This is a genomic window from Pseudomonas sp. BLCC-B112 (assembly GCF_028550695.1).
GTDB classification, from domain to species: domain Bacteria; phylum Pseudomonadota; class Gammaproteobacteria; order Pseudomonadales; family Pseudomonadaceae; genus Aquipseudomonas; species Aquipseudomonas danubii.
Window position 1 is genome coordinate 492,929 of sequence record NZ_JAQQGK010000002.1, and the last position, 230,686, is coordinate 723,614.

207 protein-coding genes, 1 tRNA gene and 3 pseudogenes (2 of these 211 cut by a window edge) are annotated in these 230,686 nt (G+C 61.8%); 107 read left to right on the forward strand and 104 right to left on the reverse strand.

Features of this window, described 5'->3' with window-relative positions:
- Positions 1-205 carry the 3' portion of a MaoC family dehydratase gene (locus PQT43_RS07900; RefSeq protein ID WP_011062855.1) on the forward strand. The gene continues 266 nt to the left of window position 1, outside the view, so the window shows 205 of its 471 coding nt (coding positions 267-471); the start codon falls outside the window, past its left edge; its stop codon occupies positions 203-205.
- Positions 206-286: 81 nt separating this feature from the next.
- Here the strand turns inward: PQT43_RS07900 and PQT43_RS07905 are convergent, their stop codons facing one another.
- The 4 genes from PQT43_RS07905 to PQT43_RS07920 all read right to left on the reverse strand — a co-directional run bounded on the left by PQT43_RS07905 (position 287) and on the right by PQT43_RS07920 (position 3,969).
- Positions 287-1,153 (reverse strand): efflux RND transporter periplasmic adaptor subunit, encoded by an 867-nt coding sequence (locus PQT43_RS07905; protein WP_102880649.1) that lies wholly within the window; start codon positions 1,151-1,153, stop codon positions 287-289.
- Positions 1,154-1,163: 10 nt separating this feature from the next.
- Entirely contained in the window at positions 1,164-1,370 is a 207-nt protein-coding gene (locus tag PQT43_RS07910; RefSeq protein ID WP_102860611.1) for a DUF1656 domain-containing protein, read from the reverse strand.
- A complete protein-coding gene (locus PQT43_RS07915) occupies positions 1,357-3,345 on the reverse strand; it encodes an FUSC family protein (RefSeq protein ID WP_272753673.1) in 1,989 nt (662 codons plus the stop codon). The genes PQT43_RS07910 and PQT43_RS07915 overlap by 14 nt, the downstream gene beginning before the upstream one ends.
- Before the next feature lie 156 nt (positions 3,346-3,501).
- A complete protein-coding gene (locus PQT43_RS07920) occupies positions 3,502-3,969 on the reverse strand; it encodes a ferritin-like domain-containing protein (RefSeq protein ID WP_102860610.1) in 468 nt (155 codons plus the stop codon).
- Between the two features lie 229 nt (positions 3,970-4,198).
- Here PQT43_RS07920 and PQT43_RS07925 point away from each other — a divergent pair, with 229 nt between their 5' ends.
- Both PQT43_RS07925 and PQT43_RS07930 read left to right on the forward strand, forming a co-directional pair.
- Entirely contained in the window at positions 4,199-4,435 is a 237-nt protein-coding gene (locus tag PQT43_RS07925) for a DUF3820 family protein (protein ID WP_025126856.1), read from the forward strand.
- Between the two features lie 13 nt (positions 4,436-4,448).
- The gene (locus tag PQT43_RS07930) at positions 4,449-5,639 is read left to right on the forward strand and encodes an aminotransferase class V-fold PLP-dependent enzyme (RefSeq protein ID WP_267268779.1); all 1,191 of its coding nucleotides are present in this window, start codon (positions 4,449-4,451) and stop codon (positions 5,637-5,639) included.
- Between the two features lie 115 nt (positions 5,640-5,754).
- On the opposite strand, the gene PQT43_RS07935 is transcribed toward PQT43_RS07930, so the two are convergent.
- Genes PQT43_RS07935 through zwf form a run of 3 tightly spaced genes read right to left on the reverse strand, consistent with a single transcriptional unit; the run spans position 5,755 to position 8,607 of the window.
- The gene (locus PQT43_RS07935; protein WP_267268780.1) at positions 5,755-6,420 is read right to left on the reverse strand and encodes a bifunctional 4-hydroxy-2-oxoglutarate aldolase/2-dehydro-3-deoxy-phosphogluconate aldolase; all 666 of its coding nucleotides are present in this window, start codon (positions 6,418-6,420) and stop codon (positions 5,755-5,757) included.
- A gap of 17 nt (positions 6,421-6,437) precedes the next feature.
- The gene (gene pgl, locus PQT43_RS07940) at positions 6,438-7,151 is read right to left on the reverse strand and encodes a 6-phosphogluconolactonase (protein WP_267268781.1); all 714 of its coding nucleotides are present in this window, start codon (positions 7,149-7,151) and stop codon (positions 6,438-6,440) included.
- Positions 7,138-8,607, reverse strand: a complete 1,470-nt coding sequence (gene zwf / locus PQT43_RS07945; protein ID WP_102880653.1) for a glucose-6-phosphate dehydrogenase — start codon at positions 8,605-8,607, stop codon at positions 7,138-7,140. Before zwf ends, pgl begins: the two co-directional genes overlap by 14 nt.
- Before the next feature lie 225 nt (positions 8,608-8,832).
- Between zwf and PQT43_RS07950 the strand changes: the two genes are divergently transcribed.
- On the forward strand, positions 8,833-9,693 hold the full coding sequence (locus tag PQT43_RS07950; protein ID WP_170001736.1) for a MurR/RpiR family transcriptional regulator: 861 nt from the start codon (positions 8,833-8,835) through the stop codon (positions 9,691-9,693).
- A gap of 29 nt (positions 9,694-9,722) precedes the next feature.
- Here the strand turns inward: PQT43_RS07950 and PQT43_RS07955 are convergent, their stop codons facing one another.
- From PQT43_RS07955 to edd, 11 genes are all read right to left on the reverse strand, one after another.
- The gene (locus PQT43_RS07955; protein WP_102880654.1) at positions 9,723-10,577 is read right to left on the reverse strand and encodes a D-hexose-6-phosphate mutarotase; all 855 of its coding nucleotides are present in this window, start codon (positions 10,575-10,577) and stop codon (positions 9,723-9,725) included.
- A gap of 130 nt (positions 10,578-10,707) precedes the next feature.
- Positions 10,708-12,057, reverse strand: a complete 1,350-nt coding sequence (locus PQT43_RS07960; RefSeq protein WP_110594835.1) for a carbohydrate porin — start codon at positions 12,055-12,057, stop codon at positions 10,708-10,710.
- 88 nt (positions 12,058-12,145) lie between these two features.
- Positions 12,146-13,306, reverse strand: coding sequence for an ABC transporter ATP-binding protein (locus PQT43_RS07965; RefSeq protein ID WP_102880656.1), 1,161 nt, complete (start codon positions 13,304-13,306; stop codon positions 12,146-12,148).
- A 3-nt stretch (positions 13,307-13,309) separates the two neighbouring features.
- Positions 13,310-14,155: a carbohydrate ABC transporter permease gene (locus PQT43_RS07970; RefSeq protein WP_102880657.1), complete on the reverse strand. Its 846-nt coding sequence runs from the start codon at positions 14,153-14,155 to the stop codon at positions 13,310-13,312.
- The gene (locus PQT43_RS07975; protein WP_102860601.1) at positions 14,148-15,056 is read right to left on the reverse strand and encodes a carbohydrate ABC transporter permease; all 909 of its coding nucleotides are present in this window, start codon (positions 15,054-15,056) and stop codon (positions 14,148-14,150) included. The genes PQT43_RS07970 and PQT43_RS07975 overlap by 8 nt, the downstream gene beginning before the upstream one ends.
- Before the next feature lie 122 nt (positions 15,057-15,178).
- On the reverse strand, positions 15,179-16,471 hold the full coding sequence (locus PQT43_RS07980) for an ABC transporter substrate-binding protein (protein ID WP_267268783.1): 1,293 nt from the start codon (positions 16,469-16,471) through the stop codon (positions 15,179-15,181).
- Between the two features lie 116 nt (positions 16,472-16,587).
- Positions 16,588-17,847, reverse strand: coding sequence for a D-mannose isomerase (locus PQT43_RS07985; RefSeq protein WP_267268784.1), 1,260 nt, complete (start codon positions 17,845-17,847; stop codon positions 16,588-16,590).
- A 226-nt stretch (positions 17,848-18,073) separates the two neighbouring features.
- Positions 18,074-19,543 (reverse strand): ATP-binding protein, encoded by a 1,470-nt coding sequence (locus PQT43_RS07990; RefSeq protein ID WP_110651422.1) that lies wholly within the window; start codon positions 19,541-19,543, stop codon positions 18,074-18,076.
- A complete protein-coding gene (locus tag PQT43_RS07995; RefSeq protein ID WP_102860596.1) occupies positions 19,533-20,264 on the reverse strand; it encodes a response regulator in 732 nt (243 codons plus the stop codon). The genes PQT43_RS07990 and PQT43_RS07995 overlap by 11 nt, the downstream gene beginning before the upstream one ends.
- 107 nt (positions 20,265-20,371) lie before the next feature.
- A complete protein-coding gene (locus tag PQT43_RS08000) occupies positions 20,372-21,328 on the reverse strand; it encodes a glucokinase (RefSeq protein ID WP_102880663.1) in 957 nt (318 codons plus the stop codon).
- Entirely contained in the window at positions 21,325-23,151 is a 1,827-nt protein-coding gene (edd, locus tag PQT43_RS08005) for a phosphogluconate dehydratase (protein WP_102860594.1), read from the reverse strand. Before edd ends, PQT43_RS08000 begins: the two co-directional genes overlap by 4 nt.
- Before the next feature lie 223 nt (positions 23,152-23,374).
- Here edd and gap point away from each other — a divergent pair, with 223 nt between their 5' ends.
- From gap to PQT43_RS08050, 9 genes and pseudogenes are all read left to right on the forward strand, one after another.
- On the forward strand, positions 23,375-24,379 hold the full coding sequence (gene gap, locus PQT43_RS08010; RefSeq protein WP_102880664.1) for a type I glyceraldehyde-3-phosphate dehydrogenase: 1,005 nt from the start codon (positions 23,375-23,377) through the stop codon (positions 24,377-24,379).
- A 15-nt stretch (positions 24,380-24,394) separates the two neighbouring features.
- Positions 24,395-24,859 (forward strand): methylglyoxal synthase, encoded by a 465-nt coding sequence (locus PQT43_RS08015; RefSeq protein ID WP_102880665.1) that lies wholly within the window; start codon positions 24,395-24,397, stop codon positions 24,857-24,859.
- A gap of 73 nt (positions 24,860-24,932) precedes the next feature.
- A complete protein-coding gene (locus PQT43_RS08020) occupies positions 24,933-25,451 on the forward strand; it encodes an RNA polymerase sigma factor (protein ID WP_102860591.1) in 519 nt (172 codons plus the stop codon).
- Positions 25,452-25,564: 113 nt separating this feature from the next.
- Positions 25,565-26,536: a FecR family protein gene (locus PQT43_RS08025; protein ID WP_110594843.1), complete on the forward strand. Its 972-nt coding sequence runs from the start codon at positions 25,565-25,567 to the stop codon at positions 26,534-26,536.
- Between the two features lie 119 nt (positions 26,537-26,655).
- On the forward strand, positions 26,656-29,253 hold the full coding sequence (locus PQT43_RS08030; RefSeq protein ID WP_272753674.1) for a TonB-dependent receptor: 2,598 nt from the start codon (positions 26,656-26,658) through the stop codon (positions 29,251-29,253).
- A gap of 112 nt (positions 29,254-29,365) precedes the next feature.
- Complete coding sequence (locus PQT43_RS08035) at positions 29,366-29,974, forward strand: biliverdin-producing heme oxygenase (protein ID WP_110651420.1); 609 nt, start codon at positions 29,366-29,368, stop codon at positions 29,972-29,974.
- A 117-nt stretch (positions 29,975-30,091) separates the two neighbouring features.
- The gene (locus PQT43_RS08040) at positions 30,092-30,505 is read left to right on the forward strand and encodes a YbaN family protein (RefSeq protein ID WP_272753740.1); all 414 of its coding nucleotides are present in this window, start codon (positions 30,092-30,094) and stop codon (positions 30,503-30,505) included.
- A gap of 226 nt (positions 30,506-30,731) precedes the next feature.
- Entirely contained in the window at positions 30,732-32,876 is a 2,145-nt protein-coding gene (locus tag PQT43_RS08045) for a methyl-accepting chemotaxis protein (protein ID WP_272753675.1), read from the forward strand.
- Positions 32,877-32,984: 108 nt separating this feature from the next.
- Positions 32,985-34,294 (forward strand): annotated as a pseudogene (locus PQT43_RS08050) (CoA transferase).
- An 11-nt stretch (positions 34,295-34,305) separates the two neighbouring features.
- On the opposite strand, the gene arcD (PQT43_RS08055) reads toward PQT43_RS08050, so the two are convergent.
- Positions 34,306-35,733 (reverse strand): arginine-ornithine antiporter, encoded by a 1,428-nt coding sequence (arcD, locus tag PQT43_RS08055; protein WP_267268786.1) that lies wholly within the window; start codon positions 35,731-35,733, stop codon positions 34,306-34,308.
- Between the two features lie 451 nt (positions 35,734-36,184).
- Here arcD (PQT43_RS08055) and arcD (PQT43_RS08060) point away from each other — a divergent pair, with 451 nt between their 5' ends.
- The 12 genes from arcD (PQT43_RS08060) to PQT43_RS08115 all read left to right on the forward strand — a co-directional run bounded on the left by arcD (PQT43_RS08060) (position 36,185) and on the right by PQT43_RS08115 (position 50,685).
- Positions 36,185-37,612 carry an arginine-ornithine antiporter gene (gene arcD, locus PQT43_RS08060; RefSeq protein WP_102880672.1) on the forward strand — a complete coding sequence of 476 codons (1,428 nt, stop codon included), beginning with the start codon at positions 36,185-36,187 and terminating at the stop codon, positions 37,610-37,612.
- 52 nt (positions 37,613-37,664) lie between these two features.
- Complete coding sequence (arcA, locus tag PQT43_RS08065) at positions 37,665-38,921, forward strand: arginine deiminase (RefSeq protein ID WP_102860582.1); 1,257 nt, start codon at positions 37,665-37,667, stop codon at positions 38,919-38,921.
- Between the two features lie 77 nt (positions 38,922-38,998).
- Complete coding sequence (locus PQT43_RS08070) at positions 38,999-40,009, forward strand: ornithine carbamoyltransferase (RefSeq protein ID WP_015636749.1); 1,011 nt, start codon at positions 38,999-39,001, stop codon at positions 40,007-40,009.
- Between the two features lie 59 nt (positions 40,010-40,068).
- Positions 40,069-40,998, forward strand: coding sequence for a carbamate kinase (arcC, locus tag PQT43_RS08075; protein ID WP_102860581.1), 930 nt, complete (start codon positions 40,069-40,071; stop codon positions 40,996-40,998).
- Positions 40,999-41,069: 71 nt separating this feature from the next.
- Positions 41,070-41,429 (forward strand): DUF5064 family protein, encoded by a 360-nt coding sequence (locus PQT43_RS08080; protein ID WP_102860580.1) that lies wholly within the window; start codon positions 41,070-41,072, stop codon positions 41,427-41,429.
- A gap of 170 nt (positions 41,430-41,599) precedes the next feature.
- Positions 41,600-43,108, forward strand: a complete 1,509-nt coding sequence (locus PQT43_RS08085) for a sigma-54-dependent transcriptional regulator (RefSeq protein WP_102880674.1) — start codon at positions 41,600-41,602, stop codon at positions 43,106-43,108.
- Between the two features lie 415 nt (positions 43,109-43,523).
- Positions 43,524-43,907, forward strand: coding sequence for a glycine cleavage system protein GcvH (gcvH, locus tag PQT43_RS08090; RefSeq protein WP_102860578.1), 384 nt, complete (start codon positions 43,524-43,526; stop codon positions 43,905-43,907).
- Between the two features lie 10 nt (positions 43,908-43,917).
- Positions 43,918-46,773, forward strand: coding sequence for an aminomethyl-transferring glycine dehydrogenase (gcvP, locus tag PQT43_RS08095; RefSeq protein WP_272753679.1), 2,856 nt, complete (start codon positions 43,918-43,920; stop codon positions 46,771-46,773).
- A gap of 180 nt (positions 46,774-46,953) precedes the next feature.
- Positions 46,954-48,330: an L-serine ammonia-lyase gene (locus tag PQT43_RS08100; protein ID WP_102880676.1), complete on the forward strand. Its 1,377-nt coding sequence runs from the start codon at positions 46,954-46,956 to the stop codon at positions 48,328-48,330.
- A gap of 40 nt (positions 48,331-48,370) precedes the next feature.
- Positions 48,371-49,495 (forward strand): glycine cleavage system aminomethyltransferase GcvT, encoded by a 1,125-nt coding sequence (gcvT, locus tag PQT43_RS08105; RefSeq protein WP_272753680.1) that lies wholly within the window; start codon positions 48,371-48,373, stop codon positions 49,493-49,495.
- Positions 49,496-49,887: 392 nt separating this feature from the next.
- Entirely contained in the window at positions 49,888-50,100 is a 213-nt protein-coding gene (locus PQT43_RS08110; protein WP_007977299.1) for a cold-shock protein, read from the forward strand.
- Between the two features lie 96 nt (positions 50,101-50,196).
- Complete coding sequence (locus tag PQT43_RS08115; protein ID WP_102880677.1) at positions 50,197-50,685, forward strand: RDD family protein; 489 nt, start codon at positions 50,197-50,199, stop codon at positions 50,683-50,685.
- A 63-nt stretch (positions 50,686-50,748) separates the two neighbouring features.
- Here the strand turns inward: PQT43_RS08115 and nadA are convergent, their stop codons facing one another.
- The 27 genes from nadA to PQT43_RS08250 form a co-directional block, all read right to left on the reverse strand.
- The gene (gene nadA / locus PQT43_RS08120) at positions 50,749-51,807 is read right to left on the reverse strand and encodes a quinolinate synthase NadA (RefSeq protein WP_102860573.1); all 1,059 of its coding nucleotides are present in this window, start codon (positions 51,805-51,807) and stop codon (positions 50,749-50,751) included.
- 331 nt (positions 51,808-52,138) lie between these two features.
- Entirely contained in the window at positions 52,139-52,780 is a 642-nt protein-coding gene (locus PQT43_RS08125; protein WP_272753682.1) for a thioesterase domain-containing protein, read from the reverse strand.
- Entirely contained in the window at positions 52,777-55,845 is a 3,069-nt protein-coding gene (locus PQT43_RS08130) for an AMP-binding protein (protein WP_272753683.1), read from the reverse strand. Before PQT43_RS08130 ends, PQT43_RS08125 begins: the two co-directional genes overlap by 4 nt.
- 4 nt (positions 55,846-55,849) lie before the next feature.
- The gene (locus tag PQT43_RS08135) at positions 55,850-56,860 is read right to left on the reverse strand and encodes a zinc-dependent alcohol dehydrogenase (RefSeq protein ID WP_253084636.1); all 1,011 of its coding nucleotides are present in this window, start codon (positions 56,858-56,860) and stop codon (positions 55,850-55,852) included.
- Positions 56,860-58,203, reverse strand: coding sequence for a 3-phosphoshikimate 1-carboxyvinyltransferase (locus tag PQT43_RS08140; protein WP_272753684.1), 1,344 nt, complete (start codon positions 58,201-58,203; stop codon positions 56,860-56,862). The genes PQT43_RS08135 and PQT43_RS08140 overlap by 1 nt, the downstream gene beginning before the upstream one ends.
- Complete coding sequence (locus PQT43_RS08145) at positions 58,200-59,408, reverse strand: Coenzyme F420 hydrogenase/dehydrogenase, beta subunit C-terminal domain (protein WP_272753685.1); 1,209 nt, start codon at positions 59,406-59,408, stop codon at positions 58,200-58,202. Before PQT43_RS08145 ends, PQT43_RS08140 begins: the two co-directional genes overlap by 4 nt.
- 113 nt (positions 59,409-59,521) lie before the next feature.
- On the reverse strand, positions 59,522-59,989 hold the full coding sequence (locus tag PQT43_RS08150; RefSeq protein ID WP_102860567.1) for a GNAT family N-acetyltransferase: 468 nt from the start codon (positions 59,987-59,989) through the stop codon (positions 59,522-59,524).
- Positions 59,990-60,925 carry a DMT family transporter gene (locus PQT43_RS08155; protein ID WP_272753686.1) on the reverse strand — a complete coding sequence of 312 codons (936 nt, stop codon included), beginning with the start codon at positions 60,923-60,925 and terminating at the stop codon, positions 59,990-59,992.
- On the reverse strand, positions 60,906-63,806 hold the full coding sequence (locus tag PQT43_RS08160) for an AMP-binding protein (protein ID WP_272753687.1): 2,901 nt from the start codon (positions 63,804-63,806) through the stop codon (positions 60,906-60,908). Before PQT43_RS08160 ends, PQT43_RS08155 begins: the two co-directional genes overlap by 20 nt.
- 21 nt (positions 63,807-63,827) lie before the next feature.
- Positions 63,828-65,066: an aspartate aminotransferase family protein gene (locus PQT43_RS08165; protein WP_272753688.1), complete on the reverse strand. Its 1,239-nt coding sequence runs from the start codon at positions 65,064-65,066 to the stop codon at positions 63,828-63,830.
- A gap of 450 nt (positions 65,067-65,516) precedes the next feature.
- Positions 65,517-65,592: transfer RNA gene (locus tag PQT43_RS08170), tRNA-Lys, on the reverse strand.
- A gap of 63 nt (positions 65,593-65,655) precedes the next feature.
- Positions 65,656-66,357, reverse strand: a complete 702-nt coding sequence (gene queC / locus PQT43_RS08175) for a 7-cyano-7-deazaguanine synthase QueC (protein ID WP_102880687.1) — start codon at positions 66,355-66,357, stop codon at positions 65,656-65,658.
- 1 nt (position 66,358) lies between these two features.
- Positions 66,359-67,006: a 7-carboxy-7-deazaguanine synthase QueE gene (gene queE, locus PQT43_RS08180; RefSeq protein WP_102860562.1), complete on the reverse strand. Its 648-nt coding sequence runs from the start codon at positions 67,004-67,006 to the stop codon at positions 66,359-66,361.
- A gap of 167 nt (positions 67,007-67,173) precedes the next feature.
- Complete coding sequence (ybgF, locus tag PQT43_RS08185; protein ID WP_272753689.1) at positions 67,174-67,995, reverse strand: tol-pal system protein YbgF; 822 nt, start codon at positions 67,993-67,995, stop codon at positions 67,174-67,176.
- Positions 67,996-68,001: 6 nt separating this feature from the next.
- Positions 68,002-68,499 (reverse strand): peptidoglycan-associated lipoprotein Pal, encoded by a 498-nt coding sequence (pal, locus tag PQT43_RS08190; RefSeq protein ID WP_003227510.1) that lies wholly within the window; start codon positions 68,497-68,499, stop codon positions 68,002-68,004.
- Between the two features lie 53 nt (positions 68,500-68,552).
- On the reverse strand, positions 68,553-69,833 hold the full coding sequence (gene tolB / locus PQT43_RS08195) for a Tol-Pal system beta propeller repeat protein TolB (protein ID WP_170001676.1): 1,281 nt from the start codon (positions 69,831-69,833) through the stop codon (positions 68,553-68,555).
- A 17-nt stretch (positions 69,834-69,850) separates the two neighbouring features.
- Positions 69,851-70,912 (reverse strand): cell envelope integrity protein TolA, encoded by a 1,062-nt coding sequence (gene tolA, locus PQT43_RS08200; RefSeq protein WP_272753690.1) that lies wholly within the window; start codon positions 70,910-70,912, stop codon positions 69,851-69,853.
- The gene (gene tolR, locus PQT43_RS08205; RefSeq protein WP_011063015.1) at positions 70,912-71,364 is read right to left on the reverse strand and encodes a protein TolR; all 453 of its coding nucleotides are present in this window, start codon (positions 71,362-71,364) and stop codon (positions 70,912-70,914) included. The genes tolA and tolR overlap by 1 nt, the downstream gene beginning before the upstream one ends.
- Positions 71,365-71,377: 13 nt before the next feature.
- Positions 71,378-72,073 (reverse strand): protein TolQ, encoded by a 696-nt coding sequence (gene tolQ, locus PQT43_RS08210; RefSeq protein WP_011063016.1) that lies wholly within the window; start codon positions 72,071-72,073, stop codon positions 71,378-71,380.
- Positions 72,063-72,530 carry a tol-pal system-associated acyl-CoA thioesterase gene (gene ybgC, locus PQT43_RS08215; RefSeq protein ID WP_102860558.1) on the reverse strand — a complete coding sequence of 156 codons (468 nt, stop codon included), beginning with the start codon at positions 72,528-72,530 and terminating at the stop codon, positions 72,063-72,065. The genes tolQ and ybgC overlap by 11 nt, the downstream gene beginning before the upstream one ends.
- Positions 72,531-72,668: 138 nt before the next feature.
- The gene (ruvB, locus tag PQT43_RS08220) at positions 72,669-73,727 is read right to left on the reverse strand and encodes a Holliday junction branch migration DNA helicase RuvB (RefSeq protein WP_011063018.1); all 1,059 of its coding nucleotides are present in this window, start codon (positions 73,725-73,727) and stop codon (positions 72,669-72,671) included.
- Positions 73,728-74,336, reverse strand: a complete 609-nt coding sequence (gene ruvA, locus PQT43_RS08225) for a Holliday junction branch migration protein RuvA (protein ID WP_102880689.1) — start codon at positions 74,334-74,336, stop codon at positions 73,728-73,730. It abuts the gene before it with no gap.
- A gap of 114 nt (positions 74,337-74,450) precedes the next feature.
- Positions 74,451-74,975, reverse strand: coding sequence for a crossover junction endodeoxyribonuclease RuvC (gene ruvC, locus PQT43_RS08230; RefSeq protein ID WP_016963215.1), 525 nt, complete (start codon positions 74,973-74,975; stop codon positions 74,451-74,453).
- A gap of 129 nt (positions 74,976-75,104) precedes the next feature.
- On the reverse strand, positions 75,105-75,851 hold the full coding sequence (locus tag PQT43_RS08235; RefSeq protein WP_102860556.1) for a YebC/PmpR family DNA-binding transcriptional regulator: 747 nt from the start codon (positions 75,849-75,851) through the stop codon (positions 75,105-75,107).
- A 112-nt stretch (positions 75,852-75,963) separates the two neighbouring features.
- The gene (gene aspS, locus PQT43_RS08240; protein WP_011063022.1) at positions 75,964-77,739 is read right to left on the reverse strand and encodes an aspartate--tRNA ligase; all 1,776 of its coding nucleotides are present in this window, start codon (positions 77,737-77,739) and stop codon (positions 75,964-75,966) included.
- 95 nt (positions 77,740-77,834) lie between these two features.
- Positions 77,835-78,056, reverse strand: a complete 222-nt coding sequence (locus PQT43_RS08245) for an FmdB family zinc ribbon protein (RefSeq protein WP_010457489.1) — start codon at positions 78,054-78,056, stop codon at positions 77,835-77,837.
- A 188-nt stretch (positions 78,057-78,244) separates the two neighbouring features.
- Entirely contained in the window at positions 78,245-78,718 is a 474-nt protein-coding gene (locus tag PQT43_RS08250; protein ID WP_011063023.1) for a Dps family protein, read from the reverse strand.
- Positions 78,719-79,182: 464 nt separating this feature from the next.
- Here PQT43_RS08250 and PQT43_RS31375 point away from each other — a divergent pair, with 464 nt between their 5' ends.
- Positions 79,183-79,788 (forward strand): cold shock domain-containing protein membrane protein, encoded by a 606-nt coding sequence (locus tag PQT43_RS31375; protein WP_416375929.1) that lies wholly within the window; start codon positions 79,183-79,185, stop codon positions 79,786-79,788.
- A 65-nt stretch (positions 79,789-79,853) separates the two neighbouring features.
- Here PQT43_RS31375 and PQT43_RS08260 read toward each other — a convergent pair whose 3' ends face one another.
- On the reverse strand, positions 79,854-80,060 hold the full coding sequence (locus tag PQT43_RS08260; protein ID WP_102860554.1) for a SlyX family protein: 207 nt from the start codon (positions 80,058-80,060) through the stop codon (positions 79,854-79,856).
- A gap of 3 nt (positions 80,061-80,063) precedes the next feature.
- On the reverse strand, positions 80,064-80,489 hold the full coding sequence (locus PQT43_RS08265) for an HIT family protein (RefSeq protein ID WP_267268794.1): 426 nt from the start codon (positions 80,487-80,489) through the stop codon (positions 80,064-80,066).
- A gap of 930 nt (positions 80,490-81,419) precedes the next feature.
- Here PQT43_RS08265 and PQT43_RS08270 point away from each other — a divergent pair.
- Positions 81,420-82,736: an OprD family porin gene (locus PQT43_RS08270; protein ID WP_115580763.1), complete on the forward strand. Its 1,317-nt coding sequence runs from the start codon at positions 81,420-81,422 to the stop codon at positions 82,734-82,736.
- Between the two features lie 283 nt (positions 82,737-83,019).
- Here PQT43_RS08270 and PQT43_RS08275 read toward each other — a convergent pair whose 3' ends face one another.
- Positions 83,020-83,859 carry a mechanosensitive ion channel family protein gene (locus PQT43_RS08275; RefSeq protein ID WP_102860551.1) on the reverse strand — a complete coding sequence of 280 codons (840 nt, stop codon included), beginning with the start codon at positions 83,857-83,859 and terminating at the stop codon, positions 83,020-83,022.
- A 136-nt stretch (positions 83,860-83,995) separates the two neighbouring features.
- Entirely contained in the window at positions 83,996-84,481 is a 486-nt protein-coding gene (locus tag PQT43_RS08280) for a YajQ family cyclic di-GMP-binding protein (protein WP_102860550.1), read from the reverse strand.
- A gap of 143 nt (positions 84,482-84,624) precedes the next feature.
- Here PQT43_RS08280 and PQT43_RS08285 point away from each other — a divergent pair, with 143 nt between their 5' ends.
- The 3 genes from PQT43_RS08285 to PQT43_RS08295 are packed head-to-tail and all read left to right on the forward strand — an operon-like array spanning position 84,625 to position 88,208.
- A complete protein-coding gene (locus tag PQT43_RS08285; RefSeq protein WP_102860549.1) occupies positions 84,625-85,542 on the forward strand; it encodes a putative 2-dehydropantoate 2-reductase in 918 nt (305 codons plus the stop codon).
- 45 nt (positions 85,543-85,587) lie between these two features.
- A complete protein-coding gene (locus PQT43_RS08290) occupies positions 85,588-87,624 on the forward strand; it encodes a sensor histidine kinase (protein WP_102860548.1) in 2,037 nt (678 codons plus the stop codon).
- A 2-nt stretch (positions 87,625-87,626) separates the two neighbouring features.
- The gene (locus PQT43_RS08295) at positions 87,627-88,208 is read left to right on the forward strand and encodes a cob(I)yrinic acid a,c-diamide adenosyltransferase (RefSeq protein ID WP_272753691.1); all 582 of its coding nucleotides are present in this window, start codon (positions 87,627-87,629) and stop codon (positions 88,206-88,208) included.
- A gap of 110 nt (positions 88,209-88,318) precedes the next feature.
- Here PQT43_RS08295 and PQT43_RS08300 read toward each other — a convergent pair whose 3' ends face one another.
- The 3 genes from PQT43_RS08300 to secA all read right to left on the reverse strand — a co-directional run bounded on the left by PQT43_RS08300 (position 88,319) and on the right by secA (position 93,461).
- The gene (locus PQT43_RS08300) at positions 88,319-89,263 is read right to left on the reverse strand and encodes a Nudix family hydrolase (protein WP_110594881.1); all 945 of its coding nucleotides are present in this window, start codon (positions 89,261-89,263) and stop codon (positions 88,319-88,321) included.
- A gap of 118 nt (positions 89,264-89,381) precedes the next feature.
- A complete protein-coding gene (gene argJ / locus PQT43_RS08305) occupies positions 89,382-90,599 on the reverse strand; it encodes a bifunctional glutamate N-acetyltransferase/amino-acid acetyltransferase ArgJ (protein WP_272753693.1) in 1,218 nt (405 codons plus the stop codon).
- A 120-nt stretch (positions 90,600-90,719) separates the two neighbouring features.
- Positions 90,720-93,461: a preprotein translocase subunit SecA gene (gene secA, locus PQT43_RS08310; RefSeq protein ID WP_102860544.1), complete on the reverse strand. Its 2,742-nt coding sequence runs from the start codon at positions 93,459-93,461 to the stop codon at positions 90,720-90,722.
- Positions 93,462-93,783: 322 nt separating this feature from the next.
- Between secA and PQT43_RS08315 the strand changes: the two genes are divergently transcribed.
- Positions 93,784-94,239, forward strand: coding sequence for a DUF721 domain-containing protein (locus PQT43_RS08315; RefSeq protein ID WP_253084629.1), 456 nt, complete (start codon positions 93,784-93,786; stop codon positions 94,237-94,239).
- Positions 94,240-94,254: 15 nt separating this feature from the next.
- Here PQT43_RS08315 and PQT43_RS08320 read toward each other — a convergent pair whose 3' ends face one another.
- The gene (locus PQT43_RS08320; RefSeq protein WP_272753694.1) at positions 94,255-95,742 is read right to left on the reverse strand and encodes a helicase HerA-like domain-containing protein; all 1,488 of its coding nucleotides are present in this window, start codon (positions 95,740-95,742) and stop codon (positions 94,255-94,257) included.
- Between the two features lie 194 nt (positions 95,743-95,936).
- On the opposite strand from PQT43_RS08320, the pseudogene PQT43_RS31380 reads away from it, so the two are divergent.
- A pseudogene (locus PQT43_RS31380) lies at positions 95,937-96,968 on the forward strand (HAMP domain-containing protein); the annotation flags it as partial.
- 93 nt (positions 96,969-97,061) lie between these two features.
- Complete coding sequence (locus PQT43_RS31385; RefSeq protein ID WP_371826169.1) at positions 97,062-97,826, forward strand: methyl-accepting chemotaxis protein; 765 nt, start codon at positions 97,062-97,064, stop codon at positions 97,824-97,826.
- An 80-nt stretch (positions 97,827-97,906) separates the two neighbouring features.
- On the opposite strand, the gene PQT43_RS08330 is transcribed toward PQT43_RS31385, so the two are convergent.
- The gene (locus PQT43_RS08330; RefSeq protein WP_170001668.1) at positions 97,907-98,077 is read right to left on the reverse strand and encodes a hypothetical protein; all 171 of its coding nucleotides are present in this window, start codon (positions 98,075-98,077) and stop codon (positions 97,907-97,909) included.
- Between the two features lie 68 nt (positions 98,078-98,145).
- Positions 98,146-98,994, reverse strand: a complete 849-nt coding sequence (gene purU / locus PQT43_RS08335) for a formyltetrahydrofolate deformylase (RefSeq protein ID WP_102880993.1) — start codon at positions 98,992-98,994, stop codon at positions 98,146-98,148.
- 346 nt (positions 98,995-99,340) lie between these two features.
- Between purU and mvaT the strand changes: the two genes are divergently transcribed.
- Positions 99,341-99,715 (forward strand): histone-like nucleoid-structuring protein MvaT, encoded by a 375-nt coding sequence (gene mvaT / locus PQT43_RS08340; protein ID WP_102860539.1) that lies wholly within the window; start codon positions 99,341-99,343, stop codon positions 99,713-99,715.
- A 104-nt stretch (positions 99,716-99,819) separates the two neighbouring features.
- Here the strand turns inward: mvaT and sbcB are convergent, their stop codons facing one another.
- On the reverse strand, positions 99,820-101,247 hold the full coding sequence (gene sbcB, locus PQT43_RS08345) for an exodeoxyribonuclease I (protein WP_110651400.1): 1,428 nt from the start codon (positions 101,245-101,247) through the stop codon (positions 99,820-99,822).
- 185 nt (positions 101,248-101,432) lie between these two features.
- Here sbcB and PQT43_RS08350 point away from each other — a divergent pair, with 185 nt between their 5' ends.
- The 6 genes from PQT43_RS08350 to PQT43_RS08375 are packed head-to-tail and all read left to right on the forward strand — an operon-like array spanning position 101,433 to position 108,199.
- Positions 101,433-102,158 carry an RDD family protein gene (locus PQT43_RS08350; RefSeq protein ID WP_102880700.1) on the forward strand — a complete coding sequence of 242 codons (726 nt, stop codon included), beginning with the start codon at positions 101,433-101,435 and terminating at the stop codon, positions 102,156-102,158.
- The gene (locus PQT43_RS08355) at positions 102,155-103,135 is read left to right on the forward strand and encodes a stage II sporulation protein M (protein ID WP_102880701.1); all 981 of its coding nucleotides are present in this window, start codon (positions 102,155-102,157) and stop codon (positions 103,133-103,135) included. Before PQT43_RS08350 ends, PQT43_RS08355 begins: the two co-directional genes overlap by 4 nt.
- A complete protein-coding gene (locus PQT43_RS08360; protein ID WP_272753695.1) occupies positions 103,122-104,672 on the forward strand; it encodes a DUF4129 domain-containing protein in 1,551 nt (516 codons plus the stop codon). Before PQT43_RS08355 ends, PQT43_RS08360 begins: the two co-directional genes overlap by 14 nt.
- Positions 104,669-105,832 (forward strand): DUF4350 domain-containing protein, encoded by a 1,164-nt coding sequence (locus PQT43_RS08365; protein ID WP_213665864.1) that lies wholly within the window; start codon positions 104,669-104,671, stop codon positions 105,830-105,832. Before PQT43_RS08360 ends, PQT43_RS08365 begins: the two co-directional genes overlap by 4 nt.
- Positions 105,829-106,854, forward strand: coding sequence for an AAA family ATPase (locus tag PQT43_RS08370; RefSeq protein WP_272753696.1), 1,026 nt, complete (start codon positions 105,829-105,831; stop codon positions 106,852-106,854). The genes PQT43_RS08365 and PQT43_RS08370 overlap by 4 nt, the downstream gene beginning before the upstream one ends.
- Positions 106,855-106,867: 13 nt before the next feature.
- Positions 106,868-108,199: a DUF58 domain-containing protein gene (locus tag PQT43_RS08375; protein WP_272753697.1), complete on the forward strand. Its 1,332-nt coding sequence runs from the start codon at positions 106,868-106,870 to the stop codon at positions 108,197-108,199.
- A 15-nt stretch (positions 108,200-108,214) separates the two neighbouring features.
- On the opposite strand, the gene PQT43_RS08380 is transcribed toward PQT43_RS08375, so the two are convergent.
- Entirely contained in the window at positions 108,215-108,574 is a 360-nt protein-coding gene (locus PQT43_RS08380) for a PilZ domain-containing protein (protein WP_102860531.1), read from the reverse strand.
- A gap of 219 nt (positions 108,575-108,793) precedes the next feature.
- A complete protein-coding gene (locus PQT43_RS08385; RefSeq protein ID WP_102860530.1) occupies positions 108,794-109,168 on the reverse strand; it encodes a hypothetical protein in 375 nt (124 codons plus the stop codon).
- A gap of 157 nt (positions 109,169-109,325) precedes the next feature.
- On the opposite strand from PQT43_RS08385, the gene pyk reads away from it, so the two are divergent.
- Positions 109,326-110,777 carry a pyruvate kinase gene (gene pyk / locus PQT43_RS08390; protein WP_016963242.1) on the forward strand — a complete coding sequence of 484 codons (1,452 nt, stop codon included), beginning with the start codon at positions 109,326-109,328 and terminating at the stop codon, positions 110,775-110,777.
- A gap of 83 nt (positions 110,778-110,860) precedes the next feature.
- On the opposite strand, the gene PQT43_RS08395 is transcribed toward pyk, so the two are convergent.
- From PQT43_RS08395 to PQT43_RS08405, 3 genes are read right to left on the reverse strand one after another with little or no spacing between them, the layout of a single operon-like run.
- Positions 110,861-111,610, reverse strand: coding sequence for an enoyl-CoA hydratase-related protein (locus tag PQT43_RS08395; RefSeq protein ID WP_272753698.1), 750 nt, complete (start codon positions 111,608-111,610; stop codon positions 110,861-110,863).
- A gap of 28 nt (positions 111,611-111,638) precedes the next feature.
- Entirely contained in the window at positions 111,639-112,577 is a 939-nt protein-coding gene (locus PQT43_RS08400) for an iron-sulfur-binding ferredoxin reductase (RefSeq protein WP_102880706.1), read from the reverse strand.
- Positions 112,570-113,676, reverse strand: coding sequence for a GGDEF domain-containing protein (locus PQT43_RS08405; protein ID WP_102880707.1), 1,107 nt, complete (start codon positions 113,674-113,676; stop codon positions 112,570-112,572). Before PQT43_RS08405 ends, PQT43_RS08400 begins: the two co-directional genes overlap by 8 nt.
- A 337-nt stretch (positions 113,677-114,013) precedes the next feature.
- Between PQT43_RS08405 and PQT43_RS08410 the strand changes: the two genes are divergently transcribed.
- The 4 genes from PQT43_RS08410 (at position 114,014) to PQT43_RS08425 (ending at position 120,398) form a co-directional block, all read left to right on the forward strand.
- Positions 114,014-115,537, forward strand: a complete 1,524-nt coding sequence (locus PQT43_RS08410) for a fumarate hydratase (protein ID WP_102860526.1) — start codon at positions 114,014-114,016, stop codon at positions 115,535-115,537.
- 153 nt (positions 115,538-115,690) lie between these two features.
- Positions 115,691-117,457 (forward strand): ATP-binding protein, encoded by a 1,767-nt coding sequence (locus tag PQT43_RS08415; protein WP_272753699.1) that lies wholly within the window; start codon positions 115,691-115,693, stop codon positions 117,455-117,457.
- Complete coding sequence (locus PQT43_RS08420) at positions 117,451-118,785, forward strand: sigma-54-dependent transcriptional regulator (RefSeq protein WP_110651394.1); 1,335 nt, start codon at positions 117,451-117,453, stop codon at positions 118,783-118,785. The genes PQT43_RS08415 and PQT43_RS08420 overlap by 7 nt, the downstream gene beginning before the upstream one ends.
- Positions 118,786-119,075: 290 nt before the next feature.
- Positions 119,076-120,398, forward strand: a complete 1,323-nt coding sequence (locus tag PQT43_RS08425) for an MFS transporter (protein ID WP_047305837.1) — start codon at positions 119,076-119,078, stop codon at positions 120,396-120,398.
- Between the two features lie 97 nt (positions 120,399-120,495).
- On the opposite strand, the pseudogene PQT43_RS08430 reads toward PQT43_RS08425, so the two are convergent.
- Positions 120,496-120,681: pseudogene (locus PQT43_RS08430) on the reverse strand (hypothetical protein); the annotation flags it as partial.
- Positions 120,682-121,102: 421 nt separating this feature from the next.
- Between PQT43_RS08430 and PQT43_RS08435 the strand changes: the two are divergent.
- A complete protein-coding gene (locus PQT43_RS08435) occupies positions 121,103-121,399 on the forward strand; it encodes a hypothetical protein (RefSeq protein WP_272753701.1) in 297 nt (98 codons plus the stop codon).
- A gap of 164 nt (positions 121,400-121,563) precedes the next feature.
- Complete coding sequence (locus tag PQT43_RS08440) at positions 121,564-122,193, forward strand: flavin reductase family protein (RefSeq protein WP_123394079.1); 630 nt, start codon at positions 121,564-121,566, stop codon at positions 122,191-122,193.
- A gap of 9 nt (positions 122,194-122,202) precedes the next feature.
- Here PQT43_RS08440 and PQT43_RS08445 read toward each other — a convergent pair whose 3' ends face one another.
- Together PQT43_RS08445 and PQT43_RS08450 are read right to left on the reverse strand one after the other, a co-directional pair.
- Positions 122,203-122,475 carry a hypothetical protein gene (locus tag PQT43_RS08445; protein WP_272753702.1) on the reverse strand — a complete coding sequence of 91 codons (273 nt, stop codon included), beginning with the start codon at positions 122,473-122,475 and terminating at the stop codon, positions 122,203-122,205.
- A 9-nt stretch (positions 122,476-122,484) separates the two neighbouring features.
- Positions 122,485-122,850, reverse strand: coding sequence for a putative quinol monooxygenase (locus PQT43_RS08450; protein WP_102880714.1), 366 nt, complete (start codon positions 122,848-122,850; stop codon positions 122,485-122,487).
- Positions 122,851-123,178: 328 nt separating this feature from the next.
- On the opposite strand from PQT43_RS08450, the gene PQT43_RS08455 reads away from it, so the two are divergent.
- Complete coding sequence (locus PQT43_RS08455) at positions 123,179-124,108, forward strand: AraC family transcriptional regulator (protein WP_267268804.1); 930 nt, start codon at positions 123,179-123,181, stop codon at positions 124,106-124,108.
- Positions 124,109-124,133: 25 nt separating this feature from the next.
- Here PQT43_RS08455 and PQT43_RS08460 read toward each other — a convergent pair whose 3' ends face one another.
- Positions 124,134-125,582, reverse strand: a complete 1,449-nt coding sequence (locus tag PQT43_RS08460) for an aldehyde dehydrogenase family protein (protein WP_267268805.1) — start codon at positions 125,580-125,582, stop codon at positions 124,134-124,136.
- Positions 125,579-127,216 (reverse strand): 5-guanidino-2-oxopentanoate decarboxylase, encoded by a 1,638-nt coding sequence (locus tag PQT43_RS08465; RefSeq protein WP_267268806.1) that lies wholly within the window; start codon positions 127,214-127,216, stop codon positions 125,579-125,581. Before PQT43_RS08465 ends, PQT43_RS08460 begins: the two co-directional genes overlap by 4 nt.
- A gap of 153 nt (positions 127,217-127,369) precedes the next feature.
- Between PQT43_RS08465 and PQT43_RS08470 the strand changes: the two genes are divergently transcribed.
- Positions 127,370-128,251 (forward strand): LysR substrate-binding domain-containing protein, encoded by an 882-nt coding sequence (locus tag PQT43_RS08470; protein ID WP_102860996.1) that lies wholly within the window; start codon positions 127,370-127,372, stop codon positions 128,249-128,251.
- Positions 128,252-128,367: 116 nt separating this feature from the next.
- Here PQT43_RS08470 and PQT43_RS08475 read toward each other — a convergent pair whose 3' ends face one another.
- Together PQT43_RS08475 and PQT43_RS08480 are read right to left on the reverse strand one after the other, a co-directional pair.
- Positions 128,368-128,982, reverse strand: a complete 615-nt coding sequence (locus PQT43_RS08475) for an NAD(P)-dependent oxidoreductase (protein ID WP_110651388.1) — start codon at positions 128,980-128,982, stop codon at positions 128,368-128,370.
- Between the two features lie 76 nt (positions 128,983-129,058).
- Positions 129,059-129,943, reverse strand: a complete 885-nt coding sequence (locus PQT43_RS08480) for an MBL fold metallo-hydrolase (RefSeq protein WP_272753704.1) — start codon at positions 129,941-129,943, stop codon at positions 129,059-129,061.
- 114 nt (positions 129,944-130,057) lie between these two features.
- Here PQT43_RS08480 and PQT43_RS08485 point away from each other — a divergent pair, with 114 nt between their 5' ends.
- Both PQT43_RS08485 and PQT43_RS08490 read left to right on the forward strand, forming a co-directional pair.
- Complete coding sequence (locus PQT43_RS08485) at positions 130,058-130,963, forward strand: LysR family transcriptional regulator (RefSeq protein ID WP_272753705.1); 906 nt, start codon at positions 130,058-130,060, stop codon at positions 130,961-130,963.
- Between the two features lie 124 nt (positions 130,964-131,087).
- Complete coding sequence (locus PQT43_RS08490) at positions 131,088-131,264, forward strand: hypothetical protein (protein WP_162884084.1); 177 nt, start codon at positions 131,088-131,090, stop codon at positions 131,262-131,264.
- Here PQT43_RS08490 and PQT43_RS08495 read toward each other — a convergent pair.
- Positions 131,257-132,171: a helix-turn-helix domain-containing protein gene (locus PQT43_RS08495; protein WP_272753706.1), complete on the reverse strand. Its 915-nt coding sequence runs from the start codon at positions 132,169-132,171 to the stop codon at positions 131,257-131,259. The genes PQT43_RS08490 and PQT43_RS08495 overlap by 8 nt on opposite strands.
- Before the next feature lie 403 nt (positions 132,172-132,574).
- On the opposite strand from PQT43_RS08495, the gene PQT43_RS08500 reads away from it, so the two are divergent.
- Entirely contained in the window at positions 132,575-134,092 is a 1,518-nt protein-coding gene (locus PQT43_RS08500) for an MDR family MFS transporter (protein WP_102880722.1), read from the forward strand.
- Positions 134,093-134,124: 32 nt separating this feature from the next.
- On the opposite strand, the gene PQT43_RS08505 is transcribed toward PQT43_RS08500, so the two are convergent.
- From PQT43_RS08505 to PQT43_RS08520, 4 genes are all read right to left on the reverse strand, one after another.
- On the reverse strand, positions 134,125-134,973 hold the full coding sequence (locus PQT43_RS08505) for a cache domain-containing protein (RefSeq protein ID WP_272753707.1): 849 nt from the start codon (positions 134,971-134,973) through the stop codon (positions 134,125-134,127).
- Between the two features lie 120 nt (positions 134,974-135,093).
- Positions 135,094-135,930, reverse strand: coding sequence for an ATPase (locus tag PQT43_RS08510; RefSeq protein ID WP_272753708.1), 837 nt, complete (start codon positions 135,928-135,930; stop codon positions 135,094-135,096).
- Between the two features lie 106 nt (positions 135,931-136,036).
- Positions 136,037-137,029 (reverse strand): NAD-dependent epimerase/dehydratase family protein, encoded by a 993-nt coding sequence (locus PQT43_RS08515; protein ID WP_268562019.1) that lies wholly within the window; start codon positions 137,027-137,029, stop codon positions 136,037-136,039.
- 97 nt (positions 137,030-137,126) lie between these two features.
- A complete protein-coding gene (locus tag PQT43_RS08520) occupies positions 137,127-138,026 on the reverse strand; it encodes a LysR family transcriptional regulator ArgP (protein ID WP_110594895.1) in 900 nt (299 codons plus the stop codon).
- A gap of 110 nt (positions 138,027-138,136) precedes the next feature.
- Between PQT43_RS08520 and PQT43_RS08525 the strand changes: the two genes are divergently transcribed.
- The 10 genes from PQT43_RS08525 to PQT43_RS08570 all read left to right on the forward strand — a co-directional run bounded on the left by PQT43_RS08525 (position 138,137) and on the right by PQT43_RS08570 (position 151,916).
- On the forward strand, positions 138,137-138,541 hold the full coding sequence (locus PQT43_RS08525; protein ID WP_272753709.1) for an ACT domain-containing protein: 405 nt from the start codon (positions 138,137-138,139) through the stop codon (positions 138,539-138,541).
- A 2-nt stretch (positions 138,542-138,543) separates the two neighbouring features.
- Entirely contained in the window at positions 138,544-139,146 is a 603-nt protein-coding gene (locus PQT43_RS08530; RefSeq protein ID WP_102880727.1) for a LysE/ArgO family amino acid transporter, read from the forward strand.
- 176 nt (positions 139,147-139,322) lie between these two features.
- Complete coding sequence (locus PQT43_RS08535) at positions 139,323-139,919, forward strand: superoxide dismutase (RefSeq protein ID WP_272753710.1); 597 nt, start codon at positions 139,323-139,325, stop codon at positions 139,917-139,919.
- 303 nt (positions 139,920-140,222) lie between these two features.
- The gene (locus PQT43_RS08540) at positions 140,223-142,274 is read left to right on the forward strand and encodes a putative bifunctional diguanylate cyclase/phosphodiesterase (protein ID WP_102880728.1); all 2,052 of its coding nucleotides are present in this window, start codon (positions 140,223-140,225) and stop codon (positions 142,272-142,274) included.
- Between the two features lie 165 nt (positions 142,275-142,439).
- On the forward strand, positions 142,440-143,780 hold the full coding sequence (locus PQT43_RS08545; protein WP_102880729.1) for an imelysin family protein: 1,341 nt from the start codon (positions 142,440-142,442) through the stop codon (positions 143,778-143,780).
- Between the two features lie 189 nt (positions 143,781-143,969).
- Positions 143,970-145,394 carry a di-heme oxidoreductase family protein gene (locus tag PQT43_RS08550; protein ID WP_272753711.1) on the forward strand — a complete coding sequence of 475 codons (1,425 nt, stop codon included), beginning with the start codon at positions 143,970-143,972 and terminating at the stop codon, positions 145,392-145,394.
- Positions 145,395-145,438: 44 nt separating this feature from the next.
- Complete coding sequence (locus PQT43_RS08555; RefSeq protein ID WP_102860502.1) at positions 145,439-146,503, forward strand: imelysin family protein; 1,065 nt, start codon at positions 145,439-145,441, stop codon at positions 146,501-146,503.
- A 2-nt stretch (positions 146,504-146,505) separates the two neighbouring features.
- Positions 146,506-147,603, forward strand: a complete 1,098-nt coding sequence (locus PQT43_RS08560; protein ID WP_102860995.1) for a DUF1513 domain-containing protein — start codon at positions 146,506-146,508, stop codon at positions 147,601-147,603.
- 124 nt (positions 147,604-147,727) lie between these two features.
- Positions 147,728-148,879 carry an efflux RND transporter periplasmic adaptor subunit gene (locus tag PQT43_RS08565; protein WP_102880732.1) on the forward strand — a complete coding sequence of 384 codons (1,152 nt, stop codon included), beginning with the start codon at positions 147,728-147,730 and terminating at the stop codon, positions 148,877-148,879.
- 13 nt (positions 148,880-148,892) lie between these two features.
- Positions 148,893-151,916 (forward strand): multidrug efflux RND transporter permease subunit, encoded by a 3,024-nt coding sequence (locus PQT43_RS08570; RefSeq protein WP_110594900.1) that lies wholly within the window; start codon positions 148,893-148,895, stop codon positions 151,914-151,916.
- Between the two features lie 58 nt (positions 151,917-151,974).
- Here the strand turns inward: PQT43_RS08570 and PQT43_RS08575 are convergent, their stop codons facing one another.
- The 9 genes from PQT43_RS08575 to PQT43_RS08615 form a co-directional block, all read right to left on the reverse strand.
- A complete protein-coding gene (locus tag PQT43_RS08575; RefSeq protein WP_102880734.1) occupies positions 151,975-152,199 on the reverse strand; it encodes a hypothetical protein in 225 nt (74 codons plus the stop codon).
- A 2-nt stretch (positions 152,200-152,201) separates the two neighbouring features.
- Positions 152,202-152,912, reverse strand: coding sequence for a lipopolysaccharide kinase InaA family protein (locus tag PQT43_RS08580; protein ID WP_102880735.1), 711 nt, complete (start codon positions 152,910-152,912; stop codon positions 152,202-152,204).
- Positions 152,913-152,916: 4 nt separating this feature from the next.
- Positions 152,917-153,597, reverse strand: a complete 681-nt coding sequence (locus PQT43_RS08585; RefSeq protein ID WP_267270068.1) for a class I SAM-dependent methyltransferase — start codon at positions 153,595-153,597, stop codon at positions 152,917-152,919.
- A 198-nt stretch (positions 153,598-153,795) separates the two neighbouring features.
- Positions 153,796-155,076 (reverse strand): sensor histidine kinase, encoded by a 1,281-nt coding sequence (locus PQT43_RS08590; RefSeq protein WP_272753712.1) that lies wholly within the window; start codon positions 155,074-155,076, stop codon positions 153,796-153,798.
- On the reverse strand, positions 155,066-155,749 hold the full coding sequence (gene colR, locus PQT43_RS08595; protein WP_047305857.1) for a two-component system response regulator ColR: 684 nt from the start codon (positions 155,747-155,749) through the stop codon (positions 155,066-155,068). The genes PQT43_RS08590 and colR overlap by 11 nt, the downstream gene beginning before the upstream one ends.
- 529 nt (positions 155,750-156,278) lie before the next feature.
- Positions 156,279-157,922: a chaperonin GroEL gene (gene groL, locus PQT43_RS08600; RefSeq protein ID WP_047288866.1), complete on the reverse strand. Its 1,644-nt coding sequence runs from the start codon at positions 157,920-157,922 to the stop codon at positions 156,279-156,281.
- Between the two features lie 49 nt (positions 157,923-157,971).
- A complete protein-coding gene (locus PQT43_RS08605) occupies positions 157,972-158,265 on the reverse strand; it encodes a co-chaperone GroES (RefSeq protein WP_011063093.1) in 294 nt (97 codons plus the stop codon).
- Positions 158,266-158,516: 251 nt separating this feature from the next.
- Positions 158,517-158,993, reverse strand: a complete 477-nt coding sequence (locus PQT43_RS08610; protein WP_011063094.1) for an FxsA family protein — start codon at positions 158,991-158,993, stop codon at positions 158,517-158,519.
- 66 nt (positions 158,994-159,059) lie between these two features.
- Positions 159,060-159,791, reverse strand: coding sequence for a HugZ family pyridoxamine 5'-phosphate oxidase (locus PQT43_RS08615; protein WP_102860495.1), 732 nt, complete (start codon positions 159,789-159,791; stop codon positions 159,060-159,062).
- 165 nt (positions 159,792-159,956) lie between these two features.
- Between PQT43_RS08615 and PQT43_RS08620 the strand changes: the two genes are divergently transcribed.
- Positions 159,957-160,715, forward strand: coding sequence for an SDR family oxidoreductase (locus tag PQT43_RS08620; protein WP_102860494.1), 759 nt, complete (start codon positions 159,957-159,959; stop codon positions 160,713-160,715).
- A 102-nt stretch (positions 160,716-160,817) separates the two neighbouring features.
- On the opposite strand, the gene apbC is transcribed toward PQT43_RS08620, so the two are convergent.
- Complete coding sequence (gene apbC / locus PQT43_RS08625; RefSeq protein ID WP_110594902.1) at positions 160,818-161,912, reverse strand: iron-sulfur cluster carrier protein ApbC; 1,095 nt, start codon at positions 161,910-161,912, stop codon at positions 160,818-160,820.
- A 162-nt stretch (positions 161,913-162,074) separates the two neighbouring features.
- On the opposite strand from apbC, the gene metG reads away from it, so the two are divergent.
- From metG to PQT43_RS08665, 8 genes are all read left to right on the forward strand, one after another.
- Complete coding sequence (gene metG, locus PQT43_RS08630) at positions 162,075-164,126, forward strand: methionine--tRNA ligase (protein WP_110594903.1); 2,052 nt, start codon at positions 162,075-162,077, stop codon at positions 164,124-164,126.
- A 128-nt stretch (positions 164,127-164,254) separates the two neighbouring features.
- Entirely contained in the window at positions 164,255-164,836 is a 582-nt protein-coding gene (locus PQT43_RS08635; protein WP_102880740.1) for an Rnf-Nqr domain containing protein, read from the forward strand.
- Positions 164,833-166,038, forward strand: a complete 1,206-nt coding sequence (gene rsxB, locus PQT43_RS08640) for an electron transport complex subunit RsxB (protein WP_253084609.1) — start codon at positions 164,833-164,835, stop codon at positions 166,036-166,038. The genes PQT43_RS08635 and rsxB overlap by 4 nt, the downstream gene beginning before the upstream one ends.
- The gene (locus tag PQT43_RS08645; RefSeq protein WP_272753716.1) at positions 166,025-167,011 is read left to right on the forward strand and encodes an RnfABCDGE type electron transport complex subunit D; all 987 of its coding nucleotides are present in this window, start codon (positions 166,025-166,027) and stop codon (positions 167,009-167,011) included. The genes rsxB and PQT43_RS08645 overlap by 14 nt, the downstream gene beginning before the upstream one ends.
- Before the next feature lie 2 nt (positions 167,012-167,013).
- Positions 167,014-167,625 carry an RnfABCDGE type electron transport complex subunit G gene (locus PQT43_RS08650; RefSeq protein ID WP_272753717.1) on the forward strand — a complete coding sequence of 204 codons (612 nt, stop codon included), beginning with the start codon at positions 167,014-167,016 and terminating at the stop codon, positions 167,623-167,625.
- Positions 167,618-168,214: an Rnf-Nqr domain containing protein gene (locus PQT43_RS08655; protein WP_213665877.1), complete on the forward strand. Its 597-nt coding sequence runs from the start codon at positions 167,618-167,620 to the stop codon at positions 168,212-168,214. Before PQT43_RS08650 ends, PQT43_RS08655 begins: the two co-directional genes overlap by 8 nt.
- Positions 168,215-168,221: 7 nt before the next feature.
- A complete protein-coding gene (gene nth / locus PQT43_RS08660) occupies positions 168,222-168,860 on the forward strand; it encodes an endonuclease III (RefSeq protein ID WP_060840796.1) in 639 nt (212 codons plus the stop codon).
- Positions 168,861-168,967: 107 nt separating this feature from the next.
- Positions 168,968-169,147 (forward strand): PA3496 family putative envelope integrity protein, encoded by a 180-nt coding sequence (locus tag PQT43_RS08665; RefSeq protein ID WP_102860487.1) that lies wholly within the window; start codon positions 168,968-168,970, stop codon positions 169,145-169,147.
- Between the two features lie 137 nt (positions 169,148-169,284).
- On the opposite strand, the gene PQT43_RS08670 is transcribed toward PQT43_RS08665, so the two are convergent.
- The 3 genes from PQT43_RS08670 to PQT43_RS08680 all read right to left on the reverse strand — a co-directional run bounded on the left by PQT43_RS08670 (position 169,285) and on the right by PQT43_RS08680 (position 172,551).
- Complete coding sequence (locus PQT43_RS08670) at positions 169,285-169,911, reverse strand: response regulator transcription factor (RefSeq protein ID WP_102860486.1); 627 nt, start codon at positions 169,909-169,911, stop codon at positions 169,285-169,287.
- 378 nt (positions 169,912-170,289) lie between these two features.
- Positions 170,290-171,507: an argininosuccinate synthase gene (locus PQT43_RS08675; RefSeq protein ID WP_102880745.1), complete on the reverse strand. Its 1,218-nt coding sequence runs from the start codon at positions 171,505-171,507 to the stop codon at positions 170,290-170,292.
- 129 nt (positions 171,508-171,636) lie between these two features.
- Positions 171,637-172,551 carry a flagellar protein MotY gene (locus PQT43_RS08680; protein WP_102860484.1) on the reverse strand — a complete coding sequence of 305 codons (915 nt, stop codon included), beginning with the start codon at positions 172,549-172,551 and terminating at the stop codon, positions 171,637-171,639.
- A 157-nt stretch (positions 172,552-172,708) separates the two neighbouring features.
- Between PQT43_RS08680 and pyrC the strand changes: the two genes are divergently transcribed.
- Positions 172,709-173,755, forward strand: coding sequence for a dihydroorotase (pyrC, locus tag PQT43_RS08685; protein WP_123726050.1), 1,047 nt, complete (start codon positions 172,709-172,711; stop codon positions 173,753-173,755).
- On the forward strand, positions 173,752-174,423 hold the full coding sequence (rnt, locus tag PQT43_RS08690; RefSeq protein WP_102860482.1) for a ribonuclease T: 672 nt from the start codon (positions 173,752-173,754) through the stop codon (positions 174,421-174,423). Before pyrC ends, rnt begins: the two co-directional genes overlap by 4 nt.
- A gap of 77 nt (positions 174,424-174,500) precedes the next feature.
- Here rnt and PQT43_RS08695 read toward each other — a convergent pair whose 3' ends face one another.
- Positions 174,501-175,103 (reverse strand): peroxiredoxin, encoded by a 603-nt coding sequence (locus tag PQT43_RS08695; protein ID WP_007922432.1) that lies wholly within the window; start codon positions 175,101-175,103, stop codon positions 174,501-174,503.
- A gap of 322 nt (positions 175,104-175,425) precedes the next feature.
- Here PQT43_RS08695 and PQT43_RS08700 point away from each other — a divergent pair, with 322 nt between their 5' ends.
- The gene (locus PQT43_RS08700; protein WP_102860481.1) at positions 175,426-175,644 is read left to right on the forward strand and encodes a bacterioferritin-associated ferredoxin; all 219 of its coding nucleotides are present in this window, start codon (positions 175,426-175,428) and stop codon (positions 175,642-175,644) included.
- Between the two features lie 212 nt (positions 175,645-175,856).
- Complete coding sequence (gene bfr, locus PQT43_RS08705; RefSeq protein ID WP_025129649.1) at positions 175,857-176,330, forward strand: bacterioferritin; 474 nt, start codon at positions 175,857-175,859, stop codon at positions 176,328-176,330.
- Positions 176,331-176,411: 81 nt separating this feature from the next.
- Here bfr and grxD read toward each other — a convergent pair whose 3' ends face one another.
- On the reverse strand, positions 176,412-176,750 hold the full coding sequence (gene grxD, locus PQT43_RS08710; protein ID WP_075121425.1) for a Grx4 family monothiol glutaredoxin: 339 nt from the start codon (positions 176,748-176,750) through the stop codon (positions 176,412-176,414).
- A gap of 96 nt (positions 176,751-176,846) precedes the next feature.
- Positions 176,847-178,955 carry a molybdopterin oxidoreductase family protein gene (locus PQT43_RS08715; protein ID WP_267268819.1) on the reverse strand — a complete coding sequence of 703 codons (2,109 nt, stop codon included), beginning with the start codon at positions 178,953-178,955 and terminating at the stop codon, positions 176,847-176,849.
- 694 nt (positions 178,956-179,649) lie between these two features.
- On the opposite strand from PQT43_RS08715, the gene argF reads away from it, so the two are divergent.
- Together argF and PQT43_RS08725 are read left to right on the forward strand one after the other, a co-directional pair.
- Positions 179,650-180,570 (forward strand): ornithine carbamoyltransferase, encoded by a 921-nt coding sequence (gene argF / locus PQT43_RS08720; protein WP_102860479.1) that lies wholly within the window; start codon positions 179,650-179,652, stop codon positions 180,568-180,570.
- Positions 180,567-181,676 (forward strand): ABC transporter ATP-binding protein, encoded by a 1,110-nt coding sequence (locus PQT43_RS08725; RefSeq protein ID WP_102880750.1) that lies wholly within the window; start codon positions 180,567-180,569, stop codon positions 181,674-181,676. Before argF ends, PQT43_RS08725 begins: the two co-directional genes overlap by 4 nt.
- Before the next feature lie 81 nt (positions 181,677-181,757).
- Here the strand turns inward: PQT43_RS08725 and PQT43_RS08730 are convergent, their stop codons facing one another.
- Both PQT43_RS08730 and ybaK read right to left on the reverse strand, forming a co-directional pair.
- Positions 181,758-182,540 (reverse strand): PhzF family phenazine biosynthesis protein, encoded by a 783-nt coding sequence (locus tag PQT43_RS08730; protein WP_272753722.1) that lies wholly within the window; start codon positions 182,538-182,540, stop codon positions 181,758-181,760.
- Positions 182,541-182,660: 120 nt separating this feature from the next.
- Positions 182,661-183,131 carry a Cys-tRNA(Pro) deacylase gene (ybaK, locus tag PQT43_RS08735; RefSeq protein ID WP_102860476.1) on the reverse strand — a complete coding sequence of 157 codons (471 nt, stop codon included), beginning with the start codon at positions 183,129-183,131 and terminating at the stop codon, positions 182,661-182,663.
- 370 nt (positions 183,132-183,501) lie between these two features.
- Between ybaK and PQT43_RS08740 the strand changes: the two genes are divergently transcribed.
- The 14 genes from PQT43_RS08740 to PQT43_RS08805 all read left to right on the forward strand — a co-directional run bounded on the left by PQT43_RS08740 (position 183,502) and on the right by PQT43_RS08805 (position 197,978).
- Complete coding sequence (locus PQT43_RS08740) at positions 183,502-184,350, forward strand: MIP/aquaporin family protein (protein ID WP_102860475.1); 849 nt, start codon at positions 183,502-183,504, stop codon at positions 184,348-184,350.
- Between the two features lie 76 nt (positions 184,351-184,426).
- The gene (gene glpK / locus PQT43_RS08745; protein ID WP_102860474.1) at positions 184,427-185,932 is read left to right on the forward strand and encodes a glycerol kinase GlpK; all 1,506 of its coding nucleotides are present in this window, start codon (positions 184,427-184,429) and stop codon (positions 185,930-185,932) included.
- A gap of 95 nt (positions 185,933-186,027) precedes the next feature.
- Entirely contained in the window at positions 186,028-186,783 is a 756-nt protein-coding gene (locus PQT43_RS08750; protein WP_011063123.1) for a DeoR/GlpR family transcriptional regulator, read from the forward strand.
- A 278-nt stretch (positions 186,784-187,061) separates the two neighbouring features.
- Positions 187,062-188,600, forward strand: coding sequence for a glycerol-3-phosphate dehydrogenase (gene glpD, locus PQT43_RS08755; protein ID WP_272753723.1), 1,539 nt, complete (start codon positions 187,062-187,064; stop codon positions 188,598-188,600).
- A gap of 364 nt (positions 188,601-188,964) precedes the next feature.
- The gene (locus tag PQT43_RS08760) at positions 188,965-189,879 is read left to right on the forward strand and encodes a glutamate/aspartate ABC transporter substrate-binding protein (protein ID WP_102860472.1); all 915 of its coding nucleotides are present in this window, start codon (positions 188,965-188,967) and stop codon (positions 189,877-189,879) included.
- Positions 189,880-190,070: 191 nt separating this feature from the next.
- On the forward strand, positions 190,071-190,817 hold the full coding sequence (locus tag PQT43_RS08765; RefSeq protein ID WP_102860471.1) for an amino acid ABC transporter permease: 747 nt from the start codon (positions 190,071-190,073) through the stop codon (positions 190,815-190,817).
- Complete coding sequence (locus PQT43_RS08770) at positions 190,817-191,488, forward strand: amino acid ABC transporter permease (RefSeq protein WP_102880754.1); 672 nt, start codon at positions 190,817-190,819, stop codon at positions 191,486-191,488. The genes PQT43_RS08765 and PQT43_RS08770 overlap by 1 nt, the downstream gene beginning before the upstream one ends.
- A complete protein-coding gene (locus PQT43_RS08775; protein ID WP_102860470.1) occupies positions 191,485-192,219 on the forward strand; it encodes an amino acid ABC transporter ATP-binding protein in 735 nt (244 codons plus the stop codon). The genes PQT43_RS08770 and PQT43_RS08775 overlap by 4 nt, the downstream gene beginning before the upstream one ends.
- A 132-nt stretch (positions 192,220-192,351) precedes the next feature.
- A complete protein-coding gene (locus tag PQT43_RS08780; RefSeq protein ID WP_102880755.1) occupies positions 192,352-194,253 on the forward strand; it encodes a sensor histidine kinase in 1,902 nt (633 codons plus the stop codon).
- A complete protein-coding gene (locus PQT43_RS08785; protein WP_102880756.1) occupies positions 194,250-195,575 on the forward strand; it encodes a sigma-54-dependent transcriptional regulator in 1,326 nt (441 codons plus the stop codon). The genes PQT43_RS08780 and PQT43_RS08785 overlap by 4 nt, the downstream gene beginning before the upstream one ends.
- A gap of 161 nt (positions 195,576-195,736) precedes the next feature.
- Positions 195,737-196,075 (forward strand): GlpM family protein, encoded by a 339-nt coding sequence (locus PQT43_RS08790; RefSeq protein ID WP_102860467.1) that lies wholly within the window; start codon positions 195,737-195,739, stop codon positions 196,073-196,075.
- Positions 196,076-196,253: 178 nt separating this feature from the next.
- Entirely contained in the window at positions 196,254-197,174 is a 921-nt protein-coding gene (locus tag PQT43_RS08795) for an arginase (RefSeq protein ID WP_102880757.1), read from the forward strand.
- Positions 197,171-197,545 (forward strand): EamA family transporter, encoded by a 375-nt coding sequence (locus PQT43_RS08800; RefSeq protein ID WP_102880758.1) that lies wholly within the window; start codon positions 197,171-197,173, stop codon positions 197,543-197,545. Before PQT43_RS08795 ends, PQT43_RS08800 begins: the two co-directional genes overlap by 4 nt.
- Positions 197,546-197,576: 31 nt before the next feature.
- Positions 197,577-197,978 (forward strand): EamA family transporter, encoded by a 402-nt coding sequence (locus tag PQT43_RS08805; RefSeq protein WP_025129629.1) that lies wholly within the window; start codon positions 197,577-197,579, stop codon positions 197,976-197,978.
- Positions 197,979-198,055: 77 nt separating this feature from the next.
- Here PQT43_RS08805 and PQT43_RS08810 read toward each other — a convergent pair whose 3' ends face one another.
- Positions 198,056-198,826, reverse strand: a complete 771-nt coding sequence (locus PQT43_RS08810; protein WP_249735707.1) for a MipA/OmpV family protein — start codon at positions 198,824-198,826, stop codon at positions 198,056-198,058.
- Between the two features lie 229 nt (positions 198,827-199,055).
- Here PQT43_RS08810 and PQT43_RS08815 point away from each other — a divergent pair, with 229 nt between their 5' ends.
- Genes PQT43_RS08815 through PQT43_RS08840 form a run of 6 tightly spaced genes read left to right on the forward strand, consistent with a single transcriptional unit; the run spans position 199,056 to position 206,299 of the window.
- Positions 199,056-199,751: an HAD-IB family phosphatase gene (locus tag PQT43_RS08815; protein ID WP_123394057.1), complete on the forward strand. Its 696-nt coding sequence runs from the start codon at positions 199,056-199,058 to the stop codon at positions 199,749-199,751.
- On the forward strand, positions 199,744-201,138 hold the full coding sequence (locus PQT43_RS08820) for an aspartate aminotransferase family protein (RefSeq protein ID WP_272753724.1): 1,395 nt from the start codon (positions 199,744-199,746) through the stop codon (positions 201,136-201,138). The genes PQT43_RS08815 and PQT43_RS08820 overlap by 8 nt, the downstream gene beginning before the upstream one ends.
- Positions 201,135-202,001 carry an alpha/beta hydrolase gene (locus PQT43_RS08825; protein WP_102880761.1) on the forward strand — a complete coding sequence of 289 codons (867 nt, stop codon included), beginning with the start codon at positions 201,135-201,137 and terminating at the stop codon, positions 201,999-202,001. The genes PQT43_RS08820 and PQT43_RS08825 overlap by 4 nt, the downstream gene beginning before the upstream one ends.
- 14 nt (positions 202,002-202,015) lie before the next feature.
- Positions 202,016-203,143, forward strand: a complete 1,128-nt coding sequence (locus PQT43_RS08830; RefSeq protein WP_272753725.1) for a GNAT family N-acetyltransferase — start codon at positions 202,016-202,018, stop codon at positions 203,141-203,143.
- Positions 203,140-204,912: a sensor histidine kinase gene (locus PQT43_RS08835; protein ID WP_110594913.1), complete on the forward strand. Its 1,773-nt coding sequence runs from the start codon at positions 203,140-203,142 to the stop codon at positions 204,910-204,912. The genes PQT43_RS08830 and PQT43_RS08835 overlap by 4 nt, the downstream gene beginning before the upstream one ends.
- Entirely contained in the window at positions 204,902-206,299 is a 1,398-nt protein-coding gene (locus PQT43_RS08840) for a sigma-54-dependent transcriptional regulator (RefSeq protein WP_110594914.1), read from the forward strand. The genes PQT43_RS08835 and PQT43_RS08840 overlap by 11 nt, the downstream gene beginning before the upstream one ends.
- Positions 206,300-206,349: 50 nt before the next feature.
- On the opposite strand, the gene PQT43_RS08845 is transcribed toward PQT43_RS08840, so the two are convergent.
- On the reverse strand, positions 206,350-207,384 hold the full coding sequence (locus tag PQT43_RS08845) for an alpha/beta fold hydrolase (protein WP_110651514.1): 1,035 nt from the start codon (positions 207,382-207,384) through the stop codon (positions 206,350-206,352).
- A gap of 195 nt (positions 207,385-207,579) precedes the next feature.
- Positions 207,580-209,889, reverse strand: a complete 2,310-nt coding sequence (metE, locus tag PQT43_RS08850; protein ID WP_272753726.1) for a 5-methyltetrahydropteroyltriglutamate--homocysteine S-methyltransferase — start codon at positions 209,887-209,889, stop codon at positions 207,580-207,582.
- A 108-nt stretch (positions 209,890-209,997) separates the two neighbouring features.
- On the opposite strand from metE, the gene metR reads away from it, so the two are divergent.
- On the forward strand, positions 209,998-210,915 hold the full coding sequence (gene metR / locus PQT43_RS08855) for a transcriptional regulator MetR (RefSeq protein WP_102860993.1): 918 nt from the start codon (positions 209,998-210,000) through the stop codon (positions 210,913-210,915).
- A gap of 41 nt (positions 210,916-210,956) precedes the next feature.
- On the opposite strand, the gene PQT43_RS08860 is transcribed toward metR, so the two are convergent.
- The 5 genes from PQT43_RS08860 to PQT43_RS08880 all read right to left on the reverse strand — a co-directional run bounded on the left by PQT43_RS08860 (position 210,957) and on the right by PQT43_RS08880 (position 214,481).
- Positions 210,957-211,460 (reverse strand): GNAT family N-acetyltransferase, encoded by a 504-nt coding sequence (locus tag PQT43_RS08860; RefSeq protein WP_102880995.1) that lies wholly within the window; start codon positions 211,458-211,460, stop codon positions 210,957-210,959.
- Between the two features lie 29 nt (positions 211,461-211,489).
- Entirely contained in the window at positions 211,490-212,128 is a 639-nt protein-coding gene (locus PQT43_RS08865; protein WP_110594917.1) for a LysE family translocator, read from the reverse strand.
- 22 nt (positions 212,129-212,150) lie between these two features.
- Positions 212,151-212,585 carry an NUDIX hydrolase gene (locus PQT43_RS08870; protein ID WP_102880768.1) on the reverse strand — a complete coding sequence of 145 codons (435 nt, stop codon included), beginning with the start codon at positions 212,583-212,585 and terminating at the stop codon, positions 212,151-212,153.
- A gap of 100 nt (positions 212,586-212,685) precedes the next feature.
- A complete protein-coding gene (locus PQT43_RS08875) occupies positions 212,686-214,032 on the reverse strand; it encodes an HD domain-containing phosphohydrolase (RefSeq protein WP_102880769.1) in 1,347 nt (448 codons plus the stop codon).
- A gap of 176 nt (positions 214,033-214,208) precedes the next feature.
- Positions 214,209-214,481: a type B 50S ribosomal protein L31 gene (locus tag PQT43_RS08880; protein ID WP_102860452.1), complete on the reverse strand. Its 273-nt coding sequence runs from the start codon at positions 214,479-214,481 to the stop codon at positions 214,209-214,211.
- A 311-nt stretch (positions 214,482-214,792) separates the two neighbouring features.
- Between PQT43_RS08880 and PQT43_RS08885 the strand changes: the two genes are divergently transcribed.
- The 4 genes from PQT43_RS08885 (at position 214,793) to PQT43_RS08900 (ending at position 218,379) form a co-directional block, all read left to right on the forward strand.
- On the forward strand, positions 214,793-216,412 hold the full coding sequence (locus tag PQT43_RS08885; protein ID WP_102860451.1) for an FMN-binding glutamate synthase family protein: 1,620 nt from the start codon (positions 214,793-214,795) through the stop codon (positions 216,410-216,412).
- Between the two features lie 62 nt (positions 216,413-216,474).
- Positions 216,475-216,759, forward strand: coding sequence for a putative quinol monooxygenase (locus tag PQT43_RS08890; RefSeq protein WP_272753727.1), 285 nt, complete (start codon positions 216,475-216,477; stop codon positions 216,757-216,759).
- 427 nt (positions 216,760-217,186) lie between these two features.
- Positions 217,187-217,777, forward strand: coding sequence for a papain-like cysteine protease family protein (locus PQT43_RS08895; RefSeq protein WP_102860448.1), 591 nt, complete (start codon positions 217,187-217,189; stop codon positions 217,775-217,777).
- A gap of 8 nt (positions 217,778-217,785) precedes the next feature.
- The gene (locus PQT43_RS08900; protein WP_272753728.1) at positions 217,786-218,379 is read left to right on the forward strand and encodes a hypothetical protein; all 594 of its coding nucleotides are present in this window, start codon (positions 217,786-217,788) and stop codon (positions 218,377-218,379) included.
- Positions 218,380-218,480: 101 nt separating this feature from the next.
- On the opposite strand, the gene PQT43_RS08905 is transcribed toward PQT43_RS08900, so the two are convergent.
- Positions 218,481-219,902 (reverse strand): amino acid permease, encoded by a 1,422-nt coding sequence (locus tag PQT43_RS08905; protein ID WP_272753729.1) that lies wholly within the window; start codon positions 219,900-219,902, stop codon positions 218,481-218,483.
- Between the two features lie 491 nt (positions 219,903-220,393).
- Between PQT43_RS08905 and PQT43_RS08910 the strand changes: the two genes are divergently transcribed.
- The 3 genes from PQT43_RS08910 (at position 220,394) to PQT43_RS08920 (ending at position 225,021) form a co-directional block, all read left to right on the forward strand.
- A complete protein-coding gene (locus tag PQT43_RS08910; protein WP_272753730.1) occupies positions 220,394-223,501 on the forward strand; it encodes a transglycosylase domain-containing protein in 3,108 nt (1,035 codons plus the stop codon).
- Positions 223,502-223,666: 165 nt separating this feature from the next.
- Complete coding sequence (locus PQT43_RS08915; RefSeq protein WP_110594923.1) at positions 223,667-224,239, forward strand: PadR family transcriptional regulator; 573 nt, start codon at positions 223,667-223,669, stop codon at positions 224,237-224,239.
- Entirely contained in the window at positions 224,236-225,021 is a 786-nt protein-coding gene (locus PQT43_RS08920; RefSeq protein WP_110651357.1) for a siderophore-interacting protein, read from the forward strand. Before PQT43_RS08915 ends, PQT43_RS08920 begins: the two co-directional genes overlap by 4 nt.
- Positions 225,022-225,183: 162 nt before the next feature.
- Here the strand turns inward: PQT43_RS08920 and PQT43_RS08925 are convergent, their stop codons facing one another.
- Positions 225,184-225,852 carry a Pr6Pr family membrane protein gene (locus tag PQT43_RS08925; RefSeq protein ID WP_110651355.1) on the reverse strand — a complete coding sequence of 223 codons (669 nt, stop codon included), beginning with the start codon at positions 225,850-225,852 and terminating at the stop codon, positions 225,184-225,186.
- Positions 225,853-225,860: 8 nt separating this feature from the next.
- On the reverse strand, positions 225,861-226,091 hold the full coding sequence (locus tag PQT43_RS08930) for a VF530 family DNA-binding protein (RefSeq protein WP_019093117.1): 231 nt from the start codon (positions 226,089-226,091) through the stop codon (positions 225,861-225,863).
- A 265-nt stretch (positions 226,092-226,356) separates the two neighbouring features.
- Here PQT43_RS08930 and PQT43_RS08935 point away from each other — a divergent pair, with 265 nt between their 5' ends.
- Positions 226,357-228,396 carry a TonB-dependent receptor gene (locus PQT43_RS08935; RefSeq protein WP_272753731.1) on the forward strand — a complete coding sequence of 680 codons (2,040 nt, stop codon included), beginning with the start codon at positions 226,357-226,359 and terminating at the stop codon, positions 228,394-228,396.
- Between the two features lie 66 nt (positions 228,397-228,462).
- Here PQT43_RS08935 and PQT43_RS08940 read toward each other — a convergent pair whose 3' ends face one another.
- Positions 228,463-229,851, reverse strand: a complete 1,389-nt coding sequence (locus PQT43_RS08940) for an aminotransferase-like domain-containing protein (protein WP_213665889.1) — start codon at positions 229,849-229,851, stop codon at positions 228,463-228,465.
- A 310-nt stretch (positions 229,852-230,161) separates the two neighbouring features.
- Between PQT43_RS08940 and PQT43_RS08945 the strand changes: the two genes are divergently transcribed.
- Positions 230,162-230,686, forward strand: partial view of a benzoate/H(+) symporter BenE family transporter gene (locus PQT43_RS08945; RefSeq protein WP_272753732.1) — the 5' end (the start) only. The gene runs 678 nt beyond the window's last position; only the first 525 of its 1,203 coding nucleotides appear in the window; the start codon lies at positions 230,162-230,164; the stop codon falls past the right edge of the window.

Consider the following 230,686-nt stretch of genomic DNA (forward strand, 5'->3'; position numbering starts at 1 on the left):
CTTCCAGAAGCCGGTGAAGATTGGCGACACCCTGACCGTACGCCTGGAAATCCTCGAAAAACTGCCGAAATTCCGCGTCCGCATCGCCACTCGCGTATTCAACCAGCGCGACGAGCTGGTGGTGGACGGCGAAGCCGAGATTCTCGCCCCACGCAAGCAACAGACCGTGACCCTGCCGACCCTGCCGGCCATCACCATTGGCTAAACCGCGCCCCACGTAGTCCTCCAGGAGCCGGCTTGTCGGCGAAGGCTTTGCTCGTCATGGCTTGCGCCAGCAAGCCGTCTCCTACCGTCCACTGCCCTCCTCGACCTGCACGCTGGCGGTCATCCCGGCGCTCAGGTTGATGCCTTCAGGCACCTTGTCCAGCTTGATCCGCACCGGAATCCGCTGGGCCAGACGAACCCAGTTGAAGGTCGGCTCCACCTCCGCCAGCAATTGCCCGTCAGGGGTGGCATTGCGGTCGGTAATCCCCCGGCTGACACTTTGCACATGGCCCGGCAGGGCATCGCCGGCACTCATCAGCCAGACCTTAACCCGGTCGCCGACCTGGATTCGCGGCAGCTTGGTTTCCTCGAAATAAGCCTGGACGTAGAACGTCGAATCATCGATCAGCGCCATCACTGGCTGCCCGGCATTGACGTAGTTGCCCTCGGCCAGGCGCAGGTTGGTGATATGCCCGTTACGGGGCGCGCGCACCTGACTGCGGGCCAGGTTGAGCTCCGCGACCTTGGCCTCGGCCTGGGCCTGACGCAGTTCGCCCCGGGCTATGCCGGCATTGATCTGGGCGTTCTCGCGCAGCTCGGCACTGATGGCCTGGGGACCCAGGGCCGCACGGCGACTGGCCTCGTGCTCGCGCAGACTCAATTGCTGCTGACGGGTCTGAACCACGGCCTGGGCCTTTTCCAGGGCCGCCTCGAACCGGTCGCGGTCGATGCTCAGCAACAAGTCTCCGGCCTTCACGGGCTGGTTGTCCGCCACCTTGAGCTCGCGCACCCAACCGGATACGTCCGGGGCCACGATCACCACGTCGGCGCGAATTCGCGCGTCCCGGGTCCAGGGCGTCAGCATGTAGTACTGCCACAGGTGATAACCGGCGAAGATCGCCACCGCCACCAGGCACAGGGTAAATACGACACGTACGGGTGTACGCATAATCAACTCCTTATAAAGGTCCCAGGACCACAGTGATCACCGTCAATACACAGACGTACAGGGCACAATCGAACAGGGCTTCATGCCAGATCCAGCGCCCCAGTCCGGTGACTCGCACCAGCACTCGCAGCACGCCGGTGACCACCAGCGCCAGCACCACGTAAATCAGAAACGGGCTGAGCAGCACCCCGCCCAACGACCACTCACGCAGCCCCATGACTGTCCTCCTGCTGCCGGCACCAACTGCGCCAGCTGTTTTGCAATTGCAGCACCGCCCCCTTGGCCAGTTTCAACGCGTCACTGGGTGGCTGCTGGGCCAAAGCGTCAAGCAAGGCCGCACTGGGCGCCACCAGGGCTTCCTGGCGATGACCGGCCGGACCCTGTTCAAGGATGCGTTGCAACTGCTCGAAATACTCGCGCTGCGCCGCACTCACCGGCACCTGGGCCACCGCCAGGCTCAGGCGCAGGTGCATCAGTTCATCGCCGACGTCCAGGCCCAACAGGCCATCGTCCCAGCGACTGCGGGCCTGCTCCGGCAGCTCCGGATAATGCCGGGCCAGCTGCAGCAGGCGATCGGCCATGCGCCCGCCGAACCAGCTTTCCGCGCCCCGCAGGTTGCGCCGGGTCAAACGCACCAGATCACTCAGGGTCGCCGCCAGCAGGCGCCGGCCATGCCAGGCCGGGTTACGCAGAATCAGCAGATGGAAGGCCAGTACCGCGGCGCCCACCCCCAGCACCATGGCCTGGGCGTTGTTGAAGAAGCTGGCGACATCGAAACTCATGCGGTTCATCGGCGAAATCAACACGATGAAATGCAGGCAGAACGAAGTGGCAGTGGCGCCTATCTGTGGCTTGGCCATGCCCAGGGCGCCGAAGAACAGCGGCACGCCCATGGCCATGGCCAACATCGCAAAGCCGCTCCATTGAGGCAGGAGGATCTGCCCCACCAGGAACGCCGCCGGAATCGCCAGGAAGATTCCGCGCATGAAACTCATGCCAATCTGCGCGCCGTTCTCACGGCTGGCGAACAGGCTGCAGACCACACACGTCAGGAGCATGGCCCCGGAGGCAGCAGGCCAGGCAGTGGCCAGCCAGAAGCTGGCTACCGTGAGGAACGCCAAGGCACTGCGGGCACCGAATACCAGGGCCAGCGACAGATCACGATGGGGAGTCAGGTTTGCCGGTTGCTCCACCGGCGCCCGCCCCTCCTGCACCGCGTCCAGGGCCTGGGTTGCCGCCAGGGCGGTATCCAGCAACAACGCAAAACGCGCCAGGCAAAAGCTCTGCGCCGGACTGATCTGAAGCTCATGGGACGCTTCCTGCAGGCGCGGACGCAGCGCTTGCAGACCAGCCTTGTCGGCCGCCGCCAGGGCTTCCTGAACCCGATCCATCCAGGGCTGCAGTTGCCGGGCTTCGTCGGCGTCCAGCTGTTTCCACTGGCGCCGCACCGAACGGGAGATCCGCAACAGCATCAGCAGCTTCTGGCTCAGGCCACTGATGGCCCGGGCCCGCTGGCGCCCCGATGGACCTTCGAACCAGGCGTGTTCGCGCTGGGAGTCCACGGCGACGATGCGCCCGAGAATTTCCAGCAGGCCCTTGCGCGCCAGGGCATCGCCGGCCAGGGTGGCGCGGGCCGCCTGCATGCCACTGTGCCAGGCGCTGCGGGCCTGATCCGCCAATTGCCGCTCTACCCGCATCGGCCAGATCAGGGCACTGCTGGCGGTGGCGCAGATGATCCCCAGGGAGATTTCCGTGCAACGGGCCACGGCCTGATCGAACACGGTCAACGGGTGACTGATGGCGGGCAAGGCGATGATCGCCACGGTGTAGCCCGCCAGCACGAAGGAATAGGACCAGGCACTGCGCAGCAGCGTGGAACTGGCAGTGCACAACCCCAGCCACAGGGCCAGGGCCAGCAGGAACAACCAGGGCGTCTGGGCGAACAGGCCCATGAACAGCACCGACATAAGGGTGCCAACCAAGGTCCCCAGCAGCCGGGCCAGCCCCTTTTGCAGAACCATTCCGGACAACGGCTGAGCGACGATGAACGCGGTCATCAGGGCCCAAGCCGGCTGCTCCAGGCCCCAACGCAACGCCAGCCACAGCGCCAGGCCGCCACCCAGCAGCGTCTTGATCGCGAACTGCACCGCAGGAAGGCTGGGAGCAAGCAAGGCCTGCAAGGTAATGGGCACGAACAAGGACTCTTTGAAGGACTGAATAACCATAGTCGGGATCGCCACGAGTGGGCGCGAGCTAATTATTAGCTAGCTAACTAATTCCCGTCCAGCACTAAATCACAGGCATAAAAAAACGCCAGACTGGCTGGCGTTTTTGACAGGTTTTAACCGTTACGAACGGGCACGGGCCTGGTTGCGCAAGGCTTTGACCTGATCATGATTGCGTTGCACGCCGTGGTACTGGCGCTCTACCACATCACGAATACCCACCAGGTTGTGCTTGCTGATTTTATCCAGCGCCTCCTTGTAGGACTTCAAGGCATGGTCTTCGCCACGCTCGGCCTCGTTGAGCACCGATTCCTCATCCTTGCCGGTCACCAGTGACTTGAGGTCGACCCAACGACGGTGCAGATCGCCACTGACGCTGGTGGAGGTTTCCGGTTCGCCACCCATGGAGCGCACCACGGACTGCAGTTCGGCGGCGGCGGTAGCGCAATCGGTGGAGCGCTTGATGAACAGCGCCTTGAGTTCTGGGTGCTTGATGTCTTCAGCACAGGTCTTGAACCCTTCCTGACCATCCTTGCTGGTCTCGATCAGGCTGTTGAGCACCGAAATTGCTTCTTTATTCAAGTCAGTCATTTTCTGGTTCCTTGCGGGTTGGGAGAGTTGAGTCAACTGCTGAGTTAACTGCTGAATTAACCGTTGCACCCGCCATGCCAGACTTTGAATTTATATTTTTTACTTAATTTTCAATAAGTTATCTTTTAACTGAAAATCTGTATCCGCGTTATTTGCATGATCTGTCATTTGGCCTGCATGCAGAATGCCTGTATTTTCCATGGCGTTCGAATCACACGAAAGTTGCGCCATGACCCCCGAGACACTTGAACTGCTGATCACCCGGGAAATGCCCTTCGGCAAGTACAAGGGCCGCATCCTGGCCGACCTGCCCGGCCCCTACCTGAATTGGTTCGCCCGCGAGGGCTTTCCCAAGGGCGAGCTCGGCGGCCTGCTGGCCCTGATGCAGGAGATCGATCACAACGGCCTGTCCGATCTGCTCGACCCGCTGCGCGCCAAACACGGCAAACCCAAGCCCCGTCACTGAAAAAGAGCCCACCATGCCAAGGACTGCAGCACCCCTTGCCCATGACGAAGACCATTGGCGTGCAATCGCCCGGCAGTTCGACATCGATCCTGGGCCGATCAATCTGGAAAACGGCTATTTCGGGCGCATGACGCACAAGGTGGCCGAGGAGTACCAACACAATATCCAGTGGGTGAACCGCAGTAACTCGGTGCATGTGCGCCAGCGCTTCGAACAGATCGAGGCCCTGCAGATCCGTGGCCAGCTGGCAGCACTGCTGGAGGCCCCGGAGAATGCCGTGGCCCTGACTCGCTGTGCTTCCGACGCCCTGCAATCCTTGATCCGCAACTACAACCGCCTGCAACCCGGCGACCAGGTGCTGCTCAGCAACCTGGAGTACGACACGGTGAAAAGCGCGATGCGCTGGCTGGCCCGTCACCGGGGTGTGGAGGTGATAGAAATCGAGCACCAGCACCCTGCCAGTTTTGACAGCCTGGTCGACACCTATACAAGCGCGTTCGAGCGTTACCCGCGACTCAAGCTGATGCCGCTGACCTATGTCACCCATCGCAGCGGACTGGTCATGCCAGTCCAGGCCATTGCCGCCGCCGCCCGGGAACACCAAGTCGACATCATTCTCGACGGCGCCCACGCCCTGGGCCAGATCGAGTTCGACCTGCCCCAGCTGGGGATCGCCTTCGCTGGTTTCAACCTGCACAAATGGATCGGCGCGCCGCTGAGCCTGGGCTTTATCTATATCCACCCGGAACGCCTGGAGGATATCGACCCGGACATGGGCGAGTTCCACTTCCCGGTCGACGACATCAGGGCCCGAACGCCCTACAGCACACCGAACATCCCGGCGCTGATGACCTTGCCCCTGGTGTTCGAGGAGCATCGAGCCATGGGCGGTTCGGCGGCCAAGGGGGCACGCCTGAACTACCTGCGCGCGACCTGGACCGAAGCCGTGCGCGAGACGCCAGGGATCGAAATCCTGACCCCGAAAGACCCGCGCCTGTGCTGCGCCATCAGCGCCCTGCGCTTTACCCGCCACGCCGACCAGCAAGCCCTGGTGGAGCGCCTGCTGCGCGACTACAACCTGTTCGCCGTAACCCGCACCGGCGCCGGTTTTGGCCCCTGCATCCGCATCACCCCGGGGCTGGTGACGCCTCTGGAGCACATCCAGTGCTTGATCGGGGCCCTTGGCGAATTGGCCAACCAGTGACGCCTCCCTCTCTTCAAGCGAGGGGCGAGGCTTTTTCTCCAGGCAAAAAAAAAACGGTGCACCGACCAAGCGCACCGTAAAGCCGTAGAACACACCAACGAATCAGGTAAAAATTTCAGTCCAGCAGAGACAGGGCCTCGGCCGTGCACTCTTGAATCCGCGCCCAGTCGCCGTTCTTGATCCACTCGGGATCGAGCATCCAGCTACCGCCCACGCACATCACATTCTTCAACGCCATGTAGCTCTTGATATTGGCCGGGCCAACGCCGCCAGTCGGGCAGAATTTCACCTCACCGAACGGACCGCCCAGGGCCTTGATCGCCGCCACGCCACCGCTGACTTCAGCCGGGAACAGCTTGAAGCGACGATAACCCAGGGCATAACCCTCCATGATCCCGGAAGCATTGCTGATCCCCGGCAACAGCGGGATCGGACTGGCGACACTGGCCTGCAACAAGTCACGGGTGATGCCCGGGGTGACGATGAACTGCGAGCCTGCCGCTTCCGCCGCGACGAGCATGTGCGGATCAAGCACAGTGCCGGCACCGGTCACCAGTTCCGGGCGCTGCTCGCGCAGGATCTGGATGGCCTTGAGGCCGAACTGCGAACGCAGGGTCACTTCCAGGGCCGTCAGGCCACCTGCCGCCAGGGCGTCTGCCAGTGGCAGCACATCCTGCTCACGGGCGATGGTGATCACCGGCAGAATCCGCGCCTTGGCACAGAGGCTGTCGATCAGGGCAACTTTGTCCGCCATGGAAACGGTCGGGGGTAGGTTTGTCATAGCGGCTGATCCTTGGCTCATGGGCACCAGTAAATCTCTAACGGGGTTTGCAGGAAGGCGCGAATCGGCATTTCGGCAACAGCGTCACCGGCCAGTGCGGCACTCAGGGTGGTCAGCTTGGACTGACCGGAAATCGACAACAGCTGATGGCGGGCCGAGGCCAGTAAGGCCCGGCTCATGCTCAGGCGCTGATGGGGCACAGTGGGCGCCAGCATTGGCCAGCAGCGACGGCTGCCATCGACCCGAAGCGCCTCGGCCAGGTTCGGGCTGTTGGGGAACAGCGAGGCGGTATGACCGTCATCGCCCATGCCCAGCACCAGCACATCAATTCCCGGCAACTCGGACAACAGACGATCGGCCTGCTGGGCCGCTTCTTCCAGGTTGGCCGCCGCGCTATAGAGGCTGAGGAAGCTGGCCTTGGCCACCGGCCCCTGGAGCAGATAGCGCTTGAGCAGACCGGCATTGCTATCGGCATGTTCCACCGGCACCCAACGCTCGTCCGCCAGGGTGATCAGCACCTTGGACCAATCCAGCTCCTGCTTCACCAGGGCCTGGAAAAACGCCACCGGGCTACGGCCACCGGACACCACCAGAGTCGCGTTGCCGCGGGCGGCAATCGCCTCGCGCAGCAGCTCGGCCACTCTCAGCGCCTGGCCTTCAGCCAACAAGGTAGGACTGCGGAATTCGTGGGCTGCTACCCCCGCCGGCAGTTGCAAATCAGATATCGCCATACCAAGACCTCCCGTCCCGCGTGATCAGTGCAATGGAGCTCATCGGCCCCCAGGACCCGGCCGCATACGGCTTGGGCGCATCGCCGGATTTCTTCCACCCGGCGATCAACTGGTCACACCACTTCCACGCGGCTTCGATTTCATCTTTGCGGACAAACAGGTTCTGATTGCCGCGCATCACTTCCAGCAACAACCGCTCGTAGGCATCGGGAATCCGTGCACTGCGATAGGTATCGGAAAAATTCAGCTGCAACGGACCGCTGCGCAGCTGCATGCCCTTGTCCAGGCCTTGTTCCTTGGTCATCACCCGCAACGAGATGCCTTCATCCGGTTGCAGGCGAATGATCAGCTTGTTGCTGATCTGCAGGCGCTGCTCGGGGGCGAAGATATAGTGCGACGGCTCTTTGAAGTGGATGACGATCTGCGACAGTTTTTGCGGCATGCGCTTGCCGGTACGCAGGTAGAACGGCACCCCGGCCCAACGCCAGTTGCGGATGTCGGCACGCAGGGCAACGAAGGTTTCGGTGTCGCTCTGGGTGTTGGAGTTTTCTTCCTCCAGGTAACCGGGCACCGATTGGCCCTCGCTGTGACCGGCAATGTACTGGCCACGCACCACCTGGGTGGTCAGGCCTTCCGGGCTGATGGGCGCCAGGGCCTTGAGCACCTTGACCTTCTCGTCACGGATGCTGTCGGCAGACAGGTCGGCCGGTGGGTCCATGGCGATCAGGCACAGCAACTGCAGCAAGTGGTTCTGGATCATGTCCCGCAGCTGGCCGGCCTTGTCGAAATAGCCCCAGCGGCCTTCGATGCCAACCTTCTCGGCCACGGTGATTTCCACGTGGGAGATGTAGTTCTGGTTCCACTGGGTTTCGAACAGGCTGTTGGCGAAGCGCAAGGCGATCAGGTTCTGCACCGTCTCCTTGCCCAGGTAATGGTCGATCCGGTAGATGCGATTTTCCGGGAAGAACTGGGCCACCGCGTCGTTGACCTTGCGCGACGATTCCAGGTCCGAACCAATGGGTTTTTCCAGGACCACGCGAGTGTGCTGGTTGAGTCCGACCCGGGACAGGTTCTCGCAAATCGCGCCATACACCGCCGCCGGTGTGGCGAAGTAGGCGATCAAGCGTTGTTCGCCGCCGGCGCGCTCAGCCAGGGCCACATAGTCCTCGGCCTTGAGGAAGTCCACATGCAGGTAGCTCAGGCGAGCGAGAAAAGTCTGCAGGACTTCACTGTCGATGTCCTTGTCGCCGACGTACTTGCGCAGCTCGGTTTCGATATTCGCCAGGTGCTCTTGCTCGCTGCCCGGCTCACGAGCCAGGGCCAGAATCCGCGTGTCTTCATGCAACAGACCGGCGGCATCGAGTTGGTACAAGGCAGGAAACAGCTTACGCAGCGCCAGATCGCCCAGCGCGCCGAACAAGGCAAAGGTGCAGGGTTCAACCGTTATCGAAGGCATGATGTTTGTTCTTTTATCAAGTTAAGCTACAAATACCTTTTTTCAAGGCATCACTCAAGGAAAAATGTAGTAATAAACACAACATTTTTACAAAATACAGATTCCAGGTGGTGGTCGATCCAGGCCATCAGTAGGATAGGCCACCTCTCAACTTCGCATTGCGGGCGCTCTAGCGGCTCTGCTGCTGCGCCTGTCTAGCCGATCTAGGAAACCTGAATGGACCGAGTGCGAAATCTTCTGGAGCAGATCCAGAACCGCCTTGAAGAACTGAACAAGGCGGAACGTAAAGTCGCCGAAGTCATCCTGCTCAACCCACAGCAGGCGACTCGCTTCAGCATCGCTGCGCTGGCCCAGGCCGCTTCGGTCAGCGAACCGACGGTCAATCGCTTCTGCCGCTCGTTCGGTGTCAGCGGCTACCCGGAACTCAAGCTGCAACTGGCCCAGAGCCTGGCCAGCGGCGCCGCCTACGTCAGCCGCGCCGTAGAGGCCGACGACAACCCCGAGGCCTACACACAAAAGATCTTCGGCAGTGCCATCGCCTCCCTGGACAGTGCCTGCCAGGCCCTGGACCCGAACCTGATCAGCAAGGCCGTTGACCTGTTGATTCAGGCTCGGCAGATCCACTTCTTCGGCCTCGGTGCCTCGGCCCCAGTGGCCATGGATGCGCTGCACAAGTTTTTCCGCTTCAACCTGGCAGTGACGGCCCATGCCGATGTACTGATGCAGCGCATGATCGCCTCGGTGGCCCACACCGGCGAATTGTTCGTGATCATTTCCTACACCGGCCGGACCCGCGAACTGGTGGAAGTGGCGCGCATTGCCCGGGAAAACGGCGCTTCGGTGCTGGGACTGACCGCAGAGAACTCGCCGCTGGCCAAGGCCAGTACCTTGAGCCTGAACATCCCTCTGCCCGAAGACACCGACATCTACATGCCGATGACCTCGCGGATCATCCAGCTCACCGTGCTCGACGTGCTGGCCACCGGCATGACCCTGCGCCGTGGCGTGGACTTCCAGCCGCACCTGCGCAAGATCAAGGAAAGCCTCAACGCCAGCCGCTATCCGGTGGGCGACGAGTTCAACTGAGGCTGGCCGGTTCGCCGGCCTGCCGACTCCTACCCCGCTGCCCGCGCCTGCAAGCTCAGGTGCGCCTGCTCCCCGGGCGCCAGGCACAGGCTGTCGGTGCCGCCGGCAGCCGCTTCGACGCAGACAAACCGCGACACCTCATTCCAGCTCACCCCCAGCAAGGGCCGGGTGCCGGGGTGCCAGACCACGGTGTCGGCATCGTCACCGGTATCGATACACAGCTCGCGCTGCCAGGCGTGGTCCTTGAGCTGCAATTCGCCTTCGTGCTGGAACACCCGCTGGCACCCGCCCTCGACCCGCAACTCGCCCTGCTGCTGACAGACCTGGCGGTTCAACTGGTCGTAACCCTGGGCGCCATCAAGCCCGGACAGCGCTACCTCACCGACGTCACCAATACGCCAGTAGGCATGCAAAGCCTGGCTCAACTGACAAGGTTCACTGTCCTGGTGCTCGGTGCTCAGGCGCAGATCCATGCTTTGCCCCAGGTGCGCATGCAAGTCGACCTTCCAGTCGCACAACTGCAATTGCCAGTGCAGGCGCACGCCGTCCTCGTCGCTGCTGCTGTCCAGCAGTTTCCAGTCCAGCAGCCGCGCCCAACCGTGGGACGGCCAGGCATTTTCACTGGGATGGCGACCGTACCAGGGCCAGCACACCGGCACACCACCGCGGATCGCCCCCACTTGCGGCCACTTCGAGGCACACCACAGCCAGGGCTTCTGCCCGGCCGGCTGAAAGTGCAGCAGTTGAGCGCCCTGGCGACTGAACACCGCCTGGCACAGCGGGTGATCGATCACCAGCACATCGCGCATCTGATAGCGCTCCCAGGCGAACACCGGGCGTTCGCGCAGGGATTTGAAAAAGCGTTGTAGCGGATGCTCATGCATGGGCCGCGGTCCTGAAATTCACTGCTGTCTCGATACTCATCAGGGGGACTTGCAATCCCCACAAAAAAAAGCGGACGGCCTGGGCCATCCGCAAAATGCGCACATGGAGGAGGAGCTTATCGCAACAGCTCTAGAATACCGACTGAATTTTCAGACCGGCCACCAACGCGTTATCCACTTCATCCACACCGCCCGGATGGGTGATGTATTGCAGGTTGGGGCGTACGGTCAGCCAGTTGGTGACGTGGAAACCGTAGTTGATCTCGTAGTTGTATTCCGTGTCGCGCAGCGGCATGTACAGCGGGTTGTCGTAGTTGCTGATGCCGTTGTCCTCGTTGATCAGTTGGGCGTTCTTGCGCACATCGTCGTTGACGTGGATCCGCGCAAAACCGATGCCCACGTCATCTTTCGGACGCGCATCGAACGGCCCCTTGTACACGAACATCAGCGACTGGTAGTTGTCGACGACGTTGGTGTCCTTGTCATGGAAGGTGGCGTTGGCGGCGATGTTCAAGCCACGGGAAGCGTCACCGTTGTGGGTGGTGAGTTGCTGTTGAGCAACGAACCAGTAGCCGTGCTTGCTGTTGTGCACGCGATAGGCGTCGCCCGTGTCCGCGGCGTCCTGGCCGTTGGCGTCCTTGCGCACATCATTGGCGTCGGCCGTGCTCTTGTAGTAACCCACGCGGTACTCGCCCGGCAGGCTATTGAGCTTGGGCGACCAGACCAGTTCCACCGGCAATACCGTGCCCTTGGTGCCGCTGCCGCTGAGCTTGAAGCCGTTGCCGTGCTCCAGCTGTGACGGGTTCTGGTTGTAAGCGCCGATCTGCGCATACAGCTCGGGGGTGATGTGGTATTTGACCCGCAGCGCCGCCTGGCTGACCGGCCAGTTGTACCAGATACCGGTGGCCCAGTTGCCCACCTGGGAGCCGCAGAAAGCCAGGTTCTGGAACTCGCAGGGGAAGGTGTTGAAGTCTTCGCCTTCGCCGAAGTAACCGGCCTTGACGTCCAGCTTGCCGTCGAGGAACTGGTGCTGAATCCACAGCTGGGTCAGACGCACCATATGGCCACGACCGTACACCTCCTGGGAAGAACTCAGGGTGCCGGCACGCGGGTCGCCGATGCGATCGTTGGAAATGTTCTGGCCGTTACGGTTGGTCAGCTGAATCTTGGCCTGGGTATTGTCCCAGCCCAGCAGCTTCTGCAGATCCAAGGCCACGCCGAGACCGAACTGATCGCTGTAGCGCCCGGTCTTGTCGTCGTTGTAGCCGCCATGCAGGTTGGCGCCCATTTCACCGACGTAGTCGGCCTTGATGTCGATCCCCTGCTCGATCAGCTTGGTACGCTCACCACCCCAGTCGCCGGTCATCCACTTGGAGTCGGCGCTGAACGCCTCGTCCGCCATGGCATTGGCGGACAGGACCAATGCCGCAGCCGCTGACAACTGGCAAAGCAGCCGGGTATTGCTGTGTTGCTTTTTCATCCCTACATCCTCGTCTTTATTGTTATTAACGATTTATCCAACGCGGTTTACAGCGGGTGCGACGGATGACAGGCCATCCGCCACGGATTCATCGCCCCTTGAACTGCGCCACGTTGCCGCTACGGGGCTCGGACACAGGCGCGCCGGCCGCTCCCAGGCGCTCGCCGCTCTGGGCATCGAACAGCAGCACTCGGGCCGGATCGAACTGCAAGGTCAGGGTTTCTCCTGCCTCGGGCGCCTGATCCGGAGCCAGGCGGCAGCAGACCTTGGTGCCATTGAGGGTGACGAACACCAGGGTGTCGGGACCGGTGGGCTCGACCACCTGGACCTCAGCGCGCAAGGTCGGCAAGCCATTGGCTTCGGTGGCGGCCAGGGCAATCTGCTCCGGACGAATGCCGAGGATCACCTCACGGTCTTCGAGCCCCGCGTCCTGCATGCCCAGAGGCAGCTCGCAACGGGCCTGGCCACTGTCCAGTAGCGCCAGCAGGCGGCCGTCCTTGCGTTGCAGGCGCAGGGGGATGAAGTTCATCGGCGGCGATCCGATAAAACTCGCCACGAACAGGTTGGCCGGGTCGTTGTAGATCTGCTTCGGGGTGCCGAACTGCTGGATGATCCCGTCCTTCATCACCGCGACCTTGTCGCCCAGGGTCATGGCTTCGATCTGGTCGTGGGTGACGTAGACCGTGGTGGTCTTGAGGCGCTGGTGCATCAGTTTCATTTCGGTGCGCATCTCGACCCGCAGCTTGGCGTCGAGGTTGGACAGCGGTTCGTCGAACAGGTAGATCTTCGGCCGCCGCGCCAGCGCCCGGCCCATGGCCACCCGCTGCTGCTGGCCACCGGAGAGCTGGCCCGGCTTGCGGGTCAGCAGGTGCTCGATCTGCAGCAGCTTGGCCACCCGTGCCACTTCCGCGTCGATCTCGGCGCTGGGCATCTTGCGGATCTTCAGGCCGAAGGCGATGTTGTCGCGCACGCTCATGGTCGGGTACAGCGCGTAGGACTGGAACACCATGGCGATGTCTCGGTCCTTGGGGCTCATGCCGCTGATGTCGGCGTCGTCCACCAGGATCGCCCCGCCGCTGATGTTCTCCAGCCCGGCGATGCAGTTCATCAGGGTGGATTTGCCGCAGCCGGACGGGCCGACGAGGATCAGGAACTCACCGTCGTCGATCTTCAGTTCGATGTTCTTCAGGGTGTCCGGCAGGCCGGCACCGTAGGTCTTGTTGACGTTGCGTAACTCGAGAGTGGCCATGCTTTACCCCTTGACTGCGCCGGACGTCAGCCCGCGCAGGAAATACTTGCCGGCGAAGATGTAGACCAGCAGTGTCGGCAGCCCGGCGATCATCGCCGCCGCCATATCAACGTTGTATTCCTTGGCCCCGGTGCTGGTGTTGACCAGGTTGTTCAGGGCCACGGTGATCGGTTGCGCATCGCCGCTGGCAAACACCACGCCGAACAGGAAATCGTTCCAGATCTGGGTGAACTGCCAGATCAGGCAGACCATGATGATCGGCACCGACATCGGCAGCAGGATCTTGCCGAAGATGGTGAAGAACCCGGCGCCATCCAAACGCGCGGCCTTGACCAGGGCATCGGGGATGCTCACGTAGTAGTTGCGGAAAAACAGCGTGGTGAAGGCCAGGCCGTAGACCACGTGCACCAGCACCAGGCCGGTGGTGGTGTTGGCCAGGCCGAACTTGCCGAGGGTGAACGAGGCCGGCAGCAGCACGGTCTGGAATGGCAGGAAGCAGCCGAACAGCAGCAGGCCGAAGAACAGCTGGGAGCCGCGAAAGCGCCACATCGACAGCACGTAGCCGTTCATTGCACCGATGAAGGTGGAGATCAGTACCGCCGGCACGGTGATCTTCACCGAGTTCCAGAAGTAGCCGCCCACAGCGTCCCAGGCCTTGATCCAGCCGATGCCGTCCACCACCTGGGGCCAGCTCAGCAGGTTGCCGGTGCGGATGTCTTCCGGGGTCTTGAAGCTGGTCAGCAGCATCACCACCAAGGGAATCAGATACACCGCCGCCGCCAGCAGCAAGGTGGCGTAGATGGCGATCCGACTGAAGTTCAGGGTCGGCTTGGCGAGGGAGTTAGTCATGGCGCTTGCCTCGCAGTTCGGAGTACAGGTACGGCACCAGGATGGTCAGCACGGCACCGAGCATCAGCATGGCGCTGGCCGAGCCGATGCCCATCTGGCCCCGGCTGAAGGTGAAGGAGTACATGAACATCGCCGGCAGGTCGGAGGAGTAGCCCGGGCCGCCCGCGGTCATCGCCGCCACCAGGTCGAAGCTCTTGATGGCGATGTGGGCGAGGATCATGAAGGCACTGAAGAACACCGGTCGCAGGCTCGGCAGCACGATCCGCAGGTAGATGGTCGGCAGGCTCGCGCCGTCCACCTGGGCGGCGCGGATGATCGACTGGTCAACACCGCGCAGACCGGCGAGGAACATCGCCATGACAAAGCCCGAGGCCTGCCATACGGCGGCGATCACCAGGCAGTAGACCACCCGGTCCTGATCCACCAGCCAGTCCAGGCGAAAGCCTTCCCAGCCCCAGTCGCGGAGCATCTTGTCCAGGCCCAGGCCAGGGTTGAGCAGCCACTTCCAGGCAGTACCGGTGACGATCATCGACAGTGCCATGGGGTACAGGTACACGGTGCGGATGAAGCCTTCCTTGCGGATGCGCTGGTCCAGCAGCACCGCCAGGAACACCCCCAGCACCAGGCTGATGGCAATGAACATGCCGCCGAAGAGCGCGAGGTTCTTGCTCGCCACCCACCAGCGGTCGTTGTCCATCAAGCGCAGGTATTGCTGCAGGCCGACCCACTTGTAGCTCGGCATGAAGCTGGAATTGGTAAAGGACAGAATGAACGTCCAGATGATGTAGCCATAAAACCCCACGAGCACGATCACCATGCTCGGCGCCAGCACCAGCTTGGGTAGCCAGCGCTGCAGTGCGTCCAGGGGTGAGGCCTTGCTGAAAACCGCCACAGAGCTCATCGCAAAAACCCAGTTATTGAAGTGAATCCGGGATGCACGCCGCCGCTGCATGGGCGTAAGCCCTGCAGGGCGGCAACACAGTCACAGGTCAGCCGCCGGCATACCGGCGGCGGGGTCAAGGATTACTGCGCGGCTTTGACCGCCGAGGCCAGTTGCGCACTGGCCTTGGCCGGGTCCGCATCCTTGTCGTTCATGAAGTTGGTGACCACATCGAAGATCGCACCCTGCACCGCCAGGGAAGTGGCCATGTTGTGCGCCATGCTCGGCTGCAGGCCGCCGGTCTTCTCGTCGGCCAGGAAGTCCTTGGCCGCTGCCTGGGCGCAGGAGTCGAAGCCCTCGGCGCTCATGTCGTTGAGCATGTCGGTGCGCACCGGGATCGAGCCCTTGTTGATGCTGAAGACCTTCTGGAAGTCCTTGCCCAGGGCGACCTTGGCCAGGTCCTGCTGAGCGGCGATATCACCTTTGCGATCGGCCTTGAGCTTGAACACCGCCAGGGAGTCGATGTTGTAGGTGAAGGCCTTATCAGTGCCCGGGAACGGCACGCACTGGTAGTCCTTGCCGGCAACTTTCTTCGCCGCCGTCCATTCGCTCTTGGCCCAGTCGCCCATCATCTGCATGCCGGCCTTGCCGCCGATCACGTCGGCAGCCGCAATGTTCCAGTCACGCCCGGCACGGTTGGGGTCCATGTAGCCGGTGATTTTCTTCAGCTCGGTGAAGGCCTTGGTCATTTCTGCACCGGAGAGGGTTTTCTGGTCCAGGTCCACCAGGGCTTTCTTGTAGCCTTCAGGGCCCATGACCGAGAGCACCACGTCTTCAAACACGGTGCTGTCCTGCCACGGCTGGCCACCGTGGGCCAGGGCGATAAAGCCCGCGGCCTTGAGCTTGTCGCCGGCGGCATAGAACTCTTCGAGGGTGGTCGGTGCCTTGTCGATCCCGGCCTTCTTGAACACTTCAGGGTTGATCCACAGCCAGTTGACCCGGTGGATGTTCACCGGCACTGCTACGTAATCACCTTCGTACTTGACGGTATTGGCCACCTTGGACGAGAGCAGGCCGTCCCAGTTTTCCGCCTTGGCCACGTCCTTGAGGGTGTCGGTGCTGAGCAGGCCGGTGCTGCCCCATTCCTGGATATCCGGGCCCTTGATCTGGGCTACGCCCGGCGGGTTGCCGGCCACGGCGCGGCTTTTGAGCACGGTCATCGCAGTGGAACCGCCACCACCGGCCACGGCGCCGTCCTTCCAGGTGAAACCGTCTTTTTCCACTTGGGCCTTGAGCACATCGACAGCAGCTTTTTCACCACCCGAAGTCCACCAGTGGACGACTTCCACGGAACCTTTGGAATCGGCGGCGAGGGCACTCAGGGGAAACAGAGAGGCAAGGGAAATGACAGTGGCGAGGCGAGAAATCGCATTCATTTGAAGTACCTTTCTTGTTGTTATGCATGCAAGTCTGGTGCTTGCGCTGCATACGAGTCTAAACAGCCTAGTCGAACGTTCGGGTAACGAAGCGACGGGAAAATGTCACGACATGGTTACACAAGGCCCGGAACAGACGCTTGGGCCAAAGCCGAGGCCATGCTCGGTGCCAGGGGCAGACGCGGAATCAGCACGGCTTGCCAGGCGTGATAGAGGTCCGGCTTGCCGCCCCAGATCTCGGCAGCCGGGCGGTTGTCGCGGCCCAGTTCGTGATGCCAGCTGCCCTGCTGACGATCGATGAAATGGGCTTCGCAGAACTCCCAGAAACGCCGGTACCAGACCTCGTATTGCTCCTGGCCGGTGCGCTTGAGCAAAGCGCTGGCGGCGGCGCTGGCCTCGGCGTGGGTCCAGTGCAGGCGCTGGCGCACCACTGGCCGGTTGTCCCAGTCCAGGGTGTAGACAATGCCCGGGGCACCGTCCACGTCCCAGCCGTGGCGACAGTTGCTCTGGAACAAGCGTTGCGCATCCAGCGCCAGCCAACCCGGAGTCAACAGGCCGGCCTGGACCCGCGATGCCTCCAGGTGCAACAGCAGGCGCGCCCATTCGAAACCGTGGCCCGGCGTGGTGCCGAAGGGCCGGAAACCGTCGGCGGGAAAGGCCCGGTTGTAGTTCCGCAGGGGCTGCCAGTCAGCGTTGAAATGCTCGATCACCATGAAGTCGTTGGCGGCGGCGTGCTGATGGATCACCCGCTCGACGATGCGCAGGGCGCGGTTGAGCCAGCGCGGGTCCTGGGTGACATCGGCCAGGGCCAGAAAGGCCTCGGTGGCGTGCATGTTGCTGTTAGCGCCGCGATAGGCTTCCGGCTCGCGCCAGTCACGATTGAAGGACTCGAGCATGGCGCCCTCCTCCTCGCTCCAGAAATACCCATCGACGATCCGGATCGCCTCCTCAAGTAGGGCCTGGGCACCCGGCCGCTGCGCCACCACCGCAGAGCTGGCGGCCAGGGTGACAAAGGCATGCAGATAGGCAGCCTTGGTGCTGTTGCCATCGGCCTGACCGGCCACGGCGAACCAGCCGCCGTGCTCGGCATCGCGCAACGGCCCCATGAGCGCGGCGATGCCGTGATCCACCAGCCCGGCATAACCCGGCAGGCCCTGGATGTGCGCCATGGCGAAGCTGTGGGTCATGCGCGCGGTGTTCATGGTTTCGGCCTGGGCACCGGCGGGCAGGCAGCCCCGGGCATCGAGGTTGCCGAAGCCTTCGGCGAGTCGTGAAGCCTTGGCGAAATCAAGCAGGCGCTGGCCTTCGGCGGCGAGCCAGGAATGGTGAGCGGGCGCGTTCAGCCAACTGCGCAGCGGCAGGGGGAGAGAGTCCATGAGTGGCCTGTTGTTGTTTTTATCGAAGGCTTGAGTCTAATCAAGCCGCTCGCAACCGCAGGTAACGAAGGGCCAGCACAATGTCACCAAACCGTGACATTGCGCGGCTCCCCCCGTAGGAGCCGGCTTGCCGGCGAAGAGGCCCTTGAGTCCTGCAGTGCCCTTGGGAACGCCTTCGCTGGCAAGCCAGCCCCTACACAAGTCAGCGTCTGCACAGGCCAACCGCTCAGTCGAAGGTCCGGGGCAGGTACAGGGTCACCCGCAGGCCGCCTTCGCGCAGGTTCTGCAGGCTGACTTCGCCGCCATGGCTATGGGCAATGTTGCGCGCGATGCCCAGGCCCAGGCCGTAGCCCTGCTGCTGGCCGGCCAGACGGAAATGCGGCTCGAACACCTGCTCCAGGCGCTGCTCCGGTACGCCCGGGCCTTCGTCGTCTACATGCAGGACAAAACCGCTGTCGTCGTCTTCGATGTGCAGATGGGCGTTCTGGCCGTACTTCAGGGCGTTGTCGATCAGGTTGCCCATGCAGCGCTTGAGCGCCAGGGGCTTGCCCGGATAGCTGGCCAGCGCCCGGCCCTGCTGGGTCACGCGGCCATTGCCGTTGGGTGCCAGGTAAGGCTCCACCAGGCAGTCGAGCACCTGGTTGAGGTCCACCGGCTCGATGTTCTCGTGGATGTCGGTGTCCTTGACGCATTGCAACGCACCTTTGACCAGCAGTTCCAGCTCGTCCAGGTCGCGGCCGAACTTGGCTTGCAGTTGTTCGTCCTCCAACAGTTCGACCCGCAGGCGCAGGCGGGTGATGGGGGTGCGCAGGTCGTGGGAGATGGCGCTGAACAGCTGGCTGCGCTCGGTCAGGTAGCGGCTGATGCGTTCGCGCATGCTGTTGAAGGCCCGCCCCACTTCCACCACTTCACTGCCGCCGCCCTGCGCCACCGGCTCGACATCGGCGCCCAGGGACATGTCCCGCGCCGCCCGGGCCAGACGCTTGAGGGGCCGGCTCTGCCAATGCACCAGCAGGCCGATGAACAGCAGCAGAAAACCGCTGGTGAGCAGGATGAACCACACCTGCTGCGCCGGCAGCCCCTGCTCTTCGAGACTGGTGTAGGGCTCGGGCAGCAGCGAGGCGATGTACAGCCATTCTCCCGGGGCCATCTGGATCTGGGTTACCAGCACCGGTGGGTTCACCGGCTCCAGGGTCAAGGCGTAATGGGCCCAGGAGCGGGGTAATTCGTCGAGCTTGAGGCCGCCATTGAAAATCCGCAGATCATCGGGGCTGACAAAGGTCACGGATAGATCCGCGTCGTTGCCCAGGGACTGGCGCAGCACTTGCTCCACCGCCTGCAATACCGCCTCTTTGCGCGGTGTAGCGGGCAGCACCTGCATGCCCAGGGGCTTGTCATTGAGGGTCACGACAAAACGGGTACCGCCCATGCTGCGCAACTGGTCGAGCACCAGGGGGCGATAAGCCACCGGCAGCGAACGCAGGTAACTGACGCTGGCGGTCATCGAGTGAGCCAGGCTGCGGGCGCTGGTCACCAGGCCTTCGAGCTGGGTAGCGCGCAACTGCGAAACCCAGATCACGCTGGACAGGGCCTGGGCGAACAACACCGCCAGCAAGGTCAGCAGAAGCATGCGCCCCAGCAGCGAGCGAGGCACCGGCACCCGCCGCAATACTCTGCGCACTGCCTCAGTGACCATTGCCGGCAACCACATTGGCTGCCAATTGATAGCCACTGCCACGCACGGTACGGATCAGCCGCGGCGGCTTTTCCGTGTCCCGCAGACGCTGGCGCAGGCGGCTGACAGCCATGTCGACGATGCGGTCCAGGGGCATCAGGTCGCGCCCGCGAGTGGCATTGCCGATGGTGTCGCGGTCGAGGATTTCCTGGGGGTGGTCGAGGAACAGCTTGAGCAGGGCAAAGTCGGCGCCGGAGAGGATCACCTCCTCGCCGTCGTTATGAAACAAGCGGTGACTGATCACATCCAGGCGCCACTCGTCGAAGCACAGCACGTCACCTGCAACCCGCTCCTGGGCAAACTGCACCCGGCGCAACAGCGCCTTGATCCGCGCCTGCAACTCCCGTGGGCTGAAGGGCTTGCCCAGGTAGTCGTCGGCCCCCAGCTCCAGACCGATCACCCGATCGGCCTCGTCGGAGCTGGCGGTGAGCATGATGATCGGCACCTGACTGCACCGTGGGTGCTGGCGAATCCAGCGGCACAGGCTGAAGCCGTCTTCGTCGGGCAGCATCACGTCGAGGATCACCAGGTCGCTGGGGGCCTCGCTCAGGGCCTGACGAAAGCCGGCGCCATCGGCGGTCGTGCGCACCTGGAAGCCGCAGCGGCTGAGGTAGGTTTCCAGCAGCTCGCGAATTTCCTGATCGTCGTCAACCAACAAAATCGACTTACTGACTGAACTCACCGGGGCCGTCCTTATTGTTAGGCAGGGAGCGCGATTATGCCTGATGCCGGGAGGCGTGTTACCGCCTCTTCACCGGTAAGCCGGCTCCTACGCCGTGCGGCTCAAGGTCAACCCTGGGCCTGCTCCAGCGCTACGCCGGCACCGGTCAGCCCGGAATAGGGCGCCGTCACCAACCACACCGGAATGCCCTTGAAGTAGTCGCTCATGCAGCCCTTGTCGGCAAAGCTCCTGGCAAAGCCGCTGTGGATGAAGAAGTCGGCGAAACGGGGAATCACCCCGCCGACGATATACACCCCGCCCCGCGCGCCCGTGGTCAGCACGTTGTTGCCCGCCACTCGCCCCAGCCAGCAGCTGAACTGCTCCAGCACTTCCCGGGCAATCGGGTCGCCAGCCAGCCCGGCAGCGGTGATGGCCTCCGGGGTATCGAGGCGCGGCTCATGGCCGTCCACCGCACAGATCGCCCGGTACACCCGCGGCAATCCACTGCCGCTCAAAGCGGTCTCGGCGCTGACATGGCCAATTTCATCGTGGATGTGCTGCCACAGCTGGGTTTCCCGCGGGCTGCTCAAGGGCAGGTCGACATGACCGCCCTCCCCCGGCAAGGCCATGTAGCGGCCGTCGCCGAAATTCAACAGGGTACCGACGCCGAGACCAGTGCCCGGGCCGATCACCACCGCCGGACGCAAGGGCTCGGCAACGCCTTCGCAGACCACGCGAAACTCATCGGGCTGCAAGCGGGTCATGCCCAGGGCCATGGCCGAGAAATCGTTGACCAGCAGCAACTGCTCCACCTGCAAGGCCTGGCAGAACGCCTGGCGACTCAGGCGCCAGTGGTTGTTGGTAAAACGGAACTCATCGCCGCTGACCGGACCGGCCACCGACAGGCATACCGAACCGATGGAACCCAGGGCCAGGCCCTGGTCTTGCAGGTACGCCTTGATGGCGTCTTCCGGGCAGCGATAGTCCGCCGTTGCATGGACCTGGATCGCGTCCAGTTGTTGGTCTTTCCACAACGCGAAGCGCGCGTTGGTGCCACCGATGTCACCGACCAGGGCCAGTTTCAATTAAGCGTCTCCAGAGCAGAGGTAAAGGCGCTGGCGCCCTGCTCTGCCGAGCTGAAGGCCATGCGCATGAAAGCGAAGAGTTCACGACCGGTGCCGACGTTGTTGCCCAACAGGCCCTTGGCCGGTTCCCGGGCGGCGAATTCGGCGGCGTCGACCTTGAGTTCCAAGGTGCCCTTGACCCCGTCAACGCGAATGATGTCACCGTCCAGCACCCGAGCCAGCGCACCGCCGACCTGGGCCTCGGGGCTGACATGAATCGCCGCCGGAATCTTGCCCGAGGCACCCGACATACGTCCATCGGTCACCAGCGCCACCTTGAAGCCACGGTCCTGCAGTACCCCGAGGAACGGGGTCATCTTGTGCAGCTCGGGCATGCCGTTGGAGCGCGGGCCCTGGAAGCGCATCACCGCGACGAAATCTTTTTCCAGCAGGCCGGCCTTGAAGGCGTCGGCCAGGTCCTGCTGGTCCTGGAACACCACGGCCGGGGCTTCGACGACCTGATGCTCGGGGGCCACGGCGGACACTTTCATCACCCCGCGGCCGAGGTTGCCTTCCATGACCCGCAAGCCGCCTTCCGGGGAGAAGGCCCGGGCCACCGGCCGCAGGATGTTTTCGTCGAGGCTTTCGATCGGGCCTTCGCGCCATACCAGCTTGCCGTTATCGAGGAACGGCTCCTGGGTGTAGCGGCTCAGGCCGCGGCCGGCCACAGTATTGACGTCTTCATGCAGTAGCCCGGCTTCCAGCAGTTCACGGATCAGGAAGGACATGCCGCCCGCTGCCTGGAAGTGGTTAATGTCGGCCTTGCCGTTGGGATAGACGTGGGACAGGGTCGGCACCACCTCGGACAGGTCGGCCATGTCCTGCCAGGTCAACTGGATGCCTGCCGCCTGGGCGATGGCCGGCATGTGCAGGGTGTGGTTGGTGGAACCGCCGGTGGCGTGCAGAGCGACGATGGAGTTGACCAGGCAACGCTCGTCGACGATTTCGCCAATGGGCGTGAAGCTGCCGCTCTGCTTGGTCAGGCGCGTGACCTGCTGCGCCGCCTCATGGGTCAGGGCGTCGCGCAGCGGCGTGTTGGGGTTGACGAAGGAGGCGCCCGGCAGGTGCAGGCCCATGACTTCCATGAGCAACTGGTTGGTGTTGGCGGTGCCATAGAAGGTGCAGGTGCCCGGGCTGTGGTAGGACTTCATTTCCGATTCCAGCAGCTCCTCGCGGCTGGCCTTGCCTTCAGCATAACGCTGGCGCACATCGGCCTTCTGCTTGTTGGAAATCCCCGACACCATCGGCCCGCCCGGGACGAAGACCATCGGCAGATGACCGAAGCGCAGGGCGCCCATCATCAGGCCCGGGACGATCTTGTCGCAGATCCCCAGCATCAGCGCCGCGTCGAACATGTTGTGCGACAGGGCCACGGCCGTGGACAGCGCAATCACCTCGCGGCTCGGCAGGCTCAGTTCCATGCCGGCCTCGCCCTGGGTCACGCCATCGCACATGGCCGGGGTGCCGCCAGCGAACTGGCCCACCGAACCGATCTCGCGCAGGGCTTTCTTGATCTGCTCGGGAAAACGCTCGTAAGGCTGGTGAGCCGACAACATGTCGTTATATGACGAAACAATTGCCACGTTGGCCGCATTCATCATCCGCAGGCTGTGTTTGTCGTCGGCGCCACAACCGGCCACGCCGTGGGCGAAGTTCGCACACTGCAGCTTGCCGCGCTGCGGACCATCGCTGGCGGCACCACGGATCAACGCCAGATAAGCCTGGCGAGTGGCGCGACTGCGAGCGATAAGCCGTTCGGTGACCTCAAGAACGCGGGGATGCATATGTAGAACTCCAGGCTAACGGATGTGGCGACCTGTTTGTCTATGCTGATCAGAAGCCCCGCCACCGAGGGACAGTGGAGGACATTTCTGACCATTTGGACCAGTTGATTCAGGTCACTCGTTGTAGATAAGACAAAATATTGCCACTAAAAAGGCTTGTTTTCTATTTCTATGCGAATAATCTTGTAATTCCAACAACAAATTTAACGACAGGCGTTTGCACATGACTCTTCGAATCGCAATCAACGGTTTTGGCCGTATTGGCCGTAACGTCCTGCGCGCACTCTATACCCAAGGCTATCGTCAGGATCTGCAGATCGTCGCCATCAACGATCTGGGGGACAGCGCGATCAATGCCCACCTGCTGAAATACGACACCGTCCACGGCACCTTCGACGCCGAAGTCCAGCACGACCAGGAAAGCCTGACCGTCAACGGTGACCGCATCGCCGTCAGTGCCATCCGCAACCCGGCCGAACTGCCCTGGGCAGCGGAAAAGATCGACGTGGTCTTCGAATGCACCGGCCTGTTCACCGACCGCGCCAAGGCCGCTGCCCATCTTACTGCCGGCGCCCGCAAAGTGATCATCTCGGCCCCGGCCAAAGGCGCCGACGCCACCGTGGTCTACGGGGTCAACCACGACATCCTGCGCCAGTCGCACCAGGTCATTTCCAACGCTTCGTGCACCACCAACTGCCTGGCCCCGGTGGCCCAGGTGCTGCACCGCGAGCTGGGCATCGACAACGGCCTGATGACCACCATCCACGCCTACACCAACGACCAGAACCTCACCGACGTCTACCACAGCGACCCCTACCGCGCCCGTTCGGCCACCCAGAACATGATTCCGAGCAAGACCGGCGCCGCTGAAGCTGTGGGCCTGGTGCTGCCGGAGCTGGCGGGCAAGCTGACCGGCATGGCAGTGCGGGTACCGGTGATCAACGTATCCCTGGTGGACCTGACCGTGACCCTCAAGCGCGACACCACCGCCGAAGAGGTCAACGCCCTGCTCAAGAGTGCCAGCCAGCATTCGAAGATCCTCGGCTACAACACCCTGCCGCTGGTCTCCAGCGACTTCAATCACAACCCGCTGTCGTCGATCTTCGACGCCAACCACACCAAGGTCAGCGGCGGTCGCTTGCTCAAGGTGCTGGCCTGGTACGACAACGAGTGGGGCTTCTCCAACCGCATGCTGGATAACTGCCTGGCCCTGTGCAACGCGGAATAAAACGGATATTCGTCGATGATCGGTATCAGTTTTACCCAAAAGACCATGGCGGCGCGCAAGCGCATCGCCCTGGTCGCGCATGACCACTGCAAGGTCTTTCTGCTGGACTGGGCCGAGCGACAGAAGTCACGCCTGGCCGAACATGAACTGCTGGCCACCGGCACCACCGGGCTGCTGCTGAGCAAACGCCTGGGACTGCCGGTGCAAAGCATGATCAGCGGCCCTCTGGGCGGCGATCAGCAACTGGGCGCGCAGATTGCTGAACAGCGGGTCGACCTGCTGGTGTTCTTCTGGGACCCCTTCGAACCCCAGCCCCACGATCCGGATATCAAGGCCCTGCTGCGCGTGGCGGCGGTGTGGAACATTCCCGTGGCCTGCAACGAGTGCAGCGCCGACTATCTGCTCAGCAGCCCACTGATGAGCCAGGCCCATGAACACCGGATTCCCGACTACCAGGCGTACCTGGCCGCTCGGGGATAAATCACACAAGGCTTGACCATTGGCGCAGATGACAATCATTATCATCTGCTGCAAAAATGGATCAGGCCTTGCTGTGAGTCAATCGCACTTCAACCACGTCTTCCTCACTCAACGAATTTCTCTGCTGCGAACGCTGGAGCGGATGGTCAACAACCACAGCACCGCCGAAGACCTGCTGCAGGAAACCTATCTGCGGGTGACCCGCGCCCTCAGCGAGCGGCCGATCACCCACCTTGAGCCCTTCGTGTTCCAGACTGCACGCAACTTGGCGCTCGACCACCTGCGGGCCCGGCGTATCCAGGGCCGCACCCTGCTGGAAGATGTGCCACCGGAGGTGGTGGAGAGCGTCGCCGCTCCCCTCAGCAGCGCCGAGGACGCAGCCCACGCCGAGCAATTGCTCGAACGCCTGAACCTCAGCCTCGGTCAGCTCAGCCCGCGCCAGCAGCAGATCTTCATCCTCAGCCGCCTGCACGGCCACAGCTATCAGGAGATCGCCGACGCACTCGGGGTGTCGCTGAGCACCGTGCAAAAGGAACTGAAATTGATCATGGCCATCTGCATCGGCGTCGCCGAACGTCTCGACGGCCAGTGAGTCTCAACCGCTGAGCACAATGACTGCGTCAGCCCCAGGCCTTTGCTAACCTTGGCCGGCTTTCGCTCTCTCTTGAAAAAACAGCTGCGCACAGACGCCGCCGAGGAACACCCGTGACGGATTTTCACAGCGCCGAGCCGCCCACCCCTGCCGGCTCGCACTCAAGCACCCTTGCCATGGATCAGGCGCTGGATTGGCTGATCGAGCTGGAACATCCGAACGAGGAACACGTGCGCCAGTTTCATCAGTGGCTGGCGGCTTCACCGCTCAATGCCCAGGCCTTCGAAAAGGCCCAGGCCATCTGGAACGGACCGCAAGTGGCGCTCTGTGCCCAGGCCCTGGCCGCCCCTGCACCGAAGGTTTCACGCCTGGCTCGCCTGCGCCCCCACTGGAAGCCCCTGGCCACCGCCGCGGTGCTGGTGCTTGGGCTGTTCAGCTTCAGCAACCTGCCCCTGCGCCTGCAGGCCGACCACCTGACCCTGGTGGGTGAACGCCAGCGCCTGCAACTGGAAGACGGCTCGAAAGTCCTGCTCAACACCAACTCGGCGTTTTCCAGCCAGATCAACGATCACCAGCGCGTGGCTCGGCTGTACCAGGGCGAAGCCTTCTTCGAGATCCCGGCCACTCTCGGCCGGCCCCTGGAACTGGACGCCGGTCCGGTCAAGGCCAGCGTGGGCGACACCGCCTTCGCCGTGCGCTATCTGGACGGCATCGCCCAGGTCCAGGTGCAACGCGGCGATATCGACCTGCGGGCGACCCACGCCGACCAGCGCATTCGCTTGAGGGCCGGAGAAAGCGTACGCGTCGGCCCTCAGGGATTTGAGCGCCCGGCCAAGCTCGATGCTGGCAAGGACCTGGCCTGGGTCGAGGGGCGCCTGGTATTCGAGAACTGCCCCCTCAATCAGGTGCTGGCGGAACTGCGACGTTATTACCCGGGCTGGATCGTCAACAACAACGAGCAGTTGGCAAGTGTTGCGGTCACCGGCAACTACCGCCTGGACCAGCCCCTGGATGTGTTGCGTTCCCTGGCCCATATCACCTCGGCGCGACTCTCGGAATTCCCGGCGCTGGTGATTCTCAACTGAGAATAATTGTTTTTACGCGATAGCCATGGGTCATACGTCTCGTTATAGCCAATGCAACTGATTCGCATTTTTAATGCGTGTCTGCACCTATAAGATTCGTGCGACCCGGAGCGCTCTCGATGTCCCCTCGCCTCAACAGCCGATCCTCTGTTCCCTGTACCCGTCTGCAGAACTGCACGCTGTCGCTGCTCACCGCAGCGATCCTGCTGGCCGGCGCTCACGCCACTCCTGTGATGGCCGCCGATGCCCCGGCGCCTTCCAGCCAGCGCATGGGCAACTACAACTTCGCCATTGCCGAGCAACCGCTGGTCTCGGCGCTCAATGCCTTTACCGCGGTCACCGGCTGGCAAGTGGGCCTGCCCGCCGAGCTGGGTTCCGGCGTTGCCTCCCCCGGCGTACGCGGCTCGCTGCCGCCGGAAAAGGCCCTGGATCGGCTGCTCAGCGGCACCAGCCTGAGCTACCGCAAACTGGGCAGCAACAGCATCGTCCTGGAGAAGCGCAGCGGCGCCAACGTGGTGAACCTGCAGCAAGTGACCATCAGCGCTACCCGCCAGGAGCAGGACATCAACTCGGTGCCGAGCACCGTGAGCGTGCAGACCCGGGAAGAACTGGACCGCCAGAACGTCAACACCATCAAGGAGCTGGTGCGCTACGAGCCTGGGGTTTCCGTCGGTGGTGCAGGTCAGCGCGCAGGACTCAGTGGCTACAACATCCGCGGCATCGACAGCGACCGGATTCTCACCCAGGTCGATGGCGTGGAAGTGCCGGATCACTTCTTCAGCGGTCCCTACGCCAAGACCAACCGCAACTATGTCGACCCGGAAATCGTCAAGCGCGTGGAAATCCTCCGTGGCCCGGCCTCGGTGCTCTACGGCAGCAGCGCCATCGGCGGCGCCGTCAGCTACTACACCCTGGACGCCGACGACATCATCAAACCCGGCCAGGACGTTGGCGCGCGCCTGAAGAGCGGCTACAGCTCAGCTGATGAAAGCTGGCTGAAATCCGCCACCGTCGCCGGCCGGGCCAGCGACTTCGACGCCCTGCTGCACCTGAGCCGGCGTGATGGCCACGAAACCGAGTCCTATGGCAGCAACAACGGCACCGGCCTCAACCGCACCGCCGCCAACCCGGAAGACGCACGCACCACCAACGTCCTGGCCAAGCTCGGCTGGAACTATGCACCGGATGCTCGCCTGGGCCTGACGTACGAAAAGTACAAGGATGACCGCGACACCAACCAGAAAAGCGCAGTAGGCGGCCTGTTTCTCAACGGCGTCGGTCAGAACTGGTATCGCTCGCGGGTCGGCAACGACACCATCACCCGTGAGCGCTTCGGCCTGGAAAACAGCTTTGCCCTGGAGTCGCCAATCGCCGATCGGATCAAGTGGAGCCTGAACTACCAGATCGCCAAGACCGACCAGACCACCAGCGAACGCTACAACATTGCCCGCGACGTGCTGCGCCAGCGCGAAACCCTCTACCAGGAGAAGCAATGGGTATTCGACGCCCAGATGGACAAGGCCTTCAGCCTGGGTGAAACCGAGCACCAGCTGACCTACGGCACCACCCTCAAGCAACAGAAGGTCACGGGCTCGCGCTACGGCACCGCCACTTGCCTGAAAGTCGGCGGCGGCTGCACCGCGGTTGGCGCACCCAGCCCAAGCGCCAGCGACAGCGTGAAAAAATCCAGCGACTTCCCGGACCCCACCGTCAGCACCTACAGCCTGTTCGCCCAGGACCAGATCAGCTGGAACGCCTGGACCTTCACCCCTGGCCTGCGCTACGACTACACCCAGCTCAAGCCGAAACTGACCCAGGAGTTCCTCAATGTCGCCAACCCTACCGGCAACTTTCCGGTCAGCGACGACAAGAAGACCTGGCATCGGGTTTCGCCCAAGTTCGGCCTGACCTACGCCTTCGACGAGCACTACACGGCCTATGGCCAGTATTCCGAGGGCTTCCGCACGCCGTCGGCCAAGGCGCTCTACGGCCGCTTTGAAAACCTCGCCACCGGGTACGTGGTCGAGCCCAACTCCAACCTCAAGCCAGAAACCAGCAAAGGTTATGAAACCGGCCTGCGCGGCAACTTCGACGCGGGCTCCTTCGATGTCTCGGTGTTCTACAACCAGTACCGCGACTTCATCAACGAAGACGCCATCACCGCCGGCGCACTGCAATCGGTGATCCAGAGCAACAACATCAAACACGCCACCATCAAGGGCGCCGAAGCCAGGGGCCGTCTGAACCTCGATGCCTTCGGTGCACCACAGGGCCTGTACAGCATCGGCTCGCTGGCCTACGCCTACGGTCGCAACAATGACAACGGCGAGCCGATCAACAGCGTCAACCCACTCAAAGGCGTATTTGGCCTCGGCTACGACCAGGACAACTATGGCGCGCTGCTGAGCTGGACCCTGGTCAAACGCAAGGACCGGGTCGACAACAGCACCTTCAAGGCCCCGGATGGCCGCGCCACCAGCGGTCAGTTCAAGACACCGGGCTACGGCATCCTCGACCTCAGCGGCTTCTACAAGGTCACCGATGACCTCACCGTGAACGCCGGCCTGTACAACCTGACCGACAAGAAATACTGGAACTGGGACGACGTGCGCGGCTACGACAGTGTCGGTGAGGCCGGACAAACCGCACCCGCCAACCTCGACCGCCTGACCCAGCCGGGCCGCAACTTCTCGGTCAACCTGGTGTGGGACATCTGACCCCAAACCGCCTCACTGCCCTTTTTCATCCGGGGCAGTGAGGATTTTTTACTGTGTCGCGTCTTCTTGTTCGTCTAGTCACTAAGTGCCTCTCATTCTCAAGGACATCTGCATGACCTCCCAGGATTCCTCCCAGCGTCATCACCTGCGCTCCCAGCGTCTGAACCAGATCACCCACGAGCCCCATTCCAAGCTCGACGCCCTGGTCAAGGCCCACGCACCGTTTGAAACCCAGGGCGCCTTCGCCCGCTTCGTGGTCGCCCAATACCTGTTCCAGTCGGAACTGGTGGAGCTGTACAACGATGCCGAACTGAACCGCATCGTGCCTGACCTGGCCGAGCGCTGCCGCGCCGAAGCGGCCAAGGCCGACCTGGCGGACCTGGACACTGAAGTGCCAGCACCGGTAGCCGGCGCCGTGCGCAACCCGAGCAAGGCCGAAGCCCTGGGCTGGATCTTCGTTTCCGAGGGTTCCAAGCTCGGCGCCGCGTTCCTGATCAAGCGCGCCGTGGGCCTGGGCCTGAGCGAAACCTTCGGCGCCCGGCACCTGGGCGAACCAGCCGGTGGCCGTGCCGAAGGCTGGAAGACCTTCACCCGCATCCTCGACGGCCTGGAATTCACCGCCGAAGAAGAAGCCGCTGCGGAAAAAGGCGCCCTGGATGCCTTCAACCGCTTCACCGTACTGCTGGAGCAGGCTTACTCCAGCGCCGCGCAACCGGCCTGACTCCGACGTTGTGGGCACGGTGGCGGCTGACCCCTCTGCCCTGCCCACAGCGGTATTTTGTCGGCCGGCATCTTCCCCGGATTGAGCCACACGACGCGTTACCTCATCATCGAAGCCATGACCCCCACTCGCCCCTCCTCGTCGAAAATATCCCGCCTGCTGTTTGGCGTGCTGGCCTATATCAGCCTGGCTATCGGCCTGATCGCCATCGTCGTACCGGGCCTGCCGACCACCGAATTCATCCTCCTGGCCGCCTGGGCCGCTACCAAGAGTTCGCCACGCCTGAGTGCCTGGATGGAGAACCACCGGCTGTTCGGCCCGATCCTCTGCAACTGGCGCAACGGCCGGATTGTCAGCCGCAAGGCCAAAGTCAGCGCCACCCTCAGCATGCTGCTGTGCGCCGGCCTGATGCTGACCCTGCTCAATCATCACTGGACGATGTACGCCGCCATCGCTGGCATGACCCTGGGCAACCTGTGGATCTGGTCGCGCCCCGAAGCCCTGCCGCAAACCTACACCCCGCCTCTGTAACAGCCCGCTTGCCGGGCAGAGCGCCCTCAGCATTGGCATGAGCTTCACGGACCTTTTCGCTGGTAAGCCGGCGCCTACGCGGCGAAGGCCTCATACCTACCGTTCGTCGGCTAAACCTCACGCAAAAGCAGGCCAAGCCGATGTTCCAAACATGGCGCTAAAAGGACTTGGCGACCGGAATCAACCGATTCCGTGCTTACCATCCGTCCTTTCGCGAGATCGCCTCATGCTCGACTCTCTCTCCATCCGCCTGAAAATCGTGCTGTTGTCCGGACTGTGCCTGTTGGGCGTGGTGGCGCTGATCGTCGGCATGAACATCTATCAAAGCCAGCAGAACAACCAACTGGTCAACACCTCCAGCACGCAGATGCTGACGGCCGGTGTCGAGGACCTGTTGCAGGCCAAGGCAGCCGAACAAGCGGCACACATTCAGAAGACCTTCGGCGAAAGCCAGCTGGTGATCACCGCCCTGGCGGATCAGGTCCGGGACCTACGAGACCTGGCCAACCAGCGCGGCCTGGATGCTGCAGCGCTGCGCGAAGAACTCAACCGCAGCCTGAAAACCGCCTTCGAGCGCAACCCCAAGGTGCTCGGCATCTGGCTCGCCTATGAGCCCAATGCCCTGGATGGCAAGGACAGCGAGTTCGCCAACGATGCCACCCGGGCCTCCAACGAACGCGGACGTTTTGCCAGCTACTGGAGTCGCGCCGGCGGCCAGCAACTCAATACCGTGATGGCTGAGGAGGACATGACCAAGACCACCCTCAACCTCAGCGGCACGCCCTACAACATCTGGTACACCTGCCCCCGGGACACCCGACGCATCTGCTTGCTCGATCCCTATGCCGACACCATCGGCCAGGACAAGAAACAAGTGCTGATGACCACCATCTCCCTGCCCCTGCTGGTGGACGGCAAGGTGCTGGGGGTGATTGGCGTCGACATCGCCCTGGACTCCCTGCAAGCCGCCGCTGTCGAGGCACAGCGGGACCTGTTCGACGGAGCCGGGCACATGATGATCCTCGCCGGTAGTGGGCTGCTGGCCGCTGTCGGCGCCGATGCCGGCCAGGTCGGCAAGAACATCAATGAAACCCTTGGCGCCCAGGGCAAGGACATCCTCGCAACACTCAGCGGTAGCCCATCGAAAATCCTCCAGCAAGGCGACCTGATCCGCGCGGTCTATCCCTTCAGCCCGATTGCCGATGCCAAGGCCTGGGGCGTGACCATCGACCTGCCACAACAGGTACTGCTGGCGGACTCGGTCAAGCTGCAAACCCTGCTGGATCAAGCCCAGACCAGCGGCACCCTGAAAACCCTGCTGGTCGCCGTCGGTGCCGGCCTGCTGGGCCTGCTGTTGATGTGGCTCAGCGCCTCCGGCGTGACCCGGCCGATCAACAGCGTGGCGCAGATGCTCCAGGCCATCGCCAGCGGCGACGGCGACCTGACCCAGCGCCTGAACTACAGCAAGAAAGACGAACTGGGCGAGCTGGTGAGTTGGTTCAACCGTTTCCTCGACAAGCTGCAACCGACCATTGCCCAGATCAAGCAAAGCATCATCGAGGCCCGCGGCACCGCCGACCAGTCTTCGGAAATCGCCCGCCAGACCAGCGAAGGCATGCAAGTGCAGTTCCGCGAGATCGACCAGGTGGCCACCGCCTCCAACGAAATGAGCGCCACCGCCCACGAAGTCGCCAGCAGTGCGTCCAACGCCGCCCAGGCCGCCCGTGGCGCCGACCAGTCGGCCAAGGAAGGCATGAGCATCATCGAACGCAGCACCCGGGACATCAGCCTGCTGGCCGACGAGGTGAGCAAGGCGGTGGGTGAAGTCGAAGCCCTGGCGGTGAGCAGCGAGCAGATCGGCTCGGTGCTGGAGGTGATCCGCAGCATCGCCGAGCAGACCAACCTTCTGGCCCTCAACGCCGCCATCGAGGCGGCCCGTGCCGGAGAAAGCGGTCGCGGCTTTGCCGTGGTCGCCGATGAAGTACGCAACCTGGCCAAGCGCACCCAGGACTCGGTGGAGGAAATCCGCGTGGTGATCGAACGCATCCAGAGCGGCACCCGCGATGTGGTCAGCACCATGCACGCCAGCCAGAGCCAGGCGCAGAACAACGCCGGACAGATCCAGCAAGCGGTCCAGGCCCTGGGCAAGATCAGCGACGCGGTCACCGTGATCAGCGACATGAACCTGCAGATCGCCAGCGCCGCCGAGGAGCAGAGTGCTGTGGCCGAAGAGGTCAACCGCAACGTCTCGGCGATTCGCAGCGTGACCGAAACCCTGACCGAGCAAGCCAGCGAGTCAGCCCAGGTCAGCAGCCAGCTCAATGCCCTGGCCACCCAGCAGATGAAGCTGATGGATCAATTCCGGGTATAAGCGCAGGTTCTCGCCCCCCGGCCGCCCGCCGCGGCCGATGACCGGGGGTGATCGACAGGGGCGGCGGTTTCAGGGTGCAATGCCCTCCTCTGAACCGGGGAGTGCGTCATGACCGAACTACTGGTCACCCTCCAGGCCGCGCTGGGCCTGGCGCCCGCAAGCGTCCGACAAACCGGCCAGGGCGCCCTGCCCTCGGCCTTCGCCGTGACCGACCTGGCCTGCGCCAGCATCGCCGCCGCCGGCCAGAGGTCAGCGTCGACCGGCGCCTGGCCTCGTTCTGGTTCGCCGGTTCAATCCGCCCGCAAGGCTGGAGCCTGCCCTCTCCCTGGGACCCGATTGCTGGGGATTACCCCAGCCGCGATGGCTGGATTCGCCTGCACACCAACGCGCCCCACCACCGCGCCGCCGCCGAACGGGTGCTGGGCGCGGTGACCGGGCGCGACGCCATGGCCGCCCGAGTGGCCACCTGGGACGCGCTGGAGCTGGAACAGGCCATCGTCGATCAAGGCGGTTGCGCCGCGCAGATGCGCAGTTGGGCGCAGTGGCAGGCGCACCCGCAGGGTCAGGCGGTCAACGCCGAACCCCTGGTGCACTGGCTGCCGCACAGCGGCTCGCGGCCAAGCACCTGGAGCGGTTCCAGCGCCCGGCCCCTGGCCGGACTGAAGGTGCTGGACCTGACCCGGGTCCTGGCCGGCCCCGTGGCCAGCCGCCTGCTGGCGGGGCTGGGCGCCGAGGTACTGCGCATCGACCCGCCGGGCTGGAACGAACCGGCCCTGGAGCCGGAGGTGACCCTGGGCAAGCGCTGCGCACGCCTGGACCTGCACGACCTTGAACAGCGCGCGGTATTCGAGGGCCTGCTGGCCGACGCCGACCTGCTGCTGCACGGCTATCGCGCCGATGCCCTGGAACACCTGGGTTACCACGCCGAGGCACGCCAGCGCATCGCCCCGGGGCTGATCGAGGTCAGCCTCAACGCCTATGGCTGGAGCGGCCCCTGGCGCAACCGCCGGGGCTTCGACAGCCTGGTACAGATGAGCGCCGGCATCGCCGCAGCCGGAATGGACTGGAAAGCTGCGGACCAACCGCTGCCACTGCCGGTCCAGGCCCTGGATCACGCCACCGGCTACCTGATGGCCGCCAGCGCTCTGCGGGCCCTGAACCTGTCCTTGAGCGGCGGCCAGGGCCGCTCGGCGCGCCTGTCCCTGGCGCGCACCGCCAAGCTTCTGGTTGAGCATTGCCCGTCAGCGGAAAACGCAACGCCGCTACGCTCGGAAGACGCTGACGATCAGGGGCTGGTTCAGGAACAGACCCCTTGGGGACCGGCCCGACGCCTGCGGGTGCCGTTGCATATCGCAGGAACTCCCGTGCAGTGGGATTGCCCCGCCGGCACCCTGGGCGCCCATCGCCCCCAATGGTGATGAGCCCTCGATCACAGCGCCAGCAGACCGCTGTACAGGCCATAAGCCGCCAGCGAAGCGCCGATGATCACAGCACTGAAGATCAGCTTTTCCAGCGGGGTGAACAGCGGCTGGCCCTGCTCGCGCTTGGCCTTGGCGAACAGCACCACGCCGGGGGCGTAGAGCAGCGCCGACAGCAGCAGGTACTTCAAGCCGCCGGCGTACAACAGCCAGATGGCGTAGCTCAGGGCCACGACGGCGATGAACAGGTCCTTCATCCGCTCCCGGGAGGCTTGCTCGTAGGTTTCCCCACGGCCGCTGAGCAACACCGCGTAGGCCGCCGACCACAGGTAGGGCACCAGGATCATCGACGATGCCAAATAGATCAGGCTGGTATAGGTGCCGGCGGAAAACAGGGTGATCAACAGAAAGATCTGGATCATCACGTTGGTCAGCCACAGTGCATTGACCGGCACATGGTTGGCGTTCTCCTTCTTCAGGAACGCCGGCATGGTCCGGTCCCGGGCGGTCGCGTAGAGAATCTCCGCGCACAGCAGGGCCCAGGACAACAGCGCCCCCAGCAGGGAAATCGCCAGGCCAATGCTGATCAGCAAGGCGCCCCAGGGGCCGACGATATGTTCCAGCACCGCTGCCAGGGAAGGGTTCTGCAGCTTGGCCAGCTCCGGCTGGCTCATGATCCCCAGGGACAGCACATTCACCAGCACCAGCAGCGCCAGCACCCCCAGGAAGCCGATCACCGTGGCCCGTCCGACGTCCGCGCGTTTCTGCGCCCGGGCCGAGTAGACGCTGGCGCCCTCGATGCCGATGAACACGAATACCGTGACCAGCATCATGTTGCGCACCTGGTCCATCACCCCGCCAAAATTCGGATTGCTGCGGCCCCAGATATCGCGGGTGAAGATGTCGGCCTTGAACGCCACGGCCGCAATGACGATGAACATCACCAGCGGCACAATCTTCGCCACCGTGGTCAATTGGTTGATGAAGGCCGCCTCCTTGATCCCGCGCAGCACCAGAAAGTGCACGGCCCACAGCAGCAATGACGCACAACCGATGGCCACCGGGGTATTGCCCTGGCCGAACACCGGAAAGAAATAGCCCAGGGTGCTGAACAGCAGGACGAAGTAGCCGACGTTGCCCAGCCAGGCACTGATCCAGTAACCCCAGGCGGACGAGAAGCCCATGTAGTCGCCGAATCCGGCCTTGGCATAGGCATAGACTCCGGAATCCAGCTCCGGCTTGCGATTGGCCAGGGTCTGGAAAACGAACGCCAGGGTCAGCATGCCCACAGCGGTAATTCCCCAGCCGATCAGCACCGCACCGGCATCGGCCCGGGCGGCCATGTTCTGCGGCAGGGAAAAGATCCCACCGCCAATCATGGAACCCACGACCAGAGCGATCAGTGCACCGAGTTGAAGCTTCTGCGCCGGTTGTGTCATCCCTACCTCTGCCTCAGTGAGTCGATCTGGCGATAAACCTGAAGTTTATTAAATAACGTCTACAAACGTGCGTCTAACAGTAACAGTCAATTAATCATCCTTTATCCGCACTGGCTTTAGATACCCTGCAGAAGACACTGAATAACCGAGTGTTTTGTTCTGTAAATGTACTAAGTGCCATCATCAGTAAGTGATTAATAAACACCCGTAAAGATTTGCACATTCTGCAAAAGGGTCTAGTTTCAAACATCGTCGGTAATGAGAACCCCTACTGATTAGGAGATCACAAAGCGTCTGGAATGGCCCTTTCAGGGCAGCATTCTACCTCCCGTAATAAATCTTAAGTCATTCATTCACAACGGAATGTAGCGATGAACTGATCTAAGTCAGCTGTTCGGATTGCCAGCAGATTTACTCTGAAGTCTCTCTTCTCCTGCATTGGAGTCACGCAATGTCTGAATCCCCCGGTAAACTAAGACTGGGCGCCTTAGTCGCCCTGGTAGTGGGTTCCATGATTGGCGGCGGGATCTTTTCCTTACCGCAAAATATGGCAGCCAGCGCCGATGTCGGTGCAGTTCTTATTGGTTGGGCAATTACCGCTGTCGGCATGTTGACCCTGGCATTTGTCTTCCAGACCCTGGCCAATCGCAAACCTGATCTGGACGGTGGTGTATATGCCTACGCCAAGGCCGGATTCGGCGACTACATGGGTTTCTCGTCCGCCTGGGGCTACTGGATCAGCGCCTGGCTGGGCAACGTCGGCTACTTCGTCCTGCTGTTCAGCACCTTGGGCTATTTCTTCCCGATCTTCGGCGAGGGCAACACCCCGGCCGCGGTGATCGGTGCCTCGGTGCTGCTCTGGGCGGTGCACTTCCTGGTGCTGCGCGGGATCAAGGAAGCGGCCTTCATCAACCTGGTGACCACGGTGGCCAAAGTGGTGCCGCTGTTGCTGTTCGTGCTGATTGCCCTGTTCGCCTTCAAGCTGGACATCTTCACCGCCGACATCTGGGGCGTGAAAAACCCGGACCTGGGCAGCGTGATGAACCAGGTGCGCAACATGATGCTGGTCACCGTCTGGGTGTTCATCGGCATCGAGGGCGCCAGCATCTTCTCCTCCCGGGCGGAAAAGCGCTCGGACGTGGGCAAGGCCACTGTCATCGGCTTCATCACCGTGCTGCTGTTCCTGGTGCTGGTGAACGTGCTGTCCCTGGGGATCATGACCCAGCCGGAACTGGCCAAGCTGCAGAACCCGTCCATGGCTGCCGTACTGGAGCATGTGGTGGGCCACTGGGGCGCGGTGCTGATCAGCGTCGGCCTGATCATCTCGCTGCTGGGGGCGCTGCTGTCCTGGGTGCTGCTGTGTGCGGAGATCATGTTCGCCGCGGCCAAGGACCACACCATGCCGGAGTTCCTGCGCCGCGAGAACGCCAACCATGTACCGGCCAACGCCCTGTGGCTGACCAATGCCATGGTGCAGATCTTCCTGGTCATCACCCTGTTCTCGGCCAGCACCTACCTGTCGCTGATCTACCTCGCCACCTCGATGATCCTGGTGCCCTATCTGTGGTCCGCGGCCTACGCGGTGCTGCTGGCAGTGCGCGGCGAAAGCTACGAACAAGCCCTGGCCGAGCGCAAGAAGGACCTGATCATCGGCGGCATCGCCCTGCTCTACGCGATGTGGCTGCTGTATGCCGGCGGGGTCAAGTACCTGCTGCTCTCGGCCCTGCTCTACGCCCCCGGCGTGGTGCTGTTCGCCAAGGCCAAGATGGAACTGCACAAACCGATTTTCACCAACGTCGAGAAGCTGATTTTTGCCGCGGTGGTCATAGGCGCCCTGGTGGCGGCCTACGGGCTCTACGACGGCTTCCTGACCCTGTAACACCGCCTTTCAAGCAACACCCCGATTGTTTTGTCTCTGGAGGATCACAGTAATGACCACGGAAAAAGTTAAGTACGGCGTCCACTCCGAAGCCGGTAAACTGCGCAAAGTCATGGTTTGCTCCCCAGGCCTGGCCCACCAGCGGCTGACCCCGAACAACTGCGACGAACTGCTGTTCGATGATGTGCTGTGGGTGGCCCAGGCCAAACGCGACCATTTCGACTTCGTCACCAAAATGCGCGAGCGGGACATTGATGTGCTGGAAATGCACAACCTGCTGACCGACATCGTCGCCATCCCCGAAGCCCTGGACTGGATTCTGGAGCGCAAGATCACCGCCAATCAGGTCGGCCTGGGCCTGGTCAACGAAGTCGGCTCGTGGCTGCGCAGCCTGGAACCACGCAAGGTCGCCGAGTTCCTCATCGGCGGCGTCTCCGCCGACGACCTGCCCAGCAGCTTCGGCGGCAAGACCATCGAGATGTTCCGCGACTTCCTCGGCCACTCCAGCTTCATCCTGCCGCCGCTGCCCAACACTCAGTTCACCCGCGACACCACTTGCTGGATTTATGGCGGCGTGACCCTGAACCCGATGTACTGGCCAGCGCGACGTCAGGAAACCCTGCTGACCACCGCCATCTATAAATTCCACCCCGAGTTCACCCACGCCGACTTCCAGATCTGGTACGGCGACCCGGACCAGGAACACGGCAATGCCACCCTGGAAGGCGGCGACGTGATGCCTATCGGCAATGGCGTGGTCCTGATCGGCATGGGCGAACGCTCATCGCGCCAGGCCATCGGTCAACTGGCACTGAGCCTGTTCAAGCACAAGGCCGTGGAACGGGTGATCGTTGCCGGCCTGCCGAAGTCCCGCGCGGCCATGCACCTGGATACCGTGTTCAGCTTCTGCGACCGCGACCTGGTCACAGTCTTCCCGGAAGTGGTGAGCCAGATCGTCGCCTTCAGCCTGCGCCCTGACGAAAGCAAACCGGGCGGCATTGACGTGCGCCGCGAAGAAACCAGCTTCCTCGACACCGTGGCCAAGGCCCTCAACCTCAAGGCCCTGCGCGTGGTGGAAACCGGTGGCAACAGCTTCGCCGCCGAACGCGAGCAATGGGACGACGGCAACAACGTGGTGGCCGTGGAGCCGGGCGTGGTCATCGGCTACGACCGCAACACCTACACCAACACCCTGCTGCGCAAGGCCGGGGTCGAGGTCATCACCATCAGCGCCGGCGAACTGGGTCGCGGCCGTGGCGGTGGCCACTGCATGACCTGCCCGATCATCCGCGATCCGATCGACTACTAAGCCTTTAGACGACACCCTCTCCGACCGCGCCTACCCGGCGCCGGTCGGACCGATTACCGAATCCGAGGAAATTAATCATGGCGTTCAACATCCACAACCGTAACCTGCTGAGCCTGGAACACCACACCCCACGCGAACTGCGCTACCTGCTGGACCTGTCCCGTGACCTCAAGCGCGCCAAGTACACCGGCACCGAGCAGCAGCACCTCAAGGGCAACAACATCGCCCTGATCTTCGAAAAGACCTCGACCCGCACCCGTTGCGCCTTCGAAGTGGCCGCCTATGACCAGGGCGCCAACGTCACCTATATCGACCCCAACTCGTCGCAGATCGGCCACAAGGAAAGCATGAAGGACACCGCCCGGGTGCTGGGGCGCATGTACGACGCCATCGAGTACCGCGGCTTCAAGCAGGAAATCGTCGAAGAACTGGCGAAATTCGCAGGCGTCCCGGTGTTCAACGGCCTGACCGACGAATACCACCCAACCCAGATGATCGCCGACGTGCTGACCATGCGTGAACACGCCGACAAGCCGATCCACGAGATCAGCTACGCCTACCTGGGGGACGCCCGCAACAACATGGGCAACTCGCTGCTGCTGGTGGGCGCCAAGCTCGGCATGGACGTGCGCATCTGCGCGCCCAAGGCGCTGTGGCCCCATGACGACCTGGTGCAGCGCTGCAAGCAATACGCCGAGGAAAGCGGTGCCCGCATCACCCTCACCGAAGACCCGAAGGCCGCGGTCAAGGGCGTGGACTTCATCCACACCGACGTCTGGGTCTCCATGGGCGAGCCGGTGGAAGCCTGGGCCGAGCGCATAGAGCAACTGCTGCCGTACCAGGTCAACGCCCAGCTGATGAAAGCCACCGGCAACCCTCGGACCAAGTTCATGCACTGCCTGCCGGCCTTCCACAACAGCGACACCAAGGTGGGCAAGCAGATCGCCGAGCAGTATCCGCACCTGGCCAACGGCATCGAAGTCACCGACGACGTATTTGAGTCCCCGGCCTGCATCGCCTTCGAGCAAGCGGAGAACCGCATGCACACCATCAAGGCGATCCTGGTTTCGACCCTGGCCGACCTCTAACCCGCCTCCCCTGCAGGTGCTGGCTTGCCAGCGCCTGCAACCTCTAGAAGGACTGCATTATGCGTATCGTCGTTGCACTGGGCGGTAACGCCCTGCTCCGCCGTGGTGAACCCATGACCGCGGACAACCAACGCGCCAATATCCGCATCGCCACCGAACAGATCGCCAAGATCCATCCCGGCAACCAGTTGGTGATTGCTCACGGCAATGGCCCGCAAGTGGGCCTGCTGTCGCTGCAGGCCGCCGCCTACACCCAGGTTTCGCCCTACCCGCTGGACGTGCTCGGTGCCGAGACCGAAGGCATGATCGGCTACATCATCGAACAGGAACTGGGCAACCTGCTGGACTTCGAGGTGCCCTTCGCCACCTTGCTGACCCAGGTGGAAGTGGACGCCAAGGACCCGGCCTTCAAGAACCCGACCAAGCCCATCGGCCCGGTCTACAGCCAGGAAGAGGCCGAGAAGCTGGCCAAGGAGAAAGGCTGGGCCATTGCCCCGGACGGCGACAAGTACCGCCGGGTGGTGGCCAGCCCGAAACCCAAGCGCATCTTCGAGATCCGCCCGATCAAGTGGCTGCTGGAAAAGAGCAGCATCGTGATCTGCGCCGGCGGTGGCGGCATTCCGACGATGTACGGCGAGGACGGCAAGCTCAAGGGCATCGAGGCGGTGATCGACAAGGACCTGTGTTCGGCGCTGCTGGCCGAGCAACTCGAAGCCGATCTGCTAGTGATCGCCACCGACGTCAACGCGGCATTCATCGACTTCGGCAAGCCGACCCAGAAGGCCATCGCCCAGGCCCACCCGGATGAAATGGACAAGCTGGGATTTGCCGCCGGCTCCATGGGGCCCAAGGTCCAGGCCGCCTGCGAATTTGCCCGGCACACTGGCAAAGTCGCGGTGATCGGTTCACTCTCGGACATCGAAGCGATCGTCCAGGGCAAGGCCGGCACCCGCATCAGCACAGCGAAAACCGGCATCAGCTACCTGTAAGACGCTTGCTGTGAGAACACGGGGCAGGCCCGCTGCCTGCCCTCATTCAAAGCCCTGGAGGAGAGACGCCTATGGCCATGTTTGAGCCCGGTCACCTGCATATAGAGCGCCATGCGCTGAGCAAGGACGACTTCAGCTACAACCTGTGCATCGACTACGAACTGGCCCAGGACCCCAAGGAGGGTCATGGCATGCTGTTCACCCTGCACGGCACCATTGAAGACAAATCCTTGAAAGAGCAGTTCTTCCTGGCCAAGGACCTGGCCTTTGACTTCGCCCGTCACGCCACCCGCATCGCCCAACAGTACGGCTTGCCCAAGAGCGCCAGCATTGCCTCCATGCACAAGTACTACGACGAGATGTTCGAAGACGTACGCAAGCAACTGAACGTCAAGCCCGGCGACCCGATCAACCCCGAACACCTGGCATGACCCCCCTTCCGTAGGAGCCGGCTTGCCGGCGAAATGACCACCGCCATGCCTGGGGATCTGGTCCGCCTTCGCCGGCAAGCCGGCTCCTACAACGCCCCACCGATTTCGACTAAGGCCCTCGCCCAAGGCATACTGGCGCACTTCAGTGTCCCAGAATCTTCTGTCATCCCATGCGTATCCACGTCAGTTTCATCGACCGCGTCGGCATTACCCAGGAAGTCCTGGCCCTGCTGGGCGGACGCAATCTCAACCTGGATGCGGTGGAGATGGTGCCGCCCAACGTCTATATCGACGCCCCGACCCTGAGCCCCCAGGTACTGGAAGAGTTGCGTGATGCGCTGTTCAACGTACAGGGCGTGCAGGCGGTAACGGTGGTCGATATCCTGCCCGGCCAGCGTCGCCACTTGCAGTTGGACGCCTTGCTGGCGGCCATGACCGATCCGGTACTGGCCCTGGATAGTGCCGGCAAGGTATTGCTGGCCAACCCGGCGCTGATCGCCCTGTATGGCCGTGAACCGGCGGGAGAAAGCGTCGCCGAACTGTTTGCCGATGCCGCACTGCTGGAGGCCCTGCTGGAAAACGGTTTTCGCCTGCCGCTGCGGGAAATCATGGTCAACGGACAGACGCTGCTGCTGGACGCCACGCCCATTACCGATGCCGGCGCGCTGCTGACCCTGTATCAACCCAACCGCATCGGCGAGCGACTCTCGGCCCTGCACCATGATCACGCCGAAGGCTTCGATGCCCTGCTCGGCGAATCCCCGGCAATTCGCACGCTCAAGGCCCGGGCCCAACGGGTCGCGGCCCTGGATGCACCGCTGTTGATCCAAGGGGAAACCGGCACCGGCAAAGAGCTGGTGGCCCGCGCCTGCCACGCCATCAGCGCTCGGCACAGTGCGCCCTTCCTGGCCTTGAACTGCGCAGCACTGCCGGAAAACCTCGCCGAGAGCGAACTGTTCGGCTACGCCCCCGGGGCCTTTACCGGGGCCCAGCGCGGCGGCAAGCCGGGCCTGATGGAGCTGGCCAACCAGGGCACGGTGTTTCTCGATGAGATCGGCGAGATGTCGCCTTACCTGCAAGCCAAGCTGCTGCGTTTTCTCAATGACGGCAGTTTTCGCCGGGTCGGTGGCGATCGCGAGATCAAGGTCAATGTGCGCATCCTCAGCGCCACCCATCGTGACCTGGAAAAGATGGTCGGCGAAGGCAGCTTCCGCGAAGACCTGTTCTACCGCCTCAACGTATTGAATGTCGAAGTGCCGCCGCTGCGCGAACGTGGCCAGGACATCCTGCTGCTGGCCCGCTACTTCATGCAGCAGGCCTGCGCGCAGATCCAGCGCCCGGTGTGTCGCCTGACCCCGGGCACCTACCCCGCCCTGCTGGGCAACCGCTGGCCGGGCAACGTGCGGCAGTTGCAAAACGTGATCTTTCGCGCCGCTGCGATCTGCGAAAGCAACCTGGTGGATATCGGCGACCTGGACATCGCCGGCACCTCGGTGGCACGACAGAACGATACCGAAGTCGAGAGCCTGGAACAGGCAGTGGAAGCCTTCGAGAAGGAACTGCTGGAAAACCTCTACAGCAACTACCCTTCGACCCGGCAACTGGCCAACCGCCTGCAGACCTCCCATACCGCCATCGCCCATCGCCTGCGCAAATACGGCATCCCCAGCAAGGCCTGACCTGCCCCCTCACCCGTAGGAGCCGGCTCGCCGGCGAAGAGGCCCTCAAGCCCTGTGTCGCTCTTAAGGGTGCTTTCGCTGGCAAGCCAGCTCCTACCTCCCCGCCGCGTCTACCGTTCTAGAAACGACCTGCAACTGTACTGAAAGCGCTACAGCGGAACGATTTCGCTACACAGCCTTGTAATCGCTGCCGTGCAAGGCTTTGATCCTCAAAGCCTTTTTTCTACAGCATCAGGTGTAGCGATTTCGCTACACGCGAAAATTTCAGGCCAAAGAGAAAAACGCTCAAGCCATTGTTTTTAAAGGATTAAGTATTTATTGGCCGTGTTCTTGCTATGGACATTGCCATTCGGCTCGGCCCTGCACGAGCATTCAATCGCGTCCACCAGACGAGTCTGGCCCTTGAGGAGTTTCCATGAGCGAGTTGCGTTTTACTGAAGATCACGAATGGCTGCGTAGCGAAGCGGATGGCAGTGTCACCGTCGGCATCACGGCTTTCGCCCAGAACGCTCTGGGTGATGTGGTGTTTGTGCAACTGCCGGAGCTGCAGAGCTACGACAAGGGCGCCGAAGCCGCCACCGTGGAATCGGTAAAGGCCGCCAGCGGCGTGTACATGCCCCTGGACGGTGAAGTGGTCGCCACCAACCCGGCCCTGGAAGACAGCCCGGAACTGGTCAACGAAGATCCGCTGGGTGAAGGCTGGTTCTTCCGCTTCATTCCCGCCGATGCCGCTGCTGTCGGCCAACTGCTGGATCAGGACGCCTACGACCGCCTGATCAAAGCCAGCGCTGAAGCCTGAGGAGCCCGTCATGACCGTCAACCTGACTACCGCCAACGAATTCATCGCGCGCCACATCGGTCCGCGCCAGGGCGATGAGCAAGCCATGCTCAACAGCCTGGGCTTCGACTCCCTGGAAGCCCTGAGCGCCAGCGTGATTCCCGACAGCATCAAGGGCACCAACGTGCTGGACCTGGGTCAGGGCCAGAGCGAAGCCCAGGCCCTGGCCTCGATCAAGGCCATCGCCGCCAAGAACCAACTGTTCAAGACCTACATCGGCCAGGGCTACTACAGCTGTCACACGCCTTCGCCGATCCTGCGCAACCTGCTGGAAAACCCGGCCTGGTACACCGCCTACACCCCCTACCAGCCAGAAATCTCCCAAGGTCGCCTGGAAGCCCTGCTGAACTTCCAGACCCTGATCAGCGACCTGACCGGCCTGCCGATCGCCAACGCCTCGCTGCTGGACGAAGGCACTGCCGCCGCCGAAGCCATGACTTTCTGCAAGCGCCTGAGCAAGAACAAGGGCAGCCACGCCTTCTTCGCTTCCGTGCATTGCCACCCGCAAACCCTGGACGTACTGCGCACTCGTGCCGAGCCCTTGGGGATCAACGTGGTGGTTGGCGATGAGCGCAAACTGACCGATGTCAGCCCGTTCTTCGGTGCTCTGCTGCAATATCCGGCGAGCAACGGCGACCTGTTCGACTACCGCGAACTGGCCGAGCGCTTCCACGCTGCCAACGCCCTGGTGGCCGTGGCCGCCGACCTGCTGGCCCTGACCCTGCTGACCCCGCCGGGCGAGTTCGGTGCCGACGTGGCCATCGGCAGCGCCCAGCACTTCGGCGTGCCGCTGGGCTTCGGTGGTCCGCATGCGGCTTACTTCTCCACTCGCGATGCCTTCAAGCGCGACATGCCGGGCCGTCTGGTCGGTGTCTCTGTAGACCGTTTCGGCAAACCGGCCCTGCGCCTGGCCATGCAGACCCGCGAGCAGCATATCCGCCGTGAAAAGGCCACCAGCAACATCTGCACCGCCCAGGTCCTGCTGGCCAACATCGCCAGCATGTACGCCGTGTACCACGGCCCCAAAGGCCTGATCCAGATTGCCCAGCGCATCCACCAACTGACCGCGATCCTGGCCAAGGGCCTGAAGGATCTGGGGCTGGCCGTGGAGCAGGACAACTTCTTCGACACCCTGAGCCTGCGCACCGGTGCCGATACCGCCGCGCTGCACGACAAGGCTCATGCCCGAGGCATCAACCTGCGGGTGATCGACGCCGAGCGCCTGGGCCTGTCCCTGGACGAAACCACCACCCAGGCCGACGTTGAAGGCCTGTGGAACCTGCTGGGCGAAGGCAAGGCCGCGCCGGACTTCGCCGCCCTGGCGGCTGCGGTCACCAGCAGCATCCCCGCCGCCCTGGTCCGTCAGTCGGCGATCCTCAGCCACCCGGTGTTCAACCGCTATCACTCGGAAACCGAGCTGATGCGCTACCTGCGCAAATTGGCGGACAAGGACCTGGCCCTGGATCGCACCATGATCCCGCTGGGTTCCTGCACCATGAAGCTCAACGCCGCCAGCGAGATGATCCCGATCACCTGGGCCGAGTTCGGTGCTCTGCACCCCTTCGCTCCGGCCGAGCAGAGTGCTGGCTACCAGCAACTGACCACCGAGCTGGAAGCCATGCTCTGCGCCGCCACCGGCTACGACGCCGTCTCCCTGCAGCCCAACGCCGGCTCCCAGGGTGAGTACGCCGGTCTCCTGGCCATCCGCGCCTATCACCAGAGTCGTGGCGATGACCGTCGCGACATCTGCCTGATTCCTTCCTCGGCCCACGGCACCAACCCGGCCACCGCCAACATGGCCGGCATGCGCGTGGTGGTCACCGCCTGCGACGCCCGCGGCAACGTCGATATTGAAGACCTGCGGGCCAAGGCCATCGAGCACCGCGAACACCTCGCCGCGCTGATGATCACTTACCCGTCGACCCACGGTGTGTTCGAAGAAGGCATCCGCGAAATCTGCGGCATCATTCATGACAACGGCGGCCAGGTGTACATCGATGGCGCCAACATGAACGCCATGGTCGGCCTCTGCGCGCCGGGCAAATTCGGTGGCGATGTGTCCCACCTGAACCTGCACAAGACCTTCTGCATTCCCCACGGTGGTGGCGGTCCGGGGGTTGGCCCGATCGGCGTCAAATCGCACCTGGCGCCTTTCCTGCCGGGCCACGCGGCGCTGGAAAACAAGACAGGCGCGGTGTGTGCCGCACCGTTCGGCAGCGCCAGCATCCTGCCGATCACCTGGATGTACATCCGCATGATGGGCGGCGCCGGCCTCAAGCGCGCATCGCAGCTGGCGATCCTCAATGCCAACTACATTTCCCGGCGCCTGGAAGAGCACTACCCCGTGCTCTACACCGGCAGCAACGGCCTGGTGGCCCACGAATGCATCCTCGACCTGCGTCCTTTGAAAGACAGCAGCGGCATCAGCGTCGATGACGTGGCCAAGCGCCTGATCGATTTTGGCTTCCACGCGCCGACCATGTCGTTCCCGGTAGCCGGTACCCTGATGATCGAACCGACCGAAAGCGAATCCAAGGAAGAACTGGACCGCTTCTGCGACGCCATGATCCGCATCCGCGAGGAAATCCGCGCCGTGGAAAACGGCACTCTGGACAAGGACGACAACCCGCTGAAGAACGCTCCGCACACGGCAGCAGAACTGGTGGGCGAATGGTCCCATCCGTACAGCCGCGAGCAGGCCGTGTACCCAGTGGCATCGCTGATCGAAGGCAAGTACTGGCCGCCGGTTGGCCGGGTCGACAACGTGTTTGGCGACCGCAACCTGGTGTGCGCCTGCCCGTCGATCGAAAGCTACCAGGACGCCTAAGCCGTCCATCACAGGAGAGCCGTGCCCCTGCAGATACCGCGTATACCTGTAGGAGCCGGCTCGCCGGCGATGAGCAATAACGCATCAATCGGGCAGAGCAGCGGCGCCTGAATCGCGGGCAAGCCCGCTCCTGCAAATGCCTGCTTGCCGATCACTACAATAAGAAACCGGAGAACCAACATGTCCCTGAGCGTGTTCGACCTGTTCAAGATTGGCATCGGCCCCTCCAGTTCCCACACCGTCGGCCCGATGCGCGCAGCAGCGCGTTTTGTCGAAGGCCTGCGGCGCGATCAACTGCTGGCCAGCACCACCTGCGTCAAAGTCGAGCTGTACGGCTCGCTGGGCGCCACTGGTAAAGGCCATGGCAGCGACAAGGCCGTGCTGCTGGGCCTGGAAGGTGAACACCCGGACACCGTGAACACCGAAAATATCGCCGCACGCCTGCAGCAAATACGCAGCAGCGGACGTATCGATCTGCTCGGCGAACACAGCATTGCGTTCAACGAGAAAGAACACCTGGCAATGATCCGCAAACCCCTGGCCTATCACCCCAATGGCATGATTTTCCGTGCCTTCGATAGCGCCGGTCTGCAGATCCGCAGCCGTGAGTACTACTCCGTTGGCGGCGGTTTCGTGGTCGACGAAGACGCCGCCGGCGCCGACCGTATCGTCGAAGACACCACTCGCTTGACCTTTCCTTTCAGGAACGCCAAGGAGCTGCTGCAGCACTGCAGCACCTACGGCTTGTCCATCAGCCAGGTGATGCTGACCAACGAAAGCGCCTGGCGCCCGGAAGCGGAAACCCGTGCCGGACTGCTGAAGATCTGGCAGGTGATGCAGGACTGCGTGGACGCCGGTTGTCGCAATGAAGGGATTCTGCCCGGCGGGCTCAAGGTCAAGCGCCGCGCTGCCGCCTTGCATCGCCAACTGTGCAAACACCCGGAAGCGGCACTGCGCGATGCCCTGTCAGTACTGGACTGGGTCAACCTCTACGCCCTGGCGGTGAATGAAGAAAACGCCAACGGCGGGCGAGTGGTCACCGCCCCTACCAATGGCGCGGCCGGAATCATTCCGGCGGTGCTGCATTACTACATGCGCTTCATCCCCGGGGCCAACGAAGACGGGGTGGTGCGTTTTCTCCTCACGGCTGCGGCCATCGGCATTCTGTACAAGGAAAACGCCTCGATCTCCGGCGCCGAAGTCGGCTGCCAGGGCGAAGTGGGCGTGGCCTGCTCAATGGCGGCCGGGGCCTTGTGCGAAGTCCTCGGAGGCAGCGTGCAGCAGGTGGAGAACGCCGCGGAAATCGGCATGGAACACAATCTCGGATTGACCTGCGACCCGATTGGCGGCCTGGTGCAAGTGCCCTGCATCGAGCGCAACGCCATGGGTTCGGTCAAAGCCATCAACGCGGTGCGCATGGCCCTGCGGGGTGACGGGCAGCATTTCGTCTCCCTGGACAAGGTCATTCGCACCATGCGCCAGACCGGCGCCGACATGAAAAGCAAATACAAGGAAACCGCCCGTGGCGGTCTGGCCGTGAACATTATCGAGTGCTGATGCCCAAGCGACGCATCCGCACATTTTTCAGGAGTTGCCCATGTCCACCGAAACACTGTTGAAAACCCCATTGCACAGCCTGCACCTGGAACTCGGCGCCCGCATGGTGCCGTTCGCCGGCTACGACATGCCGGTGCAGTACCCGCTTGGGGTAATGAAAGAGCATCAGCACACCCGTGAGCACGCTGGTCTGTTCGATGTGTCCCACATGGGGCAGATCCGCTTGAGCGGCGCCAATGCCGCCAAGGCCCTGGAAACCCTGGTGCCGGTAGACATCATCGACTTGCCGGTGGGCATGCAGCGCTACGCCATGTTCACCAACGAACAGGGCGGTATCCTCGATGACCTGATGGTCGCCAACCTGGGCGACGGGCAACTGTTCCTGGTGGTCAACGCCGCGTGCAAGGAGCAGGACCTGGCCCATCTGCGCCAGCACATCGGCGATCAATGCGACATCCAACCCCTGTTCGAAGAACGCGCCCTGCTGGCACTGCAAGGACCGGCAGCAGTCACCGTACTGGCACGCCTGGCGCCGGAAGTGGCGCAGATGACCTTCATGCAGTTCAAGCCGGTGCAGGTGCTGGGCGCCGACTGTTTTGTCAGCCGTTCGGGTTACACCGGGGAGGACGGCTTCGAAATCTCGGTACCGGCTGATCAGGCGGAAAAACTAGCCCGGGCGCTGTTGGCCGAGCCGGAAGTGGCGGCCATTGGGCTGGGCGCCCGTGACTCCCTGCGCCTGGAAGCCGGCCTGTGCCTGTATGGCCACGATATGAACAGCGACACCACGCCGATCCAGGCCAGCCTGCTGTGGGCTATCTCCAAGGTCCGCCGTGCCGATGGTGCCAGGGCTGGCGGTTTCCCAGGCGCCCAGGCGATCTTTGCCCAACAGCAAGATGGCGTCAGTCGCAAACGCGTCGGCCTGCTGCCACAGGAACGGACACCGGTACGAGAAGGCGCGGAAATCGTCGACGCCGAAGGCAACATCATCGGTAGCGTCTGCAGCGGCGGCTTCGGCCCCACCTTGGGCGGTCCATTGGCCATGGGTTACCTCGACGTGAAGCACAGTGCACTTGATACGCCGGTTGCTGCGATAGTTCGTGGGAAAAAGGTGCCAATGCTTGTAAGCAAAATGCCATTCGTGCCACAACGCTACTACCGTGGCTAAAGGACTGTTTCTATAAGTAACGCGGTTGCGTTAGAAGTGCACTAATCTGTAACGCAACCGCCATAAAACAGTGCATATTTTCGATACTGAACGCTACTTATAACGCCCGAAAACAATTGAACAACTCTATCGAATAAGCCCTGCACGCTAGTTCCGCCAAACCTCGGAAAGCTGAGTAAAACCGGGGCTTCGCGGGGCTTGTTTTTTCTCCCATAGTTGGCGTAGAGTTTCCCCACTGTGTTTGCATGGGTCGCTTGGAATCGTGACCTGGGCAGTAGCTAACAAGTTTGCTACAACCCGTTCGACGTCTCTTACTTTCCTGCAACCCAGCCCAGTACTCTTTCATGAGGAAGAGACTGTCATTAATTTTTTAGCGTCAAAGGAAATAAGAAATGTCCCAACGTCAGAGCGGTACCGTCAAGTGGTTTAACGACGAGAAAGGTTTTGGTTTTATCACTCCAGAAAGCGGTCCGGATCTGTTCGTACACTTCCGCGCCATTCAGGGCAACGGCTTCAAGAGCCTGAAAGAAGGCCAAAAAGTGACCTTCATCGCTGTGCAAGGCCAGAAAGGCATGCAGGCTGACGAAGTACAAGCAGAAGCTTAATCGTCTGTAACGAAAAAGCCCCTGATGCTGACATCAGGGGCTTTTTTGTGCGCGCAATTCCGTAAAATGGCTTCTTTTTTCAGTCGAGAGCCTGTCATGTCGAAACATCTGCTAAGCCCCCAAGGCGAATTCCCCGCCGCTGGTCTGGGTCGTCGCCTGGCAGCGATGTTCTATGATTTTCTACTCTGCGTCGCCCTGCTGATTGTCACGGGCGGCCTCTACAAACTGATCCAGATGCAAATCATCGGCGAAACGCGGATGCGCGCCCTGACCGAGTCTGGAGCCCTGGACGGCGATCCACTGTACTCAACCGTACTGCTGTTCGTGCTGTTCGGTTTCTTCGCCAAGTTCTGGACCCATTCCGGACAGACCCTGGGCATGCAAGTCTGGGGCATTCGGGTGCAGAACGCCGATGGCAGCCGCATCAGCCTGTGGCAGGCGCTGTTGCGTTTCATGGTGTCCATCGCGTCCTGGCTGTGCGCGGGCCTGGGCTTCTTCTGGGTGCTGGTGGACAAGCAGAAACGCAGCTGGCACGACATCTATTCCAATACCCAGCTGGTGCGTATCCCCAAGAAAAAGAAATAGCCCGCCACTCACAAAAACGCCCCGACAGATCGGGGCGTTTTCATGACCACGGGAGAAAACCGATCAGGCGTTACCCGCCAGTTTCATCCGCGCCGCCTGGGTAAAGTCCAGCATGCGCTTGAGCGGCCGAACCGCATTAGGGATCAGCGCCGGGTCCACATGGATCTCGTTGCTGCCCTGCTGCAGGCACTGCAAGGTGCGCTCAAGGGTATTCATGGCCATCCACGGGCAATGGGCACAACTGCGGCACGCCGCGCCGTTACCGGCAGTAGGCGCCTCGATGAACACCTTGTCCGGGCACAGCTGCTGCATCTTGTAGAAGATGCCGCGGTCGGTAGCGACGATGAAGGTCTTGTTCGGCAAGCGCTGCGCGGCCGCGATCAACTGGCTGGTGGAGCCAACCGCGTCAGCCAGATCGATCACCGAACTGGGGGACTCCGGGTGCACCAGGATCGCCGCCTCTGGGTACAGCGCCTTCATGTCTTCCAGTTGCTTGGACTTGAACTCTTCATGAACGATGCATGCACCGTCCCAGAGCAGCATGTCGGCACCGGTCTGGCGCTGGATGTAAGTACCCAGGTGCTTGTCCGGCCCCCAGATGATCTTCTCGCCGTTATCCATCAGGCTTTCGACGATCTCCAGGGCGCAGCTGGAGGTGACCACCCAATCGGCGCGGGCTTTGACCGCTGCCGAGGTGTTGGCATACACCACCACGGTACGCTCGGGGTGCTGATCGCAAAAAGCCGAGAACTCATCCACCGGGCAACCCAGATCGAGAGAGCAAGTGGCTTCCAGCGTCGGCATCAGCACGCGTTTTTCAGGATTGAGAATCTTCGCCGTTTCCCCCATGAAGCGGACACCGGCAACCACGACGGTCTTGGCCGGATGGGCATTGCCGAAGCGCGCCATTTCCAGGGAGTCGGAAACACAGCCACCGGTTTCTTCGGCCAGGGCCTGAATCACCGGATCACAATAGAAATGTGCAACCAGCACCGCATCCTGAGCCTTGAGCTCGGCAGCGATGGCGGTACGCAGATGGGCCTCTTGCTCAGCGCTCAAGGGTTTGGGCTGCTTGGCGTCGAGGTGGGCTTGAACCAGAAGGCGTTCAGAAATTTGCGTCATGTTCGCAAGACCTGCAGGCGCTTGGGCGCGAAAGTCGAGTATACCACCGGCTCCGGACCGCTTAGGGCCCCGCCGGGAGAGTGAGTTCATCAGGTACGGACAGCATTGGAGCCGCGCAAGGCTACAGAATATCCAGGGTATTCAAAAGCCTATTCTGCCCAACAGCCACGCCCTGCCCCGCTGGCTCCGTATCTGCCCCGGGCGCGTTCAAGACGCGCCTGGACCGTCGGTCGGGCCGAACACTACCCAGCCCCGGTCCGGCATGCACCACCAGGAGGTGCAAGGAACGACCCGACGGGAACTTCACCCGCCTCGAACAGCCCACAACCGCTCACCAAGCGATTCGCGGCAGAGCGCTGCGATCCAGAAGCCAGGTCGCCACATCAGGACTATTGATCACTGAAGCATGGTGACTCCGCTCATCCCGCCAGTAGCGATTGTCCTGGGCCGGATCGAGGCCCAAGCCCTGGGCCAGCGCCTCGGCGCTGCGGCCAGCAGATAGCAGCACATCCACCGCGCGCCCCTTCAGCGACACGGCCTGCCACTCAGAGAGCAGCAGGATATTGCCGTGGACACAGTCGCGGCTGACCAACTGTGCATCCACCAAGTCGTCGATATAGGCGTACTGCGGGTCGGCTTCCAGGCGTTGAGCAATGGCGGCCGGGTCCAGTCCTCGTAGCTCGGACAGCCGTGGCGGGTCCACCAGCAATACGGGCTGCGGCGCACTCGCCAGGCCCCGCCGTGCCACGCAACAAGCGGCCACATAGGCGCCGAATGAGTAACCCAGCACCGCGTCCACTGTATTCAGGTCGTGCTCCTGGGCAATGTTTCGGGCCAGGGCGCCGACACTGGAATAGGGCCAGTAGTCGCTGTAGTTGACCTGCACCAGCGACACCCGCCCCTTGAGCGCCCTCCCCAGGGCGGAAAAACAGATCGGATGGCCGACAAAGTCGGGAAAGCAGATCAGCTTCATCCCCGTTCCCCCGCCGCAACAAAAGACTCCAGGAAGGCCCGGGCCTGCGGCTCTGGCAAATAGCTGTTGAGCAGCACGTCGCAGCCCTGAGCCGACTTGACCACCGTCAGGTCAAGCAGGGTCTTGGGCCACTCAGTGACCGGGTTGGCGATCCGGGTTTGCAGCCACTGTGCATCACTGGCCGGCAGCTCGACGAAGTTGCACAGGAACGCCGGGGCAAAGCCATACAAGCCCAGCGCAACCAGTATCTCCTCATAGCCGAGCACCGCTCGGGCCAGCTTGTCATTCAGGTAGTCCATGGTGGCTTGCGGCTCGCAACCCTGGGCAAATCGCCCCGCTGTCAGCGGCACCGGCACGGTGTAAGTGGAGAAACCGCTGATCACCGCCTGCTCGGCCCAGGCGAACAGCAGATTGACAATCGGCGCCTCAATCCCCAGTCCCACGACGCAGCCCTGGCGAAACGCCTGCAACAGGTGGAACAGACGTTGTGGCGAGGCCAGCTTCAGCGGGTCCATGGCCAACCGCGTCCGCATCTGTACCGGCTGGGCGGTGGCCACCGGCGCTACGACATCGGCCAGCGGCGCATACTCCTCGGCCTCCTGCTCCCAGGCCTCGGTGCCGCCATCTGCCAGGTGCTCATAGTCCTCGACCTGCATCAGGTTGTTACCGATAAAGGAAAAATCCGGCCCCTCCGCTATCAACTGCGGGTCCTGCGCCAACTGCTCAACGCTGCGCAGCAGGCTCAGTTGTCCAACGTGGTTGCCGAGAATGTGATGCAGCCACAGCCCCAAGTGCAGGACGCCGTCGATGCGCACCTTGAACAAGCTGCACAGGTCCTGTTCGAACAACGACAGCGGCCGCTGGAGGAAGTGTTCCACGCAGGCCTCCTGGCTGGGGAACTCCGCGACAGGGTCCAGCCACAGGCGCGCCGGCGGCTCGGGAGCCAGGTCGAAACAGTACTCGCCCTCGACCCGGGCCACTCGACAGCCCGCTAGCGGATAACGCTGCTTCAGCCCCTGGGCCAGCGTCGCCAGGTCCAGCCCGGCGGCCGGCAACTGCTCGGGCCGGAACAGATAGAGCACGTTGTTGGCCCGCAGGTCCTTGTGCAACAGCTCGGCATACACCATCGACAGCTGGCTCTTGTTCAGGCCGATCCAGCGACTGTCGCCAGCCGCCTGCAACGGCTCGGGAACGTTGCGCAACACCTCCCGGGCCTGGCTGGCGGAGGTGGCGCGGAGCACGGCAAAACGCCCCAGGTGGCTGTTGATCGAAAACCCTGCATGGGCTTCGGACAGGGACTCCTGCTGCAGCGGCGTGACGTAGTACTGCTCGGTGCCCCTTTCCAGCAACGACGCCAAAACGGGCTGCGCCTGCAGCCAGTCCAGCAACTGCTGCAGGCTGCTCATGCGGTAGAACTGTTCCAGGCCCAGGCCCTCCCGGCCCAGGTGCCGGTTCACCGTATCCACCAGCTTGATTGCCCCCAGTGAGTTGCCTCCGTTGTCGAAGAAACTGCGCTGACGGTCATGAGCCAACACGCCAAAGCGCGCGAGAAAACGCCCCGCTGCCGAATCGTCCACGTCCCGGGGCCGATGCTCGCCGCACAGGCGCTGCTTCAGTTCAGCGATATCCAGCTTGCCGGACGCCCGCAGGGGAAAGCGTTCAAGCCCGACAAAGCGCTGCGGCAACATGAACGGCGGCAGGCGTTGCCGACCATACTCGGCCAGCGCCCCAGGTTCGACACCGGGGGCTTCCAGGTACACCAGCAGCAACTGCGCCTCGCTCCCCAGATCATCCAGCAGTACCGCACAGTCGAGCATTCCCGGATAACGCTTGAAGGCCGCAGCCACCTCAGTCAACGACAGGCGCTGGCCACGCAACTTGATCTGGTCATCGCTGCGGCCGTGAAAGTGATACAGCCCCTGGCCATCGCGGGAAACCAGATCACCACTGCGGTAGCAACGCAGCGTCTGCCCCTGCCACGGCCGTTCGATGAAGCGCTCCCGGGTCAGCGCCGCGTCCCCAAGATAACCGGGGGACAGCCCATCTCCGGCAATCAGCAATTCACCGGGCTCATCCACATCGCATTCCTGCCCGTCGGCGCGCACCAGCAGCAAGACAGCATCGTCCACGCCATGGCCGATAGGAATCTCCCGGGTGCAGTCAAAGTCCCGGGGAATGGCATAGACACAGGTGCCCATGGTGTTTTCCGTGGGGCCATAACCGTTGTACAGCGTCAGCCCGTCGGCGGCGGCATAGGCCTGCTGGATATGCCCCGCGGACAGCACCTCGCCGCCGACCATCAGCCGCTGGACACCCCGCAGCCAGTCGCGATCGATGTCGATGAAGGTGTTGAACAGGGTCGAGGTCAGCCACAGGCTGTCGACCCCGGCGTCATGGATGTAACGCCGCAGGTGCCCGAGGGTCAGTGGACCGGGGACATGAATATGCAGCTCGCCGCCATTGAGCAGCGCGGTCCAGATCTCGAACTGCGAGGCATCGAAGGTCAGGTTCGAGGCATAGAGCATGCGAAAACCCGGCTGCAACGGAAAGTGTCGCGGGCGGTCGCAAAAGCCCAACACCCCGCGATGGGTGCAGGGAATGATCTTCGGTGCGCCAGTAGTGCCGCTGGAAAAGTTCACGTACACCGGCTCGGCACCGGTTAGCTGCGGCCAGCACGGCCTCTCGTCCGTCGGCGCCAGCAATGGCTCCAGTGCCAGATACCCGGGGCCACCGGCAGCCTCCTGAGTGATGCGCCAATGCACGCCGCTGCGCTCACAGACCGACTGGTTCCACTGGGGCGGATTGCTGCGGTCCAGATAGCAGTACGACAGGCCTGCCCGGACCATGCCCACCAGCAGCACCAGTTGCTCGATCGAACGCTCCACTTCCAGGCCCAGGGTGCTGCCCGGTGACAGGCCGAGGCCCAGCAGCCGCGCCGCCACAGCAGCCGAGCGCTGCTCCAGCTCTCGGTAGCTGAGCCGTGCGCCGTTGCAGCTCAGCGCGGTGTCCGTGGCGTGGCGAGCGAAGACTTCATCCAGGCGCGAAGCTATAGATAGATGGCCCATGCCGTTAATCGTCCCTGTGCTTGATCAGGTTGATTCCAGGGGCGAAGAACGCCTCTGAGTTGTAGGTCTGCAACGCCTGCTCCAGGTCCATCTCGACTCGCCGCAAGTGCTCCAGCCAGGCCTTGCCGGTCACCAGATAGTCGAGGCAACGCGCGATGTTGCGCTCAACCGTGGCCTCTCCTAACGGACACTGCACGTTCTTGAGGCCATGATGGTAAGCGTCGTCGCGATAACCGTTGCCGCAGCGGGAAACGTTGACGATGTCGATGTTGCCCATTTGCGGCGAGAGCTCCAGGGTCAGGCTGACTCGCCCGACATTCACCAGCCGCGAACGGGTCTGCCCGTTACCCTCCGGATTGAGCAGGGCCAGCAAGCGCGGAAACAAGGCGCTGATATCGCCATCGATGCACAGGAAGATCCGGGTGAAGCGCCCGGCCATCGCCCCAGGCTCGGCCAGCAGGTCGAGCACCCGCACCGGCAGGCCCGGATCGATGGCGGCCGGGTTCAGGTCGGCCACCCAGATCTGCGCGTCATGACAGGCCGCCACCAGGCCGAGCATCTTGCCCACCAGGCCCATGCCCACCACCAGGATCTGTTCCCCCGCCTGCAATTGCGCACGGTCCACCGCATGCACGGCCGTGGCGCCCAGGGTGGCGAGAATCGCCTGGTCCTGAGTCAGTGATGGCGGCACCTTGCACACCAGGCGCTGCGGCACCTGGATCCAGTTGGAATGGGTGGCGATCTTCCAGCCCATGGCCACCACCCGGTCCCCCGGTTGCAAGCCTGCAACCTTGGCCCCCACTGCGTGAACCACCCCGACCGCGCAATAGCCCAGTGGCAACTGCTCGCCCGTCTCGCGAACCTGCTGCAGGTAGTGGCGCTCGGTCCCCGGGCTGACCATGGAATAGTCCACCGCCACCCGCACTTCGGTGGCCGCCAGTGCGGCGAGCGGCGCCTCAAGGGCGATCACGCCATTGGCGCCACAGGCGGTGAGTGTGTAGCAATCGGCGCGCATCAGGCCTCCCGTCCGGTCAGGCGATCCAGGCATTGGGCGAACCCTGGAAAGGAAGTCTGGTAGCAATGCCCTTCGAGGATGGTGGCCTTGAGCCCGTGGGCCAGCAGCAATACGTGAGCGGTCATCGACAGGCGATGGTCACCGAAGGTCGGGATCGCCCCTTGCACCCGCGGTGTCTGCCCGCCCGACACGTGCACGTCGTAGCCCTCGACCCGATAGTCCAGGCCCAGGGCATTGAGCATGCTGCGGGTGGCGGCGATCCGGTCCGACTCCTTGAAGGTCAGTTCGTAAAGGTCACTGAAGGTCGCACTTCCCGGCAGCACGCAGCTGATGGCCAGGGCCAGCGGCACCTCGTCGATCATCGCGTGGAACTGATGCTTGTCGCGCAAGTCGTGGGCCCTGGGTCGGCCACCGCCGCGCAGCAGCAGACGCCCCACCGGCTCGCCATGGCGAATGCTGTCCACTTCCAGCGTCAGGTTGAAGCCGCAGGCCAGCAGCCAGTTGAAGAAGCCCAGGCGCGTCGGGTTCAGGCACAGGTTGTCGAAGCTCAGGCACTGCTGCTCCTGGTGGCGGTTGCACAGCAGGAACAGCGCCGCGGGATAGGCAATGGCCGATGGGTCGCGGGGCACGCTGATCTCGGTGGGGATCGCACAGTCACGGGGCTGATAGTGGATCTGCAGCTGCTCGTCCTGCAGCCAGTCGCCAAAACTGTTGATGATGCGCTGGGTGTGATCCCGGGCCACCACCGGGTAACGGATCGACATCGGCTTGCGTGCCGCGACCCCGGCAAACAGCAAGGTGCTGATGGCCTGGGCGCTGCCAATCCGGATCTGCGCCGCACCGCCCTGGAACGACGCCTGATGAATGCGGATTGGCAGCGCTCCCGGTCGGCCCAGGTACTCCAGGTGGGCGCCCATCTGGTTCAAGGGCTCGACGATCCAGTCGAAGGGACGATTGCGCAGGGTCTCGTCGCCGTCGACGATGCACGGCACATTGAGCCCCACCAGCATCCCGATCAACAGCCGCGCCGCAGCGCTGGAGGGCCCCAGGTCGACCCGCCGATCATGGGTTGCCTGGGCGAACCCACCGCTGATCTCCAGGGTCTGTGGCGCTTGCCCCGGCGTGACCTCAAGGCCCAGTTGCTGCAGGGCATCGAGCAACAGGGTCACCGCCTTGCCCCGATTCAAGTCCCGCAGGCGCACCGGGTGCCGAGCCAGCGCAGCGAACAGGATCATCCGGTGGCTGATGGACTTGTCCGACGGCAAGTAGTCGTCGATGTTGGCCCAGACCTGCTGTTCACGGTCCAGGGTGAAATCGATGGGCCGGTCCGGATAATCGATCATGGGGTACTCCTGTACTTGGCGGGGTTGATCAGTTCGGCGTCGTCCACCAGCGCTTCGTCGTCGAAGAAGTCGCCCACGCCGGGCCCGGCGGGCAGCACCAGCGGCTGGGTTTCGTAGAAGCGCCGGCGGTTCTTCTTGCGTTCAAGGCCGAGGTTGAAGCCACTCAGGTCGACGCCCCAGCTTTCCAGCCGGCCGTGGGCGATCGCACTGTCCACCAGGGCCTGGCCCCTTTCGGTACGGATCAGCGCACGGCCGTGTTTCTGCTCCTGGGAGCCGTTGAGGCTGGCTTCAAAAATGTTCGGGTCGCCGTCACAGACGCTGACGTCGGCCAGCCCGCTCATCCAGTCACCGCAACTGAGGCAGCGAAAGGTCTTGTTGTCCTTGAGCTTGCCGAGGATTTCCCAGAAATCGATGCCGAAGGTCTGGCTGTCCAGCAGGGTGACTTGCAGGCGCCCGGGGTAATCGCCTTCGCGGTACTTGATGCCGCGGACCTGTTGCGGGTCCTGCCCCAGCACTTCGCTGATGATGCTGCGGGTGCCGGCCGGCAAGGTGTTGGAGGAACAGGCGGTCTCGATCACGCAAACGATCTGACTGCGAGCCCAGTGGCCGATGGCCGTGTCCCGACACTGCAACTTGCGGATCGCCTGCACGTGGCAAGCCAGCCCCACCAGGGCGATGCGTGCCTTGGGCTGCTGTTCGTAAACTTCACGCAGGGCATTCAGGTAAGGCGCCAACTGGTAGGTGGACTGGGCATTGTTGAGGATCGCCTGTGCGGCGCTGCCCAGCTGCGGGGCACTGCGCCAGCCCTGCTCGGGGTGACGGCCCATGGTCAGGGTCAGGTCCACGGCGAAATGGTCCCGAGCAGTCAGCAACAAGGTGGTGGCGGTGCCGCCGCTGGCCGAGCGCTGGACAATCTGCGGATCGGTGGAGCGCGCGCCGATGGCCTGGCGGCTGATTCCCAGCCAGCGCTCATCGGCACGGCGGGTACGACCGAACAGCTCCAGCTCGGCGCGATCGGTATCCGGCTGCAACCCCGGACACACCGCCAGGCACTCGGTACAACTCCCGCAACTGTCGCCGATGCCCTCCAGCAAAGGCACCACCCGATCCGGGTCGAAGCTGATCAGTTGCTCTGGACACACCAGGGCACAGGCGCCGCAACCGGCACACAGATTCTGATCGAGCACCGTTAGTTTCAATAACATCCCTGTCATCTTGGACAAGCCTCGTGTGCCGTTTTCCGGGTGCAGCCAGCCGCGCCCCTGCGAATCAGGGGCGGGCAGAACCTGCAGTGCTGAAGTGGCCGCTGACGGTCAGCTCAAAGCGGGCGTTCCATCTTGATGATTTCGATGGAGACCGGGCTGTTGCCTCGGCTGAAAGTACCTTCGCCGATCTTCTGGAAGCCGTGATGGGCATAGAAGCCTTCGGCCGTCAGAGTCGCCTCCAGGTAGGCGGAGCGGGCACCGCTGGCCCGCAGTCGAGCGAGTGCCACCTCCAGCAAGCGGCTGCCGATACCGCGCCTGGCACCGTCGCCACGCATGAACAACTTGCTGATCTCGTTGCCGTCGAGCTCGACGAAACCTTCGATCTGCTCGCCCTCGGCCAGCCACAACAAGCCCTTTTCCACGGCTTCGCGGTAGGTTTCCGGCGAGCGCCCATCGAGCCACATGCGGATCTGCTGATCGCTGTATTCAGAGGTGCACAGGCGCTCTACCGAGTTGCGGTGGGCCTCGAAAATACCGATCAGATCGTCCGTGGTTGCCTGGCGTATCCGTACATTGCTCATTCAGCTGAACTCCACTTTCTTGGGGGCGGGGTGGTAGCGAAACTTGAAGTTGATCAGGCTGCCCAGCATCACCAGGGCGCTGCCGAGCATCAGGTGCAGGCTCAGGGGCGTCTCCCCCAACCACGCCGACAGGTAGCTGGCACCAATCGGGTACAGCACGCCGACGTAGCCGGCGTTTTCGGCGCCCATGCGTTTGATCAGGTCGATGAACAGCACGAACACCAATGCCGAACACACCACCCCCAGGTACAGCAGGATGCCGAGGTCGGCCAGGGTTGCGGGCAGCTGCAGCCCCTGGCCGCTGAGCAGCAGGCTGATGGCGTACAGGGCGCAGGCCCAGCCGGACGCGACCTTGTTGATGTGCAGGGTGCCAAGCTGGAAGGTCTTCTGGATATGTTCGGAAAGCACCGAGGCGATGGCCACCGCCAGAAAGGACGTCAGCCCCAGAGCCACCCCAGCCAGCGACAGCGGCCGCCCCGGATCGCCAAGCATAAACACCCCCAACCCGGCAATGCACACCACTGCGCCGAGCAGGTTATGCAAGGCCACCGGCACATGCAGGAACACCCGCTTGAGACCGATGATGAAGAAAATAACGAAGGCGCTGAGGCAGGCCATCTGCGCAGCGCCCAGGTAGGCAGTGGCCAGGTAGGCCAGGCCAATGCCGGCATAGAAGTACACCGCCCCCACCGTGGCCATCAGCAGGTAGGCCTTGCGTGCCTCCGGTTGCCGGGGGCCGGCGAACAGCCGTTGCCACAACCACAGCACGCCATAGGCGATCAGGAAGCGCAGCATCAGCGACGAGCCGACGTCGCTGCGCTCCACCTGCAGGGAGATGGCGATCCAGTTGGTGGACCAGATCAGCAGGCAACCGAGAAACATCAGCACGGCAACCAGTAAACGAGGTTTCTTGTTGTTATCGGGCATGGCGTTCATGGAGGTTTCTCCAGTTCAAGGCAGTGACGATTCCGCTCAGCAACGACTCCAGGCGCTCGACGCCGAAGACCTGCGGGTCGTAATCGATTTTCAGCAACAGCTCGCCCGCAGCCAGGTAGCCGGTGAACTCCAGGTGATGGCTGGGGCTGCCCTGCATCAACTGCAGGCTCAAGGGATGCACGCCGACCCGGGCCCCGGGTTGGTTCTCCACGGCGCCGAGGAAGTTGTAGCTGTAGCCACAATCGAACAGGCCCTTGAGCCGCTCGGCCTCGGGCGTGGCGAAGTAGCGGTTGCCGAAACTGTGGGCGATCCCCTGGCTGGCCTGCTGGCTGGCCTTGATTGCGCCGGCAATCGCCTGCAGGTCCAGGCTGGTGATCTGCAACACCAGGGGGTAGATCACCGTCAGCCAACCGAACACGCTGTTGAGCTCGGCGCCACTCTTGTCCAGGGCCCGGCCGTGATCCAGCACATGGACTTTCTGGAACGGGTTGTCGTCGCCCTGGCTCATGGCACGGAGAATCGCCGCCAGCAACAGCTGGCTGGTCTCGGCAACGCCCTGGGCCCACTGCGGCAGGTCGCCGACCGGCCCCAGCGACAGCTCGACACGCCGAAAAGCCTCGCGCCGGGGAAACTCGGGCGGCTGCTCCGTCAACGCCCCGCAGCGGCTCCACGGCAGCGCCTCCCAGAACGCCTCATGGGTAGCAGCGGCATGCTCACGCTGGTAGGTCTGCTGCCACTCTTCGAAAGCCGTTGGCCGAGCCCAGCGCTGCATGCACTCCAGGCCCCGTACCAAGCATTCGTCCAGCTCGGAAACCAATAGCATCCAGGAGTACCGATCGACGTGGAACTGATGCCCGGCAATGATCAGGTGGTGGCCATCGGCGTCCTGTTGCTGACTGAAACACAAGTGCTGCCCCTGACTCAGGGAGATGGTCGCGCAGGTCTGGGCCACGGCTTGTTGCAGGTCCGTCGTGGCGGGCAGCAAGCCGAGGTCCTGCACGCCGTGCTCGATGAAGTGATGGCTGAATATCGCCCGCAACGCCTGGCTGACCCGCCCTGGCTCCTCGCCTTCGGCGATATCCAGCACCAGGGCCTGGTTCCAGTGGTCCAGGTCGCTGATCCCGCGGCTGAGCAGAAAACGCCGATTGGGCAAGCCAATGGCCTGTGCTCGGGAAACTCCGGGACGGGCCTTGGCCTTCGCTGGCAGAAGCTGCAACCGCCCCAGCGCCTGATCCGACAGCAGCTCTTCCAGGTCCAGTACCAGACCTTTTCTCTTCAGCGTGGCGACCACCTGCAAGGCCCGCAGCGAATCACCGCCATTGTCGATAAAACTCCTGGCCGGGTCCGCACTCTGCCCGCCGAGCACCTGGCCGATGGCCTGCCACAAAGGCTCCGATGCGGCCTCTGTTGACGTTGGTGCCATCGCACTGGCGGCCAGTTGCGCGAGCGCTTGCCGGTCGATCTTGTTATTGCGGTTCAGGGCGAAACGCTCCACCAGCATGAACCGCGCCGGCACCCTGTGCGCGGGTAGCGCGGCCCTGGCGGCCTGACGCAGCAGGTCTTCGTCGAGGCTGGAGTCGCGGGCAATGACAAAGGCCACCAGGGCCACGTTATCCCCCGCCTGATGGGCGATCACACAGGCTTCCTGCACCTGGGCCAGGGCCTTGAGCTCCGACTCCACCTGAACCAGGCTGACCTTCTGCCCGTTGACCTTGACGATGGAGTCCTTGCGCCCCAGCAGGCGAATGGCGCCATCAGGCAGGCGGCACGCCAGATCGCCGGTGGCGTAGCACGGGCGCTGCGGGTCCATGGGGCTGGGCTGGGTCAGCTCGACGATCAGCCCGCTGGCCGGGTCCAGGCGCCGGGCAACCAGGGAGGAATAGAGCAGCAATTCACCCACGCCCTCGCCATAGGGCTGCCCCGGCTCCTGGGCAATCTCCAGGGTTACACCCTCCACCGGACGATCCAGGGCCCAGGTCGGGTCCTGCAGGGTCTGCCCCTGATCGATCCTGGCGTAGAGCGCGGTGGTGCACTCGGTCGGCCCGTAGGCGTTGAACAATTGCGAACCTGGCGCAAAGGCCTGGTTGAAACGCTGGATGTCCGAGGGGTGGATGATCTCGCCACCGATCACCAACCGCTTGGGCCGGGCGTAAGTGGCGCTGGCGTCGCTGTAGAAGGCTCGCAGGTAGGGCACGGTCATGTGCAGCACGTCGATGTCGTGCTCGGCGATCATTGCCTCGACGGCGGCGAAGTCATGTTCCCGGGGATTGAGGCTGCACAGGGTGGCGCCGGTCTTCAGGCTGGCAAAGATGTCCATCAGGCCGGCGTCCCAGCCAGCGGAAGCCAGTTGCAGGACACGCTGCCCGGGGCCGATACCGACATAGCCGATGTAGTTGTCGATGTGCCGACCCAGGGCCTCGATGCGCTGCACTATGGCCTTGGGCTCGCCGGTGGAGCCGCTGGTGAAGATCACGTACTCCTGGCAGCGCAGCGGGTATGCACGGCCAGGGGCTACGGGCCGGGGCTGCAGTTGCAGCAGATCAAGCACCGCCAAGGAGGCGCTCAGTTGCGCGCCGGGCCGCGTCATGCCATTGAGGATCAGGTTCACGCCCAGGCGCTCAAGCACCGGCGCCAGTTCGTCCAGGTTGCTCGCCGGGTCAATGAACACCACGCGCCGGGCGCTGGACAGGGCCGCGATCAGCGCCGCATACATGGCCCGGCCATGGCTGGCATACAACGCCACCACCGGCTGCTGCAACCCTTCCAATTCGGCACTGAAAGCCTCGCGCAACTGGTCTAGCTCGGCAAAACCAAGGCGGCCCTGGACATCAATGATTCCTGCAACATCGGTACCCGCCATGCGAGCAAAAGCCTGCAACATGATATCCCTGCCTTGTTGTTATTAGAGGGAGCGGCAAACGCCCTGCAGCGTCTGCATGAATGCCTGGATTTCCTGCCGGGAGATGCTCAGTGGCGGGGTCAGCTTGACCGTCGCCGGATTGCGTCCGCCGGTGCGCACGATCACGCCGTGCTCCAGCAGGCGGTTGCGCAGGGCCAGTACATCACCGCCTTGACCCTGGCCCTCGAAATCGAAGGCGAGCATCAGGCCGCAACCGCGCACATTGACCACCCGCGCATCCTGCGCCCCCTGTTCCTCAAGGGCCTGGCGCAGATAGGCGCCGTTGCTCGCCGCCCACTCCCAGGGTTGCTCCTGGTGATAGATGTCCAGCACCTTGGAGGCCACGGCGCAGGCCAGGGGCATCAAGGTGAAGGTGGAGGAGTGCTCGGCATACCCCAGGCAGTCCACCAACTCCGGGCGGCCCACCACTGCAGAAATCGGCAGGCCGTTGCCCAGGGCCTTACCCAGGACCAGCAAGTCCGGCAGTAGCTGCGGGTTGCTGAAAAATGGGGTCCCGGTGCGACCGAAACCGGTGTAGATCTCATCGAAGATGGTGATCACGCCGAAGGTCTTGCCCAGTTCGACAATCGCTTCGAGCAACGCCAGGGGCACCGGGTACATGCCTTCCGCCGCCTGGATCGGTTCGATGATCAGCGCCGCCGGCAAGCGATTGGCCTGCTGCGCCTGGCGCAGATGCTCGGCCAGTTGCTCGCGCCACAAGGCGGCTCGGGCCGGGTCCTGGTCGGCGTCATAATCCAGGGCCAGGGCGGTCAGTTGCAGGCTGTCGCTACCGGCCAGGTGCTTGCGAAAACCGCGGTTGGAGGTCACCGACAAGGCGCCCTGGGTCTTGCCATGGAAGGAGTTGTGGAAATACACCACGCCCTGGCGTCCGGTCGCGGCGCGGGCAATTTTCAGCGCTACCTCGATCGCCTCGGCACCGGTGACCGCGGCAAACACCGAAGCTTGCGCGTAGGGCACCAGGCCCTCCAGCTTGGCCACCACTTCATGGCGCTGCGGGTTGTCGATGTTCCAGCCGGTATGAATCAGCAGTTCGGATTGACGCTTGAGGACCTCGACCAGGTCATCGCGCTGATAACCCAGGTTGGCGGCGCCGCTGCCACCGGACATGTCGAGAAAGGATTTACCCTGCTCATCGTAAAGAAAGCATCCCTTGCCACGAACAACGGAAGGGCTGGAGGGGGCGCTGCGCTTAACGGATATTGCAACCGCTTCTGTGAACATCCTGTCACCTTGAGTAAGCCGGGCTTGTGACTCACGCACATACTCAGGGACAGATTCGTGCAGGCAGGGCAAAGCCCTGCTGGTTGCGAAGTTACCGACCCTGGTACGTGTTCTCCTTGCCAGGGACGCAACCCCTGTCGGCAATGGCGGCAAGATTTACGCGGGAGGCATTTGCACTGTCAACGAGACCCGCAATTATTTCGAATTTAAAGCGATAACCACTGAAAAAAAGTGGGAATTCAGATAAAGCCCCTGAATTTATCAAGGTTTTTAGGGAGGAGTCGGGCTACCGGCAAAAGGCCAGTCGTTACAGAAACACGGGGCTTTGAGTCGTGGGGAGAGCTGGTGAATTGAACCATCGCAGCGCGGCAGGGACGTTTTTGCAAGGCAAAAAAAAACCCGGAAATCCTCACTTTCGTGGGCCTTCCGGATTTTCTAAACCGCCAAATATGGTGGGTCGTGTGGGATTCGAACCTACGACCAATTGGTTAAAAGCCAACTGCTCTACCAACTGAGCTAACGACCCGCTGTGTGGTGGCGCGTATAATACTGATTTCTAACGGGAATTCAACACCCTATGTGAAAAAAATCAAAAATAAGGTGTTGGATCGCTGATACCGGCTGCATTGAAGCCCTCCGCACGCAGACGGCAGCTGTCACATTTACCGCACGCATGCCCACTGTCGTCCGCCTGGTAGCAGGAAACCGTCAGCCCGTAATCCACTCCCAGGCGCACCCCGGCCTTGATGATCTCGGCCTTGCTGAGGTTCTGCAGAGGCGCCTGGATACGGAAGCCCTGCCCTTCGACACCGGCCTTGGTCGCCAGATTGGCCATGCGCTCGAACGCTTCGACGAACTCGGGACGGCAATCCGGGTAGCCGGAGTAATCCACGGCGTTGACGCCAATGAAGATATCCCGCGCCTCCAGGACTTCCGCCCAGCCCAGGGCCAGGGACAGGAATACGGTGTTACGTGCCGGCACATAAGTCACCGGAATACCTTCACCGGGAGTTTCCGGCACATCGATGGAACTGTCGGTCAGTGCCGAGCCGCCAATGCCGTTGAGGTTCAGGCCAATCACCTTGTGCTCCACCACGCCCAGATCCCGCGCCACGCGCTCGGCAGCGTGCAACTCGGCACGATGGCGCTGGCCGTAATCGAAACTCATGGTGTAGCAGCGGTAGCCTTCGGCGCGGGCCATAGCCACCACGGTGGCCGAGTCCAGGCCACCGGAGAGCAGGATCACTGCACGTTTTTCGGTCAAGGTTTGGTTCTGTGCTTGCTCAGTCATGTCAGCGCCCCGGCTCATCATTCCAAAGGTATTTGTGCAGCTGCAATTGCAGGCGTACCGGCAGGTTGTCAGCGACGATCCAGTCCGCCAGGTCCCGTGCATTCAGGTCGTGGTGGCTCGGCGAAAACAGCACTTCGCCGGCACGTCGCTCAAGGCCGTACTGGATCAGCTTGGACACGGCCCAGTCATAGTCCTCGCGGGAACAGATGACAAACTTGACCTGATCGTTGGCGGTCAGCAGCTCGATGTTCTCGTAGCGATTGCGATGAGCTTCCTTGGAGCCCGGCGTCTTCAGATCAAGGATCCGACTGACGCGCTGATCCACGGCCGAAATATCCAGGGCGCCGCTGGTTTCCAGCGACACTTCATAACCGGCATCGCACAGCTGCTTGAGCAAGGGAATGGCATTGGGTTGGGCCAGCGGCTCGCCGCCCGTGACGCAGACGTAACGCGGACGGAAATCGGCAACCTGCTCCAGCAGGCTGTCGAGAGTACGCAGGGTGCCGCCGCTGAAGGCGTAGGCACTGTCGCAGTATTGGCAACGCAACGGACAACCGGTCAGGCGCACAAAAACCGTGGGCAGCCCGGCAGTCCGAGTTTCCCCCTGCAACGAGTAGAAAACTTCGGTGATTCTCAATGTGTCTTGCATAGTCGCCACGGGCGTAACAGCTAAACAGGCTGTCCGCCTCCGTCAGGCACTTCAAGGAACCCCGCCATCGCGCAGATCCCAGGAAGCGTGTTTCAGAAAAAAGGGCATGGATTCTAACGAAAAAACCCGCGGCAAGCGCGGGTTTCTTGTAACGGCCGCCAACGCATTTACATGCGTTGCAGATCCCGTTGTGCCAACTGAGCGGCGGAAGTGCCCGGATACTGGGCTACCACCTGCTGCAGAATGCCTTTGACCCGGTCGGTATGACCCAAGCGGCGCTCTACATCAGCCAGCTTGTACAGCGAGTCCGGCACCTTGGCGTGCTTGGGATACAGCTGGGAAACCTTGGCGAACGCCTGACCTGCGCCTTGCAGATCGCCCTTGGCCAGGTTCACTTCACCCAGCCAGTACTGGGCGTTGCCGGCGTACTGACTGTTGGGGTACTTGCGCAGGAATGCCGAGAAAGCCTGGCTGGCTTTGTCGAAATCCTTGGCTTTGATCAGGTCGAAGGCAGCATCGTAATAGAGCTTTTCCTTGGCCGGATCACCGGGTTCGCTGCTGGCAGCTGGTGCCTGGGCAGCAGCGCCGGCGGCACCGGCGGCATTGCTATCGCCACCGGTAGAAGAATTCTCAGGAGTCGCGGCAGGTGCAACACCGCTTCCTATGCGCCGATCAAGATCCTGGTATCGCTCCAGGCTTTCTTGCTTCATGCGCGCTACATCATTTTGCAGAACTTCGATCACGCCTTGTTGGCGTGCAATCTGCTCCTGCATTTGCTGCAGTTGCTGGAACAGCTCGCCCTGTGCCGAGACAGGGGTCGTAACCCCTCCCCCGGCATAGGCGCCGTTCGTGCCATAACCCGCTGGCGGATAACTGCTCCCGCTATTGTTATAGCCGGAGTTGTTATCGACCACAGGAACCGCAGACCACGCCGCAAGCGGCGTGAGACTGAGAGCCAAAATAGTTACAGCACGACGGCACGTTCGCATGACGAATTACTTACGCAGTTCGACGCGACGGTTTTGAGCCCAGGACTGCTCGTCGTGGCCAGTAGCAACTGGACGCTCTTTACCGTAGGAAACCAGCTCCAGCTGTGCAGGGGAAACGCCCTGCAGAACCAGGTAGCGCTGAACGGCTTTCGCACGACGCTCGCCCAGAGCCATGTTGTACTCACGAGTACCACGTTCGTCGGTGTTGCCTTCCAGAACAACGCGAGCGCCGTTTGCTTTCAGGTCTTTGGCGTGAACGTCCAGAGCGCGCATGGCTTCTGGCTTCAGGTCCGAGCTGTCGTATTCGAAGTAGAAGGTGGTGATTGCGCGCAGAGCAGCTTCTTCGCTCAGGGAGCCATCAACAGCACCAGTGTTAGCGCCGTAACCAGCGTTTGGATCAACAGCGCCTTCGCCGGCGTTGTCGCCACCTTTGGAGGAGCAACCTACAGCCACAGCCATGGCCAGAGCCAGCGCAGCAAACTTACCAAACTTCAACATTTCCATCGTGAAACTCCTAATGAACCCCAGTGTGTTAAGTGAAACATTGTAGCGCCGCGTCAGTTCAGGTAAGGGGACCAGGACGGTTCTCTGACTTCGCCTTGAGCGGTAGGAAGCGGGAGCCTCACACGTCCATTAATGGACACGAGCATCAAGACTCCCCGGCCCTGCTGGCGGGTGGCGTAGATTACCATGGTGCCGTTGGGCGCAACAGTAGCTGACTCATCAAGGTTGGTGTCTGTAAGGATTTTTACGCTACCGCGCTGCAAATCCTGAGCCGCCACCCGGAAGTTGGTGAAACCATCCTGGCGGTGAATCATTACCAGGGTCTTTTCGTCAGCAGAAAGTTTCGGGTTGGCGTTGTAGTTACCAATAAAGGTCACACGCTCGGCGCCACCACCGTTGATATTGCTTTTATAGACCTGCGGCTTGCCGCCACGGTCGGATGTGAAATAGATGGTGGAACCATCCTTACCCCAGAACGGCTCGGTATTGATGCCCGGGCCACTGGTGACACGGCTGATTTGCCGGGATGCCATGTTCATCACATAGATATCCGGGTTGCCATCCTTGGACAGCACGAATGCCAGGCGGCTGCCATCAGGCGACCAGGCAGGTGCACCGTTCAAGCCTTCGAAGTTGGTGATCTGCTCACGGCGCCCGGTGTCGATGTGCTGGACGAAGATGCGCGGACGCTTCTGCTCGAACGACACGTACGCAATGCGCTTGCCATCCGGTGCAAAACGCGGCGACAGAATCGGCTCGCGGGACTGCAACAGAGTCACGGCCCGCGCACCGTCGTAGTCCGAACGCTGCAGGGTGTAACGGGTGTTGTTCACCGAAAAGCGCTCAGCCGTCACATACAGCAGGCGCGTCGAGAACGCGCCCTTGATGCCGGTGAGCTTTTCAAAGGACTGGTCGGAAATGTAGTGCGACATGTCACGCAACTGATCGACGCTGCCCGACACGCTACCGGTCAGCACTTGCTGCTCGGTGGCGACGTTGAACAGTGCATATTGCACCTGCAGGCGACCACCCGCTGGAACAATGCTGCCGACCATCACGTACTGCGCGCCCAGGGCTTTCCAGTCACGGAAGATGACTTCGCTGGCCTGGGTCGGCAGGCTGATCATGTTCTGCTTGGGGATAGGTGCGTAGTAACCCGAGTTGCGCAGGTCGTCACCGATGATCTGCGCCATGTCGTCCGGCAGCACGCTACCGCCCTGCCAGCCAAACGGCACTACCGCGATCGGAGTAGCCCGATCACTGCCGCTGGTGACCAGAATGTTTTTTTCATCCGCTGCCGCTATCCCTGCCATACAGCAAATAACGACAAGCATTCCTCGAAGAAGGTTTCTCACAAGGCTAGATCCTCAGGTGTGAATGTCATCTTGAATGAACGATAGGGAGCGAAGTCCTTCGGACTCAAACCCTGCATTTCTCTCAAACGCCCAATGTTCTTGACTGCCGCCACCGCCGAAGCGTCGAACGGACCATCACCACTGGACTTGATCACGCTAACCGTAGTCACCGTGCCATCAGGCAACATGCCGATCCGCAGTTCCACCGTCATGCCCTTGCGCGCCGAAGGAGGACGAGCCCAGCCTTCCGCTGCACGGATACGAATCAGGTCATCGAAACTGCCCGCGACACTGTCCCCCACCTCATCCGACTTCGTGGCTTCACGCTCCGGCGTATCGGATAGCAAGTCTGCCAGGGCCTGAGCCTTTTTCTCTTCGGCAGATTTGCGCGCTGCTTCCTGGGCCTTTTTCTTCGCGGCGTCGGCAGCAGCTTTTTTCTTCGCATCCTCAGCGATCTTTTTCTTCGCCTCGTCAGCTTCAGCTTTCTTCTTCGCGTCTTCCGCGGCTTTCTTCTTCGCGTCTTCGACGATTTTCTTCTTCGCTTCTTCAGCGGCCTTTTTCTTGGCCTCTTCTTCAGCGGCTTTCTTGGCTTCTTCTTCGGCTTTCTTCTTGGCTACATCAGCCAATTGCTTCTCTTCAGCCTTCTTGGCTTCCGCAGCTTTCTTGGCTTCATCAGCCTTCTTCGCCTCGTCAGCTTTCTTGGCTTCATCGGCCTTTTTCGCTTCCGCGGCCTTTTGAGCAGCCTCTTCTTTCTTTTGTTCCGCAGCCTTGATCTCTTCCTGCTCGACCTTCTTCTGCTCCAACTGCTCGGCTTCGGTCTGACGCGCGGCGGATTTCTTCGCCTCACCCGCAATTTTTTGATTGGTCTGGGTGGTCGCCGGGCTCTTGGATTTCAGCTGATACAGGGTCGCCTGGACGATCGGCTTGGCCGGGGGCAATTCCGGGGTCATGGCGAAGCTGACGAACAGCATGCCAAACACCAGCACGTGCAGGGCGATTGCCCAGACACTAGGCCAGAAGTAGCTTTCCGAGGCGGACGGCTCTCGCTGTTGGTGCATCAGGGCGCCTCGGTAATCAAGCCAACGTTACCGACTCCGGCTTTCTGCAGGCCGCCCATGGCACCCATCACGGCGCCGTAGTCGACGGATTTATCACCGCGAATGAACACCTGGGTGTGTTTGCCGCCTTCGTTGCCGGCACGGATGATCTTGGTCACCGCGTCGGTCATCTGCGGCAAGGTCATCGCCTTGTCCTGTTGCTTTTCGGTGTCGACTTCACTGCCAAGGTTCCAGTAGTAGGTCTTGTCAGCCTTGATCGAAATGGTCAGTACCTGGGTGTTGTTGTCCTGGGGCAAGGCTTCGCTGGAAACCTTGGGCAGATCAACTTTCACGCCCTGGTTGAGCATCGGCGCGGTCACCATGAAGATAACCAGCAGTACCAACATCACGTCGATGTAGGGCACCACGTTCATCTCGGCAACCGGCTTGCGTTTGTGGCGAACTCGGGCCATTGGGTTTACCTGCTCACTCTTCGCTGGTGTGCACTTTACGGTGCAGGATCGCCTGGAACTCGTCGGCGAAGGTGTAGTAGCGGCTGATCAGCGTCTCGCCACGAGCGGCGAAACGGTTGTAGGCGATCACCGCCGGGATGGCCGCGAACAGGCCGATGGCCGTAGCGATCAGGGCTTCGGCGATACCCGGGGCCACAGTGGCCAGGGTCGCTTGCTGTGCCTGAGCCAGGCCGCGGAAGGAGTTCATGATCCCCCAGACAGTACCGAACAGACCGATGTACGGGCTGACCGAACCGACGGTGGCGAGGAACGGCAGGCTCTGTTCGAGCTTTTCTTCTTCGCGGGAAATCGCTACACGCATGGCGCGAGCAACGCCTTCCATGACCGCTTCAGGATCGACGCCCGGTTGCTGGCGCAGACGGGAGAACTCCTTGAAACCGGCACGGAAGATCTGCTCTACGCCCGAATCCGGGTCAGGGTTGCTGCCCGCCTGACGGTACAGCTTGGACAGGTCGATACCGGACCAGAAGCGCTCTTCGAAGCTCTCCAGGGCACGTCGACCGGCGCGCAGCAGGTTGCTGCGCTGAAAGATCATGATCCATGAAGTCACCGATGCGGCAACCAGGGTCAGCATTACCAACTGCACTACAACGCTGGCATTGCTGACCAGGCTCCACATGGAGGAATGGTCGACGACGTTAGCTTCCACGCTTTATCTCCTGCTCTGAGTGTGTACCCGCGCTGCTCTCGTCGGCAAAGGCCGTACGCAGAGCGTCTGGAATGGCGCGGGGTTTGAAAGTGTCGGCGCGCACACAGGCCACCAAAAACTGCCCTTCACAGAGCAGCGCATTATCCGTGGATCGCCTGACCTGCTGAGTGAAGCGCAGGCTGACCCGGTTCAATTCGGTGACTTGGGCACTGACCAGAAGCTCGTCGTCCAGTCGCGCCGGCGCGTGATAACGCGCTTCGCTGGAATGCACGACGAATAACAGGTTCTCCCCTGCCAGCTGCGATTGGGCAAAGCCCAAGTGTCGTAGCCGCTCGGTTCGAGCCCGCTCCATAAACTTAAGGTAATTAACGTAATACACGATGCCGCCAGCATCGGTGTCCTCGTAATAAACGCGACAACGATGTGCGAACGGCTCAAGCCCGTTTTGCGCGCGCATACTCTAGTGCTTACTCCTCAGGTTGCCAATCCGGCCAGGCAACTGTTTTTTCATTCTTGAACGACTTTTCGTGAAGTTTTAACGACGCCAGTCCCTAGGACAGCACAAACCCCGAATAAATCGACAAGGCGCGGGTTACTAATCGTCCACGGCATCGAGGAATTCGTCTACCACGGGCATGTCCCCCATTCGTGACGGAATGTTTAGACCGAAGTGCAGGTACGCATGCCGGGTCACCACACGACCACGAGGGGTACGCATGATGTAGCCCTGCTGGATCAGGTACGGTTCCAGCACATCCTCGATGGTATGACGCTCTTCGCTGATGGCCGCAGCCAGGCTGTCGACCCCTACCGGGCCACCGTCGAACTTCTCGATCATGGTCAGCAGTAGACGCCGGTCCTGGTGGTCGAAGCCACGCTCATCAACGTCCAGCAGGTTCAGTGCCAGATCAGCGATCGGCTTGGTGATATGGCCCTTGGCTCGCACTTCGGCAAAATCCCGCACCCGGCGCAATAGCCGATTGGCGATCCGCGGAGTACCCCGGGCACGCCGAGCCACCTCGAAGGCGCCCTCCGGGTCCAACGGCAAGCCGAGAATGCCGGCGGAACGACTGACAATAGTCGCCAGATCCGCCGTGCTGTAGAACTCCAGGCGCTGGACGATACCGAAACGATCGCGCAACGGGTTGGTCAGCATCCCCGCACGCGTGGTCGCCCCCACCAGAGTGAACGGCGGCAGGTCCAGTTTGATCGAGCGCGCCGCAGGGCCTTCGCCGATCATGATGTCGAGCTGGAAGTCCTCCATGGCCGGGTACAGCACTTCCTCGACGATCGGCGACAGCCGATGAATCTCGTCGATAAACAGTACGTCATGGGGTTCAAGATTGGTCAGCAGCGCCGCCAGATCACCGGGGCGCTCCAGCACCGGGCCGGAAGTGCTCTTGATCGATACCCCCATTTCCTCGGCGATGATGTTGGCCAGGGTGGTCTTGCCCAGTCCCGGAGGGCCGAAGATCAAGGTGTGATCCAAAGATTCGTTGCGCCCGCGGGCCGCCTGGATGAACAGCTCCATCTGCTCGCGCACGCTAGGCTGGCCAATATAGTCGGCCAGACTGACTGGACGAATCGCCCGGTCCTGGATTTCCTCGCGCTCACGGGGGCCCGTGGCGGCGATCAGACGGTCAGCTTCAATCACTTAAATCATTCCCTTCAGGGCTCGGCGGATCATGTCTTCACTGCTCAAGCCTTTGTCTTTGATCGCGGAAACCGCCTTGCTGGCTTCCTGCGGCTTGTAGCCCAGGGAGATCAGCGCACTGACCGCATCCGACTCGGCGCTGGCCACCGGCATCGGCGCATCCGGCTGGTTCGGCACCAGGGCAAACATGCTCGGTACGGTTTCCCAGGCTTTGAAGCGGTCCTTGAGCTCCACCAGCAAGCGCTCGGCAGTTTTCTTGCCAACCCCGGGCACCTTGGTCAAGGCCGAGGTGTCCTGGGCCTGCACGCAACGCACCAGCTCATCCACCTCAAGGCTGGACATCAAGGCCAGGGCCAGTTTCGGGCCCACACCGTTGAGACGGATCAACTCGCGGAAAAAGTCTCGCTCGCGCTTGCTGGCGAAGCCGTAGAGTAACTGCGCATCCTCGCGGACGACCAAATGGGTGTGCAAGGTCAGGGGTTCGCCGACCGACGGCAGGCGATACAAGGTGGTCATCGGCACTTCGACTTCATACCCCAGCCCATTTACATCAAGAATCAGGTGCGGCGGCTGTTTCTCAGCCAGAGTGCCGCGCAAGCGTCCAATCACGTTTCAGATCCTTAGGCGATGGCCAGCCCGCAGCTGGCGACTCACAGAGCAAGCGTGCGGGCCGGGGACTCGGCCGCGCAACGCTCCACTCCTAAAATGACTGCGCTGATGCTATCAGAGACGCAAGCGACCGCCACGACTGCGTGCCGTTCCCAGCCCATGAGGCAGCAGACTGGAACGGGTGTGGGCGTGACAGATGGCGATGGCCAGGGCGTCCGAGGCATCGATCTGCGGCTTGGTGGTCAATTTGAGCAGGTGCATGACCATCATTTGCACCTGTTCCTTATTGGCGCCACCGGTACCGGCCACGGCCTGCTTGACCTGGGTGGCGGTGTACTCGGCAATCTCCAGTCCTTCTTCGGCGCCGGCGACAATCGCCGCGCCACGTGCCTGACCGAGCTTCAGCGCCGAGTCGGCATTGCGCGCCATGAACACCTTCTCGATCCCCATGGTCACCGGACCGTAGGTCTGGATGACCTCACGAACACCGCGATAGACGATCTGCAGCCGCTCCGGCAATTCGCCGGCGCCGGTACGGATGCAACCGGAGGCCACGTACACACAGCCGCGCCCCGTGTCTCGAACCACGCCATAGCCGGTAATGCGCGAACCGGGGTCGATGCCAAGAATAAGAGTCATAACGCCTGCTGCTTGAATAAAGAGGCTTGCCGGCCACGACCGGAACAGCGAAAAAGCAGAAGCCGGAGGCACCCCGCCGCGTAACACTCACGGCTTCGCACATCCGGCCTCAAGGTTAGTGCAGTTGAATCAGCCGAGCTGCTCGGCGACCGACTCAGGAATATCGGCGTTGGAATAGACGTTCTGCACGTCATCCAGGTCTTCCAGCATATCGATCAGCTTGAGAACCTTTTCCGCGCCTTCCAGATCCAGTTCGGCACTGGTGGTGGGCAGCATGACGATTTCTGCGTCCGCAGCAGTGAAACCTGCCGCTTCCAGGGCATTGCGCACGCCATAGAAACCGGCGAACGAGGTGAACACGTCGATGGAACCGTCTTCGTTGGTGACCACGTCGTCGGCATCGGCTTCCATCGCCGCTTCCATCAGCGCGTCTTCATCGACACCTTCGGCGAAGGTGATCTGCCCCTTGCGCTCGAACAGATAGGCCACCGAACCGTCGGTGCCCAGATTGCCACCGCACTTGCTGAAGGCATGACGAACAGCAGCCGCTGTACGGTTGCGGTTGTCGGTCATGCATTCGACCATCACCGCCACGCCGTTGGGGCCGTAACCTTCATAAGTCAGCTCGACCACGTCGTCGCTGCCGGCAGCGCCGGTGCCACGGGCGATGGCACGATCGATGATGTCGCGACTCATGTTGGCGCCCAGGGCCTTGTCCAGGGCCAGGCGCAGGCGTGGATTGGAGTTCGGATCGCCACCGCCCTGGCGGGCGGCAACAGTCAGCTCACGAATCCACTTGGTGAAGATCTTGCCTCTCTTGGCATCCTGACGCTCTTTGCGGTGCTTGATGTTCGCCCACTTGGAATGACCTGCCATAACTTGCTCCAAATTCTCTTTGAAACATTGCCCGCGCCACTTGGCGGGTACGGGCAACAAAAACTCGACCCATAGAAAAAGCGCACCCGAAGGTGCGCCTTATCGGGCCGGCTTATTCAGCCTTAGGCTGTTCACGCAGACGGATGTGCAGCTCGCGCAGAGCCTTGGCATCCACCAGACCCGGTGCCTGAGTCATGACACAGGCCGCGCTCTGGGTTTTCGGGAAGGCGATCACTTCACGGATCGACTGGGCGCCGGTCATCAGCATGACCAGACGGTCCAGACCGAAGGCCAGGCCACCGTGCGGCGGCGCGCCGTATTTGAGGGCGTCCAGCAGGAAGCCGAACTTCTCTTCCTGTTCGGCTTCGCTGATACCCAGCAGGCGGAACACCGCTTGCTGCATTTCCTTGCGGTGGATACGGATCGAACCGCCACCCAGCTCGGTGCCGTTCAGAACCATGTCGTAAGCGCGCGACAGAGCGGTAGCCGGGTTGGCTTCCAGCTCTTCAGGCGAGCATTTCGGTGCGGTGAACGGGTGGTGCAAGGCGGTGAAGCTACCGTCGTCGTTCTCTTCGAACATCGGGAAGTCGACTACCCACATCGGAGCCCATTCGCAGGTCAGCAGGTTCAGGTCGTGACCGAGCTTGATGCGCAGGGCGCCCAGGGCTTCGCTGACGATCTTGGCCTTGTCGGCACCAAAGAACACGATATCGCCGTCGACCGCACCCACGCGATCCAGGATCACGTTCAGGTTGGCTTCCGGAATGTTTTTCACGATCGGCGATTGCAGGCCTTCAACACCCTTGGCGCGCTCGTTGACCTTGATGTACGCCAGGCCCTTGGCACCGTAGATGCCGACAAACTTGGTGTAATCATCGATCTGCTTGCGCGGCATGCTCGCCCCGCCAGGAACGCGCAGGGCGGCGATACGGCATTTCGGATCGTTGGCCGGGCCGCTGAAGACCTTGAACTCCACTTCCTTGAGCTGATCGGCAACGTCCACCAGTTCCAGCGGGTTGCGCAGGTCTGGCTTGTCGGAACCGTAGCGGCGCATGGCTTCTTCAAAGGTCATGTGCGGGAACTCGCCGAACTCCAGACCCAGCACTTCCTTGAACAGGTTGCGGATCATACCTTCGGTCAGGCCCATGATGTCTTTTTCGTCGAGGAAGCTGGTCTCGATGTCGATCTGAGTGAACTCAGGCTGACGGTCGGCACGCAGGTCTTCGTCGCGGAAGCACTTGGCGATCTGGTAGTAGCGGTCGAAGCCGGCCACCATCAGCAACTGTTTGAACAGCTGTGGCGATTGCGGCAGGGCGAAGAAGCTGCCGGCGTGGGTACGGCTCGGCACCAGATAGTCGCGAGCACCTTCAGGGGTGGCGCGAGTGAGGATCGGGGTTTCGACGTCAAGGAAACCGTTCTCGTCCAGGTAGCGACGGATGCTGGTGGTCATGCGCGAACGCAGACGCAGCTTCTCGGCCATTTCCGGACGGCGCAGGTCGATAAAGCGATAGCGCAGACGGGTTTCTTCACCCACGTCGGAGTATTCGTTGAGCGGGAACGGCGGGGTTTCCGCTTCGTTCAGCACTTCCAGCTCGTAGCCCAGGACTTCGATCATGCCGGACGCCATGTTGGCGTTGCCGGCACCGGCCGGGCGCAGACGCACCTTGCCGGTGATCTTGACTACGTATTCACTGCGCACACGGTCGGCGGCGGCGAAGGTTTCAGCGCGGTCCGGGTCGAACACCACCTGGGCCAGACCTTCACGATCACGGATATCGAGGAAAATCACCCCGCCGTGGTCACGGCGACGGTGGACCCATCCGCAAAGGGTTACTTCCTGACCTTCCAGGCTTTCGTTCAGTTGGCCGCAATAATGGCTGCGCATCATGGTAGTGGTTTCACTTCTCGTAATTCGAAATTCGATGGAGGCCTTGCGCACCATGAGGTGCCGGATAGTGCAAGAACTCGCGCGTGTCGTTCAACTTAGTCAGCTTTGTCGCCACCGGCCAGATTCTTCTTGGAGCCGGTCTTGAAGTCGGTTTCATACCAGCCGGTACCGCTGAGGCGGAAACCGGGCATGGACAGCATCTTTTTCAGTTCAGGCGCCTGGCAGGCAGGGCAGTCGACCAGCGGCGCGGCGCTGATCTTTTGAATGGCTTCCAACTGATGACCACAGGAAGCGCATTGGTAGTCGTACATGGGCATGGGGGGCGTCTCGGCGATCCAGATTACTGCTTGAACTACAGCCAGAGCCCACGCCAAAGCTCGGGCTACTTAGCAAAGAGCGGGATTATATCCATTAAATCGGCCCTGTGCAGCCGTATGACCATATAGATAGCGGACGCTGTGAAAAGGCGCGAATGACGCCCAGGGCGCCATTCGCGATTACAGGCTTAACGATTTTCCAGCAGAGAACGCAGCATCCATGCGGTTTTTTCATGCACCTGCATACGTTGGGTCAACAGATCCGCCGTCGGTTCATCGCTGACCTTGTCCAGCAAGGGAAAGATGCCGCGGGCGGTGCGGGTTACCGCTTCCTGACCGGCCACCAGCTGCTTGATCATTTCTTCAGCCGCCGGCACGCCCTCCTCCTCCTTGATCGAGGACAGTCGGGCATAAATGGAATAGGCGCCCGGAGCCGGGAAGCCCAAGGCACGGATACGTTCGGCAATCAGGTCGACGGCCAGGGCCAGTTCGTTGTATTGCTCTTCGAACATCAGGTGCAGAGTACGAAACTGTGGACCGGTGACGTTCCAATGGAAGTTATGGGTTTTCAGGTACAACACGTAGGTATCCGAAAGCAGACGGGAAAGGCCGTCGACGATGGATTTACGATCTTCTTCGCTGATACCGATATCAATTGCCATGTTTCTCTCCGTTAACGGGATGGATTCACCCAATCAGCTGCCGGACCACTCTAGCAAGAGTACTGCTCCCTCGCCGACCAGGATCGTCGATCAGCCTGCGGTGGATTGTCTCGCGGCCCAGCCAAGGCGTTTAAGCCTTGAGTTCGAGCCGATTTTGACAGCAGGGAAAAACCGACGTTCCTTGGAAAACCCTCTGCCATCTGTCTAGAACAGGCCTTTGCCCAATACTGCGAACCCACCGCCTGAGCCACGGCATTTGCGCCCCCCGCCAACGGGCCGCTGCTGATTTGAGAAGGCCTGGGCTTTGCTGTTAAATAGAGCCCGTGTCGCTGTTGCCTATTTCTTCGGCCAGCGCGCATAGGCTGACACCGCGTACGTAACCACCGCCTCACCTATTTGTTCAGAAGCGAACCGTGCGTGATCAGCTCTTCCTTGTGCTTCCTTCTTAACGTGAGTTAATCAAAATGTTGAAAATCGTCCACCTGCTGACAGGCATTGCAGCTCTGCTGCTGTCCTTGATTCCGAGCCTTAGATCCGACGCAATTCCCTACCTGCAACAACCCGATGCTATTTACCTGGCCCTTTTCGGCCTGCTCAACCTGATCCTCGCTCCAGTTATCCCTTACTGGAACAAAGGCTCGCGCCATCATCTGCAGAACCTGGTCAGCGCCCTGCTGGTGCTGGTTGTGGTCCTGCAAACCCTCACACTGCTGGCACCCATGCCTGTCATTGGCGGCCAACCGGCAGTCCTGGCCAGTTTGTTGATCGCTGTGCTCGCCGTAGCCCTGCATCTGGCCATCAGCTTTTACAAGTCCTCACCGGCGGCCTCCACTGCACCTACTTACGACATGAGCAATCGCGATACCGGCACCGTGAAGTGGTTCAACACCTCCAAGGGTTTCGGCTTTATCTCCCGGGACTCCGGCGACGATATCTTCGTGCACTTTCGCGCCATTCGCGGAGAAGGCCACCGCGTCCTGGTAGAAGGCCAGCGCGTAGAGTTTTCGGTGATAAACCGCGACAAGGGCCTGCAAGCCGAAGATGTCATCGCTGCATTGCCACGCCGCTGATCCACGCCCACAAAAAACCGCGCCAAGGCGCGGTTTTTTTATGCATCAAAGACACCTGCTCTCCCTCAATAATGTGGCGGCGGCGCCTCCTCCTCGAAAGATTCGAACTGCCCGACCATTTCTTCCTGACGCTTGAGCAAGGCACTCATCTGCAACTGCAGGCGTTCCACAACCTTCTGTTGCGATACCAGCACATCGTTCAAGGCTTGAATGGTGTCATCCTGGAACGCCAGACGGCTCTCCAGATCGGTTACACGTTCTTCCAGGCTCATAGTTCAGTCCTCCAGAAACTGGAAATCATCGGCCAACACCACCCGCAACCGATCACGGATCGCCTCAACCTGCTGCGTACTATAAGGCTTGGCCGGATGCTTGCCCCAAACCGGCGCGGGCCAGGCGGCATCATCACGCTTACGCACGATCACATGCATATGCAACTGGCTGACCACATTACCCAGAGTCGCCACATTCATCTTGTCGGCGTCGAAGGAGTCCTTGAGCACTTCAGCCAGAGCCGTGGTTTCCCGCCACAGTTGCTGCTGCTCGGTGACATCAAGCTGAAACAACTCACTGATATCTTCCCGACGTGGCACCAGGATGAACCAGGGATAGTTTGCATCATTGGACAGCAACAACCGGCAGAGGGGGAAATCCCCAATGGGCAATGTGTCTTGTTGCAGCCGTGAATCTAAAGTGAACACCGCGCTTACTCCCGCTCAACTCATTCCAGCCTGGTTTTCAGCATCAACGGCACTGGCCAGGCGACAGATGCGCAGCATACCTGCGAATGCATCGGGCTTCATGATCAATGAGCCTGAGCCCGGATAGCGCCCCCGCACCACTTGGCAAGGAGCCACCTCAATGCAAGAGCCACGCCCCACAGCAGGACACTTTCCGGCGATTCGCACCATTTGCGTACAAGGCACAGGAAACACCCGAAAAGTGACTGGCCAAGCCATTGATGTTCCTCACCCTACTTGCCCATGACTGTATGAACCGTGCACAGCGTTGCAAAAGTTTTGCACCAGAATCGTACAGACGGTCTACGCTGGAATCCTCAAGCATCCGCCGTCTACTCACTTTGCAGTGTGCGGCGGTAACGTTTTGGCACGCTGTGCAACTTATTGCACAGCCCTGCACCAGGAAGAGCATGGCGTCAAGCCAAACAAAAAGACGCTTGAAAGAGCGATTTTATGCGGTTTTTACAGGTCAGCATGCCGCCCAGCAGAAAAAATACGGGGCAAAATCGGTTTGTGCACGCTTGTTGCATTCAACCCGACATTGTCTGCGGCGGACCACCCGAAGTGGCCCGTCACAGACTCATAATAATAGTGGCAGGGTTGCCCCGCGGTGCTTTGTAGAGTGTGTACATGGGGGGCTCAATTCCTCGTGATATTGCTTCGAAGAACACTGCATAAGTTGTTGGTCCGGATACAGACTGGCTGCAGAATTGCGACACCAATCGAGCAATTTGCGACAGGGTCGTAAAGAAGCTGAAAGGATAGATAGGCAAGTATCGCCAACATTGTCAGCGTGATATAAGTTTGCGCCGACACAAAAAGAAAGAGCCGCCCAGATAATAAAACAGGTGGGACGGCAGTACTCTTCTAAAACCAAAGGAGCAAATCACGATGCGCGTGATGAAGTGGAGCATGATCGCCCTGGCTGTATCAGCAGGCACCTCGCAGTTCGCAATCGCGTCCTCCCAGGACGACGCAAAGGGCTTTATCGAAGACAGCACCCTGACCGCGAAAACCCGTCTTGAGTACATGAACCGTGACTTCAAGAACGGTGCAGGTAACCGTCAGCGCGACGATGGCACTTTCAAAAGCGGCTATCGCCAAGACACCGGCCTGAGTGAACTGCTGCAGTACAGCTCCGGCTTCACTCAAGGCACCGTAGGTGTAGGCGTTGATGCTTTCGCCATGGGTGTGATCAAGCTGGATGGTGGTGCTGGTCGTTCCGGTAACGGCATGGCAGCCAACAACCGCCTGGGCGAGCCTGAAAAAGACTCGTCCGCTGTAGGTGGCGCAGTCAAGTTCCGCATCTCCGATACCGTACTCAAGTACGGTAATCAAATGGTTGCCAGCCCAGTATTCTCCACCGACGACAGCCGTCTCCTGCCAGAAGTCGCCACCGGTACCTTGATCACCAGTAACGAGATCAAAGGCCTGGAGCTGAATGCGGGTCACTTCACCGCCCTGCGCTCGCAGACCGGTCAGTACAACGACAGCATCAACGGCCGTAACGGCGACACTGGCCTGAAAAACCCAGGTCTGACTTCCGCTGACTTCGCTGGCGCTACCTACCAGTTCACCGATAACTTCGTCGGTGGCGTGGCAACGTCCAAGGTCGATGACTACTTCAAGAAGCAGTACATCAACCTGAACTACACCTTCCCGATCGCCGATAGCCAGTCGCTGAACCTCGACTTCAACGGCTATCGCACCACGGACGATGGCAAGAAACTGTACGGCAAGCTGGACAACAAACTGTGGAGCCTGGCAGCAGCCTACAGCATCGGCCCGAACAAATTCACCATCGCCCACCAACGCTCTACCGGTGATACCAACTACCAGTACGGTGTTGACGGCAACGGCACTATCTTTGTTGCCAACTCCATCCAGATCTCCGACTTCATCGGCGAAGACGAGCGCTCCTGGCAGGCTCGCTACGACCTGAACATGGCGACTCTGGGTGTTCCTGGCCTGAGCTTCATGGCCCGTTACGTGAAGGGTGACAACATCACCACTTCGTCGAACACCGAAGGCAAGGAAAACGAGTTCAACTTCGAAACCAAGTACGTGATGCAAGAAGGTCCAGCCAAAGACCTGTCGTTCCGCCTGCGTAGTGCTGTGTACCGTGCAAACGGTGCTTACAACACTGATTACACCGCAGATAACAACGACGTTCGTATCATCGTAGAGTACCCGCTGAGCATCTTGTAATAACGCTGCCCAGCAGATTGCGCTAACACGCAATATCTATAGAAGCCGCCGCCCCTAATCAGGGCGGCGGCTTTTTTTTGATCATTAAAAGTATCAGGCGGAAGACAAAATAAAATAGCAAGCTAACTAACATAGTGATCAACGACAGTTGCTATATAACAGTCTGCAAAATCTGCCCCCACTACTAGCTCTTGGTGGAACCTCAAAAACAAACAAGGGGCCGATAGCCCCTTGTCTTGAACAGCATTAGTTGACTGTACGGCCAACTTTTGAAACTGACTTACTACACTGCGGCTTCCTGAACCACACGAATCACTCGCTGCGGGAAGGGAATATCGATTCCCGCTGCCTTCAAGCGATCACGGGACAGTTCATTGAACTGGAACATTACGTCCCAGTAGTCCTCAGTCTTGACCCAAACCCGCAGCGACAGAGTAATCGCGCTGTCTCCAAGAGTGGACACCACAGCTACCGGTGCAGGATCGGCCAGCACACGTTCGTCTTTCGCCAACTCCAGCAGCACCTCGCGGGCTTTCTGCAGATCCGCGTCGTAGTCCACACCCACGTCGAACACCACCTTGCGGGTCGGCTGACGGTTGTAGTTGGTAATAATGCCGTTGGACAGGTTGCCGTTAGGCACGATCACCGTCTTGTTGTCACCGGTACGCAACACGGTGTGGAAGATCTGAATGCTGTCCACGCTACCGCTGATGCCCTGGGCCTCAATGAAGTCGCCAATACGAAATGGGCGGAACAGCAGGATCAGCACCCCGCCGGCGAAGTTCGCCAGGCTGCCTTGCAAGGCCAGGCCGATGGCCAGACCGGCAGCACCGATCGCGGCGACGAAAGAGGTGGTTTCGACACCAATCATCGAGGCCACGCTGACGATCAGCAGCACTTTGAGAATGATGTTGGCCAAGCTGCTGATAAAACCCTGCAACGCCAGGTCGGCATTGCGCAGCGCCAGCAGCTTGCCCACTTTATGAGTCAGTTTGTTGATCAGCCACCAGCCGATGGCCAGGGTGATTACCGCCAGCAGCACCCGGCTGCCGTATTCCATGATCATGGGAATCCAGGCTTGGGAAGCCCGGACCAGGTTGTCTACTTCAGCGTTCAAATCCATCTATCTCTCCAGATTCCCGGGGTTGCGGCGTGCATGACTGACCGGCAGAACGACCGGCTCACCTGGAGCTCAATCGTTTCTGCCATTGCTCCGGCCTCGGACGCCAAAAAGCTCTAGAGGTTCCCGGAGAAGTGGGTCAGTCGCGGAAGTTGTTGAACTGCAGCGGCATGCCGAACTCCTTGGCACGCAGAGCAGCGATGGCCTCTTGCAGGTCGTCGCGCTTCTTGCCGGTAACCCGTACCTGCTCGCCTTGAATCGCCGCCTGCACTTTCAGTTTGGCATCCTTGATATGGGCGACGATCTTCTTCGCCAGCTCTTTATCGATGCCTTCCTTTAATACGGCTTCCTGCTTCATCACCTTGCCCGAGGCAAAAGCGTCCTTGACCTCCAGGCACTGCACGTCGATCTTGCGCTTGACCAGGGCCAGCTTGAGGATCTCGATCATGGCCTCGAGCTGGAATTCAGCTTCGGCGGTCAGGTTGACGGTCAGTTCCTTGTCCTTGAACTCGAAGCTGCCCTTGCCCTTGAGGTCATAGCGGCGATCCAGTTCCTTGACGGCGTTTTCCACCGCGTTGGTGACTTCGTGCTTGTCCAGTTCGGATACCACGTCAAACGACGGCATGTACTCTCTCCAAATAAAAAGGGGCGCTGTTCAAAACATCGAACACGCCCGGCTTGCGGTTAAAATCCGCGCTCATTATAACGGGTCTTTCCACTCCTTCACCGCGCGCCCTTTGCGGGGCTGCGAAACAGAGCGAAAACTTGATGTCCACGACCTGGCATGTTCTCGGCGCCGGCAGCCTCGGCACCTTATGGGCCACCCGCCTGGCCCGCGCCGGCTTGCCCGTGCGCCTGATCCTGCGCGATCAGTCACGCCTGCAGGCCTATCAGGCGGCAGGCGGCCTGACCCTGGTGGAGCAGGGCCAAAGCAGCTTGCAGGCCATACCCGGGGAAACCTGCGATAGCACCGCCCCCATCCATCGCCTGCTGCTGGCGTGCAAGGCCTACGACGCCGAAGCCGCGGTAGCAAGCATCGCCCCCCGCCTGGCCCAGGGAGCCGAATTGATCCTGCTGCAAAATGGCCTGGGCAGCCAGGACGCAGTGGCCGCCAGAGTGCCCCAAGCGCGCTGCATCGCCGCCTCCAGCACCGAAGGCGCATTTCGCGACGGTGACTGGCGAGTAGTCTTCGCCGGCCATGGCTACACCTGGCTGGGCGACTCAGGCCACCCTACCCCGCCGATCTGGCTGGATGAGTTGAGCAGCAGTGGCATCCCCCACGAATGGAGCACCCAGATACTGACCCGACTCTGGCGCAAGCTGGCGCTCAATTGTGCGATCAATCCTTTGACGGTGCTGCACGACTGTCGCAACGGCGGCCTGCAGCAACACCAATGCGAAGTGGCAACCTTGTGCGCCGAGCTGAGCGAGTTACTGCAATGCTGCGGCCAACCTACTGCGGCGCAGAACCTGCAGCAGGAGGTGGAGCGGGTCATCCAGGCCACCGCTGCCAACTACTCCTCGATGCATCAGGATGTGGCCAGTCAACGGCGGACCGAAATCAGCTACTTACTGGGCTACGCCTGCCAGGCTGCCGCCCGTCACCGCTTGCAACTGCCTCATCTGCAACAGTTGCAGCAACGCCTGGTGAGTCACCTGCGTTTACTCGGATTGCCCAGCGACTGAGCAGCGGCTACGCTGCCCACTTGCTCATTTCCAGCGATACAGCCGATGCCATTGCGCCAGCGTCTTGAAAACCTGCCCGTGGGCCAAAAGCTCCTGGCTGCCCTGCTTGTCCTGCTGACCACCGTGCTGCTGGTCGCCAACCTGACCTTTATCAGCGCCGCTTACTGGATATCCCAGGAAAGCATGGCGCCCCAGGCGCTACAGACCATCGGTCGGCTGGTGTCCAACCCGGCCCTGGCGGCACAGGCCCTGAACTCTCCCGAGGATGCGCAAAAGCTGCTCAGCGAGCTGGACAGCTATACCCCCCTGCGGGCGGCCGCTCTCTATGACGGCAAGGGCATGCGCCTGGCCCAACTGCAACACGGTGAACACCTCAAGCTGCCCGAACGTTACCGACACATCGAAGCCTGGCAACTGACCGAGTTTCGCAGCAACCAAGTGATTGCCCTGCCCCGCCCGGGCCAGGCGCCTGGCCATCTGCTGCTGGTGGCTACCAGCGAACTGCCGATGGCGTTCTACACCGGCACCCTCACCGCAAGCCTGGGGATCCTGATTTTCAGCGTGTTGCTGTGGCTGATCATCGCCCGGCAGATCAAGCGCCTGATCACCCAGCCCATTCACCAGCTCGAGGTGCTTTCGCGCCAGGTGACTCGCGAAGAGAACTACTCCCTGCGCGCCTCCCGAGGCAACCACGATGAAATCGGCAGCCTGGCGGAAGCCTTCAACACCATGCTGTCGCGTATCGAAGCCCGGGAACAACAGCTCAAGCGTGCCCGGGACGACTCCCAGGCCGCCTACGATCAGGCCCAGGGGCTGGCGGAGGAAACCCGCCATACCAACCGCAAGCTGGAACTGGAAGTCCAGGTGCGCAGCAAGATCGAGAAGAAACTCACCGGCTTCCAGAACTACCTCAACAGCATCATCGACTCCATGCCCTCGGCGCTGATCGCCCTGGATGAGCAGTTGTACGTCACCCAATGGAACCAGGAGGCCAGCGCCCTGTCCGGCACCCGCCTGGACGAAGCCCTGAACCAGCCGATCTTCCTCGCCTTCGAACCCCTCAAGCCGTTCCTGCCGCAACTCAAGGAAACCGTCGAGCAGCACACCGTCACCAAGGTCGAGCGAGTGACCTGGTTCAAGGATGAGGAAGCCAAGCACTACGCCCTGACCTTCTACCCACTGATGGGCGGCGCCGGTCGCGGCGTGGTGATTCGGATCGACGACATCACCCAGCGCCTGTCCCTGGAAGAAATGATGGTGCAATCAGAGAAGATGCTGTCGGTGGGTGGTCTTGCGGCCGGCATGGCCCACGAGATCAACAACCCTTTGGGAGCGATCCTGCACAACGTGCAGAACATTCGTCGCCGGCTGTCTCCCGACCTGCCCAAGAACCTCGAACACGCGCAGCAGATCGGCGTCGAGCTGCAAACCGTCAACCACTATCTGGAAAGCCGCGAAGTGCCGCAGTTGCTCGATGGTATTCAACAGGCCGGGGCCCGCGCCGCCAAGATCGTCACCCACATGCTCAGTTTCAGCCGGCGCAGCAATCGCCAGATGGCCCCCTGCGATCTGCCGGCACTGATTGATCAGGCGGTGGAAATCGCCAGCAATGACTTTGACCTGGCCATAGGCTTCGACTTCAAGGGGCAGGCGATTATCCGTCAGTTCGACCCGAACCTGGGGCCCGTGCCCGGCACCGCCAACGAGCTGGAGCAAGTGTTGCTCAACCTGCTGAAGAACGCCGCCCAGGCCATTCACCAGCGTGAGGACGACAGCGAACCCGGTCGTATCATCCTGCGCACCAAACTGAATCCGCCCTGGGCGGAAATCCAGGTGGAAGACAACGGCGTCGGCATGAGCGAAAGCGTGCGCAAACGCACCTTCGAGCCCTTCTTCACCACCAAGGAGATCGGCCAGGGCACCGGACTCGGACTGTCGGTGTCGTACTTCATCATCACCAACAACCACAAGGGGCAAATGGAAGTGCAATCGACCCGGGGCCAAGGCACCTGCTTTACCTTGCGCCTGCCCCTGGCCAGCAGCCAGCCCCAGATTCAAGAACCCCTACCACTGGAGAACTAAGCATGGGTTTTCGCTTGTCGAAGATTTACACCCGCACCGGCGACAAAGGCGAAACCGGACTCGGAGACGGCCGCCGGGTTGCCAAGGATCATCCTCGAGTGGAAGCCATCGGTGAGGTCGACACCTTGAACAGCCAGTTGGGACTGCTCCTGGCCGGCCTGGAAGAGCAGGTTGATACCTGCCAGGGCTTCAAGGAAATCATCGAGGTATTGGCCCCCTGTCAGCACCGGCTGTTCGATCTGGGGGGCGAACTGGCAATGCCGGTGTATCAAGCCCTCAATGAGGCCGAGGTGGAACGTCTTGAGACGGCCATCGATATCTGGAATGAAGAGCTGGGCCCCCTGGAGAACTTCATCCTGCCCGGTGGTTCGTCACTGATCGCCCAGGCCCACGTTTGCCGCAGCCTGGCTCGCAGCGCCGAGCGTCGCTGCCAACACCTGAATGCCGTGGAGCCCTTGCAGGGAGTGGGACTGGCCTACATCAATCGCCTGTCGGACTTGCTGTTTGTCGCGGCGCGCCTGATTACCAAGCGCCAGGGCATCGCCGAAATCCTCTGGCAGGCCGCCGCCAAACCCTCCGCGTAGGAGCGGGCTTGCCGGCGATCGGTCCCACGAGCCTTGGGCAACGGCCGACGATGCGCTGGCAAGCCAGCTCCATAGACAGCCGCTAGCCAGCACTGCCACAGAGGATGCCTTCAGTCCTGGGGCCAGAAGGCACGGATACCGGCAACACCTTGAGCACCGGCTTCCCAGGCTTGCTGGCACTCGGCAGGCCCCACGCCTCCCAGCAGATAGGCAGGCCTGTTGAAACCACTGAGCAACTGCTGCGCCTGCTCCCAGCCCAGGGGTTGGGCGTCGGGGTGAGTCTGGGTCGGCTGCACCGGGGACAAGGTCACGAAATCCACATCCATCTGCTGCGCCAGGGACAGTTCCTCGGCGTTATGGCAGGAGGCGGCCAACCAGCGATCCTTGCCAAAAGGCCGCCCAGCGCTGGCGTACTTGCGCAATTGCGCCGCAGTAATGTGCCAGCCGGCGGAGGGAAAATCCCCCAGCCACTCGAAAGGCCCCTTGAGCATCAACTGCGCCTTGCCCGCACACAGGCCCACTGCGTCCACCGCCAGATCGCGGTACTGCGGATCGTAGCCACCAGGGGCGCGCAACTGAATCAGCTTGCTGCCCTGGGCAATGGCCTTCTGCATGCCTCGCAGCAAGGTCGGAGTTTCCAGACCTTCTGGGGTAATCAGGTAGTGAGCGGGTAAACGCGCTGCAGCGACAATCGGCTGATTGGCCGCGGGGAATTCATAATCGGCCAGCTCACGAGGGCTGACCCAGGCCAGGGGCTGGCCTTCGGCGCCGTGAGGCTCGCCGCTGAATGCCGAAACCTCCCAGACATCCAGCAACACCTGTTTATCCGGGTAATCGTGCTGCACCTTGATCAGCGGGCGCGCCGTCTGTACGACGATACCCAACTCTTCCTGCAGCTCGCGGGCCAGCGCGGTTTGTACCGCTTCGCCAGCCTCGACCTTACCTCCGGGAAACTCCCACAGGCCACCTTGATGCTGAGTATCGGCACGCCGGGCAATCAGGATCTTGCCGCTGGCATCCCGGATGACGGCCGCAGCCACATGTACTCGTTTCACCGCACTGTTTCCTCTGATCAGGCATTGGGCCTGGCCCTCACGGACCAGGCGTTGAGATGCGCGCTTCGCCGGCAAGCCGGCTCCCACAGTGGCTGGAGCAGCGTTGCCGGAGAGGTGCTTAAGTGCGGTATTCCGCGTTGATCTTCACGTACTCGTGAGACAGATCAGTGGTCCAGATGGTTTCGCTGCAAGCACCACGCCCCAATTCGATGCGAATGGTGATTTCTTCCTGCTGCATCACGGCCGCGCCCTGGGCCTCGGTGTAGCTGGCAGCACGCGCACCACGGCTGGCAATGCAGACTTCACCGAGGAACACATCGATCTTGCTGACATCCAGATCCGCTACGCCAGCACGGCCGACGGCGGCGAGAATGCGGCCCCAGTTCGGATCGGAGGCGAACAGGGCGGTCTTGATCAGCGGCGAGTGAGCCACGGTGTAGCCCACGTCCAGGCATTCCTGGTGAGTGCCACCGCCGTTGACCTCAACGGTGACAAACTTGGTTGCACCTTCGCCATCACGGACGATGGCCTGGGCCACGTCCATGCACACCTCGAACACCGCCTGCTTCAGGGCAGCGAACAGCGGGCCCTCGGCCTTAGTGATTTCCGGCAGCTTGGCCTGACCGGTAGCGATCAGCATGCAGCAATCGTTGGTGGAGGTATCGCCGTCGATGGTGATGCGGTTGAACGACTTGTTGGCACCGTCCAGCAACAGGTTTTGCAGCACTTCCCGGGAGACTTTGGCATCGGTGGCGATGTAGCCGAGCATGGTGGCCATGTTCGGACGGATCATCCCCGCCCCCTTGCTGATACCGGTCACGGTGATGGTCACGCCATCGTGCTGGAACTGGCGGCTGGCGCCCTTGGGCAAGGTATCAGTGGTCATGATCCCGGTCGCCGCAGCCGCCCAGTTGTCCACGGATAGGTCATCCAGTGCGGCTTGCAGAGCCCCCTCGATTTTCTCTACCGGCAGCGGTTCGCCAATCACCCCAGTGGAGTACGGCAGCACAGCGCTGGCATCGACGCCGGTCAGCTCCGCCAGCTTGGCGCAAGTGCGGGTGGCAGCAACCAGGCCCGGCTCGCCGGTACCGGCGTTGGCATTACCGGTGTTGGTCAGCAGATAACGCACCGCCCCCTGCACACGCTGCTTGGCCAGGATCACCGGCGCGGCGCAGAACGCGTTGAGCGTGAACACACCGGCTACGGTGGAGCCTTCGGCACAGCGCATGACCACCACATCCTTGCGCCCGGGGCGCTTGATGCCGGCCGAAGCGATACCGAGCTCAAAACCGGCAACCGGGTGCAACGTAGGCAAAGGACCAAGACCAACAGCCATGAATGCGCTCCTCTTATCAGGTGTCTGCACCGTCGTCTCAAAAGACGGTGTTGCAAATGGAAAAACGCCGCGACGGCGGATGCCGTCACGGCGCGGGTGTTTCAGTGTCTGGCGAGGATCTTAGTTGATCTGGCCGTGACAGTGTTTGTACTTCTTGCCCGAACCGCAGTAGCACAGTTCGTTGCGTCCCAGTTTCTGTTCGTTGCGCACTGGCGCGGTAGCCAGGGCGACATCGACATCCACCCCTTCTTCCTGCGCTTGCGGCTGATCCAGACCCGGAGCCTCGGCGTGTTCGAACTGCAGGCGCTGAGCCAGTGCCTCGGCTTCCTGACGCAGGCGTGCCTCTTCCTCGGCCGGATCTTCGCGACGAACCTGCACATGGGACAGGACGCGGATCGAATCGCGCTTGATGGAATCCAGCAACTCGGAGAACAGGGTGAAGGACTCGCGCTTGTACTCCTGCTTCGGGTTCTTCTGCGCATAACCGCGCAGGTGAATACCGTGGCGCAGGTGGTCCATGGTGGACAGGTGGTCTTTCCACAAGTCATCCAGTACCCGCAGTACGATCTGCTTCTCGAAAGAACGCAGCGCTTCGGCACCGGCCTGGTCTTCTTTCTCGTTGTACGCGGCGATCAACTCGTTGAGCAGCTTCTCGCGCAGGGTTTCTTCGTACAGGTGATCGTCTTCGTCGAGCCACTGCTGGATCGGCAGGCTTACACCGAAACCGCTCTGGATCGACTCTTCCAGACCGGCCACGTCCCACTGCTCGGGCAGCGATTGCGGCGGAATATGCGCGCTGACGGTGGCGTTGAGCACGTCCTGGCGGAAATCGGCGATGGTTTCGCCAATGTTGTCCGCAGCCAACAAGGTATTGCGCATGTGATAGATCACTTTACGCTGCTCGTTGTTGACGTCATCGAACTCCAGCAATTGCTTACGGATGTCGAAGTTGCGGCCTTCCACCTTGCGCTGAGCCTTCTCGATGGCGTTGGTCACCATGCGGTGCTCGATCGCCTCGCCGGACTGCATGCCCAACGCTTTCATGAAGTTCTTCACCCGGTCAGAGGCAAAGATGCGCATCAGGCTGTCTTCCAGGGACAGGTAGAAACGGCTGGAACCGGCGTCACCCTGACGACCAGCACGACCACGCAGCTGGTTGTCGATACGGCGCGACTCGTGACGCTCGGAAGCGATTACCTGCAGGCCACCGGACTCCAGCACTTGCTGGTGACGCTTCTGCCAATCGGCCTTGATCTGGGCGATCTGCTCAGGCGTCGGGTTCTCCAGAGAGGCGACCTCCACTTCCCAGTTACCACCCAGCAGGATGTCGGTACCACGACCGGCCATGTTGGTGGCGATGGTCAAGGCCCCCGGGCGACCGGCCTGGGCGATGATTTCCGCTTCCTTCTCGTGGAACTTGGCGTTCAGGACCTTGTGCTCGATGCCTTCCTTGTTGAGCAGGTTGGACATGTGCTCGGAGGTTTCGATGGTCGCAGTACCTACCAGTACCGGACGGCCCTGGGCCATGCACTCCTTGATGTCATTGATGATCGCGGCGTATTTCTCGTCCGCGGTCAGGAACACCAGGTCGTTGTAGTCCTTACGAGCCAGCGGCTTGTTCGGCGGAATCACCATCACCTGCAGGCCGTATATCTGATGGAACTCGAAGGCTTCGGTGTCGGCGGTGCCGGTCATGCCGGACAGCTTGGTGTACAGACGGAAGTAGTTCTGGAAAGTGGTCGAGGCCAGGGTCTGGCTCTCGGCCTGGATGTTGAGGTTTTCCTTGGCTTCGATGGCCTGGTGCAGGCCTTCGGACAGGCGACGCCCCGGCATGGTCCGGCCGGTGTGCTCGTCCACCAGGACCACTTGGCCATCCTGGACGATGTATTCGACGTTGCGATTGAACAGCTTGTGGGCACGCAGGCCGGCATAGACGTGAGTCAACAAGCCCAGGTTGTGGGCCGAATACAGGCTTTCGCCTTCCGCCAGCAGGCCGACCTGGGTCAGCATTTCTTCGATGAACTGGTGACCGGCTTCGTTGAGTTCGACCTGACGGGTCTTCTCGTCGACAGTAAAGTGACCAGCCTTGGTGACCTGGCCTTCCACTTCCTCGATGTGCTGCTCGAGACGCGGGATCAGCTTGTTGATTTCGGTGTACAGGCGGGAACTGTCTTCAGCCTGACCGGAGATGATCAACGGGGTACGGGCTTCGTCGATAAGGATCGAGTCGACTTCGTCGATCACGGCAAAATTGAGCTCGCGCTGGAACTTGTCTTCCATGCTGAAAGCCATGTTGTCGCGCAAGTAGTCGAAACCGAATTCGTTGTTGGTGCCGTAGGTGATGTCGGCGGCGTAGGCGGCGCGCTTCTCTTCCGGCGGCTGGAACGGCGTGACCACGCCAACAGTCAGGCCGAGGAATTCATAAAGCGGACGCATCCAGTTGGCGTCACGGCGAGCCAGGTAGTCGTTCACCGTCACTACGTGCACGCCCTTGCCGGACAGTGCGTTGAGGTAGACGCCCAGGGTTGCCACCAGGGTCTTGCCTTCACCGGTACGCATCTCGGCGATCTTGCCTTCATGCAAGGTCATGCCACCGATCAACTGCACGTCGAAGTGACGCATCCCCATGACGCGCTTACCGGCTTCACGGGCGACCGCGAAGGCTTCGGGAAGCAATTTGTCGAGGGTTTCACCCTTGGCGATACGGGCCTTGAACTCGGCAGTCTTGGCACGCAATTGATCGTCCGAAAGGGCCACCATTTGCTCTTCGAAGGCATTGACGATTTGTACCGTCTTGAGCATGCGTTTGACTTCACGCTCGTTCTTGCTTCCAAAAAGTTTCTTTAACAAAGGCGCAAACATATCGGCAGGATCTTCCACACATAGGGTTGGAGGGCGGCCCCGTGAGTCGCCCGAGCAGCCCTCATGGCCGCATGCGAACGAGCATTCTACCCGGAAACGATGGTGAGGAAAGTGGCGTTATTCCACGATGCTGGCACAGCGCTGTGACGGGGCTCACCTAAAATAAGGGCTTTTTGCCGAACTTCAAGCCCATTGACCACAGAACTTAATGATTACGATCAGCAAAGCGCCAGAAAGTAGTCAAAGTACGAAAAAGCAATGAGGGCGGTGCCCCGGGCGCTTTCTGCTACCATGGTGCCTCTGTAACTTCAGGTTTCTGATCATGGCATTTCGCCCCCTTACGGCACGCGCGCCTGCCGTTCTTCTTCGCGAAGCCAAGCCACTCAAAGCCATACTCGGCCACGCCCAGCGCCTGGCGCATCTGCAGCGCCTGCTGGAGAGCCAGTTGCAACCGGCTGCTCGCGAACATTGCCACGTCGCCTCCTGGCGAGAAGGCAGCTTGCTGCTGATCGTCACCGATGGCCACTGGGCTACGCGCCTGCGCTATCAGCAAAAACGCCTGCAGCGCCAATTGCAGGAGTTCAACGAGTTCGGCAACCTCACGCGCATCCTGTTCAAGGTCCAGCCACCCACGGTCCAACAGGGCGCAGTGGGGCACACCATGGATCTGTCGAACAACGCCGCCGAAACCATCCAGGCCACAGCCGAAGGCATCACCGATCCCAATCTGCGTGCCGCCCTGGAGCGCCTGGCCAGCCACGCCAAACCACGGGGCTGACCCAGACGCCAGGCTTCAGCGCCGCTTGCTGCCACCCAGCAACGACCCCATCAGCCCCCTGACCAATTGCCGGCCCAACTGATTGGCCGCCTGACGCATGGCTGACTTCAACGCCTGCCCGGCCGCCGTGCCGAGGAACTCACCCGCCCGATCAGCCAGGCTCGGTTCTTCAGCGCCGGGCTTGTCGGGCGTCGCCTGCGCTTCAGGCGCCAGGTCCTTGCGCCCCATCAACACCTCATAGGCAGACTCACGATCGATAGGCTTGTCATAACGCCCCTGTAACGGCGAACTGGCGATCAGGGCCTTGCGCTCAGCCTCGGTCAAAGGTCCGACTCGCGATTGCGGAGGCGCCACCAACACGCGCTGGACCATCTCCGGCGTGCCCTTGTCTTGCAGAGTACCCACCAGCGCCTCGCCGATACCCAGCTCAGTGAGCACCGCCAGCGCATCAAAGTCCGGGTTTGGACGGAAACCATCGGCCACAGCCCGCAACGACTTCTGCTCCTTGGCGGTGAACGCCCGCAAGCCATGCTGAATACGCAGGCCCAGTTGAGCCAGCACATCGTCCGGCAAATCCCCTGGCGATTGGGTCACGAAATACACCCCCACCCCCTTGGAACGAATCAGCCGTACCACCTGCTCCAGTCGATCCTGCAAAGCCTTGGGAGTGCCCGCAAACAGCAAGTGGGCCTCGTCGAAAAACAGGGCCAGCACAGGCTTGTCCGCATCACCGCGTTCCGGCAGTTGCTCGAACAATTCAGCCAGCAGCCATAAAAGGAAGGTCGCATAGACTTTCGGTGCCTCGTGCACCAGACGGCTGGCATCGAGCAGATGAATCCGCCCACGACCATCGGCTGCCGGTTGCAGAATATCTTCCAGTTGCAACGCTGGCTCACCGAACAGAGCTTCCGCCCCTTGTTGCTCCAGGGTCGCCAGGCGCCGCAACAGCGCCTGACTGGAACCTGTGGTCATCAGCGCCGCGTCATCTCCCAGCAGTTGAGGGTTGTCCTTGAGGTGATTGAGCAGCGCCTTTAGATCCTTCAAATCCAGCAACAAAAGCCCTTCACGGTCCGCCACCTTGAACGCGGCATACAGCGCAGACTGCTGGCTGTCGGTGAGTTCAAGCAGGCTGCCCAGCAACAATGGGCCCATTTCGCTCAAGGTGGTGCGCAAGGGATGACCGGACTGGCCCTGGATATCCCACAGCGTTACCGGATACGCCTGAGGCTTATGTTCAAGCCACGACATGCCGGCGATCCGTTCGGCAATCTTGCCCTGTGGATTGCCCGCCGCCCCCAGCCCGCACAGATCGCCTTTGATATCCGCGGCGAACACCGCCACCCCGGCGTCACTGAAGGCCTCGGCCAGGCGTTGCAAGGTCACGGTCTTGCCAGTGCCGGTGGCGCCCGCCACCAGACCATGGCGGTTGGCCAGGCGCATGGCCTGAGCGATCGGCTGACCACCAAGGTCGGCACCGATAACGAGTTGCGATAAATCAGGCATTTTGTCACCCCTGGTTAAGCTTTGGCCTTACACGGTCGATATGAAGAAATGATGGATCAGAAGTATCTGAAATAAAGGTCAGGTAATTCCTTTGGGATAGATGGAGATATCAGCTTACTTATAACACCGCCCATTCTGCGCGCTTTTCCAACCCGATGCCCTGGACTCAAAGACCTTAGCGGACACACCAAGCCATGAACAAAAATCTGCGCTTCAGCCACAAGATCCTGCTTGCCGCCTCGCTGATCGTCATAGCTGCATTTGCGCTATTCACGCTCTACAACGATTACCTGCAACGCAACGCCATTCGTGATGATCTGGACAACTATCTTCAGGAAATGGGCGACGTTACGGCAAAAAATATTCAGACCTGGCTCGCCGGTCGCGCCTTGCTGATCGAGAACATCTCGCAATCGGTAGCGCTGAACCCCGACCCGACCAATGTCAGCAATCTGCTGGAACAGAAGTCCGTGAGCTCAACCTTCATGGGGGCTTACCTGGGTAATAAGGATGGCACCTTCATCATCCGCCCGAACAGCAAGATGCCCGACGGCTACGACCCTCGCGCACGTCCTTGGTACAAGAGTGCGGAGAGCACCAATGGCTCGGCCCTGACCGAACCCTACATCGACCTGGCCTCCGGCCAACTGGTGATTTCCATTGTCGACAGCGTGATCAAGGCCGGCCAGCGTGTTGGTGTAGTGGGCGGCGACCTCAGCCTGCAGGTGATTGCCGACAGCATCAATGCCCTGGACTTCGACGGCATGGGCTACGCCTTCCTGATCAGCGCCGACGGCAAGATCCTGGTGCACCCGGACAAGAACCTGGTGATGAAGAATCTCAAGGACGTCTATCCCCAGGACACCCCGCGCATCAGCAGCGAGCTCAGTGAGGTCAGCGTCGACGGCAAAACCCGCATCGTCACCTTCACCCCGATCAAGGGCCTGTCTTCGGTGAACTGGTACATCGGCCTGTCGGTGGACAAGGACAAGGCCTTCGCCATGCTCAGCGAATTCCGTACCTCGGCCCTTATCGCCACCCTGACCGCCGTGGCCCTGACCATCGCCCTGCTGGGCCTGCTGATTCGCCTGCTCATGCAGCCCCTGCATGTGATGACCCGCGCCATGCAAGACATTGCCGATGGCGAAGGCGACCTGACCCGCCGCCTGAACATCCACAACCAGGACGAATTCGGCATCCTCGGTACCGCCTTCAACCGTTTTGTCGAACGTATCCACGGTTCGATCCGCGAAGTTTCCTCGGCCACCGAGCATGTCAACGAAGTCGCCCTGCGGGTGGTCAGCGCCTCCAACTCATCGATGCTCAACTCCGATGAGCAGGCCAGTCGCACCAACAGTGTCGCCGCGGCCATCAATCAACTGGGGGCCGCGGCCCAGGAAATCGCCCGTAATGCCGCCCAGGCCTCGCAGCAGGCCAGCGACGCCCGTAACCTGGCTGAAGACGGCCAGCAGGTGGTGGATCGCAGCATCCAGGCGATGAACCAGCTGTCGGACATGATCAGCGCCTCCAGCAGCAACATCGAGACCCTGAACAGCAAGACCGTGAACATCGGGCAGATTCTCGAAGTCATCACCAGCATTTCCCAACAGACCAACTTGCTGGCACTCAACGCCGCCATTGAAGCCGCCCGTGCAGGTGAAGCCGGCCGCGGATTTGCCGTGGTTGCCGACGAAGTGCGCAACCTGGCGCACCGCACCCAAGAGTCGGCGCAGCAGGTACAGACCATGATCGAGGAACTGCAAGTGGGCGCCCGCGAGTCGGTGAGCACCATGAGCAACAGCCAGCGTCACAGCCAGGACAGCGTGGAGATCGCCAACCAGGCAGGAGAACGCCTGAACAGCGTGACCCAGCGCATTGGTGAAATCGACGGCATGAACCAGTCGGTGGCCACCGCCACCGAGGAACAGACTTCGGTGGTGGAGTCCATCAACATGGACATCACCGAAATCAATACGCTGAACCAGGAAGGCGTGGAAAACCTCCAGGCGACACTGCGGGCCTGCTCCGATCTGGAACAGCAAGCAGCGCGCTTGAAGCATCTGGTGGGCAGTTTCAGAATTTGAAGGGAGGGCCTCAGGGCCCTTTAGTCGGCAAGCCGGCTTCTACAGGAGGAGCCGATTGCCAACAATGACCGGCAAACCACTCACTGCGGCTCCGGCGGTGGTTCCTTCTGCAGCTGCTCCCACAGTTGAGCAGCCCCCGGAAACTCGGTGCCGTCATCGGCATCAAGTTCATCGGGGTCATAGCGGCTCAAGCACCCCTCGCCGAGGGTCGCGGGGGCCTGGGAAGTGGCTTTATCCAGTGGATCGGTCATCGGGCTGACCTCGTGATTTACAGAACCAGGAGCGGGATATTGAACCCCCGCTCCTGGTTTTTTTTCAATCAGAACACCACGGTCTTGTTGCCGTGCACCAGCACCCGGTCTTCCAGGTGGTAGCGCAGGCCGCGGGCCAGGACCATCTTCTCCACATCACGACCAAAACGCACCATGTCCTCGATGCTGTCGCTGTGGCTGACCCGTACCACGTCCTGCTCGATGATCGGACCGGCGTCCAGCTCTTCGGTGACGTAGTGGCAGGTGGCGCCAATCAGCTTCACCCCACGCAGAGAAGCCTGGTGGTAAGGCTTGGCACCGACGAAGGACGGCAGGAAGCTGTGGTGGATGTTGATCACCTTGTGCGCATATTCGCTGCACAACGCCGGCGGCAGGATTTGCATGTAGCGCGCCAGCACCACCACTTCGGCGTCGTGCTGTTTGACCAGACGCGAGACCTCGGCGAAAGCCGGCTCCTTGTCCTGGGGATTGACCGGTACGTGGTAATAAGGAATACCGTGCCACTCGACCATGCTGCGCAGGTCATCGTGGTTGGAGATCACACAGACGATCTCACAGTCCAGCTCATCGCTGTGCCAGCGGTGCAACAAGTCGGCCAGGCAATGGGACTCGCGACTGGCCATGAGCACCACACGCTTTTTCTCGGCGGTATCAGTGATTCGCCAGTCCATCGAGAACTCTTCGGCGATCGGCGCAAATGCCTCGCGAAAAGCCTCCAGGCCAAAAGGCAGGGAATCGGCACGAATCTCGTGGCGCATGAAGAACCAGCCACTGAGGTTGTCCGAGTGATGGCTCGCTTCGGTGATCCAACCGTTATGGGAGGCCAGAAAGTTACTGACTTTGGCAACGATGCCAACGCGGTCAGGGCAAGAAATCACCAACCGAAAGGTGCGCATGAGGGGGAAACTCCAGAACTTCGCAAAGGTCGCCATTCTAGCCACTGCGCGAAAAAACTGCAGTATCCATTGCGCGCCGGGCCTTGATTAGATTGGCAATCGCCGCTTGAAACGCCTTATCCACAGCCACTGCAACGACAGATACCGACACTTGCCAATAGCGCACAACTAGTTTGTGAATAGCGCAGTTGAACCCTTCGACCTATTAAATACCGAAATGATTTTTACGTCTAAACACACTAAGAGAGACAAATAAAACAGCGGTATTATGTTTACTTGCACATACTCTCTGACTATTATTGCGACATTGTCACCCAGCCACTCAGCGCTCAATAAGGTAGTCCACATGTCCCTGATCAACGAATACCGTGCTACAGAAGAAGCCATTAAAGAACTGCAAGCACGTTTGAAAAACCTGTCCCAAGACGACAAACTGAAAACCGAACTGGAATTCGAAGGCAAACTGCGCAGCCTGATGGGCGAGTACTCCAAGTCCCTGCGCGACATCATCGCCCTGCTGGATCCGGACTCGAAAGTTAAAGCACCACGCGCCGCAGTAAAAACCACCGGCACCAAGCGTGCTCGTAAAGTTAAACAGTACAAAAACCCGCACAACGGTGAAGTCATCGAAACCAAAGGTGGCAACCACAAGACTCTGAAAGAGTGGAAAGCCAAGTGGGGCGGCGATGTGGTTGAAGGCTGGGCAACCCTGCTGGGCTAAGCCTTGCCAGTGAGCGCCCGGGCTCCTGCAGTCCGATTGAAAAACGCCAGCCCGCTGGCGTTTTTTTATGCCCCGGCAACCTGTTCCAGAGCCGGGGCCATCCTTCAAAGAGCCAGGCGCCCAGCCAAGGCCCGAACATGCTCGCGCCACTCATCCAGCACCTGGCGCTGCTTCGGATCAGCACTTAACAACGATTGCTCAAGTCCCTGAGCAAAACTTTCCAGGGTATTGGGCGCGCCGAGTTTCGGGTCAAGCAAACGCTGCTGACAGAACCCGCGCCAACGCTCTTGCTCAGTTTTATCCAATGTCTCTGGAAAGTTGCGGGCACGGTAGCGAAAGAGCAATTCAGGCAAGCGCTCATCATCAAATGGCCACTGTTGCTGAGCCAAATGCAACGGATCAGCCTCACGCACTTGCTCACACAAACGCCGGTCGCGATCACCAATAAAGCCGTCGTACAACTGTTGCTCCGGGTCCTCGCTGGCCGCGAACTCGTCAGGGCCATAAATCACCGAAAGTTTATCCCGCCAAACTTCCTGGGCTTCAGTCAAAAGCAAGCCACGGCGCTGGTACTGCTCCATGTCCAAGTGCAGCCGTTGTTGATCCTCCACGCGCAAGACATTCAAGGGCGCCACTACCGGGCAGCGATTGATATGGATGAGTTTCAACGGCACTGGCAGCTCACCGTCCAGAAGATCTTCGCGCCGCGTATATAAACGCTGACGCAAGGTTTCGGCATCCAGATCCAGCAGCCCCTGCGGATCCAGATGCAGATCACAAACGATCAGCGCATTGCGGTTGCGTGGGTGCCAGGCCAGGGGCAGCACTACCCCGATGTAGTGCCGGGCCGCAGAGAAACGCCCGGAAATATGCACCAAAGGCTGCAGCAGGCGGATCTGGTCCATCACCCGCTGCTTGCTGCGCAGTTGAAACAGCCAGTCATAGAGCTTGGGTTGCTTGTCGCGAATCAGACGCGCCAAGGCAATGGTGGCGCGGACATCCGACAGTGCATCGTGGGCCTGGCCGTGGTCGATACCATTGGCAGCGGTCAGGCGCTCCAGCTTGAGGGTCACCTGCCCCTGCTCCTGCGGCCAGACGATCCCCTCGGGACGCAGAGCGTAGGCCGTACGCACCACATCGATCAGGTCCCAGCGGCTGTTGCCACCCTGCCATTCACGGGCATAGGGATCGAAGAAATTGCGGTACAGGCTGTAGCGGGTCACTTCATCGTCGAAACGCAAGGTGTTGTAGCCAACGCCGCAAGTCCCAGGGCGCGCCAGTTGCCCGTGCACCCGGGTCATGAAATCCGCCTCGCTCAAACCCTGCGCCGCCAGACGGCTCGGGGTGATGCCAGTGATCATGCAGGCCACCGGGTGCGGCAGGATATCGTCGCTGGGCTGGCAGTAGAGGTTGACCGGCTCGTCGATCTCATTGAGCGCCAGATCGGTGCGAATACCGGCCACTTGTAACGGGCGATCGCTGCGAGGATTGATGCCGGTGGTTTCGTAGTCGTACCAAAAGAGGGAAGTCACGGCCTGTTCCTGAACTGAAAGACCGCCGCAGTCTAGGCGCTCAAGCATCCCCAGGGCCAGCCGCGCGAACCGGCGGCACGCAGAGCGCCACGTTGAATTAGCAGTTAATGATGTCGTTTGCCCCTCGGACACTGCTAGCATCTGCGCTGGATTTTTCTCTACCAGGCCAAGCCCCAAAGTTGCCCATGCTTGAGACGACAGCAACGCCAAGGAACGCATCGCTGCACCCGCCACTGGATACGCGGTATCAGGTCGAAACCCCCGAGGGCATCGATCTGCCGCTGCGACCGGCGGGATTGCTGGTGCGTACCCTGGCGTTTGCCCTCGATCTGGGCATCCGCGGGCTGGTGTTGGGCCTGCTGTTCATTGTGCTGGGCTTTTTCGGCGAGATCGGCATCGGTCTCGGTTCGATCCTGCTATTTCTGATCAGCTGGTGGTACATGGTGCTGTTCGAGGTGCTGAACCAGGGCCGCTCTCCCGGCAAGCAAATAATGGGACTGCGAGTGGTTCAGGACGATGGCACCCCCATTGGCTGGAGCGCCTCCCTGACCCGCAACCTGCTGCGCTTTGCCGACATGTTGCCGTTCGGCTACTTCCTTGGCGCGATCAGTTGCCTGCAGCATCCGACCTTCAAGCGCCTGGGCGACCTGGCCGCCGGCACCCTGGTGATCTATCGCGAGCAGTCGGTCAAGCGCCCGGAACTGCCACCCGCCGTCCCCCGCTCCGCGCCTTTTGCCCTGAGCCTGAACGAACAACGGGCGATTCTCGGGTTTGCCGAACGTCAGAATCAACTGTCGGCCGAGCGCACCCGGGAACTGGCGGCGATCCTCGCACAACCGCTGCATGTACCCACCGCCCAGGCCACTGCCGAACTCAACGGCATCGCCCGCGGTTTTCTGGGAACGACATGAAACAAAGCCTTTTTGAGAACCGTCATCAGGCGCAATGGCAACAGTTCGAGCATCTGCTGGACCAGTTGGAGCGACGCCGGGTCAAAGCCGAGGACTGCCAGAACTTCGTCCAGGACTACCGCCGCCTGTGCCAGCACCTGGCCCTGGCCCAGGAGCGCGGTTACAGCAGTTACCTGATCGATCCATTGCAGCAGTTGGCATTGCGCGGCCATCAGCAGTTGTACCGGCAACGCACCGCCATCAGCGCCAACGTCCTGGGCTTCATACTGGCCGGTTTTCCGCGTCTAGTGCGCCAGGAGTGGCGCCTGGTACTGATCGCCAGCCTGCTGTTCTTCGGCAGCCTGCTGGGTATCGGCCTGTTGGTGTACCTCTACCCCGAACTGGTCTATAGCCTGGTGAGCCCGGAGCAGGTGTCGGAAATGCAGAGCATGTACGAGCCCACCGACGGACGCCTGGGACGGGTCGCCGAACGCGCCTCAAGCCAGGACTGGGTGATGTTCGGCTACTACATCATGCACAACATCGGCATCGCCTTTCAGACCTTCGCCAGCGGCCTGCTGTTTGGCCTGGGTAGCGTGTTCTTCCTGTTTTTCAACGGCCTGATGATCGGCGCCATCGCCGGCCACCTGACCCAGATCGGCTTCGGCCAGACCTTCTGGCCCTTCGTCATCGGCCATGGCGCCTTCGAGCTGAGCGCCATTGCCCTGTCCGGTGCGGCCGGGTTGAAACTGGGCTGGGCACTGATCGCCCCCGGTCGCCTGAGCCGCGGCGAAGCCCTGTTGCAGGCTGCGCGGATAAGCGTGCAATTGGTCTACGGGGTTATCGTATTCCTGCTGATCGCGGCCTTTATCGAAGCCTACTGGTCCTCCATGACCTGGCCCGCGCCCTGGATCAAATACAGCGTCGGCGCCGCCCTGTGGAGCCTGGTGGTGGCGTACCTGACCCTGGCCGGACGTGAATCCCATGCGCCTGAGTGACGCCAGCGTGACGATCCGCCCACGCAACCCCTGGGAAGCCATGGACCTGGGGATACTGCTGAGCCAGCGTCACCGGCGCCTGCTGATGACCAGCTGGGCCATCGTCAGCCTGCCGGTGTTTGCCCTGCTGAGCCTGCTGCTGTGGCAATCCCCATCCTTGGCAGTGCTGTTGTTCTGGTGGCTGAAACCGGCCTTCGAACGCCTGCCACTGTTCATCCTCTCCAAAGCCCTGTTCGGTGAAACCCCAAGCCTGGCAGAGGCGCTGAGGCAGTGGCCACGCCTGCTCAAGCCACAATTGCTGGCCAGCCTGACCTGGCGCCGCTTCAGCATGAGCCGCAGCTTTGTCATGCCGGTGGTGCAACTTGAAGGCCTGAGTGGCGATGCCCGGCAACAACGCCTGGCGGTCCTGCTGCAGCGCAATGCCGGGGCCGCACGCTGGTTGACCCTGATCGGCATGCACCTGGAAGGCGCCTTGTGGATCGGGTTGATGGTGCTGTTCTACCTGCTGCTGCCGCAACAGATCGAACTGGACTGGAGCTGGCAGAGCCTGGTCATCGCCGCCCAGCAGGACTGGTTCTGGCTGGAACACCTGACCAACGCCTTCTACGCTCTGGTCCTGGTGATCTGGGAGCCCATCTACGTGGCCTGTGGCTTCAGCCTGTACCTCAACCGCCGCACCGAGCTAGAGGCCTGGGACATCGAACTGGTTTTCCGCCGCCTGCGCCAGCGTCTGGCGGGCGTCACGGCGCTGCTGCTGGTGACCGGCCTGATGCTGGCGATGCCGGGCGCATCGATCTGGGCAGCCACTCCCAGCAGTTCCGTGGCTGGCCCCGAAGCGCCACGACTGCTGCAGCAACCGCTGACCAGCAAAGCCTCGAAGGACAGCATCCAGGGCATCCTGGAAAAGCCGCCGTTCAAGAACCAGGAGTCGGTCACCCGCTACCGCTTCGGCGAAGAGCAGGCAAAGAAGAAAGACGCCAAGGACAAGCCGCCGGGCTGGCTCAAGAGCCTGCTTGAGAACCTCGACAACAACAGTTTCGGCAGCCTCGCCAAGGGCCTGGAAATCCTCCTCTGGGCCTTGCTGCTAGGGGCCCTGGGCTGGCTGATCTGGCGCTACCGCGATTGGCTGCGAGCCTTTGTCAGCCGCCGTCCGCTACCGCGCAAAAAACGCCCCGCCGCGATCCCCCAGCAACTGTTCGGTCTGGACGTCAGCAGCGAAACCCTGCCTGCCGATGTGGCCGCACGCGCCGAGGAACTCTGGTCCAGCCAGCCCCGGGAGGCCCTGGGCCTGCTTTACAGGGCACTGCTCAGTCGCCTGCTGGAAGACTTTCATCTGCCCCTGAGCGTGGCCGATACCGAAGGCCAGGTACTGGAGCGGATCAAGACCTTGCAACAACCGCCCCTGGAAGCCTTCAGCCGTGAACTGACGGAGCATTGGCAGAACATGGCCTACGGGCACCGGGTTCCCGGCGCCGATCTGCAGCCGCAACTGTGCGACGCCTGGCGCAGTCTGTTCGGCCCAGGAGCGCCAGCATGAAGCGCTATCTATGGGGCAGCCTGGCCCTGTTGCTGATCCTGGTACTGGGAGCCACCGGCTACTACCTGTACCGCCACGCCACGCCCTATCAGGAACTCGTCGATCACGGCCCGTCGCCCGAAGCCCGCGCCAATCCCTACCTGGCCGCCGAGATGTTTATGCGCGAACGCGGCCTCAAGGTCGATCACGCCAACGGCCTGGAAGTACTGGCCACCTTGAAGCCCGCCGGCAACAGCCTGCTGTTGCTGGGGGAGCGCTCGAACATGAGCCCGCGCCAGGCCGACCAGGTGCTGGATTGGGCCCGTGCCGGTGGCCGGCTGATTTTTGTCGCCGAAGCCCTGTGGGACGATGACACCCAGCAAAGCGGTGACTTGCTGCTGGATCGGGTGCAGATCCATCAACAGCTCAGTGAAGACCTCGAGGAGCCGCCGGAACAGGAAGCCAACGACGCCTTTCCAAAGCTGACCAAAGTCTATCTGGAAGACGAACAGGCCCCGGCCTACATCGGCTTCGACACCGCCTTCCACCTGGACGACCCTGACAGCCTGGCCCAGTCCTGGGCCAACAGCGGCGTGGCCACCCACATGATCCAGCTCGACTACGGCCAGGGCTCGGTCACCGTGCTGACCGACGCCGACATCTGGAAAACCCCGGCCATCGGCCTGTACGACAACGCCTGGCTGCTGTGGTACCTCAATACCGATACGGCCGTGACCCTGCTGTTCAACACCGACCACCCGAGCCTGTGGCAATTGCTCTGGCGCTATTTTCCCCAGGCGTTGGTCGCCCTGGCGCTGTTGATCGGCCTTTGGCTGTGGCAGGCCGGTAGCCGCCAGGGGCCTTTGCTGGCGCCGGCCCCCAAGGCCCGGCGTCAACTGCGTGAACACCTGCGCGCCAGTGCCGATTTCATCCTGCGCCATGGCGGCCAGGGCCCACTGCTGCAGGCCCTGCAACTGGATATCCGGCGCCGGGCACGACGTCGCCATCCGGGTTTCGAACAACTGGAACCCGAAGCCCAGTGGGACGTCCTCGCCCTGCTCAGCCAGCAGCCTGTCGATGCTGTGCGCCAAGCCCTGCAACCGGTGTCCGGGCAGCGCCTTTCCGGTGCTGATTTCAGCCACCAGGTCGCCCACCTGCAAACTCTCAGGAATGCCCTATGAGCGAACAACCCGTCGAATCCCTTGACTCCTCCGAGGCGCCTCAGCCCCAGGTCCATGCGGCCCAGCAGCGGCAACGGGCCAGCCAGCTGGCGCAGGCGGTGCGCCAGGAACTGCAGAAGGTGGTGATCGGCCAGGAGGCCGTGATCGATGATGTACTGACGGCGCTGATCGCCGGTGGCCACGTGTTGCTCGAAGGCGTCCCAGGTCTGGGCAAAACACTGTTGGTACGGGCCCTGGCACGCTGCTTTGGCGGAGAGTTTGCACGCATCCAGTTCACCCCGGACCTGATGCCCAGCGATGTCACCGGCCACGCGGTGTACGACCTGCAGACCGAGCAGTTCAAACTGCGCAAGGGTCCGCTGTTCACCAATCTGCTGTTGGCGGACGAAATCAACCGCGCCCCGGCCAAGACCCAGGCCGCGCTGCTGGAAGCCATGCAGGAACGCCAAGTGACCCTGGAAGGCCGGGCCCTGCCCATCGCCCAGCCATTCATGGTCCTGGCGACCCAGAACCCCATCGAGCAGGAAGGCACCTACCCGCTGCCGGAAGCCGAACTGGACCGTTTCATGCTCAAGTTGCGGATGGACTACCCGGACGCCGAGGAGGAGCTGAACATGGTTCGCCAGGTGGCTCGCTCGACCCGCGCCGACATGCTTGATGTCCAGCCCCTGCGTACCGTGCTCCAGGCCAAGGACGTGCTGGCCCTGCAGCGCATCGCCAGTGAACTTCCCTTGGACGAACAGGTGCTCGACTATGCCGTGCGCCTGGCCCGGGCCACCCGCAGTTGGCTGGGACTGACACTGGGCGCTGGCCCGCGTGCCTCCATTGCCCTGGTGCGCGGAGCCCGGGCCCGGGCCCTGCTGCGGGGCGGCGAATTCGTGATCCCGGATGACATCAAGGGCTGCGCCTTGGCCGTGCTACGGCATCGGGTACGGGTCGCTCCGGAGCTGGATATCGAAGGGCTGTCGGTGGAACAGGTGCTCAAGCAGATGCTTGAGCAGATTCCGGCACCGCGCCTGTGAGCCGCCCACACTGATGAAGCCGACTCGTCTGTTGCTGATCTGGCTGGGCACCCTGACCGGCCTGTACATCCTTCTGGGAACGGTGCGTGCCCTGGGTATCGAGGCGGTGCCGCGCCTGGACTCGATCGCCTGGGGCCTATTGCTGGCGCTGTTGCTGCTGGCGCTGCTGGATGCCCTGCGCTTGTCGCGCCTGGCGTCGCCCGAAATACAGCGTCAGTTGCCCGGCAGCCTGCCCCTGGGACGCTGGAGCGAAGTGCAACTGGAGATCCGCCACCCTTATCGGCAAGCGCTTGAGGTGCAACTGTTCGACCATCCGCCCCAGGGCTTGAGCTTTGAGCACCTGCCACAATCGGTGAGCCTGGAGCCGGGCCAGGTCAGCCGAGTGGGGTATAGCGTGCGACCGCTGCAACGAGGGCATTTCAACTTCCACCAGTGTGAAGTCAGCCTGCCCAGCCCCTTGGGCCTGTGGAGCGCCAGACGACGATTGAAAGCCCACGACAGCTCGCGGGTCTACCCGGACTTCGCCCGCCTCTATGGCGCGCAGTTGCTGGCAGTGGACAACTGGCTCAGCCAACTCGGGGTGCGCCAGTTGCAACGCCGCGGGCTGGGCCTGGAGTTCAATCAACTGCGGGAGTTTCGCGAAGGCGACAGCCTGCGACAGATCGACTGGAAAGCCACCGCCCGCCAGCGCACGCCCATCGCCCGGGAGTATCAGGACGAACGCGACCAGCAGATCATCTTCATGCTCGACTGCGGACGCCGCATGCGCAGCCAGGACGGCGAGCTGGCGCACTTCGACCATGCCCTCAACGCTTGCCTGCTGCTCAGCTATGTCGCGCTGCGCCAGGGGGATGCAGTAGGCCTCTACAGTTTTGCCGGAGAACGCTCGCGCTACCTTGCGCCAGTCAAGGGCTCGGCCCAACTGAGTGTGCTGCTCAACGGCGTCTACGACCTGGACACCAGCCAGCGTCCAGCCGACTACCAGGCTGCAGCCAGTGAATTGCTGGCGCGGCAGAAGCGTCGGGCGCTGGTGGTACTGGTCACCAACCTGCGGGATGAAGACGACCAGGAGTTGCTGACTGCAGTCAAACGCATCAGCCGCCAGCACCGGGTACTGGTGGCCAGCCTGCGCGAAGAAGTGCTCGATCAGTTGCGCCAAAGCCCAGTGCAGACCTTGCCCGAGGCGCTGATCTACAGCGCCGCCGTGAACTACCTCAATAGCCGGGCCGAACTGCATGAACGCCTGAGCGCCCACGGCATCGCCCTGCTCGACGCCCGTCCAGGCGAGCTGGGGGCGGAGCTGGTCAGCCGGTATCTGAGCTGGAAGAAAGCCGGCAGCCTGTAGTGGCTGCCGCGACATTCAGGCCGATGTCTGCAACGGATGGAAGCTGAAGTAGTGCCGCAAGGCCTGCTCCAGTTCAGCGAATTCGGCGGTCGCCCGCAGCAGGCTGAAACCGCTGTCGTACTGGTGAGGGGTCAGGTCCTCATGGCACCACAGGCAACAGGCGCTGAAATCGATGAACTGCGTCTGTCCATCACTGCCGGGGACTTTCACCCGCAACTCGAACTCGGCACCGATCAGCATCGGCAACTGGCTGATCAACATCAGCCCGTCAGCGGAAATATTGCCCAGGTAACCGACAGGCTTGTCGGTAAACCGGTTGAAGACTTTCAAGTAGGACGGCAGTTGATGCCGCTCGATCCGAGGTTCCGTGAACATGCTGGGTATCGCTATGAAAGGTCATTAAGCATGACCGCACTAGTGCTTCGGAACGGGCCTTGAGTAGCGGCTCGTTCTCCCGGATTCGAGGTGCGAGGAAAATCTTCACAAGGATTTCAACGCCACTGCGCCAGGCAGGAACCGTGCAGTGTTCGAACAACCTGTACAAATGTTAGCTCAAGCGCGAGGGGCAATTACACTGCCCCTGACCGGTATCGCTTACAACGCTGTACGGCGAACTTGTGCTGCACCGTTTGCCGGGTAATGCCCCAGTTGCTGCAAGGTGTCCAGGCGGGCACGAGCACGGTAGGCGTATTCGCTGCTGGGGTACTGGGTAATGATGAACTGATAAGTCTGCGCCGCATCGACGAACAACTTCTGCCGCTCCAGGCATTGCCCGCGCAGCATCGACACTTCCGGCTGGATGTAAGGCCGCGCACGACTGTTGCGGTCGACCTGGCTCAACTCGAGCATCACGCTCTCGCAGTTGCCGCGGTCATAAGCGCGGTAGGCGTTATTCAAATGATGGTTCATGGACCAGCGGGTGCAGCCGACAACACTGACGGCCAAGATAGCAATGAGTACGAATCGCATGGGGTATCTCCTGTCTTGTGCAGTGTATCGACTCATCGGCAAAAATCTTCAAGGTTGTTGCGGTAAACAAACAAAGCAATAAGTAGTGCAAACGAACAATGACTACAACTTCGGAGCATAGTAGCCTCTCGTTGCGCTTGAACTCAGGAGTCCGTGCATGTCCGTTCGTCGTACCAAAATCGTTGCCACCCTTGGCCCAGCCAGTAACTCGCCGGAAGTTCTCGAACAGTTGATTCTCGCGGGCCTGGATGTTGCCCGTCTGAACTTCTCCCACGGCACTCCGGACGAGCACAAGGCTCGCGCCCAACTGGTCCGCGACCTGGCCGCCAAGCACGGCCGCTTCGTGGCCATCCTCGGCGACCTGCAAGGCCCGAAAATCCGCATCGCCAAATTCGCCAACAAGCGTATCGAACTGAAGATCGGTGACAAGTTCACCTTCTCCACCGTGCACCCGCTGACCGAAGGCAACCAGGACATCGTCGGCATCGACTACCCGGATCTGGTCAAGGACTGCGGCGTCAATGACGAGCTGCTGCTGGACGACGGCCGTGTGGTGATGCGCGTGGAAACCGCCACCGCCACCGAGCTGCACTGCGTGGTGACCGTCGGCGGCCCGCTGTCCGACCACAAAGGCATCAACCGTCGTGGCGGCGGCCTGACCGCTCCGGCCCTGACCGAGAAAGACAAGGCCGACATCAAGCTGGCCGCCGAAATGCAAGTCGACTACCTGGCCGTGTCCTTCCCTCGCGACGCTGCCGATATGGAATACGCGCGCAAACTGCGTGACGAATCCGGTGGTACGGCCTGGCTGGTGGCCAAGATCGAACGCGCCGAAGCCGTGGCCGACGACGAAACCCTCGACGGCCTGATCAACGCCAGTGACGCCGTGATGGTGGCCCGTGGCGACCTGGGTGTGGAAATCGGCGACGCCGAGCTGGTGGGCATCCAGAAGAAAATCATTCTTCATGCGCGCCGCCACAACAAAGCGGTAATCGTAGCGACCCAGATGATGGAGTCGATGATCCAGAACCCGATGCCGACCCGCGCCGAAGTGTCCGACGTGGCCAACGCCGTGCTCGACTACACCGACGCGGTCATGCTCTCGGCAGAAAGCGCCGCCGGTGCCTACCCGCTGGAAGCGGTCCAGGCCATGGCGCGGATCTGTGTCGGTGCGGAAAAACACCCCACCAGCAAGACCTCCAGCCACCGCATGGGCAAGGTGTTCGAAAGCTGCGACCAGAGCATTGCCCTGGCCGCCATGTACACCGCCAACCACTTCCCGGGCGTGAAGGCCATCATCGCACTGACCGAAAGCGGCTACACCCCGCTGATCATGTCGCGCATCCGTTCCTCGGTGCCGATCTATGCCTACTCCCCGCACCGTGAAACCCAGGCGCGTGCAGCCATGTTCCGCGGCGTCTACACCATCCCGTTCGACCCGGCTTCCCTGCCGCCTGAGCAGGTCAGCCAGGCTGCGATCGACGAGTTGCTCAAGCGCGGCGTAGTAGAGAAAGGCGACTGGGTGATTCTCACCAAGGGCGACAGCTACCACACCACCGGCGGCACCAATGGCATGAAGATCCTGCACGTTGGCGACCCGATGGTCTGAGCCCTGGCTCGCTGAACGCAAAAGCCCCGGTGGTGGAAACCCCGGGGCTTTTTTGTGTCCGTCCTTCCCTGTAGCGACAGGTATCAGCCTTTGGCGAAAAAACCCGACAAGGCGGCGATGGCTTCTGGTGAACGCAGGCGCTGAGTGAACTGCGCGCCCTCTTCTTCTATTACCTGGCGCAGTTGCTCACGATAGGGAGCCTTCATCAGGCGCTTGCTCACTTGCACCGCCTCCGGCGCCAGTTGGCTGAAACGCAATGCCGCCTCCCTGGCTTTGGCCAGGGCTGCCGCGCCATCTCCCAGGGCCGCAGTGGCAATGCCCCAGGCCGCCGCCTGTTCACCACTGAAGCCTTCGCCGAGCAGCAACAACTCAGCGGCCTTGGCCTGTCCCAGCAAGCGCGGCAGGATCAGGCTCGAGCCAAATTCCGGGCACAGCCCGAGGTTGACGAACGGCATGCGCAACCGTGCATCACGGCTGACATAGACCAGATCGCAATGCAACAACAAGGTGGTGCCAATGCCCACGGCCGCGCCGGCCACCGCAGCCACCACCGGCTTGCGGCAATCGAGCAGGTTGCGCATGAACTGGAACACCGGGCTGTCGAGGTCCCTGGGCGGCTGTTGCAGGAAGTCGGCGATGTCGTTGCCGGCGGTAAAGCATTCACTGCTGCCGCAGATCAGCAGGGCATTGATTTGCGGATCGGCGTCCGCCTCGACCAGGGCTTGCGCCAGACGACTGTACATGGCACGGGTCAGGGCGTTTTTCTTGTCGGGGCGGTTCAGGCGCAGGGTCAGCAGCCCGCCCTCGCGTTGCAGCTCGATGGCATCGGTCATGAAGATCTCGCTCTGGAAAAATCAGCGCTCAACCACGGGGCAGGAACACATCGGCCAGCAGTTGATTGCGCGGCAGCCCCGCCAGATACAGGCGTCGGGCAAAGGCATCGACACTGTCGGGGTGCCCGCAGAGTAAGGCCTGGGTTTGCCGGGAAACAAGTCGCAGTTGCGCCAGGGCCGTCGTCAGCTGCGCCCCCTGCCACAGCTCCACACTCAGCTGGGGACGGTTCGCTGCCAGGGCTGCCAAGGGTTTGGCCAGGTAATGCTCGGTGGCGTCATGGGCCAGGTGAATGATGCGGATAGGGCCTTGGTGATCCTGACGCAAGGCTTCGCGCAACACCCCGAACAAGGGCGCCAGGCCGGTTCCCGAGGCCAGCAGCCAGAGCGGTCGCTGCTGCCAGTCCGGATCGTAGTGCAAGGCGCCGCCGCGCAACTCGCCCAGGCGGATCGGGTCGCCCAATTGCAACTGGCGTGCGGCGTCGCTGAATTGTCCCGGATGCCGGCAGTCCAGATGAAACTCCAGGAAGCGGTCCTCTTCCGGCAGGCTGGCCAGGGAATACGGCCGGGCGATCTGGCTGGTGGTCCACAGCACCAGGTGCTGGCCGGCGCGATAACGCAATGGCCGCTCAGGTTGCAGACGCAAGCGCAGGACTGTGGGCGATAGCCAGTCGAGCCCGACCACTTGGGCCGGCCGGCCATCGCGCAACGGATCGAAAGTCTCGACCTGCAGGTCCTCCACCACCTGGCACTGGCAGGCCAGGCGCCAGCCGCGGCGGCGCTGTTCATCGCTCAGGGCATCCGGCCTACTGTCGTTGGGCAGGCCCTGGACGCAATGCACCAGGCAGGCATGACAACTGCCGGCGCGACAACTGTAGGGCACCGCCACACCGGCCTGATTCAAGGCATCCAGCAGGTTGCTTGCCGGTGCCACCGACCAGCGCCGGCTGCCCACGGTCAATTCAGGCATCGAGGTTTTCCCAGGCGGCGGAACAACGATTGCGGCCGTCGCGCTTGGCCCGGTACAGCGCCTGATCGGCGCGTTGCAGGGCATTGTCCAGATCATCACCGGCCTGCAGCAGGGTCATTCCTGCCGACAGGCTCAGGTCACGCACATTCAGGCCCACCAGTTGCACCTCCATGAAGGCCAGGCGCAGACGCTCGCAACAGGAGGTCAGGCGCTCGGCATCACAGTCGGGCAGGAGCACCACAAACTCCTCACCGCCGTAGCGGGCCAGTACATCACCGTCCCGCAGGCAGGCCGTGGCCACCGCGGCGAACGCCTGCAGCACCTGATCTCCTGCCGCATGGCCGTGAAGATCATTGATGCGCTTGAAATGATCCAGGTCGATCAGCGCCAGCCCATGCATCTGCTCCTGGTCCATGGCCTGCAACTCACGGCTGGCGATACGCAGGAAGTGCCGGCGATTGAACAGCCCGGTCAACTCATCGGTAGCCACCAGATCTTCCAGTTGCCGCATCATCCCCCGCAAGGTGTCCTGATGGGCCTGCAAGGCAAAACGCCGCTGCCGCATGCGCGAACGCGACGCCTGGACATAGGCAGCGTACAGGCACATCCACACCAGTATCACCAGCAGCACACAGACTTGCAGCGCCGCCAGCTGGGGATCGTCGAGGACAAAGCGATAGCCGTCCCACAGGTTGACCCCGGCAAAACAGAAGAAGATCAGCGCCGCGCAACGCAGGTAGGCCCGGCGGGATAAATGGAACAGGCCGAACAGCAGCGGCAGGATATAGAACACCAGGAAAGCGCCCCGGGCCTGATCCAGGTGGGCGATCAGCCAGGTCTGCCAGGCAATGCCCAGGACCACTTGGACTTCAGTCAGGCTGGGGTCGGCAAAGCGCAGGTTGCGCCCGCTGATGAACACCCAGCACAGCAGGCCCTGAGTGGCCAACACCAACCCCGAGGCCAACAGCGCACTGCTGGTGGAGGCGCGATAGTGCCCCGCGAGAACCGCCAGCCAGAACAGCAGCAGGATCAGTCCGTAGGTGCCCGCAGCAATGGTGAAGCGCTTGAGTAACAAGCTCTGGATGGCTTTATGGGTCAATCGTTGACTCACCGTGAGAAAGGAGGCTTAAAGAGTTTCCTACCCTGCTGGCCAGTTGCAACTTTAGTGCTGCGCCCGGCAAATGACTATCCAAATTTTAAGCCGTGTTCTGCGGTTTTGCCGCTGATTCAGGCAAGAACAGTGCCCATCCGATGGGCGACTTTCGTTTGCCCGGCTGGCGGGTGTGCCGGGCCCCCAGGCGCGGTATACTGCCGCGCCTTTTTAGCGTCGCGCCAGTTGTCTGTCCGGCGTGCCTTAGAAGGTGTCTGCAACCGACCGATACACCCTGCTGCAGCCACCTTATTAAATGTTCCCGTCTTTTAGAGGAGCGCGACTCATGACCGTGATCAAGCAAGACGACCTGATTCAGAGCGTTGCCGACGCCCTGCAGTTCATTTCCTACTACCACCCCGTGGACTTCATCCAGGCGATGCACGAGGCCTACCTGCGCGAGGAATCGCCGGCCGCTCGTGACTCCATGGCACAGATCCTGATCAACTCGCGCATGTGCGCCACCGGCCACCGGCCGATCTGCCAGGACACCGGGATCGTCACCGTGTTCGTTCGCGTGGGCATGGACGTGCGCTGGGACGGCGCCACCATGAGCCTGGACGACATGATCAACGAAGGCGTGCGTCGCGCCTACAACCTGCCGGAAAACGTCCTGCGCGCTTCCATCCTGGCCGACCCGGCAGGCGCCCGGAAAAACACCAAGGACAACACCCCGGCGGTGATCCACTACTCCATCGTTCCCGGCAACACCGTGGAAGTGGACGTGGCGGCCAAGGGCGGCGGCTCCGAGAACAAATCGAAGATGGCCATGCTCAACCCGTCCGACTCCATCGTCGACTGGGTCCTCAAGACCGTACCGACCATGGGTGCCGGCTGGTGCCCACCGGGCATGCTGGGCATCGGCATCGGCGGCACCGCCGAGAAGGCTGCGGTGATGGCCAAGGAAGTGTTGATGGAGTCCATCGACATCCACGAGCTCAAGGCTCGCGGCCCGTCCAACCGCATTGAAGAAATGCGCCTGGAGCTGTTCGAGAAGGTCAACCAACTGGGTATCGGCGCCCAGGGCCTGGGTGGCCTGACCACGGTGCTCGACGTGAAGATCATGGACTACCCGACCCACGCCGCCTCCCTGCCGGTATGCATGATCCCCAACTGCGCCGCCACCCGTCACGCGCACTTCGTGCTCGACGGCTCGGGCCCGGCCGCACTGGAAGCGCCACCTCTGGACGCCTACCCGGAAATCGTCTGGGAAGCCGGTCCGTCGGCACGTCGGGTCAACCTCGACACCCTGACCCCGGAAGACGTGCAAAGCTGGAAGCCGGGCGAGACCGTGCTGCTCAACGGCAAGATGCTCACCGGTCGCGACGCGGCGCACAAGCGCATGGTGGAGATGCTGAACAAGGGTGAAACCCTGCCAGTAGACCTCAAGGGTCGCTTCATCTACTACGTCGGCCCGGTTGATCCGGTGGGCGACGAAGTGGTGGGCCCGGCCGGCCCGACCACTGCCACGCGGATGGACAAGTTCACCCGGCAGATCCTCGAGCAGACCGGCCTTCTGGGCATGATCGGCAAGTCCGAGCGTGGCCCGACCGCCATCGACGCGATCAAGGACAACAAGGCCGTGTACCTGATGGCCGTCGGCGGCGCCGCCTACCTGGTGGCCCAGGCGATCAAGAAGTCCAAGGTCCTGGCCTTCGCCGAACTGGGCATGGAAGCGATCTACGAGTTCGAGGTCAAGGACATGCCAGTGACCGTCGCCGTCGACAGCAAGGGCGAGTCGGTCCACATCACAGGTCCTGCCATCTGGCAGAAAAAGATCAGTGACAGCCTGGCGGTAGAAGTGCAGTAAGCCCTTCTCACGTCTGGCCAAAGCGGCGGTGCTGTTGAGACAACAGCCCGTCGCTTTTTTTATGCCGCGCCCTTTCGCGACACTGTCGGCGATCAACGTTCCACCCGTCGCTCATGCTATCGTTCCCGCCCCCATTGCAGCCTGCCCCGACTCATGGCCCAGATCTCTCGCCCTCTCCGCTTGACGTTCTATATCCTGGTTATTCTCGCTGGCACCGTCATCAGCGCCGGCCTGGCCATGCGCCACGCCGAACGCCAGACGCTGGTGGAGGATGCCGCCCGAGCCAATGAACAGCTAGGGCTGTATGCCAACTCGCTGCACACCCTGATCGAACGCTATCGCGCCCTGCCAGCGGTGCTGGCCCTGGACCCGGAACTGCGTTCGGCACTTCAGGGCCCGGTGACGGCAGACACCCAGGATGCACTGAACCGCAAACTGGAAAAGATCAACGGCGCCGCCCGCTCCTCGACCCTGGAACTGCTGAACCATGAAGGCCTGGCCGTGGCGGCCAGCAACTGGCGACTGCCCAGCAGCTATGTCGGCCACAACTATGGTTTTCGCCCCTACTTCAAGCAGACCCGCAGCCAGGGCAGCGGGCGTTTCTACGCCGTGGGCGTCACCAGCGGCATTCCGGGGTATTTCCTCTCCAGCGCGGTCAAGGCCGACAACGAGGACTTCCTCGGGGCCATGGTGGTCAAGCTGGAGTTCCCCGAACTGGAGCATGAATGGAGCCAGGGCAACGACACCCTGCTGGTGAGCGACGCCCGGGGCATCATCTTTATCGCCAACCAGCCCGGCTGGCGTTACCGGCAGTTGCAACCGCTGTCCGCAAACGACCTGGCGGAGATCAAGCTGACCCGTCAGTACGACAAGCAACCGCTGACGGCGCTGCAACATACGACCCTGCAAACATTCGACGACAACAGCAGACTGGTCCAGGTCGAAGGCCCCGAGGGCGTGGCCAACTATCTCTGGGAATCCCTGTCACTGACCGCCGAAGGCTGGACCCTGCACCTGCTGCGCAAGCCGGCCAGCGCTTTCGAGGAAAGCCGCAATGCCGGGCTGGCGGCCGCCGGTGCCTGGCTGACCCTGGTGTTCCTGTTGCTGTTCCTCAGCCAACGCTGGCGCTTGGGGAAAATCCGTCAACGCAACCGTGAAGAGCTGGAGCAATTGGTCCAGGAACGCACTCGGGATCTGCGCACCGCCCAGGAAGGCCTGGTGCAATCGGCCAAGCTGGCCGCCCTGGGGCAGATGTCCGCGGCCCTGGCCCATGAAATCAACCAACCCCTGACCGCCCAGCGCATGCAGCTTGCCACGCTGCGGCTGCTGCTGGATCACGGCCGGGTGGATGAGGCTTACAAAGCCCTGCGACCATTGGACGACATGCTGACCCGCATGGCCGCCCTTACCAGCCATCTCAAGACCTTCGCCCGCAAGAGCCCCAGCGGCCTGCGCGAACGCCTGGATCTGGCCGCGGTGGTGGACCAGTCGCTGCAGCTGCTGGAAACCCGGCTGCGTGCCGAAAACATCCAGATCGAGCTGCACCTGACCCGCCCGGCCTGGGTTCGCGGTGATGCCATCCGCCTGGAGCAGGTGCTGATCAACCTGCTGCGCAATGCCCTCGACGCCATGCAGAACAAGCCTGAAAAGCACCTGCAGATCAGCCTCGAAGCCGAGGACCAATTGTGGCAACTGCGGGTCGCCGATAACGGCGGCGGGATCGCCGAGGAGCACCTGCTGAGCGTGTTCGACCCGTTCTTTACCACCAAGCCGGTGGGCGATGGCCTGGGCTTGGGGCTGGCCGTGTCCTACGCCATCGTCCATGAACTGGGGGGACGCTTGAGCGCCGCCAACCAGGATCAGGGCGCGGTGTTCACCCTCAGCCTGCCCATCGATCTGGAGGCGCACATCCAATGCTGAACTCGGTAATCGTGGTGGATGACGAGGCCAGCATCCGTACCGCCGTCGAACAATGGCTGAGCCTGTCGGGGTTCGAGGTCCAGCTGTTCAGCCGCGCCGAGGATTGCCTGGCGCAACTGCCGAAGAACTTCCCCGGGGTGATCCTCAGCGATGTGCGCATGCCCGGTATCAGCGGCCTGGAGCTGCTGGCCCAGGTCCAGCGCCTGGACCCCGACCTGCCGATCATCCTGCTGACCGGTCACGGTGACGTGCCCATGGCGGTCGAGGCCATGCGCGACGGTGCCTATGATTTCCTGGAAAAACCCTTCAGCCCCGACACCCTGCTCAGCAGCCTGCGCCGGGCCCTGGACAAACGCCGCCTGGTCCTGGAAAACCGTCGCCTGCACCAGCAGGCTGACAGCCGGGCCAAGCTCGACGCCACCCTGCTCGGCATGTCCCGAGCCCTGCAGACCCTGCGCCGCCAGGTACTGGATCTGGCCGCCTTGCCCGTGAATGTGCTGATCCGAGGTGAAACCGGCAGCGGCAAGGAATTGATCGCCCGCTGCCTGCACGACTTCGGTCCCCGGGCCGGCAAGCCCTTCGTCGCCCTGAACTGCGCAGCGATCCCCGAGCAACTGTTCGAGGCCGAGTTGTTCGGCCATGAAAGCGGCGCCTTCACCGGCGCCCAGGGCAAGCGCATCGGCAAGCTGGAGTACGCCCATGGCGGCACGCTGTTTCTCGACGAGATCGAAAGCATGCCCCTGGCCCAGCAGGTCAAGCTGCTGCGGGTGCTGCAGGAGCAGAAACTGGAACGCCTGGGCTCCAACCAGAGCATCAAGGTCGACCTGCGGGTGATCGCCGCCACCAAGCCCGACCTGCTTGAGGAGGCCCGAGCCGGACGCTTTCGCGAAGACCTGGCCTATCGCCTGACCGTGGCCGAACTGCGCCTGCCGCCACTGCGTGAGCGCCGCGAGGATATTCCACAGCTCTACGAACACTTCGCCCAGGCCGCCGCCGAGCGCCTGGGGCGCAGCGTCGCGCCCTTGAGTGGCGCCCAGTTGAGCCGCCTGCTCAGTCACGACTGGCCGGGCAACGTGCGCGAACTGGCCAACGCCGCCGAGCGTCAGGTGCTGGGCCTCGGGGAGCCGGAAGCCGAAGTCCTCGAAGCCGGCCAATCCCTGGCCGCGCAGCAAGAAGCCTTCGAAGCCCAGTGCCTGCGCGCAGCCCTGACTCGCCACAAGGGCGAGATCAAGGCCGTGCTCAACGAACTGCAACTGCCGCGCCGGACCCTGAATGAAAAAATGCAGCGTCACGGCCTGACCCGGGAAATGTTCCTCAAAGACCCATAACCCCCGCCTGTAGGAGCCGGCTTGCCGGCGAACAGGCCCCAAAGCCAGGTACTGCCCCCAGCAACGCCCTCACCCACAAAGACAACGCCGCCCACGAGCGCCTCCCGGAGCCGTGTTCACTTAGGCAATTTCCCGCCTACCCCACAGGCACCCATAGGCGGATTTCCGCTCATCACCACCGATCAAACCCCTCTAGCCCGGGCTTCTTGTCCTTGGCACAGGTCCTGCTATAGCCCCAGCAGGCTGCGCTTGCGCGCGCTCCACAAAAACAATGAATAGAAGGGTCCGTCATGGATATCTCTAATACCCTGCCTGCCGGGTCGGCGGCTGCATCCGCCACCGAAAAGACCACCGCCAGCCGCCTGAAGTCGATCTTCAGCGGTTCCGTGGGCAACATGGTCGAGTGGTACGACTGGTACGTCTACGCGGCATTCTCGCTGTACTTCGCCAAAGTCTTCTTCCCCAAGGGCGACACCACCGCACAACTGCTGAACACCGCCGCGATCTTCGCCGTGGGCTTCCTGATGCGCCCGATCGGTGGCTGGCTGATGGGCCTGTACGCCGACCGCAAAGGCCGTAAAGCCGCGCTGATGGCTTCGGTGCTGCTGATGTGCTTCGGCTCGCTGATCATCGCCCTGACCCCGGGTTACGAAACCATCGGCGTCGGCGCCCCCATCCTGCTGGTGCTGGCGCGCCTGATGCAGGGCCTGTCGGTGGGCGGTGAATACGGCACCTCGGCCACCTACCTCAGCGAGATGGCGACCAAGGAACGTCGCGGCTTCTTCTCCAGCTTCCAGTACGTGACCCTGATCTCCGGTCAGCTCATCGCCCTGGGAGTACTGATCGTGCTGCAGAACATTCTGACCACCGAGGAGCTGCAATCCTGGGGCTGGCGGATTCCGTTCGGCATCGGTGCCCTGTGTGCGGTCGTGGCCCTGTACCTGCGTCGCGGCATGGAAGAAACCGAGTCCTTCACCAAGAAGAAAGAGAAGCCAAAAGAAAGCCTGATGCGCACCCTGATGCGTCATCCCAAGGAACTGATGACCGTGGTCGGCCTGACCATGGGCGGCACCCTGGCCTTCTACACCTACACCACCTACATGCAGAAATACCTGGTGAACACCGTCGGCATGAGCATTTCCGACTCCACCACCATTTCTGCCGCCACGCTGTTCCTGTTCATGTGCCTGCAGCCGGTGATCGGTGCACTCTCGGACAAGGTGGGCCGGCGGCCGATCCTGATTGCCTTCGGCATCCTCGGCACCCTGTTCACCGTGCCGATCCTCACCACCCTGCACACCATCCAGACCTGGTGGGGCGCGTTCTTCCTGATCATGGCGGCACTGATCATCGTCAGTGGCTACACCTCGATCAACGCGGTGGTGAAGGCCGAGCTGTTCCCCACTGAAATCCGTGCCCTGGGCGTGGGCCTGCCCTACGCGCTGACCGTATCGATCTTTGGCGGCACCGCGGAATACATCGCCCTGTGGTTCAAGAGCATCGGCATGGAAACCGGCTACTACTGGTACGTCACCGCCTGTATTGCCTGTTCGTTGCTGGTCTACGCGACCATGAAGGACACCCGCAAGCATTCGCGGATCGAGACCGACTGATAGAAAAACGGCGCCCGGGTGCAAGGCCCGGGCGCTTTTTTCGCGATCTGTGGGGAGGCTTTCGCCGGCCAGCCGGCTCCTACAGATGATCAACAGATCAGGCAAGTGCGGCGGTGCCCTGGCGCCCATAGCGGTTCTGGGCCCAAGTCGCCCCCACGATCATCACCAACACAATCCCCGCCAATCCCGCCAACGAGCCGATGATGCCGAAGTCCAGGCCACCCTTTTCATGGGGCTTGCTGAGGAAGTCGCGCACATTCGCGCCAAACGGCCGGGCCATCAACGACAGATCACCTGCGGTGTTATCCGGGATCGTCGCGCCGATGTTCATGACCCAGAAGGCCTGAGTGATCTGGGGGAGTTTGTTCACGGGCAAGGAAACTCACGGCGACGCCTACGAGTGAGTCTCGTCATGGGGCTGGCTGAAAGAACCACTGAAGGTTTTTTGTGCTGTTTTATCCGCCACCTGAACAATTAATGATCAGTTAATGACGCATGCGCAGTCTGACAGTGAATCCAAGTTGCGACTTGGCACGTATCTGTAGTGAGGCCTGGGTGCGGTAATCGGTGGTCAGGAATGACGGCCTACATATCGGTAAATTCGATTTTAATTAGCATTAATTTGCGCTTTTTAATCAAATTTACAGGAGTAGGATTCATTCCAAGCCCAACGCAAACACCTCAACAAACCTGGAGTCACCACCATGAAAAGCAAACTGATCCTCGCCCTGACCCTGTCGGTACTGACTGCCAATACCTTCGCCGCTGACGGTTTCGATCGCACCGGTTCCGCCACCTTCGCTGCCGACGGTTACGACCGCACCGGCTCCGCTACCTTCGCCGCCGATGGCTACGACCGCACCGGTTCCGCCACCCTCGCTGCCGACGGTTACGACCGCACCGGTTCCGCCACCCTCGCTGAAGACGGCTACGACCGCACCGGTTCCGCTACCTTCGCTGCCGACGGTTACGACCGCACCGGCTCCGCCACCATCAGTTGATCGATTCACCTGACACCACAGCCCGGCTTCGGCCGGGCTTAGTCTTTTCTGGCCGAGGAAAATCTTTCGCCCCCTGGATCAACCGAGGCCCGGACGCTGGAATTCGACCAGAGCGCACTGCACTATGGCGCCCTTCACTCGCCCCACAGCAGGAACCTTGAGCCATGTCCGACGATATCCACTTTTACCAACCTGCCCTAGGCCACGGCCTGCCCCATGACCCGTTCAATGCCATCGTCGGCCCGCGTCCCATTGGCTGGATTTCTTCCCAGGATGCACAAGGCCGGCTGAACCTGGCGCCTTACAGTTTCTTCAATGCCTTCAACTACATTCCGCCGATCATCGGGTTCTCCAGCGTCGGGCGCAAAGACAGCCTGAATAACATCGAGGCCACCGGAGAGTTCGCCTGGAACCTGGCCACCCGGCCCTTGGCCGAGCAGATGAACCAGAGCTGCGCCGCGGTCCCCGCCGAGGTCGACGAGTTCGAACTGGCCGGGTTGAAGACCGTGGCCTCGAAGATCATCAGCGTGCCCCGGGTTGCCCAGAGCCCGGTGTCCTTCGAATGCAAGGTCACCCAGATCATTCAGTTGCAGCGTGCGGACAAGGAGCCGGTGCCGAGCTGGCTGATCCTCGGCGAAGTGGTCGCCGTGCATATCGCCAAGTGGCTGCTCAAGGACGGGATCTACGATACCGCCGCGGCAGAACCCATTCTGCGCGGCGGCGGACCGGCGGACTACTTCCAGTTGGGACCAGAAGCCCTGTTCAAGATGCACCGCCCAGGAGCGGTCAGGTAGTTCGGCGACTCAGTGGCCGTGAAAGCTCAGTTCGCCGTCTTGATCGACGTCGGCCAGCTGTTCGAGGTGTTGCGCGGCAGCCTGGTCGGCTTCGTGAGCGGTCTTGAATGTCTGCTCAACCAGGACTTTATGAAAGCGTGGAGCCCCTGAAGCGCCCAGGGCTTTGACGGCGATCGCTGCGCTGTATCCCCCCTCCCCTGGAACCACAGCGGAAACTGCTTCGTAGTGTGCAAACTCTTTACGTGCCATGTTGCTGATCCTGGCCAATGGAAAGTCGGCCATTCTAAACCTTCAACTGGCCAGCTTGTGCAGCGGCGCACGCTGTAGCTGCGCGTACTCTCCATGAGCCTCAAGCGCCGACACCGTGCTGAAGGTGTGGAAGTCCAGGCTGTTGACCACCAGGTCCTGCACCAGCTCGGCGAAGATGGCCATGGTTGGCGAGTTGAAATAGGCGGTCATGCTCTGCTGGCTGCTCCAGAAGCCGGACACCAGCCACAGGTCGGCATCGCACTGCGAATGCTGCAGAGCAAAGTGCAGGCAACCGCTGGCCTGGCGCGATGGTTCGATCAGGCTGCTCAAGCGCGCACCCAACTCAGTGGAGCGCCCGGCCCGGGCCCGAACAAAAGCCATGTGACTGACGGGAATATGCGTGGACATGTGGAACCCTCCCAGGGTGTTGTCGAGGCAGCCGGGGACGGGCTGCGACAGAATCAACGATACGGGGCGGGCCCACTTGCGCGTTAGTCGATTTCTGCCGTTGATTTGCCCAATCCTGCGACAAGCCCGCTGCTGCAGCGCATGGGCGGCGACAGGGCACAGAAGCGTTACAACGGTGTTTCAAGCAAGTGAAGCCCCCGAGCATCGGCTCATCTTGTCTATCTCGCGCGCAAGCAGCAGGATCAGGCAAGTTTTACGCAGAATTCGCCTACCCGCGACTCTTGCACAAACTTAAGCTGTGTCGACTGCAAACACCCCGAGGCGCCCCATGTCATCACTGGATACCCTGCCGCCGCCCCTGGCTCCGGAGATGGAACGCCAGCGCGTAGAACTGGCCGCGATCATTGCGCGCAACACCACCGAAGATGGCAGCTATGCCACTGCCATCGACTCGCTGTTTGTCTCGCGCCACAGCACTTCCCATCACTTCGGCTCGGTGCTGGCGCAACCGGCGCTGTGCATCATGGCCCAGGGCCGCAAGGAAGTGCGCCTGGCCGATGAAAGCTACAACTACGACCCGCTGAATTACCTGGTGGTGTCGGTTTCCGTGCCACTGAGCGGCAAGGTGGCGATCGTTTCGCCGCAAGAGCCGATCCTGGCCCTGCGCCTGGACATCGACCCCGGGGAAATCAATGCACTGATCGCCGACGCCGGCCCTCTGGGCGTGCCCGCCCGGCCCACCGGACGGGGCCTGTACGTAGAGCGCCTGGACCCGGCGATGCTGGACGCCGTGCTGCGCCTGACCCGCCTGCTGGACACCCCGAAAGACATCGCCATGCTCGCGCCGCTGGTGCGTCGGGAAATTCTCTATCGCCTGCTGCGCAGCCCCCAGGGCCACCGTCTGTACGAGATTGCCACCGCCAACAGCCAGGGTCACCGAGTCAACCAGGCCATCAAGTGGCTCAACGGCCATTTCGTGCAGCCGTTGCGCATCGATGACCTGGCCCGGGAAGTGAACCTGAGCGTGTCGACCCTGCACCACCGCTTCAAGGCGATGACCGCCATGAGTCCCTTGCAGTACCAGAAACAGCTGCGTCTGCAGGAAGCCCGGCGCTTGATGCTGGCCGAAGGTCTGGAAGCTTCGGCGGCGGGGTATCGAGTCGGCTATGAAAGCCCGTCTCAATTCAGCCGTGAGTACAGCCGACTGTTTGGCGCGCCGCCCTTGCGGGACATGGCGCGCCTGCGGGTTGGCGGGTAACCCGGGTTCACCGGCAAGCCGGCGCCTACAGCGCGCGGATTACGTGTTTGAGCTCCTGGAAGGCTTGCAAGCCCCAGGGGCCCAGCTCGCGGCCGATGCTGCTCTGCTTGTAGCCGCCCCAGGCAGTCTGGGGAAAGATCACCTGGGGGGCGTTGATCCACACCAGGCCGGCCTGCAGGGCATTGGCCACCCGCTCGGCATTGTCCACGTCCGCCCCCACCACACTGGCCACCAGGCCGAACTCGCTGTCATTGGCCAGTTCGATTGCCTCTTGCTCGCTGCTGAAACTGCGCACACAGAGCACCGGGCCAAAGATTTCGTCACGCCACAGGGCACTGTCCAGCGGCACCTCGGTGAACACCGTGGGCTGGATGAAAAAGCCCTGCTGCAGCCCGGCCGGGCGGCCGCCGCCACACACAAGCTTGGCACCGACATTCAGGCCACGATCGATGTGCGCCAGTACTCTGTGGTATTGCGCCTGGTTCACCAGGGCGCCCATGACCACCTCGGGGTCGAACGGGTCGGCCACCCGAATGCCTTCGGCCCGGGCCTTGAGCCGCAAGAGGAATTCATCGGCCAGCTCGTCGGCGACCAGTACCCGGCTGGTGGCGGAGCACATCTGCCCGGCATTGAAGAAGCCACCGCCACAGGCCAGTTCCACCGCCAGGTCCAGGTCGGCATCCGCCAGCACCAGCAAGGATGACTTGCCCCCCAGTTCCAGGCTCACGCCCTTGACGGTTTCCGCCGCCCGCTGCATGACCTGGACGCCCACCGCATTACTGCCGGTGAAGGAAATCTTCGCCACTCGCGGGTCCGCCGCCAAAGGCGCACCGACCGCCAGGCCCGTCCCGCAGACCAGGTTGAACACCCCGTTGGGCAAGCCGCTTTCGGCGATGATCGCCGCCAGCTCCAGCTCCGGCAGCGGGGTGACTTCCGAGGGCTTGAGCACCACGCTGCAGCCGGCGGCCAGGGCGGGCGCCAACTTCCAGGCCGTGGTGACCATGGGGAAATTCCACGGCACGATCAGCCCGACCACGCCACAGGGCTCACGACGCAGGCGCGCACTGAAATCCTCACTGGGCAGCGGCACATTCGCATCCTGGGTCGCGTCCAGCTCCTCGGCCAGCCCGGCGTAGTACTCAAAGGTGGCAATGACATCGTCCACATCCATGGCCGCCTCGAACTGCGGCTTGCCGTTGTTGCTCGATTGCAGGTGCATAAGCCGCTCCCGGCGCTCGGCCACGCCGGCAGCGATCTTGCGCAGCACCGCGGCACGCTCGCTGCCACTGCTTTGCGCCCATCGGGCAAGCCCCGCCGTAGCGGCGTGCAGCGCCTGATCCACGGCTTGCGGCCCGGCGCCTGCCACCCAGGCCAAGGGCGCCTCGGTGGATGGGTTGATCACCTGCAGGTGCTCGCTGCCTGCCGACCATTGGCCGTCGATGTACACACCGTTCAACAGGTGCGGCGAACTCATGCCTGTACTCCTTGAGTCCAGCGATTCTGGTCAACTTCAATCAAGGTCGGTCCCTGGCGATCAACGGCCATGCGCAGGGCCGCACGCAGTTGTTCGACACTGTCGATGCGCTCGGCTGCGCACCCGAGGCCCTTGGCGACGGCAATGAAATCGGGGGTGTAGATGTCGACGCCGACTGGCTCGATGGCCCGATTGACCATGTATTTCTTGATCTCTTCATAACCCTGGTTATTCCACAGCAGGACGATGATCGGCGTGCGTGCTTCCACGGCGCAGGCCAGTTCCGCCAGGGTGAACTGCAAGCCGCCGTCGCCGATCAGGCAAGCCACCGGCCGCCGCGAGCTGGACTGGGAAGCGCCCCCGAGCCAGGCACCGATGGCGGCCGGCAAGGCATAACCCAGGGTGCCGTAGCCGGTGGACGAGTTGAACCAGCGCCGCGGCTGCTCAGGATTGAACGTCAGGTTGCCGCTGTACACCGGCTGAGTGGAATCGCCCACCAGGACGATCTCCGGCAACTCCTGGACCACGGTTTCCAGGAACAGGGTCTGGGCCCGGGTCGGCGTGTCCCACAGGTTCTCGAGTTCGCTGCGCAAGGCCGCGGCGCGGGCCTGGCCCCAGTCGCTGCTGCGCTCGCTCAAGGTATGCCGGGACAGCTCTGCCAGCAGGGCTTGGGCTGCGTTCCCGGCATCGGCCACCAGTGCCACTTTCGGTGGGTAGTTGCGCACCGTTTGATCGGCATCGATATCGATCCGCAGCAAGGCCCCGGGAATTTCAAAGCCGCCGGCAAAGGTCACGTCGTAATCGGTTTCCGCCAGTTCGGTGCCGATGGCCAGCACCACGTCGGCCTCGGCCACCAGGGCACGGGGCGCCACCAATGACTGGGTGGAGCCAATCAGCAGCGGGTGGGCCGACGGCAACATGCCCTTGGCGTTGATCGTCAGGGCCACCGGAGCCTGCAGCAGTTCCGCCAAACGGGTCAGGGGAGCGGCCGCATCAATGGCGCCGCCACCGGCCAGGATCAGCGGGCGCTTGGCCGTCGCCAGCAGTTGACTCATCCGGGCGACAGCGTCCGGGGCAGCACCGGCACGGGCAATGGTTACCGGCTCGCTGGCCAGCAGATGATCGGCATCCTGAACCAGTACATCGAGAGGAATCTCGATATGCACCGGACGTGGGCGTCCAGCCTGGAACAGGGCGAAAGCCCGGGCCAGCACCACTGGCAATTCATCGGCGCTCATCAGGGTATGGGAAAACGCCGCCACGCCGCTGACCAGCGCACTCTGGTTCGGCAACTCATGGAGCTTGCCGCGCCCGCCACCCAGCTGGCTGCGGGTCTGCACGCTGGAGATCACCAGCATGGGAATCGAGTCCGCATAAGCCTGGCCCATGGCGGTGGTGATGTTGGTCATGCCGGGGCCGGTGATGATGAAACACACACCGGGCTTGCCGCTGGTGCGGGCGTAGCCGTCGGCCATGAAACCGGCGCCTTGCTCATGGCGCGGGGTGACATGCTGGATGGGCGAGCGGGCCAGGCCGCGATACAACTCGACGGTATGCACCCCGGGAATGCCGAACACCTGCTCAACCCCATAACCTTCAAGTAACTTGACCAGTACTTCGCCGCACGTCGCCATCTCATCGCCCTTCTTATTGGTGGAATACCCGACTGACTGCCGACTGAAAAACTCATCAGACGCCGGGAGGGCTATTGGAACGGTGAGGCTGTAGCCGCAACAATGGATAAAAAGTCATACTAGCCATGTCCTCACGTCATGCCTTGGCTGCCCATGAAACGCTTGCCTCCCCTGCCCGCACTGCACACCTTTCTGGTCACCGCCCAGTGCTGCAATTTCACGCGCGCTGCCGAGCAGTTGCACATCACCCAAGGAGCGGTGAGCCGACAAATTGCCGGCCTGGAAAGCCATCTGGGTTATCCGTTGTTCCAGCGCCATGCCCGGGGCTTGAGCCTCACTAACGAAGGGGCGCAATGGTTGCCGCGGGTGCAGCAGGTATTCGAACTGATCAATGGCGCGGTGGATGACATCGGTGGGCAGAGCCGCAACCTGCGCCTCAAGGCGCCGACCTGTGTGATGCGCTGGCTGCTGCCACGGCTGCTGCAGTGGCAGAGGGAACGCCCGGATGTACCGGTGCAACTGACCACCACCATTCAGCACGGCGTGGATTTCAGCCGCGAACCCTTCGATGCCGCCGTCATGTACGGAGCCCCGCCGTCCCCGACCCTGGGTTCGCGTCACCTGTTCAATGAACAACTGACGCCGGTCTGCTCGCGACCGCTGCTGGAGGGCCCGGTGCCCCTCAAGAACCCGGCGGACCTGCAACAGCACTTGCTGCTGCATCCCTCCCACGATCAACGGGACTGGCAAAGTTGGCTGAAAGCCGCCGGCACGCCACTCAACACCCTGGGCAAGGGTCAGCATTTCGAGACCCTGGACCTGGCGATGTCCGTGGCGTCCCAGGGAACGGGCGTGGCGATTGGCGACTGGGCATTGATTGGCGACGACCTGAGTGCCGGACGGCTGGTCATGCCTTTTGAACTGAAGATCCCGACGGGCCAGGCGTACTATCTGGTCTACCCGGAGCACCCTGGGCCTGCGGCGGCCTTGCAGGAACTGCTGGACTGGCTGGTGGAGCAGGCCAAACAGCGCTGAATGAGAAACCCCTGATGCCGGCAGACAGCAAAAAGGCCCGCGAGGGCCTTCAACACTGATCGGAACTCCCCGATAACCGCCAACGGTAGGCGGCTACCGGGGCAATCGACCGCTAATCAGTAACCGACGGTGAAGCGCTGGCGGCGGTGGGCCGGCTTCTCCACTTCATCGAGCATGGCGATGGCGTAGTCGGCGAAGCTGATCCAACTACGCCCCTGGGCATTGACCAGCAGATCGTCCTGGCCCAGGCGGAACTGCCCGGTGCGCTCACCCTCAACGAACTCCGCCGATGGCGAGAGGAAGGTCCAGTCCAGATCCTGTTCCTTGCGCAAGGTGTCCAGGTACACGCCACCGGCGCTGGCCTCGGCCTTGTACTCCTCCGGAAAACCGGGGCTGTCGATGACCTTGCCACCACCGGGCAGCAACAGCGAACCGGCACCGCCCACCACCAGCAGACGCTTGACCCCGGCCTTTTTCACCGGATCGATGATGGCATCGGCCGGGATGGTGGAAAAATGCGCGGCACTGATCACCACATCGTGGCCGGCTACCGCCGCTTGCAATGCAGCACTGTCGGCCACATCCACTTCGCGGGTGAGCACGCCGGCACGCTGGCCGATCTTCGCCGTGTTGCGGGCGATGGCGGTGACGCTGTGACCACGACGCAGGGCCTCTTCCAACAGTTGGCTGCCGGCACGGCCGGTGGCACCAATGATTGCGATTTTGCTCATGACATGTCTCCAGTTGGCTGGGTTCTGAAAGAGTACAGAGGCATCCGCTCCCCGAAGGGAGCGGGTCAAACCGGTTTCACCACTTCATTTCGCCCTTGGCAACCTTGGCGCTCAGTTCCAGGGAACTGTCTTCGCCCAGGTCCGGGTAACGCTTTTTCATGGCCGCGATCAGCGCAGCAGAGTCCTTGGCCTTGGCCGTCTCTTCATCGAAGGCCTTGATGTAGTCCGCGGTGAAGTGCACCGGGGCCAGGGAGCGTGCGCTGTCGCCGAGGAAGTGCCCGGGGATCACAGTCTTGGGCTGCAGGCCCTCAATGGTCTTCAGGGTGCTCAGCCAGTCCTGGTGGGACTGCGGGGTCTGGGTATCGGCCATCCATACGTGGATGTTTTCCGCGACCACCACACCACCGACTACCGCCTTGATCGACGGAATCCAGACAAAGCTGCGATCCGGTTGCTTGCCGTCCAGGCCGATGACTTCGAGCTTCTGCCCTTCCAGGGTCAGGCTGTGGCCCTTGAGTACGGCGGGCACGATGGTCTTGGCCGGAACGTCAGCGCCCATTTTCGGGCCCCAGAACGCCAGCTTGCCATCCACCGTCGCCTTGATGTGATCCACTGTGGGTTGTGAGGCAACAACCTTGGCATCAGGGAAAGCCTTGGTCAGGGTGTCGAGGCCGAAGTAGTAATCCGGATCACCGTGGCTGATGTAGATGGTGGTCAAGTGCTTGCCACTGGCACGGATCTTTTCCACCAGTTGCTGGGCCTGGGATTTGCCGAACTGGGCATCCACCAGGATCGCGTCCTTCTTGCCGCTGACCAGTACCGAGGTCACCGGGAAGATGGCATTGGCCCCCGGGTTGTAGACATCCAGCTTCAGGCTGGGCTCGGCGGCTGCGGCATGGGCGGCAAAACCCAGGGTGGCGGTGGCCAGCAGCAGGCGTTTAAGAGAGGTGAATCCGATCATGAGGGCAGCTCCAGCATCTGTTGGCTTGGTGAGAAGTGGACAAAGCTTAGTTGCCAGACTCGTTACAAAAAATGCGATGCTTGAACATAGTTTGTTTCTGAAAGCGGGCAAATCATGGATCGTCTCCAAGCAATGCGGGTCTTTGTCACCGTTGTGGACCTGGGCAGCCAGTCGGCCGCCGCCGACCACCTGGACCTTTCACGGCCGGTGGTTTCACGTTATCTGGCGGAGCTGGAGGATTGGGTCGGCGCCCGGTTGATGCACCGCACCACGCGCAAGCTCAGCCTGACCGCGGCCGGCGGCGAGATCCTGCCCCGCTGCCGACAGATGCTGGAGCTGTCCAACGATATGCAGGCTGCGGTGGGCGAGCCTGATGATGCGCCCCGCGGGCTGCTGCGCATCAGCGTCAGCACCTCGTTCGGCCAGTCACAACTGGCGGAGGCGGTGGCCGACTACGTCAAGCGTTATCCCGGTGTGAGCATCGATCTGCAGATGCTCGACCGCACGGTGAACCTGGTGGATGAGCGTATCGACTTGGCGATCCGCACCAGCAACGACCTGGACCCGAACCTGATCGCCCGACGCCTGACCGTCTGTCGCTCGGTGATCTGCGCCTCACCGATCTACCTCCAGGAGCACCCGGCGCCACAACGGGTGGAGGACTTGAGCCAGCACAACTGCTTGACCCACTCCTACTTCGGCAAAAGCCTGTGGCATTTCGAACAGGACGGCGAGCAGGTGTCAGTACCGGTACAGGGCAATATCAGCGCCAACGAAGCCAGTACCCTGCTGCGCACAACAGTGGCCGGCGCCGGCATCGCCATGCTGCCCAGCTACCAGGCCGGGGAGTACATCAAGCGGGGAGAACTGGTGCGCCTGCTGCACCATGCCGAACCCCGCAAGATGAACATGTATGCGGTCTACGCCTCGCGCAAGCACATGCCGGCGACCTTGCGCAGCATGCTGGATTTCCTGGTGCTCAGGTTTCCCCAGGAACCGCTCTGGGATGTGGGGCTGTAGACACGATCAGCGGTTCAATACCTCGCCAAACAGGCTGGGCAGCAGCCTGGCAAGCCCCCGCAACTGACCTATGCTGATATCAGTGCCCCTGAAAACGCGGGGTATTGGTTCAGAGGTCGTTGCCATGAACGTCAAGACAAGAAGGTACCTGGCCATCTTCATGACCTGCACCATGACCCTGGCGCTATACGGTACCGCCGCTTATCGCGTCGAGCAGGCCCGCATGCAACAGCGCAACTACGCCAGTTGCAACCTGGAACGCTGCATTCCCCACAACGCCACCTTGAACGCCCTCAGGTGAGCGGCAACGCCCCAGGCTCCCCCGCCTGATCGGCCTTGAGCCGGTCGCGGAACACCTTGGGCGAAATCCCCTCGCGGCGTCGGAACAGCCGGGTGAAATTGGTGGGATCGGAAAAGCCCAGGTCATCGGAAATCTCGTAGATGGTCATCCCGGTGTAGGTCAGCAGGCGCTTGGCCTCCAGCAGTTGACGCTCGTGCATGATCTGCAGCGCCGGTTGCCCGGCCAGCTCGCGGCAGGTGCCGTTGAGGTGCGATACGGAGATGCCTAGCTTGTGAGCCAGGTCCTCGACCTTCACATGCTCGCGGTAATGGGCCTCCACCAACTGGATAAAACCGTTGAAATACTCCCGGGCCCGCTGAGGACGCTGAATGGAACTGCTGCGCTGCAGTGCCTGGCGACCAATCCAGACCACAATCATGCTCACCAAGGCGTGCATGAGCATTTCCCGAGCCGGCTGCTGCCCTTGATACTCATTCTGCAAGGCACTGAACAAACCGTTCAGGTATTGCGCATCCTCCCGGGCCGGGTAGCTGCAAGACGTAGCCAGGGTATTTTCCGAACGCCCCAACTGAGCTTGCAAATGGCTCAACAGCGGCGCCGCCAGAGTCACGACATAACCTTCGACATCCTCGGAAAATCGAAAGCCATGGACCGATAACGGCGGCAACACCTGGATCATCGGTTCATCCAACAAGGTCCGCTGGCCTTCGACCTCCAGTTCGGCCTGCCCTCGGAAGACGAACAGCAATTGGCCGAGATCGGCATGCCGATGGGGTTTTATTTCCCACTGGTGCTCACGGCTGCGTTGACTGATGGACTCGCAATGGAGCAGATCCGGGGTGGGCCACTCCAGGCTCTCGCCATAGAGTTTGAACACGGGAATGGCAGCAAGAGCAGGCTTGTTCATCACTACAGTCCAGGCCTCAGAGTAACGGGGGGGGGAGAATTGCACCGCTGAAAAAAAGCTCAGGTAACCGCCAGGTTTCATCGGCCCATTGACGGGTTCAGCCAGGAAAAACGCAAGCACCGGCAACACAAATAAACATTCGTACAGCCAGGATTCAGGAAGCCGGCACCGAGCGCACACTATACAGAATGCGTCCCATTACACATCAACACCAAGTGCCACAAAGCTTTTCGAGAGCGGTGAATCCAAGGCGCTTTGGCACAACCTCCCCCCTTGGAAACCTTCATGAAAAAACGCCGTACTCTTCCTTGTAGCGCTATCCGATAGCACCCTATCGAGTACACTGACGCCCATTCCCGCCAGCCTTGCCGCTACGGATCAATCACTGCCCGCAGGTTTTTTCGTGACTCACCTCCAACAGCCTGGCCCACCCAAACCGGCCATCCGCAGCGTGCTGATCGCTCTGATGCTGGCGATCTTTCTCGGCGCCCTGGACCAGACCATCGTCGCGGTCTCCATGCCGGCCATTTCCGCTCAGTTCAAGGATGTCAGCCTGCTGGCCTGGGTCATCTCCGGCTACATGGTGGCGATGACCGTGGCAGTGCCGATCTACGGCAAGCTCGGCGATCTGTATGGCCGGCGTCGGCTGATGCTGTTCGGCATGGGATTGTTCACCCTGGCCTCGCTGTTCTGCGGCCTGGCCCAGAACATGGAACAACTGGTGCTGGCGCGGATCTTCCAGGGCATCGGCGCCGGCGGCATGATCTCGGTGAGCCAGGCCATCATCGGCGACATAGTCCCGCCCAGGGAGCGCGGCCGCTATCAGGGCTACTTCAGCAGCATGTACGCGGTGGCCAGTGTCGCCGGCCCGGTGCTGGGCGGCTACATGACCGAGTTTCTGTCGTGGCGCTGGGTGTTCCTGATCAACCTGCCCCTGGGACTGGGTGCCTGGTGGGTGGCTCACCGCACCCTGGTAGGGCTGCCGGTGCCCCAGCGCAAACCGATCATCGACTACCTCGGCACTGTGTTGCTGATCATCGGCCTGAGCGCCCTGCTGCTGGGCATCACCCAAGTGGGCCAGGGCCACTCCTGGCGCAGCGCCGAAGTGCTCGACCTGCTGGCCATCGGCTGCATCGTCCTGGCTCTGTTCGTCTGGCATGAGCGCCGGGCTAGGGAACCCCTGCTGCCGATGCACCTGTTTGCCAACCGCAATGCGCTGCTGTGCTGGTGCACGATTTTCTTCACCAGTTTCCAGGCCATCTCGCTGATCGTGCTGATGCCCTTGCGTTTCCAAAGCATCACCGGGGCCGGGGCCGACAGTGCCGCCCTGCACTTGCTGCCCTTGGCCATGGGCCTGCCCATGGGCGCCTATTGCGCAGGACGCCTGACCTCGGTGACCGGACGCTACAAGCCGATGATCCTGGGCGGCGCGCTATTGATGCCAGTGTCGATTCTCGGCATGGCCCTGGTGCCGCCCCAGGAGGTCCTGCTGAGCAGCCTGTTCATGTTGCTCTGCGGGATCGCCGGCGGCATGCAGTTCCCTACCTCCCTGGTGGGCACCCAGAACTCGGTGGAGCAACGGGATATCGGTGTCGCCACCAGCACCACCAACCTGTTTCGCGCCCTGGGCGGCGCGGTGGGAGTGGCGCTGATGTCGGCCTTGCTGTTGGCCTTGTTGCAGGATTCCAGCCTGGCGCATCTGAGTGGCACAGGGCTGATGAACGAGGGACACTCCGGCAATGCCTTGCTGCAAGGCCTGGACGCCGCGCCTGGACCCGCCCGCGACGCATTGCGCAACGAGTTGCTGCTGACCTTCCGACATCTGCTGCTGGTCAGTGCCGCGGTTTCCCTGCTGGGGCTGGCGGCGGCGATTGCCATGCCCAATCGCCTGCTGCGGGGCCGTGAAGACAAGGCGCATTGATCCTGATGCTGGCAGGGGCCAGCGTTCAGGACTCAGGGGCTGTAGTAACCCACGGCAACCAGCAGCTTCCCGACCTTGCGCAAGTAGGCATGCTTGTCCTCGACCTTGCCCGTCACCGGGTTCTTCCAGCGGTACTCGTATTCCCCCTGATCCTGGCCTGCCATCAGCGCCAGGATCGGCTCCCCCACCGGCTTGCCCTCTGGGTCCTTGATCTTGCCAAAATCGGTATTGAGCAGGCGCAGGTTGGTGCCATGGGCCAGATAGCGGTGGCTGTCGAGGTCCACCACGAACACATACAGATCGTCTTCGAGAAACCCGCCACGCAAGTCATTGATGGCTTTGAGCGTACCCGGCTGATCGCCGCCCAAGGCCGTGGCCGCTCGATCCAGCAGCGCCTTGGCCTGTTCGGCCGAGGCCCGAGGCAGGTAATACCCCACCGCCAGGATGCGTTCGCCGATACGCTGGAAGTACACATGCTTGCGTTCGATCTTGCCGTCGGCCCAGTTCTGCCAGCGGTATTCGGCTTGCTGGATGCCATTGGCCTCGGGAATCTTCAGGGCGTCCTTGAACGCCTTGCGCAGATCCGGTCCCAGGACTTCGGAAACATCTCGGCCAATCAGTGCCGACGAAGGACCGCCACTGGCCAGCATCACGCCCCGGGTGTCCACCACGAACACATAACGATCGCGGTCGACAAACTCACCCTGGCGGCTGAAGGCCGCAAACGCCTTGTCACCCTGGTCGTGGTAATAGCGCAGGGCTTTCTCCAGCAGCGCCCGGGCCGCCACACCGTCATCGGCCACCGGTACCGCCGCATGCAACGACCCCATGCACAGCAATAACAACCATCCCAGCCAGGTATTTTTCTGCAACAGCCTCATCGCTCGCTCCTCGTTCCTGATGGCGTTTGAAGAGCGTAGACGGCTGCGCAATATGGGTGAACATTCAGCGCACTTTGGCCGAACAGCCCCCCACGCCGTGCGCGGGGAGGGCCTGACCACTCAAGGACGGGTATTGATCTGCTGCTGCAGGTTCTGGATCTGGCTTTGCAGGGTATTGATGTTGCGGGTGACCTGGCCACGGAACGCATCGAACTCGGCGGTGCTGGCTCCGTTCTGGGCAGCGGGACGATTGTCCTGCTCACTCTTGAGTACCACCAGCTCCTGCTCCAGTCGCTCGATGGCAGCGCTCGGGTTGCCCTGTTTCTTCAATGCGGCAAGGTCGGCACTCAGACTCTTGAGCTGGGTATCGAGCTTGCCGGCGTCCGCCTGGGCACCTTTGAGGCTCGCCAGTTCAGCGCTCAAGGCTTTCACCTGGGTCTGCAACTGGGCGTTGGCCGCCTGCTGCTCGGCAGTCTGGGCTGTCATCTGCGCCAGGCGCTTGTCCAGGTCAGTCGCCTGCCCGGCCACGCCCTGCTGTTGTCGGCTCTGATCCTGCAGCCGGCTTTCCAACTGTTTAATCTGCAGCTTCAAGGCTTCGCTGTCAGTGGTGACATTGGTCTGACTGGCCACTACCTTGCCGGAGATGTCCTGCAGACGGCCGGCGGCCTCCTCGCTGATCCTGGCGAAGCTTTCCTGGGTCGCCACCAGTTGCTGCTCCATCAGCGAAATCTGCTGGAAGCTCCACCAGGCAAGACCGATGAAGGCAAAGAACAACGCCCCCACCAATGCCCACAATGGACCGGTACTGGGCCCCTTGGCCTTGGCCACCGGAGCGCTGCGCGAATGCACGGTGGTGCGCTCACGGACAGCGCTGGTGGTAGGAAAGACATCGTCATCGAGGGGATCGGCGCGCAGACTTGGAACGTCATCGAAGTCATCGTGTGCATCGTTACGCATGGGGCAACCTTTGTGAACCGCGGTGATGGCTGAATGCGGCGAGTATAAACCGCTAATTCACCCGGCCAATGGACCGGCCCGGGCAAACCGGGTTCAGTCTTTGATTTCAGCTTATGTCCTGAGCCTTCCACCAACTGCAGAACTCATCCAGAGCGGCCCACAAGCTGACCTTGGGCTCATAGCCGAGGTAATGCCGGGCCCGGCTGATATCCAGGGTGAAGTCCTTGTTCATGACCTGCATCCCCAAGCGCGACAAGGTCGGTTCAGGACGGCCGGGCCAGAGCTTGCAGAACCCCTCGTTGAGCGCCGCCACGCTATAGGCCAGGCCAAAAGAGCGATAGCGGGAGACTTGCGGCACCTGCATCTGGCGCATCACATAGTTGACCACGTCCCACAGCGGCACCGGTGCACCGTTGCTGATGTTGTAGACCTTGCCCAGGGCCGAACCACTGGCGTGCAGGCTGCTGAACAGGGCCTCGTTGAGGTTGTGCACACTGGTGAAGTCGACCTTGTTCAGGCCGTTGCCGACAATGGCCAGGCGACCTTTGCGCTGCATCTTCAACAACCGCGGGAAGATGCTCATGTCGCCGGCACCGGTGACAAAACGCGGCCGCAACGCAATGACCTCCAGCCCGAACTCCTGGGCACCGAAAACCTTCTGCTCGGCCAGGTACTTGGTGGCTGCGTAGGGGTGCTTGAAACGCTTGGGCACTTGCTCTTCGGTCAGCCCCAGGTGATCTCGGCCATCGAAATAGATCGACGGCGAGGACAGGTGCACCAGGCGCTGGACCCGTTGCTTGAGGCAGGCTTCGACCACATTCTCAGTGACCAGCACGTTGCCCTGATGGAAATCCTGATAACGGCCCCACAAGCCCACCGCACCGGCGCAGTGCACCACGGTATCGACATCGCGACAGAGTTCGCGCACCAGGCCGGCATCGTTCAAATCGCCCTGGACGAACTCGGCGCCACGGCGCACCAGATGATCCACCGCTTCGGCGCGACGGCCGTTGACCCGGACCTCCAGGCCCTGCTCAAGGGCAAAACGAGCAAAGCGCCCGCCGATGAAGCCGCTTGCGCCGGTAACCAGAATTTTCATGAATATTCCTAAACAAAGCAGTGACGAGCTACGAACTACAAGCCGCGCATTGAAAGTCAAAGCGCAAGCTGTGCACTCGCAGCTTGTCGCTTGACGCTTATGGCTGCTCCCAAGGCACCAGCCATTGTGCAGATAAACGTGCCAGGTGCTCGGTCAACAAGCCCAGCAATTGTCCGCCGTTGCGCCAATGATGCCAGTACAGCGGCACATCGATGGGTTTATCCGGCAAAAGCTCCACCAGCAAGCCTCGCTGCAGCTGCTCGCGAACCTGCAGTTCGGGCACCAGCCCCCAGCCCAGCCCGGCTTCGGCAAGACGGATGAAGCCCTCGGAAGACGGGCACAAATGATGCTCGAAACCGCCATCGACACCCAGGGACGCCAAGTAGCGATGCTGCAGGAAATCGTCAGGGCCGAACACCAACGCCGGGGTCCGAGCCAACTGCTCGGCGCGCACGCCCTGGGGAAAATGCCGGGCGATGAACGCCGGGCTGGCCAGGGCGCGGTAACGCATGGCACCCAGCAGCAGACTGCGGGCCCCGGCCACCGGGCGCTCACTGGCGCAGACACACGCCGCCACTTCGCCGGCGCGCATGCGCTTGAGGCCCACCGTCTGGTCCTCCACCACCAGGTCCAGAAGCAAGTGATGTTCGGCGCAAAAGTCAGCCACCGCTTCGGCCCACCAGGTGGCCAGGCTGTCGGCGTTGAGGGCAATGCGCAGGCGTTCCGGCAAGCCTTCTTCGTCCAGGGCCGGCACCAGGCTTTGCAGGTCCCGCTCCAGAAGGCGTACCTGCTGCACATGGTTGAGCAGGCGGCGACCGATTTCCGTGGGCGAAGGTGGCGTCACCCGCACCAGCACCGGCTGTCCGACCCGGGCCTCCAGTAGCTTGATGCGCTGGGAAATTGCCGACTGCGACAATCCCAGCACCTGGGCCGCCCGTTCGAATCCTGCCTGTTCGATCACCGCGGCCAGGGCGGAGAGCAACTTGTAGTCGAACATCAGTTTTCCTAATGAGTGATCAGCACTATTGGTTTTTCTTATACCGCCTGGAGCGAGAAAATAGCCAGCGTAAAACCCCTGCAATGCTTCTTCGCTCAAGGATTTTGTTCATGGCTGGTGAAACCTCCCTCGCTACCCTGCTGCACAGCATGAGCCCGCAGCTCAACGACGGCGAGTACGTATTCTGCTGCATCGCTGACCGCAGCCTGCTGCAGGACTGCGAAGTGCTGGGCAGCTTTCGCGAACGCGAGGGACTGACGGTTATCCTCCCGCGCCAACAGGCCGAGCGCCTGGGCCTGGCCTTCGATTACGTGGCGGCCTGGATCACTCTCAACGTGCATTCGGCCCTTGAAGCCGTGGGCCTGACAGCGGCCTTCGCTGGCGCCCTGGGCCAGGCCGGGATCAGTTGCAACGTGATCGCCGGCTTCTACCACGATCACTTGTTTGTCGGTCAGGCGGATGCCCAGCGAGCCATGCAGGTTCTGCAAAAACTGGCCGCCGGCGAGGAGCAGTAATCATGTGGCAAAGCTATGTAAACGGTCTCTTGGTGGCCGCCGGCCTGATCATGGCCATCGGCACGCAAAACGCCTTCGTCCTGGCTCAGAGCCTGCGCCGTGAACACCACTTGCCGGTGGCGGCACTGTGCGTGACCTGCGATGCCCTGTTGGTGGCCGCCGGGGTGTTCGGCCTGGCCACCGTCCTGACCCAGAGCCCGATGCTGCTGGCCGTGGCGCGCTGGGGCGGCGCGGCGTTCCTGATCTGGTACGGCGCCCAGGCCCTGCGCCGGGCCTGCTCGAAACAAAGCCTGCAACAGGGCGAAGGCCAGACCGTGCGTTCGCTGCGGGCTGTCATGCTCAGTGCCCTGGCGGTCACCCTGCTCAACCCCCACGTCTACCTGGATACGGTGTTGCTGATCGGTTCACTGGGGGCGCAACAAACCGAGCCCGGCGCTTACGTGGTGGGGGCCGCCAGCGCTTCGTTGCTGTGGTTCTTCACCCTGGCCCTGGGCGCCGCCTGGCTGGCTCCGTGGCTGGCTCGCCCCAGTACCTGGAGGATTCTCGACCTGCTGGTGGCGGTGATGATGTTCAGCGTGGCGTTCCAGCTGATCAGCGCTGCGTGACTTATTCCAAAAGGCTCTGGAACCTCTATCCCACACAGTTGTTGCGTGGTTAAGCCGCACCCCCGGTGCTATGATCCGAACCCTGCGCCGCAAAGAGTACAAACTCCCCGGCGCTTGTCTGGCCGCCCGTGATCGGCCTTGCGCTCACCGCAACTGACCTGATTAGGAGAATCATCATGGCTTTCGAATTGCCGCCGCTGCCCTATGCACACGACGCCCTGCAGCCGCACATTTCCAAGGAAACCCTGGAATACCACCACGACAAGCACCACAACACCTATGTCGTGAACCTGAACAACCTGGTGCCAGGCACCGAGTTCGAAGGCAAGACTCTGGAAGAGATCGTCAAAACCTCTTCGGGCGGCATCTTCAACAACGCAGCCCAGGTCTGGAACCACACTTTCTACTGGAACTGCCTGGCGCCAAACGCCGGCGGCCAACCTACTGGCGCTCTGGCCGAGGCCATCAACACAGCCTTCGGTTCGTTCGACAAGTTCAAAGAAGAATTCACCAAGACTTCCGTTGGCACCTTCGGTTCCGGCTGGGGCTGGCTGGTGAAGAAGGCTGACGGTTCCCTGGCCCTGGCCAGCACCATCGGCGCCGGCAACCCGCTGACCAGCGGCGACACTCCGCTGCTGACCTGCGACGTCTGGGAACACGCCTACTACATCGACTACCGCAACGTTCGTCCTAAATACGTCGAAGCGTTCTGGAACCTGGTCAACTGGAAATTCGTGGCTGAGCAGTTCGAAGGCAAGAACTTCGTCGCTTAAGTCCGTTTGCAGTGCAAAAAACCCGGCCTGGCCGGGTTTTTTTTGCCTCTGACAAAGCCGGCATCTTGTCCCGCCCAGCCGAGACGCTAAGATTCATCTGATGTAAAAATCAACGCCGCCCCTCAAGTTGCAAGGCGTCGCTACCGACACACTATCCACAGCAAGAGCAATCCTGAATCTGATCACCCGGGCCTGGCCCGCAGACGTCCTGTTCTCGGCCTTAATGTCACTTTGACGGCCAACACGGGATTGCCAATACTCATGGCAACTTGACGCTACGCGCACGGAACAAGGAATAGCCCTTTGAAGCTGGAACTCAAAAACAGCTTGTCGGTGAAGTTGCTCCGGGTTGTGCTGCTGTCGGCACTCATAGTGGGCGTAGTCCTGAGCTGTGCCCAGATCGTCTTCGATGCCTACAAGACTCGGCAGGCGGTAGCTAACGACGCCCAGCGCATTCTCGACATGTTTCGCGACCCATCGACACAGGCGGTCTACAGCCTGGACCGGGAAATGGGCATGCAAGTCATTGAAGGCCTGTTCCAGGATGATGCGGTGCGCATGGCCTCCATTGGCCACCCCAATGAAACCATGCTCGCGGAAAAATCCCGCGAGCTGCAGCATTCTTCCAGTCGCTGGCTCACTGATCTGATTCTTGGCCAGGAACGCACCTTCACCACCCAGTTGGTGGGCCGCGGCCCCTACAGCGAGTATTACGGCGACCTGAGCATCACCCTCGACACCGCTACCTACGGCCAGGGCTTCATCATCAGCTCGGTGATCATCTTCATCTCCGGCGTCCTGCGCGCCCTGGCCATGGGCCTGGTGCTGTACCTGGTCTATCACTGGTTGCTGACCAAACCGCTGTCGCGAATCATCGAGCACCTGACCAACATCAATCCCGACCGCCCCAGCGAACACCTGCTGCCGCTGCTCAAGGGCCACGAAAAGAACGAACTGGGAATCTGGATCAACACCGCCAACCAGTTGCTGGCCTCCATCGAGCGCAACACCCACTTGCGCCACGAAGCGGAAAACAGCCTGCTGCGCATGGCCCAGTACGACTTCCTGACCGGCCTGCCGAACCGTCAGCAACTGCAGCAGCAACTGGACAAGATCCTGGTGGACGCCGGACGCCTGCAACGCCGGGTGGCAGTACTGTGTGTCGGCCTGGATGACTTCAAGGGCATCAACGAACAGTTCAGCTACCAGACCGGCGACCAACTGCTGCTGGCCCTGGCCGATCGCCTGCGCGGCCACAGTGGCCGCCTCGGCGCCCTGGCTCGCCTGGGTGGCGATCAGTTCGCCCTGGTCCAGGCCGATATCGAACAACCCTATGAAGCCGCAGAACTGGCACAAAGCATCCTCGACGACCTGGAGGCCACCTTCGCCCTCGATCATCAGGAAATCCGCCTGCGCGCCACCATTGGCATCACCCTGTTCCCGGAAGACGGCGACAGCACGGAAAAACTCCTGCAAAAAGCCGAACAGACCATGACCCTGGCCAAGAGCCGGTCACGCAATCGCTATCAGTTCTATATCGCCAGCGTCGACAGCGAAATGCGCCGGCGCCGGGAGTTGGAGAAGGACCTGCGTGAAGGCCTGACCCGGGAGCAGTTCTTCCTCGTCTATCAGCCACAGATCAGCTATCGCGACCACCGGGTGGTGGGGGTCGAGGCGCTGATTCGCTGGCAACACCCGGAACACGGCCTGGTGCCGCCGGACCTGTTCATTCCCCTGGCGGAGCAGAACGGCACCATCATCGCCATCGGCGAATGGGTCCTGGATCAGGCCTGCCGCCAACTGCGCGAATGGCACGACATGGGCTTCAGCGACCTGCGTATGGCGGTCAACCTGTCCACGGTGCAACTGCACCACGCCGAACTGCCACGGGTGGTCAACAACCTGCTGCAGATCTACCGCCTGCCACCGCGCAGCCTGGAACTGGAAGTCACCGAAACCGGCCTGATGGAAGACATCAGCACCGCCGCCCAGCACCTGCTGAGCCTGCGACGCTCCGGAGCGCTGATCGCCATCGACGATTTCGGCACCGGTTATTCGTCCCTGAGTTACCTGAAAAGCCTGCCCCTGGACAAGATCAAGATCGACAAGAGCTTCGTCCAGGATCTGCTGGATGACGACGACGATGCGACCATCGTGCGCGCCATTATCCAGCTGGGTAAAAGCCTGGGCATGCAGGTGATCGCCGAGGGCGTGGAAACGGCCGAACAGGAGGCTTACATCATCTCCGAAGGCTGCCATGAAGGTCAGGGCTATCACTACAGCAAACCCCTGCCGGCGCGGGAGTTGAGCGCCTACCTGAAACAGGCGCAGCGCAGCAACGCGGTGATACTCTGACCTAAACAGAGCACTGGCCGGCTTGACTTGGCGCAGCCCCCTACTGAATAAGAAATATTTACAAGCGCGACTCTTTACACATAATGCAAATCTTTCGCATTATGTTGCAGTTTTGCGCGCCCCCCAGCGCCGTCCACTCCCCCCTCTCGAAGCAGGATGTTCGCCATGATTCGTATGCCTCTGGCTACCGCCAGTCTGTTGGCCATCGCTATTTCCCTCGCCGGCTGCGGCGAAGGCAAAGACGACAAGGCTGCCGCTCAAGCGCCGACCCCGGCCGCCAGCACTGCCACCCCAGCCACTGACGCTGCCGGCAAGGTCGACGAAGCCGCAGCCAAGGCTGTAGTCGCGCATTACGCCGACATGGTATTCGCCGTTTACAGCGACTCCGAATCCACCGCGAAAACCCTGCAAACCGCCATCGATGCCTTCCTCGCCAAGCCCAACGACGACACCCTGAAAGCCGCCAAAGCTGCCTGGGTTGCCGCTCGCGTGCCTTACCTGCAGAGCGAAGTGTTCCGCTTCGGCAACACCATCATCGATGACTGGGAAGGTCAGGTGAACGCCTGGCCACTGGACGAAGGCCTGATCGACTACGTCGACAAGAGCTACGAGCACGCACTGGGCAACCCGGGCGCCACCGCCAACATCATCGCCAACACCCAGATCCAGGTCGGCGAAGACAAGGTTGACGTGAAGGACATCACCCCGGAAACCCTCGCCAGCCTGAACGAGCTGGGCGGTGCCGAGGCCAACGTCGCCACCGGCTACCACGCCATCGAATTCCTGCTCTGGGGCCAGGACCTGAACGGCACCGGCCCTGGCGCCGGCGCCCGCCCTGCTTCCGACTACCTGGAAGGTGCCGGTGCCACCGGCGGCCACAACGAGCGTCGTCGCGCCTACCTGAAGGCCGTGACCCAACTGCTGGTCAACGACCTGGAAGAAATGGTCGGCAACTGGAAGCCGGATGTGGCCGACAACTACCGCGCCACCCTGGAAGCCGAACCGGCCGAGACCGGCCTGCGCAAGATGCTGTTCGGCATGGGCAGCCTGTCCCTGGGCGAACTGGCGGGCGAGCGGATGAAGGTATCCCTGGAAGCCAACTCCCCTGAAGATGAGCAGGATTGCTTCAGCGACAACACCCACAACTCGCACTTCTACGATGCCAAGGGCATCCGCAACGTCTACCTGGGCGAGTACACCCGTGTCGACGGCAGCAAGATGACCGGCGCCAGTCTGTCGTCCCTGGTGGCCAAGGCCGACCCGGCAGCCGACGCGGCCCTGAAAGCCGACCTGGCCGCCACCGAAGCCAAGATCCAGGTCATGGTCGACCACGCCAACAAGGGTGAGCACTACGACCAACTGATCGCGGCGGGCAACGAGTCCGGCAACCAGATCGTGCGCGACGCCATCGCCGCCCTGGTCAAGCAGACCGGCTCGATCGAACAGGCTGCGGGCAAGCTGGGCATCAGCGACCTGAACCCGGACAACGCCGATCACGAGTTCTGATCAGCGCGGCTTCAGCCAAAAGGCGACCTGCGGGTCGCCTTTTTTGTGCCCGTGGTGCTGCGTTTAAGGTGCCTGGACGCTTCCCGGCCAGCTTGTCCTGGGTCAAACCAAACGATAATTCCTCTTATTCAATCCAGGCGGCCCTGTTAGACTTTGCGCCCTTGTTTTGCTCGTCTTGCAGGATGTCCGATGCCCCCGTCGCTGCTTCGCTGGTCCGCTCTACTCATGGCCTTGAGCCTGAGTGCCTGCGATGACGCTCCGCGCTTTACCCAGGCCGAACCAGGGGAAGCCCGGGCCGGCGGCGCGACCACGGTCAACAAGGCCGATCGCAATGCCTTCTCCCTGCCATCGGCCAACCTGCCACCGACCCGACGCCTGGACTTCAGCGTCGGCAACAGTTTTTTCCGCAACCCCTGGGTGATCGCCCCTTCCACCACCACCGCCCGTGACGGCCTCGGCCCGCTGTTCAACACCAATGCCTGCCAGAACTGCCACGTCAAGGACGGCCGCGGCCATCCGCCCGCGCCGGATGCGCTGAACGCGGTGTCGATGCTGGTGCGCCTGTCGATTCCGGATACCCCGGCCTACGCCAAGGTCATTGAGCAGGTCGGCGTGGTGCCGGAACCGGTGTATGGCGGCCAGTTGCAAGACATGGCGATTCCCGGAGTCGCCCCCGAAGGTCGGGTACGGGTCGAATACGATCCGCTGCCCGTACGGTTCAAGGACGGCACCCAGGTGGAGTTGCGCAAACCCAGGCTGCAGATCACGGACCTGGGCTACGGCCCAATGCACCCCGAGACGCAGTTCTCCGCCCGAGTGGCGCCGCCGATGATCGGCCTGGGGTTGCTGGAGGCCATTCCCGAAGCGGCAATCCTGGCCAACGCTGGGCCCGCTGCCGGCAATAAGGCCATTGCCGGACGACCCAACTGGGTCTGGGATGACGCCCAGCAAAAGACCGTACTCGGGCGTTTTGGCTGGAAAGCCGGACAACCCAATCTCAATCAACAAAATGTTCACGCGTTCTCTGGTGATATGGGCCTGACCACCCGCCTGAGGCCCTTCGATGACTGCACCGACGCGCAAACCGCCTGCAAGCAGGCCCCCAACGGCAATGGTCCGGACGGTGAGCCAGAAGTCAGCGACAACATCCTGCGCCTGGTGCTGTTCTACACTCGCAACCTGGCGGTACCGGCGCGCCGCGATGTCGATTCGCCCCAGGTCCTGGCCGGCAAGAACCTGTTCTTCCAGGCCGGCTGCCAGTCTTGCCACACCCCAAGTTTCACCACTGCGGCCAACGCCGCCGAACCCGAATTGGCCAATCAGGTGATACGCCCCTACAGCGACCTGCTGCTGCACGACATGGGGGAGGGCCTGGCGGACCACCGCACTGAGTTCAAGGCCAGTGGCCGCGACTGGCGCACTGCGCCCCTGTGGGGCATCGGCCTGACGGAAACCGTCAGTGGCCACACCCAGTTCCTGCATGACGGCCGCGCCCGCAACCTGATGGAGGCGGTGCTGTGGCATGGCGGCGAAGCCGAGGGCGCGAAGCAACAGGTTCTCGCCTTCAATGCCGAGCAGCGTGCCGCGCTGCTGGCCTTTTTGAACTCGCTATAAACATTCGTCTTATCTGCTTTCTCCACAATAAAGGGAGCCCGAACATGTTCCGCCCCAAACTGCTGTTCACCAGCCTTGCCGCACTCGCCCTGGGCGCCTGCTCGCCCCAGGACCCACAAGCCGTGACCTCGGCCGCTATCGCCAAGCAGGTGATCCTGCCGACCTACAGCCGTTGGGTCGACGCTGACCGCCAGCTGGCCATCAGCGCCCTGGCCTTCTGCGAAGGCAAGGAAAGCCTGGACACCGCCCGTGCCGACTTCCTCCACGCACAAAAGGCCTGGGCCGAGCTGCAACCGCTGCTGATCGGCCCGCTGGCCGAGGGCAACCGCGCCTGGCAAGTGCAGTTCTGGCCGGACAAGAAAAACCTGGTGGGCCGCCAGGTCGAACAACTGGTCAGCGCCAATGCGCAGATCGATGCCGCGGCCCTGGCCAAGTCCAGTGTGGTGGTGCAAGGCCTGTCGGCCTACGAGTACATCCTGTTCGACAGCAAGATCGACATGGCCGACAGCGCACAGAAAGCTCGCTACTGCCCACTGTTGACCGCCATCGGTGAACGTCAGAAACAACTGGCGGAAGAAATCCTGGCGGGCTGGAATACCAACGACGGCATGCTCGCGCAGATGAGCAAGTTCCCCAACCAGCGCTACGCCGACTCCCATGAAGCCATCGCTGATTTGCTGCGGGTCCAGGTCACTGCCCTGGATACCCTGAAGAAGAAGCTCGGCACGCCGATGGGCCGCCAGACCAAGGGCATTCCCCAGCCGTTCCAGGCCGACGCCTGGCGCAGCCAGTCGTCCCTGCAAGGCCTTGAAGCCAGCCTCAGCGCTGCTCAGACGGTCTGGGCCGGAGTTGACAACAAGGGCCTGCGCGGCCTGCTGCCAGCCGATCAGAAGCCCCTGGCCGACAAGATCGACGCTGCATACGCCGCCTCGCTGAAACTCTTCGCCAGCACCCAGCGCTCGCTGACCGAAATGCTCGGTGACGACGCCGGGCGCCAGCAGCTCAATGATCTGTACGACAGCCTCAACGTGGTCCACCGCCTGCACGAAGGCGAACTGGCCAAGGCGCTGGGTATCCAACTGGGCTTCAACGCCAACGACGGTGACTGATGATGCTGCGACGTCAGGCTTTGGTTCTGGGCAGCCTGCTGCTCAGTGCGGTGACCTTGGGCGGCTGGACGCTGTTCAAGCAAAAGGGCAAACAGCCCTTGCTGCTTTCGGCCAGGGACGATGGTGACGGCAAGCATTACGCCGTCGGTTATCAGCTGGACGGTAAACAGGTGTTTGCCACCCAGGTCGGCCAGCGTTGCCATGACATCATCAATCACCCGCAGTTGCCGATCGCCCTGTTCGTGGCCCGGCGCCCGGGCACCGAGAGTTACCTGATCGACCTGCGCAACGGCGCGCTGCTGCAGACCGTGACCTCGCAACCTGACCGGCACTTCTACGGTCACGCGGTGATCCACAAGGATGGCCAGTGGTTGTACGCCACCGAGAACGACACCCGGGACCCCGGCCGCGGCCTGCTCGGGGTGTATCGCTTCGAAGGCGAGCGCCTGGTGCACAGCGCTGAGCTGTCCACCCACGGTATCGGCCCGCACCAGGTGTCGTGGATGCCCGACGGTGAAACCCTGGTCGTAGCCAATGGCGGCATCCGCACTGAAGCCGAGAGCCGGGTGGAGATGAACCTCGATGCCATGGAGCCCAGCCTGGTGCTGATGCAGCGCGACGGCACCCTGTTGAGCAAGGAAACCCTGGCCCAGCAGATGAACAGCGTGCGCCACATGGGCATCGCCAGCGACGGCACCATCGTCACCGGCCAGCAGTTCATGGGCGCCGCCCACGAGCCCTCGGAACTCCTGGCAATCAAGCGTCCGGGCCAGCCCTTCGCGGCCTTCCCGGTGCCCGAACAGCAGCTGCAAGCCATGGGGCACTACACCGCCAGCGTCGCGGTGCACAGCGACCTGCGCCTGGTGGCCCTGACCGCCCCCCGGGGCAACCGCTTCTTCATCTGGGACCTGGACAGCGGCGCAGTGCGGGTCGATGCGCCCTTGCCAGACTGTGCCGGCGTCGGCGCCGTGGCCGACGGTTTCGTGGTGACGTCGGGACAAGGCCGTTGCCGCTTCTACGACTGTCGTCAGACACAGATTGTGGCAAAGCCGCTGGATCTGCCCGCAGGGCTCTGGGACAACCATCTGCATCTGATCTGAAAAAACCTCCCCGGCCTTGGCGCCGGGAGCTTCGCTGAACGACAGGACGCTCATCTGGAACCCGCACGCGACTCGGAGTAATGTCTACCGGGCTTGTTTACCGGGCTTTCCAAGGAAGCGGAATATGCTGCGTCGCCGCATGCTGATCATGCTGGGTGTGGTCCTGTTGGTCGTGCTGTTGCTGGCCGGCTACAAGGCGTTTTCGATCTACAAGATGGTCCAGGTCTACTCGGCCCCCAAGCCGCCCATCAGCGTGGCGGTGATTACCGCCGACGAGCGCCCCTGGCAAAGCCGGCTGCCCAGTGTCGGCAGCCTCAAGGCCCTGCAAGGGGTCAACCTCAGCCTGGAAGTCGCCGGTACGGTCAAGGACCTGCAGTTCGAATCCGGGCAGCAGGTCAAGGCCGGCCAGCCATTGCTGACCCTGGACAGCGCGGTGGAAAGCGCCCTGCTGGAAACCGCCCAGGCCGACCTCGGCCTGGCCCAGCTGGATTTCGGACGCGGCAGCCAACTGGTGGGCAGCCAGGCGATTTCCAAGGGCGAGTACGACCGACTCTCGGCACAGCTGCAAAAAAACAAGGCCACGGTCAACCAGCTCAAGGCCGCCCTGGCCAAGAAACGCATTCTCGCCCCCTTTGCCGGCACGATCGGCATCCGCCAGGTGGATATCGGCGACTTCCTGGCCAGCGGTACGGTGATCGCCACCCTGCAGGACCTGAGCAGCCTGTACGTGGACTTCTACATCCCGGAACAATCGGTGCCCAAGATCCGCCTGGGCCAGACCGTGGAACTCAGCGTTGCGGCGTTCCCCGGAGAGTCGTTCCCCGGCAGCATCAGCGCCATCAACCCCAAGGTCGAGAACAGCACCCGCAACGTGCTGGTACGCGCCACCCTGGCCAACCCCGGAGGCCGCTTACTGCCAGGCATGTTCGCCGACCTGCAAGTATTGCTCCCCGATCCGCAGCTCAAGGTCGTGGTGCCGGAAAGCACCCTCACCTACTCCCTCTACGGCAACTCGGTGTATGTGGTAACGCAAAAGAAAGCCGCCGACGGCAGCCTGGAGAAAGACCCCAAGGGCCAGCCGCTGCTGGTCGCCGAGCGGCGCTTCGTCGACACGGGCGAGCATCGCGGCGGCCTGGTGATGATCAACAAGGGCGTGAAAAAGGGCGAACAGGTGGTCAGTGCCGGTCAGATCAAACTGGATAACGGCGCCGACATCAGCATCACTCCGGACAAGCTGCAACCGGAACAGCCGAACAGCCAGCCCCGCGCCGACTGATCAAGGAATCCCCATGGCCTTTACCGATCCGTTCATTCGCCGCCCGGTGCTCGCGACCGTGGTCAGCCTGCTGATTGTGCTGTTGGGGTTCCAGGCCTGGAGCAAGCTGCCCTTGCGCCAGTACCCGCAGATGGAGAACGCCCTGATCACGGTGACCACCGCCTACCCCGGGGCCAATGCCGAAACCATCCAGGGCTATATCACCCAGCCCATGCAGCAGAGCCTGGCTAGCGCCGAAGGCATCGACTACATGACCTCGGTGAGCCGGCAGAACTTCTCGGTGATCTCGATCTACGCCCGGATCGGCTCCAACAGCGACCGCCTGTTCACCGAACTGCTGGCCAAGGCCAACGAGGTCAAGAACAAGCTGCCCCAGCAAGCCGAAGACCCGGTGTTGAGCAAAGAAGCAGCCGACGCCTCGGTGCTGATGTACATCAGCTTCTCCAGCCCGCAACTGAACAACCCACAGATCACCGACTACCTGTCGCGCGTGATCCAGCCCAAGCTGGCGACCCTGCCGGGCATGGCCGAGGCGGAGATCCTCGGTAATCAGGTGTTTGCCATGCGCCTGTGGCTGGACCCGGTGAAGCTGGCGGCCTATGGCCTGGCGGCCAGCGACGTGAGCAATGCCGTGCGCCAATACAACTTTCTGTCCGCCGCCGGCGAGGTCAAGGGCGAGTACGTCGTCACCAGTATCAATGCCAACACCGAACTGAAATCCGCCGAGGCATTCGCCGCTATCCCGTTGAAAACCGATGGCGACAGCCGGGTCCTGCTCAAGGATGTGGCGCGGGTGGAAATGGGTGCGGAAAACTACAACGCCATCAGTTCCTTCGGCGGCGTCCCCTCGGTCTACATCGGCATCAAGGCCACCCCCGGAGCCAACCCTCTGGACGTGATCAAGGAGGTGCGCAAGCTGCTCCCGGAACTGGAAGCGCAATTGCCTCCGACCCTCAAATTAGACATTGCCTACGACGCCACGCTGTTTATCCAGGCCTCCATCGACGAGGTGCTCAAGACCCTGTTCGAAGCAGTATTGATCGTGATTGTGGTGGTGTTCCTGTTTCTTGGCGCCTTGCGTTCGGTGGTGATCCCGGTAGTGACCATTCCACTGTCGATGATCGGCGTGATGTTCTTCATGCAGTTGATGGGCTACTCGATCAACCTGCTGACCTTGCTGGCCATGGTCCTCGCCATCGGCCTGGTGGTGGACGACGCCATCGTGGTGGTGGAGAACATCCATCGGCACATCGAAGAGGGCAAGTCCCCCCTGGACGCGGCCATCGAAGGAGCGCGGGAAATCGCCATGCCGGTGGTATCGATGACCATCACTCTGGCGGCGGTTTACGCCCCCATTGGTTTTCTCCAGGGACTCACCGGGGCCCTGTTCAAGGAGTTCGCCCTGACGCTGGCCGGGGCCGTGGTGATTTCCGGGATCGTCGCCCTGACCCTGTCACCGATGATGTGTGCACTGTTGCTGCGCCGCGAGGAAAACCCCAGCGGCCTGTCCCATCGCCTGGACCGGATTTTCGACAGCCTGAAGCAGCGCTACCAGCGCCTGCTCCACGGCACCCTTGATACCCGCCCCGTCGTACTGGTATTCGCTCTGATCGTGCTGTGCCTGATTCCCCTGCTGCTCAAGTTCACCAAGGCGGAGCTGGCTCCGGACGAAGACCAGGGCATCATTTTCATGCTGGCCACGGCGCCGCAACCGGCCAACCTGGAGTACCTCAATGCCTACACCGATGAGTTCCTGGCGATCTTCAAGGAGTTCCCCGAGTACTACTCCTCATTCCAGATCAACGGTTTCAACGGAGTGCAGTCAGGGATCGGCGGCTTCCTGCTCAAGCCCTGGGACCAGCGCCAACAGACCCAGATGCAAATCCTGCCTCAGGTCCAGGAGAAACTGGCAGGCATTGCCGGCCTGCAAGTCTTCGGTTTCAACCTGCCAGCCTTGCCCGGTACCGGCGAGGGCCTGCCCTTTGCCTTCGTGATCAACACCCCCAACGATTACGAGTCCCTGTTGGAGGTGGCCAACCGGGTAAAGAAACGCGCCATGGAGTCGGGGAAATTCGCCTTTGTCGACATTGACTTGGCCTTCGACAAGCCCGAGGTAGTGGTCGACATCGATCGGGCCAAGGCGGCGCAGATGGGCGTTACCATGCAGGACCTGGGGGGTACGCTGGCGACCTTGCTCGGCGAGGCGGAAATCAACCGTTTCACCATCGACGGACGCAGCTATAAAGTGATCGCCCAAGTGGAGCGCGCCTATCGGGACAACCCTGACTGGCTGAACAACTACTACGTGAAGAACAGCAAGGGTGAGGCCTTGCCGCTGTCGACCCTGATCAAAGTCAGCGACCGCGCCCGCCCTCGGCAGTTGAACCAGTTCCAGCAACTCAATGCCGCGACCATTTCCGGTGTGCCCGTGGTCAGCATGGGCGAAGCCATCGACACCATGCGCCAGATCGCCACGCAAGAGGCCCCCGCCGGCTATGCGTTCGACTATGCCAGCGCCGCCCGCCAGTACGTCCAGGAAGGCAGCGCGCTCTGGGTCACCTTTGGCCTGGCCCTGGCGATCATTTTCCTGGTACTGGCGGCGCAGTTCGAAAGCTTCCGCGACCCGGTGGTGATTCTGGTGACCGTGCCACTGTCGATCTGCGGCGCCCTGATCCCGCTGTTTCTCGGCTGGTCGAGCATGAACATCTACACCCAGGTCGGCTTGGTGACGCTGATCGGCCTGATCAGCAAGCATGGGATCCTGATCGTCGAATTCGCCAACCAACTGCGCCGGGACCAGGGACTCAGCGCCCGACAGGCGGTGGAGCAAGCCGCGTCCATTCGCCTGCGCCCAGTGCTGATGACCACAGCGGCGATGGTATTCGGCATGGTGCCACTGATCCTGGCCAGCGGTGCCGGAGCAGTCAGCCGCTTCGATATCGGCACGGTGATTGCCACAGGCATGTCCATCGGCACCCTGTTCACCCTCTTCGTCCTGCCCTGCATCTACACCCTGCTAGCCAAGCCGGACGCCTGAGCCGGGGACAAACAAAAGGCCTCGCAATGCGAGGCCTTCAGGTGGCAGTTTCAGGTCTTCAACTCTGGGGCTTCAACGCCTGGCTCATGCCGAACATGAACAGCAGCAGTTCATGATCCGGCTTGACCGCCACCGAGCTCTTGGCCCCCCGTGGCAATGGGCAATGTTCACCCTGAGCGGCGCTGAGAACCTGCGTTCGCGGCTGCTCCCAGACAACCATGGCCAAGGAAGCAACTGCCAAGGCTCCTGCCAGGAACAAACCTCGTGCAATTTCTAGCTTCATAGCTATAAACCTTTGATGGGGCTGCCAAACACCGTTCTATAAAGGTAGTAGAGCTTTTGCCAGTCGGTGTCATTCCACGACGAATGGCGGCGCAGTTGCTTGAGGTCGTGGGCCGCCGCCCGGCGGCTGCTCAGGCGCTGGCGGCACTTCTCGAAATCCAGCAATGCAATCCTCACCTGGGCCTGCTCGCCCTCGCCATCTACTCGCACGAAAACATGTTTGGAATACAGGCAGCCATGCTGCCAACGGCCCTTGTGCATGCGCGCCAGGGTCTGCGCCAGTGTCTGCAACACTCGTTCGTGCAACGCTTCGCCGTGGCGTTCACGCTCACCTGCGGCATACCAGTTGTCGATTTCCACGAAGCCGTCGAGCGCAGCGGTCACCAGTAGGGCCTGCCACTGGTGCTCGGGGCCGCGCCGGGCGCCGCAGAACACCAGTTCCGGCACCTCTATATCCAGCGAACGCAAGCCTTGTAGGGCATCCCGCTCACGCAGGACAGTCGGACGGCCAAAAGGATGCAGAAAACTGCGATGAATGTGCCCGATCTGTCGCTTGGCATAGAGCAGACGACCGCCGCTGATCAGGCGCTGCACGCCGCTCTCACCGCCTCGACGCTTATTGGGTTGCTCGACCCATTCACCTTGTTGGTCCCAGAAGTATTCGAAGCAATCTGTGGGCACGGCATCCATTTCCGAAGCACATTCAACAGCCATCCTCTTACCTCTTGCGTAATACGTAGACTCGCCACATGGCGTAGAGCGGAAAGAAGTCCAGATGCTCCTGGACACGAAAACCGGCTTGCCTGAACTCTTCTTCGACCGTAGCCGCCGGTAACACGAAACGATTCTGGTAACCCTCCTGCCCACCTTCGGACAGCCGCTTGCGCTCCATACGCTTGCGCTTCCAGGCCTTGAAATTGCCATCGACCCATAGCGAGATAATCACGCTGTCACGGGTAACCCGCTGAAACTCCCGTAGCAGCGCCATCCGATGCTCGACCTCGCCGATGTGGTGCAGCAACCGCATGGAAAAAATGCAGTCCACAGCGTTGTCCGGTAAATCGATGGCAAACGCAGACGTCTGCAAGGCTCGTACCCGTTTCACCACGTCGGCCGGTTGCGCCACCGTAGCGGTGCTGAGCATAGCCGCTGAATTGTCAGCGCCAACAATGACTCGATTGGCCTTTTCGGTCAGCAGCGGCCAGAAACGGCCCGCGCCACACGGCAGGTCCAGCACCAGGCCCGACTCTCCCGCCAGGGCCAGCGCAGCGCGAGCCAATTGTTCATCACGCTTGTGGGACAACTGTCGTGCCAGTCCTTGCTGGTGCCTGAGCAGGTATTGCTGCGCATGTTGGGCATCGTACTTGTCGGAAAATTCCAGCTTGATCGGTGTCGCCATCATCAAAGTCTCCTGCAACTGATGGCGCCCCCTTAGGCAGCGACGTGTCAGCGACAGGTCATCCCCTTGTGAAAACTTCGTACCGTCCAACGGTGAAATATTTCAGAGTTTTACAGGCACCAAGCAATGGCCTGGGGCCACTTCAGAAGAAAAATCGACAAGCGAGTGGCCCTGCAAAACAGGGCCTGGCAAGAGTATTCAAGCCTTGGAAGGGGGGAGCTGAACGTGAAAACGACAGCCATTGGGGGTCATAGTAGTGAGAGTGACGCTCCAGCCCTGGTTCTCGCAGATGCGCTGGACCAGGGACAAGCCCAGCCCCAGGCCCTCACCGCGTTTTTCATCGCCACGGACAAAGGGCTGGAACATCGCCTCACGTTTTTCCTCGGGAATGCCCACGCCGCTGTCCTCGACGACAAATCCATCCGCCACCAGACTCAAGCGAATGAATCCCTGTTCGGTGTAGTGCAAGGCATTGCGCAACAGATTGCCCATCACCGCATGCAGGAAGGTGGCGTTGTAGCGAGTTTCACCCGGTTGTCCCGGCTCGAAGATCAGCTCGATACCCTTGGCTTCGATGAATTCGCGCCACACCCCGATCAGGTCCTTGGCAGCCTGGGTCAACGTCAGTTGCGGCGACATGCTGGCATCTTCTCGCTGGGCCCGGGCCAGCATCAGGAACGTCTGCACCAGCTCACGCATTTCGTCGCAGGCCCGGGCAATACGTTCGACCTGGGATCGTCCACGGGGATCAAGCCCAGGGTTTTCCAGGAGCAGCTCGCAGGACGTGGCCAGAACCATCAGCGGCGTGCGCAGTTCATGGCTGACGTCACTGGTGAACAGGCGTTCACGGCTCAAAGCCTGGCGCAGACGTCCCAGCGTCGCATCGAAGGCGATCGCCAACTCGCCCACCTCATCCGCCGCATAATCCGGCGCCAGGGGCGGGGCCAGGCCCAGCAATTGATCGCGGTGACGGACCTGGCGAGCCAGACGAACCACCGGTGCCATCACCCTACGCGCCAAGACCCAACCCAGGAACACCGCCAGCGCCAGGCTGAGGACAAAGCCCACCAGCACCACCGCGAACAGCACCCGCTCGCGCTCTTCGAAATCACTCTGATCCTGCAGCAGCACATAACGCCGGCCATCCACCACTTCAACCATGGCGTGATAGGACAGCTGCTCGCGAAACACTTCATGGAAGCCCGGGTCCAGATGCCTCAGGTCCTTGGGCAACTCGAAGTCGCCGCGCCCGCCACTGTAGTAGAACAACTGGTCGGGCTCGGGGCGGTGATTCCAGTCGGCAACGTTATCCATCAGCAACAGGCGTTGCAGATCGCCGCCAAGGCCGGCGGAGATGAGTTTCTCCTCCACCAGATGCACGGTCGCCACGATGCCCATGGCGAAAGCCCCGGCCACCAGTGCGCTCATCAAGGCAAAGGCAATGATGATGCGCTGGGCAAGGCTCTGCTTAAACTCCATCACGGCCCTCGGCCAACCGGTAGCCGACACCGTGCACGGTGTGCAGCAACGGCTTGGCGAACGGCTTGTCGATCACCTGGCGCAGTTGGTGGACATGGCTGCGCAGGCTGTCACTGTCCGGACAGTCATCGCCCCACAGGGCCTCTTCGAGGATTTCCCGGCGCAACACATGGGGGCTCTTCTGCATCAACACTGCCAGCAGCTTGAGGCCCACCGGGTTGAGCTTGAGCAGACGCCCTTCGCGGGTGACTTCCAGGGTATCGAGGTCATAGCTGAGGTCACCGACCTGCAGCGCTCGACGACCACCGCCCTGGGTACGGCGCATCACCGCCTCGATCCTCGCGGCCAGTTCGGACAGGGCAAATGGCTTGAGCAGATAGTCGTCGGCCCCGGACTTGAAGCCCTGAAGCCGGTCATCCAACTGGTCGCGGGCCGTGAGCATGATCACTGGGGTATCGCGCCGGGCATCTTCGCGCAGGCGCTTGCACAGGGTGTAGCCGTCGATCCCTGGCAGCATGATGTCGAGCACGATCAGGTCGTAATGCTCGGTGGCAGCCAGGTGCAACCCCGACAGACCATCCTGGGCGCAGTCCACGGTATAGCCCTTGAGTCCCAAGTAATCCGCCAGGTTGGCGAGAATATCGCGGTTGTCTTCGACCAGTAGAATTCGCATCGGCACTCTCTCCGCACACAGTTAGGGCCGTCTTGGCTCGCGCAGCTTAAGGCCAAGTCCGACTCGCCGCCAGCCTTGTCTGACCGCTCCTGGAGCACTTTTCACCCCTTCAATGGCTTAACAAATTTTTCACCGCTGGCTCACAACCTGACTACAGGGGCAAGCCCAGACTACCGACCGTTTGCCGACAAGAAACAGACCGGAACAGCCACTTCCTGGCTTGCCCGCCAAGCAGAATGAGCCAATGCGTTTCATTGGCCAGAACTCAATGGCTGTTCGCCGGGCCAGCGCTGTTGGGTTGTTGAACCTGAACGACGAATCGAGCGTCCTGGAACTGTTGCAAGACACCCCACGGCCACTGCGGTCCTGGTGGGCAACCACCAACACCTGGGACTGTTCGACGGCAAGGGCCTGGCCATTCTCAGTCCATGCCAAAGGCGGCACCGACAGACGCCCCTCAATTTCAGGCACAAAAAAGCCCCGCCGGTTTTCACCGGCGGGGCTTTTTCAGTACGGGGGTAAGGCTGGCTTACATCATGCCGCCCATGCCACCCATGCCGCCCATGTCTGGCATGCCGCCAGCTGCCGGCTTGTCTTCCACGATTTCAGCAACAGCGGCTTCGGTGGTCAGGATCAGACCGCCGATGGACGATGCAGCTTGCAGCGCGGAACGGGTCACCTTGGTTGGGTCCAGGATGCCCATTTCGATCATGTCGCCGTATTCGCTGGTGGCAGCGTTGTAACCGAAGTTACCAGCGCCCTGCTTGACCTTGTCCACCACCACGCTTGGCTCGTCACCGGAGTTGGCAACGATCTGACGCAGTGGAGCTTCGATAGCGCGACGCAGAACAGCGATACCCACGTCCTGGTCGGCGTTGTCGCCTTTGAGGTCCTTGATGCCTTGCAGAGCACGGATCAGGGCTACGCCACCGCCAGGTACCACGCCTTCTTCAACGGCTGCACGGGTCGCGTGCAGGGCGTCTTCAACGCGGGCTTTCTTCTCTTTCATTTCAACTTCGGAGCCAGCGCCAACCTTGATCACTGCAACGCCGCCGGACAGCTTGGCCAGACGCTCTTGCAGTTTTTCACGGTCGTAGTCGGACGAAGTGTCGGCCACTTGTTGACGGATCTGGGTCACACGAGCCTGGATGTCCGCTTCAACGCCAGCACCGTCGATGATGGTGGTGTTTTCTTTGGACAGGATTACGCGCTTGGCGTTACCCAGGTGCTCCAGGGTGGTGCTTTCCAGGCTCAGGCCGATCTCTTCGGAGATGACGGTACCGCCGGTCAGAACGGCGATGTCCTGCAGCATGGCCTTGCGACGGTCGCCGAAGCCCGGTGCCTTGACGGCAGCGACTTTGACGATGCCACGCATGTTGTTCACAACCAGAGTCGCCAGGGCTTCGCCTTCAACGTCTTCAGCCACGATCAGCAGTGGGCGGCCGGCTTTGGCAACGGCTTCCAGCACTGGCAGCATTTCGCGAATGTTGGAGATCTTCTTGTCCACCAGCAGGATCAGCGGGCCGTCGAGTTCGGCGACCATGGTGTCCGGCTTGTTGATGAAGTAAGGGGACAGGTAGCCACGGTCGAACTGCATGCCTTCTACAACCGACAGTTCGTTTTCCAGGCCCGAGCCTTCTTCAACGGTGATCACGCCTTCTTTACCGACTTTTTCCATGGCTTCGGCAATGATGTCGCCGATGGAGTTGTCGGAGTTGGCGGAGATGGTGCCGACCTGAGCGATGGCTTTGGAGTCAGCGCATGGCTTGGACAGACCTTTCAGCTCTTTGACGATGGCGATGGTGGCCTTGTCGATACCGCGTTTCAGGTCCATCGGGTTCATGCCGGCAGCGACGGCTTTCAGGCCTTCGTTGACGATCGACTGAGCCAGAACGGTAGCGGTGGTGGTGCCGTCGCCAGCGTCATCGTTGGCACGGGAGGCAACGTCTTTGACCAGCTGCGCGCCCATGTTTTCGAAGCGATCTTTCAGCTCGATTTCTTTGGCTACGGAAACGCCGTCCTTGGTGATGGTCGGAGCGCCGAAGCTCTTCTCGATGATCACGTTACGGCCTTTCGGGCCCAGGGTCGCTTTTACTGCGTCAGCCAGAACGTTGACACCAGTGAGCATTTTCTTGCGGGCGGAATCGCCGAATTTAACTTCTTTAGCAGCCATGATCGATATTCCTTAAATACTGTGTAGTAGCGGGGAAATACGTGGGAAATCAGCCTTCGATAACGGCGAGAATCTCGTTCTCAGCCATTACCAGCAGATCTTCGCCATCGACTTTCACGGTGTTGCTGCCGGAGTACGGGCCAAACACCACTTTGTCACCCACTTTCACGGCCAGCGCACGTACTTCACCGTTGTCCAGCACACGGCCGGTACCTACAGCGACGATTTCGCCACGGTTAGGTTTTTCAGCAGCCGAACCAGGCAGAACGATGCCGCCAGCAGTTTTCGATTCTTCTTCGCTGCGACGGATGACGACGCGGTCATGCAGAGGACGAAGCTTCATTGTCGATCTCTCCTAATTGTGGTTTTCAACGGCCGGTGTCGATACCGGCGGGTTAGCAAATCCGGCTTTGCCGGGTGCGGCTCGACGAGCGAGCCGCGGAAGTCTGTCTGGTGTCAGCACCAGAAACCTTGCGGTGACCGTTACATAAGGGCGCATAAGGTTATTACAAGGGCTGGCTGATGAAATTTTTTACATCACCCGGGTTAAAACGAACACGGCACCCGAAGGTGCCGTGTGTTTGAGGCCAGTTATCAAGAATCTCGGTGCTCGAACTCACCTTCAATGACATTGGGCTCACGGCCCAACGGCTGTTGCGGCGCCGGGCCGCCACGGGCCGCACGCATGTCATCGGCAAAGGCGCGTTGGCGCAAGGCCTGCTCCTCGGCACGCTGGCGCATTTTATTGGCCAGCAGACGACGACTGATAGGGAGCAGCATCAGCAGGCCGAATACATCGCTGATGAACCCCGGCAGGATCAGCAGGCCGCCACCCAGGGCCAGCATCAGCCCTTCGAGCATCTGCTGGGCCGGCAGCTCGCCGCGATTGAGACTTTCACGAGCACGCAGTGCCGTGGCCAGACCGGCCACGCGCAACACCAGCACACCGAGCATCGAACCGAGAATGATCAGCAGCAGTGCCGGGAAAAACCCGATGGCCGCGCTGACCTTGACGAAGACGAACAGCTCCAGCACCGGGAACAGTAAAAAGAGCAACAGAAAAGGGCGCATCAAATGGTTTCCTCTGCGGAAGAATGCCTTCCAGTAGACCGTAAATGACGTCGCCAATTCGTGAATTCAAGCACCCGGTGCCGGATTTTTCGGCCATTGATCGGCGTGGGCCAGAAAAACCAGGGCTTCGCGCACTTGTGTCGGCGTGTTGCAAAGGCTTGGAAAGGGCAGCCAGTAAAGAGCCTGGCCAATGCGCAGGTGCATGCCTTCACTGTCGATTCCGGCCAGTTGCGCGGGCTCGCTGTGCGGCAGTCCGGCCAACTCCACATAGTGGGCAATAGCTTTGGCGTGGTCGCTGTTCATATGTTCCACCATGCTCAGCTCGGCCTTGCCGGCGAACGGGTTGGCCAGGGCCACTTGATCCACCCAGTGAATGGCGCCGAAACCGCCGATATAGCGGTGACGCACGGGCTTGAGCACCCAGAAATCGAAGTCATGGGCCTTATGGTAGTTCTGGGATTCCGGGAAATAGCGGTAGTAGCGCTCGGCGGCGGCCTCGATGGCGTCCTGGTCCTCAAGCTTCTCGGCTTCGGCCAGGTAGGTCAGGCGCCCCACTGCTTGCACGTCGTCGGCATCGCGCTCGCCCACCAGCAGCGAACACTTGGAATCCTTCTGCAGATTGTGGGTGTGCTGGGCAATGCGGCTGATAAGAATCAGCGGTCGCCCCTCGGCATCCAGGCAATAAGGCACTACGGACCCAAAGGGAAAACCCGGCATGGCCTTGGAGTGCGTCGACAACACGCCGCGGTATTCCTTGAGCAGCAATTCTCGTGCATTCTTGGCAGCTTCAACGCTCACTTTATGACTCCTTCTTTAGAATCCGTCGAAAACGGACGGGCGCCTGGAGCATTGTTCCAGCTACGCCAACGGGGCAATTCTCTTCTGCAGCCAGGCCAGGTCCGGCAGCCAGCCGAGGTTCCCCCAAAAGGACCACCCCTCAAGACCTGCTAGCGGGACATGCGAATGCAACTCACTGACAAAGTAATCATTATCACCGGCGGTTGCCAAGGTCTGGGCCGCTCCATGGCCGAGTATTTCGCCGCCAAGGGCGCACGGCTGGCCCTGGTGGACCTGAACCAGGAAAAACTCGACCAGGCGGTCGCGGCCTGCAAGGCCCACGGCGTAGAAGCCCGAGCCTATCTGTGCAACGTCGCCAATGAAGAACAGGTCAACCACATGGTGGCCCAGGTCGCCGAGGACTTCGGTGCCATCCACGGCCTGATCAACAATGCCGGGATCCTGCGCGACGGCCTGCTGGTCAAGGTCAAGGACGGCGAGATGACCAAGATGAGCCTGGCCCAGTGGCAGGCAGTGATCGACGTCAACCTGACCGGTGTCTTCCTCTGCACCCGTGAGGTGGCGGCGAAAATGATCGAGCTGAACAACAGCGGCGCGATCATCAACATCTCGTCAATCTCGCGCGCAGGCAATATCGGCCAGACCAACTATTCCGCGGCCAAGGCCGGCGTAGCGGCAGCTACCGTGACCTGGGCCAAGGAACTGGCGCGCTATGGCATCCGCGTGGCCGGCATTGCCCCGGGCTTTATCGAAACCGAGATGACCCTGGGCATGAAGCCTGAGGCCCTGGAGAAGATGACTTCCGGCATTCCGCTCAAGCGCATGGGCAAACCGGAAGAGATCGCCCATTCAGCGGCGTACATCTTCGAGAACGACTACTACACCGGACGCATCCTGGAAATGGACGGCGGCCTGCGAGTCTGATCCTGTCATCGCAACGGTAGGAGCCGGCTTGCCGGCGAAAGCGATCTTGAGGGCGCCTTCGCCGGCAAGCCGGCTCCTACATGACTCACCCGTCTTAGGGTTTCAGTCGTCGCTGATGGTGATGTTGGGCATCGCCGGCGCCGCGGCTTCCTGCAAGACGATGCGCGCGCCGACATGCCGCGCCAGTTCCTGATAGACCATGGCGATCTGGCTTTCAGGCTCGGCGATCACCGTCGGCTTGCCACCATCGGCCTGTTCGCGGATCAGCATCGACAACGGCAACGAAGCCAGCAGTTCAACATCGTACTGACTGGCCAGCTTCTCGCCACCGCCTTCGCCAAACAGATGCTCGGCATGGCCACAGTTCGAGCAGATGTGCACCGCCATGTTCTCCACCACGCCCAGCACCGGGATGTTGACCTTGCGGAACATCTCGACGCCCTTGCGCGCATCCAGCAACGCCAGGTCCTGCGGCGTGGTGACGATCACGGCACCGGCCACCGGGACTTTCTGCGCCAGGGTCAGTTGGATATCGCCAGTGCCCGGCGGCATGTCGATCACCAGGTAATCGAGATTGCCCCAGTCGGTCTGGGTCACCAGTTGCAGCAAGGCGCCGGAGACCATCGGGCCGCGCCAGACCATCGGCGTGTTGTCGTCGGTGAGGAAAGCCATGGACATGACCTCGACCCCATGGGACTCGATGGGCACGAACCACTTCTGGTCCTTGATCTTCGGCCGGGTGCCTTCGGCAATGCCAAACATGATGCCCTGGCTCGGACCATAGATATCAGCGTCGAGAATCCCCACCTTGGCGCCTTCCCGGGCCAGGGCCAGGGCCAGGTTGGCCGCAGTGGTGGACTTGCCCACGCCGCCCTTGCCGGACGCCACCGCCACCACATTCTTGACGTTGGCCAGGCCCGGGATCTGCGCCTGGGCCTTGTGCGCGGCGATCACGCTGGTGATCTCGACCTTGGCCGAGCTCACACCGTCCAGGCCCTCGATGGCCAGTTGCAGCATTTGCGCCCAGCCGCTCTTGAACAGGCCGGCGGCATAACCCAGTTCCATGCGGACCGTGACCCGGTCGCCCTGGACGTCGATGTCGCGCACGCAGCCGGCGCTGACCGGGTCCTGGTTCAGGTAAGGGTCGGTGTATTGGCGAAGGACGGCTTCCACCGCTGCGCGATTGACGGCGCTCATGGGCAACTCCGATAACAAGACTGGAAAATCAGGCGGCTATCCTACGCCGCCGACTCCTTCGTGGCGAGAAAGCTTGCTGTGCACAATGTGCCCGGAAGGGTGAAAAATCCGCGCTGGCGCTTTATAGTGGCCGACCTCCGTTTCATCAAGTAGCCGAGCCCCATGTCCGAGCCACGCAAGATCCTCGTCACCAGCGCCCTGCCCTATGCCAATGGTTCCATTCACCTTGGCCACATGCTTGAGTACATCCAGACCGACATGTGGGTGCGCTTCCAGAAGCATCGCGGCAACCAATGCATCTATGTTTGCGCCGACGACGCACACGGCTCGGCCATCATGCTGCGCGCGGAAAAGGAAGGCATCACCCCGGAACAACTGATCGCCAACGTCCAGGCCGAACACAGCGCCGACTTTGCCGACTTCCTGGTGGACTTCGACAACTTCCACTCGACCCATGCCGAAGAAAACCGTGAGCTGTCGAGCCAGATCTACCTCAAGCTGCGGGACGCCGGGCACATCGCCACGCGCTCCATCACGCAGTATTTCGACCCGGAAAAGAAAATGTTCCTGGCCGACCGCTTCATCAAGGGCACCTGCCCGAAGTGCGGCACTGAGGACCAGTACGGCGACAACTGCGAAAAATGCGGCGCCACCTATGCCCCGACCGACCTGAAAGATCCAAAGTCGGCGATCTCCGGCGCCACCCCGGTGCTCAAGGATTCCCAGCACTTCTTCTTCAAGCTGCCGGACTTCCAGCAGATGCTGCAAAGCTGGACCCGCAGCGGCACCCTGCAAGACGCCGTGGCCAACAAGATCGCCGAATGGCTGGATGCCGGCCTGCAGCAGTGGGACATCTCCCGCGACGCGCCGTACTTCGGCTTCGAGATCCCGGACGAGCCGGGCAAGTACTTCTACGTGTGGCTGGACGCGCCAATCGGCTACATGGCCAGCTTCAAGAACCTCTGCGCCCGTCGTCCGGAGCTGGATTTCGACGCGTTCTGGGGCAAGGACTCCACCGCCGAGCTGTACCACTTCATCGGCAAGGACATCGTCAACTTCCACGCCCTGTTCTGGCCCGCCATGCTCGAAGGCGCCGGCTACCGCAAGCCGAGCGGCATCAACGTCCACGGCTACCTGACGGTCAATGGCCAGAAGATGTCCAAGTCCCGGGGCACCTTCATCAAGGCCCGCACCTACCTGGAGCACCTGTCGCCGGAATACCTGCGCTACTACTACGCCTCCAAGCTGGGCCGTGGTGTCGACGATCTGGACCTGAACCTCGAAGACTTCGTACAGAAGGTCAACTCCGACCTGGTGGGCAAGGTGGTGAACATCGCCAGCCGTTGCGCCGGCTTCATCCACAAGGGCAATGCCGGGCTGATGGTCGACAGCAATGCCGCCCCCGAGCTGACCGAGGCATTTCTGGCGGCCGCGCCAAGCATCGCCGACGCCTATGAAGCCCGCGACTTTGCCCGTGCCATGCGCGAAATCATGGCCCTGGCCGACCGCGCCAATGCCTGGATCGCCGACAAGGCCCCATGGTCGCTGAACAAGCAGGAAGGCAAGCAGGATGAAGTCCAGGCCATCTGCGCCACTGGTATCAACCTGTTCCGCCAGCTGGTGATTTTCCTCAAGCCGGTGCTGCCGCTGCTGGCCGCCGATGCCGAGGCGTTCCTCAACGTTGCACCGCTAACCTGGAACGATCACCTGCACCTGCTGGCCAACCATCAACTCAACGAATTCAAGCCGCTGATGACGCGGATCGACCCGGTAAAAGTACAAGCCATGACCGACGCCTCGAAAGAAGACCTGACCGCCAGCCAGACCGACACCGGCGCAGCCGCGCCAGCAGGCAACGGCGAACTGGCCAAGGATCCGCTGTCGCCGGAAATCGACTTCGACACCTTCGCCGCCATCGACCTGCGCGTCGCCTTGATCGTCAAGGCCGAAGCCGTGGAAGGTGCCGACAAGCTGCTGCGCCTGACCCTGGATATCGGTGATGAGCAGCGCAACGTGTTCTCCGGAATCAAGAGTGCCTACCCGGATCCGTCCAAGCTCGATGGTCGCCTGACCATGATGATCGCCAACCTCAAGCCGCGAAAAATGAAATTCGGCATCTCCGAGGGCATGGTGATGGCCGCCGGCCCTGGCGGTGAAGAGATCTACCTGCTGAGCCCGGACAGCGGCGCCAAGCCGGGCCAGCGGATCAAGTAAGGCTGCAGGCTGGACCCCGTCCCCCCGTTGTGCCCGGCGCAACGGGGGGATTTGCATATCTGGCGGCCCTGCGCCCGCGCCGGAGTTTGCCTACTCTTGAGAGACCGCCTGCCCGTACCGGCCCAACCATGACCCACTTCCTCCTCGCCCTTGTCAGCACCGCCCTGATCAACAACTTCGTGTTGCAGTGGCCGCTGGGCGTCGATCCACTGCTGCAGGCCCCAACCGATAGCGCTCGGCAGCGGATTCACGCGCTGGGCCTGGCGACCACGGTCCTGATGCTGGTCAGTTGCGTGCTAGGCCATGTCCTTTATCGTGGCGCGCTGCTGCCTTGGGGGCTGGAATCCTTGCAGTTGTTTCTCTGGCTGCCCCTGAGCGTGCTGCTGATCAAACCGCTATTGCAGTTGCTATCCCGGGCCTTGCCCAATGTTCCATTCGACGGCCTTTGGCCGCTGCTGCTGGGCAATGCCAGTGCGCTCGGCCTGCTGCTGATCGCCACTGGGGAAAACCTCGGGCTCGCGACCCTCAGCGCCATGAGCCTGGGGGCCGGACTGGGCTTCTGGCTGGTACTGAGCCTGTTCAGCGATCTGCGCCAGCGTATCTCCAACAACGATATTCCCCTGCCCTGGCGCGGCCTGCCGATCGACCTGATCAGCGCCGGCCTGCTGGCAGTAGCGTTTTTCGGCTTCAACGGACTGATCAAAACATGAGTCTGATTCAACGCATCGATGCCCTCCTGCCCCAGACCCAGTGCGGCAAGTGCGGCCACCCCGGATGCAAACCCTACGCCCAGGGCATCGCCAACGGCGAGGCCATCAACAAGTGTCCACCCGGCGGCGAGGAAACCATCGCCGGCCTGGCGCAACTCCTGCAGTTACCGGTGCTGGAGCTGGATCGCAGCCGCGGCGAAGCTCCGGCCCAGATCGCTTATATTCGCGAGGCCGAATGCATCGGCTGCACCAAATGCATCCAGGCCTGTCCAGTGGACGCCATCGTCGGCGCGGCCAAATTGATGCATACCGTGCTTGTGGACGAGTGCACCGGCTGCGACCTGTGCGTGGCGCCCTGTCCGGTGGACTGTATCGATATGCTGCCGCTGCCCGAGAGCAAGGTGGTACCGATCGTCGGCGGCCTGGCCACCAGCCCCGAGCAGCTGCAAGCCCGCAGCAGCAAGCGCGAGCAGGCGCGACGACGCTTCGAACAACGCAACGAACGCTTGCAACGGGAAGACGCCCGGCGCCTGGCCGAGCGCCAGGCCCGCGCACAACGAGCCGCGCAAACCACTGACGACAGCCAGAACCCGGTGCAGGCCGCCATCGAACGAGTCCGTGCGCAGAAGGCCGCGGCGGCCGATGCAGCACTGAAGAAAGCCAAGATCGAGCTGGCCATGAGCCGGGCCCAGTTGCACAAGTCGCTCAAGGCTTTCGGCCATCCACCGACCTTCGAGCAGCAAATGCAATTGATCGTCCTGCAGCGTCAGTTCGAAACCGCCGAGCAGGCCTTGGCCCAGCTGGAGTCCCAGGCGCCACCTGCTCCGCCGCCAGTGGCCAAGGATGCTGATCTCAAGCGCGCGAAGATCCAGTTGGCGACGCGCCGCGCCGAACTGAAGAAAGCTCAGGCGGCTGAAGCGTCCAGTGCTGAACTGGAAACCCTGAGCGCAGCCCTGGCGGCGGCCGAACAGGCCCTGCATGCCGCCGAGGACGCCAGTGCGAAACCGGCGCCGACACTGACTCGTATCGAAAAACGCCCGATCGATCCACAGCTGCGGCAACTGAAAACCGAACTGGCCTACGCCCGTGCCGATCTGAACAAACTACAGCGCCAGCCCGACACCCGAGCAGAACAGCTGGCCCAGGCTCAGGCACGCTTGTACGAGGCCGAGCGCCAGGTGAAGGCCCATGCTGATAGCTGACGGCGTCGACCAGCGCCTGCGCCAGGCCATGCAGCGAGTGCTGCTGGCCACGCTGCCGGGCCTGTTGGTGATGCTGTGGCTGTACGGATGGGGCGTGCTGCTCAATCTGCTGCTGACCGTCAGCGGCGCCCTGGCCATGGAAGCCCTGGTCCTGTACCTCAGAAGGCGCCCGCTACCGCCCAACCTAGGCGATGGCAGTGCCTTGGTCAGCGCCACGCTACTGGCCCTGGCCTTGCCAGCTTACTGCCCCTGGTGGCTGCCGCTGAGCGCGGCCGCTGCCGCCATTGTCCTGGGCAAGCACTTGTACGGCGGTGTCGGCCAGAACCCGTTCAATCCGGCCATGCTCGGCTACGCCCTGGCCTTGTTGTGTTTTCCCCAGTCGATGACCCATTGGCCTGCGCCCCACGCCATGGACCTGCTTGGCGGCCTGCAAAAGGTATTCGGTGTCGCGGACGGCCTGCATGCGGACGCCTGGGCTCAAGCCACGGCACTGGACAGCCTGCGGATCAACAAGAGCCTGACCCTCGACGAACTCTTTGCCGGCAACCCCGCCTTCGGGCACTTCGGCGGCCGTGGTGCCGAATGGATCAGCCTGGGATTTCTTGCCGGGGGGCTGTTTCTGCTGCAGCAACGGGTCATCAGTTGGCAGGCGCCCGTGGGCATGCTGGGCAGCCTCTTTGTCATCAGCCTGCTGTGCTGGAACGGCTCGGGCTCCGACTCCCATGGCTCACCGCTGTTTCACCTGCTCAGCGGCGCCAGCATGCTGGGCGCATTCTTTATCGTCACCGAACCGGTGTCCGGCCCCAAGGCAGCGAAAGCCAGGCTGCTGTTCGGCGTCGGCGTCGGCCTGCTGACCTACCTGATCCGCACCTGGGGCGGCTACCCCGACGGCGTTGCCTTCGCCGTACTGCTGATGAATCTGGCGGTACCGGGGCTGGAACGCCTGTGCCTCTCGGAACAGGAGAAAGCTTGAGCATGAAGAGAACGCGCGGTCTGCTCCTGCTGGTGCTGCTCGGCGTTCTCGGCGTGGGCGCCACCCTGTGGCTGCAATACGCTGGCGCACCGCGCATCGCCGCCGAGCAACGGGCGTTGCAGGCCCGCAAGTTACTCGACCTGCTGCCTGCGGCAAGCTACGACAACCAGCCACTGGAGCAACCACTGCCCTTGAGGGATGTGCAACTGGACAACAGCCGCTTGCTGGATGGCTACCTGGCCACCCGCGCGGGTCAGCCCAGTGCCGTGCTGCTACGCACTCGAGTGAACGGTTACGCTGGCCCCATCGAGCTGCTGATCGCCATCGACAGCCATGGCCGCCTGCAGGGCAGCAAGACGCTCAAGCAGGATGAAACCCCAGGCCTGGGAGGCCGCATCGCCGAACAGCCCAACGCCTGGCTGCAGGGGTTTTCCGGCAAATCCCGCACGTCCTCGGACGATGCTGCCTGGGCCCTGAAAAAGGACAATGGCCAGTTCGATCAGATCGCCGGCGCCACCATCACCTCCCGCGCGGTGATCAGCGCCCTGCACGATGCCCTGCGCTACTTCGATGAGCATCGTCAGCAACTGCTTTCGGGAGCCGCCGATGAGTAAGCCACTGTCCTTGCCGGGCCTGCTGATGCTGACGCCGTTGATCGGGGCCACGGATTCCTGGGTCAAGGCCCTGGGCCTGGCTCTGGCGTCCACGCTGCTGATCGGGACCTTCGGGGCCGGCATGGGCCTGCTGCGGCCACATTTGCAAAGCCGTCAGCAGTGGCTGGCCAGCCTGTTGCTCGCCGCCACTCTCGGCAGTTGGCTGTGGCTGGTGGTGCAAGCCTGGAGTTATGAGTTGCACCAGCAGTTGAGCCTGTACCTGGGCCTGCTGCCCCTGCAATGCGTGATATTGGAACAGGCGGGCTTCTTCCAGCACCGCGACCGGCTACGCCTAACTGCAGGTTTCTGTGGCGCGCTGGTGCTGGTGGGCGCGTTGCGCGAATTGCTGGGCACCGGCGCCCTGGGCAGCCATCTGGGCTGGCTCGCCGGCCTGCCCGGAGATAGCGCCGGTTGGGTGTTGCTGCCCCAAGGCGGATTGCGCCTGCTGACTCTGGCCCCTGGGGGTTTTATCCTGCTTGGCCTGCTGCTGGCGGCAAAGCGGGCCTGGACCACCTCTTCATCCTTCAACCGACCGCCTTCGAGGAAATGAACCACCGATGAATGCCGCCAAACGCCTGGAAATATTTCGCCGACTTCACGAAGACAACCCCGAACCAAAAACCGAACTGGCCTACTCCTCGCCGTTCGAGTTGCTGATCGCGGTGATTCTTTCGGCGCAATCGACCGACGTCGGGGTCAACAAGGCGACCGCCAAACTCTTCCCCGTGGCCAATACACCGGCAGCTATCCATGCACTGGGGGTCGAGGGCCTGTCCGAATACATCAAGACCATTGGCCTGTACAACAGCAAGGCCAAGAACGTCATCGAGACCTGCCGCCTGCTGGTGGAACGCCACAACAGTGAAGTGCCACAGACCCGGGAGGAGCTGGAAGCCTTGCCCGGCGTCGGCCGCAAGACCGCCAATGTGGTCCTCAACACCGCTTTCCGGCAATTGACCATGGCCGTGGACACCCACATCTTCCGGGTCAGCAACCGCACCGGGCTGGCCCCGGGCAAGAATGTAGTGGAAGTGGAAAAAAAACTGCTGAAGTTTGTACCCAAGGAGTTTCTGCTGGACTCCCATCACTGGCTGATCCTTCACGGTCGCTACGTCTGCCTGGCCCGTAAGCCACGTTGCGGTAGCTGTCGAATCGAAGACCTGTGCGAGTACAAGCAAAAGACTTCTGACGATTGAGGCAGCATTGATTTTGTTGATGAGTCGATTGAAAAAATCTTTTTTACCCGCCAGGAGAATATCGATATAAGGAGCGCCAATGGCAGTCTTAGCCTGGAGTTGACCTTATGAGCACTGGCAAAGAACAACTGGACGTGGAAGAAGACTTCATCGCAGCAGACACAGACGATGCTGAACCGGTGGTCGAGGTGGCGAAAACCAATCTGAGCAAGCGCAGAACCATCGACAATCTTCTGGAAGAACGACGGCTGCAGAAACAACTGGCCGATTACGACTTTGACCTCTAGTCACAAAAGAACCTCCAGACGGAGGTTTTTTTGTGCCTCTCTCGCCCTGAAACTCGACCGGTCAGCCCCTCGGCATGACCGGTCCGTTCCGAATTAGCAGATTGCTCCATTCAGGCTGTCGCTTCAGTCATCCACACTCATACCAACTGATGGCGCTGGGCAAATTCGATCAGGTCAACCAATGAACGAGCGTTGAGCTTGGCCAACAACCGCCGCTTGTAAGTGCTGACGGTCTTGTTGCTCAAACACAAGCCCTCGGCGATTTCCTTGTTACTCATGCCATTGGTGAGCTGCTTCAATACGATCAACTCACGCCCTGAAAGAAGCTCGATCATTTCTTCCTCGCTGCTGATGCCCTGACTGGAACGAAAGGTGTGCAACGCCTCGTTGGGAAAGTAGCTGTAACCTGCCAGCACCGCCCGCACCGCACTGATCAGTTCGGTAATGTCCTGCTGCTTGCACACGTAGCCGGCGGCCCCGGCCTGCATGCAACGCATGGAAAAGGGTCCGGGAACTTGCAGGGTCAACACTAGAATTTTGATCGGCATGCCTCTGGACATCAGGCGGGTTATAACTTCAAGCCCATCAAGTTGTGGGATACCAATATCCAAAATCAAAATATCGGGAACATATTCAAGAGCCAACTTTAAAGCATCCGTGCCGTTATCTGCTTCTGCTACTACTTCAAAACCATGGCGTTCCATCAACATACGCACAGCCAGGCGAATAACAGGATGATCATCCACGATCAATACTCTTTTCATAGGTCCATCCAAGTCCTTAGAGTTTTTTAGAGCCCGCACAATACCCCAGAGAATTGACTCTGACACCGTGCTACCAGGGGCTACGACCCTACGAGGACGATCCTTACAAACAATACCGATTTACCTTACAAAAAAATTTAGATAAAGGTCACTTAACTGGAAAAGCGCTTAAGATTAATCGCTAGATCAGCTACTTTTCGTACTAAAAGCCACATCATCAGGCAGCACTTTCAGCAGCGGGAGGGTGATTAACAAACTGCACTCAATAGCACTTCTTCGTTCAATCAACTGCCCTACTCAGCCTCTGCCCGTAGGCACCATTAATCAGAAGCAAAAAAAACCCCGCTTATCGCGGGGTTCTTTTAGCAACTCAAGGTATCAGACCAGGGTCCGGCCCTTGTTTGCAGCGATACGCATGCGCAATGCGTTGAGCTTGATAAAGCCTGCTGCGTCCGCCTGGTTGTAAGCACCACCGTCTTCTTCGAAGGTGGCGATGTTGGCGTCGAACAGCGACTCATCGGACTTGCGACCGGTAACGATCACGTTGCCCTTGTACAGCTTCAGGCGCACTACACCGTTCACGTGGGCCTGGGAGGCGTCGATCATCTGTTGCAGCATCAGACGCTCAGGGCTCCACCAGTAGCCGGTGTAGATCAGGCTGGCGTACTTGGGCATCAACTCGTCTTTGAGGTGAGCCACTTCGCGGTCCAGGGTAATGGACTCGATGGCGCGGTGGGCGCGCAGCATGATGGTGCCACCCGGGGTCTCGTAGCAGCCACGGGACTTCATGCCCACGTAACGGTTCTCGACGATGTCCAGACGACCGATGCCGTGTTCACCACCGATGCGGTTCAGGGTCGCCAGCACGGTAGCCGGAGTCATTTCCACGCCGTCGATGGCGACGATGTCACCGTTGCGGTAGGTCAGCTCCAGGTATTGCGGGGTGTCAGGAGCCTTCTCCGGGGAGACGGTCCAGCGCCACATGTCTTCTTCGTGCTCGGTCCAGGTGTCTTCCAGCACGCCGCCTTCATAGGAGATGTGCAGCAGGTTGGCATCCATCGAGTACGGCGACTTCTTCTTACCGTGACGCTCGATCGGGATACCGTGCTTCTCGGCGTAGTCCATCAGTTTCTCGCGGGACAGCAGGTCCCACTCACGCCAAGGGGCAATCACTTTGACCCCTGGTTTGAGGGCATAGGCGCCCAGCTCGAAACGCACCTGATCGTTGCCCTTGCCGGTGGCGCCATGGGAAATGGCATCCGCGCCAGTCTCGTTGGCGATTTCGATCAAACGCTTGGCGATCAACGGACGAGCGATGGAAGTACCCAGCAGGTACTCGCCTTCGTAGACGGTGTTGGCGCGGAACATCGGGAAAACGAAATCACGCACGAACTCTTCGCGCAGATCGTCGATGTAGATCTCTTTGACGCCCATGGCTTGCGCCTTGGCGCGGGCCGGCTCGACCTCTTCGCCTTGGCCCAGGTCAGCAGTGAAAGTCACTACTTCACAGTTGTAAGTATCCTGCAGCCACTTGAGGATCACCGAAGTGTCCAGGCCGCCCGAATACGCCAGAACGACCTTGTTTACGTCCGCCATGCCATCACTCCACGGGGTTGTACGGAAAGCCGTCGAGTCTACCGATCCACGAGGATAATTTACAGAGGCGCGACAGCTTATGACGACCAAGCGACAGATTATGTCGAGCGCGCGACGACGACAGCCGTATCAGGAAGTCGCCGCAGCACTGGAACCGGAGGTGGCCTGAGGCGCCGGAGCCGGTTTTTCGGTGGGGGCGACCCGTTCCAGATGCACATTGACCCGGCGATTCTTCGCTCGGTTGGCAGGATTGGTGTTGGGAGCCAGAGGATAACGCTCACCATGGAAGCGCACCACAATCTGGTTTTCCGCCAAACCGTTGGCCTTGAAGAACTCCATCACCGCCAAGGCCCGGCGGCGGGACAGGTCGCGGTTGGTCAAGCGATTGCCGCTGTTGTCAGAGTGGCCGTCCAGTTCGACGTGATTGACCGTCGGATCGGCCTTGATGAAGTCCACCATCACCTGCAACTTCGCCTTGGCCCGAGCATCGAGTTCGATACCGCCGCCCGGGAACCCGATCTCGCCCTGTTTCACCTGTTCGTAGTTCATCGGCAGCAGTTTGGTCATGCAGCTTTGATAGTCGCTGTAGGCCTTGCTGAATTTCACCGGAAGCAGGCGCACCTCGGAAACCCCACCCTCGCGGGAAAAATGCCGGACCACCGGACTACGCCCCTCCAGCAAACCGATGATCAGGCGACCGGCCTGCATCTGATTGCTGTTGTACAGCACCCCATCCGTGCCGGCCTTGACCGCCCCGAGGTTGATGTCGCCACGCCCCGGCTGCCAGGGCGCCGCGGCCGCAAGCAGCGTCGCCGAGCCACCTGCCTGCATCGGGTTGAAACTCTTGAGGCGAAAAATCGCCTGCTCACCGGCGCGGCGAACGAATTCGCCGGAACCGAAATCGGTGACGGGCTGGATCAAGCGGCACTCGAATTTGTCACCTTCGACCGTCCACTCAATGCTCTCCAGACGGGTCTGGAAAGTGAGAGCCATCGCGGGCAGGCTGGCAAACACACTGAGCAAGGCTAGATAACGCTGGCGCACGGGAGGCTCCACTGACGTGTACAACAGAAAAATCGACAGGCGTTAATACGCCATACCTTCGGGATATCGGTTGCTCGTCGCAAAACTTGATAGCGAGTGCCTGGAAGAGTCTTTTCCGGTAGCATTCCCCCCGAGTTTTACCCGCCTGGAACCTCCAATGTCCGACCGCCTGACCCTGCTGCGTCCCGACGACTGGCATATTCATCTTCGCGATGGTGCCGTGTTGCCCAATACAGTCGCAGATGTCGCGCGCACCTTTGGCCGCGCCATCATCATGCCCAACCTGGTACCTCCGGTGCGCAACGCCGCGGAAGCCGACGCCTATCGCCAGCGTATTCTAGCTGCGCGCCCGGCCGGCAGCCGCTTCGAGCCGCTGATGGTGCTCTACCTGACCGACCGCACCCAGCCGGACGAGATCCGCGCAGCCAAGGCCAGCGGTTTCGTGCACGCCGCCAAGCTGTACCCGGCCGGCGCGACCACCAACTCGGACTCGGGCGTGACCAGCATCGACAAGATCTTCCCGGTGCTCGAAGCGATGGCCGAAGTCGGCCTGCCGCTGCTGATTCACGGTGAAGTGACCCGCGGCGACGTCGACGTCTTCGACCGCGAGAAAATCTTCATCGACGAGCATATGCGTCGCGTGGTCGAGCGCTTCCCCAGTCTGAAAGTGGTGTTCGAACACATCACCACCGGTGAAGCCGTGCAGTTCGTCAAGGAGGCTTCGGCCAACGTCGGCGCAACCATCACCGCGCACCACCTGCTGTACAACCGCAACCACATGCTGGTGGGCGGTATTCGCCCGCACTTCTATTGCCTGCCGATTCTCAAGCGCAACACCCACCAGGAAGCTCTGCTGGATGCGGCCACCAGTGGCAGCGAGAAGTTCTTCCTCGGCACCGACTCGGCGCCTCATGCCCAGCACGCCAAGGAGGCCGCTTGCGGTTGCGCCGGCTGCTACAGCGCCTATGCCGCGATCGAGCTGTACGCTGAAGCGTTCGAACAGCGCAATGCCCTGGACAAACTGGAAGCCTTTGCCAGCCTCAACGGCCCGCGCTTCTACGGCCTGCCGGCCAACACCGATCGCATCACCCTGGTTCGTGAAGAATGGACCGCCCCCGCCAGCCTGCCGTTCGGTGAGCTGACTGTCATTCCGCTGCGCGCCGGTGAAAAACTGCGCTGGCGCCTGCTGGAGGATCACTCGTGAGTGACGACCATTTCGACGACGAACAAGAAGGTAACGGCGGCGGCCCTCGACACCCGATGGCAGCTCGTTTTCGCGGTTACCTGCCGGTAGTCGTCGACGTTGAAACCGGCGGCTTCAACTCGGCCACCGACGCCCTGCTGGAGATTGCCGCCACCACTATCGGCATGGATGAAAAAGGCTTCGTGTTCCCGGAACACACCTATTTCTTCCGGGTCGAGCCTTTTGAAGGCGCGAACATCGAAGCCGCGGCCCTGGAGTTCACCGGGATCAAGCTCGACCACCCGCTGCGCATGGCCGTCAGCGAGGAAACTGCACTGACCGATATTTTCCGTGGGGTGCGCAAGGCGCTGAAAGCCAATGGTTGCAAACGCGCCATCCTGGTGGGCCACAACAGCAGTTTCGACCTGGGCTTCCTCAACGCCGCTGTGGCGCGCCTGGATATGAAGCGCAATCCGTTCCACCCGTTCTCCAGCTTCGACACCGCCACCCTGGCTGGCCTGGCTTATGGACAGACCGTTTTGGCCAAGGCCTGTCAGAGCGCGGATATCGACTTCGACGGTCGCGAGGCTCACTCGGCCCGCTACGACACCGAGAAGACTGCCGAGCTGTTCTGCGGCATCGTCAACCGCTGGAAACAAATGGGCGGCTGGCAGGATTTCGACGACTGATCAATTCTTCGTCGGGTTGAATTGCCTGCATAAAAAAACCGGCCCTGAGGCCGGTTTTTTTATGCGTGACGCCTGGCTTACAGCTTGCCAGCGTTCTCGCTCAGGTAAGCAGCAACGCCTTCTGGCGAAGCGGTCATGCCTTTGTCACCTTTTTTCCAGTTGGCAGGGCAGACTTCGCCGTGCTCTTCGTGGAATTGCAGAGCGTCAACCAGACGGATCAGCTCTTCCATGTTACGGCCCAGTGGCAGGTCGTTGACGATCTGCGAACGAACAACGCCTTTGTCGTCGATCAGGAACGCGCCACGGAAAGCCACGCCGCCTTCGGACTCAACGTCGTAGGCCTTGGCGATGTCGTGCTTCATGTCAGCCGCCATGATGTATTGAACCTGACCGATGCCACCGGCATTGATCGGGGTGTTACGCCAGGCGTTGTGGGTGAAGTGCGAGTCGATCGAAACAGCGATCACTTCCACGTTACGTGCCTTGAAGTCAGCCATGCGGTGGTCCAGGGCGATCAGCTCGGACGGGCAAACGAAGGTGAAGTCCAGTGGATAGAAGAACACCAGGCCGTATTTGCCTTTGATGGCCGAGGACAGGGTGAAGCTGTCAACGATTTCGCCATTGCCGAGAACGGCCGGTACGGTGAAGTCAGGGGCTTGTTTGCCTACGAGTACGCTCATTGGGTATCTCCTGGTGTGGACGTAGTAATGAAGAAGGGGATTGGCCTTGAGTCTGCCACGCGGATGCGACAGCTCCGTGACCTGACCCCGCTTCGCAAGGACCGGCCATCATACACCGCGTCTTTGAGCTGTCCTTAACGGTTTTTCATCAGCCCGGCTCACAAAGCGAAAAATGCGAATCATCTGTCACTATCGCGAACAAAACCGTTCGTCACCCTGGTAGGAAACTGCAACAAAGGTCGCCGAAACCACTTTGACAATCATTCTCGTTAACATTAAGATCCATCGCAATTGAGCCCTAACCAGCGACGGTTCTCATCCTATGTATGTCTGCCTCTGCACCGGTGTCACCGACGGACAAATTCGCGAAGCCATCTATGAAGGTTGCTGCAGCTACCGCGATGTGCGTCAGGCAACCGGCGTCGCCAGCCAATGTGGTAAATGCGCATGCCTGGCCAAGCAAGTGGTCCGCGAGACCCTGACCGAACTGCAGAGCAGCCAGGCAGCAATTCCCTATCCAGTAGAATTTAATGTCGCCTGATTTCTCGGATAAATAGCACTGTTTTAAACAACCGGACCTAGCGTCCGGTTTTTTTATGCCTGTAATTCAATCGCTTAGGGTCAAAACGCGGAACACAAACATTCTTATTCCGATTAATTTTCATATATTATTCAATAACTTAGGTTTGACAGTAATGTTTGCGCGGCTCAGACTCTGTCCTTATTCCACTAATTAAAGGGCAGGACCCCATCATGAAAGGCGACATTACAGTCATCCAGCATCTCAATAAAATCCTTGCCAATGAACTGGTCGCGATCAATCAGTACTTCTTGCATGCACGCATGTATGAAGATTGGGGCCTGAACAAGCTGGGCAAGCACGAGTACCACGAGTCCATCGACGAGATGAAGCATGCGGACAAGCTAATCAAGCGCATTCTCTTCCTCGAAGGCCTGCCGAACGTTCAGGACCTGGGCAAGCTGCACATCGGCGAACACACCAAGGAAATGCTGGAGTGCGACCTGCGTATCGAACGCACCGGCCATGCAGACCTCAAGGCAGCCATCGCCCATTGTGAGTCGGTGAGCGACTTCGGCAGCCGTGAACTGCTGGAAGATATTCTTGAATCCGAAGAAGAACACATCGACTGGCTGGAAACCCAATTGGGCCTGATCGATAAAGTCGGCATCGAGAACTATCTGCAATCACAAATGGGTGACGAGTAACTTAACTCGTAATACTCACGCAATAAAAAGCCCCGCCCTCGAAAGAGAGGCGGGGCTTTTTATTACGCGGATATGTTCGCGTCAGGCTTCAGTCTTGGCCGCGGCTTTTTCGGCTGCGTCCTTGATCAGAGTCTGCAATTCACCGTTGGCAAACATCTCAGCCATGATGTCGCTACCACCGACCAGCTCACCTGCCACCCACAGCTGTGGGAAGGTCGGCCAGTTGGCGTACTTAGGCAGGTTGGCGCGAATTTCCGGGTTCTGCAGGATGTCCACATAAGCGAACTTCTCACCACAGCCCATTACGGCCTGGGCGGCTTTCGCGGAGAAGCCACACTGCGGGGCATTCGGCGAGCCTTTCATGTAAAGCAGAATGGTGTTGTTGGCAATCTGCTCTTTAATAGTTTCGATGATATCCATGGAACACCTCGGCTGAACTTTCCGACGCTGTTGTCGGCACGGTGGCGCATTGTAACGGAAACCTGAGCGCCCTGCTCGGCCTCTCCGACAGACATCTCAGGCCGCTTCCACCTTGACTGGCACCCCGTTCAACGCCGCATTCCCAGACAACGCATCAAGCTGACGCTCATCGGTCAGGTCATTGGCGCTGCAACCGGGCTGCGCCATGGCAATGCTCAGTTGCACCCCTGGGCGCCCGTGCCCCCAACCATGAGGCAAGCTCACCACCCCCGGCATCATTTCAGTGCTGGCCAGCACCTCTACCTCCACCGCACCAACCCGAGAGCTGATTCTCACCCGCTGGCCGTCATTCAGCCCGCGACTGGCCAGGTCATCCGGGTGCATCAGCAACTGGTGACGGGGCTTGCCCTTCACCAGGCGGTGATAGTTGTGCATCCACGAGTTGTTACTGCGTACATGGCGACGGCCAATCAGCAGCAACTCATCCAACGGCGGCACGCTCAAGGCGGCAAATCGCGCCAGATCCGCCATGATCGGCGCTGGCGCCGCCTGAATCCGCCGATTCTCGGTTTTCAAGCGTGCCGCCAGATTCGGCTGCAGCGCCCCCAGATCAATACCGTGGGGATACTGGTCCAGTGTTCCCAAGGACAGTTTGAGCGGCGATGCATCGCCGTAGGCACCGGCTCGCAACCCCATGTCAATCATCTGCGCAGGGGGGATGGTCGGCTTCAGCGGTTGTTCGGTTTTCGCGGCAAACGCTTTGGCCAGGCCGACAAAGATCTCCCAGTCGTGCAGCGCACCCGCAGGCTTGGGCAGGATCGCCCGGTTGAAGCGACTGACATTGCGTACTGCAAGGAGATTGAACGTGGTGTCGTAGTGATCGTTCTCCAGAGCCGAGGTGGACGGCAGGATCAAGTCGGCATAACGGGTCGTCTCATTGATGTACAAGTCGATGCTGAGCATGAACTCCAACCCGTCCAGTGCTTGCTCCAACTGCCGGCCATTGGGTGTGGACAACACCGGGTTGCCTGCCACGGTGATCAATGCCCGAACCTGCCCCTCGCCCTCAGTGAGCATCTCTTCGGCCAGGGCCGATACAGGCAGCTCGCCGCCATACTCCGGAAGCCCGGAAACCCGACTCTGCCAAAGGTTGAAATGCCCCCCCGAAGTCGCCGCTACCAGATCCACCGCCGGCTCGGTACACAGGGCCCCACCTACCCGGTCAAGGTTGCCGGTGATCAGATTGAGCAGTTGCAGCAACCAATGGCACAACGTACCGAAGGCTTGGGTCGAAACCCCCATGCGCCCATAACAGACCGCTCGCTCCGCCGAGGCGAACTCCCGGGCCAACTGCCGAATCTGCGGCGCCGCAATCGCACACAGCGGGCTCATGGCCTCTGCGGTGAAGCGGGAAATCGCCTGGCGCACCTCTGCCAATCCATCGACTTGCAGATGACTGTCGCGAATCAGCCCTTCCTCAAGAATCGTGTTCAACAGGCCAAACAGCAAGGCCACATCGCCTCCAGGACGGATGAACAGATGCTGATCGGCCATGGCCGCCGTTTCACTGCGCCGAGGATCGACCACCACCACCTTGCCACCACGAGCCTGGATTGCCCTCAAACGCTTTTCCACGTCCGGCACCGTCATGATGCTGCCGTTGGACGCCAAGGGATTGCCGCCGAGGATCAGCATGAAGTCGGTGTGGTCGATGTCCGGAATCGGCAGCAGCAGACCGTGGCCATACATCAGGTAGCTGGTCAGGTGCTGGGGCAACTGGTCGACCGACGTGGCCGAGAAACGGTTACGGGTCTTGAGCTGGCCAAGGAAGTAGTTGCTGTGAGTCATCAGCCCGTAGTTGTGAACGCTGGGGTTGCCCTGATAGACCGCCACCGCATTATTGCCATGACGCTGCTGGATGCTCGCCAGCCTTTCGGCTACCAGGGCGAAAGCCTCGTCCCACTCGATCGGCTGCCATTCATTGCCCACGCGCCGCACCGGCTGACGCAGGCGATCGGGGTCATTCTGAATATCCTGCAGGGCCACAGCCTTGGGGCAGATGTGGCCGCGACTGAAGCTGTCCTGAGCGTCCCCCTTGATCGAGGTAATGCGCGGAGCGCCACCCTCTTCCTCGGTGACTTCCAGGGTCAGGCCGCAGATCGCTTCGCACAAGTGGCAGGCACGGTGATGGAGAGTCTTGGTCATGGCCAGTCTCTATTGTTTGAAGGCAACCCATAGGGGGCCGCTGGAAGCAAAAACTATGGCGGCTGACCGCTGCTGACACCAGCGACGTTCGCCCCATGAATTCAGGGCCATCAGCCCCAGCCATGATCAGTGCTGTCAGTTCGGCGCCAAGCGCAGCAGGCCATCGGCAGCAATTGAGCAGCAATTCAAAAAAGGGCTGTCACTGAGGCGGTCATGTCAGTGAGTGTCCGGGCCATATCCTCCCCCAAAAGCGCCATCAGTTGCTGCTCCTTGGATTCCATCGCGCATCTATCCCGGCCGCAGATTCGCCTTGGTAACCGCAGTACTTTGCATTAGGAAATGTTTCAGACTGACACCTCCTCGGCATGCCCATGGCAGCGACCTCGGCCCACAGGTCAGAAAACGACTGCAAGCGAACAGCCGGCGCCCCGCTGGATTGCCAAGGCGCGCCAGAGCAGTGTACAAATGCCTGGCTGCTGTCTGGAAACTGGTCTCAAAAGCGTCAGCGCAATCGCGTCCTGACCTCTCTTGCCCGTAATCGCCGTAGCACTATTGGTAAGACGCGACATTTAATTATAAGATCGCGCCTTCCCCTATTTCGTCGCCCCGTGCGGCTTTCGCCGCAGGTCCAGCCCGTTGTTCGATTAAACAAGGCTTTGAGAATCTGCGGTCCGTTGCAAAAAGGTAGTTAATGATGAGCGCAAGGCACTTTCTCTCCCTGATGGATTGCACGCCCGAAGAGCTGGTCAGTGTGATTCGTCGAGGCATCGAGCTGAAGGACCTGCGTAACCGCGGCGTACTCTTCGAGCCCTTGAAAAATCGTGTGCTCGGCATGATTTTCGAGAAGTCGTCGACCCGTACCCGACTGTCTTTCGAAGCCGGCATGATCCAACTGGGCGGCCAGGCCATCTTCCTTTCGCCACGGGATACCCAACTGGGACGCGGCGAGCCCATCGGCGACTGCGCCATCGTCATGTCGCGCATGCTCGACGCAGTGATGATCCGTACCTTTGCCCATAGCACCCTGACCGAATTTGCGGCCAACTCCCGGGTACCGGTGATCAACGGCCTGTCCGATGACCTGCACCCCTGCCAACTGTTGGCGGACATGCAGACTTTCCTTGAACATCGCGGTTCGATCCAAGGCAAGACCGTGGCCTGGATCGGCGATGGCAACAACATGTGCAACAGCTATATAGAAGCGGCCATGCAGTTCGATTTCCAACTGCGCGTCGCTTGCCCTGAAGGCTACGAACCCAACCCCGAGTTTGTCGCTCTGGCCGGCGATCGCGTGACCATCGTCCGCGATCCTCGCGAAGCGGTAACCGGCGCCCACCTGGTGAGCACCGACGTCTGGACCTCCATGGGCCAGGAAGAGGAAACCGCCAAGCGCCTCAAGCTGTTCGCGCCATTCCAGGTAAACCGCGCCCTGCTCGACCTGGCCGCGCCGGACGTACTGTTCATGCATTGCCTGCCCGCCCACCGCGGCGAGGAAATCAGCCTCGACCTGCTGGACGACCCACGTTCGGTGGCTTGGGACCAGGCGGAAAACCGTCTCCATGCGCAAAAGGCCCTGCTCGAGTTTCTTGTCGAACCGGCGTACCACCACGCATGAGCCAGCCATTACTGCTGAACCTGCGCAATCTGGCATGCGGCTATCAGGACCAACGGGTGGTGCAGAACCTCAATCTGCACCTCAATGCCGGTGATATCGGTTGCCTGCTGGGTTCATCCGGCTGCGGCAAGACCACCACCCTGCGGGCCATCGCCGGATTCGAGCCCGTACACGAGGGCGAGATCCAGTTGGCCGGCGAAACCATCTCCAGCGCCGGCTTCACCCTGGCGCCGGAGAAACGCCGGATCGGCATGGTGTTCCAGGACTACGCCCTGTTCCCACATCTGTGTGTGGCGGACAACATTGCCTTCGGCATTCGCAAGCACCCACAGAAAGACCGTGTGGTCGCTGAATTGCTGGAACTGGTCAACCTGAAGAACCTCGGTCAGCGCTTCCCCCACGAACTGTCTGGCGGCCAACAACAACGGGTGGCTCTGGCCCGCGCCCTGGCACCGGAACCCCAACTGCTGCTGCTGGACGAGCCCTTCTCCAATCTCGATGGCGAATTGCGCCGCAAGCTCAGCCATGAGGTGCGTGACATCCTCAAGGCTCGGGGTACCAGTGCCATCCTGGTCACCCACGACCAGGAAGAAGCCTTTGCCGTGAGCGATCAGGTCGGGGTGTTCAAGGAAGGCCGCCTGGAGCAGTGGGATACCCCCTACAACCTCTATCACGAGCCGCAGACGCCCTTTGTCGCCAGTTTCATTGGCCAGGGCTACTTCATTCGTGGCCAGTTGAGCAGCCCGGAATCGGTGCAGACCGAACTGGGTGTGCTGCAGGGCAACCGGGCCTACACCTGGCCGTCCGGTGGAGCGGTGGACGTACTGCTGCGCCCCGACGATATCGTCTATGCGCCGGACAGCACTCTGAAAGCGCGGATCGTCGGCAAGACCTTTCTCGGTGCCTCGACCCTATATCGCCTGCAACTGCCGACTGGCAGCCTGCTGGAGTCGATCTTCCCCAGCCATGCCGATCATCAGGTTGGAGCGGATGTGGGGATTCGGGTCGCCGCGGAACACCTGGTGCTATTCCAAGCCTCGGGCAGCACCGCCGCGCAGATTCCACACAGTGAATCAGGGGTACGCCGCTACAGCAGCGCGCACTGATAACGCTTCCCCTGGCCAACCGGCCCTACAAGATCGCAACGAACTGTAGGAGCCGGCTTGACGGCGAAACACCCGGCACAGTCATTCCAGGTGCAAATGTCCGCTGGCAATCAGCCGCGCATGGCCACCGATCTTCACCCGCTCTCCCTCCAACCGACAGAACAAGGCTCCACCTCGCGCCGAACACTGATAAGCGCTCAACTGCTGTTTATCCAATTGCCGTGCCCAGTAAGGCGTCAGGCAGCAATGGGTCGAACCGGTCACCGGGTCCTCGTCGATGCCAATGGCCGGGGCAAAATACCGCGAGACAAAGTCATGCCGGTCTCCACGCGCCGTGACAATCACTCCAGGCCAGGGCAGCTTCGCCAACGCTGCCATATCCGGCTGGCAATCGCGCACCGCCTGCTCCGACTCCAGCACCGCCAACAGCTCATTGGCGCCCAGCAGCTCGATGACTCGAGCACCCAGTATCTGCGCCAAATCTTCCAGCCCAGCCTGGCTGCTGGGGCTGCGCAAAGGGAAATCAAGCCATAGCAGCCCGTCTTCGCGGGTGACACTCAAGGGCCCGGAACGGCTCTGAAAATCGATGCGTTGCGTCGGCTCGTCGTAGACCTCGAACAACACATAAGCACTGGCCAGGGTGGCATGCCCGCACAGGGGTACTTCAGTGGTCGGAGTAAACCAGCGGATTCGCCAGCCTTGCGCCTCGCGCACCACAAAAGCGGTTTCCGCCAGGTTGTGCTCGGCGGCGATCTGCTGCATCAGCGCCTCGTCAAGCCACGCATCAAGCCGGTAAACCATGGCCGGATTGCCGGCGAAGGGGCGATCACTGAAGGCATCGATCTGCTGGAACTCAAGCGGCATAACTGTGCTCCTTGGATAGTCGGCCGCCAGCATGAGGCCCGGAACAAGGAACCCGACAGACACAGAAGGGAAGATTTTCCGGCATACAGCAGCAGCCCGGGCCGCTGCCGACGCCTGGGCTCAAGAGCGACCGATGTCGGCGAACTTCGCCTGGGTGTGCTCGGCCAGCACGGCCGCCGCCAACTCCACCTCCAGGCCACGGCGACCGGCACTGACGAAAATACTGGCCAACGGCTGGGCACTGTTGTCGATAAAGGTCCGCAGTCGTTTTTTCTGCCCCAGCGGACTGATGCCCCCCAGCAGATAACCGGTGGCACGTTGGGCAGCGGCCGGATCAGCCATCTCAGCCTTCTTCACCCCCGCAGCATGGGCCAGGGCCTTCAGATCAAGACTTCCGACGACCGGCACCACCGCCACCAGCAATTCGCCCTTTTCACTGCTGGCCAGCAGGGTCTTGAACACTTGCGCCGGATCGAGATTGAGCTTCTCCGCCGCCTCCAGGCCGTAGGACGCTGCCTTGGGGTCATGTTCGTAACTGTGGATGCGATGTTCGGCGCGAACTTTTTTCAGCAGGTCCAGTGCAGGGGTCATGGCAGCTCCAAGGGGGACGAAAAGGCAAAACCGAGCGGGCGAATTTTAGGCCATTCATCAACAAAAGGCTCTATTCCAAGCCTTGATAACGCCCCATGAGAGCTGCCAGCACAACGTTCTCTGTCACTCCCGAGACTGCCACCCAGGATCATTCATCTGATTGATATCTATAAAATGACCAATCGTTCACTTTCGACCTTTGACAGCGGTGTTTCTTGTCTATATTTTTTCGTTTCTGAATATCCTGCGGTAGATCCAAGGCTGCACCCAGTAGCAAGACGAGGCCGGAATGGGGATTCCGTCTTCGTTGGAAGTCGCGCTCCATGCCTTTTGCAGCAGCGCCAGACAACAACAAAAATCGAGGTTCACAATGACAACTGCTCTGCAACAACCGTCGCTATCGGGCCAATGCATGGCCGAGTTCCTGGGTACTGCGCTATTGATCTTCTTCGGCACCGGCTGTGTCGCCGCGCTCAAGGTCGCGGGCGCCAGCTTCGGTCTGTGGGAAATCAGCATCATCTGGGGGATCGGCGTGAGCATGGCGATCTACCTGACTGCCGGGGTCTCCGGCGCGCACCTGAATCCGGCCGTGAGTATCGCTCTGTGGCTGTTCGCCGACTTTGATAAACGCAAACTGCCGTTCTATATCCTGGCCCAGGTCGCCGGCGCCTTCTGCGCGGCGCTGTTGGTTTACACGCTGTACAGCAACCTATTCTTCGATTTCGAACAATCCCACCAAATGATCCGTGGCTCCCAGGCCAGCCTGGAACTGGCCTCGGTGTTCTCCACCTTCCCCAACCCGGCACTGTCCACTGCCCAGGCGTTCCTGGTGGAAGTGGTGATCACAGCGATTCTCATGGGCGTGATCATGTCCCTGACCGATGACAACAACGGCCTGCCTCGCGGCCCGATGGCGCCGCTGCTGATCGGCCTGCTGATTGCCGTGATCGGCAGCGCAATGGGTCCCCTGACCGGCTTCGCCATGAACCCGGCACGGGACTTCGGCCCTAAACTGATGACGTTCATGACTGGCTGGGGTGAAATCTCCTTCACCGGCGGCCGTGACATTCCGTATTTCCTGGTACCGATCTTTGCCCCGATTCTGGGGGCCTGCCTCGGTGCTGCGGCCTATCGCGGGCTGATTGCCCGGCATCTGCCCAGCGCTGTTGCCGCCTCCGAGGCCGAACCGGCCATAGAGGGCAAAGTCAAAGTTTCTTGATTCTCGCGGCGCGTGATCCTGCCCAAATCGATCACGCGCCTGTTCTCACTCCCTTATTTCGTCCAAGGCAATCGACATGACCGACATTCAGAATAAGAACTACATCATTGCCCTTGATCAGGGTACGACCAGCTCCCGGGCGATCATTTTCGACCGCGATGCCAACGTGGTCTGCACTGCCCAGCGTGAATTCGCCCAGCATTACCCTCAGGCCGGCTGGGTCGAACATGACCCGATGGAAATCTTCGCCACCCAGAGCGCGGTGATGGTGGAGGCCCTGGCACAGGCCGGCCTGCATCACGATCAGGTAGCGGCCATCGGCATCACCAACCAGCGTGAAACCACAGTGGTCTGGGACAAGACCACCGGCCGCCCGATCTACAACGCCATCGTCTGGCAGTGCCGCCGCAGCACCGAGATCTGCCAGCAGCTCAAGCGCGACGGCCTGGAAGACTACATCCGCGACACCACCGGCCTGGTCACCGACCCCTACTTCTCCGGCACCAAGCTCAAGTGGATCCTCGACAATGTCGAAGGCAGCCGTGAGCGCGCCCGTAGCGGCGAACTGCTGTTCGGCACCATCGACAGCTGGCTGATCTGGAAATTCACTGGCGGCAAGACCCACGTCACCGACTACACCAACGCCTCGCGCACCATGCTCTTCAACATCCACACTCTGGAGTGGGACGCGAAGATGCTGGAGGTGCTGGACATCCCGCGGGAGATGCTCCCGGAAGTGAAGTCCTCGTCGGAAATCTACGGCCGTACCAAGAGTGGCATCGCCATCGGCGGCATCGCCGGCGACCAGCAAGCTGCATTGTTTGGCCAGATGTGCGTCGAGCCGGGCCAGGCCAAGAACACCTACGGCACGGGTTGCTTCCTGCTGATGAACACCGGCGACAAGGCGGTGAAGTCCCAGCACGGCATGCTCACCACCATCGCCTGTGGCCCCCGCGGCGAAGTGGCCTATGCCCTGGAAGGCGCCGTGTTCAACGGCGGCTCCACTGTGCAGTGGCTGCGTGATGAACTGAAAATCATCAACGACGCCCATGACACCGAATACTTCGCCGGCAAGGTCAAGGACAGCAACGGCGTGTACCTGGTACCCGCCTTTACCGGTCTGGGCGCTCCCTACTGGGACCCCTACGCCCGCGGCGCGCTGTTTGGCCTGACCCGTGGCGTACGCGTGGACCACATCATCCGCGCCGCCCTGGAGTCCATTGCCTATCAGACCCGCGATGTGCTCGACGCCATGCAGCAGGATTCCGGCGAACGCCTGAAAGCCCTGCGGGTTGACGGCGGCGCAGTGGCCAACAACTTCCTCATGCAATTCCAGGCGGACATTCTCGGCACTCAGGTGGAGCGCCCGCAAATGCGCGAAACCACAGCCTTGGGCGCGGCCTACCTGGCGGGCCTGGCCTGCGGTTTCTGGGGCAGCCTGGAAGAGCTGCGAGGCAAAGCGGTGATCGAGCGCGAGTTCGAACCACAGCTGGCGCAAGAGGAAAAAGAAGGCCTGTATGCAGGCTGGAAGAAAGCGGTGAGCCGCACCCGCGACTGGGAACCCCACGACGAGGCCAAATAAGCCAAGCCGTGGATTGGTAACCGCTTGTAACTGGTCGGGAGGGGATTCCTGCGGCATCATGGGCAAATTTTGCACGGCAGCCCAAAGGAAGCCCCATGAATCTGCCTCCCCGTCAGCAACAAATCCTCGATCTGGTCCGCGAACGCGGGTACGTCAGCATCGAGGAATTGGCCCAGCTGTTCGTTGTTACCCCGCAAACCATCCGCCGCGACATCAACCAGCTGGCGGAAGCCAATCTGCTGCGCCGCTATCACGGCGGCGCGGCCTATGATTCCAGCGTCGAAAACACCGCCTACGCCATGCGCGCCGATCAGATGCGCGACGAAAAGCAACGCATCGGTGAAGCCGTTGCCGCGCAGATCCCCGATCACGCCTCGTTGTTCATCAACATCGGCACCACCACCGAGTCCATCGCCCGCGCCCTGCTCAACCACAGCCACCTGAAGATCATCACCAACAACCTGCACGTGGCCTCGATGCTCAGCGCCAAGGACGATTTCGATGTGCTGCTCACTGGCGGCAATGTGCGCCGTGACGGCGGCGTGGTCGGCCAGGCCAGCGTCGACTTCATCAATCAGTTCAAAGTGGATTTCGCCCTGGTGGGCATCAGCGGTATCGACGAAGACGGTAGCCTGCTGGACTTCGATTATCAGGAAGTACGGGTATCTCAGGCGATCATCGCCAACGCCCGACAAGTGATCCTCGCCGCCGACTCCAGCAAGTTCGGGCGCAATGCCATGATCCGCCTGGGTCCCATCAGCCTGATCGATTGCCTGGTCACCGACCAGCAACCGGTACCGGCCCTGACCCAACTGCTCAACCAGCACAAGATCCGCCTCGAAGTGGTCTGACCCCCTCCTCCCCTCCCGGATCCGGCTGTGTCCGAACGCCGCCCAGCAAGGGCTGCATCGTTTTCGGAATCGACACGGCCGATCACTCGCACACAGTCAAAGCCCGCGGCAGCGACTACAGCTACCCCTCGTTAATGTTCGTAAACTTTCCTTTCAGGGCATTTCGATCAGTTTTTTCAATCGAAACTTGCTGGATACGCCCTTCTTTATGCGTTAGTATTTTCGAAAATGAACATTAATGTTCGAATTCAAATATCAAAGCAACACGAGGCCTGTCGATGCCCACTTCTACCTTGCCCGCGCGCCCTCTCTCCGAGGTTTACGATATCGCCGTCATCGGCGGTGGGATCAATGGTGTTGGAATTGCCGCGGATGCGGCAGGTCGCGGCTTGTCCGTGTTCCTTTGCGAAAAAGACGATCTGGCCAGCCACACCTCGTCGGCCAGCAGCAAGCTGATCCACGGCGGCCTGCGCTACCTCGAACATTACGAGTTTCGCCTGGTGCGCGAAGCCCTGGCCGAACGTGAAGTGCTGCTGGCCAAGGCCCCGCACATCGTCAAGCCCATGCGTTTTGTCCTGCCGCACCGGCCGCACCTGCGCCCGGCCTGGATGATTCGTGCCGGCCTGTTCCTGTATGACCACCTGGGCAAGCGCGAAAAACTCGCCGGCTCGCGCAGCCTGAAGTTCGGCTCCGACAGCGCCCTGAAGGCCGAGATCACCAAAGGCTTCGAATACTCCGATTGCTGGGTCGACGATGCCCGCCTGGTGGTGCTCAATGCCATGGCCGCCCGGGAGCACGGCGCCCACGTGCATACCCAGACCCGTTGCGTCAGCGCCCGGCGCAGCAAGGGCCTGTGGCAGCTGGAACTGGAGCGTGCCGACGGCAGCCTGTTCTCCATCAGCGCCAAAGCCCTGGTGAACGCAGCCGGCCCCTGGGTCGCCAAGTTCATCAAGGATGATCTGAAGCTGGAATCGCCTTACGGCATCCGCCTGATCCAGGGCAGCCACCTGATCGTGCCCAAGCTGTACGAAGGCGAGCACGCACACATTCTGCAGAACGAAGACCAGCGTATCGTCTTCACCATTCCCTACCTCGATCAGTTCACCCTGATCGGCACCACCGACCGCGAATACACCGGTGATCCGGCCAAGGTGGCGATTACCGAAGCGGAAACCGATTACCTGCTGCAAGTGGTCAATGCGCACTTCAAGAAGCAACTGAGCCGCAGCGACATCCAGCACAGCTACTCCGGGGTTCGCCCACTGTGCAACGACGAATCCGACAACCCTTCGGCGGTGACTCGCGACTACACCCTGGCCCTTTCCGGCACTGGCGAGGAAGCTCCGCTGCTCTCGGTGTTCGGCGGCAAGCTGACCACCTATCGCAAGCTGGCGGAATCGGCCATGGCGCAACTGGCGCCTTACTTCAAGCAGGCCAAGCCCAGCTGGACTGCCACAGCCACCCTGCCCGGCGGCGAGAACATGAGCACGCCACAGGCCCTGGCAGAAGCCATCCGCAAGAAATTCGACTGGGTGCCCAGCCAGATCGCCCAGCGCTGGGCCAGCACCTATGGCAGCCGCACCTGGCGCCTGCTGGAGGGTGTACACAGCCTCAGCGACCTGGGCGAGCACCTGGGTGGCGGCCTCTATACTCGTGAAGTGGATTATCTGTGCGCGGAGGAATGGGCACTGAAAGCCCAGGACATCCTCTGGCGCCGGAGCAAACTCGGCCTGTTCACCACCGTGGCGCAACAGCAGCAACTGGAAGACTACTTGCAGAAGGTCGAGCACAACCGCGGCAAGATCAAGGCCGCCTGAGCAGCTCAGATAGACAAAGCCCCTGCGCCCTAAGGTTCAGGGGCTTTTTTTGTGGGCGACGCATTGAACGTTTCGCCAGCACGCCGGCTCCTACAGGTGCCGGATGCGCATTCGGTTTTCCGAACGCCACACCGAAAATGATTCGGATAACCGGATAATCCGCAGCAAAAACCTTCGCAACAAATATTTAATACCCTTTGAAATCAAGGCTTTGCCCATGAACAATGGGTCTGGCACGACTCATGCTCTACACTGTGCGACGAATGCCTGTCGTGCCAACACAACAGGAGCCGTCAAGGCATTCGCTGTATAAAAGAGCCGTCGAACTGGCTTCATAAAAAAAACAAATGTCGAGGAAATATTGATGCGCATCGTTCCCCATCTGTTGGGCGCAGCTATCGCTGCCGCTCTGATTAGCACTCCAGTTTTCGCAGCCGAACTCACCGGCACACTGAAGAAAATCAAAGAATCCGGCACCATCACCCTCGGACATCGCGACGCTTCCATTCCGTTTTCCTACATCGCTGACGCTTCCGGCGTGCCAGTGGGCTACTCCCACGACATCCAGCTGAAAATCGTCGAAGCGATCAAGAAAGACCTCGACATGCCTGACCTCAAGGTCAAGTACAACCTGGTTACCTCCCAGACCCGTATCCCACTGGTGCAGAACGGCACCGTAGACGTCGAGTGTGGTTCCACCACCAACAACGTGGAACGTCAGCAACAGGTCGACTTCTCCGTCGGCATCTTCGAAATCGGTACCCGTCTGCTGTCCAAAAAGGACTCGACCTACAAAGATTTCGCTGACCTCAAAGGCAAGAACGTGGTGACCACCGCTGGCACCACTTCCGAGCGCATCCTCAAGGCGATGAACGCCGACAAGCAGATGGGCATGAACGTGATCTCCGCCAAGGACCACGGTGAGTCGTTCCAGATGCTGGAATCGGGCCGCGCCGTGGCCTTCATGATGGACGACGCGCTGTTGGCCGGTGAAATGGCCAAGGCCAAGAAGCCTGCCGACTGGGCCGTGACCGGCACTCCTCAGTCCTACGAAATCTACGGCTGCATGGTGCGCAAGGGCGATGCCCCGTTCAAGAAAGCCGTGGATGACGCCATCGTCGCCACCTACAAGTCGGGCGAGATCAACAAGATCTACGACAAATGGTTCCAATCGCCGATCCCGCCAAAAGGCCTGAACCTGATGTTCCCGATGAGCGACGAGCTCAAGGCCCTGATCGCCAACCCGACCGACAAAGCGGCTGACGACAAGAAGTCCTGATTCCTGACTAACCTTATCTCCTGAAGGGGTCCTGCCCTTTCAGGAGCCTGTCACTACCTGCTGGCATTTTTTGGAAACACTCGAACCGGTGGTTGTCGAGCCGCTCGTGTGTGCCTGATCGTCATGATCAGGCGGGAACGGACGTCCCCAGGCGGGTGCTTGTACATCGAACGATCTGAGGGGTAACCCTAATGAATTACAACTGGGACTGGGGCGTATTCTTCAAGTCCACCGGTGTGGGCAGCGAGACCTATCTCGACTGGTTCATCAGCGGTTTGGGCTGGACCATCGCCATCGCCGTGGTGGCCTGGATCATCGCGCTGCTGCTGGGGTCGATCCTGGGCGTCATGCGCACCATACCGAACCGTCTGGTGTCGGGCATTGCCACGGTCTACGTGGAGATTTTCCGTAACGTGCCGCTGCTGGTGCAGCTGTTCATCTGGTACTTCCTGGTGCCGGATCTGCTGCCGGCCAACCTCCAGGAGTGGTACAAGCAGGACCTCAACCCGACCACCTCAGCCTACCTGAGCGTTGTCGTGTGCCTGGGCCTGTTCACCGCCGCGCGGGTTTGCGAGCAGGTGCGTACCGGCATCCAGGCGCTGCCACGTGGCCAGGAATCCGCCGCTCGTGCCATGGGCTTCTCGCTGCCGCAGATCTACTGGAACGTGCTGCTGCCCCAGGCCTACCGGATCATCATTCCGCCGCTCACCTCGGAATTCCTCAACGTCTTCAAGAACTCCTCCGTGGCGTCCCTGATCGGCTTGATGGAACTGCTGGCCCAGACCAAACAGACCGCCGAGTTCTCGGCCAACCTGTTCGAAGCCTTCACCCTGGCTACCCTGATCTACTTCACCTTGAACATGAGCCTGATGCTGCTGATGCGCCTGGTCGAGAAAAAAGTATCGGTCCCCGGCCTGATCTCCGTGGGAGGTAAATAATGGAATTCGACTTCTCGGGCATCATCCCGGCCATTCCCGGCCTGTGGAACGGCATGCTGATGACCCTCAAGCTGATGGTCATGGGCGTGGTGGGCGGGATCATCCTCGGCACCTTGCTGGCACTGATGCGCTTGTCCCACAACAAGCTGCTGTCGAACCTGGCCGGTGCCTACGTCAACTACTTCCGCTCGATTCCGCTGCTGCTGGTGATCACCTGGTTCTACCTGGCGGTGCCGTTCGTGCTGCGCTGGATCACCGGCGAAGACACCCCGATCGGTGCGTTCACCTCCTGCATCGTGGCCTTCATGATGTTCGAAGCGGCGTACTTCTGCGAAATCGTCCGTGCCGGCGTGCAGTCCATTCCCAAGGGCCAGATGGGCGCTGCCCAGGCACTGGGCATGAGCTACAGCCAGACCATGCGCCTGATCATCCTGCCTCAGGCGTTCCGCAAGATGACTCCGCTGCTGCTGCAGCAGAGCATCATCCTGTTCCAGGACACCTCCCTGGTGTACACCGTGGGCCTGGTGGACTTCCTCAACGCCTCGCGTTCCAGCGGCGACATCATCGGCCGCTCCAATGAATTCCTGATCGTTGCCGGTCTGGTGTATTTCACAATCAGCTTTGCCGCCTCGCTGCTGGTCAAGCGTCTGCAAAAAAGGTTCGCCGTATGATCTCTATCAAGAACATCAACAAGTGGTATGGGGACTTCCAGGTGCTGACTGATTGCAGCACCGAGGTCAAGAAAGGTGAAGTGGTGGTAGTCTGCGGGCCGTCCGGCTCGGGCAAATCCACCCTGATCAAATGCGTCAACGCCCTGGAACCCTTCCAGAAGGGCGACATCGTGGTCGATGGCACCTCCATCGCCGACCCGAAGACCAACCTGCCGAAACTGCGTTCTCGCGTGGGCATGGTGTTCCAGCATTTCGAGCTGTTCCCGCACCTGACCATCACCGAGAACCTGACCATCGCGCAGATCAAGGTCCTGGGCCGCAGCAAGGAAGAGGCCACCAAGAAAGGCCTGCAACTGCTGGATCGCGTTGGCCTCTCCGCCCATGCCCACAAGCACCCGGGCCAGCTGTCCGGCGGCCAGCAACAGCGTGTGGCCATCGCCCGCGCCCTGGCCATGGACCCGATCGTCATGCTGTTTGACGAACCCACTTCGGCCCTGGACCCGGAAATGGTCAACGAGGTGCTGGACGTGATGGTGCAACTGGCCCAGGAAGGCATGACCATGATGTGCGTGACCCACGAAATGGGCTTTGCCCGCAAAGTGGCGAACCGGGTGATCTTCATGGACAAGGGCCAGATCATCGAAGACTGCCAGAAAGAGGAATTCTTCGGTGACATCAGCGCCCGCTCCGAACGTGCCCAGCACTTCCTCGAGAAGATCCTGCAGCACTAAACCTGTGCTTCTGTAGGAGCCGGCTGGCCGGCGAAGGGGACGCACCGGGCTCCCCTATCGCCAGGTTCGCCCGCTTTGCCGGCCGGCCGGCTCCTATGGACACCGCACAGTGGTTGACCCAAGGCATCTGTGATGAAATGCGACCCCACTCTCTATCGCGCCGCGCCGCCATCACTCGCCGTGAAACCCCGCCTGATCCGTCACCTGTTCCTGCCGCCCCTGGTCATCCTGCTGATGATCGGCCTGGGCTACGTCGGCTTCTGGATCAGCGAACACAATGGCATTCGCAGCCTCAGTGAAAATGGCGAACGCCAGCTGGAACTGCACGCCCGCGCCGTAGAAAGCGAGATCAGCAAATACACCTATCTGCCCAGCCTCCTGGAACTGGAGTCCAGTGTCTCCAGGCTGCTGGCCGATCCCTCGCCGGAGCACCGGCAAACCGTCAACCAATACCTCGAAGGCCTGAATCGGCGCAGCCGCAGCCGGGCCATCTATGTCATGGACACCACCGGCCGGGTGCTGGCCACCAGCAACTGGCGCGATGTCGACAGCTACCTGGGTGAAGACCTGTCCTTCCGCGCCTACTACCAGAACGCCGTACGTGGCCAGCCCGGACGTTTCTACGGCATCGGCAGCACCAGCGGCGAGCCCGGCTACTACCTGGCCCACGGCCTGGAAGAACACGGCAAGATCATTGGCGTGGCGGTGGTCAAAGTGCGCCTGGAGGCCCTGGAGGAACGGTGGCAAAGGGCCCGCCTGGAAGCCTTCGTCAGTGACGAGAACGGCATCATCATTCTCTCCAGCGACCCGGCGCGACGACTCAAGTCGGTCCGCCCGCTCAGCGACGACACCAAGGAACGCCTGGCCCGCAGCCTGCAGTACTACTGGTTCCCCCTCAACGAACTGGAACCCCTGGCCCGGGAACGCCTGGCCGAAGGCGTGGAGAAGCTGACCTTTCCCGCCAATACCGAACTGGTATCCGACGACAAGGCCATCAGCTACCTGTCCCAGACCCGGCCACTGAGCGACACCCCGTGGAACTTCACCCTGCTCACCCCGTTGCAGGACCTGCGCCGGGAAGCCATCAACCAGGGCATCCTGGTGGCCGTGGCCTTTGCCCTGGTGGCCTTCCTGCTGATCGCCTGGAATGAACGGCGCAAGGTCATCGCCACCCGCCTGGCCGCCCGAGAAGCCCTGCAGGAAGCCAACAGCCAGCTGGAGCGGCGGATCACCGAACGCACCGCCGACCTGCGGGCCAGCAACGAGCGCCTCAAGGGGCAGATCCGCGAACGCCGCCAGGCCGAAGAGACCCTGCGCCGGGCCCAGGACGAACTGGTCCAGGCCGGCAAGCTGGCGGCCATCGGCCAGATGTCCACCAGCATCGCCCACGAGCTGAACCAGCCGCTGGCGGCGTTGCGCACCTTGTCCGGCAACACCGTGCGTTTTCTTGAGCGCGGCGCCCTGGACACCGCCAGCGCCAACCTCAAGACCATCAATGAACTGATCGACCGCATGGGCCGCATCACCGCCAGCCTGCGCTCCTTCGCCCGCCGCGGCGACGACCAGGGCCAGGCCAGCCTGGACAAGGCTGTGGACGCCGCCCTGCAACTCCTCAACGCGCGCATCGAACCCTTGCCCCTGCAACTGCACCGGGCCTTCAGCGAGCAGACCCTGCAGATCGACCAGACCCGCCTGGAACAGATCCTGGTCAACCTGATCGGCAACGCCCTGGACGCCATGCAGGCCCAACCGGCGCCGGAGCTGTGGCTGGAAGGCGAGCTCGGCGACGGCAAGTATCGCCTGCGGGTCCGCGACAACGGCCATGGCATCGATCTTGAGGCGCGCAAGCACCTGTTCGAACCCTTCTTTACCACCAAACCCGGCGAACAGGGCCTGGGCCTCGGCCTGACCCTGTCCGCCAGCCTCGCCGCCGCCACCGGCGGCAGCCTGGGGGTGGAACATCCGGCAAGCGGCGGCACCGCCTTTGTCCTCAGCTTGCCCCTGGCAAGCCCCAATCAAGCCGAGCCGATATGAACAACGAGCTGACCGTGCTGATCGTCGAAGACGACCCCCATGTCCTGCTGGGTTGCCAACAGGCCCTGGCCCTGGAAGACATTCCCTGCATCGGCGTGGGCAGCGCCGAAGAAGCCCTGGCCCAGGTCGGGGAGAACTTTCCCGGCATCGTGGTCAGTGATATCCGCCTGCCGGGCATCGATGGCCTGGAACTGCTGACCCAACTCAAGGCCCGGGATCGCAGCCTGCCGGTGGTGCTGATCACCGGTCACGGGGATATTTCCATGGCCGTGGGGGCAATGCAGAAAGGCGCCTACGACTTCATGGAGAAACCCTTTTCTCCCGAGCGTCTGGTGGACGTGGCCCGCCGCGCCCTGGAACAACGGGGACTGGCCCGGGAAGTGACCTCCCTGCGCCGCCAGTTGGCCGAACGCAGTTCCCTGGAGGGACGGATCATCGGCCGCTCGCCGGCCATGCAGAACCTGCGGGAGCTGATCGCTAACGTCGCCGACACTTCGGCCAACGTGCTGATCGAGGGCGAAACCGGTACCGGCAAGGAACTGGTCGCCCGCTGCCTGCACGACTTCAGCCGCCGCCACCAACAACAGTTCGTCGCCCTGAACTGCGGCGGCCTGCCGGAAAACCTCTTCGAAAGTGAAATCTTCGGCCATGAGGCCAACGCCTTCACCGGCGCCGGCAAGCGCCGTATCGGCAAGATCGAGCACGCCCACCAAGGCACGCTGTTCCTTGATGAAGTGGAAAGCATGCCGATCAATCTGCAGATCAAGCTGTTGCGGGTATTGCAGGAGCGGACCCTGGAGCGCCTCGGTTCGAACCAGAGCGTGGCCGTGGATTGCCGGGTGATCGCGGCCACCAAGTCGGACCTGGACGAACTGAGCCGGGCCAAGGCATTTCGCAGCGACCTGTATTACCGCCTCAACGTGGTGACCCTGGAACTACCGCCCCTGCGCGAACGCCGCGAGGACATCCTGCAACTGTTCGAACACTTCCTGCAGCAGTCGTCCCTGCGTTTCGACCGCACCGTGCCAGAGCTGGACAACCAGACCCTGTCGACCCTCATGAGCCACGACTGGCCGGGCAACGTGCGCGAGTTGCGCAACGTCGCCGAGCGCTTTGCCCTCGGTCTGCCGGCGTTCAAGAAGTCCGGCAGCAGCAACGCCCAGGGCCTGGGTTTCGCCGAAGCGGTGGAAGCCTTTGAACGCAACCTGCTGAACGATGCCTTGCAGCGCAGCGGTGGCAACCTGACCCAGGCCAGCCAGGAACTGGGCATGGCCAAGACCACGCTGTTCGACAAGGTCAAGAAATACGGCCTGAGCCACTAGGCTCTGTACGAAAAGTTTTGAGACGAAGGTCAGGCAAGGCGAAAACGGTCGAGGAAGCGGAGTTTACGGGTTGTAAATGAGCATTCCGAGACCGTTTTCAACGCAGCATCACCGAGTATCAAGGCTTTTCGTACAGAGCCTAACCCAAGGCGCAAACATTTATGGATCTATTATTGAAGGCCGCCCTGGGCGCGGCGGTGGTGGTGATTCTGGCGGCCCTGGCCAAAACCCGGAACTACTACATCGCCGGCCTGGTGCCGCTGTTCCCGACCTTTGCCCTGATTGCCCACTACATCGTCGGCAAGGGCCGTTCTCTGGATGACCTGAAGACCACCATCCTGTTCGGCATGTGGTCGATCATTCCCTACTTCGTCTACCTGGCGACGCTCTATGTAATGGTCGATCGCCTGCGCCTGGAAGCCTCCCTGGCGGTGGCCGCCGTGGCCTGGTTGATTGCCGCCACCCTGCTGGTCAGCGTCTGGGTCCGCCTCCACGCCTGAGCCCCTAGCATTCCCGTAGGAACGAGCTTGCTCGCGAAGCCTGCGCCGCGGTCTCTCGCCGGCAACCCGGCCACGACCCTGGCCCGACCCTTGCATTTACCCTGTAAAGCCCGCCCAGCCTGCGTTTTCGCCTGATCACGCAGTTTTCTGGAGGGCGCTGCCATGGGTAAAGAACACCTTGAACATCTTAGATCTCGACCACAGCCTGACCGCCCAGGAGCCCATAGTCCGGCGCCTGAAAAGCGGCCAGGCGCGACGCCTGGACCTGCTGGACCTGGGCCCCAAGCTGCGACTCTGGTCCACCGAACGCACCTACCGTCATTTCCGCGAACGCCTGGGCCAACGCCCCCGGCACAGCGGCCCGCAACCGGAAATCTTCTTTGTCGGCTCCGGCGACTATCACCACCTGACCCCGGCCTTTCTCTACGATCTGCCCGAACCGATCAGCCTGATCCACTTCGACAATCACCCGGATTGGGTACGCTTCGCCCCCCGCCGGCACTGCGGCTCCTGGGTCAACCGGGCGCTGCAGCTGCCCAATATCCAGCGCATTGTCACCCTGGGCCCGTGCAGTGAAGACCTGCACAACCCGCAACTGCGAGGCGGCAACCTCGGCGCCCTGAAGCACGGCAAGCTGCAGCTGTTTCCCTGGCAGCACGCGCCGTCCAAGGTCTGGGGCCGGGTCGGCGATGGCGCCGGGCACCAGCAACAGGAAAACCACCTGCACTGGCGCAATCTGGCGGACCAGGACTGGGCCGCCTTCCTCGCACAAATGATCGACAGCCTGCCCACCGCAGCGGTGTGGATCACCATCGACAAGGACGTGCTGGCCAGCGAAGACGCCGCCACCAACTGGGACCAGGGCGGCATGCGCCTGACCCACTTGCTGCAAGCGATACGCGAACTGGCGGCGCGCAAGCGGGTGCTGGGCATCGATGTCTGCGGCGAGTTCGCCAAACCCGCCTTCAGCAATGCCTTCAAACGCTGGGAAGCCAAGTCGGACCAACCTCCGGCCGAGCGCTGGAGCCAGGACGACCTGCTGCGCAACTCAGTGACCAATGAAGCCCTGATCTCGCTGTTCGAGGAGCTGTTCCCGTGACCTTGACCGTTGTTCTGCTAGTCGCTTTTTCCATTGTGCTGGACGTCATCGGCCAGCTCTGTTTCAAGCTCGGCCTGGACCGCCTGCCGGAGCTGGACGGCGGTTTTCGCCTGAATGCCTTCTGGGGCCAGGTGTTCAACGCGCCCCTGCTGTGGTGCGGTATCGGGGCCTATGTGATCGAGTTTTTCGTCTGGCTCGAAGCCCTGTCCCGGGCCCCTCTGAGCCTGCTGTTTCCAGCTGCGGCCCTGGCCTATTGCGGCGTGGTGCTGGCGGGCAAGCTGGTGCTGGGCGAGACCGTCAGCCGTCGGCGCTGGATGGGCACGCTGGTGATCACCGCCGGAGTGATGCTGGTGTGCGTGGCCAGTACCTGAGCCTTATTCAACGAATAGAAGGAAACCTTTCATGAGTTCGAACACCTCCCACGGCTGGCTGCACGAGCGTCTGGGCACCATCGTGCTCTGGGCCCTGCTGATCGGCTTCGAGAGCGCCGGCCAGATCGCTACCAAAGTTGGCGGCGACCAACTGGGGCAGATGGATTTCAACCTGCAATGGCTGGCGGCGGTAGCGGTCAATCCGGGCGTGTTGCTGGCAATTGCCTGCTATATCGGCGCGTTTTTCGTGTGGATGCTGATCTTGCGTCGCAGCAGCCTGTCCCTGGCCTTCCCCTTGAGCTCCCTGGTCTTTGTCGTGGTGCTGCTGGGCTCCTGGCTGGGCCTGGGCGAACAGATCAGCCTGCTGCACTGGGTTGGGGTCTTGGTGATCATCGGCGGGATTGCCCTCTTGGCCGAGGGCGAGGAGGCCTGAGGGCCCTCTGCCGAATGCCCCAGGCGCCTGGGGGGTGAGGGCTGCGCAGGCCGGGGGGCGACCTGCGGCAACGCGCCTCAGAACTTGTAGCTGACGGCGGTCTGCACCTGGCCCTGGTTGACTTCGCCCCGCTGACGAACAATGGAGCTGTTCGCTGCGGAGTTGACCAGACGGATCCAACTGGCGCTGGCCACCAGCGACCAGTTGTTGCCCAGCGGCACCTGGATGTTCTGGCTCAGGCTGAAGTTCTGCAGGCCACCGCCGGCACTGTAGCGATCGATACCCGAAGCCAGGGCTTCCTTGGCGTTGACGCCAAAGAAGGTCTGACTCTGGCGGGCGTCGGCAAAGTGCAGGGTCAGGTTATTGCTGCCGATGATGCCCATGCCCAAGGGATAGCCGATCTCCCCTCCGACCTTGCCCAGCATGCCGCCCTGGCCACCGGCACCGCCGACGGCCTGGCCCACGGCGGCGAACACCCGCCAGAAGTCGTCCGGGGCGTATTGCACGAAAGCCCCGACATCGGCCATGTCGCGCACATCCCGCAAACCGCGCAGCTCACCATCGGCGTTACGTCCCTGCAGGTAGTTGATATAGGGGCCGGCGCTGAAACCATTGCCCTTGAACGCATCCCAGGTCAGGCCGTCGTCGGTACTGAGGCTGACATCGCCCCAGTCCAGATCCAGGTACGGCAGCGGCACCGTGTCATAGCGGCTGCCCGTGGGGTCATGGGGTTGATAGCCGACGCCCAGACCGAGTTCGCCCGTGATGTCGGAATCGGCAAAGGCACTACAGGCAACGGTCAGCGACAGCAGGCCGGCGAGTAAAGCAGGGGAAGAAAGCCGAGGCATGAATGAGTTTCCTTGTCTGAACATGCGCGCATCAATCATCAGAGCGCCCCTGGAACGCAAGCACTGATGTTGTTTGTAGCGACCTACAAAATTTGTAGCAAGAACGCTACAAATCTCCCGCCGCCCTCGCCAGAGGCCCAGCCCTGCTGGGTTTTCGCAACTTGGCACAGTCCCTGCTCTACCCCTGTCGCAAGCGCAAACAGCGCTCTTATTCAACAGGTAACAGCAGATGATGCACTGGCATATCGTATGTGACTTCGACGGGACCATCTCCCGCGCCGACGTGATCGATAACGTTCTCCAACGCTTCGCCGACCCGAGCTGGGAAGGCATCGAGCAGGAATGGCTGGACGGTCACATCGGCTCCCGAGAATGCCTCAGTCGCCAACTGGCCCTGGTCAAGGCTTCGCCCGCCGAACTGCTGGGCTACTTCGACAGTGTCGAAATCGACCCGGACTTCCCCGACTTCGTCGATCACGTGATCGGCCTGGGCGCTTCCATTGAAGTGGTCAGTGACGGCATCGAGCAAGGCATCGCCCGCATCCTGGCACGCAACTACGTGACCCTGCTGCCGATCCTCGCCAACCGCCTGCGCCAGGTCGACCACAACAGCTGGCGCATCGACTTTCCCTACGCCAGCGACGCCTGCCGCGCCGCCTCCGGCAACTGCAAGTGCAAATCCACGCCACGGGGCAAACGCGTGCTGGTGATCGGTGATGGCCAGTCGGACATGTGCGTGGCTGCCACCGCCGACTTCGTCTTCGCCAAGGATCGCCTGGCCGACTACTGCGAACGCAACAAGATTCCTCACGCTCGGTTCGACTCCTTCGCCGAACTGCCGGCGCTGTTGGCAAAGCTGCCGAACAACGCGGCCAACGCCACCCATTTCTCCCTTGAAACCCAGGAACTCTTCCACCATGTCTGATATCCGCATCGCTACCGCCGAAGACCAGATCCTTCTGGAAAAAGAAGCCAAGTACTGCTCCTACGGCGATACCGTTCACTACATCGAACCCCCGCGCATCTTCAGCCGCTGCGAAGGTTCCTACGTCTGGGACACCAGCGAGCAGGCCTACCTCGACCTGCAGATGTGGTACTCGGCGGTGAACTTCGGCTACGCCAACCCGCGCCTGAACAATGCCCTCAAGCAACAGATCGACACCCTGCCGCAGATTGCCAGCCAGTACCTGCACAAAGGCAAGATCGAGCTGTCGGAAATGATTGCCGTAGACGCCAAGAAGAAGTTCGGCCTCGACGGTCGCGTGCACTTCAACGTCGGCGGCTCGCAGTCGGTCGAGGACTCGCTGAAAGTGGTGCGTAACGCCACCAACGGCAAGAGCCTGATGTTCGCCTTCGAAGGCGGCTACCACGGTCGTACCCTGGGCGCCTCGTCGATCACCTCCAGCTACCGCTACCGTCGCCGCTACGGCCACTTCGGCGAGCGCGCGCAGTTCATCCCGTTCCCGTACCACTTCCGCGGCCCTAAAGGCATGACCAAGGAAGAGTACGGCAGCCACTGTGTGCAGCAGTTCGCCCGCCTGTTCGAGACCGAATACAACGGTGTGTGGGACCCGAAAGTCGGCCAGAGCGAATACGCCGCCTTCTACGTCGAGCCGATCCAGGGCACCGGCGGCTACGTGATCCCGCCGATGAACTTCTACAGCGAGCTCAAGCAGGTGCTGGACCAGCACGGCATCCTGATGGTGGTGGACGAAATCCAGATGGGCTTCTACCGCACCGGCAAGCTGTGGTCCATCGAGCACTTCGACGTCCAACCCGACGTGATCGTGTTCGGCAAGGCGCTGACCAACGGCCTCAACCCACTGGGCGGCATCTGGGCCCGTGAAGAGCTGATCAACCCGGGCGTGTTCCCGCCAGGCTCGACTCACTCCACCTTCGCCTCCAACCCGCTGGGCACCGCCGTGGGCCTGGAAATGTTCAAGATGACCAGCGAGATCGACTACGGCGCGATGGTCATGGAAAAGGGCAAGTACTTCCTGGCCGGCCTGCAAGACCTGCAGAAGCGCTACCCGATCATCGGCGATGTCGACGGCCTGGGCCTGGCGCTGCGCTGCGAAATCTGCACCACCGACGGCTTCACCCCGGACAAGGCGACCCTGGACTTCATGGTCGAGGAAGGCATGAAGGGCGACATCGAGATCGACGGCCAGCGCCTGGGCCTGATCCTCGACGTGGGCGGCTACTACAAGAACGTCATCACCCTGGCCCCGTCGCTGGAAATCAGCTACGCGGAAATCGATCTGGGCATCGCACTGCTGGACCGCCTGCTGGATCGGGCCATGAAGCGATGAGCGCCGCTGAGATCGATCTGGGCGAAGGCGACGCCGGCTTCGTTCTCGGCACGGGTCCGGTCGGGGTCTTGTTGATCCACGGCCTGACCGGCACCCCGACGGAACTCCGTCGGGTGGCCCAGGGCCTGGCCAAGGACGGAACGTGCACGGTGTACGTTCCGACCCTGCCCGGGCACTGCGGGGACAACAGCGACCTGCAGGCCACCGGCTGGCAGGACTGGTACGAGGGCGTGCGCAAGACCTTTGTCGGCGTGCAACAGCGTCACGAGCAAGTGTTCGTCGGCGGTCTGTCCATGGGCGCCGTGATGTCCATGTACCTGGCGTCCGAGCATCCGGGACAGATCAGCGGCCTGCTGATGTATTCCACCACCCTCAAGTACGACGGTTGGAGCATCAACAAGCTGGCGTTCCTCACCCCGTTGCTGATGAAGATTCCCTTCGGCGTGCACATCTGCCGCTTCGAGGAAAAGCCGCCCTACGGCATCAAGAACGAACGCCTGCGGGCCATTGTCGAGAAACAGATGAAGGCCGGCCAGAGCAGCGATGCGGGCCTCTTGACCATGGAGGGTGTGACGGTGCGCGAGTTGCACCGGATGAACGCCGTGGTCAAGAAACGCATGCCTTCGATCATGACCCCGGCCCTGGTACTGCACTCCAGCGAGGACGACATCACCAGTCCGTGGAATGCCGACTACGTGGAGCGCAAGCTCGGCGGCCCGGTGACCAAGATCCTCCTGGACAACTGCTATCACATGATCACCGTGGACCTGCAATACCAGCGGGTGATCGAGTTGAGCGTGGACTTCATCCAGCAGCGAGTGGTTGCACCTGCGGTGCGCGAAGACTATCGCCAGCTGGCATGACTTAAGGAAGATACGTGATTACCGCCCAAGCCTTTTCCACCATCCAGGCCATTGATCGCAGCGCCTGGAACGACTGTTTTCCAGACGCCCTGGAGGATTGGGACTACTACCTGGCCGTGGAAAAAGCCGCCATTGCCGATTTCCGTTGGCGTTACCTGGCGATCTACGAGGGCTCGACCCTGGTGGCGGTAGCGCCGGCCTTCACGACTCAGTATCGGCTCGACACCACGGTCTCCGGCCTGGCCAAACGCGTCACCGAACGCCTGGCACGCCAGTGGCCAGGTGCCCTGGAGCTGCGCCTGTACGCCATCGGCTCGCCCGTGGCCGAACAGTGCAGTGCCGGCACCGCCAGCCATGTTCCCCTGGAACGTCGTCAGGCGTTGCTGGAGCAGTTGTTGCAACTGGCCCGGCGCGACGCCGACAGCTTCGGCATCGGCCTGATGGCGGTCAAGGATGCCCCCAGCAGCGACCCGCAATGGGTCGCCAGTTGCCGGGCCGCCGGCCTGCAAGCCATGCCGAGCCTGCCCAGCGCGCTGCTGCCGGTGCCCTTCGCCTCGATCGACGCCTATCTTGGCACCCTGGGCAAGTCCACTCGCAAGGACCTGCGGCGCAAGCTGCGCGCCCCGGCGCCGCGCATCGAGTGGCGGCGGCAGATCGACGACGTGCTGCCCGACATCATGCGCCTCTACGAAGCCACCCTGGAACGCAGCGACCTGCAGTTCGAGCGCCTGCCGGCGGCCTATTTCACCGGCATTCTCGAACAACTGGACCAGCGCGCCGCCTGCGTCCTGTACTGGGTCCAGGACCAACTGGTGGCCTTCAACCTGGTACTCATCGACCAGCATCGGCTGATCGACAAATTCTTCGCCCACGACTTGAACGTCACCCGTGAGCACAATCTGTACTTCCGCAGTTGGCTGGCCAATGTCGACTACTGTATCCAGCAGCACATTCCCCTGTACGAGTGTGGTCAGGCCGGTTACGCCAGCAAGTTGCGCCTGGGTTGCCAGTTCACCGGTAACATGTTGTTTTTCCGACATCGCAATCCCTTGCTCAATGCCCTGCTCAAGGTGATAAAACGCTTTGTCCGTCCGGATCGCTCCGACCCCGCCATGGCTGCTGCAATAAGCGAAAGTACATGACCAGAAAAGATCGTCGCCCGCCCCGCCCTTTTGCCATCTCCCGCTGGAGCCTGCAGCGCAAGCTGGTGTTGGCGTTCTGGCTGGTCAGTGTGATTCCCACCATGATTGCCGCGGAGCTGGCGGCCACCACGTTGTCGGAGATTTTCGACAGCAACGTGCGCATCTGGCTGCAGGAATCCACCAAGATCGTCGAGGACGAGATCACCGAGATCCTCCATGACAACGCACGGATCGCCCAGCTGTTCCTGCGCTATACGCGCCCGCCCACGGACCGCAATGCAGCCAAGCATGACAAGCTCACCGCCGACATTGCCGACTCCATGGGCATCGACGTGGTGGCGCTGATCCGCAAGAGCGACCACAAGGTGATGTTCACCACCGCCGCGGACGACGTGGTAGGGCAGATCAGCACCGCTTCCAACGCCGTCCTGCAGACCATCCAGGTGGGTGGCGTGGCCACCGGGGCGGTGGTCTCGACCTTCCAGACCCAGCTCGACGGGGTCGACTATCAGCTGTTGATCGCCACCTACCTGGACGCCAGCTTCCTCACCAGCGTGGCCGATGTGCACTCCCTGGACCTGCGCCTGTACCTGGCCAAGGCCGATGATTTCTCGGAGATCTTCGCCACCCAGCGCTTCGAGGACCATCCCCCCCGCGTGCCGCACAAGATCGAAGACATCCTGCGCGCCACCCGCCAACCCACCGAGCAGTTCACCAGCCGCTACAGCGGCCTGTACCGGCCGATCTTCAACGACAGCGGCGACCTGGTGGGGGTGATTTTCAGTGGCCTGCTGCGCCACAGCAGCCTGGTGGGCCTGGTTAACCAGAGCAACCTGTTCATCCTGATCTTCCTCCTCAGCTCGGCCGCCTCGCTGTGTGTCGGCTGGCTGGTGTCGCAACGCCTGACGCGGCCGCTGCGGGGCCTGTCCAAGGGGGTCCAGGCGGTGATCGCCGGCGACTACCGGCAGCGGGTGCCGGTGATCGGTGGCGACGAACTGGCGGAGCTGAGCAGCACCTTCAACCACATGAGCGAGCGCCTGGGAGAACTGCAGCACCTGGAGGGCCAGTTGCGCCGTCGCGATCGCCTGCACGCCCTGGGCGAGGTGGCCATGGGCCTGGCCCATGAAATCCGCAATCCGCTGGGCATCATCAAGACCGCCACCCAACTGCTGCACCGTCGAGCCAACCTGCCGGAAAACGACAAGCGCCACCTGGAATACGTGATCAGTGAAGTCAGCCGGATCAACGACCTGATCACCGACTTTCTCGACTTCGCCAAGCCCAGCGCGCCCATTCGTGCCACCCAGGCGGCACGCCCGCTGGTCGAGGAACTGCTGGGCTTCTGCACCCCGGAACTGGCGACCCACAATATCGAAGCGCGGATCGACGACCAGGCACCGGGTGCGACAATCCACGCCGATGCCCGGCAGCTCAAGCAGGCCTGCCTGAACCTGATCCTCAACGCCATCGACGCCATGCCCGAGGGCGGCCGCCTGACCCTGGGCATCGCCCAGCAGGAAGACGAAACCATCCTCAGCGTCAGCGATACCGGCCAGGGCATCGAGCCGGACATGCTGGAACGCATCTTCACCCCCTTCGTCACCACCAAGGCCTCGGGCACCGGCCTGGGCCTGGCGAAAGTCTTTTCGATCATGGAAAGCCATGACGGCCACATCGAGTGCGTCAGCGAAAAAGATGCCGGCGCCACCTTCAGCCTGTACATTCCGGCCAACGGTGAAGAGGACGACGAGGACACTGATGACGCATAACCTGCTGGTGGTCGATGACGAACCCAAACTCTGTGACCTGCTGTCTTCGGCCTTGAGCCAGAACGGCATCCAGGTGTTCACGGCAAGCAATGGCCTGCACGCCCTCAAGGTGCTGGAGCAGGAAGACATCGACCTGGTGATCAGCGACTGGCGCATGCCGGGCATGGACGGGCCGCAACTGCTGGCGGAAATCAAGCAGCGCTACCCGAACCTGCCGGTGATCGTGATGACCGCCTACAGCACGGTGAAGAACGCTGTGCAGTCCATGCGCAACGGCGCCTACGACTACATTGCCAAGCCCTTCGATATCGATGAGCTGGACATCACCGTCAGCAAGGCCCTGCAGTTTCGCGACATCCTCAAAGACAACCAGCGCATGCGCGCCGAGCTCGACGAGCATCAGCAGTTCGACAGCCTGGTGGGCGACAGCCCGGCCTTTCGCCAGGTACTGCAGGCGGTGGACTCGGTACGCGAGAGCAGCGCCACCATTCTCCTGACCGGAGAAAGCGGCACCGGCAAGGAGATGGTCGCCCGGGCCATCCACAAGCACGGCAATCGCGCGGACAAACCCTTTGTCGCCGTCAATTGCGCGGCCATTCCCGAAGGCTTGCTGGAAAGCGAGATGTTCGGCCACCGCAAGGGCGCCTTCACCGGCGCCGTGGCGGACCGGGTCGGACGCTTCCAGCAGGCCGACAAGGGCACCCTGTTTCTCGATGAAGTGGGCGACATGCCCCTGGCCTTGCAGGCCAAGATCCTCCGCGCCCTGCAGGAACGCGTGATCGAGCCGGTGGGCGATCCCCGGGAGCGCAAGGTCGATGTGCGGGTGATCGCCGCGACCAACAAGAACCTGCTGGAAGCCGTGGCCAACAAGGAGTTCCGCGAGGACCTGTACTACCGCCTCAACGTCTTCCCCATTCCCTTGCCGGCGCTGCGCGAGCGGGTCGAGGACATCGCCCCACTGGCCCGCCACTTCGCCCACAGCCTGGGGGCCACCGCCGGCAAGCGCATCACGGGCTTCAGCCCCCAAGCCTTACAGGCCATGGCCTCCTACACCTGGCCAGGGAACATCCGCGAACTGCAGAACTGCGTGGAGCGGGCCACCATCGTCGCCCGCGCATCGGTCATCGAAGAAAGTGACCTGCCAGGCTATCTGTTCGACACCCCGCCAGCAGGAACCGAGGGCAGCGTGGCCCTCAGCGTCGGCCCACAAGTGCCCAGCGACCTGGACGCGGCCCTGGCCGAAGTGGAGCGGGCCTACATCCTCGCGGCCCTGCACCAGAGCAACGGCGTCCAGGCGGCAGCGGCGCAGATGATCGGCATTTCCGAACGCAGCTTCTGGTACCGCCTGAAAAAGCTCGGCATTCAGGTGGACAAGATCGTTCGTTGAGACGGTGTTGCCTCATTCGCCGGCAAGCCGGCTCCTACAGGCGCATGGCCTCACAGCACATTCGCGCTATCCACCGGCTCGATCTGCGCCCAGTGGGAAGTGTCTTCGCGATGGTTTTGCAGGTATGGCAGCACCGCCGCCAGCAAAGGCGCCTTGAAGGCGTCCTGGAAACGATGGGCCAACCCCGGAATCAGCTTCAGCTGGCTGCCCTGGATCTGCGCCGCCAGGTGCACCCCATGCATCACCGGCAACAGCGGATCGGCGGTGCCGTGCACCACCAGCGCCGGCACCCGCAGTTGCTTGAGCAAGGCCACCCGACTCGGCTCGGCGAGGATCGCCATGATCTGGCGCTTGACGCCCTCCGGGTTGAACGCCCGGTCATAGGACAACGCAGCCTGATGCAGCAGAACCTGACGGTCATCCGTAATCTTCGGGCTGCCCAGGGCCGCCAGCAGATCCGCCTGCTGCTCCAGGGCGGCTTCACGGTTCGGCGCATTGCGCCGGGACAGCAATTGCACCAGCGCCTCGTTCGGCGCCGGCAGGCCTTCGGCCCCGGAACTGGTCATGATCAGCGTCAGGCTCTCGATTCGTTGTGGCGCCATGGCCGCCAGATGCTGGGCAATCATGCCGCCCATGCTCGCCCCCAGCACATGGAACTGCTCGATGTGCAGGGCATCCATCAACCCCAGGGCATCATCGGCCATGTCGCTCAGGGTATAAGGCGCAGCCACGGGCAGGCCGAGCTTGTAGCGCAGCACTTCGAAGGTCAGGTTGGCGCTGGCCGGAGCCTGGCGCCAGGTGGACAGGCCGACGTCGCGATTGTCATATCGAATCACCCGAAACCCTTGCTGACACAAGGCCTCCACCACTTCGTCCGGCCAGTGGATCAATTGCCCACCCAGGCCCATGACCAGCAGCAATGCCGGATCGGAACTGCGACCGATGCTTTGGTAGGCCAGGCTCACCTGTGCCAGGTCGACCCGTTGCGTGGGTACGTTGACATCGCAGCGCGCGGCCGCAAAAGACAGCTGGCCGAGCAAAAGCCCGGCCAGCAGGATGACAGTGGAAAACAATCTTGCCCGCATGGAAAACACCGAAACGCAGAACCCCAGTAGAGCGCGAGTCTGATGAACTTCGATGTTTCGCGCTGCCACAGTTGCGTGACAGTTTGATGAAGCCCGCCCAGCGGTCATCGCTTAGGGGCGCTCGAGCGGCGCCTCGTTTGCCGACGAGGTGGAGCTGATGATCGCCTTCGTCGGCAAGCAGGTTTCTACCGGCTTTCAGGCCAGCTGGCTGCGCAGCTGGCGGGCCGCGGCCACCATGTTCACCAGGGCCGCTTCGGTTTCCGGCCAGGCGCGGGTCTTCAAGCCGCAGTCGGGGTTGACCCACAGTCGCTCGGCGGGAATGCGTTTGACCGCCTTGCTCATCAACTTGACCATCTCGGCAGTGTCCGGCACCCGTGGCGAGTGGATGTCATACACCCCCGGGCCGATGTCGTTGGGGTAGTCGAAGGCTTCGAAGGCTTGCAGCAACTCCATGTCCGAGCGGGAAGTCTCGATGGTGATCACGTCGGCATCCATGGCAGCGATGGACTGGATCACATCGTTGAACTCGCTGTAGCACATGTGGGTATGGATCTGAGTTTCGTCCCGCACACCCGAAGCGCTCAGGCGGAAGGCCTGCACCGCCCAGTCCAGGTACTCCTGCCATTGCGCGCGGCGCAGGGGCAGGCCTTCGCGGAACGCCGCCTCGTCGATCTGCACGATCTTGATCCCGGCCTGTTCCAGGTCCTGCACTTCATCGCGCAGGGCCAGCGCCAGTTGCTGGGCCTGGACCTTGCGCGATACGTCTTCCCGCGGGAAGGACCACATGAGCATGGTCACAGGGCCAGTCAGCATGCCTTTCATGACCTTGTCGGTGAGGCTCTGGGCGTACTGGATCCAGTCCACGGTCATGGCCCGGGGCCGGCTCAGGTCGCCGTAGATGATGGCCGGCTTGACGCACCGCGAGCCGTAGCTCTGGACCCAGCCAAAACGGGTGAACAAGTAGCCGTCCAGTTGCTCGGCAAAGTACTCCACCATGTCGTTGCGCTCGGCTTCACCGTGGACCAGCACGTCCAGGCCAAGGCTCTCCTGGATCAGCACTGCGTGGCGGATCTCGCTGTGCATGGCATCGGTGTAGTCGTTGAGCGACAGCTTGCCCTGCCGGTAGGCCTGGCGCGCCAGGCGAATCGATGCAGTCTGCGGGAAAGAGCCGATGGTGGTGGTGGGAAAGACCGGCAATTGCAGGCGCGCTCGCTGCTGTTCGATACGTTGCGCAAAGGGTGACTGACGCTGACTGTCGGCGGCGCTGATGGCCTTGATCCGGGCCTGGACCTGGGCCTTGTGAATCCGCGGGGACTGGGCACGACTGGCCTGGACCTTGCGGCTTTGCGCCAGGGCCGCTTGCACCGCCGGGGCCTGGGGATCGTTCAGGGCATCACGCAGGACCGAGATCTCGCCGCACTTCTGCACGGCAAAGGCCAGCCAGCTTTTCAGTTCGGCATCCAGCTGGTCTTCCCGGGACAGGTCCACCGGGCTGTGCAGCAGGGAGCAGGAGCTGCTGACCCAAAGGTTGTCGCCGAAACGCTCCTGGGCCACCTGCAACTGCTGCAGGGCCTGTTCCAGTTCGCAGCGCCAGACGTTGCGCCCATTGACCAGGCCCACGGAAAGAATCTTGTAGGTCGGCAGCCGGTCCAGGACCTGGCCCAATTGTTCCGGAGCCCGCACCGCATCGATGTGCAAGCCGTCCACCGGCAGGCCCACCGCCAGGCCAAGGTTGTCTTCCAAACCGCTGAAGTAAGTGGCCACCAGTTTTTTCAGCGGCGAGTACTGGAGGATGTGGTAGGCCCGCTCGAAGGCGCTCTTCCACTCCTGGGGCAGGTCGAGGGTCAGGATCGGCTCGTCGATCTGCACCCACTCCACGCCCTGGGCCTTGAGCCGGTTGAGGATCTCGCCGTACAGCGGCAGCAGGCGCTCCAGCAGGTCGAGCTTGTTGAATCCATTGCCCTTGGCCTTGCCCAGCCACAGGTAGGTCAAGGGGCCGATGATCACCGGCTTGACCTGATGACCCAGGGCATGGGCTTCCTCGACTTCGTCGAACAGTTGCTCCCAGCTCAGTTGGAACGGCTGGTCGGCGCTGAACTCGGGGACCAGGTAGTGGTAGTTGGTGTCGAACCACTTGGTCAGTTCCTGGGCGTATTGCGCCTGGCCCTGCTCACCGCAGCAGCCAGCACTGGCGCCACGGGCCATGGCGAACAGAGTGTCCAGGGTCGGGCGGCCCTGGGCATCGCGAAGACCGTCGAAACGCTCGGGAATCACCCCGAAGGTCAGGGAGTGGCCGAGCACCTGGTCGTACCAGGCAAAGTCGCCCACTGGCAGCAGGTCGATGCCGGCGTCTTTTTGCACTTGCCAGTGCCGAGCCCGCAGCTCGCGACCGACCTCTTGCAATGCAGCCTGATCGAGGGCGCCCTTCCAGTAGGCTTCGAGGGCTTTTTTCAGTTCGCGGTCAGCGCCGATGCGGGGAAAACCGAGGGTGTGGGCCAGTGCCATGGGAAAGCGCCTCCTTGTCAAAGATGGCGCTATTGTCGACAGCTCGGGCAACATGAGACAAACTCAACCTTTTCGTGTTGATCACAAAATTTACTCATGGAGATCCTGGTGCTCGAAATCCGTCACCTGAAGACCCTGCACGCCCTGCGCGAAGCCGACAGCCTGGTTGAAGCCGCCGAACGCCTGCACCTGACCCAGTCCGCCCTGTCCCACCAGTTCAAGGAACTTGAAGAACGCCTGGGCATGCCACTGTTCGTGCGCAAGACCAAGCCGGTGCGCTTCACCAGCGCCGGCCTGCGCCTGCTACAACTGGCCGATGCCACCCTGCCGCTGCTGCGCGGCGCCGAACGGGACATTGCCCGCCTGGCCGGCGGCACCGCCGGCCGCTTGCACATGGCCATCGAGTGCCATAGCTGCTTCCAGTGGCTGATGCCCACCATCGACCAGTTCCGCGACGCCTGGCCGGAAGTGGAGCTGGACCTGGCCTCGGGCTTCTCCTTTGCACCGCTGCCAGCGCTGGCCCGGGGTGACCTGGACCTGGTGGTGACCTCCGATCCCCTGGAACTGGCCGGCATCACCTATGTGCCGCTGTTCACCTACGAAGCCATGCTTGCAGTGGCCAACCAGCATCCCCTGGCAAGCAAGCCCTACATAGTCCCGGAAGACCTGCTGAACGAAACCCTGATCACCTATCCGGTGGAGCGGGATCGTCTGGACATCTTCACCCGCTTCCTGGAACCGGCGGACATCGAACCGGCGCAGGTCCGCACCTCGGAACTGACGGTGATGATGATGCAGCTGGTGGCCAGCGGCCGCGGGGTGTGCGGCATGCCCCATTGGGCCCTGCATGAATACAGCTCACGGGGTTATGTGAAGGCCAAGCGCCTGGGTGAAAAGGGACTGTTCGCCACCCTGTACGCAGCGATTCGCGCCGACATGCTGGACGCGCCCTACATGCGTGACTTCCTGCTGACCGCCAAGGACACCTCGTTCTCGACCCTGGATGGCGTCAGCGCTGTACGCTGAGCGCCACCCTCACGCAGGCGCCGGCTGGCCAGCGAGCAGGATCAGCGTGGCACTTCGCGCCACATGTGGATCTTGTCGAGATAGTCCTCCCCCACGCACACCGCCTGGGGTTCGAGCCCGAACTGGACAAAGCCGCAGCGCTGGTACACGGACAGCGCTGCGTCATTGCCCGCCGTCACTGTCAGTTGCACCAGGCGCAGGCCTTCATAATCGGCCGCCTCTGCCAGTAACCTCTGCACCAGTTGATAACCCAGGCCGCAGCTACGCTGCTCGCCCGTGACGTAGAGCCCGAAAAGGGTCGCCTTGTGCCGGGCTTTCTCGCGAAGTTCAAAGGCCAGGCCGACAATCCCCAGCAAACGCCCCTCGGAAAAGGCCCCCAGCAGCAAGTCCAGTTCGCCATCCAGGCGTGCGGCCCACCAGGCCAGTGGCAGCTTTTCCCGCTCCCTGACGCTGGAAGTGAACGCCTGGGGATGGCGCTCATAGGCTTCGAGCATCAAGGCCCGGTATTGCGCGGCATCGTCAGGAGTCAGGTGTTGGATCTGCAGGCTCATGCGAGATCGTCAGTCCGTCATGTTCAGTTGGTACGGCGTTGTTCGAACATCAAGCGCACCGCCAGCCCCGCCAGCACGAACCCCATGAAGTAACGCTGGACCGAAAGCCAGGTGGGGTTGCTGGCGAACCAGGAGGCAATGCCTGCGGCAAACAGGGCAATCAGCAGGTTCACCGAAAAGCTCACGCTGATCTGGGTCAGGCCGAGAATGAGGCTCTGGGAGAACACCGAACCGTGCTCGGGATGAATGAACTGCGGAAAGATCGACAGGTAGAACACCGCGATCTTAGGGTTCAGGGCGCTGGTCAGAAACCCCATGATCACCAGCTTGCGGGGCGAGTCCACCGGCAACTGCTGGGCTTCGAACGGCGATCGCGCGCCAGGCTTGAGCGCCTGCCAGGCCAGCCACAGCAGATACAGGGCACCGGCCCACTTGAGCACTTCATAGGCCATGGGCACCGCCATGAAGATCGCGGTCAGGCCCAGTGCAGCGGCAAAGAGGTGGACGAAAAAGCCCGCCACGACGCCCAGTAACGACGTCACCCCGGCCTTGCGCCCCTGGCAGATCGAACGGGAAATCAGGTAGATCATGTTCGGGCCTGGGGTCAGCACCATCAGCAACGAGGCCGCGGCGAAAATCAGGTAGTCGTGAAGTGGGATCATGGCAGTCCTTGGCAACGGGAGGTCAGGCGAGGCTCGCCTGGGCCTTGCGATAAAACGGCAAGATCAGATCCCGTGTCAACGGCGCCAGAAACAAATCACCATCGCTGGCCGGATCGATCCAGCGCACCTCCTCGATCTCCGCCGCCGGGGTCACCGCAGTGTCGATGCGAACAAGAAAGACCTCCGCCTGCACCACATGGCCGGGCTCGTTGGCGGCCGGTGCGCAAAACTGTTGCAGATAGCGGGCCTGGCTCGGATCGATGCGCAGGCCCAGTTCCTCTTCCAACTCTCGGGCCAGGGCCAGCACCGGCGGCTCGCCGGCTTCGATCTTGCCACCAGGCTGCATGAAGGCCTGGGTGCCGCGTTTGCGCACCAGCAGGGTCTGGCCATCGGCCCCCAGCAACAGGGCGGCGGCGATACGGATGACGGAGGGTGCAACGGCGGAGGGCAGCGACATGGGGACCTGGACACCTTGAGAACGAAGGCGCAAGGATCACATGCCCGGCAGCGGGTCGTCATCCGCCAGCGGTATATTTCCCGTCGTTCCAGGGTGTTTCTCAGGTGCCCGACTGCGGCTCTCGCGCCAGCTTGACGAACACGCTGTAACGGGCGCCTTCCATGGTTTCAAAGGCGATCAGTTTGTCCACCAGAGGCTGGCTCAGCACCTTGCCGGCGTTGAGCAGAAGCATGCCGTTGTCGGCATTCAGGTTGCGCGCCAGCAGCATGCCCGCCGCCAGCTCCCGGGTGCCCAGGACCTTGACCGAAGGGTCGCCCAGGGTCACATCGCTGAGGTACACAGAACACACTTGGATAAACCCCTCCACCAACTCGGGGTCGTACAGCCGGCCGGCGTATTTACGGATGAACACCAGGGCCTCGTCGCTGTTCATGTGCCGTTCGAGAATCAGCCCGCACTGCAGTTCGATAAAATCCACCGCCAGCTTGAGCAGCCGCGAGCCCAGGGGAATCGCCTCGCCCTTGAGGTGATCGGGAAAGCCGCTGCCATCCCAGTGTTCCTGGTGATGGCGGATCAGGCGCGCCGCATCCTGCACCGGTTCCAGGGTCATCAGCAGCGATTCGCTTTGCGCCGGATAAGCCCGATAGCGTTCACGCTCATGGTGGTGCAACCAATCGGCCGGGGTGATCATCATGCTGTCGCTCCAGCTCAGCTTGCCGATGTTGTGCAGGGCCGCGGCCATGGCCAGGTCGCGCTGCGCCACGGCGTCGATGCCGTGGATCTTGCAGTAGGCACGCACCAAATCGATGATCCGGCGGTTGGTCTGCTTGTCGCTCGGCAGACGTTGGTTCACCAGCAGCGAGAACAGCTCGGCGCCCGTGGCATAGCTGTGCTTGAGCTCCTCATAGGCCAGGTCCAGCATGTCGGCGGTTTGTTGCAGCTCCGCGGTGCGCGACGCGACGCGTTTTTCCAGCTCGGCATTGAGGGCCTTGAGCTGAGTGTTCTGCTCTTGCGCCAGAGCCTCCAGGCGCTGGCGCTCACGCACGGAATGCTGATGCTCCAGCGCCTGGCGCAAGGTCAGCAACAGTTCCTGATCATCCCAGGGCTTGCTCAGGTAACGGTAGATTTCCCCTTCATTGATCGCCTTGGCGATCAGTTTCAGGTCCGGGTCACCGGTCAGCAGGATGCGCGTAGTGTCCGGATAGTGCTGATGAATGCGCGCCAGCAGGGACGGGCCATCCATCTGCGGCAGATGGGCGGCGCTGATTATCAGGTCCACCTCCCGGGTGGCCATGACCTTCAGGGCTTCGCTGGCGTCGTGGGCAAGGTGCAGCACGTAGGAATGAGCACTGAGCAGTTGGTGCAGGCGTTGCAGGATCGCGTCCTGGCTGTCCACCAACAGAACCTCGGGCTGGCGTGTGACTGTGGCAACGTTCAGCTCACCCATGAGACACCTCGGGTCAACATCGATGCACATGTCCTTCATTCTTTTCACTGGCAACACTGATCCTTGTTGCCTGATTCAAGCGTAGAAGCATTTCCGAGGGGGATGATGGCTTTTTAACACCATCCGTCCGCTGAAAGAGCTCCAACGGACGGCGGCGAGAATGGAGGCCAATGACCTCACTTGGCAGCGGCTTTACCGCTGGAACCGAAGGAGGCAAAACGTTTGTTGAAGCCAGCGATACGGCCTTCGGACTGGGTCTTGCGTTGCTGGCCGGTGTACACCGGGTGCGAAGCGCTGGACACATCCAGGGTCACGTAGGGATAGGTCTGGCCATCACTGTGCTGGTAAGTGCGGTCGGTATCGACGGTAGAGCCAATGAGGAAAAACACGTCGGCGGCAGTATCGTGAAACAGCACGGGGCGGTAGTCAGGGTGGATGTTGGGTTTCATCGGAGTCTCCAGCGGCTGGGGGTGAAAAACAATGTTATACAGTAACAATAAAATCCTCTTTAAACGAGAACTTATCGCAATAAGCTTCTACAACAATGGTCTGACTCCTGCCTCGTTCCCCCGATTCAGGCTTGCCCGTAAGGCCCCAGCGGGCCAGTATGCTGGGCTGCAACGCTCTGACACAGCCGTGAATTCCTATAAGAAATGCCTGTGCAGCCCACCGTCCCAGCCGTTCGGTGTCGCTGTCGATTACCCGTTATCAAGGCACCCGGTGCCTGATTGACCTGATGAGTCCGAACCAAGGAAACCGTATGAGCCTGTCACTTCTGAGCCGCTACGCCTTCTTTGCTGCCTGCGTGATATTCACCCTCGCCAGCCTGCCCTTTCTCGAACACGACTGGCTCTGGCCATTCACCCTGGTCACTGGCCTGCTGAGCCTGCTGGGGATCTTCGATCTGCTGCAAAGTCCCCACGCGGTACGCCGCAACTACCCGATCCTGGGCAACATCCGTTACCTGGTGGAAGGCATCCGTCCGGAGATCCGCCAATACCTGCTGGAATCCGACAGCGACGCCCTGCCCTTTTCCCGCGCCCAGCGCTCCCTGGTGTACTCGCGGGCCAAGAATGAAAGCGCCGACAAACCCTTCGGCACCCTGATTGATGTCTACCAGTCGGGCTTCGAGTTCATCGGCCATTCCATGCGCCCGGCGCCCTTGAGCGACCCCAGCAGTTTTCGGGTCACCGTCGGCGGCCCGCAATGCACCCAGCCCTATTCGGCCTCGGTATTCAACATCTCGGCGATGAGCTTCGGCTCCCTGAGTGCCAACGCCATCCGTGCCCTGAACCAGGGTGCCAAGCTCGGCAACTTCGCCCACGACACCGGTGAAGGCAGCATCAGCCCCTATCACCGTGAACACGGCGGCGACCTGACCTGGGAACTGGGCAGTGGCTACTTTGGCTGCCGCACCGCCGACGGCCGCTTCGACCCCGAGCGCTTCGCCACCCAGGCGCAGAACCCGCAAGTGCGGATGATCGAGATCAAGATGAGCCAGGGCGCCAAGCCGGGTCATGGCGGCATCCTGCCCAAGCACAAGGTGACCCAGGAAATTGCCGACACACGCGGCATCCGCATGGGCGAGGACTGCATTTCGCCGTCGAGCCACAGTGCATTTTCCACCCCGATCGAAATGATGCATTTCATCCAGCAACTGCGTGAGCTGTCCGGCGGCAAGCCGGTGGGCTTCAAGTTCTGCCTGGGCCACCCGTGGGAATTCATGGGCATTGCCAAGGCCATGCTGGAAACCGGCATCCTCCCGGATTTCATCGTGGTCGACGGCAAGGAAGGCGGCACCGGCGCAGCCCCCGTGGAGTTCACCGACCACATCGGCGCGCCCATGCGCGAAGGCCTGCTGTTCGTCCACAACACCCTGGTGGGCCTGAACCTGCGGGACAAGATCAAGCTCGGTGCCAGCGGCAAGATCGTCAGTGCCTTCGACATCGCCAGCGTCCTGGCCATCGGCGCCGACTGGGCCAACTCGGCCCGGGGCTTCATGTTCGCCATCGGCTGCATCCAGTCACAAAGCTGCCACACCAACAAATGTCCCACCGGTGTCGCCACCCAGGACAACCTGCGCCAGCGTGCCCTGGTGGTGCCGGACAAGGCCCAGCGGGTGTACAGCTTCCACCGCAACACCCTCAAGGCCCTGGCCGAGATGCTGGCCGCCGCCGGCCTGCAGCACCCGTCGCAACTGGAAGCCAAGCACCTGGTGCGACGCATGTCGGCCACCGAGATCAAGCTGTTCTCCCAACTGCATGTGTTCCTCAAGCCCGGCGAATTGCTCACCGGCGAAGTCAACGGCGAGTTCTACTCGCGCATGTGGCAATTGGCCCGGGCCGACAGCTTCGAACCCAATACCCAAGCCGCCGCTTAAGCACGTCTGTCCAGGCCTCCCCGGCTACCTGGGGAGCCTGACGACTCACAAGGAAGATTGGAATGCTCAAGGTTATCGCTGAAGACTTCATCAAACCCGAACACCTGGAAACCGTGCGCCCGTGGTACGCCGAACTGGTGGAAAAAACCCGCCAGGAACCGCTGTGCATCGCCTACGATCTGTTCGTCGATCAGAAAGACCCCGGCCACTTCATCTTCGTCGAACAGTGGCCGGACCGCGCCGCCCTCGACGCTCATTGCAAAACCGAACACTTCACCCGCCTGGTACCACAGATCAACGCCTTTCAAGCCCGCGAATGCCGCGTGCTGCTGATGGACGAATTCTAGAAGCCGACATCCTCCCGATGCTTGACCGGACCACCGAAAGCAGACCGAACCACCACTGACCTTTCGCAGTTCCAGCATGCCCTTGCTGTCTTTCGAGCAACTGTCCCAGCAACTGCCCGGCAGCCACGGCACCCTGGTGATCATCGACGTCTAGCCTCACTCGGCACTCGACAAGGGTTCACAACCCGGACCGGGGCCGACTGTGGACGCCCCCTTTATCAGGGACATTCACGCTCGCCACAATGCACAAACGCATAATTAAATTGCATTGACGCATACCTCATCTAAGGTTGCTTGCAGACCCGGCCAGCGCACGCCATCGAGGCTGGCGCCGCGCAGCACCCAGCGCCGGGTCCGGCAACTTGCTGTAGCCCAGATGCCACAGCGACACCAGCCGGAGGCTGGTTTTCACTCATGGAGGATGAACATGTTAAGCACCACCTTGACCCCCACCGGCAACCCGCAGGCCCTGCCCCAATGCCTGGCCGGTACGCTGATCGATCCGCAACTGGCTGAAATCGACCCACGCGCCGAGGCTGCACCCCAGGCCGGCGCCCGACTCAATTTCAGCGTGCAGCCGCAAACCCAGAGCAACTGGTGCTGGGCGGCACTGTCGGCATCGGTCGGCAACTACTACGGCACCGGCTCCTGGACCCAGTGCGGGGTGGCCAATGCCGAATTGGGCCGCAACTCCTGCTGCAGCCAGCCCGGACCGTGCAACGTCTACGGCTACCTGGACTCGGCCCTCAGAACCACCCGCAGTTATGGCGGCATGCGGGAAAACCGGATGCAGATGCCGGCCATCGAGAACCAGCTCGGCATGGGCCGTCCCGTCGGCCTGCGTTGCGCCTGGTATGGCGGCGGCGCGCATTTCCTGACGATCTACGGCACCGATGGCAGCTACATCCTGGTCGCCGACTCCATCTTCGGTTACTCGACCCGTGCCCTTAACAGCTTCCCCGGTTCCTACAACGGCGGCGGCAATTGGACCCACACCTACTTCACCCGGAAAAACTAGGAGGCGTCATGCAACTGACTTACCCCAAGGCGCCCACCCACGGCGTCCAGACCTTGCACCCGGCACTGCAGGCAGCCCTGCGCACCCAGGGTTTCGGCGTCAACCGCGCCTTTGCCAATGCCGGCACCCTGAGCCTGTCCCAGGCATTTCGCGGCTACGCCCTCAGCCTGGAGGACCTGGCCAACGGCAAGGGCCTGGACCAAGCCACGACGGGGGACTGGCATTACCTGGTGTTCGCCGGCGGTGTATCCATCGCCGACGCGCAACTGACGGAAGTGGCCGGCAAGGTCGAGTTCGCGGCGCTCAATCACGGCGCTCTGGCGGCGTCCACCATCAGTGCCCTGAACCTGGCGGAACAGGCCCCCCTGCTGCAGGGGAAATCCTGCGAGTTGAGGTTGCTGTTCATCCCGGCGTTGCAGGTGACGGCGATCTGGCTGCACGCAGCCGATGCCGAAGTGCTGATTCCCATCGACCCCACCCCGGCGAACCTGGCGGCCCACCAGCTCTATGACGAAGCGACGCTGTTGAGCCTGCTGACCCCCTTGGCCCGACAAGCCAAGGCGGTTTTCGATGCCGATACCAGCGGCACCCTGGGAGGCTGAACCGAGGCAAAAAAAATCCGGCGGCCCTGGCGGGACGCCGGATTCTTCTGTTCAGGCCGTTGGCCCGGGATGCTCAAGACAAGAGCTTGCCGAGCGAGGGATCACGACGCCGAACGCACCGCACCCTGTTGGGCGTTGGTGGGCTGCAGCTTGAACAGGTAGAACAGCACAGTCAGCAGCACCAGGAACGCCGGGCCGACATACAGCGCCACGCGGGTGTCCGGGAAGTAGGCCATCAGCCCCACCACCAGTACCAGGAACGCCAGGGCGAAGTAGGAACTGACCGGGTACAGCCACATGCGGTATTTCAGCGCAGCCCGCTCGCTCGGGCTCAGGCCTTTGCGGAACTTGAGCTGGGCCAGCAGGATCATCACCCAGGTCCAGATCGCCCCGAAGGTGGCGATCGAGGTCACCCAGACGAACACTTTCTCCGGCACCAGATAGTTCATCAGAACGCCCAGCAGCAAGGCGAAGATCGACAGCAGCAGCGCGCGACGCGGCACGCCGTTGCTCGAGGTCTTGGCGAAGCCGGCCGGGGCCTGGCCGTTCTGCGCCAGGCTGTAGAGCATGCGCCCGGTGCTGAAGATGCCGCCGTTGCAGGACGACAGCGCGGCAGTGATCACCACGAAGTTGATGATGCCGGCGGCAGTCTTGATGCCCAGACGCTCGAAGGTCATCACGAACGGACTGCCCTGGGTGCCGATCTCATTCCACGGGTAGATCGACAGGATCACGAACAGCGCGCCCACGTAGAACAGCAGGATGCGCCAGAACACCGAGCCGATGGCGTTGGGAATGGTCTTCTGCGGGTTGCGCGCTTCACCGGCGGTGAGGCCGATCATCTCTACGCCCAGGTAGGCGAACATCACCATCTGCAGCGACATCAGCACGCCGGTCACGCCATTGGGCATGAAGCCACCGTGGGCCCAAAGGTTGGAAATCCCCAGCGCCACGCCGTCGTTGCCGAAGCCGAAGGCAATGATGCCGACGCCGCCGATCACCATGGCGATGATGGTGACGATCTTGATCAGGGCGAACCAGAACTCGAACTCACCGAAGGCCTTGACCGCGATCAGGTTGATCGAGCCCATGCTCACCAGGGCCGCCAGGGCCCAGATCCAGCGCGGCACATCGGGGAACCAGATGCCCATGTACACCGCCACCGCCGTGATCTCCGCGACACAGGTCACCAGCCACAGGAACCAGTAGTTCCAGCCGGTCAGAAAACCCGCCAACGGGCCCAGGTAGTCTTGTGCGTAACGGCTGAAGGAACCGGCGACCGGGTTATGCACCGCCATCTCGCCGAGGGCGCGCATGATCACCAGGATCGCCAGGCCGCCGATGATGTAGGACAGCATGATGGCCGGACCGGCCATTTCGATGGCCTTGGCCGAGCCCAGGAACAGGCCGACGCCGATACAGGCGCCCAGGGCCATCAAGCGAATATGCCGTTCGCCCAGTTCGCGTTTCAGCGGGCCGCCCTGAGCGGTCTCGCCGTGGGGCAGTTGGTTGCCAACTGACATAGAGATACAACCTCATTTTGTTATTGGATATGAACCACCGAGTCTGCGAAGCCATGGCGGATAGCCGCAGCTTGCTCAACCGTACCGGCCTTGTGGGGCGGCGCGTCTGTAGGACAAGACCTGCCAGATCAGCGGGGTGCGCAGTATAAAAAGCTCCCGACAGGGCTTTTCACTCTATAAGTAGCTAAATTCAGAGAGAAATCTCGGCAAATACCGCTTTCGCGGAGAAGCATTACCTGCTTTTTGCCCTTAAACCTCACTCGGAAAGGGCCCGGAGTATTGCACAGCCCTGGTGCATCGTCATGCCCCTACCTAGGGCGTATTTACCTGGAAGAAGGCTCTATCACAGCCCTTTCCCACCGGTTCCTGATCAGCCCTGCGGCCGCGACCCGGTTCCAGGCCCCATTGCTTTCACAATTTCTTCTGCCGCGGCTACCACCGACTAAGCTTCAGACAAGTCCGATCAATCTGCGTGAATGGATCAATCGACTATGGGCGCTCTGTGGCAGACCGATTCGCGTAAAAACGCAGTGCCAAACCACAGCGAGGACGAAGCGCCTTTACCCAAAAAACCCAGGGCCTACCGTTATGCCTGGCGCCTGTTCTGGCTGCTACTGCTGATCACGCTGATCGCCCTGGGTGTCGCCGCCACCCGGGAAATGCGTACCTCCAAGCTCCAGGCCCGGGAATTCAGCAAGCTGGCTCAAGACTTGAGCTATTCCCTGCAACCAGGCCCCAGCGACGCCATGCTCTATCCCGGCGCCGGCCCCTTCGACCGGCGTCTGGGCTATAGCGCCCTGGGCGAGTTCCTGCCGCGTCTGCTCAAACGCGGCTACCTGATCGACGCTCAGACACGGTTTTCCCCGGCATTGATGGACTACAGCAAAAACGGTTTTTTCGTGCCCTATACCGAGAAAATCCAGGCCGGCCTGTCCATCACCGATTGCCGCGCCGCGCCCCTGTATCAATTCAATTACCCACAACAGCTGTATGCCAGCTTCAACCATATTCCGCCCCTGATGGTGCACAGCCTGCTGTTCATCGAGAACCGCGATCTGCTGGACCCCAAGCTGGCCCAGGCCAACCCGGCGGTGGACTGGCCGCGCTTCGCCAAGGCCGCCTGGTCCCAGGTGGCCAAGCTTCTGCACCTGCCCGGGCAGACCGCCGGCGGCAGCACCCTGGCCACCCAGCTGGAAAAATACCGCCACTCCCCCGATGGCTTGACGGTGTCCGGCGGCGAAAAGATCCGCCAGATGATTTCCGCCAGCGTGCGCGCCTATCAGGATGGCCCGCAAACTCTGGAGGCCCGACGCCGGATCGTCCGCGATTACCTCAACAGCGTGCCGCTGTCGGCGGTTCCGGGCCACGGCGAGGTACATGGCATGGCCGAGGGCCTGCGGGTCTGGTACGGCGCCGATTTCGATCAGGTCAACCAGGCCCTGTCCAGCAACGCCACCGATGCCAGGAGCCTGGCCCAGCGCGGCCTGGCCCTGCGCCAGGTGCTGTCGCTGATGATCGCGCAACGCCGCCCTTCCTATTATCTGGTCAAGGGGCACGCCGAGCTGGCGGACCTCACCGACAGCCATATCCGCCTGCTGGCGCAGAACAATGTCATCGATCCCGCCCTGACCGCCGCGGCCCTGGCCAGCAAGGTCAGCTACCGCGACTGGCAGCAGCAACCGACGATCCAGCCGATCGAAACCAACAAGGGCATCAGCGTGGCCCGCCGCCGTTTGGCAGCGCTGCTCAACCGCCCCTTGTACGACCTGGACCGCCTTGACCTGTCGGCCACCAGCACCTTGCAGAGCGACCTGCAGCGCCAGGCCACCGAGTACCTCAAGCAGCTCGCCGACCCGGCTTTCGCCGCGCAGATCGGTGTGCTCGGCGAGCGCCTGCTGACCCCCACCAGCACCACGCAAGTGCGCTACAGCTTCACCCTGTTCGAACTCACCCCCGACGGCTCGCGGGTGCGGGTGCAGACCGACAGCACCGACCAGCCTTTCGACATCAACGAAGGCAGCAAGCTGGAATTGGGCTCCACCGCCAAGCTGCGGGTGCTGACCACCTACCTGCAGATCATTGCCGAGTTGCACGACAAGCACGCTGGGAAAACCCCGGCCGAGCTGAAGAAGTTTGTGGTCAACGACCAGGACCGACTGAGCCGCTGGGCCCTCGACTACCTGATGCAGAACAGCGACCGCAGCTTGCCGAAGATGCTCGACGCGGCCCTGGACCGCACCTACTCCGCCAGCCCCGGCGAAGCCTTCTTCACCGGCGGCGGGTTGCATCACTTCAACAACTTCCGCAAAGAGGACAACGGCCGCAGCCCGACCCTGCGCGATGCCCTGCGCGAATCCATCAACCTGCCGTTCATTCGCCTGATGCGTGACCTGGTGCGCTACAGCACCTACGGCGGCGACAGCAGCAGTGCCGAGTTGCTCAAGGACGACGCCAACCCGCGGCGCCAGGAATACCTGGCACGCTTCGCCGACCACGAAGGCACCTCGTTCCTGCTGCGGTTCTGGAAGAAGTACCGCAACAAGGACACCCAGGCACGCCTGGACACCTTTCTCGACGGCATGCACCCCACGGCGATCCGCCTGGCTGCCGTGCACCGCTACCTGCTGCCGGACGCCAGCCAGGACAGTTTCAATCGCTTTGTCCGGGCCCATATGAAAAACGCCAAGACCGCCGAAAAACTCACCGACGAGCGCCTGGACAAGCTCTATGCCGGCTATGGCCCGGGAGCCTATGACCTGCCGGACCAGGGCTACATCGCCAAGGTCCATCCCCTGGACCTGTGGCTGCTGGGCTACCTGATGAACAACCCCGACGCGACCTTCAGCCAGATCGTCAAGGCCAGTGAGTTCGAACGCCAGGAGGTCTACAGCTGGCTGTTCAAGAGTCGCCATCGCAGCGCCCGGGACAGCCGCATCCGTACCATGCTGGAAGTCGAAGCGTTCCTGGATATTCACCAGCGCTGGCAGAGCGTCGGTTACCCGTTCGACCACCTGGTGCCCTCCCTGGCCACCGCCATTGGCAGCTCCGGCGATCGTCCGGCGGCGCTCGCCGAACTGGTGGGCACCATCCTCAACGACGGCGTGCGCCTGCCGTCCCTGCGCATCGACAGCCTGCACTTTGCCGCCGGCACGCCTTACGAAACCCGCCTGAGCAACGACCCTGGCAAGGGCAAGCGCGTGATGCCTTCGGAGGTCGCCACGGCGCTGCGCGGGGCCCTGTCACAGGTGGTGGATGCCGGTACCGCGAAACGGGTATCCGGCAGTTTCAAACTGGCGGACGGCACGCCACTGGCCATGGGCGGCAAGACCGGTACTGGCGACAACCGCATCGAGGCCACTGGTGCCGGCGGCCGGGTGCTGAGCTCCAAGTCCATCAACCGCACCGCAACCTTCGTGTTCTACATCGGCGATCACCACTTCGGCACCCTCACAGCCTACGTGCCGGGGGCTTCGGCCCAGGGCTTCAAGTTCACCTCGGCCTTGCCGGTGCAGGTGCTCAAGGGCATGGCGCCGATTCTCATGCCCTACCTGCAGCCTGGCAGCAGCACCCAGTGCCTGGGCAGCCTCGCCCAACGCTGAATCCCTGCGGTGCCCCGCCCCTCCACGCCACTCCATGGCGTGGATCGCCCGCCCATTGTGATTTTCCATCTCAGACCAACGGCAGCTTTGGATGGCGTAGAAGTGCTTGCGCAATCGTTAAGATATATCTTAAGTTATATCTGAACCGAACAGGAGAAAGAGAAAATGAGAGAGCCCCCTCACCACCGCGAACAGGGTGACGGCCACGACAGTTTCGAGCGCCGTCCCGCTCGCGAACGCGGCGGCCGCGGCCCCCGGGTGTTTGCCCCCGGCGACTTGAAGTTGCTGCTGCTGGCGTTGATCGCCGAGCAGCCCTGCCACGGCTACGACCTGATCCGCCAGATCGAAGGCATGTTCGACGGCGCCTACAGCCCGAGCCCCGGTGTGATCTACCCGACCCTGACCTTTCTGGAAGAAAGCGAAATGATCCAGGGCGACGCCGAAGGCGGAAAAAAGCGCTACAGCGTCACCGACGCCGGTCGTCTTTCCCTTCAGGAGCAGGCCATTGCCCTGGACGGTGTGCACATGCGCATCGAGGTCAGCAAGCGTTCCCTGCGCGGCCACGACCGCCCTGCAGAAATCCATGAGGCGGTGCACAACCTGCGCCACGCCCTGCAAATGCACCATGGGCGCTGGAGCCCGGAAGAAATCCTCCGGGTGCGTGACCTGCTGAACAACACCGCCAAGGCCATTGTCGATGGTCCTGTCAGCCACACTGCCCAGGAGAAATCCGAATGACTGCAACCCCAGAGCCATCCATTCACCGGGTCATGCACGAGATCAAGCGCCGGCGCCTGGAAGTCTTGCGCGTCGTCGACCTGACCCCGCGCATGCGCCGCATCACCCTCGGCGGGCCTGAGCTGGCCGGTTTCATCAGCCTGGGCAGCGACGACCATGTAAAGCTGCTGTTCCCGCAGAACGCCGAACAGCAAGCCGCCCTGGAAACCCTGGTGCTGGGCCCGGGCAAGGACAGCGGACCGATGCCCGCCATGCGCGACTACACCCCGCGCCGCTACGACCTGGAACAGGGCGAACTGGACATCGACTTCGTGCTCCATGGCGACGGCCCCGCTTCGACCTGGGCCGAGCAGGCCAAGCCGGGACAGTACCTGCACATCGGCGGGCCGCGGGGGTCGATGATCGTGCCGGACATCTTCGACAGCTACTTGTTGATCGGCGATGAAACGGCCCTGCCCGCCATAGCCCGACGCCTGGAAGAACTGCCGGCCGGACGCCGGGTATTGGCGGTGATCGAGGTTCAGGATCGAGCGGAGCGCCAGGCACTGCATAGCGCCGCCGAGGTCGAGGTGATCTGGGTGGAGCGTGATGGCGGCGCGCAGGACCTGATCAGCACTGTGCGTCAGTTGCAGGTCCCGCAAGGCAAGCTGTATGCCTGGGTGGCCACCGAGAGCAAGGTTTCGCGCCAGGTGCGTCGGGTGTTGCTGGATGAGCACCGGCTCGACGACGAATTCGTCAAGGCTGCCGGTTACTGGCGCCTGGACGGCAGCGAAGCAGAATAACCCCGCCTCACGGTAGGAACTGGCACGCTAGCGAAGGCGATCTCAAGGCCCCCTTCGCCGGCAAGCCGGCTCCTACGGAGTGACCGGGAATGCATTTCCCTTGTAGGAGCGGGCTTGCCAGCGAAAGCGGTCTCAAGGACCCCGTCGCCGGCAAGCCGGGGCCTACCGGGGTGGCGCCGGGCGCTTGCCCAGCCAGCGATCCAGGCCCAGCAACAACAACGACACCAGGACGAATCCCGCCAATATGCCCAGGGCATTGAGCAGCACTTGGGGATAGCCGAGCTTGTCCACGGCGATAAAAGGATAGGGGTACAGCCCCAGCACATTCCCGCGCAACAGCAGATAGGCGAAATACAGTATCGGATAAAGCATCCATAAGCCGACGTGCCTCAGCCGCAGCCCACCCTTGGGCACACAGCACCACCAGTAGATCAGGAACAGCACCGGCATCACGTCGTGCAGCAACTCATCCGCCAGCCATTGCCAGCCCTGGGGATGCCACAGATGACGCAACAGCAGGCTGTAAGCCAACCCCACCAGGACAATGCTCGCCGCTACCGCGCCACTGACCGCCGGATGCAGCATGAACGCCTGCCCCCGGGAAATCCGCAGATTCAGGGCACAGGTCAGCACACTGGCCACCAAGGTATTGCTGAGTACGGTGAAGAAGCTGAAGAAGTTCACCAGCCCACCCAGCAGGCTGGCCCCGGCCTCCCAGCGCAACAACAGAATCAGGTACAGCTGAACCGTCAGCCCCAGCCAACCCAGCACTGCGGCAATGGCAATCAGCCCGCGTCGGCTGAGCAGCCCCTGCAGCGATACACCGGCCATGGAATTCCTCAGAGCGGACGCTTGGTGCGCTGCAACTTCACGTAGAGCTTCTCGACCTTTTCTCGTGCCCAGGGCGTCTTGCGCAGGAAGGTCAGGCTCGACTTGATGCTCGGGTCACTTTTGAAGCAACGGATATCGATGCGCTCGGCCAACCCCGACCATTCGTAGTGTTCCACCAGCGCCTTGAGGATCTGTTCCAGGGTTACGCCATGCAGCGGGTCGGTGTGGGTGTCGGTCATGCCAGGCCTTTGCGGGAAGAAAATAGGGAAAGCCGCGCACCTTAGCCGAGGGCATGCGCCCGCGCCAGAGCGCTGTTTTAACTGTAGCCGCCGTAGACAACCACGGCGATTGAGCATGAGAAGCAAAAAGTTCCTGGCTTTTCGCGATAAAAGAGATGTTATATTGTATCAATCAATAACAACTCACCCGCATCCTGGGCACCCCCGTGTCCTGCCTGTTTTCTGACTCAAAGCGCGCTGCGCAACGCTTGCCAAGGAATGACCGATGTCCCTTTCAGTCCCTCGCCCTTCCCGCTCTTTACTGTGGCGCCTGTCGCCGCTGTCCGCCGCCTTGCTGATTGCCTCCCAGGCCCAGGCCCTGGATTTGCCCCAGCAAGTCATCACCGCCAATCCTCTGGGCAGCACTGAGCTGGCCGCCCCCACCACCGTGCTGGAAGGCGATCAACTGACCCTGCAACAGAAAGGCAGCCTCGGTGAAACCCTGAACAAGCAGCCGGGTGTGTCTTCGTCCTACTTCGGTCCCGGTGCCAGCCGCCCGGTGATTCGTGGCCTGGACGGTGACCGCATCCGCATCCTGCAAAATGGCGTCGGTGCCCTGGATGCCTCGTCGCTGTCCTACGACCACGCCGTGCCTCTGGACCCGGTCAACGTTGAACGCATCGAAATCGTTCGTGGCCCGGCAGCCTTGCTGTACGGCGGCAACGCCATTGGCGGGGTCATCAACAGCTTCGACAACCGCATTCCCATCGAAGCCATCGAGGGTATTCACGGGGCCGGTGAACTGCGCTACGGCGGCGCCGACACCACCCGCAGCAGCGCCGGCAAACTGGAAGCCGGCGACGGCACCTTCGCCCTGCACCTGGACGCCAACTCCCGGCAGTTCAATGACCTGAAGATTCCTGGCTACGCCCGCAGCCGCCACGCGCCAGCGAGCGAAGATGGCGACGGCAAGAAAGGCCGCCTGGGCAACAGCGACGGTCGCCAGGACGGCGGCGCCATCGGCGGTTCCTATACCTGGGACGACGGTTATGCCGGCCTGTCCTACAGCAACTACGACGCCAACTACGGCTCCCCCGCCGAAGACGACGTGCGTATCCGCATGAAGCAGGATCATTACGCCTTTGCCTCAGAGCTGCGCAACCTGCAGGGCCCGTTCAGCTCGCTCAAGTTCAACGCCGGCTACACCGACTATGAACACCGGGAGATCGAAGGCGGTGAAACCGGCACCACCTTCAAGAACAAGGGCTACGAGGCGCGGGTCGAGGCTCGGCACCTGCCCATCGGCCCGCTGGAAGGGGTGATCGGTGCCCAGGTCAATCGCAACGAGTTTTCCGCCCTGGGTGAAGAAGCCTTCGTGCCGAAGACCGATACCAACAGCGGCGCCCTGTTCATTCTTGAAGAACTGCAAGCCACCGAGCGCCTGAAACTCAGCCTCGGCGGGCGCCTGGAACACACCACCGTGGACCCGGACGGCAAAGGCAACGAGCGTTTTGCCCAGGCCGACAAGTCCAGCAGCTTCACTGCCGGCAGCCTGTCCTCCGGCGCGGTCTATACCCTGACGCCGGTCTGGTCCCTGGCCGCGACCCTGGGCTACACCGAACGCGCCCCGACCTTCTATGAGCTGTATGCCAACGGCGCCCACGTCGCCACTGGCACCTATGAGCTGGGCAACGCCAAGCTGTCCAAGGAAAAGGCCGTGTCCAGCGACCTGGCCCTGCGCTTTGACAACGGCACCCACAAAGGCAGCGTCGGGGTGTTCTACAGCCACTTCTCCAACTACATCGGCCTGCTGGGCACGGGGCGCACCCTCAACGATGAAGGCGAAGAAGAGGCAGGCGGAATTCCGGAATACGCCTACAGCGGAGTACGAGCACGCTTCACCGGGATCGAAGCCCAGGATCGCTGGAGCCTGGGAGAAAGCGCCTACGGCAAGTTCGCCCTGGATCTGTCCGGCGACTACACACGGGCCAAGAACCTCGACAATGGCCAGTACCTGCCACGCATTGCCCCGCTGCGCCTGAACAGCGGCCTGCTCTGGGAACTGGATCGCTGGCAGGCGCGCCTGGATGTGCAGCATGCCGCCGGCCAGGGCCGAGTGCCGGACCACGAAAGCAGCACCGATGGCTACACCACCTTTGGCGCCAGTGCCGGTTATCGCTTCGATATTGGCCGTAGCCAGTGGCTGGCCTTCGTCAAGGGCGAGAACCTGACCAACCAGACCGTGCGCTACGCCAGCTCGATTCTGCGGGACATCGCCCCGGCCGCCGGGCGCAGTGTGGAAGTGGGGTTGCGTACCACCTTTTAAACCGTTCGCCGGCAAGCCGGCTCCTACAGATCTGTGTAGGAGCCGGCTTGCCGGCGAAAGCGGTTCTCAGCAATAACGTCGCGGGTCCGCCTCGATCAAGCTGGCCAACTGAGTCAGGGCAAAACGCAACTCGTCCTGGGTCGTCGGCGACATCAGCACCACCCTCACACAACGGGAGCTGGCACCGCGTTCCACCTGGAACTGGCTGCCGCTCATCACCAGCACGCCATTGGCTCGGGCCAGGGTGGCGAACTCATCGCCAGTCCAGGGCTCCGGCAAGGTCAGCCACAGGTGATAGCTGTGGGGCTGAGTCTGAATCTCCAAGCCGGCAAACACTTCCCGGGCAATCGCCTGACGCGCCGCCGCTTCGTTGCGCTGGGTCTGCACCAGCTTGCGGTCCAATCCCTCGACAATCACGTTGCTGGCCAATTGCGCGGTCAGGGGCGACGGCATCCACACACTGCTGCGGACCATCGAGCTCAGGCGCGACAGCAACTTCGGCGGGCTGTAGAGATAGCCCACGCGCAACGCCGGCATGATCGCCTTGGACAGGCTGGTGAGGTACACCGAACGCTGCGGCGCATAGCTGGAAAGCGGTTTGATCGACGGATCGGTGGCGAGAAAGCCGTAGATATCGTCGTCGATGATCAAAAAGTCGAACTCTTCGGCAATCGCCGCAATCTGCGCCCGGCGCTGGGGTGACATGATCGCCGTGGTGGGGTTCTGGCAGCTGGCGACGCACACCAGCAGCGCCGGTTTTTCCCGCAGGCACTGCTCGCGCAAGGCCTCGGGAATCATCCCCTGCTCGTCCATCGCCACGCCCCGCAGGCGCCGCTCCAGGCCGTGGGCCACGGAGATGATGCCCGGGTAGGTCAAGGATTCGCAGAGCAGCAGATCGCCGGCATTGCTCAAGGCGCTGATGGCCACCATCAACCCGTGCTGGGCACCGGCAGTCATCACCACCTGCTGCCAATGGGCTTCGGGCAGGGAATGGCGCAGCCACTGGGCACCGGCTTCACGATGGGCCGGATGACCACCGTCGGGGGCGTAGTCCAGGGCACGACCGAAATCGCTGCTGCGGGCCATGCCCACCAACGCGCCGCGCAACCAGTACTCCAGGGTTTCGCTGTAAGGCTTGATGATCGACAGATCCAGGGCTTCGGACTGCCCCAGGGACAGCGACGGTGCGCTGGAACCTTCCGGCAACACCAGCGGCGGCTGCGCCAGCACATAAGTGCCTCGCCCCACCTCACCCTGCACCAGGCCACGACGCTGAGCTTCGCTGTAGGCGCGGCTGATGGTGCCGGGGGTGACATTGAGGGTCACCGCCAGCTCGCGCAAGGTCGGCAAGCGGTCACCGTCGTTCAACAGGCCGCTGCTGATATCCCGCGCCAAGGCGTCGGCAATGGACAGGTAGACCGGCTGATTGAACTCGCTTAACTGGGGAACCCACATGGAGGCTGATCACCATCGGCTGCATTGAAGTGGGCCGGAGCATATCACAGGCCAGCATGGCCCCTTAACATCGACTCAATCGACCTATTGATTCGATCATCAGGCAAATGAAATAACCGCAAGCAACTCGAACACTTTATTCATGATCAAGATAAATACTTATAAATTAATAAGTTACACATAAACCCAAAAGACCTCTGGCAAATCCTTCTTGAGAAACAATTGAATCGATTCAATTCATTGAAATACACTCAACCATCGCCAACCCAATCGACTCAATTTTTCTCTCACCCACGCCACTCGAGATGCCATGCACAGTCTCAGCAAGGACCTGTCCCTCTCCGCCGTGATCGCCGGCCTGATCGCCGTGATCATTTCCTACGCCGGCCCCTTGATCATCGTGTTCCAGGCTGCCCGCGAAGCCCACTTGCCCAGTGACCAGGTGTCGTCCTGGATCTGGGCCATCTCCATCGGCAGCGGCCTCACCGGCCTGCTGCTGAGCTGGCGCCTGAAGGTGCCGGTGATCACCGCCTGGTCAACGCCCGGCGCAGCGCTGCTGGTGTCGATGCTGCCCACGGTGTCGCTGCCCCAAGCCATAGGCGCCTATATAGTCGCCTCGCTGATCATTGCCGTGGTCGGGCTGTCCGGGGCCTTCGACAAGCTCATGAGCCGCCTGCCCAAGGCCATTGCCGCGGCCATGCTGGCGGGCATCCTGTTCCGCTTTGGCGCCGAGCTGTTCACTTCGGTCACCCTGCAACCGGCCCTGGTGCTGGCGATGATCGCGGCCTATCTGCTGGGCAAACGTTTCTCGCCACGCTACGCGATCCTGGCAGTG

Coding starts and splice junctions, on each gene's coding strand:
- arcA (WP_102860582.1), top strand. CDS start 37,665: ATGACCACGGAAAAAGTTAAGTACGGCGTCCACTCCGAAGCCGGTAAA.
- gcvP (WP_272753679.1), top strand. CDS start 43,918: ATGACCGTCAACCTGACTACCGCCAACGAATTCATCGCGCGCCACATC.
- PQT43_RS08135 (WP_253084636.1), bottom strand. CDS start 56,860: ATGCGCGCCGATTGCTACACACTCACCGCCTGTGGCGCCAATGGCGTG.
- apbC (WP_110594902.1), bottom strand. CDS start 161,912: ATGAGCGCCGTCAATCGCGCAGCGGTGGAAGCCGTCCTTCGCCAATAC.
- PQT43_RS08160 (WP_272753687.1), bottom strand. CDS start 63,806: ATGTTGCAGGCTTTTGCTCGCATGGCGGGTACCGATGTTGCAGGAATC.
- nadA (WP_102860573.1), bottom strand. CDS start 51,807: ATGACGCAAATTTCTGAACGCCTTCTGGTTCAAGCCCACCTCGACGCC.
- PQT43_RS08400 (WP_102880706.1), bottom strand. CDS start 112,577: ATGCCTGAATTGACCGTGGGCAGCCGGCGCTGGTCGGTGGCACCGGCA.
- PQT43_RS08870 (WP_102880768.1), bottom strand. CDS start 212,585: ATGTCGCTGCCCTCCGCCGTTGCACCCTCCGTCATCCGTATCGCCGCC.
- PQT43_RS08915 (WP_110594923.1), top strand. CDS start 223,667: ATGAGAGAGCCCCCTCACCACCGCGAACAGGGTGACGGCCACGACAGT.
- PQT43_RS08370 (WP_272753696.1), top strand. CDS start 105,829: ATGAGCGAACAACCCGTCGAATCCCTTGACTCCTCCGAGGCGCCTCAG.
- PQT43_RS08635 (WP_102880740.1), top strand. CDS start 164,255: ATGACCCACTTCCTCCTCGCCCTTGTCAGCACCGCCCTGATCAACAAC.
- PQT43_RS08775 (WP_102860470.1), top strand. CDS start 191,485: ATGATCTCTATCAAGAACATCAACAAGTGGTATGGGGACTTCCAGGTG.
- PQT43_RS08490 (WP_162884084.1), top strand. CDS start 131,088: ATGAACGTCAAGACAAGAAGGTACCTGGCCATCTTCATGACCTGCACC.
- PQT43_RS08620 (WP_102860494.1), top strand. CDS start 159,957: ATGCAACTCACTGACAAAGTAATCATTATCACCGGCGGTTGCCAAGGT.
- gap (WP_102880664.1), top strand. CDS start 23,375: ATGACTCTTCGAATCGCAATCAACGGTTTTGGCCGTATTGGCCGTAAC.
- PQT43_RS07925 (WP_025126856.1), top strand. CDS start 4,199: ATGACCCCCGAGACACTTGAACTGCTGATCACCCGGGAAATGCCCTTC.
- PQT43_RS08290 (WP_102860548.1), top strand. CDS start 85,588: ATGCCATTGCGCCAGCGTCTTGAAAACCTGCCCGTGGGCCAAAAGCTC.
- PQT43_RS08590 (WP_272753712.1), bottom strand. CDS start 155,076: ATGGAGTTTAAGCAGAGCCTTGCCCAGCGCATCATCATTGCCTTTGCC.
- PQT43_RS08585 (WP_267270068.1), bottom strand. CDS start 153,597: ATGGCGACACCGATCAAGCTGGAATTTTCCGACAAGTACGATGCCCAA.
- PQT43_RS08410 (WP_102860526.1), top strand. CDS start 114,014: ATGACCGTGATCAAGCAAGACGACCTGATTCAGAGCGTTGCCGACGCC.
- PQT43_RS08235 (WP_102860556.1), bottom strand. CDS start 75,851: ATGGCAGGTCATTCCAAGTGGGCGAACATCAAGCACCGCAAAGAGCGT.
- PQT43_RS08700 (WP_102860481.1), top strand. CDS start 175,426: ATGTATGTCTGCCTCTGCACCGGTGTCACCGACGGACAAATTCGCGAA.
- PQT43_RS08460 (WP_267268805.1), bottom strand. CDS start 125,582: ATGAGTTCGCCGCACCTGTTGAACGGTGTGTACATCGACGGCCAATGG.
- PQT43_RS08385 (WP_102860530.1), bottom strand. CDS start 109,168: ATGCGATTCGTACTCATTGCTATCTTGGCCGTCAGTGTTGTCGGCTGC.
- PQT43_RS08295 (WP_272753691.1), top strand. CDS start 87,627: ATGGGTTTTCGCTTGTCGAAGATTTACACCCGCACCGGCGACAAAGGC.
- PQT43_RS08790 (WP_102860467.1), top strand. CDS start 195,737: ATGGATCTATTATTGAAGGCCGCCCTGGGCGCGGCGGTGGTGGTGATT.
- PQT43_RS08895 (WP_102860448.1), top strand. CDS start 217,187: ATGTTAAGCACCACCTTGACCCCCACCGGCAACCCGCAGGCCCTGCCC.
- pyk (WP_016963242.1), top strand. CDS start 109,326: ATGTCCGTTCGTCGTACCAAAATCGTTGCCACCCTTGGCCCAGCCAGT.
- argF (WP_102860479.1), top strand. CDS start 179,650: ATGAGCGCAAGGCACTTTCTCTCCCTGATGGATTGCACGCCCGAAGAG.
- PQT43_RS08015 (WP_102880665.1), top strand. CDS start 24,395: ATGATCGGTATCAGTTTTACCCAAAAGACCATGGCGGCGCGCAAGCGC.
- PQT43_RS08940 (WP_213665889.1), bottom strand. CDS start 229,851: ATGTGGGTTCCCCAGTTAAGCGAGTTCAATCAGCCGGTCTACCTGTCC.
- PQT43_RS07905 (WP_102880649.1), bottom strand. CDS start 1,153: ATGCGTACACCCGTACGTGTCGTATTTACCCTGTGCCTGGTGGCGGTG.
- PQT43_RS08900 (WP_272753728.1), top strand. CDS start 217,786: ATGCAACTGACTTACCCCAAGGCGCCCACCCACGGCGTCCAGACCTTG.
- PQT43_RS08785 (WP_102880756.1), top strand. CDS start 194,250: ATGAACAACGAGCTGACCGTGCTGATCGTCGAAGACGACCCCCATGTC.
- PQT43_RS07985 (WP_267268784.1), bottom strand. CDS start 17,847: ATGGACTCTCTCCCCCTGCCGCTGCGCAGTTGGCTGAACGCGCCCGCT.
- purU (WP_102880993.1), bottom strand. CDS start 98,994: ATGCGCACCTTTCGGTTGGTGATTTCTTGCCCTGACCGCGTTGGCATC.
- PQT43_RS08360 (WP_272753695.1), top strand. CDS start 103,122: ATGCGCCTGAGTGACGCCAGCGTGACGATCCGCCCACGCAACCCCTGG.
- PQT43_RS08330 (WP_170001668.1), bottom strand. CDS start 98,077: ATGACCGATCCACTGGATAAAGCCACTTCCCAGGCCCCCGCGACCCTC.
- PQT43_RS08035 (WP_110651420.1), top strand. CDS start 29,366: ATGACCTCCCAGGATTCCTCCCAGCGTCATCACCTGCGCTCCCAGCGT.
- metG (WP_110594903.1), top strand. CDS start 162,075: ATGTCCGAGCCACGCAAGATCCTCGTCACCAGCGCCCTGCCCTATGCC.
- ruvC (WP_016963215.1), bottom strand. CDS start 74,975: ATGACTCTTATTCTTGGCATCGACCCCGGTTCGCGCATTACCGGCTAT.
- PQT43_RS08765 (WP_102860471.1), top strand. CDS start 190,071: ATGAATTACAACTGGGACTGGGGCGTATTCTTCAAGTCCACCGGTGTG.
- pyrC (WP_123726050.1), top strand. CDS start 172,709: ATGTCCGACCGCCTGACCCTGCTGCGTCCCGACGACTGGCATATTCAT.
- PQT43_RS08840 (WP_110594914.1), top strand. CDS start 204,902: ATGACGCATAACCTGCTGGTGGTCGATGACGAACCCAAACTCTGTGAC.
- gcvH (WP_102860578.1), top strand. CDS start 43,524: ATGAGCGAGTTGCGTTTTACTGAAGATCACGAATGGCTGCGTAGCGAA.
- PQT43_RS08555 (WP_102860502.1), top strand. CDS start 145,439: ATGTTCCGCCCCAAACTGCTGTTCACCAGCCTTGCCGCACTCGCCCTG.
- PQT43_RS07965 (WP_102880656.1), bottom strand. CDS start 13,306: ATGGCCACTCTCGAGTTACGCAACGTCAACAAGACCTACGGTGCCGGC.
- PQT43_RS08465 (WP_267268806.1), bottom strand. CDS start 127,216: ATGGCGACGTGCGGCGAAGTACTGGTCAAGTTACTTGAAGGTTATGGG.
- PQT43_RS08610 (WP_011063094.1), bottom strand. CDS start 158,993: ATGCGCCCTTTTCTGTTGCTCTTTTTACTGTTCCCGGTGCTGGAGCTG.
- PQT43_RS08770 (WP_102880754.1), top strand. CDS start 190,817: ATGGAATTCGACTTCTCGGGCATCATCCCGGCCATTCCCGGCCTGTGG.
- groL (WP_047288866.1), bottom strand. CDS start 157,922: ATGGCTGCTAAAGAAGTTAAATTCGGCGATTCCGCCCGCAAGAAAATG.
- PQT43_RS08805 (WP_025129629.1), top strand. CDS start 197,577: ATGAGTTCGAACACCTCCCACGGCTGGCTGCACGAGCGTCTGGGCACC.
- PQT43_RS08080 (WP_102860580.1), top strand. CDS start 41,070: ATGGCCATGTTTGAGCCCGGTCACCTGCATATAGAGCGCCATGCGCTG.
- arcD (WP_267268786.1), bottom strand. CDS start 35,733: ATGACACAACCGGCGCAGAAGCTTCAACTCGGTGCACTGATCGCTCTG.
- PQT43_RS08645 (WP_272753716.1), top strand. CDS start 166,025: ATGCTGATAGCTGACGGCGTCGACCAGCGCCTGCGCCAGGCCATGCAG.
- PQT43_RS08070 (WP_015636749.1), top strand. CDS start 38,999: ATGGCGTTCAACATCCACAACCGTAACCTGCTGAGCCTGGAACACCAC.
- PQT43_RS08085 (WP_102880674.1), top strand. CDS start 41,600: ATGCGTATCCACGTCAGTTTCATCGACCGCGTCGGCATTACCCAGGAA.
- zwf (WP_102880653.1), bottom strand. CDS start 8,607: ATGCCTTCGATAACGGTTGAACCCTGCACCTTTGCCTTGTTCGGCGCG.
- ybgC (WP_102860558.1), bottom strand. CDS start 72,530: ATGCGCGCGCAAAACGGGCTTGAGCCGTTCGCACATCGTTGTCGCGTT.
- PQT43_RS08825 (WP_102880761.1), top strand. CDS start 201,135: ATGAGCGCCGCTGAGATCGATCTGGGCGAAGGCGACGCCGGCTTCGTT.
- mvaT (WP_102860539.1), top strand. CDS start 99,341: ATGTCCCTGATCAACGAATACCGTGCTACAGAAGAAGCCATTAAAGAA.
- PQT43_RS08560 (WP_102860995.1), top strand. CDS start 146,506: ATGCTGCGACGTCAGGCTTTGGTTCTGGGCAGCCTGCTGCTCAGTGCG.
- PQT43_RS07955 (WP_102880654.1), bottom strand. CDS start 10,577: ATGCATGAGCATCCGCTACAACGCTTTTTCAAATCCCTGCGCGAACGC.
- PQT43_RS08455 (WP_267268804.1), top strand. CDS start 123,179: ATGTCATCACTGGATACCCTGCCGCCGCCCCTGGCTCCGGAGATGGAA.
- PQT43_RS08485 (WP_272753705.1), top strand. CDS start 130,058: ATGGATCGTCTCCAAGCAATGCGGGTCTTTGTCACCGTTGTGGACCTG.
- PQT43_RS08245 (WP_010457489.1), bottom strand. CDS start 78,056: ATGCCCATGTACGACTACCAATGCGCTTCCTGTGGTCATCAGTTGGAA.
- tolA (WP_272753690.1), bottom strand. CDS start 70,912: ATGCACCAACAGCGAGAGCCGTCCGCCTCGGAAAGCTACTTCTGGCCT.
- rsxB (WP_253084609.1), top strand. CDS start 164,833: ATGAGTCTGATTCAACGCATCGATGCCCTCCTGCCCCAGACCCAGTGC.
- PQT43_RS08250 (WP_011063023.1), bottom strand. CDS start 78,718: ATGGCAATTGATATCGGTATCAGCGAAGAAGATCGTAAATCCATCGTC.
- argJ (WP_272753693.1), bottom strand. CDS start 90,599: ATGGCTGTTGGTCTTGGTCCTTTGCCTACGTTGCACCCGGTTGCCGGT.
- PQT43_RS08570 (WP_110594900.1), top strand. CDS start 148,893: ATGGCCTTTACCGATCCGTTCATTCGCCGCCCGGTGCTCGCGACCGTG.
- PQT43_RS08920 (WP_110651357.1), top strand. CDS start 224,236: ATGACTGCAACCCCAGAGCCATCCATTCACCGGGTCATGCACGAGATC.
- PQT43_RS08580 (WP_102880735.1), bottom strand. CDS start 152,912: ATGGCTGTTGAATGTGCTTCGGAAATGGATGCCGTGCCCACAGATTGC.
- PQT43_RS08715 (WP_267268819.1), bottom strand. CDS start 178,955: ATGACCAAGACTCTCCATCACCGTGCCTGCCACTTGTGCGAAGCGATC.
- PQT43_RS07935 (WP_267268780.1), bottom strand. CDS start 6,420: ATGACAAACCTACCCCCGACCGTTTCCATGGCGGACAAAGTTGCCCTG.
- PQT43_RS08375 (WP_272753697.1), top strand. CDS start 106,868: ATGAAGCCGACTCGTCTGTTGCTGATCTGGCTGGGCACCCTGACCGGC.
- PQT43_RS08530 (WP_102880727.1), top strand. CDS start 138,544: ATGTGGCAAAGCTATGTAAACGGTCTCTTGGTGGCCGCCGGCCTGATC.
- PQT43_RS08475 (WP_110651388.1), bottom strand. CDS start 128,982: ATGAGCAAAATCGCAATCATTGGTGCCACCGGCCGTGCCGGCAGCCAA.
- edd (WP_102860594.1), bottom strand. CDS start 23,151: ATGCATCCCCGCGTTCTTGAGGTCACCGAACGGCTTATCGCTCGCAGT.
- PQT43_RS07960 (WP_110594835.1), bottom strand. CDS start 12,057: ATGAAAAAGCAACACAGCAATACCCGGCTGCTTTGCCAGTTGTCAGCG.
- PQT43_RS31375 (WP_416375929.1), top strand. CDS start 79,183: ATGTTGAAAATCGTCCACCTGCTGACAGGCATTGCAGCTCTGCTGCTG.
- PQT43_RS08280 (WP_102860550.1), bottom strand. CDS start 84,481: ATGCCGTCGTTTGACGTGGTATCCGAACTGGACAAGCACGAAGTCACC.
- PQT43_RS08885 (WP_102860451.1), top strand. CDS start 214,793: ATGAGCCTGTCACTTCTGAGCCGCTACGCCTTCTTTGCTGCCTGCGTG.
- PQT43_RS08780 (WP_102880755.1), top strand. CDS start 192,352: ATGAAATGCGACCCCACTCTCTATCGCGCCGCGCCGCCATCACTCGCC.
- nth (WP_060840796.1), top strand. CDS start 168,222: ATGAATGCCGCCAAACGCCTGGAAATATTTCGCCGACTTCACGAAGAC.
- PQT43_RS08525 (WP_272753709.1), top strand. CDS start 138,137: ATGGCTGGTGAAACCTCCCTCGCTACCCTGCTGCACAGCATGAGCCCG.
- metE (WP_272753726.1), bottom strand. CDS start 209,889: ATGGCACTGGCCCACACCCTCGGTTTTCCCCGCATCGGCGCTGACCGC.
- glpK (WP_102860474.1), top strand. CDS start 184,427: ATGACCGACATTCAGAATAAGAACTACATCATTGCCCTTGATCAGGGT.
- PQT43_RS08930 (WP_019093117.1), bottom strand. CDS start 226,091: ATGACCGACACCCACACCGACCCGCTGCATGGCGTAACCCTGGAACAG.
- PQT43_RS08155 (WP_272753686.1), bottom strand. CDS start 60,925: ATGAACGCCATGCCCGATAACAACAAGAAACCTCGTTTACTGGTTGCC.
- PQT43_RS08605 (WP_011063093.1), bottom strand. CDS start 158,265: ATGAAGCTTCGTCCTCTGCATGACCGCGTCGTCATCCGTCGCAGCGAA.
- arcC (WP_102860581.1), top strand. CDS start 40,069: ATGCGTATCGTCGTTGCACTGGGCGGTAACGCCCTGCTCCGCCGTGGT.
- PQT43_RS08315 (WP_253084629.1), top strand. CDS start 93,784: ATGGCATTTCGCCCCCTTACGGCACGCGCGCCTGCCGTTCTTCTTCGC.
- PQT43_RS08440 (WP_123394079.1), top strand. CDS start 121,564: ATGTCCGACGATATCCACTTTTACCAACCTGCCCTAGGCCACGGCCTG.
- PQT43_RS08145 (WP_272753685.1), bottom strand. CDS start 59,408: ATGTTATTGAAACTAACGGTGCTCGATCAGAATCTGTGTGCCGGTTGC.
- queC (WP_102880687.1), bottom strand. CDS start 66,357: ATGACTGAGCAAGCACAGAACCAAACCTTGACCGAAAAACGTGCAGTG.
- pal (WP_003227510.1), bottom strand. CDS start 68,499: ATGGAAATGTTGAAGTTTGGTAAGTTTGCTGCGCTGGCTCTGGCCATG.
- arcD (WP_102880672.1), top strand. CDS start 36,185: ATGTCTGAATCCCCCGGTAAACTAAGACTGGGCGCCTTAGTCGCCCTG.
- PQT43_RS08575 (WP_102880734.1), bottom strand. CDS start 152,199: ATGAAGCTAGAAATTGCACGAGGTTTGTTCCTGGCAGGAGCCTTGGCA.
- PQT43_RS08425 (WP_047305837.1), top strand. CDS start 119,076: ATGGATATCTCTAATACCCTGCCTGCCGGGTCGGCGGCTGCATCCGCC.
- PQT43_RS08925 (WP_110651355.1), bottom strand. CDS start 225,852: ATGGCCGGTGTATCGCTGCAGGGGCTGCTCAGCCGACGCGGGCTGATT.
- PQT43_RS08665 (WP_102860487.1), top strand. CDS start 168,968: ATGAGCACTGGCAAAGAACAACTGGACGTGGAAGAAGACTTCATCGCA.
- PQT43_RS08450 (WP_102880714.1), bottom strand. CDS start 122,850: ATGTCCACGCATATTCCCGTCAGTCACATGGCTTTTGTTCGGGCCCGG.
- PQT43_RS08260 (WP_102860554.1), bottom strand. CDS start 80,060: ATGAGCCTGGAAGAACGTGTAACCGATCTGGAGAGCCGTCTGGCGTTC.
- pgl (WP_267268781.1), bottom strand. CDS start 7,151: ATGGCGATATCTGATTTGCAACTGCCGGCGGGGGTAGCAGCCCACGAA.
- PQT43_RS08285 (WP_102860549.1), top strand. CDS start 84,625: ATGTCCACGACCTGGCATGTTCTCGGCGCCGGCAGCCTCGGCACCTTA.
- queE (WP_102860562.1), bottom strand. CDS start 67,006: ATGCAAGACACATTGAGAATCACCGAAGTTTTCTACTCGTTGCAGGGG.
- PQT43_RS07970 (WP_102880657.1), bottom strand. CDS start 14,155: ATGACTAACTCCCTCGCCAAGCCGACCCTGAACTTCAGTCGGATCGCC.
- PQT43_RS08115 (WP_102880677.1), top strand. CDS start 50,197: ATGTCGAAACATCTGCTAAGCCCCCAAGGCGAATTCCCCGCCGCTGGT.
- PQT43_RS08415 (WP_272753699.1), top strand. CDS start 115,691: ATGGCCCAGATCTCTCGCCCTCTCCGCTTGACGTTCTATATCCTGGTT.
- PQT43_RS08275 (WP_102860551.1), bottom strand. CDS start 83,859: ATGGATTTGAACGCTGAAGTAGACAACCTGGTCCGGGCTTCCCAAGCC.
- gcvT (WP_272753680.1), top strand. CDS start 48,371: ATGTCCACCGAAACACTGTTGAAAACCCCATTGCACAGCCTGCACCTG.
- PQT43_RS08875 (WP_102880769.1), bottom strand. CDS start 214,032: ATGGGTGAGCTGAACGTTGCCACAGTCACACGCCAGCCCGAGGTTCTG.
- PQT43_RS08100 (WP_102880676.1), top strand. CDS start 46,954: ATGTCCCTGAGCGTGTTCGACCTGTTCAAGATTGGCATCGGCCCCTCC.
- PQT43_RS08380 (WP_102860531.1), bottom strand. CDS start 108,574: ATGTTCACGGAACCTCGGATCGAGCGGCATCAACTGCCGTCCTACTTG.
- PQT43_RS08675 (WP_102880745.1), bottom strand. CDS start 171,507: ATGGCGGACGTAAACAAGGTCGTTCTGGCGTATTCGGGCGGCCTGGAC.
- tolR (WP_011063015.1), bottom strand. CDS start 71,364: ATGGCCCGAGTTCGCCACAAACGCAAGCCGGTTGCCGAGATGAACGTG.
- aspS (WP_011063022.1), bottom strand. CDS start 77,739: ATGATGCGCAGCCATTATTGCGGCCAACTGAACGAAAGCCTGGAAGGT.
- PQT43_RS08125 (WP_272753682.1), bottom strand. CDS start 52,780: ATGAAGCTGATCTGCTTTCCCGACTTTGTCGGCCATCCGATCTGTTTT.
- ybgF (WP_272753689.1), bottom strand. CDS start 67,995: ATGCGAACGTGCCGTCGTGCTGTAACTATTTTGGCTCTCAGTCTCACG.
- PQT43_RS08270 (WP_115580763.1), top strand. CDS start 81,420: ATGCGCGTGATGAAGTGGAGCATGATCGCCCTGGCTGTATCAGCAGGC.
- PQT43_RS08740 (WP_102860475.1), top strand. CDS start 183,502: ATGACAACTGCTCTGCAACAACCGTCGCTATCGGGCCAATGCATGGCC.
- PQT43_RS08820 (WP_272753724.1), top strand. CDS start 199,744: ATGTCTGATATCCGCATCGCTACCGCCGAAGACCAGATCCTTCTGGAA.
- PQT43_RS08495 (WP_272753706.1), bottom strand. CDS start 132,171: ATGAACAAGCCTGCTCTTGCTGCCATTCCCGTGTTCAAACTCTATGGC.
- PQT43_RS08480 (WP_272753704.1), bottom strand. CDS start 129,943: ATGATCGGATTCACCTCTCTTAAACGCCTGCTGCTGGCCACCGCCACC.
- PQT43_RS07975 (WP_102860601.1), bottom strand. CDS start 15,056: ATGAGCTCTGTGGCGGTTTTCAGCAAGGCCTCACCCCTGGACGCACTG.
- PQT43_RS08910 (WP_272753730.1), top strand. CDS start 220,394: ATGGGCGCTCTGTGGCAGACCGATTCGCGTAAAAACGCAGTGCCAAAC.
- PQT43_RS08350 (WP_102880700.1), top strand. CDS start 101,433: ATGCTTGAGACGACAGCAACGCCAAGGAACGCATCGCTGCACCCGCCA.
- tolB (WP_170001676.1), bottom strand. CDS start 69,833: ATGCTTGTCGTTATTTGCTGTATGGCAGGGATAGCGGCAGCGGATGAA.
- PQT43_RS08355 (WP_102880701.1), top strand. CDS start 102,155: ATGAAACAAAGCCTTTTTGAGAACCGTCATCAGGCGCAATGGCAACAG.
- PQT43_RS08565 (WP_102880732.1), top strand. CDS start 147,728: ATGCTGCGTCGCCGCATGCTGATCATGCTGGGTGTGGTCCTGTTGGTC.
- PQT43_RS08550 (WP_272753711.1), top strand. CDS start 143,970: ATGCCCCCGTCGCTGCTTCGCTGGTCCGCTCTACTCATGGCCTTGAGC.
- PQT43_RS08845 (WP_110651514.1), bottom strand. CDS start 207,384: ATGCGGGCAAGATTGTTTTCCACTGTCATCCTGCTGGCCGGGCTTTTG.
- PQT43_RS08420 (WP_110651394.1), top strand. CDS start 117,451: ATGCTGAACTCGGTAATCGTGGTGGATGACGAGGCCAGCATCCGTACC.
- PQT43_RS08045 (WP_272753675.1), top strand. CDS start 30,732: ATGCTCGACTCTCTCTCCATCCGCCTGAAAATCGTGCTGTTGTCCGGA.
- PQT43_RS08535 (WP_272753710.1), top strand. CDS start 139,323: ATGGCTTTCGAATTGCCGCCGCTGCCCTATGCACACGACGCCCTGCAG.
- PQT43_RS08150 (WP_102860567.1), bottom strand. CDS start 59,989: ATGAGCAATGTACGGATACGCCAGGCAACCACGGACGATCTGATCGGT.
- PQT43_RS08695 (WP_007922432.1), bottom strand. CDS start 175,103: ATGAGCGTACTCGTAGGCAAACAAGCCCCTGACTTCACCGTACCGGCC.
- bfr (WP_025129649.1), top strand. CDS start 175,857: ATGAAAGGCGACATTACAGTCATCCAGCATCTCAATAAAATCCTTGCC.
- PQT43_RS08815 (WP_123394057.1), top strand. CDS start 199,056: ATGATGCACTGGCATATCGTATGTGACTTCGACGGGACCATCTCCCGC.
- PQT43_RS08905 (WP_272753729.1), bottom strand. CDS start 219,902: ATGTCAGTTGGCAACCAACTGCCCCACGGCGAGACCGCTCAGGGCGGC.
- PQT43_RS08130 (WP_272753683.1), bottom strand. CDS start 55,845: ATGGGCCATCTATCTATAGCTTCGCGCCTGGATGAAGTCTTCGCTCGC.
- PQT43_RS07980 (WP_267268783.1), bottom strand. CDS start 16,471: ATGAATGCGATTTCTCGCCTCGCCACTGTCATTTCCCTTGCCTCTCTG.
- PQT43_RS08880 (WP_102860452.1), bottom strand. CDS start 214,481: ATGAAACCCAACATCCACCCTGACTACCGCCCCGTGCTGTTTCACGAT.
- PQT43_RS08835 (WP_110594913.1), top strand. CDS start 203,140: ATGACCAGAAAAGATCGTCGCCCGCCCCGCCCTTTTGCCATCTCCCGC.
- PQT43_RS07910 (WP_102860611.1), bottom strand. CDS start 1,370: ATGGGGCTGCGTGAGTGGTCGTTGGGCGGGGTGCTGCTCAGCCCGTTT.
- PQT43_RS08030 (WP_272753674.1), top strand. CDS start 26,656: ATGTCCCCTCGCCTCAACAGCCGATCCTCTGTTCCCTGTACCCGTCTG.
- PQT43_RS08760 (WP_102860472.1), top strand. CDS start 188,965: ATGCGCATCGTTCCCCATCTGTTGGGCGCAGCTATCGCTGCCGCTCTG.
- PQT43_RS08395 (WP_272753698.1), bottom strand. CDS start 111,610: ATGACCGATGCCATCGAGCTGCAACGCGAGGGCGGGCTGCTGACCCTG.
- PQT43_RS07990 (WP_110651422.1), bottom strand. CDS start 19,543: ATGGTCACTGAGGCAGTGCGCAGAGTATTGCGGCGGGTGCCGGTGCCT.
- secA (WP_102860544.1), bottom strand. CDS start 93,461: ATGTTTGCGCCTTTGTTAAAGAAACTTTTTGGAAGCAAGAACGAGCGT.
- PQT43_RS08750 (WP_011063123.1), top strand. CDS start 186,028: ATGAATCTGCCTCCCCGTCAGCAACAAATCCTCGATCTGGTCCGCGAA.
- grxD (WP_075121425.1), bottom strand. CDS start 176,750: ATGGATATCATCGAAACTATTAAAGAGCAGATTGCCAACAACACCATT.
- PQT43_RS08505 (WP_272753707.1), bottom strand. CDS start 134,973: ATGAGGCTGTTGCAGAAAAATACCTGGCTGGGATGGTTGTTATTGCTG.
- PQT43_RS08890 (WP_272753727.1), top strand. CDS start 216,475: ATGCTCAAGGTTATCGCTGAAGACTTCATCAAACCCGAACACCTGGAA.
- PQT43_RS08470 (WP_102860996.1), top strand. CDS start 127,370: ATGAAACGCTTGCCTCCCCTGCCCGCACTGCACACCTTTCTGGTCACC.
- PQT43_RS08655 (WP_213665877.1), top strand. CDS start 167,618: ATGAGTAAGCCACTGTCCTTGCCGGGCCTGCTGATGCTGACGCCGTTG.
- PQT43_RS08515 (WP_268562019.1), bottom strand. CDS start 137,029: ATGAAAATTCTGGTTACCGGCGCAAGCGGCTTCATCGGCGGGCGCTTT.
- PQT43_RS08165 (WP_272753688.1), bottom strand. CDS start 65,066: ATGTTCACAGAAGCGGTTGCAATATCCGTTAAGCGCAGCGCCCCCTCC.
- PQT43_RS08040 (WP_272753740.1), top strand. CDS start 30,092: ATGACCCCCACTCGCCCCTCCTCGTCGAAAATATCCCGCCTGCTGTTT.
- colR (WP_047305857.1), bottom strand. CDS start 155,749: ATGCGAATTCTACTGGTCGAAGACAACCGCGATATTCTCGCCAACCTG.
- PQT43_RS08445 (WP_272753702.1), bottom strand. CDS start 122,475: ATGGCCGACTTTCCATTGGCCAGGATCAGCAACATGGCACGTAAAGAG.
- PQT43_RS08730 (WP_272753722.1), bottom strand. CDS start 182,540: ATGCCGCTTGAGTTCCAGCAGATCGATGCCTTCAGTGATCGCCCCTTC.
- PQT43_RS08810 (WP_249735707.1), bottom strand. CDS start 198,826: ATGCCTCGGCTTTCTTCCCCTGCTTTACTCGCCGGCCTGCTGTCGCTG.
- PQT43_RS08520 (WP_110594895.1), bottom strand. CDS start 138,026: ATGTTCGACTACAAGTTGCTCTCCGCCCTGGCCGCGGTGATCGAACAG.
- PQT43_RS08670 (WP_102860486.1), bottom strand. CDS start 169,911: ATGAAAAGAGTATTGATCGTGGATGATCATCCTGTTATTCGCCTGGCT.
- PQT43_RS08110 (WP_007977299.1), top strand. CDS start 49,888: ATGTCCCAACGTCAGAGCGGTACCGTCAAGTGGTTTAACGACGAGAAA.
- PQT43_RS08725 (WP_102880750.1), top strand. CDS start 180,567: ATGAGCCAGCCATTACTGCTGAACCTGCGCAATCTGGCATGCGGCTAT.
- PQT43_RS31385 (WP_371826169.1), top strand. CDS start 97,062: ATGCTCAACTCCGATGAGCAGGCCAGTCGCACCAACAGTGTCGCCGCG.
- PQT43_RS08320 (WP_272753694.1), bottom strand. CDS start 95,742: ATGCCTGATTTATCGCAACTCGTTATCGGTGCCGACCTTGGTGGTCAG.
- PQT43_RS08865 (WP_110594917.1), bottom strand. CDS start 212,128: ATGATCCCACTTCACGACTACCTGATTTTCGCCGCGGCCTCGTTGCTG.
- ybaK (WP_102860476.1), bottom strand. CDS start 183,131: ATGACCCCTGCACTGGACCTGCTGAAAAAAGTTCGCGCCGAACATCGC.
- PQT43_RS08140 (WP_272753684.1), bottom strand. CDS start 58,203: ATGATCGATTATCCGGACCGGCCCATCGATTTCACCCTGGACCGTGAA.
- PQT43_RS08650 (WP_272753717.1), top strand. CDS start 167,014: ATGAAGAGAACGCGCGGTCTGCTCCTGCTGGTGCTGCTCGGCGTTCTC.
- PQT43_RS07920 (WP_102860610.1), bottom strand. CDS start 3,969: ATGACTGACTTGAATAAAGAAGCAATTTCGGTGCTCAACAGCCTGATC.
- PQT43_RS07930 (WP_267268779.1), top strand. CDS start 4,449: ATGCCAAGGACTGCAGCACCCCTTGCCCATGACGAAGACCATTGGCGT.
- PQT43_RS08365 (WP_213665864.1), top strand. CDS start 104,669: ATGAAGCGCTATCTATGGGGCAGCCTGGCCCTGTTGCTGATCCTGGTA.
- PQT43_RS08435 (WP_272753701.1), top strand. CDS start 121,103: ATGAAAAGCAAACTGATCCTCGCCCTGACCCTGTCGGTACTGACTGCC.
- PQT43_RS08510 (WP_272753708.1), bottom strand. CDS start 135,930: ATGCGTAACGATGCACACGATGACTTCGATGACGTTCCAAGTCTGCGC.
- PQT43_RS08935 (WP_272753731.1), top strand. CDS start 226,357: ATGTCCCTTTCAGTCCCTCGCCCTTCCCGCTCTTTACTGTGGCGCCTG.
- PQT43_RS08545 (WP_102880729.1), top strand. CDS start 142,440: ATGATTCGTATGCCTCTGGCTACCGCCAGTCTGTTGGCCATCGCTATT.
- glpD (WP_272753723.1), top strand. CDS start 187,062: ATGCCCACTTCTACCTTGCCCGCGCGCCCTCTCTCCGAGGTTTACGAT.